The sequence below is a fragment of the Anaerobiospirillum sp. NML120511 genome, assembly GCF_023050955.1.
Lineage (GTDB): Bacteria > Pseudomonadota > Gammaproteobacteria > Enterobacterales > Succinivibrionaceae > Anaerobiospirillum.
The window spans coordinates 1-230,686 of record NZ_JALKIK010000002.1; the positions used below are offsets into that span (position 1 = coordinate 1).

General features: G+C 53.0%; 150 protein-coding genes, 5 tRNA genes and 2 pseudogenes (1 of these 157 cut by a window edge). 75 read left to right on the forward strand and 82 right to left on the reverse strand.

All coding sequences use genetic code 11. From position 1 onward, the window contains the following. Positions 1 to 185: 185 nt before the first annotated feature. The 3 genes from MXE39_RS00505 to typA all read right to left on the reverse strand — a co-directional run bounded on the left by MXE39_RS00505 (position 186) and on the right by typA (position 5,988). On the reverse strand, positions 186 to 1,613 hold the full coding sequence (locus tag MXE39_RS00505; protein ID WP_246976204.1) for a sigma 54-interacting transcriptional regulator: 1,428 nt from the start codon (positions 1,611 to 1,613) through the stop codon (positions 186 to 188). A 318-nt stretch (positions 1,614 to 1,931) separates the two neighbouring features. After that, complete coding sequence (glnL, locus tag MXE39_RS00510; protein WP_246976201.1) at positions 1,932 to 3,095, reverse strand: nitrogen regulation protein NR(II); 1,164 nt, start codon at positions 3,093 to 3,095, stop codon at positions 1,932 to 1,934. Positions 3,096 to 4,146: 1,051 nt separating this feature from the next. Beyond that, entirely contained in the window at positions 4,147 to 5,988 is a 1,842-nt protein-coding gene (gene typA, locus MXE39_RS00515; protein WP_246976198.1) for a translational GTPase TypA, read from the reverse strand. Between the two features lie 1,105 nt (positions 5,989 to 7,093). On the opposite strand from typA, the gene MXE39_RS00520 reads away from it, so the two are divergent. Beyond that, positions 7,094 to 8,044: a YihY family inner membrane protein gene (locus MXE39_RS00520; RefSeq protein WP_246976195.1), complete on the forward strand. Its 951-nt coding sequence runs from the start codon at positions 7,094 to 7,096 to the stop codon at positions 8,042 to 8,044. A gap of 191 nt (positions 8,045 to 8,235) precedes the next feature. On the opposite strand, the gene MXE39_RS00525 is transcribed toward MXE39_RS00520, so the two are convergent. Further along, positions 8,236 to 12,387, reverse strand: coding sequence for a hypothetical protein (locus MXE39_RS00525; RefSeq protein ID WP_246976192.1), 4,152 nt, complete (start codon positions 12,385 to 12,387; stop codon positions 8,236 to 8,238). A gap of 405 nt (positions 12,388 to 12,792) precedes the next feature. Then, entirely contained in the window at positions 12,793 to 14,967 is a 2,175-nt protein-coding gene (locus MXE39_RS00530) for an ATP-dependent DNA helicase RecG (protein WP_246976188.1), read from the reverse strand. 901 nt (positions 14,968 to 15,868) lie between these two features. Here MXE39_RS00530 and MXE39_RS00535 point away from each other — a divergent pair. Then, positions 15,869 to 17,158: an alpha/beta hydrolase-fold protein gene (locus MXE39_RS00535; protein WP_246976185.1), complete on the forward strand. Its 1,290-nt coding sequence runs from the start codon at positions 15,869 to 15,871 to the stop codon at positions 17,156 to 17,158. 730 nt (positions 17,159 to 17,888) lie between these two features. On the opposite strand, the gene MXE39_RS00540 is transcribed toward MXE39_RS00535, so the two are convergent. The 3 genes from MXE39_RS00540 to MXE39_RS00550 form a co-directional block, all read right to left on the reverse strand. Then, the gene (locus MXE39_RS00540; RefSeq protein ID WP_246976182.1) at positions 17,889 to 19,307 is read right to left on the reverse strand and encodes an MFS transporter; all 1,419 of its coding nucleotides are present in this window, start codon (positions 19,305 to 19,307) and stop codon (positions 17,889 to 17,891) included. A 910-nt stretch (positions 19,308 to 20,217) separates the two neighbouring features. Then, positions 20,218 to 21,597: a CDP-diacylglycerol--serine O-phosphatidyltransferase gene (gene pssA, locus MXE39_RS00545; RefSeq protein ID WP_246976179.1), complete on the reverse strand. Its 1,380-nt coding sequence runs from the start codon at positions 21,595 to 21,597 to the stop codon at positions 20,218 to 20,220. Positions 21,598 to 21,936: 339 nt separating this feature from the next. After that, a complete protein-coding gene (locus MXE39_RS00550) occupies positions 21,937 to 23,865 on the reverse strand; it encodes an aminopeptidase P family protein (protein ID WP_246976176.1) in 1,929 nt (642 codons plus the stop codon). Between the two features lie 1,139 nt (positions 23,866 to 25,004). Between MXE39_RS00550 and prlC the strand changes: the two genes are divergently transcribed. Then, a complete protein-coding gene (gene prlC / locus MXE39_RS00555; protein ID WP_246976172.1) occupies positions 25,005 to 27,074 on the forward strand; it encodes an oligopeptidase A in 2,070 nt (689 codons plus the stop codon). Between the two features lie 191 nt (positions 27,075 to 27,265). Here the strand turns inward: prlC and menA are convergent, their stop codons facing one another. After that, positions 27,266 to 28,204 carry a 1,4-dihydroxy-2-naphthoate octaprenyltransferase gene (gene menA / locus MXE39_RS00560; RefSeq protein ID WP_247073700.1) on the reverse strand — a complete coding sequence of 313 codons (939 nt, stop codon included), beginning with the start codon at positions 28,202 to 28,204 and terminating at the stop codon, positions 27,266 to 27,268. A 1-nt stretch (position 28,205) separates the two neighbouring features. Between menA and MXE39_RS00565 the strand changes: the two genes are divergently transcribed. After that, a complete protein-coding gene (locus tag MXE39_RS00565) occupies positions 28,206 to 28,568 on the forward strand; it encodes a hypothetical protein (protein WP_247073702.1) in 363 nt (120 codons plus the stop codon). 266 nt (positions 28,569 to 28,834) lie between these two features. Then, a complete protein-coding gene (locus tag MXE39_RS00570; protein ID WP_281503341.1) occupies positions 28,835 to 30,865 on the forward strand; it encodes an exoribonuclease II in 2,031 nt (676 codons plus the stop codon). 148 nt (positions 30,866 to 31,013) lie between these two features. Here the strand turns inward: MXE39_RS00570 and MXE39_RS00575 are convergent, their stop codons facing one another. The 5 genes from MXE39_RS00575 to def all read right to left on the reverse strand — a co-directional run bounded on the left by MXE39_RS00575 (position 31,014) and on the right by def (position 37,462). Next, positions 31,014 to 32,486, reverse strand: coding sequence for a potassium transporter TrkG (locus tag MXE39_RS00575; RefSeq protein ID WP_246976163.1), 1,473 nt, complete (start codon positions 32,484 to 32,486; stop codon positions 31,014 to 31,016). Positions 32,487 to 32,639: 153 nt separating this feature from the next. After that, positions 32,640 to 34,028, reverse strand: coding sequence for a Trk system potassium transporter TrkA (gene trkA / locus MXE39_RS00580; protein ID WP_246976156.1), 1,389 nt, complete (start codon positions 34,026 to 34,028; stop codon positions 32,640 to 32,642). A 347-nt stretch (positions 34,029 to 34,375) separates the two neighbouring features. After that, positions 34,376 to 35,725 carry a 16S rRNA (cytosine(967)-C(5))-methyltransferase RsmB gene (rsmB, locus tag MXE39_RS00585; RefSeq protein ID WP_246976153.1) on the reverse strand — a complete coding sequence of 450 codons (1,350 nt, stop codon included), beginning with the start codon at positions 35,723 to 35,725 and terminating at the stop codon, positions 34,376 to 34,378. Further along, complete coding sequence (gene fmt, locus MXE39_RS00590; RefSeq protein ID WP_246976150.1) at positions 35,718 to 36,686, reverse strand: methionyl-tRNA formyltransferase; 969 nt, start codon at positions 36,684 to 36,686, stop codon at positions 35,718 to 35,720. The genes rsmB and fmt overlap by 8 nt, the downstream gene beginning before the upstream one ends. A gap of 233 nt (positions 36,687 to 36,919) precedes the next feature. Then, a complete protein-coding gene (gene def / locus MXE39_RS00595; protein ID WP_247073704.1) occupies positions 36,920 to 37,462 on the reverse strand; it encodes a peptide deformylase in 543 nt (180 codons plus the stop codon). A 665-nt stretch (positions 37,463 to 38,127) separates the two neighbouring features. On the opposite strand from def, the gene MXE39_RS00600 reads away from it, so the two are divergent. Further along, on the forward strand, positions 38,128 to 39,408 hold the full coding sequence (locus MXE39_RS00600) for a topoisomerase DNA-binding C4 zinc finger domain-containing protein (protein ID WP_246976144.1): 1,281 nt from the start codon (positions 38,128 to 38,130) through the stop codon (positions 39,406 to 39,408). Between the two features lie 141 nt (positions 39,409 to 39,549). On the opposite strand, the gene MXE39_RS00605 is transcribed toward MXE39_RS00600, so the two are convergent. The 5 genes from MXE39_RS00605 to MXE39_RS00625 all read right to left on the reverse strand — a co-directional run bounded on the left by MXE39_RS00605 (position 39,550) and on the right by MXE39_RS00625 (position 47,789). Then, entirely contained in the window at positions 39,550 to 39,720 is a 171-nt protein-coding gene (locus MXE39_RS00605) for a hypothetical protein (protein ID WP_246976141.1), read from the reverse strand. A gap of 112 nt (positions 39,721 to 39,832) precedes the next feature. Continuing rightward, on the reverse strand, positions 39,833 to 42,295 hold the full coding sequence (locus MXE39_RS00610; RefSeq protein ID WP_247073706.1) for a hypothetical protein: 2,463 nt from the start codon (positions 42,293 to 42,295) through the stop codon (positions 39,833 to 39,835). A gap of 107 nt (positions 42,296 to 42,402) precedes the next feature. Beyond that, positions 42,403 to 44,817 carry a hypothetical protein gene (locus tag MXE39_RS00615; protein ID WP_246976135.1) on the reverse strand — a complete coding sequence of 805 codons (2,415 nt, stop codon included), beginning with the start codon at positions 44,815 to 44,817 and terminating at the stop codon, positions 42,403 to 42,405. 67 nt (positions 44,818 to 44,884) lie between these two features. Then, on the reverse strand, positions 44,885 to 47,005 hold the full coding sequence (locus MXE39_RS00620) for a hypothetical protein (protein WP_246976131.1): 2,121 nt from the start codon (positions 47,003 to 47,005) through the stop codon (positions 44,885 to 44,887). A 334-nt stretch (positions 47,006 to 47,339) separates the two neighbouring features. Next, positions 47,340 to 47,789: a hypothetical protein gene (locus MXE39_RS00625; protein ID WP_246976128.1), complete on the reverse strand. Its 450-nt coding sequence runs from the start codon at positions 47,787 to 47,789 to the stop codon at positions 47,340 to 47,342. A 33-nt stretch (positions 47,790 to 47,822) separates the two neighbouring features. Between MXE39_RS00625 and MXE39_RS00630 the strand changes: the two genes are divergently transcribed. Continuing rightward, positions 47,823 to 48,137, forward strand: a complete 315-nt coding sequence (locus MXE39_RS00630) for a hypothetical protein (RefSeq protein WP_246976125.1) — start codon at positions 47,823 to 47,825, stop codon at positions 48,135 to 48,137. Between the two features lie 2 nt (positions 48,138 to 48,139). Here the strand turns inward: MXE39_RS00630 and MXE39_RS00635 are convergent, their stop codons facing one another. After that, complete coding sequence (locus MXE39_RS00635; protein WP_246976122.1) at positions 48,140 to 48,907, reverse strand: NAD(P)-binding protein; 768 nt, start codon at positions 48,905 to 48,907, stop codon at positions 48,140 to 48,142. Positions 48,908 to 49,415: 508 nt separating this feature from the next. Here MXE39_RS00635 and purE point away from each other — a divergent pair. The 4 genes from purE (at position 49,416) to MXE39_RS00655 (ending at position 53,280) form a co-directional block, all read left to right on the forward strand. Continuing rightward, entirely contained in the window at positions 49,416 to 49,922 is a 507-nt protein-coding gene (gene purE, locus MXE39_RS00640) for a 5-(carboxyamino)imidazole ribonucleotide mutase (protein WP_246976119.1), read from the forward strand. Positions 49,923 to 50,156: 234 nt separating this feature from the next. After that, positions 50,157 to 50,768, forward strand: coding sequence for an L-threonylcarbamoyladenylate synthase (locus tag MXE39_RS00645; protein ID WP_246976117.1), 612 nt, complete (start codon positions 50,157 to 50,159; stop codon positions 50,766 to 50,768). Positions 50,769 to 51,271: 503 nt separating this feature from the next. Then, on the forward strand, positions 51,272 to 52,141 hold the full coding sequence (gene aroE, locus MXE39_RS00650) for a shikimate dehydrogenase (RefSeq protein WP_246976114.1): 870 nt from the start codon (positions 51,272 to 51,274) through the stop codon (positions 52,139 to 52,141). A 167-nt stretch (positions 52,142 to 52,308) separates the two neighbouring features. Next, entirely contained in the window at positions 52,309 to 53,280 is a 972-nt protein-coding gene (locus MXE39_RS00655) for a class I SAM-dependent methyltransferase (RefSeq protein WP_246976111.1), read from the forward strand. Between the two features lie 269 nt (positions 53,281 to 53,549). On the opposite strand, the gene MXE39_RS00660 is transcribed toward MXE39_RS00655, so the two are convergent. After that, on the reverse strand, positions 53,550 to 54,464 hold the full coding sequence (locus MXE39_RS00660) for a flagellin (RefSeq protein WP_246976108.1): 915 nt from the start codon (positions 54,462 to 54,464) through the stop codon (positions 53,550 to 53,552). A gap of 432 nt (positions 54,465 to 54,896) precedes the next feature. Then, complete coding sequence (locus MXE39_RS00665; protein ID WP_246976105.1) at positions 54,897 to 55,826, reverse strand: flagellin; 930 nt, start codon at positions 55,824 to 55,826, stop codon at positions 54,897 to 54,899. Positions 55,827 to 56,190: 364 nt separating this feature from the next. Here MXE39_RS00665 and MXE39_RS00670 point away from each other — a divergent pair, with 364 nt between their 5' ends. After that, a complete protein-coding gene (locus MXE39_RS00670) occupies positions 56,191 to 56,349 on the forward strand; it encodes a hypothetical protein (RefSeq protein WP_348647455.1) in 159 nt (52 codons plus the stop codon). Positions 56,350 to 56,573: 224 nt separating this feature from the next. Here MXE39_RS00670 and modA read toward each other — a convergent pair whose 3' ends face one another. The 4 genes from modA to lgt all read right to left on the reverse strand — a co-directional run bounded on the left by modA (position 56,574) and on the right by lgt (position 63,286). Then, entirely contained in the window at positions 56,574 to 57,425 is an 852-nt protein-coding gene (gene modA, locus MXE39_RS00675; RefSeq protein WP_246976102.1) for a molybdate ABC transporter substrate-binding protein, read from the reverse strand. Positions 57,426 to 57,753: 328 nt separating this feature from the next. After that, positions 57,754 to 60,183, reverse strand: coding sequence for an MFS transporter (locus tag MXE39_RS00680; RefSeq protein ID WP_246976098.1), 2,430 nt, complete (start codon positions 60,181 to 60,183; stop codon positions 57,754 to 57,756). A gap of 641 nt (positions 60,184 to 60,824) precedes the next feature. Next, positions 60,825 to 62,219: a bifunctional UDP-N-acetylglucosamine diphosphorylase/glucosamine-1-phosphate N-acetyltransferase GlmU gene (gene glmU, locus MXE39_RS00685; protein WP_246976095.1), complete on the reverse strand. Its 1,395-nt coding sequence runs from the start codon at positions 62,217 to 62,219 to the stop codon at positions 60,825 to 60,827. 200 nt (positions 62,220 to 62,419) lie between these two features. Beyond that, the gene (gene lgt, locus MXE39_RS00690; protein WP_246976092.1) at positions 62,420 to 63,286 is read right to left on the reverse strand and encodes a prolipoprotein diacylglyceryl transferase; all 867 of its coding nucleotides are present in this window, start codon (positions 63,284 to 63,286) and stop codon (positions 62,420 to 62,422) included. 825 nt (positions 63,287 to 64,111) lie between these two features. Between lgt and MXE39_RS00695 the strand changes: the two genes are divergently transcribed. The 3 genes from MXE39_RS00695 to MXE39_RS00705 all read left to right on the forward strand — a co-directional run bounded on the left by MXE39_RS00695 (position 64,112) and on the right by MXE39_RS00705 (position 70,961). Continuing rightward, complete coding sequence (locus MXE39_RS00695) at positions 64,112 to 68,875, forward strand: hypothetical protein (RefSeq protein WP_246976088.1); 4,764 nt, start codon at positions 64,112 to 64,114, stop codon at positions 68,873 to 68,875. Positions 68,876 to 69,523: 648 nt separating this feature from the next. Then, entirely contained in the window at positions 69,524 to 70,219 is a 696-nt protein-coding gene (locus tag MXE39_RS00700) for a 4'-phosphopantetheinyl transferase superfamily protein (RefSeq protein WP_246976085.1), read from the forward strand. A gap of 322 nt (positions 70,220 to 70,541) precedes the next feature. Further along, positions 70,542 to 70,961: a hypothetical protein gene (locus MXE39_RS00705; protein WP_246976082.1), complete on the forward strand. Its 420-nt coding sequence runs from the start codon at positions 70,542 to 70,544 to the stop codon at positions 70,959 to 70,961. A gap of 322 nt (positions 70,962 to 71,283) precedes the next feature. Here the strand turns inward: MXE39_RS00705 and dnaE are convergent, their stop codons facing one another. Continuing rightward, positions 71,284 to 75,339, reverse strand: a complete 4,056-nt coding sequence (dnaE, locus tag MXE39_RS00710) for a DNA polymerase III subunit alpha (RefSeq protein ID WP_246976079.1) — start codon at positions 75,337 to 75,339, stop codon at positions 71,284 to 71,286. A gap of 238 nt (positions 75,340 to 75,577) precedes the next feature. On the opposite strand from dnaE, the gene MXE39_RS00715 reads away from it, so the two are divergent. Next, positions 75,578 to 76,510, forward strand: coding sequence for an alpha/beta hydrolase (locus tag MXE39_RS00715; RefSeq protein WP_246976076.1), 933 nt, complete (start codon positions 75,578 to 75,580; stop codon positions 76,508 to 76,510). A gap of 214 nt (positions 76,511 to 76,724) precedes the next feature. Here MXE39_RS00715 and pgi read toward each other — a convergent pair whose 3' ends face one another. From pgi to MXE39_RS00735, 4 genes are all read right to left on the reverse strand, one after another. Then, positions 76,725 to 78,374 (reverse strand): glucose-6-phosphate isomerase, encoded by a 1,650-nt coding sequence (pgi, locus tag MXE39_RS00720; RefSeq protein WP_246976326.1) that lies wholly within the window; start codon positions 78,372 to 78,374, stop codon positions 76,725 to 76,727. A 377-nt stretch (positions 78,375 to 78,751) separates the two neighbouring features. Continuing rightward, positions 78,752 to 80,773 carry a UvrD-helicase domain-containing protein gene (locus tag MXE39_RS00725; protein ID WP_246976073.1) on the reverse strand — a complete coding sequence of 674 codons (2,022 nt, stop codon included), beginning with the start codon at positions 80,771 to 80,773 and terminating at the stop codon, positions 78,752 to 78,754. Positions 80,774 to 80,982: 209 nt separating this feature from the next. Further along, the gene (locus MXE39_RS00730; protein ID WP_246976070.1) at positions 80,983 to 86,334 is read right to left on the reverse strand and encodes a hypothetical protein; all 5,352 of its coding nucleotides are present in this window, start codon (positions 86,332 to 86,334) and stop codon (positions 80,983 to 80,985) included. Between the two features lie 306 nt (positions 86,335 to 86,640). Then, positions 86,641 to 87,675: a ThiF family adenylyltransferase gene (locus MXE39_RS00735; RefSeq protein ID WP_246976067.1), complete on the reverse strand. Its 1,035-nt coding sequence runs from the start codon at positions 87,673 to 87,675 to the stop codon at positions 86,641 to 86,643. Positions 87,676 to 87,722: 47 nt separating this feature from the next. Here MXE39_RS00735 and MXE39_RS00740 point away from each other — a divergent pair, with 47 nt between their 5' ends. From MXE39_RS00740 to MXE39_RS00750, 3 genes are all read left to right on the forward strand, one after another. Beyond that, complete coding sequence (locus MXE39_RS00740) at positions 87,723 to 87,881, forward strand: hypothetical protein (RefSeq protein WP_246976064.1); 159 nt, start codon at positions 87,723 to 87,725, stop codon at positions 87,879 to 87,881. A 353-nt stretch (positions 87,882 to 88,234) separates the two neighbouring features. Continuing rightward, positions 88,235 to 88,311: transfer RNA gene (locus MXE39_RS00745), tRNA-Arg, on the forward strand. Between the two features lie 20 nt (positions 88,312 to 88,331). After that, positions 88,332 to 88,416 (forward strand) — tRNA-Leu (locus MXE39_RS00750). Between the two features lie 548 nt (positions 88,417 to 88,964). Here the strand turns inward: MXE39_RS00750 and MXE39_RS00755 are convergent. From MXE39_RS00755 to MXE39_RS00770, 4 genes are all read right to left on the reverse strand, one after another. Further along, positions 88,965 to 89,519, reverse strand: a complete 555-nt coding sequence (locus tag MXE39_RS00755) for a flavodoxin (RefSeq protein WP_246976061.1) — start codon at positions 89,517 to 89,519, stop codon at positions 88,965 to 88,967. Between the two features lie 1,275 nt (positions 89,520 to 90,794). Beyond that, the gene (locus tag MXE39_RS00760) at positions 90,795 to 91,958 is read right to left on the reverse strand and encodes a hypothetical protein (RefSeq protein WP_246976058.1); all 1,164 of its coding nucleotides are present in this window, start codon (positions 91,956 to 91,958) and stop codon (positions 90,795 to 90,797) included. A 612-nt stretch (positions 91,959 to 92,570) separates the two neighbouring features. After that, entirely contained in the window at positions 92,571 to 95,852 is a 3,282-nt protein-coding gene (locus MXE39_RS00765; protein WP_246976055.1) for an efflux RND transporter permease subunit, read from the reverse strand. 103 nt (positions 95,853 to 95,955) lie between these two features. Next, positions 95,956 to 97,137 carry an efflux RND transporter periplasmic adaptor subunit gene (locus MXE39_RS00770; protein ID WP_246976052.1) on the reverse strand — a complete coding sequence of 394 codons (1,182 nt, stop codon included), beginning with the start codon at positions 97,135 to 97,137 and terminating at the stop codon, positions 95,956 to 95,958. Between the two features lie 1,145 nt (positions 97,138 to 98,282). Between MXE39_RS00770 and MXE39_RS00775 the strand changes: the two genes are divergently transcribed. Then, the gene (locus MXE39_RS00775; protein WP_246976049.1) at positions 98,283 to 98,927 is read left to right on the forward strand and encodes a TetR family transcriptional regulator; all 645 of its coding nucleotides are present in this window, start codon (positions 98,283 to 98,285) and stop codon (positions 98,925 to 98,927) included. A 301-nt stretch (positions 98,928 to 99,228) separates the two neighbouring features. On the opposite strand, the gene yciA is transcribed toward MXE39_RS00775, so the two are convergent. The 5 genes from yciA to MXE39_RS00800 form a co-directional block, all read right to left on the reverse strand. Beyond that, the gene (yciA, locus tag MXE39_RS00780) at positions 99,229 to 99,747 is read right to left on the reverse strand and encodes an acyl-CoA thioester hydrolase YciA (protein ID WP_246976046.1); all 519 of its coding nucleotides are present in this window, start codon (positions 99,745 to 99,747) and stop codon (positions 99,229 to 99,231) included. Positions 99,748 to 100,153: 406 nt separating this feature from the next. Further along, positions 100,154 to 100,813: a lactate utilization protein C gene (locus MXE39_RS00785; protein WP_246976043.1), complete on the reverse strand. Its 660-nt coding sequence runs from the start codon at positions 100,811 to 100,813 to the stop codon at positions 100,154 to 100,156. Beyond that, positions 100,806 to 102,245, reverse strand: a complete 1,440-nt coding sequence (locus tag MXE39_RS00790; RefSeq protein ID WP_246976040.1) for a LutB/LldF family L-lactate oxidation iron-sulfur protein — start codon at positions 102,243 to 102,245, stop codon at positions 100,806 to 100,808. Before MXE39_RS00790 ends, MXE39_RS00785 begins: the two co-directional genes overlap by 8 nt. Positions 102,246 to 102,247: 2 nt before the next feature. Next, on the reverse strand, positions 102,248 to 103,000 hold the full coding sequence (locus MXE39_RS00795) for a (Fe-S)-binding protein (protein WP_246976037.1): 753 nt from the start codon (positions 102,998 to 103,000) through the stop codon (positions 102,248 to 102,250). Positions 103,001 to 103,528: 528 nt separating this feature from the next. Beyond that, positions 103,529 to 105,190, reverse strand: coding sequence for a lactate permease LctP family transporter (locus tag MXE39_RS00800; RefSeq protein ID WP_246976034.1), 1,662 nt, complete (start codon positions 105,188 to 105,190; stop codon positions 103,529 to 103,531). A 1,618-nt stretch (positions 105,191 to 106,808) separates the two neighbouring features. On the opposite strand from MXE39_RS00800, the gene MXE39_RS00805 reads away from it, so the two are divergent. Continuing rightward, positions 106,809 to 108,329, forward strand: coding sequence for a squalene/phytoene synthase family protein (locus MXE39_RS00805; RefSeq protein ID WP_246976031.1), 1,521 nt, complete (start codon positions 106,809 to 106,811; stop codon positions 108,327 to 108,329). A gap of 319 nt (positions 108,330 to 108,648) precedes the next feature. Beyond that, entirely contained in the window at positions 108,649 to 109,284 is a 636-nt protein-coding gene (locus MXE39_RS00810; RefSeq protein ID WP_246976028.1) for a thiol:disulfide interchange protein DsbA/DsbL, read from the forward strand. A 175-nt stretch (positions 109,285 to 109,459) separates the two neighbouring features. Here the strand turns inward: MXE39_RS00810 and MXE39_RS00815 are convergent, their stop codons facing one another. Beyond that, on the reverse strand, positions 109,460 to 110,710 hold the full coding sequence (locus MXE39_RS00815) for an acyltransferase (protein WP_246976026.1): 1,251 nt from the start codon (positions 110,708 to 110,710) through the stop codon (positions 109,460 to 109,462). Between the two features lie 610 nt (positions 110,711 to 111,320). Here MXE39_RS00815 and MXE39_RS00820 point away from each other — a divergent pair. Beyond that, positions 111,321 to 111,869 carry a hypothetical protein gene (locus MXE39_RS00820; RefSeq protein ID WP_246976023.1) on the forward strand — a complete coding sequence of 183 codons (549 nt, stop codon included), beginning with the start codon at positions 111,321 to 111,323 and terminating at the stop codon, positions 111,867 to 111,869. Between the two features lie 279 nt (positions 111,870 to 112,148). On the opposite strand, the gene MXE39_RS00825 is transcribed toward MXE39_RS00820, so the two are convergent. Together MXE39_RS00825 and MXE39_RS00830 are read right to left on the reverse strand one after the other, a co-directional pair. Beyond that, positions 112,149 to 113,321 carry a heme biosynthesis HemY N-terminal domain-containing protein gene (locus MXE39_RS00825; protein WP_246976020.1) on the reverse strand — a complete coding sequence of 391 codons (1,173 nt, stop codon included), beginning with the start codon at positions 113,319 to 113,321 and terminating at the stop codon, positions 112,149 to 112,151. 3 nt (positions 113,322 to 113,324) lie between these two features. Continuing rightward, complete coding sequence (locus MXE39_RS00830; RefSeq protein ID WP_246976017.1) at positions 113,325 to 114,590, reverse strand: uroporphyrinogen-III C-methyltransferase; 1,266 nt, start codon at positions 114,588 to 114,590, stop codon at positions 113,325 to 113,327. A gap of 1,204 nt (positions 114,591 to 115,794) precedes the next feature. On the opposite strand from MXE39_RS00830, the gene MXE39_RS00835 reads away from it, so the two are divergent. The 7 genes from MXE39_RS00835 (at position 115,795) to MXE39_RS00865 (ending at position 130,750) form a co-directional block, all read left to right on the forward strand. After that, positions 115,795 to 121,713: a class I adenylate cyclase gene (locus MXE39_RS00835; protein WP_247073708.1), complete on the forward strand. Its 5,919-nt coding sequence runs from the start codon at positions 115,795 to 115,797 to the stop codon at positions 121,711 to 121,713. A 207-nt stretch (positions 121,714 to 121,920) separates the two neighbouring features. Further along, complete coding sequence (locus MXE39_RS00840; RefSeq protein ID WP_246976011.1) at positions 121,921 to 122,106, forward strand: lipoprotein; 186 nt, start codon at positions 121,921 to 121,923, stop codon at positions 122,104 to 122,106. 328 nt (positions 122,107 to 122,434) lie between these two features. Then, positions 122,435 to 123,715 carry a diaminopimelate decarboxylase gene (gene lysA, locus MXE39_RS00845; protein WP_246976008.1) on the forward strand — a complete coding sequence of 427 codons (1,281 nt, stop codon included), beginning with the start codon at positions 122,435 to 122,437 and terminating at the stop codon, positions 123,713 to 123,715. Between the two features lie 389 nt (positions 123,716 to 124,104). Then, complete coding sequence (gene dapF, locus MXE39_RS00850) at positions 124,105 to 124,953, forward strand: diaminopimelate epimerase (protein WP_281503340.1); 849 nt, start codon at positions 124,105 to 124,107, stop codon at positions 124,951 to 124,953. A 554-nt stretch (positions 124,954 to 125,507) separates the two neighbouring features. Further along, positions 125,508 to 125,828 carry a metalloregulator ArsR/SmtB family transcription factor gene (locus MXE39_RS00855; protein WP_246976005.1) on the forward strand — a complete coding sequence of 107 codons (321 nt, stop codon included), beginning with the start codon at positions 125,508 to 125,510 and terminating at the stop codon, positions 125,826 to 125,828. Between the two features lie 150 nt (positions 125,829 to 125,978). Continuing rightward, positions 125,979 to 128,138: a tyrosine recombinase XerC gene (locus MXE39_RS00860; RefSeq protein ID WP_246976002.1), complete on the forward strand. Its 2,160-nt coding sequence runs from the start codon at positions 125,979 to 125,981 to the stop codon at positions 128,136 to 128,138. Positions 128,139 to 128,344: 206 nt separating this feature from the next. Further along, positions 128,345 to 130,750: a UvrD-helicase domain-containing protein gene (locus MXE39_RS00865; protein WP_246975999.1), complete on the forward strand. Its 2,406-nt coding sequence runs from the start codon at positions 128,345 to 128,347 to the stop codon at positions 130,748 to 130,750. Between the two features lie 371 nt (positions 130,751 to 131,121). Here the strand turns inward: MXE39_RS00865 and MXE39_RS00870 are convergent, their stop codons facing one another. Beyond that, positions 131,122 to 131,328, reverse strand: coding sequence for a 4Fe-4S binding protein (locus MXE39_RS00870; RefSeq protein WP_246975996.1), 207 nt, complete (start codon positions 131,326 to 131,328; stop codon positions 131,122 to 131,124). Between the two features lie 533 nt (positions 131,329 to 131,861). Between MXE39_RS00870 and MXE39_RS00875 the strand changes: the two genes are divergently transcribed. The 5 genes and pseudogenes from MXE39_RS00875 to MXE39_RS00895 form a co-directional block, all read left to right on the forward strand. Then, complete coding sequence (locus tag MXE39_RS00875; protein WP_246975993.1) at positions 131,862 to 132,575, forward strand: YggS family pyridoxal phosphate-dependent enzyme; 714 nt, start codon at positions 131,862 to 131,864, stop codon at positions 132,573 to 132,575. Positions 132,576 to 132,600: 25 nt separating this feature from the next. Then, positions 132,601 to 133,419 (forward strand): pyrroline-5-carboxylate reductase, encoded by an 819-nt coding sequence (gene proC / locus MXE39_RS00880; RefSeq protein ID WP_246975991.1) that lies wholly within the window; start codon positions 132,601 to 132,603, stop codon positions 133,417 to 133,419. A 176-nt stretch (positions 133,420 to 133,595) separates the two neighbouring features. Beyond that, positions 133,596 to 134,165, forward strand: a complete 570-nt coding sequence (locus tag MXE39_RS00885; RefSeq protein WP_246975989.1) for a YggT family protein — start codon at positions 133,596 to 133,598, stop codon at positions 134,163 to 134,165. Between the two features lie 472 nt (positions 134,166 to 134,637). Then, on the forward strand, positions 134,638 to 135,567 hold the full coding sequence (gene bamD, locus MXE39_RS00890) for an outer membrane protein assembly factor BamD (RefSeq protein ID WP_246975986.1): 930 nt from the start codon (positions 134,638 to 134,640) through the stop codon (positions 135,565 to 135,567). Between the two features lie 272 nt (positions 135,568 to 135,839). Continuing rightward, positions 135,840 to 136,508, forward strand: a pseudogene (locus MXE39_RS00895) (pseudouridine synthase); the annotation flags it as partial. A 323-nt stretch (positions 136,509 to 136,831) separates the two neighbouring features. On the opposite strand, the gene djlA reads toward MXE39_RS00895, so the two are convergent. From djlA to prfB, 7 genes are all read right to left on the reverse strand, one after another. Next, complete coding sequence (gene djlA / locus MXE39_RS00900) at positions 136,832 to 137,782, reverse strand: co-chaperone DjlA (protein ID WP_246975983.1); 951 nt, start codon at positions 137,780 to 137,782, stop codon at positions 136,832 to 136,834. A gap of 262 nt (positions 137,783 to 138,044) precedes the next feature. Further along, positions 138,045 to 138,743 carry an N-acetylmuramate alpha-1-phosphate uridylyltransferase MurU gene (murU, locus tag MXE39_RS00905; protein WP_246975980.1) on the reverse strand — a complete coding sequence of 233 codons (699 nt, stop codon included), beginning with the start codon at positions 138,741 to 138,743 and terminating at the stop codon, positions 138,045 to 138,047. Between the two features lie 213 nt (positions 138,744 to 138,956). After that, positions 138,957 to 140,171, reverse strand: coding sequence for a phosphotransferase (locus tag MXE39_RS00910; RefSeq protein WP_246976320.1), 1,215 nt, complete (start codon positions 140,169 to 140,171; stop codon positions 138,957 to 138,959). Then, positions 140,164 to 140,811, reverse strand: coding sequence for a tRNA (guanosine(46)-N7)-methyltransferase TrmB (trmB, locus tag MXE39_RS00915; RefSeq protein ID WP_246976317.1), 648 nt, complete (start codon positions 140,809 to 140,811; stop codon positions 140,164 to 140,166). Before trmB ends, MXE39_RS00910 begins: the two co-directional genes overlap by 8 nt. 361 nt (positions 140,812 to 141,172) lie before the next feature. Continuing rightward, positions 141,173 to 142,054, reverse strand: coding sequence for a 4-hydroxy-tetrahydrodipicolinate synthase (gene dapA, locus MXE39_RS00920; protein ID WP_246975977.1), 882 nt, complete (start codon positions 142,052 to 142,054; stop codon positions 141,173 to 141,175). Between the two features lie 775 nt (positions 142,055 to 142,829). After that, the gene (gene lysS / locus MXE39_RS00925) at positions 142,830 to 144,362 is read right to left on the reverse strand and encodes a lysine--tRNA ligase (RefSeq protein ID WP_246975974.1); all 1,533 of its coding nucleotides are present in this window, start codon (positions 144,360 to 144,362) and stop codon (positions 142,830 to 142,832) included. 177 nt (positions 144,363 to 144,539) lie between these two features. Next, a protein-coding gene (gene prfB, locus MXE39_RS00930) for a peptide chain release factor 2 (protein WP_246975971.1) occupies positions 144,540 to 145,641 on the reverse strand; the annotation gives its coding sequence in 2 pieces (ribosomal slippage) (positions 144,540 to 145,562 and positions 145,564 to 145,641; 1,101 coding nt in all). Between the two features lie 302 nt (positions 145,642 to 145,943). Here prfB and nadC point away from each other — a divergent pair. Continuing rightward, on the forward strand, positions 145,944 to 146,789 hold the full coding sequence (gene nadC / locus MXE39_RS00935; RefSeq protein ID WP_246975968.1) for a carboxylating nicotinate-nucleotide diphosphorylase: 846 nt from the start codon (positions 145,944 to 145,946) through the stop codon (positions 146,787 to 146,789). A 230-nt stretch (positions 146,790 to 147,019) separates the two neighbouring features. Here nadC and alr read toward each other — a convergent pair whose 3' ends face one another. The 9 genes from alr to parC form a co-directional block, all read right to left on the reverse strand. Then, positions 147,020 to 148,099: an alanine racemase gene (gene alr / locus MXE39_RS00940; protein WP_246975965.1), complete on the reverse strand. Its 1,080-nt coding sequence runs from the start codon at positions 148,097 to 148,099 to the stop codon at positions 147,020 to 147,022. 800 nt (positions 148,100 to 148,899) lie between these two features. Beyond that, complete coding sequence (gene dnaB, locus MXE39_RS00945; protein WP_246975962.1) at positions 148,900 to 150,426, reverse strand: replicative DNA helicase; 1,527 nt, start codon at positions 150,424 to 150,426, stop codon at positions 148,900 to 148,902. 715 nt (positions 150,427 to 151,141) lie between these two features. Further along, positions 151,142 to 151,218: transfer RNA gene (locus MXE39_RS00950), tRNA-Arg, on the reverse strand. Positions 151,219 to 151,256: 38 nt separating this feature from the next. Beyond that, positions 151,257 to 151,333: transfer RNA gene (locus MXE39_RS00955), tRNA-Arg, on the reverse strand. Positions 151,334 to 152,442: 1,109 nt separating this feature from the next. Then, positions 152,443 to 152,536: transfer RNA gene (locus MXE39_RS00960), tRNA-Ser, on the reverse strand. A gap of 424 nt (positions 152,537 to 152,960) precedes the next feature. Continuing rightward, the gene (locus MXE39_RS00965; RefSeq protein ID WP_246975959.1) at positions 152,961 to 153,257 is read right to left on the reverse strand and encodes a carbon storage regulator; all 297 of its coding nucleotides are present in this window, start codon (positions 153,255 to 153,257) and stop codon (positions 152,961 to 152,963) included. Further along, complete coding sequence (gene alaS / locus MXE39_RS00970) at positions 153,258 to 155,888, reverse strand: alanine--tRNA ligase (protein WP_246975956.1); 2,631 nt, start codon at positions 155,886 to 155,888, stop codon at positions 153,258 to 153,260. A gap of 644 nt (positions 155,889 to 156,532) precedes the next feature. Next, positions 156,533 to 157,291: a 1-acylglycerol-3-phosphate O-acyltransferase gene (locus MXE39_RS00975; RefSeq protein WP_246975952.1), complete on the reverse strand. Its 759-nt coding sequence runs from the start codon at positions 157,289 to 157,291 to the stop codon at positions 156,533 to 156,535. A gap of 374 nt (positions 157,292 to 157,665) precedes the next feature. Next, positions 157,666 to 160,008: a DNA topoisomerase IV subunit A gene (gene parC / locus MXE39_RS00980; protein WP_246975948.1), complete on the reverse strand. Its 2,343-nt coding sequence runs from the start codon at positions 160,006 to 160,008 to the stop codon at positions 157,666 to 157,668. On the opposite strand from parC, the gene MXE39_RS00985 reads away from it, so the two are divergent. The 3 genes from MXE39_RS00985 (at position 159,992) to MXE39_RS00995 (ending at position 163,223) form a co-directional block, all read left to right on the forward strand. Then, positions 159,992 to 160,252, forward strand: a complete 261-nt coding sequence (locus MXE39_RS00985; RefSeq protein ID WP_247073711.1) for a hypothetical protein — start codon at positions 159,992 to 159,994, stop codon at positions 160,250 to 160,252. The two genes, parC and MXE39_RS00985, sit on opposite strands and share 17 nt — an antisense overlap. 672 nt (positions 160,253 to 160,924) lie before the next feature. Then, positions 160,925 to 161,380 carry a L,D-transpeptidase family protein gene (locus tag MXE39_RS00990; RefSeq protein WP_246976314.1) on the forward strand — a complete coding sequence of 152 codons (456 nt, stop codon included), beginning with the start codon at positions 160,925 to 160,927 and terminating at the stop codon, positions 161,378 to 161,380. A 670-nt stretch (positions 161,381 to 162,050) separates the two neighbouring features. Next, the gene (locus tag MXE39_RS00995) at positions 162,051 to 163,223 is read left to right on the forward strand and encodes a glycosyltransferase family 9 protein (protein ID WP_247073713.1); all 1,173 of its coding nucleotides are present in this window, start codon (positions 162,051 to 162,053) and stop codon (positions 163,221 to 163,223) included. Between the two features lie 242 nt (positions 163,224 to 163,465). Here MXE39_RS00995 and MXE39_RS01000 read toward each other — a convergent pair whose 3' ends face one another. From MXE39_RS01000 to rpsM, 7 genes are all read right to left on the reverse strand, one after another. Further along, on the reverse strand, positions 163,466 to 164,005 hold the full coding sequence (locus MXE39_RS01000; RefSeq protein WP_246975942.1) for a hypothetical protein: 540 nt from the start codon (positions 164,003 to 164,005) through the stop codon (positions 163,466 to 163,468). 209 nt (positions 164,006 to 164,214) lie between these two features. Continuing rightward, positions 164,215 to 165,216: a DNA-directed RNA polymerase subunit alpha gene (rpoA, locus tag MXE39_RS01005; protein WP_246975939.1), complete on the reverse strand. Its 1,002-nt coding sequence runs from the start codon at positions 165,214 to 165,216 to the stop codon at positions 164,215 to 164,217. Positions 165,217 to 165,510: 294 nt separating this feature from the next. Beyond that, positions 165,511 to 165,888 (reverse strand): 50S ribosomal protein L17, encoded by a 378-nt coding sequence (rplQ, locus tag MXE39_RS01010; protein ID WP_246975936.1) that lies wholly within the window; start codon positions 165,886 to 165,888, stop codon positions 165,511 to 165,513. A gap of 30 nt (positions 165,889 to 165,918) precedes the next feature. Continuing rightward, positions 165,919 to 166,917, reverse strand: a complete 999-nt coding sequence (rpoA, locus tag MXE39_RS01015) for a DNA-directed RNA polymerase subunit alpha (RefSeq protein WP_246976310.1) — start codon at positions 166,915 to 166,917, stop codon at positions 165,919 to 165,921. A gap of 42 nt (positions 166,918 to 166,959) precedes the next feature. Continuing rightward, the gene (rpsD, locus tag MXE39_RS01020; RefSeq protein WP_246975933.1) at positions 166,960 to 167,583 is read right to left on the reverse strand and encodes a 30S ribosomal protein S4; all 624 of its coding nucleotides are present in this window, start codon (positions 167,581 to 167,583) and stop codon (positions 166,960 to 166,962) included. A gap of 33 nt (positions 167,584 to 167,616) precedes the next feature. Further along, entirely contained in the window at positions 167,617 to 168,081 is a 465-nt protein-coding gene (gene rpsK, locus MXE39_RS01025) for a 30S ribosomal protein S11 (protein WP_246976307.1), read from the reverse strand. Between the two features lie 11 nt (positions 168,082 to 168,092). Beyond that, the gene (rpsM, locus tag MXE39_RS01030) at positions 168,093 to 168,449 is read right to left on the reverse strand and encodes a 30S ribosomal protein S13 (protein WP_246975929.1); all 357 of its coding nucleotides are present in this window, start codon (positions 168,447 to 168,449) and stop codon (positions 168,093 to 168,095) included. Between the two features lie 661 nt (positions 168,450 to 169,110). Between rpsM and MXE39_RS01035 the strand changes: the two genes are divergently transcribed. Beyond that, positions 169,111 to 170,001, forward strand: a complete 891-nt coding sequence (locus tag MXE39_RS01035; RefSeq protein WP_246975926.1) for a GT-D fold domain-containing glycosyltransferase — start codon at positions 169,111 to 169,113, stop codon at positions 169,999 to 170,001. 275 nt (positions 170,002 to 170,276) lie between these two features. On the opposite strand, the gene MXE39_RS01040 is transcribed toward MXE39_RS01035, so the two are convergent. Beyond that, complete coding sequence (locus MXE39_RS01040; protein ID WP_246975923.1) at positions 170,277 to 171,446, reverse strand: hypothetical protein; 1,170 nt, start codon at positions 171,444 to 171,446, stop codon at positions 170,277 to 170,279. Positions 171,447 to 171,975: 529 nt separating this feature from the next. Beyond that, complete coding sequence (locus tag MXE39_RS01045) at positions 171,976 to 175,596, reverse strand: mechanosensitive ion channel domain-containing protein (RefSeq protein WP_246975920.1); 3,621 nt, start codon at positions 175,594 to 175,596, stop codon at positions 171,976 to 171,978. 2,072 nt (positions 175,597 to 177,668) lie between these two features. On the opposite strand from MXE39_RS01045, the gene rho reads away from it, so the two are divergent. Further along, complete coding sequence (gene rho / locus MXE39_RS01050; RefSeq protein ID WP_246975917.1) at positions 177,669 to 178,928, forward strand: transcription termination factor Rho; 1,260 nt, start codon at positions 177,669 to 177,671, stop codon at positions 178,926 to 178,928. Between the two features lie 447 nt (positions 178,929 to 179,375). Here the strand turns inward: rho and MXE39_RS01055 are convergent, their stop codons facing one another. Beyond that, the gene (locus MXE39_RS01055) at positions 179,376 to 183,164 is read right to left on the reverse strand and encodes a hypothetical protein (RefSeq protein ID WP_246975914.1); all 3,789 of its coding nucleotides are present in this window, start codon (positions 183,162 to 183,164) and stop codon (positions 179,376 to 179,378) included. Positions 183,165 to 183,377: 213 nt separating this feature from the next. Then, on the reverse strand, positions 183,378 to 186,923 hold the full coding sequence (polA, locus tag MXE39_RS01060; RefSeq protein ID WP_246975911.1) for a DNA polymerase I: 3,546 nt from the start codon (positions 186,921 to 186,923) through the stop codon (positions 183,378 to 183,380). A gap of 957 nt (positions 186,924 to 187,880) precedes the next feature. Here polA and MXE39_RS01065 point away from each other — a divergent pair. Next, a complete protein-coding gene (locus MXE39_RS01065; RefSeq protein WP_246975908.1) occupies positions 187,881 to 188,528 on the forward strand; it encodes a 7-cyano-7-deazaguanine/7-aminomethyl-7-deazaguanine transporter in 648 nt (215 codons plus the stop codon). Positions 188,529 to 188,868: 340 nt separating this feature from the next. Here MXE39_RS01065 and MXE39_RS01070 read toward each other — a convergent pair whose 3' ends face one another. The 3 genes from MXE39_RS01070 to MXE39_RS01080 all read right to left on the reverse strand — a co-directional run bounded on the left by MXE39_RS01070 (position 188,869) and on the right by MXE39_RS01080 (position 195,354). Beyond that, positions 188,869 to 192,432 (reverse strand): DUF2813 domain-containing protein, encoded by a 3,564-nt coding sequence (locus tag MXE39_RS01070; protein WP_246975905.1) that lies wholly within the window; start codon positions 192,430 to 192,432, stop codon positions 188,869 to 188,871. Positions 192,433 to 192,775: 343 nt separating this feature from the next. Next, complete coding sequence (locus tag MXE39_RS01075) at positions 192,776 to 193,882, reverse strand: glycosyltransferase family 9 protein (protein WP_246975902.1); 1,107 nt, start codon at positions 193,880 to 193,882, stop codon at positions 192,776 to 192,778. A 488-nt stretch (positions 193,883 to 194,370) separates the two neighbouring features. After that, positions 194,371 to 195,354, reverse strand: coding sequence for a YicC/YloC family endoribonuclease (locus tag MXE39_RS01080; RefSeq protein ID WP_246975899.1), 984 nt, complete (start codon positions 195,352 to 195,354; stop codon positions 194,371 to 194,373). Positions 195,355 to 195,769: 415 nt separating this feature from the next. On the opposite strand from MXE39_RS01080, the gene MXE39_RS01085 reads away from it, so the two are divergent. From MXE39_RS01085 to MXE39_RS01095, 3 genes are all read left to right on the forward strand, one after another. Further along, on the forward strand, positions 195,770 to 196,786 hold the full coding sequence (locus MXE39_RS01085; protein WP_246975895.1) for a D-alanine--D-alanine ligase: 1,017 nt from the start codon (positions 195,770 to 195,772) through the stop codon (positions 196,784 to 196,786). Between the two features lie 260 nt (positions 196,787 to 197,046). Further along, the gene (locus MXE39_RS01090) at positions 197,047 to 199,323 is read left to right on the forward strand and encodes an ABC transporter transmembrane domain-containing protein (protein WP_246975892.1); all 2,277 of its coding nucleotides are present in this window, start codon (positions 197,047 to 197,049) and stop codon (positions 199,321 to 199,323) included. Positions 199,324 to 199,508: 185 nt separating this feature from the next. Next, positions 199,509 to 200,357 (forward strand): epoxyqueuosine reductase QueH, encoded by an 849-nt coding sequence (locus tag MXE39_RS01095; protein ID WP_246975889.1) that lies wholly within the window; start codon positions 199,509 to 199,511, stop codon positions 200,355 to 200,357. Between the two features lie 222 nt (positions 200,358 to 200,579). Here the strand turns inward: MXE39_RS01095 and pyrE are convergent, their stop codons facing one another. Beyond that, complete coding sequence (gene pyrE, locus MXE39_RS01100; RefSeq protein WP_246975886.1) at positions 200,580 to 201,221, reverse strand: orotate phosphoribosyltransferase; 642 nt, start codon at positions 201,219 to 201,221, stop codon at positions 200,580 to 200,582. 235 nt (positions 201,222 to 201,456) lie between these two features. Then, the gene (cysS, locus tag MXE39_RS01105) at positions 201,457 to 202,833 is read right to left on the reverse strand and encodes a cysteine--tRNA ligase (RefSeq protein ID WP_246975883.1); all 1,377 of its coding nucleotides are present in this window, start codon (positions 202,831 to 202,833) and stop codon (positions 201,457 to 201,459) included. Between the two features lie 86 nt (positions 202,834 to 202,919). Between cysS and MXE39_RS01110 the strand changes: the two genes are divergently transcribed. The 3 genes from MXE39_RS01110 (at position 202,920) to trxA (ending at position 205,706) form a co-directional block, all read left to right on the forward strand. Further along, on the forward strand, positions 202,920 to 203,429 hold the full coding sequence (locus MXE39_RS01110; RefSeq protein ID WP_246975880.1) for a peptidylprolyl isomerase: 510 nt from the start codon (positions 202,920 to 202,922) through the stop codon (positions 203,427 to 203,429). Positions 203,430 to 203,804: 375 nt separating this feature from the next. After that, positions 203,805 to 204,749 carry a UDP-2,3-diacylglucosamine diphosphatase gene (locus tag MXE39_RS01115; protein WP_246975877.1) on the forward strand — a complete coding sequence of 315 codons (945 nt, stop codon included), beginning with the start codon at positions 203,805 to 203,807 and terminating at the stop codon, positions 204,747 to 204,749. Positions 204,750 to 205,376: 627 nt separating this feature from the next. Next, the gene (gene trxA / locus MXE39_RS01120) at positions 205,377 to 205,706 is read left to right on the forward strand and encodes a thioredoxin (RefSeq protein ID WP_246975874.1); all 330 of its coding nucleotides are present in this window, start codon (positions 205,377 to 205,379) and stop codon (positions 205,704 to 205,706) included. Between the two features lie 231 nt (positions 205,707 to 205,937). Here the strand turns inward: trxA and MXE39_RS01125 are convergent, their stop codons facing one another. Continuing rightward, positions 205,938 to 206,999 carry a glycosyltransferase family 2 protein gene (locus tag MXE39_RS01125; protein ID WP_246975871.1) on the reverse strand — a complete coding sequence of 354 codons (1,062 nt, stop codon included), beginning with the start codon at positions 206,997 to 206,999 and terminating at the stop codon, positions 205,938 to 205,940. Between the two features lie 817 nt (positions 207,000 to 207,816). Between MXE39_RS01125 and rpsJ the strand changes: the two genes are divergently transcribed. From rpsJ to MXE39_RS01255, 26 genes and pseudogenes are all read left to right on the forward strand, one after another. Further along, positions 207,817 to 208,128, forward strand: coding sequence for a 30S ribosomal protein S10 (gene rpsJ, locus MXE39_RS01130; protein WP_021890106.1), 312 nt, complete (start codon positions 207,817 to 207,819; stop codon positions 208,126 to 208,128). A 17-nt stretch (positions 208,129 to 208,145) separates the two neighbouring features. Beyond that, positions 208,146 to 208,784, forward strand: a complete 639-nt coding sequence (gene rplC, locus MXE39_RS01135; protein ID WP_246975867.1) for a 50S ribosomal protein L3 — start codon at positions 208,146 to 208,148, stop codon at positions 208,782 to 208,784. 17 nt (positions 208,785 to 208,801) lie between these two features. Continuing rightward, positions 208,802 to 209,416, forward strand: a complete 615-nt coding sequence (gene rplD / locus MXE39_RS01140; RefSeq protein WP_246975863.1) for a 50S ribosomal protein L4 — start codon at positions 208,802 to 208,804, stop codon at positions 209,414 to 209,416. Beyond that, a complete protein-coding gene (gene rplW / locus MXE39_RS01145; RefSeq protein ID WP_246975860.1) occupies positions 209,413 to 209,724 on the forward strand; it encodes a 50S ribosomal protein L23 in 312 nt (103 codons plus the stop codon). Before rplD ends, rplW begins: the two co-directional genes overlap by 4 nt. Next, the gene (rplB, locus tag MXE39_RS01150) at positions 209,724 to 210,539 is read left to right on the forward strand and encodes a 50S ribosomal protein L2 (RefSeq protein ID WP_246975858.1); all 816 of its coding nucleotides are present in this window, start codon (positions 209,724 to 209,726) and stop codon (positions 210,537 to 210,539) included. Before rplW ends, rplB begins: the two co-directional genes overlap by 1 nt. A gap of 19 nt (positions 210,540 to 210,558) precedes the next feature. Continuing rightward, complete coding sequence (gene rpsS, locus MXE39_RS01155; protein WP_246975855.1) at positions 210,559 to 210,834, forward strand: 30S ribosomal protein S19; 276 nt, start codon at positions 210,559 to 210,561, stop codon at positions 210,832 to 210,834. 11 nt (positions 210,835 to 210,845) lie between these two features. Further along, the gene (rplV, locus tag MXE39_RS01160; protein WP_246975852.1) at positions 210,846 to 211,181 is read left to right on the forward strand and encodes a 50S ribosomal protein L22; all 336 of its coding nucleotides are present in this window, start codon (positions 210,846 to 210,848) and stop codon (positions 211,179 to 211,181) included. A gap of 12 nt (positions 211,182 to 211,193) precedes the next feature. Then, complete coding sequence (gene rpsC, locus MXE39_RS01165; RefSeq protein WP_246975849.1) at positions 211,194 to 211,994, forward strand: 30S ribosomal protein S3; 801 nt, start codon at positions 211,194 to 211,196, stop codon at positions 211,992 to 211,994. Positions 211,995 to 212,010: 16 nt separating this feature from the next. After that, the gene (gene rplP / locus MXE39_RS01170; protein ID WP_246975846.1) at positions 212,011 to 212,424 is read left to right on the forward strand and encodes a 50S ribosomal protein L16; all 414 of its coding nucleotides are present in this window, start codon (positions 212,011 to 212,013) and stop codon (positions 212,422 to 212,424) included. After that, a complete protein-coding gene (gene rpmC, locus MXE39_RS01175) occupies positions 212,424 to 212,627 on the forward strand; it encodes a 50S ribosomal protein L29 (protein ID WP_246975843.1) in 204 nt (67 codons plus the stop codon). The genes rplP and rpmC overlap by 1 nt, the downstream gene beginning before the upstream one ends. A gap of 12 nt (positions 212,628 to 212,639) precedes the next feature. Continuing rightward, complete coding sequence (gene rpsQ, locus MXE39_RS01180) at positions 212,640 to 212,909, forward strand: 30S ribosomal protein S17 (protein ID WP_246975839.1); 270 nt, start codon at positions 212,640 to 212,642, stop codon at positions 212,907 to 212,909. A 275-nt stretch (positions 212,910 to 213,184) separates the two neighbouring features. Then, on the forward strand, positions 213,185 to 213,553 hold the full coding sequence (gene rplN, locus MXE39_RS01185) for a 50S ribosomal protein L14 (RefSeq protein ID WP_246975836.1): 369 nt from the start codon (positions 213,185 to 213,187) through the stop codon (positions 213,551 to 213,553). 18 nt (positions 213,554 to 213,571) lie between these two features. After that, positions 213,572 to 213,898, forward strand: a complete 327-nt coding sequence (gene rplX / locus MXE39_RS01190; RefSeq protein ID WP_246975833.1) for a 50S ribosomal protein L24 — start codon at positions 213,572 to 213,574, stop codon at positions 213,896 to 213,898. A gap of 27 nt (positions 213,899 to 213,925) precedes the next feature. Beyond that, positions 213,926 to 214,474, forward strand: a complete 549-nt coding sequence (gene rplE / locus MXE39_RS01195) for a 50S ribosomal protein L5 (protein ID WP_246975830.1) — start codon at positions 213,926 to 213,928, stop codon at positions 214,472 to 214,474. 15 nt (positions 214,475 to 214,489) lie between these two features. Beyond that, positions 214,490 to 214,795, forward strand: a complete 306-nt coding sequence (gene rpsN, locus MXE39_RS01200) for a 30S ribosomal protein S14 (protein ID WP_246975827.1) — start codon at positions 214,490 to 214,492, stop codon at positions 214,793 to 214,795. 14 nt (positions 214,796 to 214,809) lie between these two features. Continuing rightward, positions 214,810 to 215,202, forward strand: a complete 393-nt coding sequence (gene rpsH, locus MXE39_RS01205) for a 30S ribosomal protein S8 (protein WP_246975825.1) — start codon at positions 214,810 to 214,812, stop codon at positions 215,200 to 215,202. 9 nt (positions 215,203 to 215,211) lie between these two features. Beyond that, positions 215,212 to 215,745 carry a 50S ribosomal protein L6 gene (rplF, locus tag MXE39_RS01210; RefSeq protein ID WP_246975822.1) on the forward strand — a complete coding sequence of 178 codons (534 nt, stop codon included), beginning with the start codon at positions 215,212 to 215,214 and terminating at the stop codon, positions 215,743 to 215,745. A gap of 17 nt (positions 215,746 to 215,762) precedes the next feature. Next, complete coding sequence (rplR, locus tag MXE39_RS01215; protein ID WP_246975819.1) at positions 215,763 to 216,116, forward strand: 50S ribosomal protein L18; 354 nt, start codon at positions 215,763 to 215,765, stop codon at positions 216,114 to 216,116. An 11-nt stretch (positions 216,117 to 216,127) separates the two neighbouring features. After that, positions 216,128 to 216,634 (forward strand): 30S ribosomal protein S5, encoded by a 507-nt coding sequence (rpsE, locus tag MXE39_RS01220; RefSeq protein WP_246975816.1) that lies wholly within the window; start codon positions 216,128 to 216,130, stop codon positions 216,632 to 216,634. 3 nt (positions 216,635 to 216,637) lie between these two features. After that, positions 216,638 to 216,823 carry a 50S ribosomal protein L30 gene (rpmD, locus tag MXE39_RS01225; protein WP_246975811.1) on the forward strand — a complete coding sequence of 62 codons (186 nt, stop codon included), beginning with the start codon at positions 216,638 to 216,640 and terminating at the stop codon, positions 216,821 to 216,823. Positions 216,824 to 216,830: 7 nt separating this feature from the next. Beyond that, positions 216,831 to 217,265 (forward strand): annotated as a pseudogene (gene rplO, locus MXE39_RS01230) (50S ribosomal protein L15); the annotation flags it as partial. Positions 217,266 to 217,461: 196 nt separating this feature from the next. Continuing rightward, the gene (gene secY, locus MXE39_RS01235) at positions 217,462 to 218,811 is read left to right on the forward strand and encodes a preprotein translocase subunit SecY (protein ID WP_246975806.1); all 1,350 of its coding nucleotides are present in this window, start codon (positions 217,462 to 217,464) and stop codon (positions 218,809 to 218,811) included. A gap of 58 nt (positions 218,812 to 218,869) precedes the next feature. Beyond that, positions 218,870 to 218,983, forward strand: a complete 114-nt coding sequence (rpmJ, locus tag MXE39_RS01240; protein ID WP_246975803.1) for a 50S ribosomal protein L36 — start codon at positions 218,870 to 218,872, stop codon at positions 218,981 to 218,983. A 213-nt stretch (positions 218,984 to 219,196) separates the two neighbouring features. Then, positions 219,197 to 221,314 carry an acyltransferase family protein gene (locus MXE39_RS01245; protein WP_246975800.1) on the forward strand — a complete coding sequence of 706 codons (2,118 nt, stop codon included), beginning with the start codon at positions 219,197 to 219,199 and terminating at the stop codon, positions 221,312 to 221,314. Positions 221,315 to 221,428: 114 nt separating this feature from the next. After that, positions 221,429 to 222,613: a glycosyltransferase family 8 protein gene (locus MXE39_RS01250; RefSeq protein WP_246975797.1), complete on the forward strand. Its 1,185-nt coding sequence runs from the start codon at positions 221,429 to 221,431 to the stop codon at positions 222,611 to 222,613. A 390-nt stretch (positions 222,614 to 223,003) separates the two neighbouring features. Next, complete coding sequence (locus MXE39_RS01255) at positions 223,004 to 224,164, forward strand: glycosyltransferase family 8 protein (RefSeq protein WP_246975793.1); 1,161 nt, start codon at positions 223,004 to 223,006, stop codon at positions 224,162 to 224,164. A gap of 144 nt (positions 224,165 to 224,308) precedes the next feature. Here the strand turns inward: MXE39_RS01255 and rfbB are convergent, their stop codons facing one another. The 5 genes from rfbB to nadB all read right to left on the reverse strand — a co-directional run bounded on the left by rfbB (position 224,309) and on the right by nadB (position 229,821). Further along, positions 224,309 to 225,325 (reverse strand): dTDP-glucose 4,6-dehydratase, encoded by a 1,017-nt coding sequence (gene rfbB / locus MXE39_RS01260; RefSeq protein WP_246975790.1) that lies wholly within the window; start codon positions 225,323 to 225,325, stop codon positions 224,309 to 224,311. Between the two features lie 226 nt (positions 225,326 to 225,551). Then, positions 225,552 to 226,112, reverse strand: a complete 561-nt coding sequence (rfbC, locus tag MXE39_RS01265) for a dTDP-4-dehydrorhamnose 3,5-epimerase (protein ID WP_246976304.1) — start codon at positions 226,110 to 226,112, stop codon at positions 225,552 to 225,554. Then, positions 226,099 to 226,995, reverse strand: coding sequence for a glucose-1-phosphate thymidylyltransferase RfbA (gene rfbA / locus MXE39_RS01270; protein ID WP_246975788.1), 897 nt, complete (start codon positions 226,993 to 226,995; stop codon positions 226,099 to 226,101). The genes rfbC and rfbA overlap by 14 nt, the downstream gene beginning before the upstream one ends. A 139-nt stretch (positions 226,996 to 227,134) precedes the next feature. Beyond that, positions 227,135 to 228,022 carry a glycosyltransferase family A protein gene (locus MXE39_RS01275; RefSeq protein ID WP_247073715.1) on the reverse strand — a complete coding sequence of 296 codons (888 nt, stop codon included), beginning with the start codon at positions 228,020 to 228,022 and terminating at the stop codon, positions 227,135 to 227,137. A gap of 170 nt (positions 228,023 to 228,192) precedes the next feature. Continuing rightward, positions 228,193 to 229,821, reverse strand: coding sequence for an L-aspartate oxidase (gene nadB / locus MXE39_RS01280; RefSeq protein ID WP_246975784.1), 1,629 nt, complete (start codon positions 229,819 to 229,821; stop codon positions 228,193 to 228,195). Positions 229,822 to 230,320: 499 nt separating this feature from the next. On the opposite strand from nadB, the gene MXE39_RS01285 reads away from it, so the two are divergent. Next, a protein-coding gene (locus MXE39_RS01285; protein ID WP_246975782.1) for a sigma-70 family RNA polymerase sigma factor crosses the window boundary here: on the forward strand, positions 230,321 to 230,686 show its 5' portion. The gene runs 243 nt beyond the window's last position; the window shows 366 of its 609 coding nt (coding positions 1-366); the start codon lies at positions 230,321 to 230,323; its stop codon lies beyond the right edge, outside the window.

Here is a 230,686-nt window from a genome sequence, read left to right on the forward strand (position 1 = left end):
GGGCAGGTTGGGGCAGGTGGGACCGGGCGCCCTTAAGGGCTGGGGCTGAAAAAGCAACGTCCGAAACCTCAGGAGGTGCTGAGGGTTTCGGACGCGGCCGGGGAAAACAGAGCACTCACAGACAGACAGACAGCCCCTGCTCTGATGTCAGCGGGCTTCAAGGCTGTCTGCTGACAGCATCATCATCAGCTGTTGATGTTGAGCTCCTTGAGCTTGCGGGTCAGGGTGTTGCGGCCCCAGCCCAGCAGCTTGGCAGATTCCTGCTTATGATTGCTGGTATAGGCAAGTGCAGCCTCAAGCATGACACGCTCAAATTCCGGAGTTGCCTCGGAGAGGATGTCGTGCTCACCGGCACGCAGACGGCCGTCAACCCAGTTACGCAGCTGCTCCTGCCAGGAGGTAGGTTCCTTGGAGGTGCCGGCAATTGAAGTGGTGACGCGGGCCTGCTGGTTGCGGGCTTCCATGAACTCAGCTGGCAGGTCGGACATCTGAATGTCGCGGCCGGTTACCATGATGGTAAGGAACTTACACAGGTTCTTGAGCTGGCGTACATTGCCTGGCCACTGCTGACGGCACAGGAATACCAGAACCTCAGAGGTAAGCTTCTTAGGTTCCTGATTGTTCTCACGGGCACACTGGGTAAGGAAGTGCTTTGCCAGCATCGGGATGTCGTTGTTACGGTCTCTCAGTGGAGGCATATTGATATGAACAACATTGAGACGGAAGTACAGATCCTTAATGAAGGTACCCTGCTTGGTCATCTCATCCAGGTTCTGGGAGCTGGAGGCGATAACACGGACATCAGATTTGCGTGAAACATTCTGACCCAGTGGCAGGTATTCATTGCTCTGCAGCACGGTTAACAGACGGGTCTGAGCATCAACAGGCATGTCGCAGATTTCATTGATGAACAGAGTACCGCCCTGAGCACGCTCGATGGCGCAGGAGATGCCGTCGCCGTTGTAGAAAAGCTCATGCTCAATGCTTTCCTTAGGCAGAGAGGATACGTTTACGGACACAAAGCAGCCGGTGTCACGACGATAGGAGTGGTTGTGCAGGGCCAGGGCTACCAGTTCACGACCGGTGCCGTTTTCGCCGTAGATAAAGACAGGGAATTCAGTCTTGGAGACACGGCCGATGAGCTTGAATACTTCCTGCATGGCAGGGCTCTTGCCGATAATCTCAACATCATCGCCGGTCTCTTCGGCAGCGGCGGCAGCAGTCTCATCCTTCTTGAGCGACTGGTTAACGCGGTGCACGGCAGCGCGGCGGATTAACTTGATGGCGTCATGAACCTCAAAAGGCTTTGGCAGGTATTCGAAAGTGCCGTGCTCATAAGACTCAATGGCTGCAGAGAGATCAGAGTGAGCAGTAATGATGATAAAAGCGATATTAGGGTCGACTTCATGTACTTTCTTGATAAGAGACAGACCGTCGATACCTGGCATGTTGATGTCAGAAACAATCACGTCAGGAAGCTGTGTCTTGAGGGCTTCAAGAGCATCATCACCATTGCTGAACAGTTTGTGGTTGATGTGGTTCAAATCAAGAGCGCGGTCCAGGACGAAGCGGATGCTGTCGTCATCGTCAATAACCCAAATAAGCGGATCCATAATTACCTCAATCTGCGTTGTAAATCATCAGGATCAGTGCTGCACAGTCAGTAAGACTCTGCACAAATTACCTTCTGAGTGCTGTTGTCATACGGTGCTTATGATGACTGTATATCCCCATATAAAAGCCATCCCCGTATGAAAACTGTAAATCTTGAGCTGCATTTTTACAGGCAGCAGCAGCCTGAAAACTTACGTGGCCACCCCAGGTATCCTTGGGCACCCAATGGTGGCTGCGCCACCATGGTCAGGCGCCGGCCCCAGGTCGGGGCGTCCCGTCGGGACGTCCCTGCCTGGTCGGCGGCCAGAGACCGTGCTTTAGAAGCGGCGGTTCATCATGTAGGTGCCCATGCCTGAGCCAAAACCGCCTTTGCCGGTATCACTGCTGCTGTTGCTGTTTTCATGGCTGAGCAGCGGCAGAATAATCTTGAATACGGTTGAACCTGGCTCGCTTTCGCATTCGATAGTGCCCTTGTGGTGCTCAACAATGTTCTGGGAAATTGACAGGCCCAGACCATGGCCACCGGCGCGTGAAGTGATCATTGGGTAGAAGAGCATGTCCTTTATCTGAGGAGGGATGCCCGGGCCATTGTCAATCACGGAAATTTCAAGGGACATAGGGTATTTGACGCCATTGACCAGCGCGCCCATCAGAGCGCGGGTACGGATCCTGATGGTCGGATAGGCTGTGCCGGACTCTGTCAGGGCCTGAATGGCGTTGGAAATAATGTTGATAAGTACCTGCTGCATGGCGTCGACATCGAGCATGAGCTCTGGCAGCGAAGGATCGTAGTCCTTCTCAAAACGGCAGCTGCCCTGGGTAGCCATGGTTTCAAGGGAAAGTACTTTTTCAATGATGTAATGGATATTGGCCATGGAGCGCAGACTGGCGCGCTGAGGGCCCAGGAGGCGGTCGACCAGAGCCTTGAGGCGGTCAGACTGCTCAATGATTATGCGGGTGTACTCCTTAAGTTCAGTATCTGAAGCATAGGTCATCTCCAGAAGCTGAGCGGCTCCTCTGATACCTCCCAGAGGGTTTTTGATTTCATGAGCCAGATTTCTGATGAGATCGCGGGCGGCAATGTTCTGATTGCGGCGCTGAAGATCATCATTGAGTTTCTGCTGATAATCGAGGCGGTGGATTTCCACTACCAGACCACGGGCGCGGCCCGTGTACAGAGAAATATACATATCAGCATGGAAATGCTGATTGTGCTCGGTACTGAAAGATATGTCAGTTGCGGTAAAGCCCTGAAAAGCAGGATTATTGGAGTTCTGCAGGCTTTCAATCAGGCTTTTTTCCTGACTGTCGATAAGCTCGGTGATCTTGATGCCCTGAATTTTGGATCTGGACATCGAGAACAGCTGCTCGGCTGCAGTATTGGCATAGGCAATCTTGAGCTGCGAATCTGTTACCAGAGTAGCAGTTGAAATACTCTCAATAATAGTTTTTGCGTCGCACTGCATATAACTAACTCTCAATTGCTAAGGATGTTGCGCGTCCTGCAGAGAAAATCCGGACAGAACCGGACAGACCTGCAGTAAGGTGTGATGACTCCTGATGTCGTATTGCATGCCGCTGCAGTCGAGTCTATGGCAGGGCCATAAAGCAAGCAGGTCTGGCAGAATTGCTCCATGACAGCATGGCCTTATGAGTTCTGACTGGTCGTTTCGCACTGCTGATGTGCAGCCTGCTGTCAAAGGTGTTATGCCCTGTACAGGTGCTGTCACAGCTCTTTTAATCAGGTCAGCCTGCCATATTCGTGCTCTCACATGGACGCGAGGGGCATATAAGGTGACCTGTTCAGTACAATTCAGTGCGTCTGTTGATCAAACAAACAGCATATAAGCGCAAAATTGTGATCTGTATTCGGATCTGTGATCCATTTTAGAGCGTGTACGTCAAATTTGCAGCGAATTAAAATTATCGCACTGTTAAAGTGCGGTAATGTAAAGTTTAAGCTCAATAACAGGGCTGGAAAAAATAATTCTCCAGGGCCCATTCTGCTTAGAAAGTACGTATTTATATAGCCAGTAAACGATTAACTGGCTGTTTTAATCAAGAATCATTGCATTATTATAGTGCGCAAAAATGAATAAAATGAGAGCGTGTGCACCAAATTAAATGTGTTTTTGCGTCTCCCAGCGGCAATGGGCCGCATACGCCCCCCTTTGACAGCTCTGTTATGGACCGCTCAGCGCCCTGCAAGCTGCCAAATGCGCTGCAAGCTGCGCCTCAGGGCATGTATATGTGAACGCAAGTTTTAATTTCAGGGTCCATTGAGGGGCAAAAACGCTCTGATGCCGCGCCTGTTTACAAAGAATTCCCCTGTTTATACAGCATGCTGCCCTTATTGATGGCAACAAAAAGCCCCTGTCTCACAAGAGTGAAACAGGGGCTTTTCAGTTACCGGGCAGCGCTGCAGCTGCGCCGCCGGTGTGGCCACAGCTGCGCCGGTGTTTTACCGGCTGCAGCAGTTCAGGCCGGGCGCATCATGCGCCGGGGCTGGACTATGGCTGTACCATGGCCTTATTACTTGTCATCCTTCTTGCCGCCGCTGGCGCGGAAAGCACGGACACGCTCAAGCTCGGATAAGAACTTCTTGCGGATACGGATAGACTTTGGAGTTACCTCAACGAGCTCGTCTTCGTTGATGAACTCAAGGGCCTGCTCAAGTGACATATGAACGGCTGGGGTCAGGATGATATTGTCATCAGAGCCGGCAGCACGTACGTTGGTCAGCTTCTTGGTCTTGAGGCAGTTTACGGTCAGGTCGTTGGAGCGGTTGTGCAGACCGATGATCTGGCCCTCATAGACCTCTTCACCGGCATCAACGAACAGACGGCCACGCTCCTGGAGGAACCATAAGGCATAAGGAACGGACTTGCCGGTGTCGTTGGAGATCAGCACGCCATTGGCACGCTCACCGATAGAGCCGCCTACGAACTCATCGTAGGTATCAAAGGTGTGGTACATAAGACCGGTACCTGAGGTCAGGGTCATGTACAGGCTCTGGAAGCCGATAAGACCACGGGCTGGAATACGGTAATCAAGACGTACACGGCCCTTGCCATCAGGATTCATGTTCTTGAGCTCACCCTTGCGACGGCCCAGCTCTTCCATTACGGCGCCCTGGTTGTTCTCGTCGAGATCGAGGGTCAGAACCTCATATGGCTCGGTAACCTTGCCGTTTTCATCCTTGTGCAGAATTACCTCTGGACGGGAGACGCCCAGCTCATAGCCCTCACGGCGCATCTGCTCGATAAGAACTGACAGGTGCAGCTCACCACGGCCGGAAACACGGAACTTGTCGGCATCGGCTGTGTTCTCAACACGTAAGGCTACGTTGTGAACCAGCTCGGTACGCAGACGCTCCTCAATGTTACGGGAGGTAACGAATTTGCCTTCCTTGCCGGCAAATGGGGAGGTGTTGACGCAGAAGGTCATGGAAACGGTAGGCTCATCTACGCTCAGGGCTGGCAGCGGCTCAACGGCCTGAGGGGAGCATACAGTATCGGAAATCTTGAGCTCGCCCAGACCGGTAACGGCGATAATGTCGCCGGCGCTGGCCTCTTCAACCTCGCTGCGGCGCAGACCCAGATAGCCCAGAACCTGACCAATACGGCCCTGACGGGTAGTGCCGTCAGCACATGCTATGGTAACTTGCTGGTTTGGTTTGGCGGTACCACGGGTAACGCGGCCTACACCGATAACGCCTACGTAGGAGGTGAAGTCCAGAGAGGAGATCTGCATCTGGAAAGGACCATCGTGGTCAGCCTGTGGAGGGCTTACCTTTTCAATAATGGTATTGAATAAAGGCTCCATGGTGTCGCCATGGTTATCAGGATCATCACTGGCCCAGCCGGACAGGGCAGAGGCGTAGATAACAGGGAAGTCCAGCTGCTCGTCAGTAGCGCCAAGGTTGTCAAAGAGATCGAACACCTGGTCGATTACCCAGTCAGGACGGGCACCAGGACGGTCGCACTTGTTGATAACCACGATTGGACGCAGACCACGGGCAAAGGCCTTCTGAGTAACGAAACGGGTCTGTGGCATTGGGCCGTCTACGGCATCAACGAGCAGCAGAACGGAATCTACCATGGACATAACGCGCTCTACTTCACCACCGAAGTCAGCGTGTCCTGGAGTATCAACGATGTTGATACGGTAGTCCTGCCAGTTGATGGCAGTGTTCTTGGACAGAATGGTAATACCACGCTCTTTTTCAATGGCGTTGGAGTCCATGACGCGCTCCTGACCGAGCTCATTGCGATCAAGAGTGCCGGACTGGCGTAATAACTTGTCTACTAAAGTAGTCTTGCCATGATCAACGTGAGCGATGATGGCAATATTACGGATCTTTTGAACATCCATTGTAAGAGTACCTATGGTTAATCCCGATTCCTACGGGCTGAGTGACCAGGCTTGCGACTGTCAGATCATGCAGATGCATGGCAGTACAGATAAGGCGTTCTGAATCAGACGTACCGGCTCGGGCGTACCAGTTCAGATGTACTGAATCAGACGTACCGGCTCAGGCGTACCAGATCAGATCTGAGCAGGTCTGCATGCTTATGCCCCGCACAAGGGGCCGATGACTGCTGATGACCGTTGTCGCAGCTTAATGTCCTGAAATAATTCTTTATGGCTGTCAGACACGCCTGATGAAGTACCGTCAGCTGTGAGCAGGTGACAGTTAACTCCGGTAGTGTCTGTAACAGGCAGATATGCAGCTTTCAATGAAGTGGACCGATGAGGCGTACTGAGCGGACATCAGTGATTGTGCCGGCTGGCGCCTTATATCTTCAGTCTCTGACAGGCAGGACCGGGATGAGACAGGGGCTGTGCCGCCTGAAAATGGCACTGTCAGTAATGACAGTGGCTGTCCTGCAAAGGTGGAAGGTGGACCTGCAACACTGGCAGGCTGAGACAGCCATAATTTACGGAGTCAGTCTGTAAAGGCTGATCACAAAAAGTGGGATCCCTTTCGCGCTTTGAGTTAAAGCTGCTTGCAAAAATTTTGTCGCTATTTTACAGCAAAAAAAGATGATATTGACGTTGTGGACAAAAAAGCTTAATTAGGCGGCAAACAGCCATTAAATGGCCTCAGATCCCATCTCAAAAAAGGCCAGTACACCGCACCATGCCTGTCCCTGCTCCCCGCGCCTTGTCTGTATATGGTGCCTGCGCGAGTCTCATTCCCGGTTCCGGCTCCTGTCCCACACCCATGGCCTGAACCAGGCTTATGATCAGGGCCTGCACCAGGCTCATAAGCCGGTGCATGGCAGCGGTACTCTGTCCTTACCATCACTGTTCATAAGGCGGGAAAAGCTTTTGCCTGATGAATCGAACAGGGCGCTCTGGTAGTATTACAAACTGACAAATGCCGTAGATTTAGCAGTATTACGGACTGACAAATGCCGTAGATTTAGCAGTATTACGGACTGGCAAGTGCCGTTGATTTAGCAGGGGGAGCCTGATGAAAGAGCTCATAGCTTACTTTATAAGGCGCATACAGCGCGATGAAATTGCCATTGAAGCAGGCTCACTGGCCTATACCTCAATCCTTGCTCTGGTTCCGGCCATGACCATTGTGCTGTCCATCTTTGCCATGGTCCCGTCCTTTACCCCCATCAAAGAAGAGATGATGAGATTTGCGTCAGCAAACTTCCTGCCTGTCTTTACTGATGCCATCAGCAATTCCATCACTACCTTTGTTTCTCATGCCGCATCCATGACCCTGACCGGCTCGCTCATGCTCATTGTGGTAAGCCTGATGCTGATCCGCTCGGTAGACCACTCCATCAACCGCATCTGGAGAGGGGCAAGCCGCAGCATTCCCATGACCTTTGCCATTTACTGGACCATGCTGACCGTAGGCCCTCTGGCCATGGGCATTATTGTGTGGATTACCACCAGGATTGTGGCGCTGAAATTCTTTACAGACACCCAGGCAGGAGTGGCTGTTCAGCTTCTGTTCTACGTCATGCCCTTTTTCATTGAAATGAGCATGGTCTTTGTTATTTACGCCGTCATGCCCGTATGTCGTGTAGCGGTACGTGATGCCCTTACCGGGGCCTTCGTGGTGGCGCTGTCCTTTGAGGGACTCAAGCGTCTTTTCTCGGCCTTTATTCTTAACTTTTCTGATTATGAGGCCATTTACGGCGCACTTGCAGCCCTGCCGGTGCTGATGATGTGGATTTACTTCAACTGGTGGCTGGTGCTCATTGGAGCAGAGTTTACTGCCGTACTTGGTGTTGCCCGCTCAGGCAGGAATGAGGACGTACCTCGCCTCATTTACTCTCTGGTAAAGCTGACAGGCCAGGTTACCCCGCCAGAGGGCATACTCAGCGCCTCAACAGTACGCGCTCAGGCCCACCGCAACAGTACAGTAAACATCACGGTCAGTAACTTCACAAGATCGCGCTGACGCCAGCAGCATCGTTGCATCTGCAGACGTGCTGACGTCATGGGCCGCGCCGCCCCGACAGACGCGCTGACAGGCGTCTGCCGGCCAGCAGGACTGTTCACATAAGCCGGTCATGACCGGAGCAAAAACAAAGCCCTCAGACCTTGCGTGGCCTGAGGGCTTTGTTTTTGTGTCCAGTATTCTAAAGATCATCAGAAAATCAGCTCTTCTTCAGATTCATCATCATATTCTTCAGTGCCATTGGCAATGATGCTGTCAATAATGGCATTTTTAAGCAGTTCCTTTTCAGTAATGTCGGCTTGCTCATGCATCATCCTGTCTTTACGGTCAGCCTCTGCTTCAGCTCCTGAAGTGGCTGGTTTGTGAGCCGTTGCAGCCGTTGCTGGTGCAGCACCCTGTCCATCAGGATTGTTGTGCTGCCTGTCATCGCTCTGAGCAAGGGCAGCAGGTTCAGACTTTTTACCGTCCTTTACCTCAGCTGTCCTGGCAGCATCAGCGGCATCAGCACTGGCAGTCTCGGCAGGCCTGGCATCATCACTGGAAGTCTTGGCAGGATTGGCATCAGCGGCCTTTGAGGTGTCTGCAACACTTGCATTATCAGCAATGTCAGGAGCGGCTGGAGGGGCCTGCGCAGAAGGCTGTTCAGCCGGCTTTGTCTGAGCTTCCTGAGCGTCATACTTTTCTGAAGTCTCAGCAGTCTCAGTTCCGGTTGCCGGTTCAGCACTTTCAGCTGGCTTTGCGGCCTCTGGACTTGCAGCATCTGGCTTGGGCTCAGTGGCCGTGTCAGGGGCGTTAGCTGGAGTGGTTTCAGTCTTATCTACGGCAGTGCTGACAGCTGTCTGGGACTTAGCGGCCTTATCTGTGCTCTCAGGCTGATGCTCCGGGGCTGCAGCCTCTGCAGGCTTTGTTTGAGCTGGCTTGTCAGCACTTTCATCTGGAGCTGCGGTTTCAGTCTTTTCTGCTGGCTGGGGAGCAGCAGGCTTATCTGATCCTGAGCTGTGAGCTGCGCCATCATCTGGCTGTGCTTTTGCAGCCTTTTGTGCAGTCTCAGCTGGTGCTGCTGGAGCGGCCTGATCTGCAGCTTTGTCAGTGGTACCGCCCGGGGCAAACTCAGACGGCTGTGCAGACTTGCTGTCAGCTGGCTTTGACTCGTCTTTGTTTTGCGCAGCATCGGCCGGGGCTGCCGGTGTGGCAGGCTCAGCAGAGCTGTTGTCGGCAGCTTCGGCCTTAGTTGCTGGTGCATCTTGACCAGCTGGCTCAGCAGACATGGTATCGGTTGCCTTATGCGCCTTCTCATCTGAGGCGCTTGAGGCGGCCTGAGCGGCTGGATCTGCAGGCCTGTCAGATAAGCTGGCCGGGGCGGACTCAGCCTGCCCGTCAGCTTTGCTGTCGGGGTCATCGGTCTTAGTTGCCGGTGCAGTCTGCACATCAGGTTTTGCTTCTGCAGGATTTGCCTGGGCAGCCTTAAGCTTTTGCTTTTTGAGCTCGGAGGCGGCGTCAGTCTGCTCCTTGGCCTGGGCGCTTGCTTCATACTGAGGCAGGTACAGACCTGGGCGCTTTTCGCCACGCTTGATGGCCTTAATATCAAAGATCGGGGCGCTTACCTTGCCTGATATGGAAATAGCGGTGGCGCTGTCACGGGCCAGGCTTTCCATTTTTCCGGTGCCACTGACTGTGTTGCTGATCAGATCGGCCTGTCCCTGAAGCCTGAGATCTGATGTTACCAGTGAGGTAGCGGTTGAGTAGACAAGACGGCCATTGCGCAGATCGCCTCTGGTATTGAGTTTGGCCATGCCCGCTACACTGCCCTGAATGGCGGTCATCAGCTCAGTGCCGGTCAGGTGGTAATCCTCTTTCTTGCCGCCATTGATAAGGTCAAGACCAAAGTCGGCAGCCAGCATATTGTCAGAGGTCAGGGTGAAGTGACCATAGGTGCCTTTGAGCAGAGAAAGGCCGCTGACTGTGTTGTCAGCATACCTGCCAGTAAGCTCAATGTTGAAGCTGGTCTTACCGGTGAGCATATGGCCAATGAGATTGGAGTTGAGGTCAGCACTTTCAAAGTCAGGGGCCTTAATCTGCATGGTGCTGGTCTCATCAGGCTTAAGTCCCAGCTGGGCATGGGCACTGATGGAGGACTCCTTAAAGCGCATCTGAGGGACACTGATGGTCAGGCTGTCCTGATTGAGCTTAAGGGTGGCCTTTGTCTGACTCATCAGCAAATCGCTGTAGAGCATGTTCTTAAGCTGCAGCTCAACCACAGATGGACGGCTGAACATCTCAGCGTCGTCTTTATCCTGGGTATCAGATGCGCTACTGCTGGTGCCGGTGCTGTCGGAGCTGGCAGCTGTCGTGATGACAGTCTCAGTGCTCTGAGGGACCATGTAGCCAAGGGCACCCAGCAGCACATCAAGCTCAGGGGCAACCAGCGCAGTGCTGCCTGATGCAGCTTTGTCGGTGGCTGTGCCTGAAGATTTGCTCTGTGCAGCGGCGGCTGCCTGATCTGCGGCCGGAGCGGAGCTGATGGGCTTCATGTCAGGATGCAGATACAGATTTTCTGCACTGCCTGAGATGGCCTGAATGGAAAGTGGCAGAGCGTTGATGTAGGAGAGGAACTCCATGTCCTTAAACTGGGCCTGATGAATGAACAGGCTGCTGTCAGTAAGGCTGTCCTTAATCCACTCAAGACGTGGCGGATTAATGGCCATCTTGTTTTTGGCCAGCTTGAGGTCATCAAGTTCAATCAGACGTTTGTCAAAATCGATATTTCCCTCAGTCTGAATCAGACCCTCATAAACCTGACCTCTCAGAGCAAAGTTCAGTGAACCGTCGCCAAAGTCAGCAGTAACTGTGTTGTGCTCAAAAGTGGTCTGCAGATTAGGAAATGAGATCTCATCAACCTCACCCTTAAAGGCGCCGCTAACAGCCTTGTCATGGATCATAAGACCCTGCATGGAGCCGCTGATGCCCTGCATGATATAGCTTTGAGGATCATCGCCATCACGGCCCTTGAGGCGGCTGCCGGTGCTCTGAGCGCTGGCAGTCATGGCTGAGCTCTGAGCATCACGTTCTGTGAAGACCTTTTTGCCCTTGTCAGCATCAGTGCCCTTCTTGCGTGAAGGAGCCGGTACATGAACAGGGCTGTTGGTCAGAATGACATCCTTGAGGAAAGTGTTCTTTGAGGTCAGAACAATGCCCTTAGGGGCAGTAATGCTGTCATTGACAATAATCTTGGAGAGGTTGAGCTCATCAAGAATGATGTAGGCATCGGCAGGTGGGCAGCCATCGGCTGGCTTCTGAGGGGAGGTAACTGCAACAGCATCAGTCTTCTGGCTCTCTGGAGCTTCGGAAGTTCTGGCAGCCTTGGCAGAGTCACTTGCAGCGCCGGCAGTGGCAGTGGCAGCAGCAACAGCTGTGTCAGCGCCAGTTTTGGTGTCTGCCTGTGCTGTCTTGCTGTCGGTTGACTCAGCAGGCTTGCTGTCTGCAGTGTCGGCAGTCTTACCGGCTGCAGTGTCGGCAGTCTTGCTGCCTGCAACGTCGGCAGTCTTGCCGGCTGCAGCGCCGGCAGTGGCCGCAGCAATGGCGGCGCCAGCGCCAGAGGCAGCCGGGGGATTGCCTGCAGCAGTTAGCGGTTCATGGTCAGGATGGGTGAGGCTGTACAGGCCACGGCCAGTGACGGTACCGCCAAAGATGGCGGCGCTGAAGCTGTTGATGGCAATGCCTTCGGCACTGTGGGTGAAATCAATGCTGAAGCTCTTTACTTCATCTTCAAAAAGGCGGGCATTGCTGGTGCTCAGTGCACCGGAACGGAAGGTAAGGCCATCCTTGGAGCTGTATAAAACCTGATTTAAACGGATGGTGGCATCGGCAGCACTGAGAAATTCAGTGCGCAGGGGAGTGCCGTGGAAACGGACGGTCTGTGCTCTGACCGAGTTAAAGCCAAAGCGGGAATGGGCTATGTTGACCAGGTCTTCCTGGTCCATGCTGATCTTGTTGAGGTACAGATCGTTGATGATGAGATCTTCACCGGAAATAGCCGATCTCAGGTCATACTCGATATAGAGCTCTCCTATGCTGGAATTGCCAAAGGAGACATCATAGAGCTTGATGACATCAGGGTATACGGGCGAGAACTCGGCATCACGAATTGTGACATCCATACCTGAGCGGGAGCTCAGATATACAGAAAGGGGGCCCTTGACCTGCGATCCGTTAAAGAAAAGAGCAGTCAGCGCAAAGCCAATGACAATAAATACGCCCGCCGTAAAGCCAAGGCGCATCAGAATGCGCATAACAATGCTTGATGTTGAGCGCTCAGCTCTTCGTTTATGGTAAAGACCGACCATAATTTAATCCGAAATTTCACCCTGTAGGGCCGTGATCGCACGGCAATGTCTGTACAGCATAACAGCATGCAGGGTTACAGGTACTGTCAATCGGGAAAAATTGACTCTAATAAATATCATTGTGGTGCTACTGCTGCATCAACATGCTTTTTAAGTGCCAATGCAGGCAGCGCTGTTATCGCAGAAAATCTCTGTCCGGACCGGTGCCGGGGCCGCGCGCGGTTGCCCCGCGCGGCTGAGCGGAGATTGCCCGTCATTGTGGAGTTGCAGCTGAAGCTGCGCACCTTGCAGGCGCCAGCATGGCCATGCCTGGCGCTGCCGGGACGGCGGCAGCGTTAGCAGGACGGGATGGCGCTGCCGGGACGGCTCTGCCCAGGCGGCAGCGGTAGCAGGCTGTGGCTGGCCTTATGGCTGGCCCTGGGAGCCTGAGTGCATCACTGCAGCCATGGCAGCTGATGGCTCACCGTTGGATGGATCAAGGACATCTGGGAACCAGCGCATTATCAGATTGAAAGCACTGTTCATGTCGTTGCGGTAGATCTCATGGGCCGCATGCTGGGCATCACCTACCAGATCGTAATCACGATTGAGATCGGCAAAGCGGAAGTTTTCCTTACCGGCCTGACTGGTGCCAAAGAACTCGCCCGGGCCGCGCATGAGCAGATCCTGATTGGCAATTTCAAAGCCGTTGGTAGTGCTGCGCATAATCTCAAGGCGCTTGAGAGCTCTCTGGTGGCGCTCTTCTTCCTGGGCGTTCTGGGCAGGCGGGAAGTTCTGGTGAATGAGCAGGCAGAAAGAGGGCTTGGTGCCACGTCCTACGCGTCCGCGCAGCTGGTGGAGCTGAGCAAGGCCCAGTTTGTCGGCGCTTTCAATGACAATGACTGTGGCATTAGGCACGTCCACGCCCACCTCAACAATGGTGGTAGCAACCAGAATATTGATCTCGCCACTTAAAAAGCCCTCCATGGTGGTGGTCTTTTCTTTGTCCTTAATCTGGGCATGCAGCAGGCCTATTTTCATCTCCGGCAGCTGCTTTTCCAGCTCGGCAAAGCGCTTTTTGGCTGAGGTCGAGTCCAGCAACTCATTTTCATCAACCAGAGGGCATACCCAGTAGGCCTGATTGCCCTCAGAGCAGTGAGCGCGCAGACGTTCTACCACCTGCTCGATGCGCTCCTGGGAGATCACCGCTGTGGTAACAGGGCTGCGACCCTTAGGCAGAGTGTCGATGGTGGAAACATCAGTATCAGAGTACAGAGCCTGCTGTAAGGAGCGTGGAATAGGGGTTGCTGTCATCAGCAGCTCATGGGCAGCAAGACCGGCAGGGGCCTTGTTGAGCAGGGACTCTCGCTGATCAACACCAAAGCGGTGCTGCTCATCGACAATGGCCAGAGCAAGGTGCTGATATTCCATGCCTTTCTGGAAGAGGGCATGAGTGCCCACAAAGATTTTGACCTCTCCGCTCAGAGCCTTTTTGAAGATCTCGTCTCTTTCCTTTTTCTTCAGAGTGCCGGTAACCAGCGCCACCTCATAGCCAAGAGGCTCAAAGAACTCGCTGATCTTGCGCTGATGCTGGCGGGCCAGCAGCTCAGTTGGCGCGAGCATGGCGCACTGCAGGCCATTGGCTGCAAACTGCTCCATGACCATGGCTGCAACCAGAGTCTTGCCAGAACCTACGTCACCGTGAACCAGACGGCTCATGGCCTTGTCAGAGGTGCAGTCTGCCATGATTTCCCTGAACACACGGCTCTGGGCCTCAGTAGGCTCAAAAGGCAGAGTGCTCAGCAGATGCCTGTGACTTTGCTCATTCATGGTAATGACAGGGGCATTGCGGCTGTACTGACGGGCCTTGAGCTCAAGAATGGACAGCTTGTAGGCAACCAGCTCCTCATAGCAGATACGCTGATAGCCTGGCAGAGCCTCAAGCATCACCAGACCATGGTCTTCACGCGGCACTGGATTGTGGGTGTCGATAAGGGCCTCAGTAAGGTCCATGCTGTAGCGGTTAAGAGTGCGGGGCAGGTACTCATCAAGCGGATGACGGGCCAGCAGCATCAGGGCAACATTGGTGATTTCCCTCATGCGATCCTGAGACAGACCGGCGGTCAGATGGTAAACAGGGGAGAGGCATACCGGAAGCTCAATTTCCGAGCCTTCAATTACCTTGAACTCAGGATGGGTAAGAACAGGCTTTGGGTAGCCGGTAAAGGTATCAAAACGCAGATGTCCCCAGGTCATGATGGTAGTGCCGGGGCTCAGCATTTTCAGGACAAAGGGGGATGCGCGGAAGAAGACTATCTTTACGCGGGTATTTTCATGGTCCTGAGCATAGATCTCCGTCACCTTCTGTTTGATGCGGGGAGGCTCGGTGATGGTCAGCAGCAGATAGCAGGGTACGTTTTCCTCAGGAGTGCTGTTGGCTGAGCCAATGTAGGTACGGTCTTCGTAGCGAAAAGGCAGGTTTAAGAGGAGATCGTAGATATTGTGAAGATTAAGTCGTGCCAGCTTTTTGATGGTCTGTTCAGCAACACCCTTGATGCTCGACAGAGGAGTAGCGATAAATTGTGCATCCTGTCCCGGCATGGCAGCTCCTTAATGGGGTGAATGAGGGCCTTAGACTAATCGACTCCAGCCGGCCAGACCTTGAGATATGGTCACATGGCGCAACTGAGCAAGTGCAGACGCTGACCTGTCAACTGCAGGTGCCTGCTGGTCTGACAGCCAGGGCGCGGGCCTGGGGCCATGGGCCGAACCCGATCTCAGGCCCGGGTGCGGACTCAGCGCGGGCGCAGGCAGCATAGTCTGATGCCTTTTGTAATGCAGTTATTACAGGGGATTAATGAAGTGATTATATCATCTAAAGACAATGCTCAAGGTCAGCTGCAAAGCCCTTATAAAGCTGTCTGACAGAGTGCCTGCAGTGCCTGCAGTGGCTGCAGGTAACTGCAGCCCTGACCTGGTGAGAACCTGGTGGGCCGTGAGCTGGCTTATGCCTGGCCCCGGCACCGGACATGGCACCTTACCAGGCGCCAGCATGGTGCCGGGGCTGGATGCCGGGGGAAATTTAAGTGACCTGCGGAATGCAGGCGGTTTTTTCAGCACCCTGTTTTGCCTGCAGGGCATAAATTAAAGGATAAAAAGCATTACCCCGGGAGTATAATAAGGACATGTCTGCTGGCCGTTTATTCGCGGTGTATGGTCATTTCATGGCACAGGACTTAAGTCATGTATGGCTATGCCGGCAGGACTGTGTGTTTTTAGATGTAAGCCAGTGCCATATGCAAAGCAGCTGTTTGCAGATGCGCCTTTATCCGTCCTTCAAGTCTTTGTACTCATCCTGAAGCCCCGTCATGGCTCAGGTACTTTCTGAAAGTCACATGCTATCTGCGCTGCTGACATGCAGTAACAGCAAGCGTATATCCTCTTAACCTGACCTGCGGTCTGCGTCCGTGCCGTAGCGTCATCAGCCTGGAACCCCCTTTATATGCAGTGGAGCAAATTCATTTCTCCGGACCTGTTCAAACTCACAGGCCTGAGGAACTTAATCTGTCATGCTCTGACCGCTGCCGGTCTTGCTGCCGCTTTTTTCGTGCTGCCAGCTCATGCAGCTCCGGCTCCCGGGGTAGAGCCGTATACCAGAGAGGCAAAGGCTCTGTTTGACATCGAGGTGGTTGAGCTCAAAAACAAAGCCGGGGACCCTTATTACATCTACTTTGCTGAAGCCCGTGATCACTGTGACCGTACCCGTGCTTTCTATACCCTGGACGGTTATGCCTTTACTCCCAGGATAGTTAATATCCTGGCCCATGTTCTGGTCCATCATGAGTATGAATCCGGCCCTGTTTATGGCATGGGTGGTGATGATCTGTCTGAGGCTGCAGCCGACAGCAAAAATCCTATCAGGGTACCGGTAATTATCGGTGTGTCCCACTCTGACCATATTCCTTTTGTCACTGAGCGTCGTACCTGGGACTTTACTCCAAAGCTCTCTGATGATCTGGCCCGGGAGTTTCCCGGTGGCGGTGGCGATGAGGAGTTCATTGATTTTCTGGTCAATGACATCAAGAATCTGGTCAAAAAGCGCTATCCTGATATCAAAGAGGACATGATTTTTGGTCATTCCTTTGCCGGACTGCTGGTGCTTAATCTCTTTTTGCAAAAGCAGGACAGCTTTACCTGCTACTTCGCAGCCTCACCTTCAGTATGGTGGGGTTACAGTCAGGATCTGCGCAAGAAAGTAGCGCATCTTTACCATGACAAAAAGTTCACTCACCACCTGACTGTAAGCCGTGGCAGCAGCGAGTCACCAGAGCATGTGCTGCAGGCTCTCAAGGCACGCAATACCTTTGACCGCAATGATACGGCCCATTACAACAATGAGGCTGTAGTGCGCTCCACAGGTATTCCATGGCCAAAAGTCCAGATTGGCGTGGACGGGCGCAGCGGTGCCGGCCAGAGCTCGCACCGTCCGCTTGCTGATACTGCAAAGCAAAATCGCAATATGCCTGCCGGAGCCAGTACTGCCGAGGCTCTGGTTAAAACCTCAGAGCTGACTGTGGCCTCCAATGATGCTCTTGAAAAGCGTAAAGCCTCAATCAATAGCGAAGACCAGATTATGAATATCAAGACTCTGGTTTCCGTAATCAAGGCTCACAGCGAGCATCCTGAGCAGATTTCGTTCATCATCTTTGCCAAGCAAAGTCATGGTTCTTCCATTCCTTTTGCCTTAGAATCTGCTCTCAAGCACTTTTCAGACAACCATATTGAACTGTAGCCATCCTTTGTTACCACATTTGCAGGACCAGGCCCATGAAAAAGCCCATGATTTTCTGATCATGGGCTTTTTTCACCTGCGTTTAGCACCAGCATTTTGCGCCAGCCTGCATGCGTACGTCCTTTGAGGCTGTTTTTCTTTCCATTCTTGTGGGGGGTGTAACAGCAGGTGCAAAGACCTGACTCCGTCATATTGAACTGTAGCCATCCTTTGCGACGACATTTGCAGGACCGGGCCCATGAAAAAAGCCCATGATTTTCTGATCATGGGCTTTTTCATGCCTGACAGGCGCATGCCGCGCCTGTCAGCATGCATCTGCGCCTGCAGTTGAGGTAGCAGGGGCAGTGCAGGTGGCTGAGGGGCGGAGCGCGCATAAATGACCTCTCATTTAAAGTTTGTCTAAAGATACTGAAAGTTTGTCATTTAACTTAAAGACTGTCATTTATGCTCTTTAAAGTTTGTCACAAGTAGCCAGCAAGTGCCGCAAATGCAGATATTTAAGCACTTTATGACAGGATGCGCTCCTTGACAGGACAGCGTCATCATGGCTGCAGGGATGTTATTTAAAGTGTGTCACATACCTGGTACCTGACCGTCATGCTGTTATTTAAGGTTTGTTATGAGCCCTGGGGCAGCCCCTCTGGGCTGGCTCAGCAAGGCTCTGCTGCATCACTGCTCTGCCTGAGCCTCAGATGGGGGATGGCTGTCAGGGACAGGCGCTGTCAGTCCCTTACTGGTCTGCCTGCTCCTCAGAGTGGTTATGGCTGTCAGCGGCGGGCGCTGACATGGCGATGTGTGCACTCTGCGGGGCAATGCTGCAGGCAGGGCCTGCAGCCGCAGCAGTGGCCGCTGCCACTGCCGGGCTGGGCTGCGCGGCTGTGTTGCTGCCGTCCATGGCGGCACTCTCACGTTCGCGCTTAGCTTGAGCGGCGCGCTCAGCTGCGTGGGCCTGAGCTGAGGCTGTCTGCTCACGGCGTTGCCTTAGTCCCATGGCGCCAGCCATGAAAGCCATGAGCATAAGGATGCAGCCTGATACATAGAACTGATGACTTATAGTCATGTATGAGGACACTACACCGGCCATAATAGGGCCCATCATGCTTCCAAACTGACCTGCCATGGTCATGGCGCCAAAGGCGCGTCCCTTGAAATCACTGGTGGTGGCCACAGACAGAGCCGAGTTCAGTGATGGCAGTATGCCCACAATGAACATGCCAAGGAAGCCTGAGAAAATCAGCAGGGTGCTGTAGGTGGTCGCCACGCCCTGCAGGGCTACAAATATGCCCGAGCAGCTCAGGGTAATCACAAGGGCAGGGAAAAAGCCCCGGCGCTGACCAAACATACCCCACAGCGGCGCTATCAGGGCGCCAATCATTGGTGGCAGGGAGGTGGCAATGCCTGCGTACAGACCTGCATTTTCGTAGCCTCCCATCATCTCGGCTACATACAGTGCCATAAGAGGGCCGGTGGCGAGCATGGCCATCTGAAAGGTGAAGAACAGCAGCAGAATCTGGCTTATGGAAGGGGTAGTAAGACAGAATTTGAGATCCTGGATAATGCTGGTGTTGTTGCGGGCTGACTGAGTACTTGTTTTATCCTCTGGAGTAAGCCAGGTGATGATGACCACAATGGCAAGATAGACACCGGCAATGAGAAATGATGAGCGATAGCCGTAGATATCGGCAAGCAGACCGCCAATAAGAGGGCCACTTACGGTACCGGCAAGCTGGGATGAGTGAATGATGCTCATGGAGGTGCCAAGACGCTCACGGGGACTTTGCTGGGCCACCATGGAGAGTACCACCGGCAGATAACCGTTGGCAAAGCCCTGCAGTATTCTGATAAAGAGCAGTTGCACAGGAGCTGTTACCAGACCGCCGGCCGTGTAGCACAGGCACAGCAGAAAGGAGGCGCGCAGGGCCATGGATTTCTTGCCTTTGACATCAGAAATCTTGCCCCATACAGGAGCCATTATGCCTGCGATAAGAAAGCATGAGGAGAAAACGAGGGCCGACCACATCTCAATATCTTCTTTGGGTGCGCCAAGTTCAAGCAGATATACCGGCAGGAAAGGTACACACATGGTATAGCTTGAGGAGGTGAAGAAGATGCAGGTGGCAAAAATCGATAATTTGACTGACCAGGACATAGAGAGTGCAAAAAAACAGGGAAATGACTGTTGCCGGTCATCTGGCTTACAGCAGCGCAGCACATAAAGGTGGTCTCATGGCTGTTAACGGGCAGTCATAACTGCCCGGAGTGGTTCTGCAGGCGTACTGTATGGAGACCGGTATGGTAGGGGCCGTGATTATCTGGTTGTTTTACAGGGAAAATCTGGCGGGCAATATCACCTGGGCTGTGAGGGCTGATCCTCAGAGCTGGTGTCGTGTGAAGGAGTGCAGATTATATGCTGTTGACTGATGCTCAAATAATCAGGAAAAGGGAAAATGACTGCATGGCCGGAAATGGTCGCGGCTATGGTGGTAAGAAGCTGCCTCTGACTGCAGTAAGGTAATGCCGGTCTCATGCGCGGGCGCCGCATCAGTGCCGGGCGGCATTTGCGCTGTGCGTGCAGGTCTGGGCTTTGCGCTGTCAGCTGCCGCCGGCAACAGGCAAAAGCCGGATGAAGGCCTGATCTGCAGCAGTGAACTGCCAGAATTTCAGTATCACAGGCACGGTGAAAATAAGGCAGCCTTAAGGGCTGCCATGCTCAGTGCAGTCCATGACGCAGGTCAGAGCAGACTTCAATACACACAGCCAAATCATACGAAAGAATAATTGCGCCCCTGGGAGCGTTGATAAAAAAGCCCCTGTTTCCGGGCTTTTGTGACCTGGATCGAGGGGCCTTGCTGTACTTGTCACTTCAAGGTGCATCAGTACAGCCTTTTGTAAAGAAATGAGTCAGAAGCTGCGCCGTGCCCCGGCGGGCTGCCAGGCAGGCAAGGCAGCTGCCCGGGGCGGCAGCTGCGCTTCAGCATGGCGCCGTATTGCTGCCGCATGGTTGCTGTATGGCGCCGTATTGCTGCCGCGTGGGCGCCGTATGGCGCTCACGTGGCGGGTCAGAGCAGCTTCTTGAGGATGAAGGAGGCGCGCAGGCGGCGTACCTTCTTGAGAATCTTCTGAACCTGCTCAGGGTAATCCTCGAATTTCTCCAGATCATTGACTGAGTTCATGCGGGTGGTATGACGCAGTATGTACTGCTTTTCATGCATGAACTTTTCCTGGAGCAGGTGGTTGGGATCATGGACGAAAAGACCGTTCTCAAGATCCAGCCCCCAGGCTCGCGGATTAAGATTGTTGCCCGTAATTACGGCCAGATGACGATCGATGAAAATACCCTTGAGATGGTAGGTATTGATGCCGTCACGCCACAGGTAGACATTGAGTTTGCCTGATTCAATGTGCCTGTGCTGTCTGGTCAGCAGATCACGCAGATTCTGCTCATAGACATAAGGAATGGCACCAATGGTGGAGAAGTTCTGCTCAGGTGGAATGTAGAAGTCATTGGCCACCTTGTCGCCTACCACAATGGTCACCTCAACGTCGCGATCCAGCGCCATCTCCAGATGCTCCTGAAGTATGCGTGGCGGGTTGAAATAAGGGGTGCAGATGAAAATCTGCTTACGTGCCGAATCAAGGGCCCAGAGGATGGAGCGGTTGAGCTGATTGTTGCGCTTGCCAAGGCCTGCAAGAGGAGTAATGCCTACCTCATCATCCTTTATGCGTCTTGAGCTCTTGAAGGAATACTGGCTGCGGGCCAGGCTGCGCTGCAGAGCCTTGATCTCGCCTCTGATATCACGGGCAGGTCTGATATTGCCCTGAGAAAAGTCCTGAACAGCAAAATTCTGGTGAAATGCTTCGTTGGTGTAGTGACACATGGTGTCAGCAAGCTCACGGGAGTGAATCTCGTGATAGCGGTCAAGGCGGTACTTTTCTTTGTTGTAGTTGAGGTAAACCTTGTTGATGCTGGCACCTGAGTACAGCACAGTGTCATCAAAAACAAAGCCCTTGAGGTGCATGACGCCAAAGAGCTCACGTCTTTTGACCGGTACACCGTAAACGGCAGGCGGATGGTCAACATCAGCAGCATAGGAGGCATACATCTGCGCATTGGTGCGCTGTTCGCCCTTTCCTCCAATAAGACCGCGCTGAGCACGGTGGAAGTCTACATATACTCTGATATACAGCTGGGGATTACGCTTTTGAGCCTCGTACAGCGCCTGCATGATTTCATTGCCGGCCTCATCGTCCTGCAGATAGAGCATGGTCATCATAATGCGCTCGCGAGCCTGAGAGATAAGCTCGAGAATACGCTGATGAAAGCTGGTAGGGCGCTCCAGAACAGTGTAGTCACTGGCCTTTACTGGAATCTGCGGCAGCTGCTGCAGTCTGGTCTGACTGTAAAGAGCGTTAGGTAAACTGTTTTTAAACCAAAACATGAACTTTAAACTAAAACGAAGCTTTGATAATGCCAGACCCTGACTCACTGGCATGGTACAGACAGCACACACAGCAGGCAGTGTGATGTATTTGTGCTTACAGAACCTCAGGGGATCGGCCATAAGTGGCGCCTGCTCCGGCGCTGGCGTTGCGCTGCAGGCGGCGGGGGCCTGAGATGGCCCTTGCAGGCCCTGGTCGCGCCTTGGCATGGTGGCGGCCGGGGCATGAGCCATGGTGATGGCCCGGTTCCGTTACTGAAAATAATATCAGCAGCACTCCCATTATATGCATACTGCCTCCCGGTCGTAAGTCCGGGACTGTGAGGTCAGAGTATGTCCTTATACCGGTGCTGTAGCCTCGGCAAGATAGCTTACTTCCATATCGGACATGGTGGTTGCGGCATTTTTGATAATGGTATGAACATTCTGATGATAGCTGTTAAGCCAGCTGCGCTCAGCTGGAGTGAGCATCTCACGAATGATAAGTCGGGTGTCAAAAGGAACCAGAGTCAGAGGCTCAAAGCACAGCATGTGCTGACAGCCCGGCTGGCTGCACTGGCAGACTTCATAGAGGTTCTCAAGACGGATACCGTACTCATTGTCCTCATAGTAGCCAGGCTCAATAGAGGTAACCATACCCACTTCAAGAGGCACGGTGGAGCTGCGGGTAGAGATATTGTGCGGACCTTCGTGTACGCCCAGAACATGGCCTACACCATGACCGGTACCGTGTTCGTAGTCAAAGCCCTCAGACCACAGCGGACGGCGGGCGATGGCATCAAGCTGCAGACCGCAGGTGCCGCGTGGAAATACTGTTGAAGCCAGAGCAATATGTCCCTTGAGTACCAGGGTATACATAAGCTGCATCTGCTCGGTAACACCAGGACCTACCAGTACGGTACGGGTAATGTCAGTGGTACCTTCCATGAACTGACTGCCAGAGTCAATAAGATAAAGAGGATCGTGACCCATTTTGCGTGGTGCGGCTACTTCGGCATGATTGTAGTGGCACATGGCGGCATTAGGGCCGAGGGCTGAAATGGTGGCAAAGGAAGGCTCAATGTAATCGCCCTCAATCTTGCGGAATTTCTCAGCCTTTTCAGCCAGAACGGCCTCATCAAGATCCTCAACGCGGCGCAGATAGGCCTCAACATCAGTGATGTTTTCAGGCTTGGTAACATCATCAAGCCAGGCAAGGAAGCGGCACATGGCTACGCCATCCTTAAGATGGGCCTTGTGTTCACCTGCAAGCTCGGTAGGGTTCTTGGTAGCCATTGGCAGCTCGCACAGACCCATGCCCTCAACCACCTGGGCACCCTTGCTCTCAAGGGCCTGGAAGATGTGAGCATTGGTGCTGCGGGAGTCGACATAAACCTTGCAGCTGGCGTTGGACAGACGGTCGAGCACGTCATCAAAACCGGCCTCAGGGAAGATATCGATATGACCTACGTGATCTTCAAGGCTGGCCTGAACCTCATCGCTTAAATGATCAAGATTGAGGTACCACTCAACAGCCTCATTGGCATAGGCCACCAGACGGCAGTTGATAACAGGCAGGCATTCACGGTCACGTCCACGGATGTTGAGCAGCCAGCAGACTGTTTCCGGACGGGAAATGATGGTGGCATCAAGGCCACGGTCGCGCAGGGACCTGGCAAGGTTCTTACGCTTTTGCAGACTTGGGCAGCCGTTGAATTCATCAGGGAAGATCTCAACTGGTGAGCATACGGCGCCTGGTCGGTCCTTCCACACCAGATCAAGGAGGTTTTCCTCAAGAGCTACCAGCTCGATACCGGACATTTCCAGATCCTTTTTGAGCTGTTTGTAGTACTGGAAGCTGATGCAGCGCAGATCAACGCCGACACGGGCCTTCTTTGGCAGCACGGCTACCAGCCAGTCGGCAGGTTTGACCTCGGCAAAGTTGAAGCTGTTGTAGACAGAGCCGTCTACCTGCTCCTTGACCTGCACCTTGTAGCGACCGTCAACAAATACGGCCTGAGCACGGTCAATGGTAAGCATCTCGTGCTCATCCTTGCGGCTGCTGACCTCAACAGGGAATTCTTCTTTCTGGCTTATGCTGACACAGACATAGCCTGCTGAACCGGTAAAGCCGGTCAGGGTAGCAATGCGCTCGCAGTCAGGAGTCAGATCACCTGAGAGGTATTCGTCATCATGAGGGATAAGCATGGCATCAAGCTCGTGCTCTCTGAGCTGTTCCTTGAGGGATTCCAGCAGGTCGAGTGATTCGTCTTGAATATTGTCTGTCATAAGTAAGAAATCCTTTTCTATCCATCCCCATCAGGACATGGTCACATCGGGACAATGACCCATCAGGACATGGTCACATCGGGACAATGACCCATCAGGATATGGTCACATCGGGACAATGACCCATCAGGACATGGTCACATCGGGACAATGTCCCGTCATGACCACAGGCGGCCTGACAGGGCTCAGCCCTGGCAGCAGCCTGGCAGTCCTGTCTGCTCTCTGGCGCCTGCCAGCTGGCAGGCGCCATGACCTGTTTTGATGCTGTCCGGGCAGGTTGGTGCCGGGGCAGTGATAAATCCCACGCTGCATCCTGCAGCGTCTGTCCTCAGACGGGTGTAAGACTGCCGGGCGTTACCTGCAGGTATGCCTGCGGCAGGGCGCAGCTCAGTGCGCTCTGGTGACGGGGAGCTTTGCCTGCGGCGTCAGTCCGCACAATACCCCATATATTATCAAGGCCTGACTGATGGTCAGGCCGTGGCGGTAAGGCCATGCCCGTAAGGCCCTGCACAGCAGGGGCGGGCGCTCAGATGTGCGGTCCTGACATCCTGAAACTGCTGCTGGGCAATATTATCAGCAGCGCAGGCTGCATTAACTGTTAAGACCCCAGCCGTACTGGTAAGTTCCTTAGATTGACCGCATCGACTGCATGCCGGTTAATCGGCATGCAAATAAGCATAATAAACTTTGAGGGAACACATATTATACCTAATAACCAGACGGCGCAAATCAGGCTGTAATGTATCTATGAGCACTTACCTGAACCATGAATAAGGCAAATTTGAGACAGCTGCTGCCCTTTTGAGCAGCCCCGTCCGCCTGTCCCATGCAGCCGCTCCTGCCAGTGGCCGTACGCCCTGGCCGGCAGCTGGCCGACCAGCATGGGCCGTGCGGCCAGGACGGGTGCCACTGGGCTGGTCATGGGGTTGCCCTGCCCTGGGCTGGTCCTGGGCCACGCTCAGTGGGGAGCTGGCGGGGTAACTGCTGTGAGCAGGGGGCCGGGCGCTGATCTTTATCGATACAGCCTGTGCAGGTACGCGGCTTTTGCTTTAATATGATTACAGCCAGCCCGGCGGCCTGTCTTAAGGCAGTCTGTCTGTGGCTTTGAGGACCGGTTTTTCCAATCATGAGGACTATAGATGAGCGAGCATTTAACCAACCCACTGCTGTCTTTACAGGGACTGCCAAACTTTTCCAGCGTCAAGCCTGAGCATGTTTTAGAAGCTGTCAAAACAGCTATCGATAACAGCATTGCAACTGTAAAGTCTGTAGTCAAAACTCATGAGAACGATCCTACCTGGGACAATGTAATTGCCCCTGTTGAAGAGGCTGATGACCGCCTGTCCCGCATCTGGTCAGTGGTCTCCCATCTCAACAGCGTCTGCAATACTGAAGAGCTGCGTGAGGCCCATGACAGCTGCCTGCCTTTAATGGCCGAATACTCCACCTTTATTGGTCAGTACCGTCCACTTTGCGAGGTACTCAAGAAGATTCGCCGCTCCGACTCTTTCTCTCTTTTGACCAGGGCCCAGCGCAAGTCCATTGAAAACTCCCTGCGCGACTTCAAGTTAAGCGGTATCGACCTGCCTGATGACAAGCAGAAGCGCTTTGCTCAAATCGCCGCTGAGCTCTCCCAGCTGCAGTCTGACTTTGCCAATAATGTTCTGGATGCCACCAAGGCCTATGTCCTCAATGTAACCGACGAAAATGAGGTTAAGGGACTGCCTGCTGCCCAGATAAAGCAGGCCCGTGCCGAAGCTGAAAAGCGCGGTCTGCAGGGCATGGCCTTTACTCTTGATATCCCTTCCTATCTGCCTTTCATGACCTACGTGCAGAACCGTGAGCTGCGTCGTGAGCTGTATGTTGCCTACAATACCCGCGCCTCCGACAAGGGCCCTGATGCCGGCAAGTGGGACAATCAGGAGAATATCGACAAAATCATGCGCCTGCGCCATGAAGAGGCTCAGCTGCTTGGTTATGAAAGCTATGCTCACCTGTCTCTTGCTACCAAGATGGCCGACACTCCTGAGGCTGTAATTGAGTTCCTCAAGGATCTGGCTGTGCGCTCCCATGCCCAGGGGCTCAAGGAAGTAGAGGAGCTGAGCGACTTTGCCCACAGAAACGGTTTTGAGGGTGATCTGGAGCCATGGGATGTGGCTTTTTACTCCCAGAAGCTTTGCCAGGAGCAGTATTCCTATGATCCTCAGGAGCTGCGTCCTTACTTTGGTGTCTCCAGGGTTATCAACGGCCTGTTTGAGTGTACCGAGCGCCTTTACAATGTCTCATTCCGCCCTCACTTTGGCGTGGATGTCTGGCATAAGGATGTTAACTGCTACGATATTTACGATCGTTTCGGTTCGCGTATCGGCACTTTCTACATGGATCTCTTTGCCCGTGAGGGTAAGAGGGGCGGTGCCTGGATGGATGAGGCTATGAGCCGCCGCTACCGTTCAGATGGTTCCCTGCAGCTGCCGGTAGCCTATCTGGTGTGCAACTTCACCCCTCCTGTAGGTGACAAGGAAAGCCAGCTTACCCATGATGAAGTGGTAACCCTCTTCCATGAGTTTGGTCACGGTCTCAATCAGCTGCTGACCCGTATCGACATTGCTGATGTTTCCGGCATCAACGGTGTGCCATGGGATGCAGTAGAACTGCCAAGCCAGTTCTTTGAAAACTATGCCTGGCAGGAAGAGGTGCTCAAGTTCCTGTCTGCGCACGAAAAGACAGGCGAGCCGCTGCCAAAGGAAAAGCTCGATGCTCTGATAAAGGCCCGTAATTTCGAGTCAGCCATGGCCATGTTAAGACAGCTGGAGTTTGGTCTTTTTGATTTCAGACTGCACCTTGAGTACGACCAGAACAAGGGTACCCGTGTCTACGAAATCTTAAAGGAGGTCAAGGATCTGGTAGCCGTGGTGCCACAGTTTGCCGATGCCCGCTTCCCTGACAGCTTCACCCACATTTTCGCCGGCGGCTATTCAGCCGGATACTACAGCTACAAGTGGGCTGAGGTGCTCGCTGCCGATGCCTTTGGCCGCTTTGAAGAGGAAGGTATCTTCAACGCCAGGGCCGGTGAGGATTTCAAGGACTACATCCTTGCCTGTGGTGGTGCTGAGGACCCTATGCAGGGCTTTATTGCTTTCCGTGGCCGCAAGCCTGAGGTCGACGCCCTGCTGCGCCAGAGCGGTATCTCTACTCCGGTGCAGAAGTAATAAAGGGCCAGATGCCAGGGCATGGCAGCCTCTGCCCAGGGCTGCGCTGGCCCTGACCTGAGACCATGAAAAAAGGCAGATCCTGATTACAGGATCTGCCTTTTTTGTGGCCGCCAGACGGCAGACGGCCGCACAGCCTGCAGCGGCAGGGCGGCGCTGTCGCTTTGCTGGGTGCAGGGCTGTGGGGCTGGTCAGTAGTAGACCCAGAAGTCTACGAGCAGCACAATCATCCAGGCAAAGTGATGGATGGAGCAGCCAATGAGGGTGTACTTGAGCTCAGGGGCCACCTTGCTGCCGTCATGAGCATTGCGGATAGTGCGCCATGTTGATGAGGCCAGAGGGATTAAGGCCAGAGCCAGAATGCTGATTTCCCAGCCTTTGTGGGAAACAAAGCAGGCAAGGAATGAGAACACCAGTACGCAGGCAAAAAGGAAGGCGTGGTAGATGGATGCCAGGCGGTAGCCAAGACGCACGGCCAGGGTGCGCTTGCCGTTTAAGGTATCTTCGGCAATGTCGCGCATGTTGGCTGTGTGCAGCACCATCACTGATCCTGCACCTACGCTCAGACAGAGCATAATGGTGTCAGGATAGATTTCAAAACCGCTGCCTGAGGCATTGGTGATCATCAGCTGCGGGCCAATTACGGCCAGCACGCCAAAGAAGAGGAAAACGCTGACGTCGCCAAGGCCACGGTAGCCGTAGGACACACCAAGGGTGTATAAGATAGCGGCCAGAATGGAGATTACGCCCAGGAAAACGAACCAGGCAAAGGCATGGGAGTCATTGCCCAGGGTCATGTAAACGGCGGTAATGCCGGTAACCGAGAGCATGATGGTGACAATGGCCATAAAGCGCTTGAGAGCCTTGAGGCTGATGGCGCCGGTCATGACACCACGGATAGGGCCCAGACGGTTGGCACCGTCGGCTCCCTTGAAGGCATCACCATAATCATTGGCCAGATTAGACAGAATCTGTAACAGCATGCCGGTGACGATAATCAGGAAGGCAGCTGCAATGTTATAGGCATTTACAGCGCCATAGTAAAAGCCAAGGCCACAGCCAACGGCGCAGTTGGTTGCTCCCAGCAGGAGGGTCTGGGGACGGGCCTCTTTGATCCAGTCTTTGATCATTTTGAAATTTTTCCTTTCCTTGTACAGGACCTGTGGCCTGCAAAAATCCCACTATTTTATCATTAATTTTCAGGACAAAAGCGCTGTCAACTGCAGCTCATTTTCAGCGTGCCTGAGGCACGAAATGCCCGGATTTACGGTATTTTCAGTCATGTCTGCAGACCCGGCCCGCCCGGCAGGGGCCAAAGGTGTGCCCGGCGGCACGGCAGCGGCCGTGCCGGCCGCAGTGCTGCGGGGCGTGCAGCAGCGTGCAAAGCCCGCCCGCCTGAAGCAGCGTGCAGGCGTGCCTGCTGTGCTGTGCAGTCGGGGCATTCATGCGGAGCCTGCGGCACAGCGCTGCCAGCGCCATCGTAAGATGGCCTGAGCGGGCGGTGACAAAGTGCTGATAGCACAAAAGGGGCGATTTATGTGCTGTTTTTGGTAATTTATCCGTGATTAAGGTCAAGAAATGGCATATAAACCGCCTATTTCTTGTATAATTCGGGCTCAGTAAATTAAAGGCTGCAACAGCTGCAAATAAGGTGCTGCTGGCAGCTGAACTCATGTTTTTGCGCAGTTTGCAATTTCCAGGTCCTGGTGGACAGATCCATCGGCTGAGGTCTTTGACGGCGGTGCAGTTTAGGGGCGAGTATGTTATTTGATGATCCGGCGTTAATGGCTTTAAAACAGGGTTTTAACGCTGAAAAAGTTAAGAAAGAGGGTATTGTCAAAGGCACTGACCGTGGCTTTGGCTTTCTTGAAGTACCTGGTGAAAAGGAATCCTACTTCATTGCTCCTCAGTTCATGAAGAACGTCATCAACGGTGACCGTGTTAATGCCATCATTACCACCGATGAAGAGCGCGGCAAGAGCCAGGCTGAGCCTGAGACTCTCATTGAGTGCGCCCTCAAGGATCACTTTGTTGGCCGCGTAGCTTTCGTCAATAACAAGCTCAACATCATTCCTGATGTGCCAAGCATCAAGCAGAGCTTTATTGCCGACGACCAGCGTCAGGACAAGAGCGTCAAGCTCACTGAAGGTGACTGGGTTATGGGCACTCTTAAGAAGCATGCCCTTAATGACAAGTTCTTCCGTGCTGCCATTACTGAAGTCATCACCAGCAAGGATGACCCTACCACTCCATGGGTAGTAAGCCTCAAGTCCCTTGATCTTCCAGACGCCTCCCCTGTATCTACCGAAGAGTTCAAGTTTCACGAGCAGGATCTGCCACGTGAAAATCTTACCGATATTCCTTTCGTCACTATCGACAGCGAAAAGACTGAAGATATGGACGATGCTCTGTATATCGAAAAGACTGATGATGGCTTTAAGCTCTATGTAGCCATTGCTGATCCTACCGGCTACATAGATGAGAACTCCGAGATGGACAAGGAAGCCTCCCGTCGTGCTTTCTCCATCTATCTGCCAGGCCGCAATATCCCAATGCTGCCTCGTGAACTGGCTGACAATCTGTGCTCATTGCGTGAGGGCGAACAGCGCCCGGCTCTGGTAGGCATTATCCACGTGCTCTCAGACGGTACCATTGCCACCGACGATACCCAGTTCAAGCTGGCCATGATCAAGTCTCACGGCAAGCTTGTTTACAACTATGTATCTGACTACATTGAAAATGGCGACACCAGCAATTTCAATCCTGATGAGACCATCAAAAAGGTACTGAGCGATCTGGTGGAGCTTACCCATGTACGTGATAACTACCGAACCAATGAGCTGGCTGCCTTCAGAACCCGTCCTGATTACGAGTTTATCCTTACTGAAGAGGGCGCTCTGGACCGCATTGAGATCAACTTCCGCCGTATTGCCAACCAGATTGTTGAAGAGTGCATGATCGCCGCTAACGTGGCCTGCGGCAACTTCCTTGCCCAGCATCTCAACACCGGTATCTTCAATACCCATACCGGCTTTGTCGAAGAAGAGCTTGCTGATGTGGTTGAGCTTCTGGCCGCCAACGGCTTTAACACCACTGAAGAGGCCTTAAGAGATATTCCTGGCTTCTGTGCTGCCCGCCGTTACGCCAACTCCCTGGAGAAGACCTATCTGGACAATATGATGCGCAAGCATCAGGAATACTCCCAGATGATGATCAATCCTGGTCCTCACTATGCTCTGGGTGTTCAGAACTACGCTACCTGGACTTCACCTATCCGTAAGTATGGTGACATGATCAATCACCGTCTCATCAAGTCAGTAATTTGCGAAAACGAGCATCCAAGAATGCCTGATGAAGACACTCTGATGGTCATGAACCAGGCCAGACGTACCAACCGTATGGCCGAGCGCTCCGTACGTGACTGGCTGTACGCTGACTACCTCTATCCTGATATGGAAAACAGGACTGTTTTCGATGCCGAGGTCTTTGATGTGGTCCGTGGTGGTCTGCGCGTTATCCTCATGGCCAATGGTGCCTTTATCTTCGTACCTGCCAGCTTCATCATCTCAAAGCGTGATATCGTGGACTTCGACACCGTCAACGGTCAGGTTACCTATATGGGCAAAGTGGCCTTCCGTCTTGGTGACCCAATCAAGGTACGCATTGTCAGCATCGAGAAGATTACCCGCTCCATCGTGGGTGCTCCTGCTGAGCTGCCTCTGGGCATGCCTGTTCCTGATGCCGACAAGGTTATGGAAAACCGCCGCGAAAAGCAGAATCAGCGCCGCTAAGGCGCAGGCTGCAGGTTGTCCTGGCCTGCAGTGCCTGCAGGAGCGGGCATGAAAAAAGCCGCACGTCATGAGATGTGCGGCTTTTTTTATCGCTGATGCCAGGGGCCGCCCGGCCGGAGTGCAGCTCCGGTGCCGGGCCCCATGGGCATCAGGCACGCCAGAAGATGCGGGTCAGGCACAGCAGTACCGGAATGATTTCCAGTCTGCCCAGGATCATGTCAAGACCCAGAAGAATGTGCAGGCCACCATCCAGATTAGCAAAACTGTTGCTTGGGCCCAGCTCAGGACCCATGGCAGGACCGATGTTGGACAGGCAGCTTATGGAGGCGGTAATGGCATCGGTAAGATTAAGTCCCATGGCTACAGCTATCAAACTTGAGACCAGGGCGCACACAATGTAGGCGGCAAAGAAGGTTATGATGCTGTGGATAGTGGCCGCATCAATAGGATGACCGTTAAAGCGCGGATATATGACACGGTGCGGATGAATACTTTTGATCATCTGGGTGCGGAACAGGGAGACAAACACACAAAGACGGAAGAATTTGATTCCGCCTGAGGTGGAGCCTGAGCAGCCGCCCAGAGGAAGCATCAGCAGGAAGAGCATTGTGGCTATCGGGTTCCACAGAGTAAAGTCTTCAAGGGCAAAGCCTGAGGACGAGAGAACGGATACCACATTGAACATGGCAACACGCAAAGCGCGCTCCAGGTCGTATTCATTTTTGAAATACAGTGTGGCGGCCACGATAAAGGACATGGCCAGAGTAAAGAGAAAGTAGGAGCGCACCTGCTCATCGCTGACCAGCTTGTGCATATTGCCACTGATACCGGCGATGATTACGGTAAAAGGGCAGCTTGAGATAAACATGAACAGGATGGCGCTGTAATGAACAAAAGGCGACATACCGTTCATGGAGGCATCAGTAGGCATCATGCCGCCGGTAGAAACGGTACATGCGGCGGCATTAATGGCCGTGAAGAAATCAAGTCCACCGATAATGTAAGCAATGGTGCACAGCACCAGAGTGACCAGGTACCAGCCCAAAATGGCAAGAGACATGGTCTTCATATGCGGGGTGAACTTGCTGGAGTTTTCAAAGGAGGTGGATTCAGTTTTGAAGATATTCATACCACCCATGGCCACCTGAGGCAGAACGGCTACGGCTATCACTACGAAGCCTATGCCTCCCATCAGCTGCAGCATGGAGCGCCACAGCAAAATGGCTGCCGGTCTGTCATCGAGATTGACAATAGCGGTACCGCCCGTGGTGGACAGGGCTGAGGCCGCCTCAAAGAAAGAACCGGCATAATCGACATCAGGCAGCAGCACATAAATAGGAATGGCGCTTATAACTGTACTGAGCAACCACAGCGATGCTGTGAATAAAAAGAGCTCACGTATGGTGATATTGATGCTCGAGGCGCGTCTTCCCATTATTGTCATGATCTTTCCCATAACAAAGGCAATGACAGTCATGAACACGAAGCTGAAAGCACCCTCGGTGGTGGACACCAGAGCATACACTGTAGGGATAAGGCCTATTACTGACATGCCTATGAGAGCAGGTCCCAGCAGGCGGCAGACGGCAAAAAGATTGATAACCATAGCAGTAAAGGACATAATCTGAGTTCACAGCCCGGGCAGCCGGGCGCCGCAGCGCGTACGGCTGTGCGCACGGCACACGGCGCACATCACGCGGCGCTGCTGCCCCTGATCTGCGCCCGCTGGCAGGCCATGCAGGCTCTGCCATCAGGTGCAGACGGGGCAGGAGGGCTACCAGCGTGGCAGCCAGAACGGGCGTGGTTTGAACAGTTTGACCAGGGCACGCATTTGCATGCGATCGGTAAGGAAGACCAGAACGCGGTCGCCATCTTCAAAGACGAAGTTTTCGTCCATCTTGACCACCAGCTTGTCGCGCAGGGCCATACCAAAGCGCACTCCGGCTGGCAGATTGAGATCTTCTACCTTGCGGCCTACCACATAACTGGAGCGGCGGCTTCCCTGAACAAGCAGTTCAAGGGCCTCGGAATCTCCCTGACGGAAGATACGCATTTTCTCTACACCCTCCTGAAGAATATTGGAGAGCAGGGCCGAGATAACAGCCTCACGTGGGGAAATGATGGCGTCGATCTCACTGCCGGCCTGAGCAATATCCTGGAAGGAGGCCTGGCGGATAATGGCAATGGTCCTTACCTTGTTAAGACGCTGTACCATCAGAGCAGACATGATATTGCTCTCTTCATTAGGCGCAGCGGCAATAAAGGTATCAGTCTGGTAAATCTTTTCTTCCATGATGAAGTCCATATTGGCCGCATCGGCACAGTACAGCTCCACATTGCTGTCACGGAAGCGTTCGGTAAGGCGCTGGGCACGGCGTGGGTCAGGCTCGATAAGCTTGACGTTATAGCGCTGGCTCATGCGCAGGGCAATGGCATCGGATATATGGGAACCGCCCTGAATTACGGCGTTCTTGCCATTAGGCTTGAGAGGTACCAGGGCGCCGATAAGGTTAAGGGCACGGGTACGCTCACAGCAGAAGAAGACCTCATCACCCTCAAGCAGGGTTTCATTCTCCATTTTGGCAATGAGCTCGCCATTGCGGTAGACAGCCAGCACACGGCAGCGGCCGTCATAATTTTCAAGATCCATGATCTCAGCGCCCAGCAGCTTGCCGCCTCTGGTGCAGGTTACGCTGGTAATGAGCAGACGGTCGCGGGCAAAGGTATGCAGGGCATTGACTCCTGGCAGATCCATAAGGTCAATCACGGCATCAGCCATGATGCGCTCAGGAGAGATGATGTGATCGATAGGAATGGCATTAGGGCCAAAGAGCTTGTCCTGCTCACTTAAAAGATCGGGAGCACGGATACGGGCAATTTTGCGGGGAATGGTAAACAGAGCCGAGGCTACCGAGCACACGGCAATGTTGATTTCATCCTGAGGAGAGGTGGCTACCAGCAGCTCGGTATTACGGGCGCCGGCTTCACGCAGCACGGATGGCCAGGTCGGATCGCCCTGAACCACTCTCAGATCAAGACGGTTGGCAATTTGTGAGAGCTCCTCAGAAGGAGTGTCAATCAAAGTAACGGCATGCCCGGCCTGGACCAGATACTCGGCAAGCTCTGTTCCAACCGTGGTGGCACCGATAATGATGATTCTCATAAATGTTATCCTGGCCTGTGGGCCTCAATAAACCTGTGGCATGTGAAAACAAGCCTCTGAGCGCCGTACCGGCAACGCCAGCATGGCTGGCTGTCAGGGCCGGCTGTTCCGGCCCTGCGGCACAGGGCGCTGGCCGGTGCAGGCATCAGGGCGCAGCCGTCTTTGCCTGAGGGAGGTAAAGAATCTGTACTGCAGCGCCGCCGCTGCGACCGTTTCAGGACAAATAATCCTGATGTCAGGGGCTGTTTTCATATTAAGAAGACGGCCTGAGTGGCAGGCCGCCCTGCAGGGCTGCAGCCCATAGGCAGCTGTCTGCAGCTGCACAGGCCGGCCCTTATTGAGCCTTATCAGGTTTTGATAAAGCGGGCGTAGAAGAAGCCGTCTCCCTGGTCCTGACCTGGCAGGCGCTGCAGGGTATCTGAAGTGATACCGCCTACGGTGACCGGGTCAAGGGTGGCGTCGGCATGACGGCTCAGGAAAGCCTGAGCCTGAGCGTCATTTTCCTCTTTGAGAATAGAGCAGGTGGTGTAGAGCAGGACTCCGCCTGAGGTAAGTTTGTCCCAGGCAGCATCAAGAATACGGGCCTGAATCTCACACAGGGAGGCAATATCCTTCTTGCGGCGCAGCCACTTGATGTCAGGGTGGCGTCTTATCACACCTGTGCCTGAGCATGGGGCATCGACCAGAATACGGTCAAAATTACCCTCAAGGCTTTCAAGGTGCCGGGCATCAAGCTCACGCAGATCCACGTGATCAAGACGGCCAAGGCGGCTTAAGGTGGAGCGGGTCTGCTCAATGCGGGCAGCATCCACATCAAGGGCTGTCACCTTGCTGTCCGGGGACAGATCAAGAATGTGAGCTGTCTTGCCGCCTGGGGCACAGCAGCAGTCCAGCACGCGCAGGGTGCTGCTGTCACTGAGCTTTAACAGTGAGGCGGCCAGCTGGGCGGAAATGTCCTGAACGGTACAAATACCCTCGGCAAAGCCAGGAATGTCAAAGACATTGGTGGCATTGGTAAGCAGTACGGCACCAGGGCAGATTTCAAAGCCCTGAGCTTCAATGTTACGCTCCTTGAGATCGCTTAAGAACTTTTCAGTGCTGATCTTGGAGTTTTCCACACGCAGGAACAGCGGGGCCTTTTCATTGGACTGTCTGAGAATGTCGCGGCTGATCTCCTCACCATAGGAGGCAGTCAGATTCTCATAAAGCCAGTCAGGGAAGGAAAATTCCACAGCAGCCTCAGTGGTGTGAACCAGATGAGCGCCCTCACGCAGGAAGCGGCGCAAAATGGCATTTACCAGTGAGGTAAAGGAGCGGCGGCCAACATCACCGCAGGCGCTTACTGTAGCAGCCACTACGGCATGCACAGGCACGCGCATGAAAACTATCTGATAGAAAGCGGTGAGCAGCAGGGCAATGACAATGCGGTGGCGCTCGGTAATCTTGTAGTCAAACATGGGTCTTAAGGTGCCCATGAGCAGACGGCGGTGTCTTAAGGTTCCGTAGACAATTTCCTTGATAAAGGAGGTATCACGGGCATCAAATTCAGCGCAGTAGACAGGAAAGGCCTCACTCAGGGACTGACCCTCTTCGACAGCGGCCACAATACGGGCAGCTGCAGCACGGGCAGCGGCGCCTATGGCCTCAACATGAGGACGGTTATTCCTGCTGGAACGGGAGCGTTGAAATTTAGGCAAAGCACTTACCTCTTAAGAAGACATCTTTTCGGGAGCGGGCAAAATCAGCTGCAGCTACACGGCCCTTGCCCGGAGCCTGAATGGTGGTCAGAGCAAGCATGCCCTGAGCACATTTGACCACAATGCCTGTGTCATCGGTGCAGACAATGGCACCGGCCGGCAGATCGGAGCTGTCAGGCAGGGCGGCACGCTGCTCATCGTTTAATTCACTGGCACCAAAGACCTTGTAGACCACATCATCAAGAGTCATGGTGGCTACAGGCCACGGGTTAAGACCTCGCACCTTCAGGCACAGATCAGCTGCGCTGCTGCGGGCAAAATCAAGCGGGCTTTCATCCTTGGACAGCTTCTGGGCATAGGTGACCTCATCAGGATTCTGAGGCACAGGATTGATTGAGCCGGCCAGTACATCAGGCAGGCATTCGACCAGAGCCTGAGCGCCGCATTTTTCCATGCGCTCAAAGAGGCTGCCGGAGGTGTCATCAGGCTCAATGGCCATTTCCTTTTTAAAGAGCATGTCACCGGCGTCGAGCTCTTTGACAATCTGCATGATGGTCACGCCGGTTACAGGCTGACCTGACAGCAGGGCGCGCTGTACCGGGGCGGCACCGCGCCACTGAGGCAGCAGGGAGCCGTGTACATTGATGCAGCCGAGGCGCGGGGCATTGAGCACGCGCTCTGGAAGAATCAGACCGTAGGCCACGACAATGGCAAGGTCGGCATTGTGGCTTTCAAATTCAGCCCTGTCGGCCTCTTCCTTAAAGTTCAGGGGAGTGAAAACAGGAATATTGTGTTCCAGCGCCAGAGCCTTTACCGGACTTGGAGTGAGTTTGTGACCGCGTCCTGACGGGCGGTCAGGCTGAGTGTAGACAGCCACAATATTGAACTTTGCCTCCAGCAGAGCCTTAAGGTGCCCGGCTGCAAACTCAGGAGTACCGGCAAAAATAATTCTTTCTGACATTAAAACTTACTTTCCTTCTTTCCTTAAACCGGTCCCCACCCCGCTACAGCAGCCGCTGCGACAGCGGCCGCTGCCGCGCTGCGCCTGCAGCGCCCATGGGGCCAGCCATGCAGCGCCTGCAGCGGCTGCGGCAGGTCTGTTTAAAGACAAAACAGCCTGCTCAACGGGCTGATGCCGACAGCAGGCGTGAGGTGAGGTCCCTGATAAGTCCCGTACGTGCCGGGCCATGGGAATTACTGCTTATTGAGAGCCTCAGCTTCCCTTTCTTTCTTGAGGGCAACCATCTTCTTGGTGATGCGGTCGCGCTTTAAGGTGCTGATGTGGTCCACAAAGACGTGGCCATTGAGATGATCGAGCTCATGCTGCATGCAGATAGCCAGCAGGCCGTCGGCATGGAACTCCTGATCATTGCCCTCAGCGTCCTTGGCCTTAAGAACAATCTTCTCGGCACGCTCTACATCCTCATAGCACTGAGGAACGGACAGACAGCCCTCTTTGTAGACTGTAGTGCCTTCACGGGAGACGATTTCAGGGTTGATAAGAACGATGCGGTTGTGGTTCTCCTCGACTTGAGCATCACCATCCACGATATCGATGGTAACTACACGGCGGCTTACACCGATCTGAGGGGCAGCAAGTCCGATACCTTCGTAGTGGTACATGCTGTCGAACATATCCTGAACCAGCTCCTTGAGCTCGTCATCAAAGACGGTAACTTCAGCAGCATGCTTTCTAAGTCTGTCATCAGGATATATAACGATTTCACGAACTGCCATATTATGCAAATGCCTCAACAATCTGATATTAATCCAGCAATTTTACCATGCCTGTCGGGCTGGCGTAAAAAGCCGGTCTTTTCTTATCACCCCGACAGCCCTGATATGCCCGATCATGGCCATAACCATTTGCCCATTTCACCATAAGCACCGCCAGGTCTGCCCCACGATTGCCGTAAAACCGCCTGTTTCTGCAATTTTGTGTGCCCTTTCCCCGCAAGAGTCCCAGCCAGAACTCACCTCCCATGGCCGCATGCCTCCCATGGCTGCGAGCCTCCCATGTCAGCGTACCTCGCATAGCTGCGAGCCGCTCTCCTGCCTGTAATACATGTTGCCCGGCACAGGCAAAACACTGTAGCGGCCATGAGCCCGCATGCATTAAGGGGCGGGCGCAGCTGCAGGTAATTTAAGCTCTGGCTTTTGTGCCGCCCCTGCAAAAGACTGGTATGATGTGCGCCCGTAATTGAGGGCGACACAGCTGACCACCTGGCTTAACAGCCATGGCAAAACCCACAGCAACAGCCTGTCCCCATCCCGCAAGGCCCTGAAAGAGCACGCAAGAGCCAGCAAGGCCACGCAAGAGCCCGCAAAGCCACGCAAGAGCCCGCAAGGCCCCATGCAGTTTATCCACACCCACAGCCAGTATCAGCAGGTAAGTAGCGACCATGTCTAATCAGGAAAACAATCAGGACATTTCATCCATGCAGACAGACTCATTAGCCGTAAGCATTGAGCCTCAGTCTCTTGAAGATGAAAACAGCGGCCACGGCAAACCGTCACGCCAGCTGCCTGAATGCACCACCTCTGCCCCTGAGAAGACAGCCGGCGGCGCCGCCCCAGTAGCTGACAGCACAGCCGCTGCCGACCATGCAACCGACGCAGAGCTCAAGGCCGGGGCAGCAGCTGCCAGTACCGCAGCCAGCACCGCAGCCAGCACCTCGGGCGCAGCCGTGCCTGATGCTGCCGCAGCGACCGAGGGCGCCGCCCGGTTAGCTGATGGCGGTAACAGCGATGCTGATGCTGGTGCTTATGCTCATGGGGTAGAGGCTGTGGATACCCAGAGTGCTGCAGGCAGTGCCCGTATCATTCTGACCCGTCTTATCAGTGATGTTCAGAAGGACACTGAGGTAAGCCTGAGTGATGATGGTCAGGAGGATGTCGCCAGTGCAGTGCTGGGCCTTGATGATGAGCCTGTTGATGAAAGAACAGCCGTGGCCCGCATTCTGGCTGATGGCGCAGCCCGTGCTGCAGCCGCCTCCGAGGGCAGTGCCGGGGACGGTGCGGCCTCAGCTGACAGCAATGCAGGTGCCGCAGACGGGGCTGATAATGCCGGCAGGGTCTTTACTCCTCATTATGTGGAGGAGGGGCCTGAGCTCAGCCAGGCTGAACTTGATCGCTATAACAGAATGATGCTCAAGGAGGGCGACAACTGCCCTGCCTGTGGCAATGGCCGTCTGGTGCTGCGCAAAAATGAGCGCATCAGCTTCCTGGGCTGTTCCTGCTATCCAGCCTGCAAGATGCGCTACTTTACGAGCCATCTGAGCGCCGTTACTGTCATGAGGACCCTTGAGAGCCTGTGCCCTGACTGCAACTCGCCTCTGGCTGTCAAAAAGGGCCGTTACGGTCTTTTCATTGGCTGCACCAGCTATCCTGACTGCAATTACACTTACCGTGAGGAGGATACAGTTGAGGAGATCAGCTGCCCTTCATGCATGGGAGGTCAGCTCGAGCGCCGTCGTGCCCGCTCAGGACGTACTTTCTATGGCTGCAACAGCTGGCCTGAGTGCGACTTCATTGTGCCGGGAGTACCGGTAGTAGACGAGTGTCCAGACTGCGGCTTCCCTGTACGTTACAAAAAGAAGGTCAAGGCTGGCACAGCTCTTATGTGCGCCAATCCTCTGTGCTCCAGCCGTCGTCGTCGCCGCCACAACATAATCGCCTCCTGATCCACCTCATCGCGCCATCATGCAGACGGCCGCCCATAAGGGCGGCCGTCTGCCTTTGAGAGTCAGTGACCGGCTGTCAGCAGCTGCCTGCAGTGCTCAATGCATGCCTGCAAACGCCTGTCAGCTCTGAACGCTCTTATCTTAAGAGCCCCACGCATTTTGAGTATTGGACGCCTTGCCTGACAGTAATGCGGCCATTCCTGCGGGGGTAAACTCATTGTTCAATGGTTTTACCCATGAGACAAAGTCATGGTCCTCAGGCTGCAGGTCATTGATGTTTATCCTGTTTTTGCTTTCTTTGTTTTTATCCATTTTCCTTTTTCCTGGCAAAGCGCACACAGACAGACCGGACACTTAAGGCAGAGACACAGTCTGGTAAGACTGAATCGACATCAGTGATGGCTGAGAGGTCTGCTGAGGGCGATCAGTGTCCAAATGGAGTAAAAATCCTGTACATATCCACCATCAGCTCAGGGTTCATTTCATTGAAAATGGTTCCCATATGTGGAAGGATGTTGTAGCTGTAGCTGAAAGAAATGAGCAGACCGATGGCTGCAGTCTTAAGCAGGAGAAACATGGCCAGAGCATAGAGAGCTGAGTGTGACCATGAATATGAGCTGTCCGTGCAGCTTTTGTCCATGCTGCCCGTTGTGCTGCTGTATGCGCTTACTGGAGTTGCAGTCACATGGGTATCTGCTCTTTGAGTACCAAAGTTCAGTACAGTCAGCACCAGAGCCAGGTATGAGCAAGGGGTGGCTATGTCGTTCAGATATCTGCTGAACAAACCTGCGTTGTAGTAGGAGAGGTAAGCAAGGAAAACCATGGCTGCTGCAGTCAGAGCAGTGGAGTAACGCAGGGCTGAGGTGCGCCTTGAAGCCATGGTCATACGAGCCGTCATCTCCTGGTCATTGCCTGAAGATGGAAGGCCGGCAGCAAGAGCTGACAGTGTTCTGTGGCTTCTTAAGGCAAGGAACAGGGACCAGAAGACAGGCAGAGTAAACAGGGAGATACGGTCCATGTCGCTTAGCATGTTTCCGTAATCGTTATAGCTTGTGCTGTTGGCAAAAACGAAAGGGAACTCACGGACCCATACCAGTGGCTCGGCAAAGAAGTTGAAGAGCACGTTTTTCAGATGGGCAATGCCAAACACTATTCCCTTGGAACGCACGTCATCACCCGTAAACTGATAGGTCTGACCAAACTCGCTTATGGAGTCAAATCTTATGTAGTTGTAGTACATAATCAGCACGGCGCCGATCAGGACAGGAACTGCGGTAAACAGGCTGTCCTTGAGCATAGCTGAGAGCTGCAGACTGCTCAGCAGGCGTCTGGTGTGGCTGACTTGTGGCTGCAGCTGAGTATCCCTGTCCGTGTAGTTTTCTCTGATGATGAGAGCTATGGCCGGGATGCTCAGAACAATCATAAAAATCAGCACCAGAGGACGTGAACTGACCAGCATGGGCACACTTATGCCTGCAACAAGGAGCATCAGCCTGGTACGCAGGGTACTGTTTGTCGGCTCTTTACCGGAATGACGAGCCGGAGTAAGCAAAGAATACAGGGACGCAAGAAATACAGACAGCCATGTCATGGCAGCGAGGTATGGCAGGTAGTAAAAGCTCAGTCCCACATAGAGCATCCATATCAGGGTTCCGCACATGGCCGCGACCTGGGCTGACATGTAGATGAGCATGTTAGGACGAGCTGCATATACCCTGACCATTGTACGGTATGCCCAGAGCAGGGCCATCACTGCCATAATGCTCATCAGATACATGGACAGGGCCGGAGAGGGCACCATACCCGTCAGGGCATAGACCGGGGCGAAAACCATAATCAGGGGAGCAATACCAAAATAGACAAAGTAACGTCCCTCGTAATAAGGGCGATCGAAGGTGTATCTGGCTCCTGAAAGAATTCTTGCTGATGGATCCCATGGGTTATCAACTGCTTTGAGAGCAGGATCCACAAAGACATTGATATTTACCTTGCCTTTGAGCAGGGCGGCCAGCAGCTGATCGTAGGCTCCGGCATTGCTGGTCTCCTCGATGCTTTCCGGCAGTTTGTAAAGCAGAGTACGGTCAAGGCTGGTGACAGGGTATACGCCCTCACCATTAACATCGAATATCCATGGAAGGCAGTTGGAAGGATGGGTTGCCCAGAAAAAGAAAGTGCAGATGCCAAGAGCCAGAGCCAGTACGCCATAGTCAGCTACACGGTGGGCGATACGGCTTTCATCAAAGACCAGACGGTACAGTCTGAAGCGCAAAACGGCGCAGAAAACTCCCAGAATGGCCATCATGCCCAGCATGCGTACCCATGACAGGTTCAGAGGCTCGGTAACGTTAATCTCAAGGCCGGTCAGTGCAAAGATGAATGCGCTGTTGGCTGTAGCAGTAACTTTCAGTCCGGTAACAACTTTGTCAGAGTCGCTGTTGTTCAGATGCAGCAGAGCTGTGTTCTGGTCGGTGTCGGCCGGATTGATTCTGGTTGAGCTGACCGGCCTGAAATCATCACCTTCAAAGCGTACATGGAGTGTCATGGTGACGGCTTTACCGTAGTTGGCTGTGGTAGTCAGCTGGACATTGGCAATCTTCTGCCTGAGGTCATTGAGAGTAAGCTCGTTTGCCTCTCCGTTCATAACCAGAGCACGGACCTTGTACTGTTCATGAACCGGCAGCTCAAAAGCGCGATGGGCAAAAGAGTCCTGACCTGACTTGCCATAAAAGAAGTGATGGTTAAAGACCAGAAGCTCGGCAGCAAGGGACAGAAACAGTATCAGTGCGCCGATAATGAGGCTTCCTGCAGGTTCACCTGAGAGTAATTTGTTAAAGGCTTTCATGGGTACTGTCTCAATTGGAGTCCTGTTGTTATGGATTGATTTCATTGCATTAGAGCTCTGTCTTTCGAGTGCTGTTACAGTCATTTCCGGTGTTTACATGCTCAGTGAGAAAGTCGACCGCACTTGTTCAACTCTCTGTGGCAGGTCTGCTGCTACTGGCCAAATGGGGTAAATACCCTGTACATATCAAGCATCAGTCCCGGATTCATCTCATTAAAGGCTGTGCCCAGATCAAGCAGCAGCTCGTAGGTGCTGGTAAAAGGCAGCAGCAAACCAATCAGCAGGGACTTGAGCAGCAGGAAGACGGTCAGACCGTAAATCAGTGAGCAGCTCCAGCTGGTGCCTGCTAAAGCCTGCGGTAACGGCCCGGTCACAGCAGACTTACTGCAGGATGACTCAACATGCGGCACAGTAGCAGTGCCAGAACTCATGAATCCTGTGTTGAGAAGAACCAGAACTACGGCCAGGTAAGATCCTGCAGTTGCCATCTCGCACAGATAGCGACTGAGCACAGCTGCGTTGTAGTAGGACAGATAAACAAGGAAAACAATGGCAAATGCAGTCAGAAAAGCTGTGGCTTTGAGCATGCTCATGCGCTTTTCCATGACTTTGAGCTGAATATCAAAGCCCGGTGTGTCATTGAGGTGTTTAGAGATTCGTATATGACGGATACTGCACTCAAGCATTGCCCTTCTTGAGCGCATCATCAGAAACAGAGACCAGAAGACAGGTATTGAGAAGAGAGAAACACGGTCAAAGTCCATGACCAGGTTTCCATGATCGTAATAGTGGTCGATATTGGCGAATACGAAAGGAAACTCCCTGATATAGTCCAGGGGCTCAAACAGGAAGTAGTACACAGCAGAGCGCAGATGAGCCCATCCGAAGAAAAGTCCTTTTGACTTCACGTCGTCTCCTGTGAACTGGTAGGTCTGACCAAACTCTGTCACTGAATCAAAACGTACATAGTTGTAGTACATAATCACAGCGGCGCCGACCATTACAGGGACCAGGGCAAACATGGCGTCTTTAAGCGCGGCTGTGTAGTTGATGCGGGGCTGGGAAAGATCAGCTGCTGACTGGTCTTTGCGTAAGCTGTAGTTTTCTCTTACCAGCAGGATGATGGCAGGTATGCTCAGTGCCAGAAGAGCTGCAAGGGCCAGAGGTCGTGACCACACCAGCATGGGGACGCTGATACCGGCCAGAAGCAGCAGCGTTCTGGTTTGTAACTGACTGCGCGGGCGGTGTTCATCCGGGGATAAAACCGGTCTGAAAAGAGAGTACAGACTGCCCACATAAAGTGACATCCAGGTCATGGCCGCCAGGTATGGCAGGTAGTAGAAGCTAAGACCAATCTGGATAAGCCAGATCAGTGTTCCACTGAGAGCTGCAGCCTGTACCAGCATATACATAAGCAGGTTGGGGTATGGCACCATGGTACGTACCAGGACTCTGTATGCCCATAGAACAGAAAGCACAGCCATCATGGCAAGCAGATATACAGACAGGGCCGGAGACGGGATCATGCCGGTCAGGGCGTAGCATGGGGCATAAACCATGATGAGAGGAGCTGGACCGAAGTAAACAAAGTACTGGCCATTGTAGTAAGGCCGATCCCAGGTGTAGCGTGTACCGGCGGCATCGCGTGCTGACGGATCCCATGGGTTTTCAAGGGTGGCGAGTTTGGGATCAACAAACACGTTAATGCTGACTTTTCCTTTGAGCAGAGATGACAGCAGCTGCTCGTATGGGCCTGCAAGATTGTTCTCCTCAACTGTCTGAGGCAGAGGATAAAGCATGGTGCGCTCTTCATTGTTAAAGGGATAAAGCCCCTCACCATTGAAGTCAAAGGCCCAGGCCCTGGTGTTATAAGGGCTGGTTGCCATGAAAAACAGGGTGCATATGCATGCAGCACAGGCAATGACCACATAGTTCATGGCTTTGTGAGCGCGCCTGCTCTCATCAAAAACAATCAGGTATACCTGGTATCTTCTGATGAAGAACAGGGCAGAGGCAGCCATAAAGAGCACAAGCACTCTGATCCATGAAAAGTGCAGCTTTTCAGGGGCATTAAAGTCAATATTCGTGATGCCAATGATGAAAGGATTGGGACTGGATGCAGTAATCCTGACTGCAGAGAAAGTCTTTTCAGAGTCTGCATGATTGAGATGGATGAGAGCTGTTCTCTGGTCATGGCGGCCGGGATTGACTCTGGTGGCGCCCAGAGTAATGAACTGACCGTTCTGCTCACGGGCCTGAAAAGTGAAAGTAATGACTCGTTCATCATTGAGGGTAGTAGTGAGCATGATGTTGGCAAGACGGCTGTTTACCGAGTTAAGGGTCAGTTCATTGTTTTCAGAGCTCATGACCACAACCCTGGCGCCATGTTCTTTGCTTACTGGTATTTCAAAGGCTATCTGATCATATCCAGAGCCTGAGACCCGGCCAAAGAAGAAGTGATGGTTAAAGACCAGCAGCTCTGCTGCCAGAGTAATTACAAACAGCAGAAAGCAGGCAGCAATATTCCCGGCCGGGCCTTTCTCAAACAGTTTGATTACAGAGTTCATGTTCTTATCTCAGGTTTGGGCTTATTAATGGTGCCGCAGTCAGCTGACGCAGGCACATGTCTGCAGGTCAGAAGCTTATGGAGTTAAACAGCTGGTCAAGGTAGAGCATGGCATCAAGATTTGCCGACCTTAAAAACTGGCCAGCCATACTGCCCGGACCCCATGCAAAAGGCAGCATCATGCCGATGACAATGCTCTTTAGAGCAAGGAACATGGTCAGCACAAAAACAACAGTATTCATGCTGCTGTCTGCCGTTTCTGATATGCCTGTCTTACTGTCCTGGGCAGGCCTGTCAGTCCCGGCAACTGTGGTGCTGCTGTCCCTGGAGAACAGAGCCATGACGGTCAGGGCGCTGGCCAGCATTACAGCGGACGAGGCCGGGGCGCTCTGTGCAGCACCGACGCCATACAGATAGAAAGAACCCCAGGCATAGAGGGCGGCTGCAGCCAGGGAAGCTAGGGTCATCAGGCTGATACCTTTTCCAGCCCGGGCTCTTACAGCTTTCAGCAGAGGCGCAAAGGACAGCCAGGCAAAAGGTATGGCCATGATGCTGATACGCTCATAAACGCTGACTGCAACACCAAAGGATTGAGCGCTGCTGCTTGAAGGCAGAACAAAAGGAAAGTTCTTGCTGTAGCTAAGCGGCTCAAAGAGGGTGTAGTGCAGGGCGTTAATGAAGTTTTCAACGCTCAGCAGATAAGGATCGCCAGGATTGAACTGCTCAATGTCAGTGAGGGTTTTGCCCCCGACAGCGCTGAGCATCATGGTCATGAAGCTTTCCGGGAGCAGAGCCTTGATGATGGCAGCCACAGCAAGGGAGCCGACAATCACTGCTGGAAGAGTCAGCTGCTTTCTGGACAGCGCTTTGATGGCCAGGCGCTCATTGCTGCGCACTGCAGCCAGCAATGGCTCAAGAGCCGACATGATGACCGGCAGGCACAGAGCCATGGTCAGCAGTACTGCCCATGCGCGTGACAGCGCTGTCAGCATCAGGGCTACACCGAAAACTCCAATCCATAAATTCTTAGTACTGCGCTCTGAACTGTCTGCAGCCCAGCTGTACAGAGAACCAACGGTCATAGTGAGCATCAGGGTGATCAGCACCGGGCTGATGCTCTCTTTGAGCAGATCCATCTGGTGGTAAAAGAGCTGGGAGCCGCAGATGACAGCCATGGCGCTTACTGCAGTAAGCACTGCGCCTGTTTCAATCCTGAAATAGCGCAGCATGCTGTACATAGCCCAGGTAAGGGAGCTGACAGTTGCCAGACTCAGAATCATTTTGATCAGAGCCATGGAGCCCAGCACATCCTGTTGGAGTTCATTGCTGACCGCACTGATACCGGTGCTCTGCAGCCCATAGATGACCGCAGCAAAAACAGATGCAAGCACTGCAGGAGCAATCAGAGGAACGTGCCTGAATGACGAGGTCGGAGCAATGGTGCTGAACCATGCCCGGCGGGCGGTGAGCAGATATACTGCGTTAAATACAGCGAGCATGAAAATCAGGCGCAGCCATGAGATCTGGACATGCTCAGGTACATTGAAGCTGAGCTGATTCAGATATACAGGCGCGACACTGCTGTCATGATCTGAGGTAAAAATGATCCTAAGGCCATAAATGTATTCATCACGCTGCTCAAAGTGGAACAGGCTCCGGGCATAAGTACCTGAGGTGTTGAGCCTGTGGATTGATGCCGGGACAAAGCGGTGGCGGGAGCCACGATCAAGGAACTCAACTCTGGCCTCAACCATCTGCGACTGGTCAGATGACACTTTGATGAGCAGATTGCGTGGCCTGATCCTGATATTGTTAATCACTACCGCCTGAGAATCAGGGCTGTTGATGATACGGCCCCGAGCACTGCTGCCATCTTTGCCTTCATCCTCAATAATGCTGACATTGACCCGCTGGTAGCCCTCGAGGGAATGCCAGAAGCTCCAGTGGTTAAAGATGCCGACTTCAATGAACACGGCCAGGACAAATAGCACCACAATGTGGGCAGTAACTGACTGTCTGAACCACTTAAATCCACGGATCAGACTCTGCGCAGTATTGCCTTCATCTACGGAGTGTTCATCAGCGCTGTAGCCCTGAGTAGCATCTGAGGAGGTTTTTACGGATTCATGTACAGCATTGTTCCGGTCATGATTCCTTGCCTCTTTGCTGTCATTGTGATCTGCAATCATCTTGTTCCTGCCTTGTTGAAGCTGGTGTGGAGAGTCTTGTTATCAGTCATGGCTTCAGCTGTCGGCGGTTTTATGCAGACAGCAGTCCTGTATGGTCGTTTAGTCGTAGTCTGGGGCCTGAGTATGATGGCTTCAGGTTATGCAGGCTGAGAAGGGCCGTGGTTCGGCCACTGGATGAGAGGCGGTTTGTCTGACTGTTTACGATGTAATCCGGACAGGAATGGAACATTAAGCTTCCTGAAATGAAACATTGCAGGTCGGCATAACACTGTCCGGATAACCATAGTTCTGATTACAGCCTGTCAGATCCAGGGCAGAACATAATCATCAGGGATTAACCATCATTAGGGCCTTTGCCGGCGGCTTGTGATGCTGTTGAGCTGTCGGCATTGATGTCCCAAAGGCGGCCATTCCACTGTCCGGCAATCTTTTTGGCTGCAAGTATGCCCATCAATACGGAGTGGTCCATATTGTTGTACTTGAAGCTGCCATTGCGTCCAATGAAGTGCAGACCGTTAATGGCATCTACATGACCAATGATTTCCTTGAGTCTGGATGCATAGCCATCGGTGTAGACAGGGTAGCTGCGGTGGACGCGGTGGACTGCGCCATCGAGTATTGACTCAGGGGTGAAGATTCCTGTAGCAATGGCATCGGCTCTGGCCATTTCGACAAGCTGATCATCTGGCATATTCCAGATTTCATCGTCGTTATTGGCCCAGTACTCGAAGCACACTACATGCTCTTTCTGGCCTTTCTGCATGATTGCAGACCAGTTGGCCATGTCGCACATACGTCCTGAGCGCACGTCTGGAGAGTGGATGTAAAGCCAGTTGTCTGGAGGGAGATCCTGGGAGCCAGGATTGATTTTCAGATAGACAAGAAGGGTGTTGCGGTATTTCAAATCAGAAGTAAGACCGCGGATGTCATCAGGAAGAGCGCCGATGCTGGAGACAAGATCGGAGAAGTTACCGGAGGAGACTACATAGTCATAGGGGATAAAAGTGCGATCGGCACTTTGGTGGTGAGGAGCGTTTGTAGCAATGTGATCAGCTACAGGAGTGGTTTTCTGGACGTAGATGCCCTTTACCTGGTTATCTGTGCAGGAGATTTCGCTTATATAAGCGTTTAAAGTCAGTGTACCCCCCCCCCGCTACGCATAATTCGTGCCAGTGTGTTGTTCCACATCTGACCGGCACCTTTGGCAGGGTAGATAAAGGTGGATACGAGGGTGCGTTCCTTCTTGCCGCGATCAGGGATAAATGCTCTGATAACAGCCTTGGACAGGTTCAGGGTTCTGATGCGTTCACGGGCAAACTGATCGCTGAGCTCAGAACACTTGATGCCCCACAGCTTCTCAGAATAGGTCTTGAAGAAAATCTCATACAGACGGTGACCAAAAGCATTGGATACCCATGCCTCAAAGGTAGGTTCCTTACGAGGGAATAAGGTGCTTTTGGCATAGCTTAGTACGCACCTTGCTGATTCCAGCAGGCCCAGCTGAAACAGGGCTTCAAAACCCCTGAGCGGATAGGAGAAGAACTTGCCCTTGTAAAGGATGCGGCTGAGTCGTTCTTTGTGCACAGTTTCACTGCTGTCCAGATTGCCGGCCCAGAAGTCTTTTACCAGAGGTTCATCTGTATGGAATCTGTGGGGGCCCAGATCCACTGTCTGTCCCAGGATTTCGCAGGAGCGGGCCATGCCGCCGACTGAGCCGCTCATCTCGTAGATGTCGACTTTGTAGCCAAGATCAAGCAGTGTCTGGGCGCAGGCAAGACCGGCAGGTCCGGCACCAATGACGGCAACTGCTGGTTTTGTGCTTTCCGGGCTGTTGCTGCAGCCGTTCTCTTTGCAGGTATCCTGAGAGCTGATGCTGTCGTTATTTGTACAGTTATTGCTCATATTATTGATAGATGTTGATTTTGAAGGTTGCTGACAGGAAATCCATACAGCTGACACAATGATGAGGGTAACAGGATCTTATGACGGGTATCAGCATATTTCTGACTGGCCTGGGACCATATGATGAGAGGATGCTGTTTCCTGAAAACAAGCCTGATTTAAGTGATTCTGCATAGATATGTCGCGACATTATACGCAATAACCTGATGGCAGGATAGCGCAAAAATGCGACAAAAAGGCATACAGCTGCGATTGTCTTTGACTTGTGCTCTTTGCGGTGCACTTGTGCAGCAGCTCATGGGACCGCGACATACCAGACAAGAGATTCTGATCATGTCCTGCTGGGGCGGCACGGGCTGGCCGGGTAGTGATGTGGAGCAGTGCAGGCGGGCCGGGGGCGGGCGCTTTCGTGATATAATTGCGCTTTGCTGCTCATTGCAGGTCAGATCACCTGATGGATGGTGTCCCTGATGAGCATTCGTGGAAACTGTTTTTTTCGGAGACTTCAATGTCAGAGCAATTTGCTGTCATTCTCATGGGTTCAGACTCTGATTTACCACTGGTTAACAACACTCTGGACGTGTTAAAGAGCCTGGAGATTAAGTTTGAGGTGAAAGTAGCTTCTGCTCACCGTACCCCTGACGTAGTATCTGACTACGTTCAGGACTGTGAAAAGCGCGGTGCTGCCGTATTCATCTGTGCTGCCGGTCTGGCTGCTCACCTTGCCGGTGCTGTTGCTGCCCGTACTACCCGCCCTGTAATCGGTATTCCTGTTGACGGTGGCCCATTAAATGGCGTTGATGCTCTGTACTCCACTGTAATGATGCCAGGCGGTATCCCGGTAGCTACCGTAGCTGTTGGCAAGGCTGGCGCCAAGAACGCAGGTTACCTCGCTGCCCAGATTATGGCCCTGTGCGATAAGGCTCTTGATGAGCGTGTTAAGGCCAACCGCAAGCAGGCTGCTCAGGAAGTTATGGACAAGGATGCCAAACTTCAGGCAAGCCTGGGCAAGTAATTTGCCAGCCTCAGGGTCTCAGCTTTAAAGACAGTCCTGATTAAGACTAATGTCCTTTATAAAGCATATTAATCATGGGTACTGTCATGGGCCCATCCAGCCTGCTAATCATATTGAGCAGGTGCCTGACGACCTGAGGCAATCAATACTGTATTATCTGCCGTTTTCCGGCAGCAGTTAAACAGGGAGAGGGCTGTCCTTACGGATAAGCCCTTTTCTTTTGCAGGAAGCAATATGAGCACACAATCACAGCAGATTATTTCTCCTGAAGAGCCTTTATCTGAGCAGACTCTTGCCCGTCTTGATGAGGCAGCAGCCGTGCTGCGCAAGGGCGGAGTTATTGTCTGTCCTACCGAGGGTATCTACGGGCTGTCAGCAATGGCTGATAACAAAGAGGCTATTGAGCGTATTATCGCCATCAAAAAAAGGAATGAGTCCAAGGGACTGATAGTAGTCATTTCTGATATGGAAATGCTCAATGCCGTGGCCGACATTGATGCTCTTGAGCCCGGTGCCCGCGTGATGGCAGAGCAGCTCTGGCCTGGTCATGTGACTATTGTGCTGCCAGTTAAAGCCGGTATTAATCCTCTGATTACAGGCGAGCACGATACTGTAGCCGTACGTCTTACTGCCTTTCCGCTGCTGCGTGAACTGTGCCGTCGCGCCGGTGGTGCAATTGTCTCAACCAGCGCCAATATTTCAGGTCAGAGCCCGCTCAGTACAGTAGAAGAGCTGCACGATGCCTTTGATGACCTGGTAGATTACGTGCTTGAAGAGCCATGTCAGGGACGCAACCGCCCAAGCCTGGTTATTGAGGGCCGCTCAGGCAACATTCTGCGCAGCTGACAGGACAGGCGTCTGGGACAGCTGCCCATGGTCAGATGAGCACTGTCGGCAACACCCCTATGCAGCGTTGCACGGCTGGTTGCGGCAACATTTAGCTCTGTACCAGCAATACAGCCCTGTATCAGCAATGCAGCCCTGTACCAGCAATACAGTCCTGGGCCTGCAATACAGCCATGTGCCAGCAATACAGACTCGTACCGGCAGTACAGCACTTTGTGGCCTTTTCCGGGCTTAAATCAGCTGAAAACAGCTCTTTATGCGTGTCAAAAGGGCCCTGAATAACGATCATTGTCGCATTTCCTGTAATATATCTGTGTGCAGTGGGGGTGCACCTGATACACAGGGCGCGACTTGATGGTAAATTATTCATTTAAGCACGATATATTGCTCAAAATACTGAAAGGTTCTGCACTTACTGTCTTTTAAGTTTTAGATAAGCTTCTGGCAGATGTACGAACTGAAACCGATTTTTCTCAGTGCCCTTGCATATTAAGGAGCTGGCTATGCAGTACAAGCTGGCCGTGATAGGCTGTCCTGTTGAACATTCCCTTTCCCCTAAGATTCACCGTCACTTTGCAGCTGTGCATGGTCATGATGTCAAATATGACCCGCTGCTGGCACCACATGTTTTTGCCCAGACAGCTGACGAGTTTTTTGATGAAGGCGGTTTTGGCTGCAATGTCACCGTTCCTTACAAGCTCAATGCCTACGAGTATGTAACTGAGCTGACTCCAAGAGCTCAGCTGGCCCGATCTGTTAACACCATCAAGCTTATTTGTGAAAAGGACGGTAAGCGCCAGTTTCTGGGGGACAATACTGACGGCTATGGTCTGGTTTATGATCTGCAGCGTCTCAATGCTCCCCTTAAGGACGGTCATGTTCTGATTCTTGGTGCCGGCGGATCCTGCCGAGGTATTGTGCCATGTCTTGCTGATCCGGCTCTGGGGCTCAAGGCTATTACCATTGTTAACCGCTCCTCAGTAAAGGGTCGCGAAATAATCGATTTCCTGCGCGCCAACAGACAGGATCTCAGTCCGGATCTCCAGCTTGAGTCCATTCGCTACGATAATCTTGATCCTTTCAGGGATTACAACATGATTATCAATACCACCTCACTGTCTATGGAGAACAAGCTCCCTCCTCTGCACAAGGATCTGACTGCAAACTGTCCTTTTGTGTACGATCTGTTCTACAACAGAGAGGGGGATACCATATTCACCCGCAGCTGCCGAGCCAGTGGTGCCGCAAGCTGTCATGACGGTCTTGGTATGCTGGTGGGACAGGCTGCCCTTGCCTACGAGCTGTGGACAGGAGTGCGTCCTGATATCGAAAAGACCCTCAACTATATGCGCAACTACCTGATTAACGGCTGACGCAACTTCCGACTGCATCTTAGCAGTCGGAACGGTACCAGCATTCCGGAACAACACTGTCCCGGACCACCTCTACCTGCCTGTCATCTGTTTGCAGCTGACAGTCCTGACCATACCATGCCGTATCAGGACTGATCTGCACCTGCCTGCCATAAGTTTATCCAGCCATGCATAAGCTCTTTTTATACGCCGAAGCGGCCCTTGCCCCTGCAGTAGAGAACTCATGGACTGAGGCCCTGCAGATACTGCAGCCCCTCATCCATGCTCAGCCAGCCAGTGGGGTTCAGGATGGCCTGTCAGGCGCAGCTGCAGCATCTGCAACAGTTCCAGACAATATAGACCAGGTGGTGGTACTTGATGAGCACGGCTATAACGCGCTTATGGAATCAGCACGCGCTGGAGGCAAGCTGCTGGCAAAGCACGGACCTGAGAGTTTTGCCTCATCAGAGTATGCCTCTGTCTATCATCCTGATGATGTACTGGTCAGTTATGACAGCAAGGGAGCAGGACTTACTGTGCTCTCACAGGTACAGATGAAGCCGTTGATTCTTGATTTCGAGCTTGTGAGCTACCGTCAGCGCCTGCTGCGTGGCGGCCGTCAGAAGGAGGCTGTTGCCCGTGCAGTTATGTCCGGTCTTGAAGATGGAGCCTGTGTTTTTGATGCAACTGCCGGCCTTGGTCGTGAGTCCATGATTCTTGCCCATGCTGGCGCTGCAGTAACAGCCTTTGAGCGTCAGCTGCCGGTATGGCTTATTCTCAGAGACGCCCTTAACCGTGCTCAGGGTTCACGCTATTTTCCGTTTGCGCTGCCAGTACTGCACAGCCGTGGCACGATAAAAGATTATGCAGGCGATCTGCGCCCTGAGGTTATTTACTACGACCCGATGTTCCCTGAGCGAGGTGGCAGTGCCCAGGTTAAAAAGGACATGTTCGTCTTCCAGCAGGTTATTGGCGAGGACAGGGATACCGAGCTTTTCCTGGAAGCTGCTCTGAACATGGCAGTACGCAGAGTGGTGGTAAAAAGACCATCCTACGCTCCACCGGTTACAGCAGCTGGCATTGAGCGCAGCTACTTTGTCGATGGCGGCCAGTGCCGCTTCGACTGCTACAGCATCTCAGAGCTGTCTGCCCAGCAATAAGTACTCACCAGTTCCAATATTCATGAAAAAAGCCTCCAAATTGGGGGCTTTTTTCATGCTACAAGGCTGAAATATGGGGTATTTGAACAAAGTGACTTAGTGATAAAGACACTGTCTAAAACAAATAAGGAAATGTTTAGTCTTTTGTCACGCTCACTGCAGGTTAATCTCATATGCTCTGAAACGACGAAACCCCTGACCGCATGGACAGGGGTTCCGGAGACTCTGCAGAACCATGGTGATTCTGCAGGTGGCATGTGCTGTTTAAATTAGCCTAACAGGGACAGACCCAGCTGTGGACGGGTGTTAGCCTGCATCAGCATGGAGGTAGCTGCCTGCTGAATGATGGACTGCTGGGACAGATTTGCGGACTCTTCGGCGAAGTCTGCATCACGAATTCTGCTGCGGGCATCAGCCTGGTTGGCAGAAACGTTAGCCTGGTTACGAATAGAGCTCTCCAAACGGTTTTGGATAGCGCCCAGGCCTGCACGTTCAGAGTCTACCTGAGCAATCAGAGCGTCCATAGCTTCAATAGCGATCTGAGCTGCATCAGCCTTTGAGAAAACAATAGCTTTGTTTTCAAAGAACTTAGTTAACTCAAACTTGCCATTACCCTGACCAACTTTACCAGTAGCAGCAGCAATTTTTGTGAAATGAGCATTAGCAACATCAAAGGTGATGGTGTCGCCCTTATTGGCGCCTACCTGCAGTGTCAGCTGGCCAGCCGACTCCTTGCCACCCTGTAACAGACCAGTATCCTTACTGCCGTCGAGGATCAGGGCTCCACCGAAGCGGGTCTGACCGGCAATACGGTCAATTTCAGCAACCAGAGCAGTGGCTTCTTTAGAAAGGGCAGCCTTGTCTTCGCCGGTGTTGGTGCCATTAGCAGCCTGGACAGCCAGAGTACGAATCTTCTGGAGCATGTTGGTGGTTTCGTCCATGGCGCCTTCAATGGTCTGGGCAAGGGCGATACCATCAGCGGCATTACGGTTACCCTGGTTAAGACCGTTTACCTGGGTGGTCAGGCGGGAGCTGATTTGTAAGCCAGCAGCGTCATCTTTGGCACTGTTAATTCTCAGACCTGAAGAGAGTCTCTGGTAGGTAGTAGTCAGCTGATTCTGTACGTTATTGAGATATCTGCGGCCGTTCAAGCTGCTTACATTGGTATTAACATATACGCCCATGATTAAGCTCCGGTATTTTCACTATTAGTTTCAGTTGATATTGGGCCACAGAAGTTGGCTCACATGCAGTAGATTTAACGCCTTGCGTCATATGAAATTGAATAGCATAACGTATATGCAAAAATGGCGTATTTATGCGAAAAGCATAGTAAAAACGTCATTAAACTAGATATAAGGTTTCAATGGGCTGTGACATTGTGCAGAGCAGTTCAGGCAAGCAGTAGAGTTAGCGTAAACTGCATACGTTAGCCGCTTTTGCGTACAAGGCAACATAATGCTTTATAAAACCAACAAAGAATTACATTATTAAAAGTGTCATAACTTCGGGTTGATTAGGTAACCATAAACGACGAAACCCCTGACCGCATGGTCAGGGGTTCCGGAGACTCTGCAGAGCGCTGCAGGCTCTGCAGGTAGCATGTGCTGTTTAAATTAGCCTAACAGTGACAGACCCAGCTGTGGACGGGTGTTAGCCTGCATCAGCATGGAGGTAGCAGCCTGCTGAATGATGGACTGCTGGGACAGATTTGCGGACTCTTCGGCGAAGTCAGCGTCGCGAATTCTGCTGCGGGCATCAGCCTGGTTGGCAGAAACGTTAGCCTGGTTACGAATAGAGCTCTCCAAACGGTTTTGGATAGCGCCAAGGCCTGCACGCTCAGAGTCGATCTGAGCAATCATGGCATCCATAGCAGCAATTGCTTCGTTTGCAGCGTCTGCTTTTGAGAATAAGATTTTGCCGGTGTTAAAGAACTTGGTCATATCAATCTTAGCACCGCCGCCACCACCACCAGCGGCGCCAAATTTGCCAGATGCTTGAGCAATTCGGGTAAAGTGGGCATTGGCAATATCAAAGGATATGGTATCGCCCTTATTGGCGCCAACCTGGAGAGTAAGCTGACCTGCAGACTCTTTGCCACCCTGTAACAGACCAGTATCCTTACTTCCATCAAGGATCAGTGCGCCACCGAAGCGGGTCTGACCGGCAATACGATCGATTTCGGAAACAAGAGCAGTAGCCTCTTTGGAGAGGGCGGCCTTGTCATCTGCGGTGTTGGTGCCATTAGCAGCCTGGACAGCCAGAGTACGAATCTTCTGGAGCATGTTGGTGGTTTCGTCCATGGCGCCTTCGATAGTCTGGGCCAGAGCAATACCATCAGCAGCGTTGCGGTTACCCTGGTTAAGACCGTTTACCTGGGTGGTCAGGCGGGAGCTGATTTGTAAGCCAGCAGCGTCATCTTTGGCGCTGTTAATTCTCAGACCTGAAGAGAGTCTCTGGTAGGTAGTAGTCAGCTGATTCTGTACGTTATTGAGATATCTGCGGCCGTTCAAGCTGCTTACATTGGTATTAACATATACGCCCATTTTGATGCTCCGGGATGTTTGTATTTAGTTTCAGTAAAGTCGTGGTGGGCCACAGAAGTTGACCTCACATGCAATAAGGTTAACGTGCTGTTTGTTATTGAAATTAAATAGCTGGCCATATCATATATGCATGGTGAGCTTATTTATCAACTGGAGGAAGTTTAAAACTGTGTTTGACTAGATGTGAAAATTCTTAATCATGCTGACCATGTTTGCTTGTGACTAAATGCCCTGTAACTCGCGTATTAGTCATATGGCAAACACCTTGCGTGAGGGCAGGTAAGTGTGTTCATGCCAATGACATGTTCAGGCAGGCACAGAAGAGTTTATGGAACGTATTAAGGCCATAAAGGGAGATTGAATTATGGCTCTTTACGTTAATACGAATGTTTCGTACATCAATGCTCAGCGCAATCTGAGTTCAGAGACCTCAGCCCTGACTCAGAACAACATTATCCAGCAGGCTTCTCAGGCTGTTCTGGCCCAGGCCAGCCAGCGCCCAACTATCGCTCTGAGCCTGTAAGGTCAGTAATACAGAATTATCTTTCTCTCTTTATCATTTGAGGCGGGTTTATCCCGCCTTTTTGCATTTTGAATTCTATGCCTTTGCAGTGTTTTATGCTTTATAAAACATATACGTTTGCACTGGATGATGTGAATGCATGAAAAAAGCCCCCATAATGGGGGCTTTTTTCATGGTTATGAGGCGCAGCTGACGCAATCGCATCCTGGTCACTGGGATGCCTGCTATTCCTCTGGGGCTATTGGGGCGAAGCCAAAGGTGGTGAAGACTCTGTGAGCGCGGGGATCGTCAATGATGTAGGTCAGAAGCAGCTGCGCGGCTCTGAGCTTGCTGCTTTGCATGAGCAGCACGCCATAGTACTGGATGTCAGAGTGGCGGGAGCGAGGCACAATATAAAACGAACCTGGGATACGGTGCTTAATGGAGGTTATCAGTGGCAGAGTAACAAATCCGGCCTGTACATTGCCTGATGAAACCATGGAGTATACCTGGTACTCATGTTCGCTTCTGTAGGTTTTGTCCTTAAGGTAGGAGGTGTTGAAGCCTGATGTTCTTACAGCCTGTCGGGAGGCGTAGCCTACAGGGGTAAGGGAGGAGTCAGCAATGGCCAGAGACTTTATCTTCTGCTGAGCAAAGAGTGCACGCGGATCGTGTCCTTTAAACAGTGTCGGATCGGCTGACCACAGCACCAGAGGTGCGCGGGCAAAGGCCTTCATGGAGCTGCCCAGTGCTTTCTGGGAGCGAATCAGGCTGATTGGCAGACGCTCGTCTGACGAAAGCAGTACATCACAGACACGGCGGGTATTGTTGCCCGGAGCGTTCGCAATGCGGGCATAGAGCTCATTTGCTGTGCCAAAGACAGGCTTGAACTTAACAGGAGCATGGTCCTTGAGATAGTTGACTGCCTGGTAGAGCTGGGGGACGGCACATACCTTAAGCTCAGCTGCCTGAGCAAAGGACGGGGCGATGAGCAGCATAAGGCCCGCAAGGGCAGATACAGCAGCTGCAAGGGGGCGGTATCCGAACTTAAGACGGGATAATGCCAGGCGGATAAGAGAATTGAGAGAAAGAGACATGGCTTTTTCCGGGCATGTGAGCTGAACAGATATTAAAGCCATTATAAGATGCATGTGGACAGGGGAAAAGACAGACGGCATGGATATGCTCTGTGTGACGTCAGATGGTGCATGCGGTGGCTCAATGAGCCATATTTATGCCGATCAGGCTGAGGCTGTGCATCACAGTCTGACAGGAGGTGACGCAGTGGCCATGCGTGCCTGGTATGGCCGTGCTTGCCTGCATGGCATCCCTGCGGAGCATGGCTGCAGAGCATGGCAGGCCTTGCAGGGTGGGGCAGGACAGGCATGACTTGTCCTGGCCCTGCAGGGGTGACAGGGGCTGCTGTCAGTTAACGATGTGCTTTTCGCACTGGATGAGGCGCTCGAAAAGCTCGGTAGGGGAGCCTGAGGTGCGCAGCTTTTCGGCAAAGCCTGATTCGTTTAACAGCAGGGACAGGCGGCCCAGGAGATTGAGGTGGGTTTCGCCGTCGTCAGGGCTGGCCAGCAGGAAGACCAGATCGCATTTGCGATCATCAAGGGCGCCAAGATCCATTGGCTCATCAAGAGTTGCGACCACTACGGTGGCGCGCCGTACTGAGGATGATTTGGCATGTGGCAGGGCTATGCCCTCGGCAATACCACATGGTCCAAGGTCCAGACGGGCACGCAGATCATGCATGTAGTCAATTTCTGAGGTAATGGCATTAACTCGGGCCAGTTTCTGGACCATGGCCTTGAGCAGATCATCAATGGTTCGGGCTTTGAGCTTGATAATCATGGTGCTCTCATCCAGGCTGTAGCGCAGCATGAAATGTCTGGTGCCGTCAGCTCCGGCACCTGATTCGGCATGCTGATTTTGTCTGAGATACTGCAGATTGTTGAGAATATTGCGGTAAAAGGCCCCATTGAGTTTGTAGTAGGAGCTGAAAATCAGAGCAGCAGTAATACCCAGAATGGAGGCTATGGCCACAGCCAGATTCATGCTGATCTCAGGGACACTGACGCCCTTGGTATTGATGTGATTGGTAAGTGAAAAGGCTCCGCCATAGAAGAAAAAGGACACCATGGCTCCGGTATGACGTGCCATGGAACGCATGGCAAAGACCATTCCGTCTGTGCGCAGGGAGAATTTGAATTCGCCATAGTCCACAGTATCAATAGTCATGGCTGTTACAGCTACACGACACAGACCTACGGCAATATTGCCAAGGAACATGCAGCCGGCCAGACAGGCATAGAAGATATCTTCATTTTGCGGAGCAATGGTTATAAGGCCAAAAGATGTGATGGCCATGCAGATAGACAGATTGAAAATCCATGAGCGTGGTATCTGCCTTGCCATGGAGGAAAAGGAAATCATGCTAAAGCACTGGATCAGAGCTCCGGCCAGCAAAATAAAGTAAATAGTAGGCTGATCAAAGAGCGATCTTTCCATGAAAAAGGTTATGAGAGCACCAAGCACAATACCAATCATGGTATTGAGCAGAATGCTGCATAAAAACAGAACTACCAGCTGATCATTGTTGAAGATCACCTTGAACATGCGATTGAGCAGGCGCAGAGGATTGGCGCGGCTGCAAAATGAATGCAGCATGCCCTGTGCAGGGTTCTGAGGTGACATGAATGACTGAGCGGGGTCAAACTCCGCACCAGGGGCAGTGCTTGAGATCTGATCGTAAAAGTCGCGGGCATTGTGCTGGCGCTGACGGCCGGTGCGTTCAAGCAAATAGGCGCTGTAAAGCTCACTGGTTTCTGCCATGGCACGGTCAGGCTTAGCCTGAACGCTCTCAGGGACGGCCTGAGCAGTGCTTATGCCATTGTCCCTGTTGCTCTGAGGTGGTGGAGCTACGCCTGCAGCTGCATACAGGGTAGCAGCGGCTGCAGCAGCACCTGAGCGGCTGATCATGGCATTGATATAGTCCTCATCAGCGCTGCCTGCTGCAACGACAGAATGTGATGCAGTTGCGCTTGCAGATGCAGGATCTGAGTATGCAGTGGCGCCAGCTGTTACGGCCTGTGTCATTGCTGCAGATGCAGCGGTCAGAGCATTGTTCTGATCAGAGGCATGCAGGGCTGACTGTACTGCTGGAGATGGAGGGATGAAGTGCTGAGTGCCGTCTGACGGGGGCAGATAGTCACTAGGAGAAGTGCTCAGCAGCATGATGAAAGCGCCCTGACTGATAAGCAGCAGGAGCAGGCAGATAAAGACAATGACGCGATAATCAGATCCGTCAGCAATTGAGATAAAAGGGACCTTGTTGAGTACCGGCAGCACGCAGATTACCAGCAGCTGAGTGCCGATAAAGTGGCTGATTGTAGGTATGGCTGACATGGAGTCGCGCGTTGCGACATTGGTATTGAAGACTGACAGTACCGACCAGGTAGGCAGGTCAATGATGATAAAGGACAGAGACCAGAACATATAAACTACGGCTATGTACAGATAGCGCAGGTCAGGGTCAATCTGCAGGACAAAATAAAAAGCACACAGTCCGGCCGCATTAAGTGCTATGCCCAGTACTACATAGGGTTTGTACTTGCCAAGGCGGCTGCGGGTGTGATCGTTAAAGGCGCCAAGAAGAGGAGTAAAGACGACGCCCATCAGGTGATGGCCAAGATAGAGCAGACCAAGGAAGGTCACGGAAATATCCAGTACCTGAATGCAGTACAGAAAAACCGAGCAGTTAATAAGACCATAGACCAGATCTTTGCCAAAACAGCTAAAGCCGTAAATAAGGCGATCCTTAAAGGCTATGGAGTTTTGAACTTCTATCATTGCGCCCTGCGTAGTGAATGCTCAGGTAATGACTTGAGGCAGCCCTGTCTCTAACCGTAAAACGGTTCTGTGCCTGTATGTCATGTAAATCTGCCTAACGGGCAGAGCTGCTGAGCTGAAAATAAGGTACTCAGTACCTGTGCCACAAGCTGACAGATTATGAGGTTCTGAGCTTACCATGGATACGGATGCTTCCACTTCAGGCATCCTGCTGAACCTCACATTTTAACAAATTAAGTGACAACTTAAGTCGCTGTGCCGTGCCGGGGCAGTGTACCGGCAAGGGATGGCACAGGGGCTGTCATGGTGGTGGGCGTCACGGCAGTGAGCGAGGCACGTCAGAGGGACTGTCATGGTGTTGGGGCGGCACGGCAGTGAGCGAGGCATGGCAGTGAGCGAGGTATGGCAGTGAGCGAGGCATGACAGAGGGGCTGTCATTGCAGCTGCAGAGCCAGCGCGGTGGCCGTGAACGTGCACAGCATGGCAGTGGCTACGCCTCTTATGAGGCAACGTCATGCCTGGTGCATAAAGCAAAAGTCCCGCAGAGCTGCACTGGGGCGATCTGCGGGACCTTGCGCAGGCTACGCGCCTGCAGGGCAGGGCGGAGTCCTGAGCGATGTCGTTTGCTGGTGTTGCAGGCCTTACTTTTTAGGCTGCTTGACCGGACGCTTGTAGGTGGTGATGGTGCGGGCCTGGGCACGGGTGATGTGCAGGGTGCCGGCTGCGACAGTGCGGGTAACGGTGGTACCGGCACCTACGGTGGCTCCATCCTCAACGGTCACCGGAGCGACCAGCTGGGTATCAGAGCCGATAAAGACATCATTACCAATGGTAGTGCGGTGCTTGTAGGCGCCGTCGTAATTGCAGGTAATAGTACCGGCGCCAATATTGGTATTGGTGCCGATATCAGTATCGCCGATATAGGTCAGGTGACCTGACTTGGTGCCTGCACCAATATGGCTGTTCTTAACCTCTACGAAGTTGCCCACATGGACATCGTCCTCAAGGATATTGCCCGGACGCAGACGGGCAAATGGGCCAATGGTGGTGCCCTTCTTAAGCTCGGACTTCTCCATGATGGTGTATGGGGAGATGATGCTGTTATCGCCAATGGTTACATTGTTGAGTACACAGCCGGTACCTATGACTACGTTGTTGCCCAGTACTACGCGACCTTCAATGATGACATTGGTATCAACAAAGCAGTCCTGACCAAAGATCAGCTCACCGCGTACGTCAAAGCGGGCAGGGTCAGCAAGAGTAAGACCGTTCATCATGTACTCACGGGCACGCTCTTTCTGGTAGATACGCTCGATAAAGGCCAGCTGAGCCTTGTTATTAATACCCTCAAGACGATCGGTATTGCAAGGTTCGGCCCTGACAATGCTTACCTTGCGGCCGGCTCGGGCCATCAGCACTGGCAGGTCAGTAAGGTAGTACTCATGCTGGGCATTGCTGTTGCCAATCATGCTTAAAAATTCGTTTAAAGCAGCGCCTCTGACAGCAATCATGCCGGTGTTGATTTCACGTATGGCTTTCTGCTCGGCACTGGCGTCCTTCTCCTCGACAATATTCTCAAGAGAGCCGTCAGCAGCACGGATAATGCGGCCATAGCCAAAAGGAGAGGCCGGTTCGGAGGTCAGCAGGGCAAGTTCACTGCTTTCAAGCTCAGCAAGCAAACGCTCAAGCTCGCTCTTTGGTGTTAAAGGAGTGTCGCCATAAAGCACGATTACATGGCTGTCCGGGCTTAACTTGTCCTGAGCCTGCATAACAGCATGGGCAGTGCCCAGCTGCTGCTCCTGCAAAGATATGGTCAGCAGGCTGCGGGTGCTCTCATCCAGCTTTTGCAGGGCTGCTTCAACCTGATCGCTTTTATGACCAAGTACCAGATGAATACGGGACGGCTGGAGCTCTTGAGCTGTCTTGATTACGTGGAAAAGCATAGGAACTGAAGCCACTGGATGAAGTACCTTTGGCAGATCAGAATGCATTCTCTTGCCCATACCTGCGGCAAGGATAATTACCTCAAGAGCCATAAACTCTCCTCAATAAGTTTAATTTTCAGGCCCGGAGGGCCTGCCACACAATAAGTTTAACCTTTTGATGCTGACCAGCTGCACCGGATGGCAGACTGGAGGGCGGCGCCTGCAGCATATGGAGGGCGGCGCCTGTTGCGCATACAGTGCAGAGACAGCAGCCGTGCCGGCGCACTGCGGCACGGGGCGCCGACGGGATATCAGCTCTTGCTGCTGTTGCTGTCAGAGGCGGAGCTGTCAGCTGCCTCTGAGCGAAGCTGGTCAGGGCTGATGCCCTGAGCGCGCATTTTACGGTCGCGTCTGAACAGATAGACCATAAGCACTATTGAGCCTGCGATGAATGGCAGGCTGAGCAGCTGGCCTACATTGAGGGCTATGTGAGTGCTGTATTCGGCCTGCTCTATCTTAAGCGGTTCAATGAGCAGACGTGCGGTGAAGATGCAGAAGAGCAAAATGGCCAGCAGCATGCCCTCAGGACGCTTTTTCCACATGATGTAGAGAGACAGCAGCAGGATAAAGGTCATGTAATAGGCAAAGGCCTCCATAAGCTGGGCCGGATAGCGGGCAAAATCCTCACCCAGGCGGGCAAAGACTACGCCAAAAGGACTGTCGGTTGGTATACCCAGAATCTCAGAGTTCATGAAATTGCCAATGCGGATAAAGGTGCATACAAGAGCAATAGGCACCACAATCATGTCAGCAATCTCAAAGAAACGATAGCGTCCTTTTGATCGTCTGATAAAAAGGGTAAAGGCCAGAATCACACCTACAGTGCCTCCATGGCTGGCAAGGCCGCCCTGCCAGATCTTGAGAATATCAAGCGGGTGAGCCAGATAGTAGGATGGATCGTAAATAAGGCAGTGGCCAAGACGTGCACCTATGATCGTGCCCAGGAAGACATAAAAGAGCATGCGATCCAGGTCTTCAGTGTTGTAGCGGGCCCTTTTGAACATGGCCTGCATGATGAAGTAACCGAGCACAAAACCGCCGGAAAACAGCAGTCCATACCAGCGCAGGGTCACCGGACCAACAGAAAAGGCAACAGGATCTATATCCCAGACAAACATTTGCTAAATACCTGAATACATAAATGGAAAGTGAAAATGGTTTCAGCGTCTGAGCCTGAGTACGCAAACACGGCCCTGCCAAGGGCATTGGGGCAAGTTTAGCCCCGCTTATTTGGTCTGGGTATGGCCTTTGCAGTAAACTAATATAGCTGTCGGGTGGACTGACTGTATGCAGCCGCTCTCATGGGCTCAGGCAGGTACTGCACAGGCCCGGCTCCGGCGGAATGAGCACGGGCACGCCGGGTACGCCGGGCGTTACAAAGCCATCTGTGTTCCGTACTTTGTTATAATCGAACGCTGGTGCGGGTATTGTGACACATTTTCGTGCAGGCTATGCCTGGGGTAAGAGAATTTACCCTCAGCGCCACAAGGGAGCAGTAATTACCATCTGTGCCGCTGCGATGGCCTGGGATGCTTTGCACTGCAGGTATCTGACAGTACAGGCCAGCTGGCTTTTTTAAGCATAATGACCTGGGATGCTTTGCACCGCAGGTATCTGACAGTACAGGCCAGCTGGCTTTTGTAAGCATAATGACCTGGGATGCTTTGCACCGCAGGTATCTGACAGTACAGGCCTGCCGGCTTTTGTGAGCATTCTGTCCAGGCCGTCAGTTTATGATGCGTTTTATAATGCGTTGTCAGAGCTGACATCATAATGTTACCTTGCAGCCCCATCTGTTCGTTTTTTGTACCGGAACCCTGTCTGTATATGGCCAGGCTGTCTGTCCTGCACCTGGATGCAGGGCATCACAATATCCGGTCTCCGGTTTAGCTCCACCTTACTGAGCCTGAATTAATTCATCGTCCTGAAGACCTCTCTCTGTTATGGCTGACCTTATTTCCTCTGTAGACGCGCTGTTCTCCTACTTTGGAGGCGTGTTATTTGTTCTGGGCCTGCTGTGTTGCCTGGTGCCACGTACATTCAGATTTGGTGTTATCACCATGCTGATTGCTGACGTGCCTCTGGCTCTGGCAGTTGCCTTTCCACGCCGCGTGATTGAAGAGCTGCAGAAACTTGGTCTGAGCCCTGAAGATTTCCCTGATGTACAGACCGGTCATACCTGGGGTATTGCCGGTGGTGTAGCCACATTTATTGTCCTTTTTGTCATTCGTACCGTTCTGGTATCAATGTTCAAAAAGCCTGAGGTCAAGGAGCAGCCTGAGCCTGAAGAGCTCGATATGGACGACGCTCCCGTAGAGCTGGGCGACGATGATCCTGATCTTGGCAATGCCTTAACCAATGACCTTTCTGCCCGTGAGCCGGTGGCTGCAGGCAAGAAAGGAAAAAAGTCATGGCAGAGTGCCAGTGCCCGCCACCTCAACTCTGATGACAATCCTCTGAACCTCGAAGATGCAGTTGTCGACCTGGACAACTTAAAAAAAAATAATTCAGGAGACGGACTGAGCCCTGATCTGGGCTCTGGATCAGGCATCGAGGAGGATCCCCATGGCCGCTTTTCGCTGAGCGACATCAAAAAGGCCCAGGCCGGCGTTGATGATGCTCAGAAAGAGCCCACGCTAGGACCGGACGCATTTAAAAATCACATGGGGCATGATGAGCCAAGCTTCAGCAATGCCTTTATCGACAATGCCGCTCTGGGCACCTCAAATCATCCTTACAGCACCAGCATTGCTGCGCACAGCAGCACCGCTCAGGCTCCGGCAGGCCCGGTAGCCGCATCGGGCGGTGCCGGCGCTGCCGCCTCAGGATCAGCTGAGCCAGCTGGATCAGCCGGCGCGTCTGACAGGAGCGCAGGCCGTGCGCCTGCACGCAATGGCCGCGCGCCGGCTGACAAGACCGCTGCCGCTGCCCCCTCAGGTGCTGACAAATCATCAAAGGACAAAGCAGGCTCCTCAAAGGGAGGTCCTGCCGATGCTGCATGGGCTAACGCTGCTGAATCAGGTGGCGCTGGCAAGGGCAAGTCATCATCATGGTCATCTCTTTTATCCAAGATCAATCAGGCCCAGAAAGAGACGCCTCAGGCTGGCAGTGACAAAGCTCAGGCTTCAGGTTCCCGTCTCAGGTCTTCAGTTCCTTATGCCGCCATGGACGATGAAGAGGAGCACAGCGATGATGTCAGCCGTGCCCTTGATGATCGTTATGCCAGTCTTGACGGTGATGAAGACTTTAATTCCTATTCAGGCAAAAAGCCTCGCAGCAGCGCTGCTGCCGGCGGCGCTGCCGGTGCTGCAGGCTCCAACAGCGTATCTGATCTGACCACCTCAGGACGTATCAGTATTGATGATGTATCGCTGGCCGGTAACAAGGTAGGCGATCTGCTCGGAGCTATCGACAGTGATGGCAAGAGCGGTGATGAGGCTGAGGCCAGTCTGCTTTCAAAGCTCAAAGAGCGTGATGTCCGCAATTCAGGCAGTAAAAACAGCGACAGCAAGTTCAGCTTTGCTGATGTGCTCAACTCTGCTCAGCAGCGTCAGAATGACATTGAAAACGGAGAAGATGAGGTCGGTGATGAAGAGGAGCAGCAGGCTTTTGCAGCTCTGGGGCGCTCCCACAAGACTGTAGCTGAGGCTCTTGCCGATCTTGAGGCTCAGGAAGACTCCCAGGACACCCCTGGCGTGCCAGGCGTCGCCTCTGGCGCTGCTGCAGGCGGCGTACGCACGCCTGCTGATGACTATCCACCGGCTGCCACCATGGATGAGTGGAATGCCGGCACCATTGCTCAGGAGCATGGTCTGCCTCTGCCTGTTAACAGCAATATTTCCTATCTGTACGGCAGTGCTGCAGCAGGTCATGGTCATCCGGGCACAGTCTATGGTCATGATGACATTACCTCAGGCTTTGACAGCCTCAAGGGCCTGTCTCCTGATGGTAATGCCCGTGGTCAGAACGGATCAGGCATGAAAGCTACCAGCGGCTTTGGCTGGAAGAATGAGCCTGAGGGTGCACCTGGCGTTTATGACAACAATGTCACTGATTACAGCTTCTCGATGAGCGGTACCTTCAAGGAAAAATCTCAGCTTTCCGTAGCCGGCTTTGTCGATCGCAGCTCTTATCTGGGTCAGTCTGAATACGAGGCTGATTTCCACGAAAACGAGCTTACCGACATGATTGCCCGCCAAGAGGGCCGTCCAGCTCCAAACACTCCATCCCCATCAGGCCGTTATGGCGCTCAGCCTGGTCTTGCCTTTGCCCGCGAGGCTTCATGGCAGTCAGGATCAGCCGCCAGCCGTGATGATCTGCTGCAAAGTGCTCCTGGCACTCCGCTCAACCGTGAGCAGGTGCTGGAAATGGCCCGTCAGGTTGCCCAGCAGATTACCGCTGAGCTTGACGAGGAAGTTAACAAGCAGGAAAACCGCAAGCTTGGCCGTCGTGCTCAGAAAGCTACTGATGAGGCTCAGGCCTTCCTTGAGGCCCTGGCCCGCGAATCCCTGCGCGGCATTATCCGCAACGATCCTTCCCCTGATGCTGCTGTGCTCGGTGGTCTGAGCGACAGCGAGTACAGTGCCGCCATCGATCAGCAGAGCTATTCATCAGGTCCTGACTATAACGCAGGTACCCATTACCGCTCCGGTGCTGCCTCATCAGCGGCACAGACGCGCCCTGCCGCCGCAGGTGCAGCAGCTGGTGCCGGTCGCGCAGCGCGTCCTGCTGCCGGCGCCCCTGTCCAGGCTGCAGCAGCCGGTCGCAGGCAAGCTAATGCCCAGGCTGGAGCCGCAGCTCGCGGCCGTGCCTCTGACAGCGCTGCAGCCGCAGCTTCAGGCGGCCGTTCAGCCCCGGCCTCAGGCGGCCGTGCCGCCGCAGGTACAGGCGCGCCATCTGGCGCACAAGCTGGCACAGCAGCACGTAACCGTGCCCGTCCGGCTGCAGCCAATGGCAGTGCCAGTGCCTCAGATTACGCCCTTAAGGATCACATCACCGATGCAGCTCAGGACGAGGCCCGCGCTCTGGCTGGAATTTTCGGGTCAGACAAGGGTGCATCGGGTGCATCAGGAACCGCTGGCACAGCTGGCCGTTCAGGTTCGAAGGTTCTTTCTGAGTCCGAGCGCATTGAGATCAAGTCTGGTGATGGTGCTCAGTCTCCTGAAATCAAACGTGCCGGCGATCAGGAGCTTATCATCCACAAGGCCCATGAGCTTGACGCTCTGGCCCTCAAAAAGAAGAAAGAGGGTGTACCTGAGGCCAATGTGGGCAAGGTAGTAAGAACCGCTGATGCCGATAATGATCTGGAAAAGAGTGCTTCACGCTCCCTTAAGGTCAGTGGTAACGCCCCTGCAGGCGAGATCAAGGGTCTGACCAGCGCCTCTGCCGCTGCATCTGCAGCCACCGCAGGACGCCCTGCCTCAGCCTCAGGCGCAACTGCATCAGCCCGCGCCTCCGGCACAGCAGCCCCGGCACGATCCTCCGGCACGGCAGCCCCGGCAGGTGCCGCTGCACCGGCCGGCGCCCAGGGCGCCCAGGCCGCACGTACCTCAGGAACGGCCGCCGCTGCTGGTGCAGAGGCCAAGTCATCTGCCGGAAGCATGGCTGAGCGCATGGCAGCCGTTAAGGCCGCCGCTGCTGCCCGCAAGGCGTCAGGCAAGGAAGAGGCTGTTCAAAGCGTTGCTGAACGTGTGGAAAAGAACAGTGACAGGGAGCTGCCAACCCGTTCTGCCGCACGCGTGAATATGCTTAAGAATCGTGCGTTAAACGCCCGAGTCGAAAGTGCTGAAAAAATGCAGGATCGCAAGGTTGCATCCTACATGGCTCACAACCAGGCAAAACGCGCTCAGAAGGTTGCTGATGAGGCAGCTCAGGCAGCTGCAGCCGGCGCAGCTGGTGCAGCCGCTGTAAAAGCTCAAGCCCCATCCGGTGCAGCTGCCGGTGCAGCTGCAGGTGCAGCTGCAGGTGCTGCAGCAGGTGCTGCAGCAGGTGATAACTCTATCGCCCGTGCCCGTCAGGGAATTGCTGCTCTTAAGAGTAAAATGGCTGCCCGTGCAGCCTCCGGACCTCAGGAAACGGCAGAGCAAGGCAAGTCAGGAACAGCTGCTGTCAGTGATGCCGGCAAGTCTGCAGCTCAGGCAGCTGCAGCTGCATCAGATGCTGCTGCCCGTGCTGCAGCTGAAGATGAGAAGCTCAGCGCCAGTGCCCGCTGCGATGCTCTTAAGAACCGCCTGAGCCGTGTATCTCAGGAGCCGGAAAAGGCCGTAGCTCAGGCTGTAAGATCCCTTACCTCCAAGGTAAGTGTGCTCTCTCCTGAGGAGAAGTCATCCACAGCTGCTGCAGTTTCCGTAGCGGCCACTGTCGCGCGCGGCTCCGCCGCAGCCGACAAGGCCGCCCCTGCAGCTGCTCAGGCTGCAGCTCCAGCCGGGGAGGCTGCCCAAGAGGCTGCACCGACAGCTCCATCTGCACCGGCTGCAGCTCCGGCTGCTGAAAAGGAGCAGGGCACTGCCCGTGCCTCCTTAAAGCACCGTCGCCGCTCCCGCAGCGAGGTCGAGCCGGCCGCTGCTGCAGCTGCCACCACAAAGACAGAGGCTGCCTCAGCTTCGGCTGCTGAGGCAGCTAAAGCTGCAGCAGCCGGTGGCGAGGGCACCCGTCAGCCGGGCACTCTGCGCCGCTCACTGGCCTCACGCCGCCGTTCGGGCAAGTAGTCCGGAAGGTACAGTGGCGTGGGCCGGTCAGGCAGTCTGGCCGGAACAGGGGCGTGGGCCGTACCGGGCCATGGACCGTGCCTGGAGACTGCTGGAGCCAGTTGGAGCTGGCTGGCCTGAGCCGGGTCTGCTGGAGTAGGGGTATTATGAAGATGCTTTATAATGCCCCATAGTGCGGCATAAAACATTTTGCTGCGTAACTTGGTACATGCGTACTGATGAGTTTGCGCAGTCAGCTTTGCTTAAACGTTAGCAATGAGGGCCGCACCTGGTGCGGCCTTATGATTTTTTTTAAGCTGGGTCGACTTCCAATTGAAACTCACAGAAGAAAATCCGGTCTATCTTGGAGTTATGTCCTGTATTTGCCAGAAGCTCAGCTCCCTGCTTGCCCCTGACAGTGCCATCACCTCGGCAGCAGCGGGGATGAAAGAGCAGCGGGCCCGGTCTTTTACCGCCGGACGAGCACTGCTCAAAGCTGCACTGTGCCGTGAGGGGCTGGTGAACGCAAGTGAGGCCATGCCGCCCATTGCTACCGGCGCCGGAGGCAAACCTGAGTTGTGCTGGCCTGATAATCTTAGCAGGGCATGCTTTAATATTTCGCACACTGATGGAGTGCTGGCCCTTGCTTTGGGGCCTGAAAGTCAGGGTGTGGATATTGAGCAGATAAGTGAGCGCCGCCTGCGTCCGGCGCTGCTTAAAAGAGTGCTTAATGGCAGGGAGCATGAGCTGCTTGAGGCCATGGAATCATCCTGGCAGCGCGCCGCTTTCTTTGCCCGTCAATGGACCCTGCGCGAAGCTCTGCTCAAGGTAACAGGCAGGAGTATTTTTGCCATGGACTGTCTGGATATTGATCCTGATGCCATGACTGTAAATGCTCCGGATACCCCATCAGGATGGCTTTTATTTAAGAATCTGCATCTTTTGGTGCGCCGGTGCAGCACAGACATTATGACCTCCTCATCAGAGGGCTCAGACTGTGCACTTTGCTCTGATACAGTGCGAAATGAAGGTATCAAAACGCAACTTTGTTGCAGCTATGAATCCCAGGGGCGATTCATGGGGTATCATTTTGGCAATGACATCAAAACTGACAGTCCTGTGGGCCGGGTTAATGATGATAAAGGACAGCTTACAGCAAGCTATGCGCTGTGTATTTTTCACAAAGCTGATATCTGTCCGAAAAATTTGACCGTTATGGTGCATAATGACAGTTTTTCAGTACCAGATGGGCACGCAGTCTGCAGTAACTGTCATCAAACGTGTGCAGACGAAAATCCGATGCACGCTTTTACAGGATTAAAACTGGTTCCTGACGCTGTAATAGCGGTTAATCAAAGCCGTTAATCATGAAGTAGTACAGGACATCACACACCAGGCGCCTGTCACAAAAGCCTCAGGAGGCTCCCTGAAAAATCAGGGCATATGCTTTGTCTCCTGGTTTATCTGAGGGCTTAAGACAGCACTTTTCCGGAAATGGCCTCATGCAGCTGGCAGAGGCAGATCCGAAGCTGTCAAACAGGAAATAATGGCAATGCTGCTAATTGCCCAGTGCCTGGCCCCGGATTATTTCCGGATATGACTGAAATTGAATTATTAGTAGGGATCTGCAGAGCATGTAACAACAGCAGATCCGACTGCCATCAGCAGTATAAAGAGAGGTAATGCAGTGGCTCTTTTCAAGTTTGTTTCGTTTATTGGTGCAGCCTGTTTACTGTTTTCCATTGCTCCATGGACACCACTTATTGACTTCTACGCCCGCATCTTTGGATCCATAGGCCTTGCATGGGGCGCAACCTACTTCATGCTCAGGGAAAATGAAGTCGTGTACGGTTCCGTATGCATTATTTTCGCTGTGCTGGTTCAGCCGTTTTATGACATTGAGTATTCCCGTGGCGTATGGATGCTGATTTCCTTCCTGTCAGGCACTTACCTGGCTCTGTGCGGCATGCTCTGCTACAAGATTGAAAAGACCAATGCCATCAACAAGATCAAGCGCGAAGCTGAGCTGGAAATTTACCGCCAGAATGAAAAGCTCCTGAGAGCTCAGGAAGAGCAAGAAGACACCCTCATTCATAAGAGACAGTAATCAACTGGTTCTACTCAGGCAGAGTGCACTGCTCTCTTGGTGCCCTGCACTGAGTTCAGTGCTGACCCGCCATTAGCGGGTCAGGCCATAAAAAATCCTCCCATGACCACAGTCAGGGAGGATTTTTTTTGCCTGGCACAGGGCCCGGGCCGCTGGCAGGTACCTGGGCTGGTCCACAGCCCCGGGCCGTAGGCAGGTCCATAGCCATGGGCCGTAGGCAGGTCCATAGCCATAGGCCGTAGGCAGGCCCAAAGGCCCTGGGCCGTAGGCAGGCCCAAAGGCCCTGGCCCCGCAGGCCCTGGCCATATGGCCGGGCACGGGGTCAGGCTATCTGGATGGCGTCGACGCCTGCAAGGTCGCGTATGCTTTCGATGAGGTCATCGGTAGGCAGGATGCGATAGTTGTTGTTGAGCAGGCTGATGCGGGTGTTGTCGATAAGCAGGCTCAGGGTGCAGCCCTCATCTACCAGCACCTCATCTTCATTGCGCTCAAAGCGGCGGCCGCGCTGATTTTGCTGCTGAGGCGGGGCAGGAGGCGGTGCCTGGAACGCACCTGGAGTATAGCCCGGCAGAGCTGTTTTCGGGGCCACACCGGCACGCTGCAGGGACGCAATAATCTCACTTACCGGACGGGCATTGCGCAGAATAACCCTGTTGATGAATTCATAATTGTGCTCATAGAAGGCCTGAGGGAGCATGATGGTAATAGCACGGGCCCTGCGGCGTCTGATGAGTTCAATGGTTTCAATCTTACGGGCACGTATTCTTACGCCCTCGGCATCATTGGATACGGCTACCTTGATGATGAGGATAAGCGGAGCCTCGCAGAGCAGACTGGCATCGACATCATTACCGGCGCTCTTAATGCGCATCTCCTGAGCCTGAGCACGTTCATCAAGAATGGCGGTCAGGGTCTCGGCCTGATGGCCGTAGAAAGGCACATTGACCTGAGAGCTGCCATCATCAATGGTCACAATATAGAACTTGCTGCTGTCCTTTTTGGACATGCGGCAGTCGCAGTTGATGACTACGCCGCATACAGTTTCTACGGCAGGGCGGTCAAAGCTGCCCGGACGCAGACGTCCCAGAGAGGTGGTGCAGTAGCTGAAAAGCTCCTTTTTGTAAGGATTGATAGGGTGTCCCGACAGATAAAGGCCCAGGATGAGCTTTTCCTGATTAAGAGTGTATTTCTCAGGCCACTCAGGTGCCGGATCAAATTCCGGAGTTTCCTGAACCTCATCCATGGCCATCATGGAAAAGAGATCGGTCTGACCTGAGTCACTGTCCTCACGGGTCTGGACAGCAAACTGAATGGCCTTGTTGATATTGGCAAATTTAAGTGAGCGGCTTCCCTTGAGGCAGTCCAGAGCACCGCTGTAAATCAGGGCCTCAAGACTCTTCTTGTTCAGACGGGCGGTACCGACACGGGATACAAAGTCAAAGAAGTCGGTAAACTTGCCCTCTTCTCTTACCTTTACTATCTGATTTACCAGTTCCTCACCTACGCCCTTGATAGCGCCCAGACCGTAGATAATGGCGCCGTCGATATCAACGGTAAATTCAAAGCGGCCGGCATTAACTGAAGGCGGATTAACCTTGACGTTGACTCGGTGACATTCGGCAATATAGGACACCAGCTTTTCAGTTTTCAGGCTGTCAGCTGTCATCATGGCAGCCAGGAACTCAGCCGGATAGTGGACCTTCATGTACAGGGTCCACCAGGAAACCAGGGCATAGGCTGCAGAGTGGGACTTGTTAAATCCGTACTCGGCGAACATTTCCACCTGATCGAAGATCTTCATGGCAATGCCGGTATCCTTGCCCTTTTTGGCTGAGCCCTCAGCAAATACCGAGCGCTGGCTGGCCATTTCAGCAGGGTTTTTCTTACCCATGGCGCGACGCAGAATGTCAGCTCCGCCCAGCGAATAGCCGGCCAGCACCTGGGCAATCTGCATTACCTGCTCCTGATAGACGATAACGCCATATGTGGAGTCCAGAATTGGCTTGAGATCCAGATCCTGGAAGTCAGGGGACGGGTAACTTACCTCTTCTTCACCATGCTTGCGCTTTACAAAGTGGTCCACCATGCCTGATTTGATAGGACCTGGTCGGTACAGAGCCACCAGAGCGATAAGGTCATCAAAGCGGTCAGGACGCATCTGGCCGATAAGCTTGCGCATACCGTCAGATTCGAGCTGGAACACGGCTGTGGTCTCACCCTGCTGGAGCACCTCAAAGGAATCATCGTCATGGAAAGGAATGGCGTGAATATCAACAGGTGGCTTGCCCAGACGCTTCATGCGGGCATTTACCATGTCCACAGCATCCTGAAGAATGGTCAGAGTGGTCAGACCAAGGAAGTCGAACTTCACAAGGCCGGCGTGCTCTACGTCCTTTTTGTCAAACTGGGTAATAGGGTTGCCAAAGGCATCGAGCATCAGCGGGGTAAATTCAGCTGTACGGGTAGGGGAAATAACCACACCTGCAGCGTGCTTGCCGATAGATTTGATCACGCCCTCAAGACGCATGGAGAAGTGAATAAGCTCGATACGGGTCTTGTCATCGTTATTGACCGCATCGTTGTACAGCTTGAGAAAATCAGGGGCTACTGATTCAGCCGGATTGCCTTTCTTGTCAAAACCAAGTGCTGCCTGGAAGGAAAGACCTGGGGTATTAGGAAGCATCTTAGCTACATAATCTACCGAGCCGTAGGTCATGCCCAGAGCACGGCCCACGTCCTTGATGGCAGCCTTAGGTGCCATGGTACCGAAGGCAGCAATCTGAGATACGGCGTTTTTGCCGTAGTTTTCCTTTACGTGATCAATGGTCTTTTCACGGTTTCTCTGGCAGAAGTCCACGTCAAAGTCAGGCATGGACACACGCTCAGGATTGAGGAAACGCTCAAAGAGCAGATCAAAGGCCATAGGATCAAAGTCGGTGATCTTAAGGGCATAGGCTACCAGTGATCCACCGCCTGATCCTCGTCCTGGTCCTACAGGAACATTATGATCCTTGGACCACTGTATAAACTCCATCACGATGAGGAAGTAGCCCGGGAAGTCCATGGTGATGATAACGTTGAGCTCAGTCTCAAGACGCTCTTCATAGGCAGGGCGGACCTTTTCCCGCTCTACAGGATCAGGGAAGAGGAACTCAAGGCGCTCCTGCAGACCCTCATAGGACTTCTGGCGCAGACAGTCAGCTGTGGACAGATCGCCTGTTGGATAGCGCGGCAGACGCGGCACGTCCAGCTCCAGCTCGACATTGCAGCGCTCGGCAATCATGCGGGTGTTGATAAGGGCCTCAGGCAGATCATGGAACAGCTGGCGCATCTCATCAGGAGACTTGAGATACTGCTCCTTTGAGTACAGGCGGGCCATTTCCTTGTCACCACGGGTGGTCTTGTTCTGAATGGACACACGGACATCATGGACCTGATAGTCAGACAGACCGTCCTTGCCCGTATCTCTTTCGCTGAACAGGAAGCAGGTATCATTGGTGGCTACAGGTGCGATACCGTACTGGGCGCAGATAGCCAGAGCGGCATTTTCAAAAGAGCTCTCGCCCTCACGGCCGGTACGGATGATCTCAATGCAGAAACGGTCGCCATAGTACTGCTTGTAAAACTCAAGGCGCTTTTGCAGGCGATCGTTCTGACGGTTGGCAATAAAGTGGGCCAGATCGCCCTTAAAGCCGTCGAGAATGATAATGCCTTCGTTGTATTTGGCCAGATCAGCAAGCACAGTAGTAGCGCTGAAAGTACCGGCCTTAGAGCGCAGCCAGGCCTCAGAGAGCAGATCATAAAGATTCTGCCGGCCATTGCGGTCCATGGCCAGAACAGTGATCTTGAAGGTGTATTCACTCTCGCCTGGGCGTGGCTCCTCACGAACAATGAGATCAGCTCCCATAATAGGCTTGATACCGGCGGCACGGCAGGCTGAGTAAAAGCGGATATAGCCGCACACATTGGTAAGGTCGGTAAGGGCAATGGCCGGAATCTTGAGTTTGGCTGCCTGCTTTACAATGGCTCCCACGCTCTCAAGACCATCCATGATGGAATAGTCAGAGTGGACGTGCAGCGGAATGTAATTGAGCTGATTTTCATCATAGGCATAATCAAGACCGCCAATGACCTGGCCATTGGCATCAAGGGCTGTGTCTGCAGAATTGTTGACCCATCCGCAGCTGGCGGCCTCAGCGCCTGATCCAATGCCCGCGCCCGTCAGCGCGCCGGTAGGACTGAGCGCACTCTCATCACCGGCACCGCCTGTGCCTGCAGCAACCGCAGCGCCGCCGGCCAGAGCAGCTGAGGCAGTGGTCTCGGCCGGGGCATGGTGGGCGCCCGAGAGCAATAATGAGAGAGGATGAGTAACAGCCATGTCAGGATCTCCTATGATGACGGCATTGCCTGCAGATTATAGCAATTAATGTCTTCAGGCCTGCAGCGTCGCCTTACGGTCAGCTGTTTGTGCAACCCTCCGCCTTCGCTGGCGGGCCGGCACCGCGCAGGCTGCAGGCTCGCTGCGGCGCGCCCTGCGCCACTGGCACCGGGCGCGTACCCGGGCTCAGACTGCGGGTTATAATGCCCTGTAACGAGATTTTTTCGGGGACAATACCATGGATGCCAAAACAGTATTACACCAGCAGCGTGGCCATCAGATTCAGCAGACTCTGATTGCCGTAGATGAAATGATTGCTCTGCCCAATGGCCGCCAGCTGGAGCTGATTACAGCTGCCAGCCGCAGCCCTGAGGGCCCGGCCGTCAGACCTGGTACCACGGGACCCGTTTCTCACAGCGGTGCCCCGCGCTCTTCCTGGCTGGTCATAGTGCTGCCCGGTGGCGGCTATGAGTTCTGCTCCTTCCGCGAAGCACGCAATATTGCTCTGCACTTTGCCAATCACGGTATCGACAGCGCCGTGCTCAACTATCAGGTAATGGATGAGGAAGATGCACTGAGTTCAGGCAAGGGCCTTGGCTATGGTCCTATGACTGAGCTTGCCCATGCTGTTGATGAACTGCGCTCCAATGAACAGCTGGGCTACAGCAACAGTGGCATTGTGCTGTGCGGCTTTTCCGCCGGTGGTCATCTGGCTGCCTCACTGTGCACCCGTTATGACTGTCCGCAGCTGCAGGCGGCCGGCCCATGGCGCTCAAGCCTCAGGCCTGATGGCGCTATCCTGTCCTATGCCGTACAGAGTGCCGTACCTGAGGACAGGGCACGTATGGTTTTCCATTGCCTGACCGGTTCGACCGACCCGCAAAAGTGGCGCGAATTTACTACAGACGACAAGGTCAGACCAGGCACCCCGCCTGCCTTTATCTGGCATACTGCCGATGATGATGTGGTACCGGTGCGCAATGCCCTTAACTATGCTCAGGCCATGTGGCGTTGCGGCAACACAGCCGAGCTGATGGTGCTGCCTCATGGTATCCACGGCCTTGCTACCGCTACATCCGATGTCGAGCCGGACAACAGCTTTGCCTATGCCGACGAGCACGCCGCCCTGTGGCTTGCCCATGCAGTAAGCTTCATCAAAAAGTTTGTCTGAGCCCCGGCCCCGACCCAGCCCAGGCGCCGCCAGTCCCTGGGGCCCGGACGGCACCAGGCCAGCCGGGGCTCTGGCCTGCCCGGCCTGGACGGCCCTGGCGCCGCCAGGGCGGCGCGGCTGCGGCCATGCGGCTGTCCGTCCGTAAGGCACAAAAAAGCCCGGAGGTTTCCCCCCGGGCTTTTTTGATCTCCGGTTATACCGGAACGATCAGTTCTTACTTGAGCTTCTTGTAGGCGTTGATAAGGCCATTGGTGGAGCTGTCGTGAGAGGTGATAACCTCATTGTTCTCCAGCTCAGGAATGATCTTCATGGCCAGCTGCTTGCCCAGCTCTACACCCCACTGGTCGAAGCTGAAGATGTTCCAGATAGCGCCCTGAACGAAGATCTTGTGCTCGTACATGGCAATGAGCATACCCAGGGTACGTGGGGTAATTTCCTTGACGAGGAAGGAGTTGGTAGGACGGTTGCCTTCAAAGACCTTGAATGGAACGATGTCCTTGACCTCTTCGGCGCTCTTGCCCTTGGCAGCAAATTCCTGCTCAACCTGCTCTCTGGTCTTGCCAAAGGCCAGAGCCTCGGTCTGAGCAAAGAAGTTGGACAGGAGCTTTACGTGGTGATCGCCCAGTGGATTGTGAGTACGGGCAGGGGCAATGAAGTCACATGGAATGACCTTGGTGCCCTGATGGATTAACTGGTAGAAAGCGTGCTGGCCGTTGGTGCCTGGCTCACCCCAGATAACTGGACCGGTCTCATAGTCAACAGGCTTGCCGTCGCGGTCAACATACTTGCCGTTGGACTCCATGTTGCCCTGCTGGAAGTAGGCAGGGAAGCGGTACATGTACTGGTCGTATGGCAGAATGGCCTCGGTGGCGTACTTGTAGAAGTTGTTGTACCAGATGCCAATCAGGGCGATTAATACTGGCAGGTTGGAGCGGAAGTCTGCTTCCTGGAAGTGGCAGTCCATCTCGTAGGCGCCCTTTAAGAGCTGCTCGAAATTGTCATAGCCGCAGGCCAGAGCGATTGGCATACCAATGGCTGACCAGGAGGAGTAACGGCCGCCTACCCAGTCCCAGAACTCGAACATGTTGTCGGTATCGATACCGAAGTCGGCAACACCCTTGGCATTGGTGGACAGAGCTACGAAGTGTTTGGCAACGTGGCTGATGTCACCGGCGTGCTTTAAGAACCAGTCACGGGCGGTGTGGGCATTGGTCATGGTCTCCAGAGTGGTAAAGGTCTTGGAGGCAATGAGGAACAGGGTGGTCTCAGGATTTACCTTCTTGAGGGTCTCGGCAATGTGAGTACCGTCAATATTGGATACAAAGTGGGTCTTGAGGTGATTGTGATATGGGGTCAGAGCCTCGGTAATCATGCAAGGGCCGAGGTCGGAGCCGCCGATACCGATATTGACGATATCGGTAATGGTCTTGCCGGTATAGCCTTTCCACTCACCGCCAATAACGCGCTCACAAAAGCCCTTCATCTTGGCCAGAACTTTCTGAACCTCAGGCATTACGTCAGCACCGTCTGACATAACAGGCTTGCCGGAGAAATTACGCAGAGCAGTGTGCAGTACGCTGCGATCTTCAGTGCGGTTGATCTTGTCGCCACGGAACATGGCAGCGATGTCTTCCTTTAAGCCACACTCGTTGGCAAGGTCGATAAGTAAGGACAGGGTCTTCTCATCGATAAGGTTCTTGGAATAGTCAGCTACAATGTCGCCGTTACCTACAGTTAAGGAAAAAGCCTCAAAGCGCTTTGGATCAGCATCAAATAAAGACTTTAAGGTGCGGCCACTGGTCTGGTTGAAGTGCTCGGTGAGGGCTTTCCATGCCTGGGTTGAGGTTGGATTGACGTTCTTCAGCATGACATCTCCTTGTATTGTGTGGTGATGATGACCGGATCATCATTTCAGACCTAATAATAACGCTTTTTTCTACCATCTTAAGCTGTGCTCTCAGAAATAGTTAAGCCGCTCACAACATGCACCATTGCGGGATACAGGGTATATCAAAGCGCATAAATATCATGGTCTGTTCGCTGTCATGAGTAAAAGACCGTTCATGACAGCTGCACAACATCATACCTGGCAACATCACATCTGCATTAAAAACAGATAAGGCCCGCTGCTTGAGCCAGCGGGCCTTACAGGTCAGGCCATAAGGTCAGGCCACAAGGCCATGTCCCACAGCCCAGCCATGGCCAGCAAGGCATGGCAGGGCTGTGGGCTCTGCCCCGGGCTCATCCTGACAGGCCGGCCGAGCCCAGCAGTTCCTCAATGGCGCGGTTGAGGCCGTGCTCATTGGTGGCTTTTTCCACCTGCACTTCATTGTTAATAAAGTGCAGGTCCGACTCAGGCATCTCAGAGAGGAAGCGGCTTGGCTCCTGATCGACAAGGCTCGGGCCTGACTTGCGCTGACGGGCCATGACCAGGGTAAGCCTGGTCTGCGCGCGGGTTACGCCCACGTAGGCAAGACGGCGCTCTTCTTCAATATTGTTCTCATCGATAGAAGTGCGGTGAGGCAAAATGCCCTCCTCCCAGCCCAGTATGAAGACATTAGGGAACTCAAGGCCCTTGGCAGCATGCAGCGTCATCATATTCACTGCATTCTGCTCTTCTTCATCAGGCTTCTTTTCCATCAGCTCACGCATGCCAAGGCGCTCAATGGCGTCGGCAAAGCTCACCGGATCATCACGCTCACCTTTGACCAGATCCTCAATCCAGCTCATCAGGGTCTGCACATTCTTAAGACGCCACTCAAAGGCAGCCTCAGAGCTGTCAGTACGCAGATACTGCTCGTAATTAATCATCTCAAGCAGTTTCTGACTGACCTCCAGATCCTGGCGGCTGAGCAATTTGTTTCTGATACCTACCAGCAGGCCTAAAAAGCCAATCAGAGCCTCATACTGGGACGGATTGAGCAGATTTTTAATCTCCGTAGAGCAGGCACAGTCCCACAGGCAGCGGTTGAACTTGTGACTGAGCTCAGTCATGACCTTGATGGTCTGAGCTCCAATGCCACGGTGAGGGATATTGATGATACGCAGCAGGGCGGCATCATCACGCGGGTTGGTCAGCAGGCGGCACCATGACATGACGTCCTTGACCTCGGCACGGGAGAAAAATGAGGTATCACCGGTAATGCGGCAGGGAATATGGGAGCTGAGCAAGGCCTTTTCCATATCGCGGGCCTGGGCATTGGAGCGGTAGAGAACGGCATAGTGCGACCAGGAGTTTTTCTGATCAAAGTGCTGGCCCATGATCTCAGAGGCAATGTACTCACAGGCAGCATCGCCATCGGCACAGGTGACCACATTGATCATGTCACCCTCTTTGAGGCCTGAGTACAGTGTCTTTTCAAAGATATGAGGATTGTTGGCAATGATGCTGTTGGCACAGCGCAGAATGCGGGAGGTGGAACGGTAGTTCTGCTCGAGTTTGATTACCTTGAGCTCAGGGAAGTCCTGAGTGAGCTTCTGAATGTTTTCCGGACGGGCACCGCGCCATGAGTAAATGGACTGATCATCATCACCTACTACGGTAAAGCGCTGGTTTTCGGCCACCAGACACATCAGCAGCACATACTGGGTATGGTTAGTGTCCTGATACTCATCTACCAGAATGTAGCGGAAGCGGTCCTGATAGGCATTACGTATCTCCTCACGCAGCAGCAACAGACGGGTAGGAATGAAGATCAGATCATCAAAGTCTACGGCATTACAGGCGCGCAGATAGTCAGTGTATTTCTGATAAATACCCTGAGTAATGCTGTCAACATCGGCTCTTTTGCTCAGGCCCTTGGGAGTGGTGAGCTCGCCTTTCCACATGGAAATGCGATGGCAGATATCCTCAATATAGGTGTGATTGTTAGCATCTTTGAGCATGGGATAGTCATTGGTAATGATCTGCTTGATGATCTTGAAGGTATCGTCATTGTCAAAGATGGAAAAATTGCGGCTCAGGCGCAGCTGCTTTGCCTGCTCCTTGAGAATCATGCGGCCCAGAGAGTGGAAGGTGCTGATGGTCAGCTGTTTGGCCACATCATCAGAAACCTCACGGGCAATACGGTCACGCATTTCCTTGGCCGCCTTGTTGGTAAAGGTCACGGCCAGAATTTCAGAAGGCCTGGCAAGGCTGTTTTTGATGAGATAGTTAATCTTGGTAATGATTACACGGGTTTTGCCCGAGCCTGCGCCGGCCAGAACCAGACAGGGACCATCTGTGTACTCAACGGCTTCCTGTTGTGCAGCATTAAGTTTCATCAAGCCTCCGGGGCAAAGTCAGGGTGTAAGGGAACACGGATAATATCAGCTTTACGAGCACAGTGCCACGCCATGAGCCTCTGGCCCATGACCGTGGCACAGTGCTGCACGGACGGCCCTCAGTACCGCTCTTGCTGCAGCCAAAGAAAAAGGCATTGCTGAGCAATGCCTTTTTCCTGCGCTATGAGAGCACTGCCATGGGCAGTGCTTTAGCCTCCGGCTGAGAAGGTATGAACTGCGCCGGTGCTGTCATGGGCAGTAAAGGTAATCTGGGCCGGGCCTGGCTGCTCCATGGTAATGCTCTGGTGGGTAAGACCCTTAAAGCAGCTGTCCTGCTCAGGGGAGCACCAGGCCATGACCGGAACATTAAACTCACGGGCCAGACGGGCCAGTACCGGAGCCAGGGCTGCAGCTGTTTCATTGTCCATATCGCCTGTGTCAATGAGCAGAGCCGAAGAGCAGCCTGAGGCCTGACAGTGGCTTAATGCCGAGGTAAGTAAAGCTGTTACCGAGGCAGCGTCAGTCTCTTCAGGAAGCTCTACAAAACGGGCTCGATAGCCATTTACCTGGAAGTATGGATCTGACGGGGCAGCACGTACCAGATCATGGCTGGAGCTTAAGATGGAGCTCAGCTGCTGCCACTGCTGCATATTGCCAGTGTAGATAAGCGGGCTGAATCTGTTTTCAAACAGCGAGGCCATCACCAGATTGCTCAGATCCTCAGAGTCACAGCTAAGACTGTACAGAGCCGGAATCAGTTCCATACGGGCCAGATTTTCAAGGGACATGATAAGCCCCTGGGTGGCTGCCTGAGCTGCACTGTGTACAGGAGCGTCGCCAATGGCGCCTGCGGCACCACCAGCACCACCGGCGGCCACAGCCGTTTCTGCAACAGCCGCTGCTGACGCAGCTGCCGGGGCAGCAACAGCAGCAGGCGCAGCCTGAACAGGGGCTGCAGTGGCTGCAGCGCCCTGTGCAAGGCCCTGTGGAGCGGCTGCCTGAGCCTGTTTCATCAGGGCGTTCTGCTTTGCAAGAGAGAGCACCTGACCTACAGAGGCGGCAAACTGCATGCGGTTGAAGATCAGGCACTGATTGACTGTTGGGCAGCCAGAGCGCAGATCAAGGGCCTGAGCCTCAATGCCCAGAGCGCCAAAGGCAGAAAGAAGAGCACTGTGAGCCGGTGCCCAGTTTGGATTATCTGCAGGAATACAGATATAAACAGGGCCACAAAGCACAGTGCGCATGTCACGGCTGGCGCTTAGCTGCTGCAGAGTGGTCAGCACGCTCATTACCTGATAAGGCAGACCTGCTGACATGGCCTTACAGCCAAGGCTCTCAAGAGCCAGGGCATCAAGCTCATTGCTGCAGATAAACAGAGGAGTATCAGCAGCTGTACCGGTGCTCAGAAGCTCCAGGTTCAGGCAGCTCGGAGTGCCCATGTAGCGGCGCTCAGGCTCGCCATTGGTGCAGCCAAAAATGGCTGTGCTGTTATAAACAACATAGCCGTCATTGCCAAGAGGAATGGTCAGAGCCTGCCAGGTGGAACAAGGTGCACCAGGCACAGCCGGATCCTGAATGGTACAGAAAGGATCAAAGCCGATATTGTGCTGCTCAAATACTGAGTAGCTCATACCGGACTGAGCAAGGTACTGACACTGATTTAGCATGCTGCGGCAGCGCATCAGATAGGCAGCCCATGGACCGGTCAGGGCCGGGGCTGCGGCCACAGGTGCAGCTGCTGCCGGCGCAGCTGCACCAGTCACGGATGGAGCCGCCGGCACGGCAGCTGGCACTGCAGCTGGCACAGGGGCAGGCTGAATGGCGCTTACCGGAGCCGGAGCTCCCATGGAGGCGCCAAAGACAGCATCAGCTGTGGCCATGAGATTGGAGAATGCATCATTAGGATCAACAGGGGCTCCACCCATCACGGCACTGACAGTCTCAGCTGCAGTGGCGCCAGCCGGTGCGGCAGGCGCAGCCGGGGCAGCAGGCACGGCCTGAGCAGCCGGGGCTGCCGGGCTGGCAGCCTGACTGTCCTTTGCGGCAGCCTCCTGGGCCGGATCGGCCTGAGCAGCTGCAGCCGGGGCTGCAGCAGATGCAACGGCCGGATCAGCAGCAGGTGTGGCTGCTGGAACGGTAACGCCTGGAGGATCAATCTCCACTGTCTTAGGGCTTAAGCCACCCAAAATGTTGCTGCCCAGTATTTCACTGCCAGCCGGGGCAGAAAGAATGTCCTTGCCTGCAGTCTTGCCGGCAGCTGCTGAGTCAGCAGCTGAAGGGCTGCTCAGAGGATTGAAATTCAGACGGCTGCTGGTGTGGCTGTTAAGAGAATCTGCAATATTGCGCAGAGCCTTGCCCAGATCAGCAAGCTCGGTCATGCCGTCAAAGCCCTTGAGATCGCGCTTGTCAGTAAGCTCAGGCAGCTCGATATCGCCACTTAAGGTATCCACCCTGGAGGTAGCCTTGGAGTTCTCCTCAAGAGGATTGATTTTGACAATCTCAGGCTCTTCCTGAGTAAAGAAATCCGGACGGACACGGCGTGGGCTGCCACTGCCGCCAAAGGCATCAGGACTGTCAAAGAGACTGGAGTAAGGCATGTGGCCTGCTGAAGCAGGACTGTTCTCATCTACCAGTTTGAAGCCTGTATCCTTTGAAGTACGTGTGCCTGCAGATGCACCTGCACCGGCAGCACCTGCACTGCCAGCAGCATCAGTTGCCTTACCGGCATCGGCCTTGTCCTTGCCTGAGGCCAGGGTGCTCAGAATGCTAAGAGCAGACTGGCCATCAGAGGCGCTGCCGCTGCCGGCAGCCTGGTTGCCCAGGTCAGATGAGTTGAATGATGACAGGTCAACTGAAGTCGGGCCACCCAGGGATCCAATTAGGATATCGTCCTGATCCTCATGGGAGGTCATCTTAGGCTGGGCGCTTGGCAGATCGCTGAAGTTGATGGAGCCTGCGGCCGGAGTAGCGGCGGCACCTGAACCTGCAGCTGTGTTCTGGTTCTCGGCTGAGCGGTCACTGCCCGGACGGCTCTTGAAAGAGAAGTCGATGGCAGAAATACGTACTGAGTGATTGGTCTCAGTATTATCGTGATTAATCTTGCGGGTAATGCGACCGTAGTTGTCGGTCATTACGCGGCCGGCTGCGTCACTTAAGATGGTCTTGCTCTGCTTGGCGCCTGATGACATCAGGGCAGTAAGCGGAGTAGTGGACTTGTGCTGCAGCGGCTGAGCGGTCAGGGTGCCCGGTGGCGGAGTTACAGTGCCATGGGAAATCACGGTGGTGATATTACCGCTGCCGCCAGGGCATGGAGCATTACGAGACGGCTGGTTGCCCATAATAAGGGTACTTACCTGGCTCTTGTCTCTGTAGGCGCGCAGAGCACGGTCATACTGACTGCCCTGAGCCATGTCCGCTGCCAGAATTGAGCCGCCATTTTGCTGCACATGGTCAGCAGGGAGTGGCGGGGTAGCAGAAATAATTTCATCAAGGCCTGAGCGTACCTCATCCTGGCTCTTGCCCTTGAAGTCATAGGCAAAGCCGTTGATCAGGGTAGACGGAGCCTTAGGGTTGAGCAGAGGATAGTCGCTTTCGGCACTTACGGCAGGGCCGGTGTGCTCAATGATGTTGGTGTGCTCGGTGCTTGGAGGAATATTGCCAGACAGTGCGCTGCCACCGGCATGACCTGCAGCTGCACCACCAGCTGCGCCACCAGCGGCCGGACCGCCCGGGCCTGCCTGCATCTGCTCACGCTGACGCATCTGACGGGCAAGGAAAGAAGGCACAATAGGAGCCTTTTTGCCAGGCTCAGAGACAAAGATATTGGTGTGAACTTCACCATCATCGCTGCTTACCGGAGCAGATGGTGAGTCACCTTCATTGTCATTGCCGTAAATCTCACGGGTGCGACGCTCAATCTCATCGCGGTCAGCAATATAAGGTGAAGGTATGAGACGGCCTTCCTCGTCACTGTCATTTTCCATGCGGCCATTACGACGGGCAGCTGCCTTTACGCCTGGGGTGATGTAGGCAGGTGCATCGTCGGAACGGCTGTCACGGGACTGGCTGCGGCCAGGAGAGCTGTTGCGCTCGGGCTCATCGCCATAGAAAGCAGGACGAATGCTCTGAGCTGCAATAAAGGCAGGATCAGAGAAAGGATCGCCAAAAGGTGATGGCTGCACGCCTGTGCCCGGTGGCTGATTAAAGCCAGGGCCACTGCCAAATGCGCTGCCAGGAGCACTGCCATTGCCAAAGCCATTATTCTGGCCGGCGGAATTCATGCTGTCAGTGTTAAATCCAGGAGCGCTGTGGCTGGCGCCCTGATGACTGTCAGGGGCGTGCAGAGGGTGAACTGCAGGTGGTGGCTTGATGGAGGCCATATTCTGAACGCCGGTCAGGGCATTTTGCACGGCCGAAATCATATCCTGGCGCATTCCGCCCGGAGCCATGCCTGCCTGGGCAAAGGCCGGCTGACCCATGGCGCCGCCAGGTGCCATGCCGCCAGGGCCCATGCCCGGCTGGCCCATAGCGCCAGGGGCCATGCCTGGAGGATTCATTCCTTGCTGCCCAATGCCCTGATACATATTCTGATCAGAGATAAGGCCCTGCATGTTCTGATTGCTGTTCTGAGACATCATGCCCTGGTGCATGCCCATGTCAGGAACCATGCCCTGAGCCTGTGAGCCCATGGAGCCAAAGCCAGGCATGCCCTGTGACACTGGCTGGGATGACATGCCCTGGGGCATACCCATGCCCGGCTGTTGCATCATGCCCTGATTGTCTGGCTGGCCAAAAGGATTAAAGGCGCCCTGGGAAGCCATGTCATTTTGCATGGACTGACGGGCAAAAGGAGGCAGGCCACTGCTGTCGATACCGGCAGAGGAGCTGAAAAAGTCAGGCTGGCCTTCCATGCCCGGTAAACTGCCCGGGGCTGCGCCCACAGGCTGACCAGGCATGCCCATGGACTGACCCTGCATGACCTGACGGGCACCCATGTCGGCCCCCGGCATGCCCTGCATATTGCCCGGCATATGGGCTGGCATGCCAGCAGCGCCAAAGGCGTCCTGAGGCATGCCGCCCATGCCACTGCCCATGCCGCTGTTCATGCTGCCCATGGCGCTGCCCATGGTGCCGCCCATGCCGCCATTCATGCTGCCCTGGCCATTAAAGCCGTTACGCTCGGCATTGCGTGATGAGGCAAACTGCTGCTCGGCCATAAGAACCTCAGGAGGCAGCTCAATTGCCACCTGGCGTGGAGGGCCGGGATTTCTTGATTTCTGCTGGGCAAAGCCCTGAGCTCCCTCAAGATTATCAAGGGGAGCAATATTGAGAGGATCAATACTCATGGAGCCCAGAGGGTTGCTCAGAGGTGGCAGGGAGCTGTTCCATGGAGCAGCACCTGGCTGGCCATTGTTGCGGTTGGCGCGCAGCTGGGCAATCTGATCGGGAGTGGCACTCAAAGAGGTAATGCCGGCAAAGTCAGCCTCGGAAATGGAGTTGATATCCTCCATGGATTCTGCGGAAAGCTCTTTGTCAGAGGGATTCTTATGTGGCTTGGCCATAACCATTTCCTTCGTGTGATAAACCGGTATTGTGCTCCGGAGCTCTGCTTATATATGTGCATACAGCAGCAGGGCCGTGTCTTTGAGGACGGGAAAAATATGTATCAGTCGGGTCACAGATATTGCTGATACCGCCATGTGCCTGCTGTTAATGCCTGGAAAAACAGGCGCAGATAACAGCCGTATGTCCTGAGGCCGGCAGCTGGTGCTGCCCGCCTCAGGACATACTTTCAGGGCCGTGCCCATTAATAATGACAGGCCCGCGCAGGGCCACGGTACATGATTTTTCCTGATGCCTGCACAAAGCTACTGTGAGATTCTGGTACCCACAATCCATCTTATTATAACGGATGCCAGCAGTAATCCAGCTGTAGCAGTAACAGTGTTGGATGCACCAAATCCCGGCAGTTTAGGCGGATTGACAATGCCCCATGCCTCCGGGGAGACATCAGTATTCATGCGATCAGCCGCGCGCATCGGCTTTTCATCTGAAAATGAGCACAGAATATTGAAGCGCTCATCAGCTTTCTTATGCATACGGCGGTTCTTTTGCGGAGTGCGCGGCTGGGCGTTTTCATCAAGGCCCTTAGGATAGCCATAATTGCGGCGCAGCTCGGTACGCAGACGCTTGATAAGCTGGTCACCACGGGCCTCGGTGATATCGGCAATGCGTACGCGTGACGGATCAATACGGCCTCCGGCACCGCCTGATGAGACTACAGGAATACGGGCGCGGTGCAGATAGTCTACGGTGCTGGCCTTGGCAAAGAGGTCATCAATGGCCTCGGCTACAAAGATATTAGGAGGCAGCTCAGGGGTAATGGCATCAGCTGCATCAACAGCACCGGTGCACTGGCGGTATTTGTTGGCAGCCAGTACGTGAGGATCAGGCAGATCTCTTAGCTCAGGGCGTGGCAGGTTCTTTAATACCTCAGGGGCAACTTTGACAGCCTCGGCAATCACATCTCCTACATTATGGCGGTTAATGAGGACCTGCATGACCTTGAGCTTGAGATAAGGATTGATATCGGTCAGACGACGGCCCAGAGTTTCAGACTTGCCCTGGCCAATGGTGGAGCTCAGGGTATGCAGCTGGCGGTTGGAGTTGGACAGCTCAATATTGTCAAAGTCGATAAGGGTAATGGAGCCTACACCGGTACGGGTAAGGGACTCGGCTATCCAGGAACCTACACCTCCATTGCCTATCACGACTACATGTGAGTTCTGCAGACGGAAGAAACCTTCATAGCCGTAAAGGGCACATACGCCCTTGAATCGCTCGAGCTGTTCCTGTTGAACATCAGGGGAGAGCTTAAGAAAGTCAGAGGAAAGGTTGGTCATTATTTGTACTCAAATTACTTCGGGAAAAATCTGTTCGGGAGTTTTCGTTGGACAAAAATGAGCTGTCGCATACGGCTCCATCTTATTTCCATCAGGAAATCGGACTTTTGATGGAAAGTTTCACCAAAATAGTGCAAAAAATCTTCTTTTGCTTTCAGGCGGCGGTGACCATCAGAGGCAGTCCGGATGATTTTTCCGATAAATAAAGGAAAACATCATAATTTAGCCCGACAATTATGGCACTAAAAACAAACTTTCTGACCGCGATCGTCAGCAAACGTTAATTTTTATTAAAATGACGCCCCTATGCGGGCTGTCGTGAAGAAAAGAGGCATATAAATCAGCTTTTTACCGGTGGTTTTCCTGAAAAAATACTGCCTGTTGAGTGGGAGTGTTAAGGGTATGCTCAGAAAATTTTAAATTTTTTTTGATCAGCGCTTGCCAAGGTCATTAATTAACAGTATTATATGCGCACACCAAGGGACGGTGACCTCCCTGAAAAAGCTGCAAAGCTTAATCTGAACAGTCACAAAGCTTGATAACAGCTCGATAGACGCATGACCCCGTAGCTCAGTTGGATAGAGTATCAGTTTCCGAAGCTGACGGTCATGAGTTCGAATCTCATCGGGGTCACCATCAAGCAGAAAAACTTAAATGCGAAAGTGGCGGAATTGGTAGACGCGCTAGCTTCAGGTGTTAGTACCGCGAGGTGTGAGGGTTCGAGTCCCTCCTTTCGCACCATTTAAGATAAAACAGCCATCGTAAGATGGTTTTTTTATTTCTGCGTGATGTATCTAGTCAGAATTGAAAACATACCGCTAAATTCGATAGATATCAGCTTTATCATAGCCCCTGCATCCCCAGATCACCAAAATTTCCCCCAACATACCTAATCCCATCCCTATCCCTATCCCTATCCCTATCCCATCCCCATCTCTAACCTCATCTACAAATCCCAGCCCTCATAATCTGAACCTGGCATCACCGGACATCTCCGCCCCTGGACTGCGTCCTGGTCCCAGCTCGAGTCGTCGTCCGCCTGGACACAGGCAGGGCCGTGCCGGGCACGGTCAGCGCCTGGGCGATGGGGCGACTGGGACCGTGGTCTGCACAAAGGTGCCTGGTGTGCAGCCTGGTCAGTTGTCTGCAGATCAGGGCAGGGTCTTGCTGATCTGTGTATGGTCTGCGGACGGTTGCTTTGCTGCAGGTAAAAAAATGCCCCCTTAAGATCGCGTCTTAAGGGGGCTTTGGCATTTTGCCGGGGCTCTGGAATTATCCTGGGATAATTACTACAGGCCGAAAGCTGGACGAATCAGCTTGCACCACTCTCTGATGCGCTCGTCGGTGAGCTCAGGCTGATTATCCTCGTCAATGGCCAGACCTACGAAGTTGTCGTGGTTGAATAATGGCAGCGGGCTGGTGAAATCGTAGCCGCTGGTTGGCCAGAAGCCTACAAACTTGGCATCACGGAACTGGAAGGTCTCGTAGAGCATACCCATACCGTCAAGGAAGGTGTCAGGGTAGGCAATCTGATCGCCTGTACCGAAGAGAGCAACAATCTTGCCTGCAAACTTCATGTTTTCCAGCTGTGGCATGAATGCGTCCCAGTCTTCCTGAAGCTCACCAATGCTCCATGTGGAGGTACCGATGATGAGGTAGTCATACTGATCCATCATTGCACCATCGCTGTTGATATTGTGCAGATCAACATACTCTTCACCAAGCTCCTGTGCAATGCGCTTGGCAACGTTGCCGGTGGTGCCAGTGTAGGTTCCGTAGAATAAACCTATTTTCTTCATACCAAAATTGCCTTCAATAACAGAGCCATCGATCAGACTGGTCATTCATCAGCACTGCAGTGCCGGTGAACTGGATTTTCCGGGGCCGTTTTATCATGCCTCCGTGGGATCTGAGGTCAGTGGTCTTGTAACACAGCATAACTTCAGCTCTGCGCTCCTTACGCAGAGGTTCCCGTCAGGAAAAGATCCAGATTAGCTTAAGACGGCTAAACAATTAATAAGTCTGCACACTGCAGACTCAGCCATGGCTGCTGCCTGCCTGTCTGGCAGGGGCAGCCCTCTGGACTGCCTTCTTTCAGGTATATGAAAGGAGGTCAAATTAATTAGAGCAGGGCGCGCTGAATCACTCAGGCGCTTAACAGTCCGGCAATGAGAGGGTGCAGCTCATACCCTTTACGGGTGGCGCGGTCCATGAAAGCAGGACAAGTCAATCTATGGTGCTCAATACATCCGGGCATAGTCATCAGAACCATCAGACTTAATGGCAGAGTTGTTCTTTTCTGTTTAAGCCCGACAGCTAAATGCTGTTGTCAGCTCTTTTGAGCCCTCAAAGTGCATGCTGATGCCGGATGTTATGCCCAACCCTTCTTGAGTCAAAGGTCGTTGCCTCATTACCATGAGACTTAGGGCAGGTGGGGGGAAATCATTGACCGGAAATATTCAGGTTTTATGTTTTCCATCTGCAGATGACCGGCAAAAAAGCCGGAACAGCGCAGAAATCTCTGTTACCAGGCGTACTTCAACAGTACGTTTGACAAGATACAATTGTACGAAAAATCAATCACTGGTCAGAGAGCTGCAAATGATTATCAGGTTTCCGTGGGCGGATTACCTGTATCTGCAGGGCATGGACAGGCCGTTTTTCAGCGCTTTTTCTCTGGCTGGCACAGCCTTAAACAGCATGTTTTCAGCTGTGTGCAGCGGCTGTTGAGCTTTGGGATTATATCAGCTCACAGTACTTTCTGATCTGAAAATTGCCTGTAATGAAATTCGTGGACCTGGCTTTTTTTTGCAGTCTTTTGCATAGATACATGTCAGTGTATGCAGGCACAGCCATTCCCTGACTGGCGCGCCCATCGGGCTGTCGCCCAGACGCTGGTGCAAAGGCCTGGACCATACCGGGGCCATGGTGCCCAGACTGGCAGGCCGGTGGGCCCCGTCGGAGACCGGGCATCCGACGGGGCCTGGCAGGAGCACAGGCCGGCGCACAGGCAGGGGAGGCTACATACAAAATGAGCGCCTTGCGGCGCTCTGATTGGCCGGTGCCCGATCCGGGGTCCGATGGATCGGGAGACCTGATGATTTTGCTGTTGCCTTCACTTAGTTGGAGTTGACTATGGCGATGGCTGTGGTCAGTACGTCAGTGAGGAATGGGCCCTGAGCGAATGGACCGGTGGTGATAACTTCACGCAGCAGCTGTACGTCCTCGCCACGGTCGCCACCCTCAAAGCGCACTGGCAGTACAAGGCCAAGGGAGTGAACATACAGGGCATCCTTGAAAGAGGCCTCTGGCATCTTTCTGCGGGCGCGGTACAGAGCAAGAGCGATGTCGTAGACATCCTGCTGGGTAACACCGAAGTGACGGTTGTCAAAGGCTTCAAGAGCCTGACGGCGTGAGAGGGCCATAACCTTGATCATTTCACGACCCAGCTGAACATTCTTGAGGTCCATGTTGAGCAGCAGCTTGCGCTCGATGAGCTCTTCGGCCCACTTTGCAGACATGGCCAGCAGAACTACGTCAGAGTCGGTGGCAAAAATCTGGTATTCCTTACGCAGCTCCAGAGGGCCGGTAATAAATGAGCCCGGGGCCATCTGAACAAAGTCATCAACCAGCTCACCAGTGTGGAAGTAAGGCTCAATGGTATCAGGCTCCATCTCAACCTTCCTGAGGCTCTCGTTGAAGGTCATGCGGCTCAGACCGCCATTGCCATCGCTGAAGTCAGAAGGACGGCGCAGATCTTCTTCAGCATACTGACCCCGCAGAGCGTTGTTGAGCAGAGTGATATCGGCAAACTTTGGAGTCCTGGTGTAGGTAGGGAGTACTACGCCATACAGTTCGCACAGGATACCGTCACGCAGGTTGATGTCGTGATCCTTGTTGCGGGAGCTCCAGATAGTGGTAGCTACCAGGTGGGCATAGTAACGGCTGCTGTAGACACGGGCATCAGTCATGCGCAGCAGAATGTGGGAGCTTGGACTGATGAGCAGGTAGCAGTCGATCTCGCCGGTCTCATCTATGTGAATCTGCAAAGCTCTCTTTGGCAGATAGCCCTCAGCTACCCAGCGCTCGGCCAGTACTGGACGGGCAGCCAGAATATCCCAGCGGCCATCCTCGCTTACGTAGAAAGCAAATTGCTCACCGCGATCGCGATCAACACCGATCTTGATACCGTCTGGCAGAATCTCGCCTACAGGCAGGATGCTTGGAGAGGTATCGTCCATGTCGATGACAAATAAACTTTCGTTAACACTTAAGCCGGCCATTGATAACTCCTGTACCCGTAACAGACGCTGCAGTTCCCGCATATGTGTTCGCAGGTGCGCTGTCCAGGTGATGTAAGAAACATTGTTGCTGTTAAGCATAACCCACTGAAGCAGCCTTGCAGTGACAATCTTTGTCATACAACAACATGTCGCAATCGTATAAACAGACCCTGTATTGGTGTCTGTCTGTATCAGGCACTGCCCTCGCGGGCCGTCACTTCGGGAACGTCAGGCACCATGCTTACAAGTAATGCCTGCCTGCTACGTTAGCAGCAACAGCCGGTATACAGCGCTTATGTCAGTTAAAAGGGCCAGTCAGGTGCACGCGCCATATTTTTGGGGCCCCCTGTGGAGCGCTTACTACGTTTGAACCCACAGCACGCCAGGGCAGTGCCACGGGCCACGCGACGGCGCAGCGGCAGCCAGCAGCGCTGCGCAGGCCCTGCGCATGCGGCCAGCCTGGCATGCGGGCTGGCTGGCGGGCGTCCCGCTGGCTGTCAGACTGGCAGACGGCTGGGGATTTTGGGGACAAAAAAAGCGCAGCCGGAGCTGCGCTTGAGTTACATGAGTCAGGGACCAAGTGCCTGTCCCTGATTATCAGGTATCTTGTGATTACTGAGGTGGGAGACCCTTCTTTGCCTCAAGTGCGCGCTGCTGGCGCTCCCTGATGCGGATTTCCTCTGCCTCGGCCATCTTCTTCTTCTGATCGGCCGGGATGTACTTGGTGAAGTAACGCATTACCAGCACGAAGAATACAGGCACGAAGAAAATGGCCAGAATGGTAGCTGACAGCATGCCGCCGATTACGCAGATACCAATTTCATTTCGACCTGCAGCACCGGCACCGGAGGAAGCTGCCAGTGGCAGAACACCCAGCACGAAAGCGGCGGAGGTCATGAGAATTGGGCGCAGACGGATACGTGCAGCCTCAATAACGGCATCTGACAGACGGGAACCCTTGTCGTAAAGCTCCTTGGCGAACTCTACGATCAGAATGGCGTTCTTGGCTGACAGACCTACTGTCGTGAGCAGACCTACCTGGAAGTACACGTCATTGGACAGTACTGTCTGTACCGGCAGGTACTGAGTAATGAGAGCGGCCAGCACGGCACCGATAATGCCCAGAGGCACAACCAGCATTACCGCAAAAGGAATGGACCAGGACTCATACAGAGCAGCCAGTGACAGGAATACGATCAGCAGGGATACAGCATAGAGCAGTGGAGCCTGAGAACCGGACAGACGCTCCTGGAAGGAGGTACCGGCCCAGGAAATACCGTAGCCGGCTGGCAGGATTTCCCTGGCAATGCGCTCCATTTCAGCCATGGCCTCACCTGAGGATACGCCAGGAGCTGGAGCACCCTGGATGTTCATGGCGCCTACACCGTTGAAACGCTCAAGACGTGGTGAACCGTAATCCCATGAGGTGGTGATAAATGCAGAGCAAGGTACCATCTGACCCTGGTTGTTACGTACATACCACTTGTTGAGGTCAAGCTCGTTCATACGGGCATCGGCCTCGGCCTGCAGGAACACCTTCTTTACTCGGGATCTCTCCATGAAGTTGTCGACATAGGCAGAACCCCATGCAGTAGACAGAGTAGTGTTGATGTCGTTTACGGACAGACCCAGAGCCAGGGCCTTTTCATAGTCGATGCTCAGCTTGAACTGAGGAGTATCGTCCTGACCGTTGGCACGTACCTGCATAAGCAGACTGGACTGCTGGGCAGCGTAGATATACTCCTGACGCATCTTTGTCAGAGCTTCGTGACCGGCACCGCCGTTATCCTGCAGGTAGAGGTCGAAGCCGGAAGCTACGCCCAGCTCAGGAATGGCTGGCAGGTTGAAGGCAAAGGCAAGACCCTCACGAATGCCCATTAAAGGCATGTAGGAGCGCTGAACAATGGCGTCAGCATGCTGATCTGAACGCTGTCTTAAGGACCAGTCGTGCAGCTTGATGAATGCCATGCCGGCGTTCTGGCCGGAACCGGAGAAAGAGAAGCCGGTAATAGCCATGATGGATTCGATATTCTCGGACTCGGCTGCGTTGAAGTAGGCAATCATCTTGTTCAGAGTGCCGGTTGTCTTCTCTACAGTAGAGCCGGCAGGCAGGTTAACCATGGCCATCAGCACACCCTGATCTTCGTTTGGCAGGAAAGATGAAGGAATGCGCAGGAAACAGAAAACCAGAGCGCCACAGATGATCAGGTAGGCTACAACCTGACGCTTGAGCTGGTGAACTACCTTGCTTACGTGCTTCTGATAGGAGTGGGTAAAGGTATCAAAAGCGCGGTTGAACCACTCAAAGAACTTCTCTACAGGCTTTAAAAGGGGCTGAGTGAGCGCATGGGTCTTTGCCAGCAGCTTGTTGTCAGGAACAGCTTCACGCTCTTCCTTGGACTGCAGCATGGTGGCACAAAGAGCAGGGGTCAGAATCAGAGCTACCAGTACGGACAGCACCATGGAAGATACGATAGTGATGGAGAACTGGCGGTAAATAACACCGGTAGAGCCACCGAAGAAAGCCATAGGAATAAATACGGCTGACAGCACCAGGGCGATACCGATAAGAGCGCCGGTAATCTGATCCATGGACTTGATGGTGGCATGACGGGCAGGAAGATTTTCCTCCTCCATGATACGTTCTACGTTTTCTACCACCACAATGGCGTCGTCAACGAGCAGACCGATGGCCAGTACGATACCGAACATGGTCAGTGTATTTATGGAGAAGCCCAGTACGGCCATGATGGCAAAGGTGCCCAGCAGTACTACAGGAACGGTAATGGACGGAATTAAGGTAGCGCGGAAGTTCTGCAGGAAGAGGTACATGATGAGTACCACCAGAACCACTGCTTCAATCAGAGTATGAAATACTTCAGTAATGGATACCTTAATGAATTCGGTAGTGTCGTAAGGGTAATGAAGCTGAATCCAGTCAGGGAAGTACTCGGAGAGTTCAACCATCAGAGCCTTAACGCGGGTGGCAGTATCCAGAGCGTTGGCACCGGCAGCCAGACGGATAGCAATACCTGTGGATACCTGACCATTGTAGGTAGCATTAATCTGGTAGCTTTCAGAACCCAGCTCAATGCGGGCTACGTCCTTGAGGCGAACCATGGTGCCGTCGGTGTTAACGCGCAGCAGGATGTTTTCAAACTGCTTGACGCTCTCAAGACGCTTCTGACCGGTGATGGTGTAGGAGTACTGCTGGCCAGGAACAGCTGGGGTACCACCGAGGGAACCATAGGTTACCTGGGCGTTCTGCTGTTTGATGGCATTGCTTACTTCAGCTACTGTAACAGCCAGATTGTTGAGCTTTTCAGGGTCCAGCCAGATACGCATGGAGAACTCGGAGCCGAACACCTGCAGATCACCTACACCCTGTACACGGGCCAGAGGCTCGCGGATATTGGCGTAAATATAGTCAGCAAGGTCGGTACTGGTGTGCTCGGCATCTTTGGTGCTAAGACCCACAACCATAAGGAAGGCGTCTGTGGACTTGGATACATTCACACCGTTTTGCTGTACTACAGAAGGCAGCTGAGACTGAGTCTGCTGGAGTTTGTTCTGTACCTGAACCTGAGCAATATCAGCATCGGTACCTGGCTCAAAGGTAATGGTAATGGAGGAATTACCATAAGAGTCAGAAGATGCTGACATGTACATGTAGCCATCCAGGCCTGTCATGTTCTGCTCAATTACCTGGGTAACCGAACGCTCTACAGTGCTGGCGTCAGCACCTGGGTAGGAAGCGCGGATGGATACGGCAGGCGGAGCAATAGTTGGATATTGTGATACCGGCAGAGTAAATACGGATACGAGACCGGCCAGCATGATCACAATAGCAATAACCCACGCAAAGATTGGGCGATTGATAAAGAAACGTGCCATAAAGATTATGTTCTCCCAGATCTGCAGGTCATGTGGCTTATGGCCACGGCTGCATCAGCTGATGTCGCCCCCTTCAGATCTGAATGTATTGTCCAGTACGTGCTTAGCCGGCCTTGGCTGGGGCAGCAGCCTCACCTTCAGCAGGCTTCTGCTCGGCCTTAACCTCGCTTACAGGGGCGCCGGAGCGAATCTTCTGCAGATTGGAGCTGATTACTCTGTCACCTACCTTAAGACCGGAGGTGATAACGAAGTAACCCTCATACTCGGTACCGATCTTGACGATGGAACGCTGAGCCAGACCCTTGTCATCGATGATGTAAACGTAGCTCAGACCACCGGCCTCACGGATCACGGCATCCTGACGGACTACAATAGCATTTGGCAGGGTACCCTCGTGCAGGTCGCCACGCAGGAACATGCCTGGCAGCAGCTGACGGTCAGGGTTAGGAACAATAGCGCGCAGGTTAACCATGCCGGTGGTCTCATCAACGGTTACGTCTGAGAACTCAAGCTGGCCCTGGTGAGCGTACTTGGTGCCATTGGAAAAGTAGATATCAACAGGAGCCTTGCCGTCGGCGTTCTTGAATACGCCTGATGCCATGGCCTGACGCAGAGCCATGTGATCCTCTACAGTCTGACCGAGGTCAACGTACATGGGATCAAGCTGCTGAATGATGGTCAGAGGGTTGGTCTGCTGGGCGTTTACCAGAGCACCTTCAGTAAAGTTGGACTTGGAAATACGACCGGAGATAGGGGCATATACCTTGGTATAGGCAAGATTGATGTTGGCAGTTTCAACGGCAGCCTCAGCAGCCTTAACTGCAGCATCGGCCTGCAGATAGGCAGCCTGAGCATCATCATAGTCCTGCTTGCTCACGGCCTTTTGCTGCAGGAGCTGACGGTAACGGTCAGCCTTTAACTTGACTGTATACAGGCTGGCCTGGGCGCTCTTGAGGTTGGCCTGTGCGCTGTTAACCTGGGCCTCATAAATAGCCGGATCAATCTGATAGAGCTGATCACCCTTGTTTACAGTAGAGCCTTCAACGAAAAGACGCTTCTGGATAATACCTGAAACCTGAGGGCGTACTTCGGCGCGACGGGTGGCGCTGACACGACCGGTCAGATTGGAGACGACAGGAACTTCCATGGTCTTGACGACAAAAACGTCTACAGGAAGACTCTGAGGACCTCCTGCTTTCTGGGCTTCACCACATCCTGTGAGCATAATGGCCAGTGCCAGTGCACTTGGCAAAAGATGCTTTTTATTAACCTTTGACAGGAACATACCTGATAATCCTTAAAAAATGAGGTGGAATGTTACGGCCGTGATCTTTAGATCCGCATTCACAACAGGGCAAATCCCATTCAGGGGCAGGGGCCATTTGTGAAAGCCGGTCTGATGGTCATGACAGTACATGGGTGATTTATCAAAAAAGCAGGGGCTGACAGGTGGGGCACTCTGCCTCAGTTGTGAGCTCATGGCCTCACGCATGCGACAGTTCAGATAACTGTTTTAATACTCCACCGGGCCTGTTGCCCCTCATGAGCCCTGAGCCTGCGGGGCCTGAGCATCTTACCGGGGCCTTGCCTCAGGCAGGACTCAGGCACGTAGAGGGCCTTTGCCTGTCATTGAGGGCTGTACCCGGCAGCGCAGCCTTATGCTTTGATGATAAACAGCTGTGATATTCAGGAGCTGAACATAGGCACTTTGATTATGTTCTTAGTCCTGAACGCAGTTGAACCAGTTCCCCGTCTTGCACGGGAAACGCCCGCAGGCCACGTGCTGCCATGGCAGCAGCACTGGCCTGTATACAACATACATGCACGGATGTATGCAACAGAGGCTGAATGTGTCCCCTTGTGAACCAAAAAATGCTGTTATCGCTTATTTTCAGGCATGGGAGAGGGCGCTACCGTGCGCCTGGTGACCGGGCAGAGATGCTGCTTTGATGGTCATGAGCCTCTGATATGAGACGCTTACTGCCCCTGGCAGTCCTGTCTCAAAGAAATTTCCTTCGCAGTGATGAGATCAGCAGAGAGCTGACTCAGAAATGGCATGGATACACACTTGCTGATGTTTTACTTACAGTTTAAATCATCATGAAAGTTATCGCTTGTCCAAGACAACAAAAGCATCAGCCAGCCGTATCTATATTTACGGTAAGCATGATGCTTTCTCTATTGTGAATGTATCACATGACAGGGCAGCGGCATAACCTGGTGGCGCTGCCAGACGCATCTGCACTTTAGTGCAGCATAAATGCGTTATTTAAGGGACGGAATTCAGGACTGCGGCCCTGGTGTTCCCTGCTTGCTAATAATAAATTATTGGGCGGCAAAATTATAGCACCTTTTCATACATACATGAATGTATGTTATAATTTTTTTCCGCCAACTCAGGTTTTCTTTGCTCTTTTTGAGGTTCGGAATATGCCACGTAAAACTTTTGCTGAGTCCATGGAGACCAGAAACAACATTCTGATGGCCGCTCAGCGTGTGTTTGCCAATAAGGGTTTCAACAAGGCCTCGCTTACTGATATTGCAAGAGAGGCTGGTGTGACCCGTGGTGCTATTTACTGGCATTATGAGAACAAAACAGCTCTGCTGGCATCCCTGCTTGAGGAGGAGGCCCGCAAGCTCAACCTGGTGTCTACCCTGGCCTCAGCTGCCCATGAGACTCAGGCTGATCCTTTAGGTCAGCTTAAGAAGTGGGCCATGATGCACTTTAATGAGGACTCCAAGTCATTCTTTAACTCATCAGTAATGGCCATTTTCGAGAGCATTATCCATTCTGATATCAGTCACGAGGCCCGTGAGCAGCTTGAAGAGCTCATTCATCTACGTTTAATCAGCATCGAAGATGCCCTGCGCAATGCTGTGACCTTAAAGAAGCTGCCTGCTGATACCGACATTGAGCTGGCTGCCGTATACATTCAGTCCACAATGCTCGGTCTTATCATTCAGATGCGTCAGAACAATCTGACCCACTCAGCTTCCTACTACCAGTGCATTATTGAATGCATGTTCAATCACATTGGTGAAATCAAAATCGGCTGTGGCCGCGACCAGCACTGACGTCAGATCCTGACCCGCTACAGCTGCGGCCGCGGCCGCAGTTGCGCCGGCAGCGCCGCCGCCTGCACCTGCGCCAGCTGCGGCCGCATTAGCGCCAGCGGTGCCTGCGCCGGCAGCGCCGCTGCCAGCAGCAAGGCGCGGCCACTATGGCCGGGCTTGCCTGCAGGGCAGCCTGATAAAACAAAAAAGCCTGATCGGATGTACTTCGATCAGGCTTTTTGTTTTGGGCCAGAGCTATGGCTCTGCTCCCGGGAGCCGGGTAACGGCTATGCGCTGCTCTGCGCAGCGACGCTGTGTGCTGTTATGAGCAGCTGTTATTGCGTATGGTGCCATCGGCCTTGAGGCCGGCTGTGGCAGCATCGATGCCGCGCTGGGCAATTTCATGAGCCTCAGCTGGCAGAGGGCGTGGACGGCCGTTTTCATCTACAGCTACGTAGGTGAAACTGGCTTCGGTAACCAGGTAGCGCTCGGCTGTTTCATCGTCGTAGATCTTTTTGACCCACAGCTCAAGGTTAACCTTAAGTGAGGTACGGCCTACTTTGGAGCAGTGACCATAACAGCAGACCACATCACCCACCTCAACAGGCTTGAGGAAGTTCATGGCATCAACAGCTACGGTGACGACGCGGCCATGGGCAATTTCTCGGGCCAGGATAGCACCTGCAATGTCCAGCTGTGACATGATCCAGCCGCCAAAGATATCGCCGGCAGGGTTGGTGTCACGTGGCAGGGTCATGGTGCGTAACAGCAGATTGCCAATAGGTGGATGAGGGTGGTTATCGGCTTTTTTCTGTCCGTTTGTTGGTTGAGTATCTTGCATTTTCGTTCCTTGAGCTTCCCGTCAAAGATGATCAGCCTGTGTTCATGGGCTCTGCCGACCGGGCATGCGCCTCATGCGCCTAAGGCCCCTGTGGCTCCAGACCGGCAGCTGCAGACTCGGCTGCAGGCTCAGACCGCCCATTTCCTGCAGTAACGGCTCCCCGTCCTGCGAGGCCATTATAGGACAAAAAGTGGTCCTGACCGGACCTTTTTTCACAGCTGCAATGCTGCATCGACCTGTACAAATCAGACCGTTCGGCCCGGAGCGTAAGGCACAGGGATCTGCTGTGCCTCCAGGCGACAGCAGGCGCCGCACGGTGACGGCGGACCCGCAGGGCCTGGGTCCATTAAAAAAGCCCAGCATGAGACATGCTGAGCTTTTAAATAAGACAGAAGTAATCTTCTTATTAGTACAGGATCAGGTGTACCTGAGTAGAGCCGTGTACGCCGAATACGGTAACCAGCTCAACGTCGGAAGTACGGGACGGACCGGCGATGAACAGTACGTTGGTTGGCAGTACATCAAGTTCGCTCTTGACCTTGTGCAGAGCGTCAACCAGGCTCTTTACCACACGCTCCTTCTTGAGGAGCATGATGCAGGTAGGGGTAACCAGAGACAGCATGCGAGGCTGGTTTTCAGTTGAAACCACGCAGGCAACACCATGGGAGGCCACACCGGCAAAAGCATTGATGATGGAGAAGTCGGTATTGAATACCTGATCTCTGATGTCTTCAATGGCGGTGTCAAAGCACAGCTGGCTTGCAGACTCTACACGCTTGAGGTCAATGCCGATGTCCTTTGGATAGACCAGGGTCCTGGCATTGCGCTCTCTGGTAATGGAATTGATGGTGTCGTACAGCTGCTCAGGCTTGATGTCATGAACCACAAACTTGTTGTTGGTCATATTGGTCTTCATGTTCTCAATCAGATTTTCTTCCATCTGAATGTGAACAACAGGGTCCTGAGTCTCAACACGGCAGAAGTCAGGCTTTTTGTAGCCCTCACTGACGCGCTTTAAGATTTCCTCACGGCTGCGCTTGGAGATCTGCGCAATTACATCATTCATACTTAACTCCCTCGATCTTCTGTACTTTCTTGTAGAAGTTGCCGCTTACGTCTGGTAACTGCTTGTAGGCATCCCAGCTTCTGGCAACAGGAAGCACAGGTCCGAAAGCCTTGACCAGAGGGTTGAAGATGTGGGCCTGTGAGAAAGCAGTACGCCACAGATCACCGTTGGTAGCTGCCCTGGCAAAGAGTTTAAAGGCAAACTGCTCGGAAGCGCTGGCCTTGACGTTCTCAGAACCGGTAATCTGACCTTCGCCCTGACCTACCTTGTAAGCACGCAGTTCACGGATCAGATCGGCAAGAGGGATCTTCTCAGGACATACCTCAGAGCAGCGACCGCACTGAGAGCAGAAAGTAAGCACATCACCTGTCTTATCAAGACCAAAGAGGTTAGGAGAAATAACCTCACCAATTGGGCCAGGGTAAGTAGTACGGTAGGAGTGACCGCCGATCTTGTCGTAAACAGGACAGAAGTTCATGCAGGCACCGCAGCGTATGCAGCGCAGAGCTTCGTGGAAGTCCTTGTGACGGAGCATGGAGGTGCGGTTGTGATCGAAGATCACAATGTGCATCTGACGAGGACCGTCCTTGTCGGTTTCTTTACGTGGACCGGAAATAATGTTGTTATAGGTTGGGATGAACTGACCGGTAGCAGAAGGGGTCAGCAGGTGCACCAGAGTGGCAGCATCCTCAAAGGTCTCAACTATCTTTTCGATGCCGCAGATAGCTACGTGGATGTCCGGAGCAGTGGTACACATACGGCCATTGCCTTCGTTCTCGATGAGCCAGATTGCGCCTTCCTTGGAGATGGCGAAATTGACGCCGGAGATACCCATCTTAAGATGCTGGAACTGATTTCTTAAGTGGCCACGGGCAATGGAGTTGAGCTTTTCGATGTCAGACTCAAGAGGAGCGCCCAGCTTGTCGTGGAAAATCTGACCTACTTCGTAGCGGTTGCGGTGAATGGCTGGTACTACGATGTGTACTGGAGGCTCATCATTGAGCTGGAGAATGAGCTCACCCAGGTCGGACTCAACAGCGTTGAGGCCCTTTTTCTTGAGGTAGTGGTTCAGACCGATTTCTTCAGAGGCCATGGACTTGCCCTTGAGCACCTTGTCCACGTTGTTCTCTTTCATGATCTGATAGATGATTTCGCAGGCGTCCTGATCGGTGCTGGCAAAGTGCACCTGAATGCCGTTTTTGGTGGCATTCCTCTCGAACTCTTCGATACGTTCCTGCAGAGACATCAGGGCGTTGTTCTTAACCTGACGGGCACGGTCACGCAGGCCCTGCCAGTTTTCGAACTTGTTCTCAATGAGTTTCAGACGGTTGCCCTGGAGGGTATGCATGGCACTGGTAAGGTTCTCACGCATCTGGGCATCGTGGAGCTTCTCGTGAACGATGGTTTTGTGAGGAATTGCAGCTAAATCCATATTTATAAATCCTCACCTGTTACACGCTTGAGAATGAAGTCATAGATGTTCATGACCTTGATGTCGGTAATACCCTGGCGGGCCAGAGCGCCGGAAATGTTGAGAATACAGCCATTGTCGCCAGCCAGTACTACCTTGCAGCCGGTTTCCTTGATGTGCTTGATCTTCTCGGAGACGATGGCGTTGGAGATCTCAGGCTCCTTGATGGAGAAGGTGCCACCAAAACCGCAGCACTCTTCCTCGTAAGGAATATCAACGAGATTTACATTCTTGAGCTGGCGGATCAGAGCCTTCTGAACAGGGATACATTCCTGAACACGCAGGGAGTGGCAGGATACGTGGAAGGTAACGTTTATCTGCGGACCCTTGTCCTCAAGCTGCACCTTCAGCACGTCAGTCAGATACTCGGACTCGTCATAAATACGGGCGGCAAAACGATCGATGGAGTCACGCACCTGCTGACTGTCGTCCCTGAACAGGATCTTGTAGTCGTGGCTCATCATACCGGCACAGGAGCCGGCTGGAATTACGATTGGGTAATCATTGTCTGCAAACAGGGACATGTTATAGAAAGCAACTTCCTTGGCTTCCTTGAAATATCCGGAGTTGAATGCAGGCTGACCGCAGCAGGTCTGCTTTTTCTTGAAGGTGATCTTTGCGCCGTACATCTGCATCAGCTTGATGGAGCTGATTACGCTGTCCTGAAGAGCAGTTGAGCCCATGCAGGTCGCAAAGAAATTAACGTTGTGATCCATGCGGAAAAACCATCCTAACGTGTGAGGTGTTGAAAAACCGGTAAGCAGGGCAACATAGCCCGTACCTTATTGTTTTGTTTGACCGGGCCTGCCTGAGCCGGGAACGGGCAAATCTGTGTTCCTGCCGGGGCAAAGCTTACAGGGCCTGCAACCTGGTGGAAAGTGCCTTACGGTAGTGTTCCGGGGGCAAAATCAGGTTTAAGGTCCTTTTACCGCTGCTGACAGTCGTATCTGAATGTTCAGGTGACTTCAGTTTGTGGTGACAGATAAGGAAAGGGAATGTTTGATCAGCTGTAACTATATATCTTAACAGCTCATGTGCGGTGATGCATGCAGCAAATTGAAGAAAAATTCTGAACTTTACTGCCATATGGCAGCATAAGCCATGGTGTGAGCCTAAACGCGCTCACGGACGGAAAGGAATTCTGTTATCTGGATACGGGAACCCCACATTCAGATGAATGTGGGGCTGTCCCTTAGAGAGCCTTGATGCTCTGTCTAACTGCTCTGAATCAGAGCTTTATGCCATTAGTGGGCAAGGTACTGGATTTCTGGAATCATCCAAGGCAGGAAGAATGCCACAGTGAAAATCCAGGCGCCGATGATGAGGATGAAGGCTAAGGAGTACTTTAAGGTGAACTTGAACAGTTCGGACTCGCGGCCTACCAGACCTACAGCGGCACAGGCGATGGCGATGGACTGTGGAGAAATCATCTTGCCTACTACACCACCTACGGAGTTGGCAGCCAGGAACAGGGCCTCACCGATACCAAGGGTCTTGGCAGAAGCCTGCTGGAGGATACCGAACAGTAAGTTGGAGGAGGTGTCAGAACCGGTTAAGAACACGCCAATCCAGCCAATGACAGGGGAGAAGAATGCAAAGCCGCTGCCGGTGCTGGCAAATGCCAGACCAAGGGTGGTGGACATGCCGGAGTTCTTGGCGATAAAGGCGAAGGCTACTACCAGACCGATGGTGATGATAGGGATGGCCATCTCCTTTAAGGTATCCCAGAAGCACTCCATTGCGTCTTCAGTCTTAATGCGCAGGATAGCGATAGTTAATAAGGCTGCAATGAAGATGGCGGTACCGGCCTGGAAGGCGATGAGGTTAACAACCTGAGCTACCTTGACATCAGACAGTACGCTTGGGTCAAGAACGTCTGGGCTCTTGATGGAACCGATGGTGGAGTTGAACTGGACAGTTACCTGAGTGAACTCAAGGATAGAGCCCTTGGCAAACAGGCTTAAGAATAATGGGTTGGTCCAGATGATGATTAAGATGATCAGCAGTAAGAATGGGACCCAGGCACGGAAGACAGTCTTGAAATCAAGGTTGCCATCGGTCTTGAAGTTGGTCTCGCCATCCAGACGGAAGATGTTCTTTGGCTGCCAGTACCTTAAGAAGACAGTGGTACATACCAGAGCAACAACGGCAGAGGTGATATCAGGTAACTGAGCACCAATGTGGTTGGAAGTATAGTACTGGGTAACAGCGAATGATAAGGAGGTTACCAGAACAGCAGGGAAGGTCTCACGTACACCCTTCATGCGATCCATTAAGAATACGATGAAGAATGGAACGGTTAAGGATAATGGGAACAGCAGACGGCCGACCATTGCAGAAACTGCGTGCTGATCTACACCAACAAGGTCAGTCATGGCGGTAATAGGAATACCTACAGCGCCGAAAGCTACTGGAGCGGTGTTGGCAATCAGACACAGACCGGCAGCGTAAAGAGGCTGTAAACCAAGACCTACCAGCAGGGCTGCGGTAATGGCTACCGGGCCACCGAAGCCGATTGCACCCTCGAGGAAGGAACCAAAGCAGAAGCCGATTAACAGCACCTGAATACGGTGATCAGGGGTAATGCTGATAACGGACTGCTTGATTATCTCAAAGGAGCCGGACTTGACGGAAAGCTTGTACAGGAAGATCGCGGCAACGATAATCCAGGCGATAGGCCACATACCGTTGGTGTAACCCTGTACAAAGGAAGCGCCCACGAGCTGGGCAGGCATGTCGTAGAAGAAGACGGCAACGAGACCGGCCAGAACTACGGTGATGAAACCTGCCTGATAGCCCTTGAGCTTGAATACTACAAGACAGAGCAGGAAGCAGAGAATTGGAAGTGCTGCGACCAGGGCGGACAGCCAGATGTTGCCCGCTGGATCGTAGTTTTGAATCCACATAAAAGACAATCTCCAGGGAATTGGGTAAAAACTGACGTCACAAATATATAGAAAGGAAAATGCGAATTTTTGATACGTTTTTGCATCTGATAGGGAATTGATTGTTCAAATCAGGCTTTTTTCAGGGATATTCAGGCAAAACGTGATGCACCTCAAATGGAAAATCCCGTTTTTAAAGGCTTTTATCTGATTTTGGCTCTCAGTGAGATCCAGCTCATGTTTTTGCCAATTGCTCCGGACGGGTACTTTTCGGGGGCAGGGAAATTGTGATCTGCATCCCATGGAACCCCTGTTAAAAGTCATATTTATGCGCCAGGAAGCTTGTATCCAAGGTGCACGCACTCACAAACTAGATAAATATCGCCTTTATCGTCATAAATGGTACTTTTGGTCAGTAAGGTCAGGATAAAGAAAACATTGGCAGGTACCGTGAGTAAAGTCAATTATGTATACTTTTACAGCCGCCAAATATATGAGTGCTAGGCAATAAAAGTCCTTAAATACAGCAACAACATCGCTGCAGAGAGCCAGTCCTTTTTACAGTCAAATATCAAATACGTGTATAAAAATTTTTACATCACAGCCTCAGTGTGATCTGGCCCACCCTGCCCTGAAAGTCCAGCACAGCCAGGCCAGTGTAGTAAGCATATGCTAACCTGTATATGCTATAATCGATATGCGCAAAAAGTGCCCGCACAAGGCACGGCAGCAAAATCCTGCAAGTATCTGAATTATCTGGCCTGCATGCCCATGGCGGTACGTATGCTGACTGCCGCCGCTAAAGAATTTCACGGCATGGGCAAAACTGGTGTTTATTTTTGTCTGGTATCCAGGCAAAAATCGGAGCAAATCTTATAAACAAGCCGTTCGTGCAGTGCACGCCAGTTGATCAAAGGCCCAAAAAGCCCTGTTTGCATAACAAAGCCCATTTCAGGTCTAACTCCCGCCAAGGTCTCACAATCATCAGGCGCTCTAACGCCCAAATCCCCCGACACCAGCCCAACCTCCCGACACCAGCTCTAATCCCCGGGCACCAGCCCTAATCCCATGACACCAGCCCTAATCTCCAGCAAATCCCCTGCACAGGCTGCTCCCGCACCCAGAACCACGCACCCAACAGCTCAGCGCATATAGCCTGTGCTCAGATCAATTAACCTGAAACTTTGGAAAGCATCTGCATTTCTTACCGACTTCCATGCTTTGCCTATATTGCCAGGCCGCAGCCTGACATGCGCAGAGCCTGACAACTGGGCGGGCAGCAGCATGACCAATTCAGGGAGGTCTGCCAGTTCGGTGCTGGTGCTTATTTGGCTGCATTTATATGTATATATAAAGGAGGAGCAAAGTCAGCACGGAGCGAGGTGCAGGAGTGGGCTGAGGGCCGGGACCGTGTTTTGGCCGCATGGTGCAGCTGTTACTTGCTATGATTTGCCTTATAATGGCAGGTGCTGTGTCTACGGAGTCTCGGGCATCCTGCAGATTTCCCTCTCTGACGGACAATACTGTTTAACGCTCCGCTGGTGAGATCGGTACAGCGCGCCCGTGTGTCCGTAAGACCTGAGCCTTTCAAGGATGAGGCTGACATGGCGCTTGGTGATAATTGCTTCAATTTAAGGTTATGGACAGTAAACCCCCTCCTAGTTGTCACAACACCCCTATCCCAAATCACTCAGGCTTAAGAGGGGCTGCGCAGCAGCGTACCCGCAGGGCATGTGCCCAGAAAAACGCCTGGTTCCACCTCCAGCACAGTGAATACCATCCTAAGGGTGGCGCTGCCTCAGAGCAGCACGATGAGAGCAAGTCCTCATCACGCTCACGTCCTGGCCGCATGTTTTTCCGTCCTTCCCGTACCCGCGATGCCTTCCTCAAAAAGGACAGGAGCACTTCCTTTGCCCCTGGTGGACGTCCGTCTGAAGTTCCGGCAAAACCACAGGACAAGGTCAAGGATCAGCTGCCCCCTCAGACTGAAGCAGGGGGTGCAGAACCTGCGGCCGCATCTGCATCTGCAGCCGTATCGGCAGATGCAGCCGCAGCTAAGAGTGCATCAGCTGGCAGCGCCAGTGCAGCAGGCAGAGCATCGGCTGAGGGCGAGACAGTGATTTCATCTGAGGTGCTGAGCGTTGAGCTTATGTATGAGCACCTTAACAAGGTGTCCCGCTCCTTTGCTCTGACCATTCCTCTGATCCCTAATCCGCTGCGTGACTGTATCAGTCTTGCCTATCTGCTGTGCCGTGTAGTCGATACAGTAGAGGATGATGCCCGTGCCCCTCTGGTGGACAGAATTACCTGGCTTTCAGATTTCTCTTTCCTGTCCGGGAGTGACTTTGCTGACCTTGATGTGCTGCAGGCCTTAAAGAAGCGTGCTCTGGAGCTGACCTCAACTGGTGGTTCTGCTGCCGATGACATTGAGCTGCTCAAGGTTATGGACAAGGCAGTCAATCTGCTGCTGAGCTACGACGAGGAAATTCAGGCCGTTCTGTGCCGCGCCCTGTCCATCATGTCTCATGGCATGTCCAGTAATCTGCGCCGCCGTCTGCATGAGGCGAACCATACTGTCAGCGATCTTGATGAGGTCGACAGCTACTGCTATTTTGTAGCCGGTGTGGTGGGTGAAATGCTTGCTGAGCTTTTTGTTCTGCACGACAGGGAAGTGGACAAGAAGGAGCTGCTTGAGCTGGCCGTAAGCTTTGGCGAGGGGCTGCAGCTGACCAATATCCTCAGAGACCGTGCCCGTGATGCCACCCGTGGCGTATCATTTATTCCTGCCTCCAGTGAAGAGGAGGTTCTGGAGTACGTGGCAATTACCGAGGGGCATTTGAGCGATGCTATTGCCTTTATCTGCTCGCTTAGCAAAAAGGAAAGCGCCGGTGTTCGCCTGTTCTGCTTTACCAACGTGGTCATGGCTCTGTATCTGCTCCGCCAGATTGCAAGCCGCCCAATGGACCCAAAGTGCGATTACCGTATTTCCCATTCCATGCTGCGCCGCCTGCTGCTGTTAAGCCGCCTTGCTGTGCGCTCCAACCTGGGAGTACGTCTGCTGAGCATGGCTCTTACTCTGGGTATGAGATCGCAAAAGCGCAGCGTACGTCAGCTGCGTGACAAGGTCTCTATCTGGGACCACTCTCCAAATACCAATTAGCCCGACTGGGGTATGGCGCCGCGCCCGTCGCCGGAACGGCGCCAGTACCGGCACCAGTACCGGCACAACGCGCCCGTCGTCCCGTTGCCCCGCGCATTATGCCATGCTCATGGCTTGACCGGGCATGTTGCCAGGCGCCTTGGTGACTGGGTGGTGCTCGTACGTTCATGGCCGCACAGGCCGTAAATGCGTGGATCCTGGGGGCTACAGTGCCTTTGAAATTGGCCTGTTGACCTGTCTTTTTACTAAGGCACGAAACTTATAATCATCACTGACTGGACATTGTTTAACACATTTTTTTGCTAAGAGATGTACTGCTATGTGGAAGAAAATTCTTGCTCCATTATTCGTGGTAATGGCTGCTTTCGTTTTTACTCAGCAGGCTGCTGCTGCCGCCGAGTTCAAGGAAGGTGTGCACTATCAGGTTAAAACTGACAAGCTGACTCCAAAAAAGGAAATCCGTGAGTTTTTCTCTTTCTGGTGCGGCCACTGCTTCCAACTGCAGAAGGATTTTGCCAGCATCAAGGCTGCTTTCCCAAATGCTGCCTTTGAGCTCAACCCTGTTTCCATGATGGGTGGCAACATGGGCCCTGAGTCCCAGTTTGGTCTGGTCATTGCCCAGAATCTTGGTCTTGAGGAGATCTATGTAAAGGAGCTGTTCAAGGCCATGCACGAGGACGGTAATATCCCAAGAACCCACGCTGATATGGTCGCCTTTGCCAACAAGATTGGTATTCCATCCAACAAGTTTGAGCAGGAATACAAGTCTTTTATCGTAGCCGGCAAGGTTTCCCGCATGGACAAGTGGGCTGAGCAGGCAGGTATTGAGGCTGTTCCTGAGATTCTGGTCAACGGCAAGTATCTCGTGACCATGGAGTCTGTCGACGATGTCGAGGGCCTCAAGCAGATCATCGCCTACCTGCTGGACAAGGATAACGTTCCTGACGCAAAGTAAGTGATACGTCAGCGCAGCCATGCCTGGTAATGTCAGCGCTGCACAGCTCAGCTACGAGCCGCCATCAAGGCGGCCGTAGCGCAGGAACCAAAGAAAAAGGCCATCGCAATGATGGCCTTTTTCTTTTGGAGCCAGCAGTGACGGCAGGTGGCTGTCGCCGTTGCAGACGTGAGCTTTAAGGGGCTGCAGTCTCCTTTTGTTTGCTGTCAGCGGCGTTCTTCACCACGGCTGGCTCAGGCTCAGGCGTGGTATGAGCGGCGCTGTCAGACTGAGCGGCAGCGGCTGCTGGTGCAGCATCTGCAGCCTGGACGGCATCGCTGGCCGGGTCAGCCTCTGCAGCCTGGATGGCATCGCTGACCGGGGCAGTCTCAGGAGCAGGTGCAGGTGCAGCCTCAGGAGCAGGAGCAGGTGCAGCCTCAGGAGCTGGTGCAGCTGCGGCGTCAGCAGCACGGGCTGCCTGATCCTGGGCTGGTTTCTGGGCTGAACATGATGGTTCAGACCAGTCAGGGCGGACATATTCCTTGCCCAGAAGCTGGGCAATCTGCTCGTCCTTGCGCTGCCAGATCTGGCGCAGTTCATTGGTAAAGCTGCGCTTGAACTGCTTGTCGGTCATATAGTCGCCTACCAGACGGCTCTGAATGGTTTCCCTGTCGATGATCTCAACGCGGGCAATGACCTTTTTGAGACGGCCGCACAGCAGCTGATAGAAGACGCTGGAGCCCTCTTTGGCGCCTGGATAGAGCAGGGTAGTGTTGAGCATGCAGTCGATATTGTTACCAATAATGCCAAGAGCAACAGCAAGAGAGGCGGCCTTTGGAGGCATCAGGTTCTGATATGGAGATTTCTGGGCGCGGGCCTTTTCCGGAGTAAAGCGGGTACCCTCAACGAAGTTGACCAGGCTTGATGGATAGACCAGCAGGCTCTTGCAGGCTTTGCGGGTAGCGTCCAGATCGCGGGTCTTGAGCTTTGGATTCTTGAGAATCTGAGCACGGGTGTAGCGGCGCAGAAAAGGCATGCCTACGGCATAGCAGGCCTGACCTATGACAGGGATAAAGATCAGAGACTGCTTGAGGAAGAACTTGGTGATAGGGATGCGATAGCGGTAAACGTGGCAGAGCATCACAATATCAGTCCAGGACAGATGATTGGAAATAATAATGCAGGATCCTTTTACCTTGAGGTTCTCAAGACCCTTAATATCCCAGTCCACATTGGTGGTAATACGCATCAGTCCGGCATTGTGAGCACAGAAGCAGTGGAAAGCCAGCTGACCGTAGGCGTCGACAAAGGACAGTACAGGCTTAAATGGCAGGATAAGCTTGACCAGCGCCAGAATGATGAGCGGCACTGACAGTAAAATTGAGGCAATGCTGATCATTACCATATTGATGATAAAGAGCAGCGGAGCAGGTAAAAAGGACAGCATAAAGGAAATCTCGCTAATGCCGGCAGGGAAAGGACTTTGCTGTAAGGAACAGTCCTGTCGGCAGGAACAGACCTGTTGTGCAGGTATCATCAGGTACGCCGGTGCAGCTTGCCAGCCACTCAGTCATGCCCGGCCCGGGAACTTGCCGGTCATGCATGAATGCCATGGGCCTTGCCTGGGTACATGCAGGCGTGTCTGACTGCAGTGGGCCTTGCATTAGTACATACAGGCGTGTCTGACTGCAGTGGGCCTTGCATTAGTACATGCAGGCGTTTCTGACTGCAGTGGGCCTTGCATTAGTACATACATGCCGTGTCTGACTGCAGTGGGCCTTGCATTAGTACATGCAGGATGTGTATGACTGCCCTCAGGCATTCATGGGGCTGCGTGCGTCAGCAGTTGGGCATGCGTGCGTGGATGTGGCGCGATGACATGGGCCTTATGGGGCGTACATGTCTGAATAAGGGGCGATTTTATCATACAGCGGCTGACTGTGAGGGGCCGGATGCCCGTCTTATGAGCAATGCCCGCTACTGAGGACTTTTCCCACACAGATTCATTTCATATTTGTATAATGCTCAAATCCTATTTATTCAGAATTTTTAATCTTATGAAGCACAACATCATTTCAGCTGCCGCTGTGCGTTCCTTAAGGGCCGTGGGCTGCACTGTGCTGGCTGCTGCTCTGGGAGCCGGCATGTTTTCTCAGGCTCATGCCGCCGCCTCCTATGTCACCATGAGCAATGACAAGGAATTTACCGCAGGCAAGCTGCTGCCGGACTTTTCCATGACTCATAACCGTAAGGACCGCACCGTGTCCTTTGTCAAAAATGACGGTACCGGCAAGGCCTTTATTCAGATCATGCCGGCCTCTCCTCATCTGAGCACCACCAAGGCCTATGCCCAGAATGTCATGGACTCCTATGCCGGCTGGGGCCTCAAGGCTCAGATTGCCCGCAGAGGCTTCAGCTTCAAATATGTGGACAATGCTCCATGCACCGGCCTTATCAGCTACTTCGACGGTACTTCCTATCTGATGTTCGGGGCCTGCGGCTTCATAACCCGTGAAGAAATGACCAAAGCTTTCCTGGTAGGCAAGAAGGAGCTCAATGTAGACGAGACTCTGTATCGCAGCTCCACCCCGTCAGCCTATTACTGATGTCAGCATGCGCCTGCAGCAGCTGCCGCAATTGCAGCTGCAGGCAGACATGGACGCCACGCCAGCAGTCAGGCATGGACGCCAGGCCAGCAGACAGGTATGGCCGCCACGCAGGTGGCCGGGCACTGCTGCAAGGCCGGTGGCGGCCATGGTGGACGGTCAGGGCCGGCTTTGTGCTCCTGTTGTGCAGCGCACATGAAAAAAGGTCTGCCCCTGTTAAGGGGGCAGACCTTTTTTGCTGCTCGTGATGCTGCGCCTGCAGGCGCAGCACCTGGCATCTTACTGCTTTAAGGCCAGAGCAAAGAACTTGGAAGCCTCTTCATAGCGGTCAAGGCGCTCATTGAGCTCAGCTGCCAGCAGATAGAGGTCACGATCCTTGGTGACATCCAGAGCCTGCTTTAGGTGCTCCTTGGCCTCGGCAAGACGGTCAGACTTCATTTCCATGTTGGCAAGGGCCTTTAATAAAGGCACATTGGTCTGGCTGCCGATGGCATTGCCCTTTGTCTGAGCTGACAGCTCATTAAGAACGGCCGGTACGGCTGCGCTCCAGCGGGAGATGGAGTCGAGGAATTCAGGGGCAGGGTTGTGACGCAGGATATCAAGGGCATACTTGCCTGACTTTTCAGTGTCACCGAGCTTGACCATGCGGGTCAGGACTGGAGCCATGACTACAGGGTCATGACGCTCAGCGCGTGCCATGCCTGCTACCAGGGAGTCGAGCTCTTCAACAGTAGCAGAGCCGCTCAGGCGGGCACGGGCAGCCTGCATGTTGATGAGGCTGGCCTCCTGATCGTCAACAATATCGAGCTTCTTTAAGGTTGGCAGCAGCTCCTGGAGCTTGTCGTAATTGCCACTGGACTTATAGCACTCGTAGAGCAGACGGGTGGTAATGGCGCGGGAGTAGCTGTCCTGCTTGACGCTTTCGATATTCTCGATGGCAGCATTGATATTGCCAATCTGCATGTTCAGACGGGCTCTTAACAGTCTGCAGGCAATTTCAGAGCTGTCAGGGGCCTTTTCGGCCTGCTCGATGAAGCTGCGGCAGCTGTTGAGATCACCGGCCTTGAAAGCGCACTTGGCGCCCAGCAGCAGGCAGTTGGCTGGCAGAGAGTCACGGTCACCTGACTTGTTGATTAAAGCCAGGGCACGGTTGTAGGCACCCTCTTCATAGGCCATGAAAGCCTCATTCTGCAGGGTCATCTGCTTTTTGGACCTGCGGTTGCCAAACCAGCGGGAGGCAGAGCCAGGCAGCTTGATGGAGCTGTTAATGATATTAACCAGCACATGCAGTACGAGGAAGGTAACAAAGGTAATGATAATGGCTGTGGTCAGCGAGGTTTCGATGATAAAGCCTTCAGTGGCGATATGTACGAAGCCCTGGCTGTCAGCAAGGCGAGGACCAACAAAGACCGCACCGCATAACAGAGCAATTGCCAGGAGTATCTTAATCATGGACTATTTACCCCTACCTAATAAGTGCTCACGGGCAAACTGGGAGAAAGCGGCAGAGCTCTGAAGAACCTCAGGGGTCTGAATGGTGATTTCGCTCTTTTCGATACCGGTGAGCATGTCCAGAGTACTGGTGGTAATGGTGCTCTTTGGATCGTAGTAAGCCTTGATCAGTCGGACAGCGTCAGCAAGGTTGGCCTGCATGGCTTCCTTGTCACCGTGGGACAGATCGGACTTGGCCAGCAGAATTCTGGTCTTGATGTTCTCACGCAGATATACGTCCTGCTCCGGAGTCAGGAACTCGGTAGCAGCTTCGGCATCACGGCGGCGTACTTCAACAAAGCGTGAGGCAAACTGATTGGCTGAGTTGAGCAGATTGGTCTTCCAGTCGGCTACATCAGCACTGACCTCGTTGCTCTTTTCAAAGGCAGCAGCACGGGTCTTAGGATCGGTAAAGCCCTCAAGCACCAGGGTGTCTACATTGTCATAGGCACGATCAAGGGTCATACCCATGCCGCGTATGTCGACGATACTGATGTTGTTGAGGTTGGCAATATCGCGGGAAATTGCCTCGCGCAGGGCGACTACCTGCTCATCTTCGATGTCGATGAGAAGTTCGTCAGCCTGGGTGAGCATCCATACAGCAGCCTTGATGTCCTTTTCAAAGACGGCCTTTACCTGGGCATTGTTGACCAGGAAGTAGGACTCGGCCAGCTGCCAGTCATATGGATTGCGGGACTCAAAGGCGCCTACCCTGGCGGTAAGGTCGCTTACAGCCTTGCCCTGCTGCTGCTGAGCGGCGATGAGCTCATTGACAGTAGTACCAAGAGTCTGGAAGTTCTGAGCCAGACCTGAGGTGGTCTGCTGCAGAGCGGCATTCTGAGTATGGGCGTTCTCAAGGAGGGTGGCCTTCTGCTCAACCTTGAAGGTGGCATCGGCAATCTGCTGCTTGATGGTGTCGTAGGTGGAGCTCATGGACATGAGCTTCTGCTGATTCTGAAAGGCGGTGAAACCGGCAAAACCGGCAGCGCCCAGTGAAATCAGAGTAACCAGCCATAAAAGACCGGTCTTTGCACCGGAAGAACCCTGAGCCATTCTGGTAGACAGGCGATATTCAAGCTCCTTGAGCTGAGCCTGATCTACATAGACTGGAGCACCGGAAGAGCCTGCCTGAGTCGGGAGTTTGGACTGTTTCTCAACAGCTGCAGCTGAGCCTGATAAGGTCTCAACCTTTTGAGAAGTGCTTTCGGTGGTGGACGTTTCTTTTACCATTTTGATCCCTGCATGGGCCTTTGTTAAACAACACCTGCATACTATGTCAGGCATCCAGAGTGACTGCGGTGACCTTCCAGATGATGTCGACCAGACAGTCACTGCTGATGAGCAGAGCCCTGCCCAAGAGTTACGGAAAAAGTCTGCACCGGGGCAGAGCTTTTGCCATGGAAATTCCCAGCCGCTGTCATTAAACCCAGGTGCTTTCATCACCTGTCAGCGGACTTTGTGCCGGGGAAGAATCAGTGCAGAATCAGGGGCGGGTGCTCCTTATGGCCTGATGCCCGGTCGTAGTAGTTAACTCATGAGATATCCGAGTTAAATAGTGATTTTATCACTAAATACGCTCATATTATCCCGGCCTGACCGATAAGTGAGACTCATGGTAATAGAATAATGTAAATCTGAGAACGCAACTGCAGGCGTATAACTATGATTTATATAAGCAGGCCCGGTATTTTGCCCTTCAGATTACCAGGCACTCAGGTGCTCCAGGCAAAATCTGATTTTGTGACAGGACACGCACCAAAAATCACAGCCGCATCGGTCCATGGTCCGACTGCACGGCATATTTATCACGGCCATTAGGTGGTACGACAGGCCCTCTGCGTACAGGAACGGCCAGCCGCGCCCGCCCCTGGACATGCACAGGCGCAGCAGTTCCGGCCGACCCTGAACATGCACAGGCGCAGCAGTTCCGGCCGACCCTGAACATGCACAGGCGCAGCAGCTCCGGGCGTCCCGGGACATGCACGGGCACAGCAGCTCCGACGGTCCGGGGACATGCACAGGCGCAGCAGCTGCGGGCGTCCCTGTGCATGCACGGGAGCGGGCAGGGTTCACGGGCAACTGTCCTGTTCCTGGTATGTGCGCGCCATGGCCACTGTATCGGGGCATAAAGTGGCGTTCTTATGATTGCCCGTGCAGGTGCGATATAATCATGAGTTTTCAGATATTTTCCCTGGCTGTAGCGCATGGCTGACCCATGTCATGGTAACAGCCTCCTCAGGAGGCTGACTTCAGTAAGGTCAATGCCACAGCGCCCGCCCCTGAGCTCCGGCAGTCCGGCCGCAGTGGGCGCCGGTACTCATGCAAATGTTTTGTGTGCGGGGTAAGTTCAGTCTGGAAAGGTGCGGGCTCAGCCTGTATCCTGGATGTTTCACTGTCAGGAACGATCATGGTTTATATTCCCAAAAAACAGATCATGACACGCTTCAAGCGCTACAGGGAGCTCAATGAGACCCGCCTTGCGCACGCCCTGTCACTGATGAGCCATGATGCCCGTTTCTGCCTGTCCATTGTTCCTGTGCTGCTGCATTACAATCATGTCAACCTGCCTGGCTACCGCTCAGGCGGTGTGCCTCATGGCATAGACATGTTTACCCCTGATGAAAGACAGAGACGCTTTTTACAGGACACTCTGGTTACAGGGGCCCCGCCTTTAAAAGAGCCGCGTGAACATGCCATTCTGGGCCTGTACGCCATGGGCTCAACCTCCTCAATTGGCCAGTCTGACAGCTCGGATGTGGATATATGGGTATGTGTCAAAGCCTCGCTCAGCCGCGAACAGACGGCTGCGCTGCAGGACAAGTGCCGCTTTATCACCAAATACATCAAATCCCAGGGCGTAGAGCTCAATCTCTTCGTTACCCCTGAGGATCGCTTTACCAATTTCCAGCCTGACTGCCTTGATGAGGAAAACTGCGGCAGTGCTCAGAATCTCTTCCTGCTCGATGAGTTTTACCGTTCTTCCATACGTCTGTGCGGACGCTACATTGTCTGGTATCTCATCTCCACCAAGGAAGAGCAGCAGGCCTATGACGAATATGTAACTTTCCTTACTCAGGGTGTTTCCGGCATGGAGCAGTTTATTGCTAAGGCTCCTGCAAGCTCACACATTCTGGTCAATAACAGAGCCGGTCATACGCGTGTTATTACCTGTCGTGACCTGAGCGAAAACACCAGACATTTCTCCGCTGCCTCGGCCCCCTTACTGTCAGTCTGCCCTCTGCTGGCCAACAGCTCCCTGTACGTCAGTGCCATGAATGAGCATGAGGGCACAGTAGTGCGCTCAAGTCTGCTCTCATCGCTTGAAAGCGGCACCATACTCAATCTTCACAGTGGACGCAGCATCGATACGCAAAGCCAGCTGGTCAATTTCTGCGGCTCCATGGAGCTTGCCTACCCGCTTACCAGTCAGCTTGTTTACGCTTCCCCTGTAGTAACAGACTGCCATGTCAGCTCAGCTCTGGGCTCATTACCAGGCGTGCTCCGCCACTGCAGCGATGCTGCTCAGGATGTAAGCATTTCCGTCCGGACTGACTCAGGTGTCGCAGCACCTGGCGATGCCGGCGCGGCATCTGCCGGCGCAGCTGGTGCAGCAGCCATAAGCGGCGCCCGCGCCAGCGGCACCGCTGACGACGGCCTTGATGATGACTGGGCACCAAGCCTTGAGCAGGTTTATGAGCTTAACAAGGTAGAGCTGCCTGACACCCAGGTAGCCATTGACCTTGATAATGACGATCTCATTGATGATGAGTACTTCAGGCAAAATGGCATTCCTCACTATGCCGGCTTTTTAAGTCTTGAGGACTGGATTGCCCAGCTGCGTGACGGTTCCATGCTCCCGTCCTTTATCAGATCGGATGCTCTGATGTCCCGCTCGAGCGTCTATGCTCCTGTCATCTATACCGATCAGCAGAGCGATGCTCAGGCTGATGCCCAGGCACGTAGTGTCGCTGCTGCACAGTCAGGTGACAGCAGTTTTGTCAGGGACATTACTGATGAGGCTCTGCGTCAGCTGACCAATCTTCGTGAGCTGTCCAGCCGCTCCAACCAGATTATTAAAAACCGCATTGTCAGCACCCTGTTCCGTTTTGGCCATGCTCACAAAGAGGCAGTCACCTCTGCATCCGGGCACAGCGCTGAGGGCTCAGCCTCATTGGGAGCTGATGCGGCATCAGGCCAGTTCGTGGCCGGCGCCTCTATATCCGACGGCGCTGGCAGGGGCAGTTTTATCCGCCGTGCCATAAGAGGCCGCAAGGCAGCCATCGGGCCAGCGGCCCCTGGCGCCGCTGCAGCCACGGCCGCAGCAGCTGACACTGGCAACAGCCTGACTCTGCAGGCTGCAGCTGCCATGGATGCTGCTGCTGCCGCAGGTGCACTGCTGTCTGATAAGAGCGGTGCTGCCATGAGCACTCTGCATGGCGCAGCACACGGGGCAGGCCGTTCTTACGTGCCTGCAGCCTCGCTGTCATCTGCGGCCTTATACGATGACGCCGCAGGTGCAGCCAGCTCTGAATATCTTGAGCTCAATCCGGCAGCCCGTGCTCTGCTGGCCTCCATGGACAATATGATTACCTTTGAGTCCATGGGAGAGGGCGCTGACAAGGACAGTAAGACAGCAGTACAGTCATCTCTGTCAGGCAGGGCCGTATCTGATGCAAGTACTTCAGACCCCCTGCAGCGCAGCATGGCTGCAGGCATGTCAGCCGTATCTGAAGGCATGTCATCTCCATCGGCCTCCTCCTCAGTATTTAACAGCCCTGCCCTCCATATGGTGTCCGGCTCTCGCAGTGAGCTGCTTACCGCAGGTTCAGCTGAACTTGCCCATGGCATCACTGATGAGCGCTACATAGTCACTGTAAATAACAGTCAGGGTCAGCCGGGGCTGAGCAGCGTAATGTCATCAGGCATGCGCTGTGGCATGTATTCAGGCACTCAGGCCGACATGAATGTTCTGCCCGGGGCCTCCATGGCTGCAGATGCCGACAGGAACAGGCAGGAGCTCGCCTTTGGCGGTCAGCCGCAGCCTAAGCCACTGCAATACTCTCTGTTCAAGTCCCAGTCCTGGTCCCGGCCGGTACCTGACTCAGGTGCTCAGGGCCTTTCCGGTAACGCCGTCCTTGCTGCCCCCGGTGGCGCAGGTGTGGGAGCAGGCGCCGGAGCAGGAGTGGGCGCAGGGGCGGGCGCAGGGGCGGGCGCTGGCAGCGTTCATGATGATGATCCGTCCCTGCTGGCAGCTCTGATGCAGGCCGAGCATGAGCTGTCACGCGATGAGCTTCTGGCAAGCACTGAAGCTGCAGACAGCTCCAGCTCTATTATTCGTCGCGCCCGTGCTCACGACCGAGCTGCTGCCCGCCTCGAAAAGCTCCGTCAGATGCGCAGCGCGGCCGCCGCATCAGCTCATGCAGCTGCCTCAGACCATGCCCCATGCCATGCCCCAGTCACTGCCGCTGAGCAGGCTGCCGCTGAGCAGGTCTCGACGCTGTCAGCAGTGCAGGCAAATTCAGGTGCTGTAAATGAAAGTAACAGTGGTGAGGCTCATGGTGGCGCCACCGCCTCTGCCCTTGGAGGCAGACTGCGTCATGCAGCCCTTTTTGCCTGGGCTTCAGGCAAGTACCGAAAAGCAGGCAGCAAGTCTGCTACAGCTGACCATACGGATCATGCACAGAGTCAGGGTCAGCCATCTTTTGAGATCAGCGCTGAAATTACCCTGGGCACTGGTGCCCACAGCCCTGATCTGACCATTGAGCGCAAGGAAACGGCAGTAGCGGCCGGCTCTGCCGCTGACGCCGCTGACGGCCTTTATGACAGCACCTTAATCACTGCCGGTAGTCAGCGTGCCTGGTACCATGATGAGCAGGGCCATGATGCGGCCGTTGCTGCAGCCGCCGGCGCAGTGAGCGCAGCTGCGGCTGGTGCCGGTACTGATGCCGGTGCCGGTACTGAGGCCGCTGGTGAGATGCATGCTGCGGGCAAGAGCAGGGGCCGACGTCGCAGTCGTACGGCCCGGCGTGCCTCGGTGAAGATGGTGCGCGTAGCGCGCTCTCTGGCCCGTAATACCAGCTTTACTCTCAAGCTGCAAAAGTTTTTCCCGACACAGGGTGAAAGGGGCGCCCAGCGCGTCAGCTCTACCCTGAGCTCTCCTTATGCTCAGGATCTTATGACAGGTTCTGTGGTGGGCTTTTCAGGCAATGTGAGCCTGACTCTTGATGCCAGCCGTGCTGCCCGTGAAAGCAGGTCCAATGCCGATGGCCGCCATGAAAAGGCCGCCGGTATTGAGCGTCTTGCCGCTGCGATGGGTATTGCTCCGGTACCGTTTTTAAACAATACTCTGCCGGTCGAGCATTTGCTTACTGAAAGTCAGTCCATTGAGGATCTCGATCATTACGTTGATGGCAAGAAGAAACTGGCCAGCAGCTCAGGCAACTACCCTGAGTGGGCTTATGGCAGCATTCTGAGCCGTCAGGAGTGTGAAGAAGAGGCCCGCAGAGACAATTTCCACGAGTTTGAGGCGCCTCTTGATGCCAGCGAGTGGTTTGATTTTGGCTCGGTGGTAAAAAGCTCACCTACCGAATATTTCGGATCAGGTCTGTGGCTGCTGTATAAGGCCATTGATTCACCATTCAAGGTGGTACTCAAGATTCTGCTCATGGAGGCCTACTCCAATGACTATCCTGATACCCATCTGCTCTCTTCAGAGCTCAAGGACTACATGCTGTCGCACGACGGCTACAGCCTTGATCTGGACTCGTACTATCTGATGTATCTGAAGGTATCCAATTACCTGCAGAGCATAGGCCATGAAAGCCGTCTGATGCTGATGCGCAAGTGCTTCTATCTGAAGATCTTCATGGGCCTGAACAACAAGGCTTCCTATCATCGTGATGACTTCAGACTCAAGCGCGAGCTGCTCAACAAGTTCAGCGTACGCTGGGGCTGGTCTCCTGAGTTCGTAAGTGAGCTTGAGCAGGTGGCCACCTGGAAGATGGAGGCAGTGCGCTCCTTTGACAAGGAGGTCTACCGTACCCTGCTGGAGAGCTATCAGTCGCTGCTGCGCTTCTCGGTGCGCCATGGTATTGAATACGCCATTACCTCCGATGACGCCGGCATTCTCTCGCGCAAACTCTACGCCGCTTTTGACCGTTTCCCGGGCAAGGTAATGGTGATTAACAGCTCCTTCTCTCATAACCTTGAGGAGCGTGACCTGACCTTTATCTGTCCTTCTCCTCACAGCCTGTGCCGCCGTGGCTGGCATCTTTACAGTACCGCAGGAGACGACGTTGCCCTGCTCAATCTCAAGGTCAGCTACATTGGCGCACGTCTTAGTGAGGTGGTTACCTGGGCTGTATTTAACGGTCTGCTTACCACCCGAACCTCTACCTGGGTAAAGGGCGCACCATCGGCTGTTACCCCGCTTAAGATCAACAAGCTCAGTCACGACATTAAGCGCTATCTGCAGCCACGCCGTGGTGCTGTTTCCGAGCAGAATCTGCAACGCTCAGTTAAGCTGCATGGCTGTCTGGTAGTGCTCAATCTGGAAAAGGACGATACCGAGCTGTTGCAGAACAAGATTGTCGATATCGACTACAGCTCTACTCTGTGCTGTGGCCGTCAGCGCAGCTGTCTTATCGGCTCCATTGATCTGATTACGGTTAACAGCTGGGGTGAGCTGCGTACCATTGCCCTGCCTAATGGTGAGGAGGGCGTGGTTGAGCTTCTTGCTACCCTGCTGCGCATTATGAGTAACACTACGGCTGTTAACAGTGTCAAGGACATGCTGGAGCTTATTGAGATCTGCTCTTATGCTGCCTCTTATCAGGATCTCATCAAGTACGATCTTGAGGGCACAGTAAGACAGGTATTCAGCTGTATGACTACTGACAGCAGCTCTGAATACGTATTTGATGTGGGCCGTAATACCTACATTGCCCGTGCTCAGGGTGAGCGTGGTGTCATGATTAACAAAAAGAGCGTCTTTGGTTCCAGCGAGTATGACATAAGCGTTCTTTCCCGTTATGGAATGCGTCCTGAGTATGCTCTTCAGGTTCCTCCTATTGTGGACCGTTATGCCACCTCAGGTATTGTTCAGTACTTCTTCTGTCCACAGACCAAGGGACACTGGGATATCTACATTGTTAATGAGCGCAACGAGGTAACTACCTACAGGAACTACTTTGGCTCGCGTGCCACCCTGGTAAACGCCATTAACCGTTTCTATACCAGTCAGAGCGAGGGCGGCAGCAACAACGCCGTACGCTTTAATCTTCCTCAGTACTTTGTGCTCAACAAGGACCTCAACTCCATTCACCCATTCACCATCCGGGGCAGCTCCAGCTGACCTGCCCCACGGGATCCCGCAGCAGTCGCCTGCACTGCAATTTGTCCTGGTTAAGTGACTGTAAGTCCGGGCAAAGGGGGAAATTTGAACCTGTATAGGGCAAAATGCCTGTCATTAGTGCAAATAAGTCTTAGCTAACCATATCTGGCTCTGATGTGGTGCAAATCGTGATATTCTTTTTTTGATTTATCTCTTCCGGGGGTATCTGTGAACAGACTTTCCTTAATTGCTGGTGCTCTGTGCGCCGCCATTTTTATGGCTGGCTGCGGCCTCAAGGGCGACCTTTACATGCCTGAGCCGGCCGCCGATCCTGCTCCAGCTCCAGCCCAGGCACCAGCTGCAGCTCCTGCCGCAGCTGACTCCGCCGAACCGGATGAGGCCAGTAAGGACTGACAGGGCAGCCGAGTGCTGCAACCGTGTGCTGCAGCCTGATGCCTGCAACTTCAGCAGCAACTTCAGCCGCAACTTCAGCTGCATGCATCCGCAGGCAGCATCTGGCTGCCACGGGCTCAACTGCCGCAGGCAGTGGAGTCAGGCCGGCTGTCATCAGTCAGGGCAAGTCTAATCTGCTGTAAACGGGGCAGCACTGTGAGTACTGCCTGCAGCAGGACATACATGAGGCAGAGATCTGCATAAGTGCAGATAAACAAGTGGTCAGGCTGTTGCCGGCGCGCCTCTGTGTTCAGCCCGGCCCGTCCGGGACCATTTTCCAGGTGTAACGATGGATTATTTCAACTATAAAGAAAACGAGCTTTACGCTGAGGACATCAGGGTAACTGAGCTGGCTGAGCGCTTTGGTTCACCTCTGTATGTCTATTCAAAGGCCACTCTGGTACGTCACTTACGTGCCTTTGAGGAGGCTCTTGCTGCCAAGGACCACCTGGTATGCTATGCCGTCAAGGCCAACTGCTCTCTGGCCATTCTCAATATCATTGCCCAGTCAGGCTGTGGCTTTGACGTGGTCTCCAAGGGCGAGCTCATGAAAGTAATCAGAGCCGGTGGCGACCCTGGCAAGGTTATTTACTCTGGTGTGGGCAAGCGTGAGGACGAAATCGAATTTGCTCTGCAAAAGGGTATCAAGTGCCTGAATGTCGAGTCTGAAAGCGAGCTTTACAAGGTAGAGAAGGTAGCTTCCCGTCTTGGTATCAAGGCTCCGGTTGCGCTGCGCGTCAATCCTGATGTTGACGCCATGACACATCCTTCCATTTCCACAGGTCTCAAGAAGAACAAGTTCGGTATTGCCTTTGAGGATGCTCTGCGTCTGTATACCTACATTGGCAGGTCCGAGCATATGGAAGCCACCGGTATTGACTGCCATATCGGCTCTCAGATGACCTCCGGTGCCCCTATCATCGAGGCTACCGACAAGCTCATTACCCTGTACCAACAGCTTGCTGAAATCGGCATTAAGGTTGACCACATTGATATTGGCGGCGGTCTTGGTGTTACCTACAACGACGAGACTCCTCCATCTCCTTATGAGTATCTGGCTGCAGTTATTCAGCGTCTTAAGGACATCGATGTCTCCATCTACTGCGAGCCGGGCCGTGCCATGGTTGCCAATGCCGGCATCCTGCTGACCAGCGTGCTCTACCTCAAGTCCAATACCGAGCGCAATTTCTGTATTGTTGATGCCGCCATGGGTGATCTTATCCGTCCGGCCCTGTACAACTCCTGGATGAATATCATTCCAGCCGTAAAGCGTGATGCCTCTGATGCGCTGCCAGGCAGCGGCTCCAATGGCACACTGCTGTACGATGTCGTAGGCCCTATCTGTGAGTCTGATGACTTCCTGGGCAAGGACCGTCATCTGAACGTACGTGAGGGCGATATCCTTGCAGTACGTGGTGCCGGTGCCTACGGCAGTTCCATGTCCTCCAATTACAACAGCCGCCCTCTGTGTGCTGAAATTCTGGTAGACGGTGACAAGGCTTATGTCATCCGTGAGCGCCAGAAAGAAGAAGAGATGTGGAACAACGAAATCATTATCAGTGAGGCCTGATAAGCCACGGCATGGCGACCATGGGCATGGTCCGTTCTGCCAGGCAGGACATGACCATGCCAGGGGCAATTCCCTGGTCAGGCCAGGGCCCGTGGGCATGACCAGGACAACGCCCATGGTCATGCCCAGTACAATGACCATGGGCAAGCCCATGACAACGCCAATGGGTGCCAACAGCGGTGCGCATATATTATTTTATAAAGCGTCACGTCACGCAGTACGGCAGTGCATATTTGCCGTAACTGCAGAGATCTTGATGAGATTTCGTTTGATTATGGCAAGCTGCGCAGGCAGGCTTGCCTTATTTTTATGCACAGCACCCATGATGGGGAGCCGTGACTCCCTTAAGCAATTGATACGGTGCTGCTGCCCGATCAGGACAGAATTTAATGCAGATTCGTTTTACCAAGATGCATGGCCTGGGTAATGATTTCATGGTCGTGGACTGTGTTACCCAGAAGGTGTTTTTCAACCAGGAGCTTATAAAGCGTCTTGGTGACCGCCACTTTGGAGTGGGCTTTGATCAGCTGCTGGTAGTTGAGGCTCCTTACAGCCCTGACATGGACTTCCATTACCGTATCTTCAATCAGGACGGTTCCGAGGTGCAGATGTGTGGCAACGGTGCCCGCTGTTTTGCCCGTTTTGTGGTTGAGCACAATCTGTGTAACAAAAAGGAAATCCGTGTCTCCACCATCTCAGGTGAGCTTACTCTGATTCTTGAGGATGACGGTGAGGTGGTAGTGAACATGGGCTGTCCTGTTCTGGAGCCGGAAAAGGTTCCATGTACCTTCACCACTGAGCAGCCAGCTTACCAGATCCCTCTTGATGAGGCCGTGTGCGGAGTAAGCTCCATTACTGCCGGTGCCGTATCCATGGGCAATCCCCATATGGTCACAGTTGTTGAGGATACAGCCACCTGTGCCATTGATACTCTTGGTCCTGTGCTTGAATCTCATCCGACCTTCCCTGAGCGCGTCAATGTAGGCTTCATGCAGGTGATATCACGCAGTGAGGTCAATCTGCGCGTTTATGAGCGCGGCTGCGGTGAGACCATGGCCTGTGGCAGCGGTGCCTGTGCTGCAGCCGTATCCGGTATGGTCCGTGGTCTTCTGAACAATAAGGTCAAGGTACATCTGCCAGGTGGAACCCTCTCCATAAGCTGGGATGGTCCTGGCCATCCAGTGATGATGAAGGGGCCTGCAACAACAGTCTTTGAGGGCACCATGGATATTCAGTAGCTCCACCGGGCACCATCAGGCACGCCATAAACAGCGCCCTGCATACCACCGGACACAGGCCCGCCTCCTGTCATAAACAGTGCCCAGCCGCTGCCAGGCACAGTGACTGGAGGCTGCCATGCACAGTGACCGGAGGCTGCCAGGCACAGTGATCGGACGCTGCCTTGCCGCCGCCAGACACTGAGCCAGCTCGGGGACGTCTGTAGGCAGCATTTCAGGCCACAGTCTCATCCGACAGACGGATGGGGCCGTGGTCCTGGTGTTTTTACAGGGGGGCAATGGTGTCAGATCAGACAAAAATACTGACATAAGTTATGATAAGTTATGAGACCTCAGGCATGCAGATCATCTTGCAGTACTGGTATTATGTCTGGGCCGGTTCTCTGTAAGGCAGTTCTGGCCATTTAATCATACATGCTGAATATGCTATGTGAAGCCATGCTATGGCCTTGTCTTCAGGTTTTCAGCACAGTGAAAGTTATTGATATGCCATTTGATTTAATCGCAGTGTCCGCATGCTCAAATGGGAAAAGCGATAGTTTTGAGGACCTGACATGACTGATGCAGAAAAGACAGCCCGCATATTTAAGGCCTTTGGTGATGCCAGCAGAGTCAGAATCCTGATGCTGCTTAAGGAAGGAGAAAGATGTGCCTGTGAGCTGCTCGAGGACCTGAACATTGTTCAGTCTACTCTGTCCTGCCACATGAAAATCCTGTGTGATGCAGGCATAGTCAATGCCCGCAAAGACAGCAAGTGGGTTTATTACACCATCAATGAGGAGGGCGTTAAGCATGCCCACAGCCTGCTTGATGGCATAACCACACGTATCAACAGTATGCCAGGGAAGTGCAACTGCCATCCTGGCTGCTGCTGACCATAAAGGTTCATACCATCTGATAAACAGCAAAGCCAGGTAAGCGTTCCAGTGTTTTGATAGAATCTGGGACCAGCACTTACTATTAACTGACAGCAGAGGCCGTCACTGTGAAAGTGACGGCCTCTGCTGCATCTGCAGGACCAGAATATGACTGAGCAGGGCAGCAACAATAATGATCAGGGCAACAGCGCCGCTTCCGGCGCCGCTGCCCATTTTGCTGCTGCCATGATGCCCGGAGCCTGGCATCAAGGCGCACTGCCGCCGGGCATGATCATGCCCGGCACCGCCATGCCCGCAGCGGCTCCCATGCCCGGCACCGCCATGCCCGCAGCATCCATGGCTCCAGGCATGCAGGCAGCAATGCCCGCCCCTGGTACCCAGCCACAGGCAGGTAACGATGAGGCTGCAGCAGCTGCAGCAGCTCAGGCTGCCCAGTTCCAGCAGTATCAGCAATTCCTGCAGTTTCAGGCCTTTCAGGCTCAGATGAGTGCCGCACAGGGCGCACAACCTCCCGGAGCAGCGCCCGGTCAGGCGGTGCCTGGTGTCGGAGCTGTGCCTCAGATGGGGCAGTTGCAGCCGACACAGGGGCAGCCAGCACAGGCTGACATGATGGCTCAGTACCAGCAGTTCCTGCAGTATCAGAGCTTCATGCAGATGCAGCAAATGCAGATGCAGCAGGTACAGGCTCAGGCCGGAGTGATGCCGCAGCCTCCAGGACAGCCGCCACTGCAGCAAGTTTCGCAGATAGCATCGCAGCAGCCAGTTCAGGCAATGCAGGCGGCTCCACAGATAGCCCTTATGCCTCCAATGCAGCCGGTCATGCCTGGTATGCCCGCTGTACCTCTTGCTCAGCCAGCGCCACAGTCACAGGTGCAGCAGCAACCACAGCTGCAGCCGCAGGTACCGCCTCAGTCTGTAGTTCCTGAGCAGTCGGCAGTGCCGGTCGAAAGTGCTTTACAAAATGTTTCATATTTGCAACAGCAATTGCCTTGTGAGTCTGGTGGAACTGAGGCAGGTGCGGGCGCATCTGAAGCTGATACAGGCCATGGTGCTGCTGAAGCTGAGGCTGCGTCGCGCGCTGATGCTGGCGCATCGTCTGATGCAGGCACGTCGGCTGATGCAGGCACGTCGGCTGATGCTGCGGCCGTCGGCAAGGCTGATGTCGGGGCTGATGTCAGGGACGGCCGGACGGGGCGGATTGAGTATGTAGGGGTGCTGCCTGCCGGTGATGAGCGCCGTGACAGCTATACGGGCAGGAGGCGTGATGGTGCGGGCGCTGTAGCACTTTTTGAGCGCAATGACGGCCTTTATGAGCTGGTTAACCGCTTTTTACGCTATCTGGGTAATGAAAAGGGCTATTCAGTACTCACAGTCAGAAGTTACAAAGAGGTGCTGGGACGCTCAATTGAGATTCTCTGTCCTGAGGATGGTCCTGCGCTGCTTGATGAGTGGCAGAATATCGGTCGCAATCAGGTACGAACTCTGGCCCGTAACTTCAATTTCACTGCAGATCAGGAGCGCTACGCCAGCTCGTCAGTGGTGCACTCGCTGCACGTGATCTCGTCCTTTTTCAGCTATCTGATTCGCAGACGTATTCTGAACTCCAATCCTATGGAGTTTATAACCATGCCCCGCGCCAGCAAGCCTCTGCCAAGGGTACTGTCTCTTAATGAAGTGGACATGCTCTCAGAGTCACTCAAGGGCGACAGCCCTTATGATCTGCGTAATTACGCCATGCAGCAGCTGCTCTTTGCCTCAGGACTGCGTGTAGGTGAGCTGGTCAGTCTCAATATTGGTGATATCGATTTTGATATGCGTGAGGTCAGGGTAACGGGTAAGGGTAACAAACAGCGTGTGGTTCCGGTAGGACGTGAGGCGCTCAGAGCCCTTAAGGAGTATCTTAAGGTTCGTGATACTTTCAAACCGGTTAACAATGCCTTCTTTGTCAACCGTGACGGTACCCGCCTGAGCACCCGCAGTGTGTCAGCCAAAATCAGAAAAGCGGCTCAGAAATGCGGCCTTGATGGCAAGGTCACTCCGCACAAGCTGCGTCACTCCTTTGCTACCCAGATGATGGGCAATGGCGCTGACCTGCGTATGGTTCAGGAAATGCTGGGCCACGCGGCACTGGGCACCACCCAGATTTATACCCACGTTGATGTGGCCAGACTCAAGGATGTCTACTCACGGGCTCATCCTCGTGCCGTACCACCTGACAGTGAGTTCAATCAGCAAAAGCTGCGCGAGCAGCTCACTCAGAGCCTGAGCTCACTAAACGAGATGACTGGCGACAAAGACCAGATATAGTCGGCACATCACCTCAGGCGCACAGGCCCGCGCTCAGGACGCGCGCCCTGGCCGGGCCCATGGCAAGGCGTCCTGGCCGGACTGGTGCCAGACCCTGGCCTTGCCTGGGCCTGCACATGATTTATGGACCCTGGCAGGCCGGAGCGGGACTTGCGCTCACCTGGCTGTTTATTCCACCTGTTTACCTTCTTTTTGGAGCATTCCATATGACCAGAGCACTGATAGACGATTTGAACGAGCAGCAGCGTGATATTGTCTTTGCGCCGCTGCAGGATATTTTTGTGGTTGCCGGTGCCGGAACAGGTAAGACCCGTGTGCTGATATCACGCCTTGTCTATCTCATTGAAGAAGAGGGTATCAGGCCGTGGAATATCCTTGCGGTGACCTTTACCAACAAGGCTGCCCGCGAGATGGAAGAGCGCATGATGGCTGCCATGGAATGGGACAGCAATCCTGGCATCAGGATGTCCACCTTCCACAGCTTCTGCTATGGCCTGCTGCGCCGCTATTTCCTGGAAGCCGGGCTGCCAAAGGACTTTTCCATCATTTCCACCTCTGACCAGGAGCAAATGGTCAAAAACTTCTATGCCGAGTTCGGCATTGATAGCCGTGATGAGGAGTATGGCAAGTTTTCCGAGCTCGGTCTGACTCCGCCTAATGTGGTCAGTGAAATCTCACGTCTTAAGGAGAAAGGAGAGCAGACCATTTTCTCCCCTGAAGATATTGCAGACTTCAGCACCACTCTGCCAGTCAGATGGAAAAGCATGTCGCCCGATGAGATTAAGGGCGCTTTCTATGCCTGGTATGAGATTACCTGCAGCCGCATGGGCCTTGTAGACTTCAGCGACCTTATCAACAAGTCCATAAACCTGCTGCGCGACAAGCCTGAAATCAGGAACAGATTGCGCAAGCGCTACAGGTACATCTGCATTGATGAGTTTCAGGATACCAACACCACTCAGTATGAAATGCTGATGCTGCTCAAAGGTCCTGATAACAACATCATGGTGGTAGGTGATGACGATCAGTCCATTTACGGCTGGCGTGGCGCCAACAGCCGCAATCTGACCAGGATTCTTACCGATCTGCCTGACATGGAGATGTACGAGCTCAATATTAACTACCGCTCAACTCAGAACATTCTCAATGTGGCCAATGCAGTTATCGACTACTCAGAGCAGCGTATTACCAGCAAGTTTCTGGTCAATCCTGAGTGCTATGAGCTGGAAAAGAAAAACGATCTGGAGCTTATCAACAGCCTTAACAGACAGCAGGTCATTGACTGCCTGATTAAGAGCCGTGAGTTTGATTATCTGGACTTTAACAGCTTTGATGAGATGCTCGATGCTGTGACCGCCCGTCAGCGTGACCAGATGATCGACATTCTCTCCCGTGACCGCATGATCCCTTATGACAGGCTTCAGGAGCGCAATGCTTACAAGTGGCAGCGTCATGACATGAATGCCCTGACCAACCCTCAGGTATCTTTTGTCCGTATTGAGCCTGATGGCCGTAATGACGGCGCATGCGTTGCCCGTCTTATCAACTCCATGATTAAAAAGGGCTTTCGTTATGAGGACATAGCCGTGCTCTACCGCATGAACCATCTGTCAGGCAGTGTGGAGCAGGCCATGATGATTGAGGGCATACCTTACCGTGTCTTTGGCGGCTTCAAGTTCTATGACCGTCAGGAGGTGGCCGATGCCATGTCCTACCTCAAGCTTATCTACAATACTAATGACGATGTGTCCTTTGAGCGCATTGTAAATACCCCGCGCCGTGGCATTGGCAACAGTGCTCTTGCCAAGGTAACCGAGTACGCACGTGCCTGTGGCATGTCCCGTTATCATGCCATTGAGCACACGCTCAAAAGCGGTGACAGCCGATCCATCAAAATCATCAGCAAGTTCATTCCTTTCTTTGAATTCATCGAAAAGATGCGCGCCAGTCTCCAGACTCTCAGTCTTGAGAACTTCATCAGTGCTGTTATCCATGAAAGCGGTCTGTATGAGTTCTACAGCAAGGAAGATCAGAAGAGCCGTTCAGCACGCGTTGGTCTGTCACGCACCGGCAACCTCGATCAGCTCATTGCCAATGCCAAGGGCTTTACCGGTAATGTCATGGCCCTGAGCCGCAACAATGACTATGATGATGTTGAGGATGATCGTGAGATGTTTGCACCTGTCGATCCTGCCCACAACATGTCAACAGCAGAGCTCTTTGAGTCCTTTATGACCAATACTGCTCTGGCAGCGAGCACCGAGCTGGGAGCTGATGGAACAGATGATGACAGGGGTGTAAACCTTATGACCATTCACGCCTCCAAAGGCCTTGAGTTCCCGGTAGTGCTGATTGTGGGCTGTGAGGAGGGCGTAATGCCATCTTATATGGCTGAGGACCTGGACGAGGAGCGCCGCCTTGCCTACGTGGCCTTTACCCGTGCCCGCAAGCATCTTTATGTGTGCTACAGCAATGAGCGTCTGCGTTATGGAACCAGTATGGAAAAGGCAGGCATGAGCCGCTTCCTGCGCGATGTGCGCAACTGCTACGACGGCGTGGAAAATGATGAGCGTCCTTTCAACCTGCGCCGCTTCCAGGGAAGCTACTATTAGTAAGCTCTGGCCAGTAGGCTCAGGCAAGTAAGCTCAGGCCCACCGCCAGCGCGCATGGCAGCATGCTGCGGCAGCTCAGCCCCGCAGCATGCCTGAGCCTGGGCATGTAGCGGCGCGCCTGTCTGCAGGGCAGAGACCGGGGGAATGGTCGTGGGGCAAGAGGAGGATGCGGTACTGATGACAGCCAGTGCTGTCGGAGGGCAGATGAAGAGGCAGGGATGGTATGAGCCGCCAGAGAGTCAGCCAGGATTACGGCCTGGCATGGCCTTGCCTGGCCAGTCCTTACCTTGCCAGTCCTTACCTGGTCGGGCAGGCGGCACAATGAAAAAAGCGACAGCCCGACTCATTGTCTTGCTGTCGCCTTTTATAAATCAGACGTTCTTGTGAGGAATCATGTCAGCAGGCTCAGCCTCGAAAATGCTGGCATACTCACAGACATCGTAGCAGGCACCGCACTCAACGCATAACTCAGGGTCAATGGTATGGCTGCCGTTGGCGTCTACGATAATGGCATCGCAAGGGCAGGCATCAACGCAGGAGCCACAGTCTGTGCAGGTATCTCTATCAATATAAAACATAATTTCCTCGGTGAAAAAGCAGATCCGGTCCAGATCGGATCTTCGTAATTACTGCCAGTGTGCTACAGCGCCATGATTTGCATGGCATGCAGTCAGTCCCTGAAGGAACGGCCTGGGCAGTAAGGGCAGCATCTGTCACAGTCATGGTGACAGGGACAAAGGTCCGGGCTGCAACTTTCAGTATTATGCTGTCCTGTGCAGTGTCCATGAGCCGGGCAATAAGGCCGGTCGATACGTTGCAGGTGAATTTTCAGGACATGGAACAATTATATTAGCGGCCAGGTCCTTTACAATAACTTACATGCTCAATACCTGCTGTCAGGTTGGCAATGCGGCCTGTCCATGCTGTTTTTCAGGAGAGTCGATCAGGGCGTCATCCTGTTTTCAGGACAGTCGCACATGAGGCGTCATCCTGTTTTCAGGACAGTCGCTCAGGGCGCGTCATCCTGTTCTCAGGACAGTCGCACAGAGGGCGCATCATCCTGTCAGCCTCAGACCTATTTTAGTTTTCTCCTAAACAAAGAAAGAAAGTCATGCAAAATATTCTTGAAAATCTGGCTTCTGTTCATGCCCTTATTGATAAGGCAGCTGCTTCATGTGGCCGTGACAGATCAGAGGTCAGACTGCTTTGTGTATCCAAAACCAAGCCCCTTGAGCAGATTAAAGAGGCCTGGGAGCAGGGCGAAAGGCATTTTGGCGAGTCCTATGTCAACGAGGCTGTAGATAAGATAAAAACTCTGAAAGAACAGGGCGTAAGCGACATTGTATGGCACTTTATAGGCCCTCTGCAGTCCAATAAAACCCGTCCTGTGGCTGCACATTTTGATGTGGTCGAGAGCGTCGATCGCATGAAGGTTCTGGAGAGACTTAATGACCAGCGACCTGAGGGCATGGCCCCGCTCAAGATCATGATTCAGGTGAATATTTCTCATGAAGAGCAAAAGCAGGGCTGTGAGGAGCAGGAGCTGCCTGAGCTGCTCAAATCCGCCTCATTAATGCCTAATGTTGAGGTGATAGGCTTGATGGGAGTTGCCCGTATTGACGCTCCGGAAGAAGAGCTCAATGCCTCTTTTGCCCGTTTAAGAGAGCTGCGTGATCAGTATCAGCAGCTTTATCCTGAGCTCAAAGAGCTTTCCATGGGAATGACTGCTGATATGGCCAGTGCTGTTGCCAACGGCTCAACTGAGGTCAGAATTGGCAGCGCCATTTTCGGTGAGCGTGAGTACAAAAACAGAGCTCAGTCATAAAACACCAGGGAGCACAGCAAGAGCAATGAACATGATTAAAATCGCCTTTATCGGCGGCGGCAACATGTCCCGCTGCATTTTCGACGGCATAGTAAAGAAAAGAGGCCAGAACGATGAAATTACCGTTTCCGGCCCGCATGTAGAAAAGCTGGAACACTTCAAAGCCGCAGGCGCTCATGTTACCTCTGACAATCTTGAGGCTCTTGGCAGGGCTGAGGTGGTTTTCCTGGGCGTAAAGCCTCAGATACTGCCAGAAGTGCTCGAGCAGATAGCCAAATCAGGTCAGGATCTGAGCTCAAAGCTTTTCATCTCCATGGCAGCAGGCTGGCGTCTGCAGGCTTTTTACAGCCGTCTTGGTCAGTGCCGTCTCATTCGTATCATGCCGAATACTCCATCTCAGCTTGGTATGGGCGTTACAGCCATGTGCACAGGTGAGAGCGTTACCGCTGCCGACAAAGAGCTCTGCCTTGCCCTGCTTGAGGGTATGGGCCGCACCGTGCAAACCGATGAAGAAGGCATAAATACCTTAAGCGTGCTTGCCGGTTCTGCTCCAGCCTTTATCTACCGCTTCATGGAGGCAATGGTTGATCAGATGGTAAAGCGCGGCTTTGATGCCGACCTTTCCCGCACCATTGCCACTGAGGTTATGAGGGGCACAGCCTCCATGGTTGAGGCTAATCCTGATCGCCAGATTGGTCAGCTGCGTGAGGCCGTTACCTCCAGGGGTGGAACCACCTTCCAGGGACTTGGGGTAATGACTGAGTACCGTTTTGAAGAAATGATGCATGAGGTTGTAGAGGCCTGCCTGCGTCGTACCCGTGAATTTGAGGATATGTACAAATAGCCACCGCTCCGGTGCCGCCGCCGTTTGCCAGACGGCACGTATGTGCCACCGGCCGGAGGGCCTGGCTGCCCTCCGGCCGGGAGGCCGCGCTGGCTTGTAATACGGACTGTGCTGTCTGTTAAGATTTGTCTGGAAAGATGCTCTGGGCACTTTCCTTTTTAAGGAGTTAATTTCTTATGTTACCAGGTTCATTCTGGATTTTAATGTACCTTGCTACTGCGCTGGTGATGCTCTTCCAGTTAAGAGCCATGATGCAGAGCTCATCTGCTGACTATTATCATCCTGTTACCCAGGCCGTTACCAAAATTACCAATCCGCTGGTAAACATCGGTCTGTGGCGCAATATCCGCATTGGCTCTTTCTCGGCAGCCGGTATGGTAGTAGGCTTTATCATTGGCCTTGTTGCCTGGATTATTGCCGTGTTCTTAATTATCAGAGCACCTTTTTATATGGCTATTCTGGGTTCCATAGTTCTGTTCATAAAGTGCTTTGGCTACCTGATAATTGCCCTGCTGCTCATTCAGGCTCTGTGCTCCTGGCTGCCAGCTACCCGTGATTTCAGCTATCTGATGGGGCAGATCACCTCACCAATTACCGCCCCTGTACAGAGAATCATCCCGCCAATCGGCATGATTGATATCTCCCTGATGGTAATTCTGCTGGCTCTGTACGCCTTAAATGCCCTCATGTACAAGGTTCTGGGCAGCATCAGTCTTGAAATGCTCTTCCTGTGGAACATTCTTTAATCAGGAAGCTGTTCTGACACAGTACTACAGCAGGCATGCACAGCCTGCCTGCTGGCATACGAGGCCCGCATCTGCGGGCCTCAGCTGTATATGCAGCCTGCACCGCTGCAGCGCCGTCACTGCCGCAGTGTCATTGCAGACACGGTGCAGATCATGAGGCCTGCCCGGGTGGCGCAGTCGGCCGTAGCGGCAGGACCGCCTGTCAGGCGCAATTGCCGGTCGCCAGGGTGCACTGCTCAGGCAGGCTGGCTGCGACTGGCTGGTGCGGACAATAAAATAAGCGCTTTTAGCCGGGCGGCATCTTAAGCAATGGCCAAAGTTTGCTAAAATATGCGCTGGTGTCTGTAGCCCGGGAGCAAATAAGGGACAGCAGTGCCTTTATCCCAGGACGGGTCTGAAAGCCTCAGGGCTTCACAGCCGCAACCGGCCTGGCTTCAACACTTAGGTTTTTTCATTCCAGCGGAGCTTTTTAATGTACAAGATCCTGGCCGCAGTGATGTTCAGCTTCACTTTTGCCCTCACTGCCTGCAGTACCAACTACAACAGTGACGAAGTGCCTGATGTATCTCCGGAGAATCTCTACAAAATCGCCAAAGCCAATATGGCTACCGGCAGTCTTACTACTGCCCGCCGCTATCTTGAGGCCATTGATTCCCGTTATCCTTTTGGTGACATCTCCTCCCAGGTTCAGCTGGACTTAATCTATGTCTACTACAAGGAGCGCGAGAGCGATCTTGCTGCTGCTCAGATTGCCCGTTTTATCCGTCTGAACCCTACTCATCCAAACATTGACTATGTTTACTACATGAAGGGTCTGACTGAGATTCAGAAGCGCTCTGATATGATTCAGGACTACTTTGGTCTCGATCGTTCCGAAAAGGATCCAACCAATTACTACAATGCCTTTAACACCTTCAGAGATCTGTTAAAGACCTATCCTGACAGTCTGTACGCCGCTGATGCTCTGCAGCGTATGATTTTCATCAAGGAGCAGCTGGCCCGTCGTGAGCTGGCCATTGCCGAGTACTATTCTGCCCGTGGTGCTTACGTTTCCACCATTAACCACACCAAGAATATTCTCTACAGCTACCGCTCCACCGAGGCTTTCCAGCCTGCCATGGAGCTGATGATCAGAAGCTATGATCGTCTCAACCTCGAGCAGCCAAAGAAAGAGCTGACTGCTATCTACAAGTCAACTTTCGGTCATGAGCCTGACTACCTGGCTCCAGCCTATGCCCGTCACCAGAAGAACACCATTGTGCTCTTTGGCGAGAAGGAAAAGGCAAAGCCTGGCACTACTGCAGCCGCTGCCGAGCCTGAAGAGGAGTCCAGCTGGTATGATTTCATGCTCTTCTGGCGTGATGACAAGAATTCCGGCGTTCCTGCTCAGGAAGGCATCTAATTCCAAAAATACAGTTTAACGGCCGCATCTGCCGCGCCACCAGACGGGAAGTGCTGTTCCGTCACAGCCGGGCAGGAAAACTCATTTCCTGTCATGGTGATGGAGACGAAGTTTCCCGCCCGGGCGCTGCCTCGAGTCATACGGTCCCGCCTCCGGGCGCAGCGCGCCCGGAGGCAGAAGTGCAAGCAGATGCCGACCATGGCGGTACTGACCGCCTTTTCAACAGCCCGTTTTATACGGGCTTTTTAATGCCCAGGTGCAAGGTAAGCAAGATGGCCCATCGTGATTTCAACTACGATCCTCCGTTAAGTCCTTTTCTGGATATCCTCTATGAGGATGATGACATTATGGTGGTGAACAAGCCCTCTGCCATTTTGTCAGTACCGGGCAAGCTGGCCATTCACCGTGACAGCATTCTCTCGCGTGTCAAAAGCATTCATGAAAATGCCTTTGCCGTGCATCGCCTTGACTATGGCACCTCAGGTGTCATGGTAGTGGGCCTGAACAAACCGGCCATATCCAGTCTGGGCAAGCAGTTTATTTCCCGCGACGTCCACAAGGTCTATGTAGCCTGGGTAGATGGCAAAATGGAGGGTACCGGTGCTGTGGACCTGCCCCTGATTCTGGATATCAATAACAGACCTTATCAGACCGTGGACTTCGAGGTGGGCAAGCCTGCGCTAACCTACTGGCAGGCCCTGCAATATGATGCTGATCGCGATGCCACCTTTGTCCGTCTGTATCCTCAGACCGGCCGCTCCCATCAGCTGCGCGTACACATGCAGCAGACAGGTCACTCCATACTGGGAGACCATCTGTATGCCTGCGACAGAATTTATGAATGCGTCCCTCATCTGAACCTGCATGCCGCACTGCTGAGCTTTACTCACCCGTCAACAGGTCAGCCGCTGCGCTACTGCGCCCCGGCACCTTTTGAGGTTCCGGCTTCATGCACGCCTGAGCTGTCCTGGCTCGATGAGGATCTGTCAGGAAAGGTGGAGCACACCACCAGCACCATGCTCAAGCCAACTAACAGTGATGCCCTAAACAGCAGGTATATCACCGATCCGGCATCATAGTAAGGCCCGAAAGCCTGACTTGCTGACGCCTGAAAACACAAAGCCCCCGCAGATGTGAGTCTGCGGGGGCTTTGCGCTGATGCCGGGGGCAAGGCCCAGGCCAGTGGTGCCAGGCTCCTGCACTGCGATCCTGACGCACTGGACGGACCGTCCAGAGGGTCAGGGCCGGCCGGGGCCGGGCCTGGTTATTCGCCTCGGGCTTCCTTGATGATGTTGAAAGCAGTCTGAATGTCAGTGGCTTTCTGGGTATAAAGCTTGATCATTTCAGGAGGCAGACCCTGGGAGGCCAGACGGTCAGGATGGTACTTGAGCATGAGCTTCTTGTGGGCGCGGCGGATGTCCTCCCATGAGGTGTTCTCGTCTACGCCCAGAATCTCATAGGCATTGGCAAGTTCGCTCTTTGGAACAAATGAGCCTCCAGATGAGGAGCTGCCCTGATCGTGCTGATAACCTCCGCCCTGGTACTGACCGGAGCTGCCCTGAGTGCCTGAGCGGCGGGAGCTTCTGTGACGCTGGGAGTTCTGCTGCTGTTGCTGTTGCTGGGCATACTTGCGGGCAAACTGGGCAAACTGAACTTCGGCAAAACGGATGCGGATCAGTCGCTCCATTTTGTCGACAGGTACGTCCATGGCAATGGCTATCTGCAGGAGGCGCTCATGTTCACCCTCTGAAAGCACCTGGTCGGCAAGGGCAATTCCTACCTGAATTTCCAGCAGGAAGGAGAGCATGGCAATGTTGGAGCCGATAGCAGATCTGAGCGACATGGCCTCGGCATGGAGGTCAAAGTCATCGCTCTTGCCCTGATTAAAGCCCTCAATGGCCAGTGCACGCATTTCAGCATCGAGATTCATGACATCCATGAAGTACTCGGCCTGACGGATGTGGGACTCATTGATGCGTCCGGCACCGCGTGAGACGAAGCCCATCAGTCTGAAAGTGGACTGGATAAGAGTTTTGTGCATGGCTGAGCGTGGACCACGCCCGGCAAAGGCATTGCGGGCCTCAGCGCTCTGGGCTATGAGCTGATTGCGTGGCTTGTCATAGAAGTAGTAGCCAATAAGAAAGCCGATTAAAGCACCGATACCGCCAAATAAAAGGCCGATCAGGGCACCAATAATTCTTCCTTTCCAAGACATATTGCAAAAACCTGAAATAGTTAGGATCAAAACCGGATCTGAAAGTGCCGGGCAGGCCGCCGTCAGCTGCACCAGACAGGCGATGCAGGCCAGGCGATGCAGGCAAGACGATGCGGGCCAGACGATACAGGCCAGACGATGCGGGCCAGACGATACAGGCCCGGCGATGCAGGCCTTACTGAGCACGTCAGCCTGGCTGCAAATGCCAGCCTTGCTGCACAGGCCGGCCTGCGTTGCCAGCAGGGCGGCGCCGGGGCCGTGATTAGCGGCCGCTCAGGTGGGCGTTGAGCTGCTGCAGTCGCTCTACTGTGCCCACATCAAACCATGGGGATGTGATAACCGAGGCAGTGATGAGGCCACGGCCGGCCCAGTCATCAAAGTAAGGGCGCAGTGCCTGACGGGATACGCTGCGGCCTGCAAAGGCTTCAGGGTGGTACCAGGCAAAGCCCGAAAAGGTATAGTCGCTGCCGTAAATCATGTGGCCGTCGGCGCTTACGGCAAAATCACCGCCCGTATTATGGGCCGGGTTGGAGGTCAGATAGAGGTGAGCCAGAGCCTGCAGTCTGCCGTGTTCATCTCTGTCAGTCAGCTGCTTGGGGCATGGCAGCAGGAAGTCGTAGCTGCTGTCCAGAAAAATATCACCATTGACCACGATAAAAGGTTCGCTGCCCAGTAGAGGCAGAGCCTTGATAATACCGCCTGCAGTCTCAAGACCTTCGCTGTCCTCAGGGCTGAGCTCAATGCTGACGCCAAAGCGGCTGCCATCACCAAGGTATTCAAAGAGCACGTCTTTAAGCCATGCGCCATTTACTACCAGAGAGGTAATGCCAATGGCCTTGAGTTTCTCAATATGCCAGGCTATCAGGCTCTGACCACCGGCCTCCACCATAGGCTTGGGAATACGCTCAGTTAAAGGCCTGAGTCTCTTGCCCTGACCTGCGGCTAAAATCATGGCTTTCATTACAAACAACCTTAAGTCAAATCAGATAGATATCAAGTTTAGCAAATAATGCACATTACATAATTAGGGCAGTCGGATGCCAGATGCAAAAAAAGCCACAGATGTGGCTTTTTTTGATCATGCCCTGGGCATGCAGACGCCGGTGGCTGCAGGCAGCTGTAAGGCTGTCGCTGCCTGGCCGCATGGTGGCCGGGCTTAAAGCCCTGTGTGCGGTCAGATGCGGCCGGCTACATTCTTTTCAAGGAAGGCAGCAAATGGACGCAGCTGCTCAAAGTACTGGCAGTTTCTGGTCAGATAGCCCAGAACGCGTGGCAGGTACTGCAGATAGCCGTCCTTGCCATCACGAAGCTTCAGGCGGTAGAACAGGCCCAGAACCTTGATATGTCTCTGAATGGCGCACAGACGGATCATGAGGTTGAACTGCTCAAGAGATACCTGCTCGCGGTCAAAGATGCCGCAGACAGTGTATACCTCATAGGCAAACTTGCAGATCCTCTCTACAAACTCATCTTCCATGTCTACATAGCAGTCATAGCCAATGGAAGCAAGATCATAGCAGGCAGGGCCCTTGACCATGTCCTGATAGTCCAGAATGGCAAAACGCGACAGGATGGAGATTTCCTTGCCTGCAGGGACGACCATGATATTGCGGGAGTGATAGTCACGGTGCATGGCTGTCTGAGGCTGGGCACGGCACTGCTCGCTGATAAAGTCCCAGGTCTGAGCAATCATCTTTTCATCTTCAGTACTCAGCTGCAGATTCAGAGCCTTGTCAAAAAGCCACTCACGGCAGATGTTGAGCTCCATTTTGATGAAGTCATCATCAAAAAGCGGCAGCTCACTCAGGGTCTTATAGTCAGTCTCATCAAGGTCATAATGAGGAATGACATCAGCCTCTGCTGAAGGATCCTTCAGGGCTGCCTGACGGCGCTGCTCAAGGGCCTGAGCCTGCTCAGGTGAGAAAGGCATGGCGCCGATTTTGGTAAGCTCGCGAAGGGTCTTTAAGTAGTAGGCCGGCTCCTTGCCATCAGGAATGGAGTTGATGTAGACAAAATCACCCATGTCCTCAAGGACCATAAAGCCCTTTTCAATGTCGGAGACGATAATGGCCGGAACCAGCACTTTTGCATGGTCAAGCAGACGGTTGATGTCAGCAAACTCACGGTTTTTCTGAGTCTCTGGAGGGGCGTCCATGACAATGACCGAGCCCACATAGCCAATGCGCGGACTTACACCATGAGCGGCGCACAGGCTGGTAAAGGCCTGTTCACTCATTTTGAGACGATAGTACTTTCTGAAGCTGGCATCGCCGTTTAACAGGCTCAGGGAGCCGGCGCAGTCGCAGCCGCAATCACATGGATCGCAGTCGGAGCATGCAATATTGTTGTTTTTTAAAAAAGCCAGAAGATCTTGATAGCGACTAGACACGTTCAAATACTAAATCCCATACGCCGTGACCCAGACGCTCACCTCTTTGCTCAAACTTGGTCAGAGGACGCCAGTCAGGACGCGGAATATAGCCTCCTTCAGGATTGGTGTTTACAAGACCTGATGCTGCATCGAGGCAGGCGAGCATCTGCTCGGCATATTCCTGCCAGTCTGTAGCCATACGGATATGGCCGCCATGCTTAAGCAGTGGAGTTACCAGCTTGAGGAAGTCATCATTGATGAGACGACGTTTGTGGTGACGTGCCTTAGGCCATGGATCAGGGAAGAAAATCTGCAGAATATCGATGCTTTCAGGTCCCAGACATTTGGTAAGAACCTCAAAGGCATCATACTTGATTACTCTGACATTAGATAGCTGCTGCTCCTCAATGAGCAACATGGCAGCGCCCACACCAGGAGGGTGCACCTCAATGCCCAGATAGTTGCGCAGCGGGTCTTTGGCGGCCATTTCCACAAAGGACTTGCCCATGCCAAAACCGATCTCCACTACCAGGGGAGCCTCACGCTGAAAAATTTTCGCTGTGTCGAGCTTTTCAAGTGCACTGACATCAACCATGTATTTTGGTGCCAGCTCCTCAAGAGCCTTGGTCTGGGCAGCAGTCATGCGGCCGGCGCGGATTACGAATGATTTGACACGCTGGTTGCGGCGGCTGTCAGCAGCACCATCGCCATCAGCGCCTGCGCTGCTTGTAGCGCAGGCGTCAGTAGCGGCGGCAGCAGGGCAGGCTGCATCGGCTGCTGCACCCTCGCCGGCAGCTCCGGCGGCGCAGCACTCTGGGCGGTCCTCATCACAAGGGCGGTTTTCACTGAGGTTGGCAAAGTCTGGATTGTTATTGGTCATCAGCTGTTTTCGGGCATGAAAAAGCCGTTGCACTTTGGTTCTCCTCAGGCATCAGTGCCCGCTCTGAATAATATGGTGGCGGGCACAGGGGGAGGTAATGACCTCCCCGGAAAATCTCAGTGAACGGCGGGATAAAAACTTAGATAAGTTCGAGTTCCTGCATGGCCTTTTTAATCTCCTCTCTGGTCTGTGCAGACAGAGGCATAACTGGCAGGCGAACTTCTTCTGAGCACAGTCCCAGTAAGGAGGCACCGTACTTGGCACCTGCAGGGGATGGCTCCTTGAACATTAAGCCGTGAAGCTTCATCAGTCTGTCCTGGAGGGCGCGGGCTTCATCCCACTTGCCGGTCAGGGTCAGTTCCTGAACCTTGTGGACAAGCTGAGGGGCTACGTTGGCAGTAACGGAAATACAGCCGGTACCGCCGGCAACATTATAGCTTACCTGGGTGGCATCTTCACCGCTGAGCCAGGTAAAGTCAGGGCGGGAAATCAGATTGCGCTCCAGCCATGGACGGGCCAGATCGCCGGTGGCGTCCTTGATGCCGGCAATGCGTGGCAGCTGGGCCATACGGGCAACAGTATCAGGGGTGATATTTACAACAGCACGGCCTGGAATGTTGTAAATGAAAATTGGCAGGTCGGTAGCGTCATGAACCATCTTGAAGTGGGCATACAGACCATCCTGATTTGGACGGTTGTAGTAACCGGCTACATGCAGCAGACCGTCAGCACCGGCCTTCTGAGCCTCTACTGAGTAGTGAATGGCTTCCACAGGGTTGTTTGAGCCGGCACCGGCCATGACAGGAACACGCTTGTTGGCTACTTGAGCTACGATTGCGATGACACGGGCGTGCTCTTCTGAGCTCAGGGTTGGACACTCGCCGGTGGTACCGGCAGGAACAATGGCATCAGTACCGTTTTCAATGTGCCACTCAACCAGGCGCTCCAGAGCCTTCTCATTAAGTTTGCCATCTTTGAATGGGGTGATCAGAGCGACTAACGAACCGTGGAAGGTATTCATGGAAGTGGTTCTCCTTAATTGGAAGCGCAGGGTTAACTGGGGGTAAACGTACAGCCGGGCATGATCAGTGTAATGAAAATCATCCCGGTCAGGGCTTGGGGATCCTTATGCTCATGGCTGCCGTGTCAGCAGCGGCTGCGCAGCTGCGCTGTGGCGGCTGCCGCGTGGCTGCAGGGCAGTCGTGCGGCCTGGCAGTGCATAATGTTTTGTAAAGCACAATGGCCTGATGTGGCCCTGGTATGATGTCACAGGGCAGGTGCTGCGCAGCTGCCGGGCAGCTGCAGCCACAGGCTGGCTGCCTCGGGCATGCATATATGCATGCATGCATGCACGCAGACATGCTGCCCTGGCTGCATTTTGCAACCTTGCCTTACGTTACCTGGAAATTCCTATCTTTGCCCGCTGGCGGGCATCATGAGAACGATGCGCAAAATCGTATGTGAAATATAAGCCATGCTGTCAGGCTGTGACAGGCTGTGCGTCTATTGTAGCCGCTGTATACCTGAATGCAGGCCTGAACAGGTGAAATTGTATCAAAACAGGGCAAATTTGCCCTGATCTATGAGTTTCATGGCATGGTCAGTCCTGAGGACTGTGGCCGTAAAAATGTCGAAAAACCAGATAAATATCACCGTTATTATCCATAATTGCTACTCACCTGGGCGTATTAAAACAAAGCCCCGCGCACCTGCGTGGTGCAGGTGGTGGGGCTCTGTGGTGTAAACATACCTGGTGCAGGTGCGGGCCGGAGCCTGCGCCTGCAAACGGGGCAGGTTTACTTGTTGGAATTCTGCAGACGTAAGGTTGGGAACAGAATTACATCACGGATAGTGTGGCAGTTGGCAAAGAGCATGACGGTACGGTCGATACCAATGCCCTCACCGGCAGTTGGAGGCAGACCGTGTTCCAGAGCCACGATGTAGTCCTCATCGTAGTACATGGCTTCGTCATCACCATGATTCTTCTGCTCAGCCTGCTGGCGGAAACGGCCGGCCTGATCATCAGGATCGTTGAGCTCGGAGAAGCCGTTACCCATCTCACGGCCGCCAATGAAGAACTCAAAGCGATCAGTGAAAGCAGGATCCTTGTCACTGCGGCGGGCCAGAGGAGAGATCTCGGCTGGGTAGGAGGTGATGAACGTAGGCTGCTGTAAGTGGTGTTCAGCAACTTCTTCAAAGAGGGCAGCAATGTAGTGACCCAGTACCCAGCCCTTCTGCATCTCAACGTGCAGCTTCTTACACCACTCACGGGCCTTTTCCTCGTCCTCGAGGTCTTCCATGGTGATGCCGTTGCCGTACTTGACCACAGCTTCCTTCATGGTCAGGCGCTCAAATGGCTTTGCAAAGTCCAGATCAAGGCCAGGCTCGCCTTCCTTGCCATAGTGAACTCTGGTATCGCCCAGAACCTCAAGGGCCATCTTGCGGAACAGATCCTCAGTCAGGTCGATGAGGTCGTGGTAGTCGTGGTAGGCCATATAGAACTCAATCATGGTGAATTCAGGGTTGTGGCGAACGTCGATACCCTCGTTACGGAAGTTACGGTTAATTTCGTAAACGCGCTCAAAACCGCCCACTACCAGACGCTTTAAGTAAAGCTCAGGAGCGATACGCAGGTACATGTCCATGTCCAGGGCATTGTGGTGGGTGATAAATGGCCTGGCATTGGCGCCACCTGGAATGACGTGCATCATTGGAGTCTCAACTTCCATGAAGTTGGCAGCATCCATATAGCGACGGATAAAGGAAATAATTTTGGTGCGGATCTGGAAAGCGCGGCGGGACTCCTCATTGGCAATGAGGTCGAGGTAACGCTGACGGCAGCGTGCTTCCTGATCAACAAGACCCTTGTACTTCTCTGGCAGCGGACGTAAGGCCTTAACCAGCAGACGTAAGGAGGTTACATGCAGGGAAAGCTCACCGGTTCTGGTCTTGAAAGCGTAGCCGGTAACACCAATGATGTCACCAAGGTCCAGCTTCTTGAACATGTCCTGGTACTGACCCTCAGGCAGGGCATCACGGGTAACATAGATCTGAATCTTGCCGCCCATGTCCTGTAAGGTAGCAAAAGAAGCCTTGCCCATGATGCGGCGGGTCATGATACGGCCGGCAATGGTGTAGGTATTCTTTTCCTGCTCCAGTACTTCGTTCTCCTTACCCTCGCAGGCTTTGACAATGTCAGAGGAAATGGCATCACGGTGGAAGTCATTTGGATAGGCCTGACCCTGCTCGCGTAATGCATTGAGCTTCTCGCGGCGTTCCTGGATTTGAGAGTTGGTGTTCTCAGTGGTTGGATTGGTATCCTGAGTCATGATTGTTAATACATCCTGAAGAGAAAAAGGACAAAAAATTCTGTGTTGAGGCTGGCAGGGACGGCCATCAGGCCCGTACCTGACCATGGGCAGCCCCGGTACGGGCCATGGGCCCGTCCCGGCCGGCCTGCCCGGGCAGAGAATGCAAGGCCTTGCTCTGCCTGCCCGGGTCAGGGACTACAGGCCCTGCTTGAGGCTGGCCTCAATAAACTGGTCTAAAGAGCCATTGAGCACGCTCTGGGTATCACGGCACTCGACGCCGGTACGCAGATCTTTAACACGGGCATCATCGAGCACATAAGAACGGATCTGGCTGCCCCAGCCGATATCGTCCTTGCTGTCCTCAAGGGCCTGCTGCTCGGAGCGCTGTTTGCGCAGCTCCAGCTCATAAAGGCGTGCACGCAGCTGTTTCATGGCCTGATCACGGTTCTGAAACTGTGAACGCTCGTTCTGACAGCTGACCACAATGCCTGTTGGCTTGTGGGTAATACGCACGGCAGATTCAGTCTTGTTTACGTGCTGACCACCGGCACCTGAGGAGCGGAACACATCCACATCAAGATCAGCCGGATTGATCTCAATCTTGATTTCGTTATCGACTTCAGGATAGGCAAAGGCTGAACAAAATGAAGTGTGGCGGCGGTTGTTGGAGTCAAAAGGTGACTTGCGGACCAGACGGTGAATACCGGTTTCGGTACGCAGCCAGCCGTAGGCATATGGACCTTCAAATTTGATGGTAGCGCCCTTGATGCCGGCAACTTCGCCTTCTGACAGGTCGGTTACAGTACATTTAAAGCCATGCTTTTCGCCGAATTTGACATACATGCGCATGACCATTTCAGCCCAGTCCTGGGCCTCTGTACCACCTGAACCTGACTGAATATCAAGATAGCAGTCGGAATTGTCATGATCCTGGGAGAACATGCGCTCGAATTCGAGCCCGGCTACCTTTTTGTCGAGCTCTTCAAGCTCGCGGGCAGCTTCCTCAAGAGTGCTCTCGTCGTTCTCCTCACGGCCCAGTTCGTGGAGCATGGCCACGTCTTCAAGGCCCTGATCAATTTCCCTGAACATGTTAACAATATGCTCAAGAGTCTGGCGTTCCTTGCCAAGGCTCTGGGCCTGTTCAGGATTGTTCCATACATCAGGATCCTCAAGCAGTCCGTTTACTTCTTCCAGACGCTCTTTTCTGGCATCCAGATCAAAGATACCCCCTGAGGGTCTGAGCACGCTCGCCTATGTCGGCAAGGCGTGTGGTTAAAGATACGTTATCTAACACCATAATCCCTTAAAAATGCGAAAAATACGATAATCAAACAGCCTGTTATTATAACAAATTGCCATTGACTGCGCCTGATATACACGGGCAGAGCCCGGAAAAAATGCTAAAATCCGAAGTGTTGCCTGACAGCGGAGCACAGCCCCGTGCAGGCAGAAAACCATAACATCATGAGCCTCATTTAAGTTACTTTGCCCGGGCTTTGCCCCAGGGGGCATGACAATGAGGTCTGGCTGCCTGCATCAGCCCTCAAAGCAGTGCTCTGACACTGCGACCGGCAGGCTGCCCAGCTGAGGAGAATTGCAATGTTGGCTGAAGATATCAAAGTTTCAGTAGAGCTGGCTCTTAAGGAAGATTTAGGCGGCAAGGTTGATGAGAGCCTTGATGTTACTGCTCAGCTGATTCCGGCCGATCACATTAATGAAGCCACTGTTATTACCCGTGAGCCAGGCGTATTCTGTGGCAAACAGTGGGTTGAAGAAGTCTATGCTCAGTTAGGCGGCGGCGTTGAGATTGAGTGGTTCGTCAAAGATGGCGACCAGCTGGTAGAAAACCAGAAGCTCTTCCACGTCAAGGGTAATGCCCGCATCATGCTCACCGCTGAGCGCACCACCTTAAATTTCGTACAGACCCTCTCTGGCGTTGCCACCCTGGTTAACCGCTATGTAAAGGCCATGGGTGAGACCAAAACCCGTCTGCTCGATACCCGCAAGACCGTTCCTGGTCTGCGTACTGCCCTGAAGTATGCCGTAACCGTAGGTGGTGGTCAGAATCACCGTATTGGCCTTTTTGACATGTACCTCATCAAGGAAAACCACATCATGGCCTGTGGCGGTATCAGCGCTGCCGTAGCCCGTGCCCATGAGCTCAAGCCAGGCACAAAGGTTGAAGTTGAGGTTGAGTCCTTAGCTGAGCTGCAGGAGGCTCTGGATGCCGGTGCCGACATCATCATGCTCGACAACTTCCAGTTTGACGACATGATTGAGGCCGTTAAGGTTACCAATGGCCGCGCCAGGCTTGAGATTTCCGGCAATGTAAACCTCGAGACCATTGGCCGCTATGCCTCCACCGGTGTGGACTTTATCTCCGTAGGTGCCCTGACCAAGAATATTCAGGCCCTCGACCTGTCCATGCGCTTCCACAAGGACTAATCAGGCAGTACTGTGCAGCGCAGTCACCTGCGCTGCAGGCTGCGCCGGTCCCGGCACAGGCCCCGGCAGGGCTGCTGAGACCACCCGGGCCGCCGGCCCATAAAAAAGGGAGTGATACCTCACTGGTATCACTCCCTTTTTTGCCTGATTTGCAGCAAGGCATGGCCCACCATGGCCATGCCTTGCTGCCGCTGCCGCAGCTGCTGCGTCGGCCTCAGCTGCGGATGCTGTCAGATGCTCTCCATGTTTACACGTGGCATGATGTGGCAGACCAGCTCATATGGAATGGTGCCGCACAGGTTGGCTACACGCTCAACAGGCAGGCCCTCACCCCAGAGAATTACCTCATCGCCCACCTTGTCCTTAGCGTCAGGGCCCAGATCAACAAAGAGCATGTCCATGCACACATGGCCTGCAGTAGGGACCATGCGTCCGTTGATGAGCACAGGAGAGCCATTAGGCATGGTGCGCGGATAGCCGTCACCGTAACCTGCGGCCACTACACCAAGAACAGTGTCATAAGGGGCTGTCCAGGCTGCGCCGTAGCCCACCATGGCGCCCTTTTTGATGCGGCGGGTAGCAATAAGGGAGCTCTTGAGGGTCATGACAGGGGTAAGGCCCAGGTCCTCACCTGTTTTGTCAGCATATGGAGAAATGCCGTACATGATGATGCCCGGGCGGACAAAATCGGTGCGGGCCTTAGGCCAGGAAATGATACCGGCGCTGTTGGCAAGGCACAGATCACCCTTGAAGTCTCTGGCTACTTCAAAGAAATACTCTATCTGTTCCTGGTTGTAGTCACTCATTTCAGGAGTGTCTGCTACGCTTAAATGGGAGATAAGACCAACAGGCTGTACCACATGAGGTGAGCTCTCAAGGCGCTGCTTCATCTGAGCCACTTCATCGCGTGAGGCGCCCAGACGGTGCATGCCTATGTCTATCTTCAGCCAGGCATGAACAGGGCGTGGTACAGGGGCGCTTTCGATGGCGTCAATCTGCTCCTGATCGTGAACGGCGGTATAGAAACCCTGTTCGGAAATGGTCACCACATCTTCGGCATTTAAAAAGCCCTCAAGCAGGATTACCGGCTTGGTAATACCGGCCTGGCGCAGCTCCATGGCTTCAGGCAGGCGGGCTACGGCATAGGCATCAACCTTGGGTTCAATGGTCTGTGACACATTGATAAGGCCATGACCGTAGGCATTGGCTTTGACTACGGCAACGATTTTGGATTGAGGGACCAGGGATTTGATCTTGTCCAGATTGGACAGCAGGGCCTGATGATTGATGACGGCAGTTACTGATTTCATCGTAAACAAACAATTGAGCCAAAAGCTTTCCAGCAACACTCAAATCAGGGCGACAGCGCAAAGCAGCCCACTGGCCACAGTACAGCGCAAAGCAACCCATGGAGGCACTGCCAGCGCAAAGCCGCCAGCTGGCCACAGTACAGCGCAAAGCAGCCCATAGCGGCACTGCCAGCGCAGGACCTCATATTGGCCACAGGGCAGCGCAATGGACACAGGACAGTGCAAGGCCGCTGATGGGGCACTGAGGGCACGGGCCATGGCCTGCTGCAGTATTTAACTGGCAGGGCAGGTGTTGATGGAATTGAAGAGAGAGTCAGCCATTTACTGTGCTGAGCCAGGCTGCAGGCCTGGACCGCGCAAGGCACAGCAGCATGAGCACTGAGGCTGTTTCCTGGTAGAGCGGGCTCTGGTCTCACGGCTTTTGGCCGGTCTTAGGTGGGACCGGGGCAGGGCAATACACAAATGAGCTATTGTACAGGATCCGGGCGTAGTGATCTGATCTTAATTGACACTGTGTACAGTAACAGGGCTCAAAATCCCCCGGCTTACTTGCAGCGTACAGCCGCTGCCGGCCCGTCTGACCGGGGCAGCCCCAGATGCGCACAGGCCCTGGTGCAGTGCACAGCCGCTGCCGGCCCGTCTGACCGGGGCAGCCCCCAGATGAGCACAGGCCCTGGTGCAGTGCACAGCTGCAGCAGGGCCTGTGGGGCCGGGCGTAAGCCCGCGCAGGGGCCAGAAGGGCGCACAGGGCACCTCGGTGCACCGGAACGGCACGCCCAGGCGGGCGGCAGGGGCGGTTATCAGTAGTTGATAACGTTGGCGGCAGCGCCGCCTGGAGCGCCGCCAATGCCCGGAGGTGCTCCTATGCCTGGAGGGGCGCCAATTCCCGGGGCTGAGCCAGTAGCCAGGGAGTCGTAGTTGGCCTCGGCATAACCCTTGTCATAGAAGGCTGTGTACTCGCCTACGAAGAAGAGCTCGATATCGGAAGTAGCACCGTTACGGTTCTTTCCTATGATCAGGGTGGCCTGATTGGAGTTGTCCTCGCCGCCCTCGCCCTTGGTGTAAACAGATTCACGGTGCAGGAACATAATCATGTCAGCGTCCTGCTCCAGAGAGCCGGATTCACGCAGGTCGGAGTTTAATGGACGGTGGTCCTTACGGTTATCAACTTCACGGTTGAGCTGCGCCAGAGCAATGATAGGCACCTCAAGCTCCTTGGCCAGCATCTTGAGGGAGCGGGAGATTTCACCAATTTCCAGAGTACGGTTGGCTGCCTTGGTCTGGCTGCGCATCAGCTGCACGTAGTCAATCATGATAACGGACAGGCCGCCGTGTTCCATGTGCAGCTTGCGGGCGCGGGCGCGCAGCTCCAGAGGGGTAATGTCGCCGCTGTCATCGATATAGAGCTTGTCGCGGGTTACATTGTCAGTAACGCAGGTCAGCAGCTTGATCTTGCGGACAATATCCATCCACTGGTCGCTTGATACCTCACCTGCCTTGAGCTTGTTCATGCTGACACGGCCAAAGGTGGAGAGCAGACGCATCAGAATCTGTTCGGTAGGCATTTCAAGGGAGAACACCAGAGCAGGTTTGGTGATGTTCGGGTTCATGGCCACATTAGCCACGATATTCATGGCAAAGGAGGTTTTGCCTACTGACGGACGGGCCGCGATGATGTTGAGGGATCCCGGCTGCAGACCCTGAGTGATATTGTCAAGGTCGGTATAGCCTGTAGGTACGCCTGACATCTTCTGCTCATTTTTGATTTCATCCTGAATCTTCATGAGCAGCTCAACAGCCTTAGGCACGGCTGGCTGAGGACCGGTATCGTTCTGATTGGCCGACTCTACCAGTTTGAAAATCAGACCCGAGGCTTCATCGTAGATCTCACGTGCAGTACGGCCCTCAGGCTGGTAGCACATGTCGATGATGCGCTCGTTAATCTCAATCATGGCGCGGCGCTTGGCCTTGTTGCGGATAATCTGGGCGTACTCGATAACAGCTGAGCTTGGTACACCACTGTTGATGATGAGACTGGCTATATAGGAGCGGCCACCTGCCTTGTCCAGAGTGCCATCAGTTTCAAGCTGATCGGAGAGCACAGTAGGATTGAAGTCATCTGAGCTTGCTGAGCGGGTCAGAATGGCAGCGTAGATAATACGGTTTTTCTCCGAGGCAAATTCCTCAACCTCGAGAGTTCCTATAGCATCAGAGATGGCAGTAAGCAGAGTTCCTTCCTGGATAATTGCGCCAAGCAGATTGCGCTCGGCATCAAGATCAACTGGAGGATCTTTAAAAGCAGGCTGATTCAGGTCGAGATCACTCATTGCCATTCTCCATTAACAGGTGAAAAAACCAGGACAGTATAGCCACAACTTCAGGTCGGTGCCAGGCCCATGGACCCACGGTGCGCCCCTGGTATCTTTCCCTGTATTCATGCCAGCGGCCGCCCTCAAAATGACAAATCCTGATATGTGTTATGTCCAGGTTGGGGACATGTTTTGGCCTCAATTGCAGCTTTGGACCCAATGCCTGTCCGGGATAATATTTTTTTCTCAGTGCCGCAGTCAGGCCCTGCAGGGCCACCCGGCCATAAATTCAATTACGCATGAAATAACGGCCCGCAAGCCTCAAATCACAGCCCCAAAAAAATATACAGCCAGACCCAATAACAGCAGGTCAAATCGCAGTACAGTCAGAGCAGCCATCTCCGCCTGAAAGGCCATCTGTGCGGACTTTACATCACACACAGGCATCCGCCCTCCTGACGGACATCTCCAGGAGGTGACGGCTCCTGCTGCCGCAGACGCTGCCTGCATGCCATGAAGCATCCGGATACACATCATCAGGCGCTCGGAAGCAGATGGCGGTGGGCCACTGTGGGCTTATGCGGATGTCGGATGGGAGCAATTAACAGAACGGGATGTGCAGAATACAGAAACGACAAAACCCGGCTTCTTTATTCAAGAACCGATGTTCAATTGTTTGGAGGTGATTTATAAAAGAATTTATAAAGGAGGGAGAGACATGCTCTAAAAGAAGTGGCGCACCCGAAGAGATTCGAACTCCTGACCGATCGGTTCGTAGCCGATTACTCTATCCAGCTGAGCTACGGGTGCGCTGTGTTGACAAACAAAAACATAAAGCAGCGATTTAGTGGCGCACCCGAAGAGATTCGAACTCCTGACCGATCGGTTCGTAGCCGATTACTCTATCCAGCTGAGCTACGGGTGCATCGTTACTTTGATATGCTTCCGCTTATCAAGTGGCGCCCATTATAGCAAAAAGTTTTGACGTGGCAAGCATTTTTAAAAAAAATTTTACGCCGATTTTGCAAAAGCAGATATGGATGCTTGCAAAAGGCCATGTATATCTGATCCGTAATGCGATACGCACCCGATTTTTTTCTAAAGAAAAAACAGCTCCATGACGGCTGCATGAGCACTTTGGTCGTCAACAACCCGGTTCATGCTCCCGAAAACAGCTCTCGCAGCCAGCAGATCACCCTCACCAGTGCACCTGCTGTGCCTTAGAGCTGCGCGGTCAGTGCCAATTGCCTGCACAGGATGCTTTATGGGCAGTCAGCATGAGCAATGTCCTTGGCCTGCAGCAGGATGCTTTATGGGCAGCCAGCATGAGCAATGTCTTTTGCCTGCAGCAGGATGCTTTATGGGCAGTCAGTATGAGCAATGTCCTTGGCCTGCAGCAGGATGCTTTATGGGCAGCCAGCATGAGCAATGCCCCTGAGTGCCCGCAGCTCACAGTACTGTGTCCAGCAGCAAAGAGCAGATAAACTGCTACAGCTCCCTCTGGCGCAGTTGAAGGTAAAGTGGCAGCACAGGCTGTCAGTACGCTCCACCAGGCGGCAGGACGTGACCTTATGATTGTAATGCAGCAAAGATAATTTATAAAAGTTAAGGTAATGTAACCGTGGAGAACATTTAACTTCACGGCAGAATGAATCATGCCGCAGGCAACGCAGCAGGCAGAGAAGGCAGACCGGATTAGCAGGCAGACTGCTCATGAGGGCATGCGATGATGTGCTTTGCTCAGAGCTGTGTATGACGCAGCACTATGGCTGGGCGTGCAGCCGGGGTGATGGGGTGTGCTGTGAGCGCAGATCTGGCGGTCGGGGTATGGGATGAGCTGCTGAGATTCTGGAGTTTGCCGGGACCTGTCTCTGGTAATCTGGAGAGCTGGTTATTTGGGGGCAGTGAGAGTGGGAGATTCTTGTTGCAGGCTGGTTGTGAGTTGCCCGCAGGGACTGGGATTAGATGGGTGTCATAGATACAGACATCAGATAATAAAAAAACAGCATGAAGCTGTCTTTTATTTCACATCGGTGGCGGAGAGAAAGGGATTCGAACCCTCGATACAACTTTTTGGTCGTATGCTCCCTTAGCAGGGGAGTACCTTCAGCCTCTCGGTCATCTCTCCGCGACTGTGTGCGCGCATTATCAGGGTTTTAGCACATGATGTCAAGCAATTTCCTTAATATTTTTACATGAATTTAACGACGGAGTGCGTAGCTGCGTGCATGGCGGCCATATATATGCCTTTCTTCATGTTTTTTCGTCTGGTTAAAAAGAGCCGGGTTATTTGCTGAATGGTGCCTGTTTTTTGGGCGTGCATTCCCGACACGCAGTCACCGGTAAGCAGGCATTCATTGGCTGCGTCAATGGGCAGTGATCAGTAGCCAGGCGGTTGCTTTGAGGTGCCAGGTGAGGCGGCGGGCTGACAGGAGGGTGGTGGCGGGCATGATGGAGGGTGGCAGGGATAGCCGGTGGCTGGCTGCCGGGGAAAAAAACGGGCAGCCCCGTATGGGGTGCCCGGTTTTCCTGAAGAGGGTGAGATCAGTGCATCAGGAGCGGCCGTCATGGAGATCGCCGTCTTGTGCATCGCTCAGAGCGTCGCTCAGAGCGGTACCATCACCTGACTGGCTCTGGCAGTCATCATCCTCTTCCTGGCTGTCAGTATCGGCATTAAGTGAGCATGCACTCAGGCGATCACTGCGCAGCAGTGAGTCGCGTATGATTCTGCAGCTTGACGGGGCTTCAATACCCAGTCTCACCTTGCCTGACTTAAGCTCAACAACGGTAATGGTAATATCCCTTCCGATATGAATTTTCTCACCTTTCTTCTGGGATATTACGAGCATTTACAGGTGCTCCTGTAAGAATGGGTCTACAGCTGCAATGGCTGCATCCAGACCGTCCTTGTTGGTACCACCGGCCTGAGCCATGTCAGGACGGCCACCGCCCTTGCCATCTACGTGAGCGGCAACAGCGTTGACCAGATCACCGGCCTTGAGCTTTGAGGTCAGATCCTTGGATACGGCAGCAATGAGGTTGACCTTGTCGGTCTTCTCATCAACACAGCCCAGGACTACTACACAGGTCTTGAGGGTGTTCTTGAGCTCGTCTACAGCAAGACGCAGTTCGCGCATGGAGTAGCCGTCAACCTTGCGGGCAACAACCTTGACGCCTTTGACCTCGGTGGCCTCATGGGCAAAGTTTACGCACTCAAAGTGTACGAGCTTCTCCTTTAAGAGCATGTTCTCATGCTCGATGGAGCTGGTGTGCTCAATCATGTAGCGGGCACGCTCCACGAAGCTGAAGTTGTCAGTCTTCATGATATTGCATGCCTGAGACACGATGCGGGAAACGGCCTGCTGGTACTCAATGGCAGCCTCACTGGTCAGAGCCTCAATACGGCGTACGCCTGAGGCAATGGACTCATCGGAGACAATCATGAAGTAGCCCAGATCACCGGTGCGCTCAGCATGGGTACCGCCGCACAGTTCCTTGGAGTCGCAGCCCATGGTAACTACGCGTACTTCACCCTCATACTTCTCATCGAACAGAGCCATGGCACCGGACTGCTTGGCCTCATCGAGGTTCATGATGTCGGTGACAACAGGGCTGTTGTTACGGATAAAGGAGTTGACCAGAGCACTTACCTGCTGACGCTCCTGAGTGGTAAGAGGCTGTGGGTGAGAGTAGTCAAAACGCAGACGGTCAGGACCAACAGAAGAACCCTTCTGGTGGACGTGATCGCCCAGTACCTGGCGCAGAGCTGAGTGCAGCAGGTGGGTTGCAGTGTGGTGAGCTGCAATGTCCTTGCGGCGCTTTGAGTTGACAATGGCACGGCACTGGTCGCCGGTCTTGAACTCGCCCAGCTCAACACGGCCTACGTGAATGGTGGCCTTGCCTACAAACTTTGTGTTCTCAACGATAAAGAGATTGTTGCCACAGCGGATTTCGCCGGTATCGCCAATCTGACCACCCTTTTCAGCATAGAAAGGAGTGTTGTCCAGAACGATAACAGCCTGCTCGTCAGTGAGAACTTCGCTGCACTCTTCAACGCCCTTGAACATGGCGATGATTTTGCCCTCATCCTCGGTACGGCCATAGCCTGAGAATGTGGTCTCAGCGTTGAGCTTGAGCTCCTTGTTGTAGTCGATGCCGAAGGCGGAGGCAGACTTGGCGCGCTCACGCTGCTTGTTCATCTCGGTCTCAAAGCCGTCCATGTCCACGATGTAGCCACGGTCACGTACTACGTCCTGGGTCAGGTCAGCTGGGAAGCCGTAGGTGTCATAGAGCTTGAAGACAACCTCACCTGGGATGGTGCGCTCGGCGCCCAGCTTCTCCAGCTCGGAGTCAAGCAGTGCCAGACCACGGTCCAGGGTGTTGAGGAACTGCTCTTCTTCCTTCTTGAGGGTGCGCTCGATAAGAGCCTGCTGCTCAACCAGCTCAGGATAGGCCTTGCCCATGAGCTCTACGAGCTTTGCTACTACCTTGTAGAAGAATATGTCCCTGGCGCCCAGCAGACGGCCATGACGTACGGCACGGCGGATAATGCGGCGCAGTACATAGCCACGGCCCTCATTGGATGGCAGTACGCCATCGGCAATCAGGAAGGAGCAGGAGCGGATGTGGTCGGAGATTACGCGCAGGGACTTGGAGGACTTGTCAGAAACACCAAGGATCTCGGCAGCTGAATCAATAAGGCCACGGAACAGGTCAATGTCGTAATTGGAGTGTACGCCCTGGAGCACGGCAGCAATACGCTCAAGGCCCAGACCGTTGTCGATCATTGGCTTGCCCAGTGGCTCAAAGGTACCGTCGGCCTGACGGTTGTACTGCATGAACACGATGTTCCAGATTTCGATGAAGCGGTCACCGTCTTCCTCAGGTGAGCCTGGAGGGCCGCCCCAGATGCCTTCACCGTGGTCGTAGAAAACCTCGGAGCATGGGCCGCAAGGACCGGTATCGCCCATCTGCCAGAAGTTGTCAGAGTTATAGCGGCCGCCCTTGTTGTCACCGATACGTACGATCTTCTCAGCTGGCAGACCGACAATGTCGTGCCAGATGTTGTAGGCTTCGTCGTCCTCGGCATATACGGTTACCATTAAGGACTCTTTTGGTAACTTGTAACCCTCGGTTAACAGCTCCCAGGCGTAGGTAATGGCTTCTTTCTTGAAGTAGCCGCCGAAGCTGAAGTTACCCATCATCTCAAAGAAGGTGTGGTGACGGGCTGTGTAGCCTACATTGTCCAGATCATTCTGCTTGCCGCCGGCACGTACACACTTCTGTGCAGTGGTAGCGTTGATGTATGGTCTTCTGTCCTTGCCAAGGTAAATATCCTTGAACTGGTTCATACCGGCATTGGTAAACAGAAGGGTAGGATCGTTGTAAGGAACGAGAGAACTGGAACGAACAATCTCGTGATTATGATCCTTGAAGTAATTGAGAAACGTGGAACGTATCTCGTCGGTTGTCATGTACATGCGAAAACTCTTGTCTGTTCACAAGTGGAAGTGATCTGACGCCGCCATGAAGGAATATGGGCAGACTCAGGACTTGCTGTGGTATCGCCCTGCAGACGATACGGGCCGGTTCAGTAAGTCCCGGCTGACCATGAGCAGGCCGTCAGGCCGCTTTGATGCCGCAGTGCTCACAGATCCTTTCAGGAATCAGGCGTCCGTGCCTGAAAGCCCGAAGCCCTGTTGATGCATACGGCTGAAAATCCGACTCAATTAAGGCATTACCAGCATATACCTGCCAGGTATTTTCGGTAAGCAACTGGGGCACCATCCTGCAGCAGCTGCATGCAGGGAGGTCTTATCCAGCCCCGGGATTTATTAAAGCCTGATCCTGAATTATACCTTTATCCGCACTGGACAAAGGAATATTTTTATATTTCTCTGCCCGGCCTTTTGCAAAGCAAAAAGTACTCTGACAGCCGCGCCCATCAGCACCTCATGGACTGCAGTGCAGGCCCTTACCGGCTGCCAGTTCACAGGCGTGCCCACCCGTGCAAAGTAAAAGAGCCGCTTTGCAGGGACAAAGCGGCTCCTGTGCCGGCAGGCGGTAGTATGGCCAGAGCCTGGGCATTGGCCCCGGCTTAAGGGCATGGCCTGGCCTGGCATGGTCAGCGCAGTGCCGGCAGGCGGTAGCCTGGCGGGCGGCGTACCTCCATATCAAGCTCACGCATGGCGGTAATCATCTGGTCGCGCAGCTCTGCTGTTGTGCGGGCAATGTCATGGCGGCTTAATGAAGAGGGCTCGATGACGGACAGCATTTTGATATGGACCTCGCCATTATCAAGGCGTCCAAGATCTATCTGGCGGGAGTAGGTGGAGGTAACAAAGGGTATGACCGGTACCTGTGCAAGCATTGCCATGTGCAGGGCGCCGCTTTTAAAGCGGCCTACCGGGCCGTAGCCTGAGCGTGTGCCCTCGGGGAACATCCATACGGACAGTCTGCGTTTTTTGATGCGCTCTACGACCTTGAGCATGGTCTCAGCAGCTCTGTTTCTGTTGTCCCTGTTGATAAGGATATTGCCTGACAGGACAAAGAGCAGGCCAAATATGGGGGTGAAGATCAGGCTTTTCTTGCCTACGCACACCATACCCGGCTGGGGAAGACCAGCCATGGTAATAACATCCCAGTCGCCCTGATGCAGGCCTACCATAACAGCGGGCATGTTCTCTCTTATCCGGGCGGGCTCAAAGTGACAGATGACCTTAACGCCTATCACTCTCTGGGCCCAGACCAGCATGGTGGTCAGTGCATGGACATTGTTTCTGTGCATGGGGCGCAGCACACAGATAAGAGTGCCTGCTGCCAGCCAGAACAAGGCCATGGCAAGGAGAATAACGATTCGCACTGTCATGATTAAATAGCGCATGAGTTAACCTGCAGTCGGGCCCGGATGTCATAGTCAAATGGCATCACCGGAGCTGGCTTCAACCGGAAAACGAGCATAATAGCCCAATAAGTGCGGATCGTAGCAGCAATATGAACAATTAGACCGAATTAGAAAGTTTTATTTCGCTCAGTGGCCTGCAGCCTCTGCCTGCAAACTAAAAGGCCAGCCCCTTATGTGGCTGGCCTTTTAGCTGCTACGGCACGTTGCCGGACCTGTCAGGCGGAGGTCAGGGCTGCCAAAGGCCGGTCAGGCGGGCCGCCCGGGCATGCGGCCGCCCGGGCATGCCGGGCATGCGGCCGTTCGGTCAGGCGGGCCATCATGGCATGCCTGGCAAGCCTGTTGTCAGCTGTGCTTTACGGCTGCTCAAAGCCTGGCAGTTCCTGACCAGCCGGAGTGATACCATCGGCACCGGCCGGGGTGTTAAGCAGGGCATTGGCGCCCGGGATAACCTCAATGTAGTCAACCTTGGTAAATGATGATGGCAGGGCTTCACCGGTGCGGTCGCGTACGGAGATGCGCTCGGCTACCATCTTGCTCTTAAGATCAATATGGCGCTTGCCTGAGTTCACGCGCAGGCCGTCACCGTCCTTGAGCACACAGATATCAGTTACGCCGTCACTGCCATCCTTGAGGTGGGCAGCAGCAATACGGATAAGCTTGAGGCCCTTGCCACGTGGCAGTACTGTCAGCTCAGAGGCGCGGTAGAAGAGCAGGCGGCGACGCTTGCTGACTACGGCAATGATGTCATTTTCAATGTCATCAAGCCTGATTGGTCGCATCAGCATGGCACCCTCATCAAGGGTGACAAGAGACTTGCCGGCCTTCTTGCTGGTAATCATATCTGCAAGACGGCAGATAAAGCCAAAGCCACGGTCGCTGGCCATCAGGAAGTGATCCTCAATGGCGCCGGTAATGACAGTGGTAATTACCTCATTAGGCTGGAGCGATACCTTGGTGGAGATTGGTTCACCCTGACCACGTGCTGATGGCAGATCCTTAATCAGGATAGAGAAGGTACGGCCCATATTGGAAATAAAGACAGCATACTGATTGCTCTTGCCTACAGCCTTGGCAAGGTAGCTGTCACCACTCTTGTAAGAAAGAGCAACAGCATCGATGTTGGCGCCCTGGGCTGCTCGTACCCAGCCCATGCGGGAGATAACCACAGTCATGGTCTGAGCCGGAGCAGCAGCAACAGCATCCATTTCTTTTGCCTCGGCACGCTCAACTACCTGGCAGCGGCGCTTGTCACCATACTTTTTGGCATCAGCAGTGAGCTCGCCCTTGATGAAAGAACGCAGCTTTTCAGGATGGGCCAGGTGATCTTCGAGATCTTCCTTTTCTTCCTTGAGCTTGTCGATTTCGGCGCGAATCTTCTCTTCTTCAAGACGGGCCAGCTGACGCAGTCTGGTATCGAGAATGTACTCAACCTGCTGCTCAGAGAGCTTGAAGCGCTGGATGAGAGTAGCCTTGGGATCATCATCATGACGGATGATCTCAATGACCTCATCGAGGTTGAGGAAAATGGCCATCAGACCGTCAAGCAGGTGCAGGCGCTTGTTGACTGCGCTCAGACGGTGGTTGAAACGGCGGGTAACAGTTTCGGTACGGTAGGTGAGCCACTCACTTAAAATTGTGGCCAGATCCTTGACCTGAGGACGGCCGTCCAGACCCAGAATATTGAGATTGACGCGGTAGGTGCACTCAAGATCGGTAGTGGCAAACAGATGGCTCATCAGGCTTTCTGTATCCACACGGTTGGAGCGCGGCACAATGATGAGGCGGCAAGGATGCTCGTGGTCACTGGCATTGATGAGATCGCCTACCCATGGCAGCTTCTTTTTGACCATGAGATCGGCAATTTCTTTTTCTACCTGACCTACACCTACCTGATATGGCAGAGCGGTAATCACAATGCCCTCGCGGGTCTCTTCATAAACAGCGCGTGAGCGTATGGTGCCCTTGCCGGTTTCATAAATCTTCTGCAGTTCGGCAGGAGGGGTGATGATATCAGCACCGCATGGGTAGTCAGGACCCTTTACGTACTTGAGCAGATCCTTAACTTTGGCCTCAGGGTGGTCAAGCAGGTAAATTGCAGCTTTTACCAGCTCATTGAGGTTGTGAGGAGGGATGTCAGTGGCCATACCAACAGCAATACCCATGGTGCCATTGAGCAGAATATTAGGCACACGGGCAGGCAGAGCCTTTGGCTCTTCAGCTGATCCGTCGAAGTTTGGCATCCACTCGACGCAGCCCTGATTGAGATCCTCAAGCAGCAGCTCAGCCTGAGCTGACAGACGGGCTTCGGTATAACGCATGGCCGCAAAGGACTTGGGATCCTCAACGTCACCCCAGTTACCCTGACCGTCAATGAGAGGGTAGCGGTAGCTGAACGGCTGGGCCATGAGCACCATGGCCTCATAGCAGGCAGAGTCGCCATGAGGGTGGTACTTACCGAGCACCTCACCTACGGTGCGGGCTGACTTGACATGCTTGGCCTTGAAGTTGATGCCCAGTTTGGCCATGGCGTAAATGATGCGGCGCTGAACCGGCTTCATACCATCGCTTACTGATGGCAGAGCACGGTCTCTGATGACGCTCATGGAGTAGTTCAGATAGGCGTCCTGAGCAAAGTTCTGCAAAGGAAGACGCTCTACGCCCTCCAAGCTCATTTCGCTTTTGTTTTTAGTACTCATTGAAAAATACCTGGCTGACAAAAGGCTCAACAACAATGACAAAACTGTACTGCCGGCAGCATGGGGCCTGCATCAGTTGCTGTCTTTTCATTGCCCGGACAGGGCACAGGGCATCTGGGGGCAAAGCAAGCATAATATAGAGGAAAAAACTGCATTTTCAATCTTTTGCACAATATTGCTGTCCTTATCTGCAACCCCGGCCCCCAAAAATACACCACCAGTCATGCCCTCAGCCGGTGGCTGAGGTATGGTTTACCGGGCCATGCCCGGCCCGGGCAGCAAGCGGCCATGCACCTGCCAGTCTCAAATCTGGAGTCGTCTTTTTATCAGGGGCACAGCCCATATATAATAGACTTCCTGTGCAAAGGTCCTTGCTGTGCAGCATTACAGGGACCGGTAGATGCAGCAGGCAGCGTCGCCTGCGCCGCCTGCAGCGCCTGCGGCAGCGCCGCCCGCCTGCGCATCAGTGTCTGTGCTGCACATAGTGTGCGTCATGGAGCCTGGGCAGCCGCAGTGTGTGGCGCTGCCCCTTGCACAGCCTGCAGCCGCCGCGCAGCGACGCGATGCCTTGCATGGCATCGTGGCCGCCGGCTGGCAGTGCACTATGTCCACAATGGTTTTATTACTTGTAAATCTGGCCGGTCCGCCTGCGCTCAAGCTGTCAGGACCTGCGGCCAGGAGCCCGTCTGTTATGAGCTTACTTTCCCTTAAAAAGTCCTTTTACGCTGTCGTGTGTTCCCTGTTTGCTGTCCTTGCCTGCAGCAGCCAGGCCTTTGCCGACTCCTATACCACAGCCATAACAGGCGCTGATACAGCCAATCTTCCGGCCACCCTGTACAACAGCGCTGTCATTGACAGCGTCATTGAAGATTACGAGTACGACTACAACCGCCTGGGCCGTATTTCCGGACTGCCAATGTTTCCACGCGGATACCGTGCTCCCAGGAATCTGGTAGACAAGGTAGTGGTACACAAGAGCCATTACCAGATGATCCTGTACAAGGGTGACAGAGTGGTAAGACGCTACTGGATTGCTCTTTCAGATCGTCCGCAGGGTCACAAGATGCAGGAGGGGGACCGCCGCACTCCTGAGGGCACCTACATCCTTGATTACGTCAAGGAAAACTCCTATTACTACCGCGCTTTCCACATCTCCTATCCTAATGTTCATGACATTGAGAGTGCCCGTCGCCGTGGCGTGCGTCCAGGCGGCATGATTATGGTCCACGGCCAGCCACCGTCAGGAGGTGAGTTCCATGAGACTGTACAGCGCTCCAACTGGACCAATGGCTGCATTGCCGTGCTCAACCCTGAGATGGACGAGTTCATTTCCCTGGTAGACCCAGGCACCCCTATAGAGATTAATCCTTAACCGCCAGAGCCGGGCAGGCCGGCGCACCGCGCCGCCTGCTGGCGCGCAGTGCAGAAAGGAAGGTCATGGCGTATGCCATGGCAGCGTAGCTGATCCTTGCGTTGTGACTGTGGTTATGCCGGGTGGATATGCAGGGTATTTATGCTGGGCAGGTATGCCTGGTATTTATGCATGTTACTTTCACTGCAGCTGCAGCTGATCGGGGCTGAGGTCATTCTTTCCGCTATAATAGCCACAGAAATTTTGGATGCCGGGTACAGGGTGACTTGAAGTGGCTGTTGCCCTCCAGCATTGAACGCTGTGCAGTCTTACTGCAGACCCTGATGTCAGTGTCCATGCTGGGTCACAAGGCCGGTCTGTAGGTCAGGATGATTAGCCGGATCTTGCTGAGCTGGTGAGCAGGCTGAGCAGGCTGAGCTTGGTGAGCAGGCCAAACCAGTGTGAGCATGCAAAACAGACTGAGCTGGCTGAAGCGGGTAAGCAGGCCTGGCCTGCTGTGCCGCAGCCTGGACTCAGGCCCTGAGTTATTCCGGCAGGACGGTCATAATGTGCTGCTGTGGTCCGCGACCTTATTGATGTGAGACGCGGACATGACCGTCCTCATTTCAGGTGAAATAGAGATTTGTTGTTGATGGGACTTAAACAGGCTTATTTTGCGCTTCGCGATCGCGTGCGATTTATCTGGGCGCAGAAAAAATACGGCTATATGCCTGAGGGGAATGTTCAGGACTTTAAATGGGAGAACCTGAACCATATAGTTATTCTCAAGCTTGATGGCAAACTGGGCGATACCCAGGTAATGAGCGATTTTTACCGCCGCCTTAAGGCTCTCCCTCAGCGACCTCTTCTGAGCGTTGTCTGTCCTGAAAACCTGGCCTCCGTTTACTACGACATTCTTGGCTTTGACCAGGTGCTGGTCTCATCTCGCAAGCCAGGCGCGGGCGAAATCAATTCTCTGTGTCAGCAGATCGTGGCCGCCTCTCAGGGCGCCGGCCATCAGGGCAAGGTAGATCTGGTACTTTCAACTGAGCCTGCCTACCGTCCCCGTGACTTTATCTTCAACTGGACCCTGAGGCCGGATTTCATTGCCGGCTGCGACTACACTGTAGCCTCCATCAATCTTCACATCTTCCATCCGGCCACCTATAACCATCCGGTAAGCCGTGCCTTTACTGAGCTGCTCAACCGTGGCGGTGTCGATACCTCAGACAGTGTGCGCTATACCCCGCTGTTTAAGGCTGAGCACCTGAGCAGGGCCATGAGCGTACTCAACCCCTCTGCAGTCTTTAACGAGCCGTCCGATCAGATGCCAGTTGCTGAGCTTGCTGCCAGGGCCCGTGCAGCAGCCGCTTCAACGCCGCTCTTTGGTATCAACCCCATGGCCGCCCCAAAGTCACGCCGCATGAGCCCTGAGGTATGTGCCTCCATCATCAAGGACATTCTGGGCCGCTCTGAGAGCACGCGTGTGCTGCTGATGTGCCCGGCATCCAGCCGTGAGTTTATCCGTGCTGTCATGGCTCTGATGCCTCCTGTTACTGCAGCTCTGCACGGCACCCGTCTGCTTACCATGCCTGAGAACACCTCAGTTAGCGACCTTGCTGCGCTTACAGCTCTGCTCGATGGCATGATCAGTGTTGATACCGCAACAGTACATCTGGCCTGCAGCTGCAACATTGCGCAAATCTGCTTTTACGACAATGCCGGCCTTGAGTCATGCCGCTGGCAGCCGCTCAGTCACAATGCCCAGTGCATCAAGTTCGACCAGGCCCTGGGAACTCTACCCGAACGTGCCCTGCTAGAGCCGGCCGCCGCATTTATTGACCAGCAGCTGGCATCGCGATAACCGCGCCCAGCCCCGCCCAAAGCAAACAGGCCCCGCCATCACCTCTGTGACAGCGGGGCCTGTCTGTTAATGGGCCTGCAGGCTCAGGCATGGCCGACGTGCTATGGTCTGGTCTGGCCTGGCAAGGCCGCAGAGCCATGCTGGCCTGGCTATGGCCTTGCCAGGGCAGGCCAGCATTGCCCTGCCGACACCATGGCAAGGCCATGTGCCAAGGCGCATGGCCAGGGCCGTCGGACAGCGGCTTAGTTGTCGAGCTCAGGGAGCCACTTGATGGCGATATTTTTCAACGGGCGGTCCTGGATATCAGTCAGGGATGCTGGTACATCAAAGTGTACTGAGGCTACGACTACACGCTCGCCTGCGTGCGAACCGGCATCGACAGTAGAGATGATATTGACCTCAAGGGTAATGTCATCGGCACCGCAGCCACAGCTGTCCTGGGCACAGGCATCTGCTGAGGATGCGTCAGCAGCACTGGCGGCAGCCTCAGCGGTGGCATCTGCGGCTGCCTCAGCGGCGACGGCGTCATCGCTGTCTTCGTCCAGCAGGGATGGCAGCTCTTCGTCGTCCCACCATGAGGTGGTTACACCATTGACCTCAAGGGAGAGGCTGTACTTGTCTGAGTGCATATGGTCACGGATCTTCTTTAAGGTGACCTCATCGGCACTGGTAAGCTCGCTGGTCTCCAGAGCCAGATTCAAGGCACTGTCGCACAGGAAGTCAAAATCACTCTCGCTGATGCTGTCTACATCAGGCTGGAGGGCGAGGTTCTGGTCGCTCATATCAGCTCCTGAAAAAGTGGAACTGCACTGCAGCCGCGTCCAGCCCCCGGCCAGGACCTGTCAGGCTGGGCCTTACAAGTACTGAGTGGAGAGGCGGGAGGCGGTGAGTGCGGAACAAAAGAAAAAGGGCTGCCCTGACAGCGGCAGCCCTTTTCCATGGTGTGGCCGGTATGGCTACCGGCCGGCGCCGCTTCAGGCGGCTGAATTTATCAGTGACCTACATCGAGATCTGATGGTGGCCAGTGCTCCAGGCGCATGCCCAGGGACAGACCACGCTCGGCCAGAACGTCCTTGATCTCGGTCAGGGACTTCTTGCCCAGATTTGGGGTCTTGAGCAGTTCAACTTCGGTACGCTGTACCAGATCGCCAATGTACTTGATGCCTTCGGTCTTTAAGCAGTTGGCAGAACGTACAGTCAGCTCGAGGTCCTCAACAGGGCAGATGAGCTTAGGATCGATCAGCGGACGGAAGGTGGTGTCATCAGCAGGCTCTACAGAGTCCTTGATGTTGATGAAGGTGCCAAGCTGCTCGGCAAAAATGGTGGCAGCCATGGCGATGGCAGCCTCAGGCTGGATGGTGCCATTGGTCTCAATGGTCAGATCCAGTGATTCCATGCCGCTGGCCAGCTCATTGGTGTGAACAGCAACGTTGAGCACTGGGCAGTAGGAAACGTCGATGAGCAGACGGCCGATGAAACGGTTGTCGCCATTTTCAACAAAAGGCTGGCTCTGAGCCTGAACATAGCCACGACCACGGCTTACGTGCAGGGTCATGTTCAGTTCCTTCTCAGGATCAGTGATGTGGCACAGAACCAGATCAGGATTCTTGATCTCTACATTGGCCGGGCACTGGATGTCAGCAGCGGTAACAGGACCTACGCCGGTCTTGTTGATGTGCAGAATAGGATTGATGGTAGTTGCACTGTCACACTGAACAGCAACTTCCTTGAGGTTTAACAGGATTAACAGAACGTCTTCCTGTACACCTTCAATTGCACTGTATTCATGAACAGCGCCGGCAATCTCAACCTCGGTAATGGCATAGCCTGGGATTGAGGAGAGCATGATACGGCGCAGGGCAGTACCATAGATCTGGGCGTAGTCTGGCTCAAAAGGCTCGAGAGTTACACGTGTCTTGTTACGTGCGACTGTTACGACTTCCTTAATATTTGGTCTTTGAAAATCAATCTGATCCAAGGTTCCAGCCCTCAAAATAGTTGTAGATTCAAGTCAGGGGAGTGCGCCAGACCTGAACAGAAACAAAGCCATCTGACGTATGGGAAAGATGCGCAGGTTTCTGTACTTGCAAAGCTCAGCGCTTTGGGAAGGAAAATTCTTTGTGCCTTTATGTGAAAGAACACTCAAACACGACAGCCGAAGTTGTCCAGTCCAAGTGTTCTTTAAGCATCTGTACATGGCACTGCCGTACAGATGCTCGAAAAGCTTACCCGGCTCAGCACGGAGTCTGAGCCTGAGGGTTCATCACCTGTTATCAGGTGAGGAGGCTTACTCCTGGGACTCACCGTCGGTGCGATCAACCAGCATGATGTAAGCCATAGGAGCCTGGTCGCCAGGACGGAAGCCGCACTTTAAGATACGGGTGTAGCCACCTGGACGGTTGGCAGCAGCCTTGGAAACCTCGTTGAAGAGCTTGGCAACAACGGCCTGGTCGCGCAGACGGGCGAAAGCCAGACGACGGTTGGCTACGGAGTCAACCTTGGCCAGAGTGATTAATGGCTCTACGAAGCGACGTAACTCTTTGGCCTTTGGTAAGGTGGTCTTAATCATCTCATGCTCGATGAGAGCATTAGCGAGATTGCGATACAGCGCTGCACGGTGTGCAGAAGTACGGCCGAGGTGACGACCGGCTAAACGATGACGCATTGTAATTTCTTCCTGAAATTGACAGTAATTTTACTTACTCGAACGCTGTAAGTTCTGAGGCGGCCAGTTCTGGATGCGCATGCCCAGAGACAGGTTGCGGGTAGCCAGAACGTCCTTGATCTCGGTAAGAGACTTCTTACCCAGATTTGGAGTCTTGAGCAGCTCGACCTCAGTGCGTTGGACTAAATCGCCAATATAGAAAATCTCCTCTGCCTTGAGACAGTTGGCAGAGCGTACGGTCAGTTCCAGATCCTCAACTGGCTGCATTAAAACCGGATCCGGTAAAGGAGGAGCAGCCGGAGTGCTGGAGCGCTCAGGAATGTCTTCCTTGTCAACAAGATTGGTCATGTGGCCGCACAGCAGTTCGGCGGCATGCTTTAAGGCCTCATCAGGGGAGATGGTGCCATTGGTCTCAAGCTCGATGACCAGTCTGTCAAGGTCGGTACGCTGCTCAACACGGGCAGACTCAACCTCGTAGACATATCTTGCAACTGGGCAGAAAGCAGCATCGATGAGAATCTCATTCTCTTCCTTGGCAGGAAGGTGCTTCGGATCAGATGCTGTTACATAGCCGCGACCGTGAACGACGCGGAGATTCATCGACAACGATGCCTTGGCTCCTGTTAAAGTACAGATATGGGCATCAGGATTTTCAATGCTCATACCCTCAGGGCAGGTTATGTCACCGGCGCGAACTTCACCTTCGCCCTGTCTGGTCAGGGAGAACCAGACTGGACCCTGAATCGGGTGAGCTGATGAAATAGCAACGTTCTTGAGGTTCATTACTAATTCGATCAGTGACTCAGCCACATCGTCCTTTACAGAGGTCAGGCTCTTAACACCTTCAATCTGAAGAGCGTCAAAGGCATAACCAGGAAGAGTCTTGAGCAGGACGTCGTTTAAGGCAATACCGATGGTGTTGCCAAAACCGCGCTCCAATGGCTCAATTACGATGCGTACTCGATTAGGACCAAGCTCGGTAAATCCGACTGGCTTAGGCTTGAGTAAATCACAAACTGACACTGTTATTACCCCACAATTTAAAAGGAGAGCTGGCAGGTTGCCTGTCTATTACTTAGAGTAGAACTCGACGATGAGCTGTTCCTTGATATCGGATGGAAGCTCAGAACGCTCAGGCTTGTTCTTGTAAGTACCCTTCATGGCGCTGTGGTCTACGTCGATCCAAGTTGGCTTGACAGCACGCTGGCCGGCCAGATCGATAGCGGTCTTGATACGGGACTGCTTCTTGGCCTTCTCGCGTACAGCAATCTCATCAGATGGCTGAACCTGATAGGATGGGATGTTAATGACACGGCCATTAACAGTGATAGCCTTGTGGCTTACGAGCTGACGGGACTCCATACGGGTGGAGCCGAAGCCCATGCGGTAAACTACGTTGTCCAGACGGCCTTCTAACAGCTGTAACAGGTTCTCACCGGTGTTACCTGGCATGTTGGAAGCCTTCTTGTAGTAGTTGTTGAACTGACGCTCGAGAACGCCGTAAATACGACGAACCTTCTGCTTCTCACGTAACTGTGAGCCGTAGTCAGATAAGCGAGCCTTGTTGGCACCGTGCTGACCTGGAGCAGTGTCTAACTTGCACTTGGTGTCAATTGCACGTACACCAGACTTTAAAAATAAATCCACGCCCTCGCGACGGCTTAATTTTAGAGCTGGTCCTGTATATTTTGCCATTTATCTTTCTCCAATAAAAAAACAGATACCAGATTAGACGCGACGCTTCTTTGGCGGGCGGCAACCGTTGTGAGGGATCGGGGTAACATCAGTGATGTTGGTGATCTTGTAACCGATCGCATTTAAGGCACGAATTGAGGATTCGCGACCTGGACCTGGACCCTTGACTAAGACTTCAAGGTTCTTTACACCGTATTCCTTGGCAGCCTCGCCAGCACGCTCAGCAGCAACCTGGGCTGCATAAGGAGTGGACTTACGGGAACCACGGAAACCTGAACCACCGGCAGTAGCCCATGAAAGGGTGTTGCCCTGACGGTCAGAGATGGTAACGATGGTATTGTTGAAAGATGCGTGGATGTGAGCTACACCGTCAGCAATCTGCTTCTTACCGCGCTTGCCGCCACGGGAACGTGGAGCAGAGGCAGTCTTGGTAGCTGGAGCTGCGGCAGCAGCTGCAGGGGTTGCTGCGTTTGCAGCCTGTTGGATTTCTTCAGCCATCATGTGCCTCCTTACTTCTTAATGCTCTTACGTGGGCCCTTGCGGGTACGTGCATTAGTCTTGGTACGCTGACCGCGAACTGGTAAGCCACGACGGTGGCGTAAACCACGGTAAGCGCCAAGATCCATAAGGCGCTTGATGTTCATGGAAACTTCACGGCGCAGGTCACCCTCAACGGTGTACTTGCCTACCTCAGCACGAATCTTGTCTAAAGTAGCTTCGTCGAGTTCCTTGAACTTGGTTAACTCAGCAACTCCCACAGCCTGACAGATGTCACGGGCGCGGGTAGGGCCGATGCCGTAGATGGACTGCAGTGCAATCACGGCGATCTTGTGATCAGGCACATTGATGCCAGCGATACGGGCCACTATTGATCTCCTGGATAAAGGTCGGTTGATAATTAGCTGTCGCAAAGCCCGTCAGGATACGCGACAACCTCTAATAGTGCACTTTGGCAAAAAATTCTTCAGCTTCCTTAATCTGATAATCAGCCGTGCTTCAGGCACAACGAAAGTATCAGGCTTAACCTGCCTGCTTTACATAAGTAAAAAGGGGAGGTTTGAAGGCTGCCATTAAGGCTGAACTTGCTGTGCAAGCGCAATCTTAATGAAACTTAAGGGAGGCTGTGATCTGCGCATTCTATGTGATTGATATCAAAAAATCAATAAAAAGTTGGCAGGTGCACAAGCGCGATATTCTATATCTTTCCGCACTTAAATGGAATAGCGCCCGTTAAAAAAGGCTTCCTGCACGCCTGTCTTGCTTTTCACAATGGCAAAAATAAGTGATAAATATTATCACTAATTTCACCCCCAAACCCCCATTCCATCCATAAAAATCAAAGTTATCAGGTGGCAGCATGCAGCCCTTGGGCCGAGGCTGGCCGGCATTGTGGTAGCATAGGCTCACATGCTTATTTGCAATGATATGCCCTGAGGCTGCCATGGCCAGTGTCCTGATGCTCAGGTTCTGTTATGCCGGTGCAGGTGCGTATGCCATTGAATATTGGAAGATTTTGAGATCAGATTGATGAGCCTTACTAAATTCTTCAGCAACATCAGATACCTGTTTCGCTATAACCTCAAAGAGATAAACACAAGTGTAAACGGGCTGAAAAAAGTAGCCGAAGAGAACCATCCGCTCATACTGGAAAACCTTTACGAGATCAGTCGACGAGACGGTTTTCCTGAGGTTATGGATGCCAGCAGCACTCTTGACTACCTGCTTAATAACAATGTCAGTATGTGCAGATTCGGTGATGGTGAGATAGCCGTAATTACATCCTCGGGGCAGGCATGGTTTCAGCATTTTGATGACAAACTGGCAAAAAGGCTGGTCGAAATCCTTTCGTCCACAGAAGACGGTGTTCTGATTGCGAGCTCTTATTACTACTTTAACTTCCCATCCGGCCTGAGAGACGACTGCTTCTACTTTTACCTTCACGACGGAAAGAGGTTCAGAAAGGAATTTCTCAAGTATATGAAGCCAGGGCGTGTTTATGGTGACACCAGTTTTACTGCGCCTTATGTCAACTACAGAAACTTTGACTGTGCACCTTATTATGAGAAGTTCCAGCAGCTGTGGAATGACAAAGATATTGTGATTATTTGCGGCCGAACTGTGTTCGACAAAATTGAGCACAATATCTTCGCTACGGCACGATCAATCGAGTACATCTACGGTCCGCCTGAGAGCGCCTTCGACCAATATGATGAGCTGATGAGCAAGGCTCTGGCAACCGACAAGGCAAAGACCAAGTTTCTGATTTTGGGGCAGACAGCTACCGTCATGGCTTATGACCTGCACAAGGCCGGTCACAGAGCTCTTGATATTGGCCATATTGCCAAGGACTACAATGCCTTCAAGGCAGGCATGGAGGTTACTGTGGAAAAGTCCAGGGCTTTCTGGCTTAAGGACTGATGCCTGTCGGGCCCTGATGACAGAGTCCATGGCCCTCCGGCTCAAGGACTGATGCCTGTAGGGCTGTGATGACAGAGTCCATGGCCCTCCGGATCATGTACTGATGCCTGTCGAGACGTGATGACTGAGTCCATAGCCTTCTGGTTTAAGGACTGATGCCTGTCGGGCCGTGATGACAGAGTCCAGGGCTTTCTTGCTTCAGGACTGATGTCGGACAGCTGTGGATGTAAAAATCTGCTTTGCCATAATGAAAAACCCGCTTTACGCGGGTTTTTCTATTTAAGGAAGTTCTCAGGGAGAATGCCCAGGTTGTTGAGCAGGCGAACCAGGGGTTCAATGCCCAGGATCACGCTGACTACCACCACGACCAGAACCATGAAAAAGCCCAGGGCTACAATGGCAAAGCGTATAGATACCTGTCCCTTGAGAATTTCGTGGCTGGTCAGCTGATTGATGATGTGATTGAGCGGAGTCATCTGCTCCTTGACTGACTGGTACTCGCGAGGGATGTCCATGCGGACAATGATTTCGCGGAACAGCTCATGAGCAAGGGCGTTCTGATGGTTAACAGCTGAAACCAGGAAGCTCTGAGTCAGGAAATACTCTACAGAATAGTAAAGAAAGGATAATGATCGAATGTTACGGCGTCCCTGGCGCATCAGTTTTTCTGAGCGGCGGAATTTCTCACTGAGCTGACGGCCCAGCAGCTTGTTGATATTGCGCAGGCAGTACTTGTAGCCAAGAGCCCGGGAGGTCAGCAAAATCAGGGGCAGCAGGGTAGAGGCGCTGGGCAGGTTGGGAACCAGGCCGGCAAAGGAGCCATCTTTAATAAAGGTCATGCCACGGCCATCGCTCAGGCAGCAAAAGGCATTGTGCTTGAAAAAGCTTTCGCCGCGCTGCCTCGGGGAGCCGCGCATGTACATGGAGCTCAGAGCTACAAATATGGACACATCGGATCCTTTGGCCGTGGTGATGTGAGGGGTCTCCATATAGTAGATTTCAAAGTCAGGATCGACGTTGACCGTGCCTTTTTTCTGAGCTTTGGCTCGGTGCTTGCGGTCCTTGATGCTGGAGGAGTCAATGGTCAGGCGGTGCGGCGGATGGACGAAGTCTCTGCCATGCATAATCACTTCTTCGACAAAAGCAAATACATTGCAGGGAAAGGGAGTGTTGGCAAAGAGGCTGAAAAAGTAGGTCTGAACAAAGTCCTTGTGGAATTTGCTGTAGAAGCCCTTCTTGCGGCACAGATCATAGAACCTGTTATTTCCGGCAAAGACATCAGGCTCAAAGAAAGTGTACTCCTCAGGGTTGATATCTATTTCATCGTAGCGGGAAAAGTCGTAGCTCAGATTAGTGACCTTAAAGGCTATGCGCCATGCACGTACCGGCTCTCCAGACTCGGAACTTGCAAACGTACCTGTGTTTTCGTTAGCAGCTTGGCTCATTGCTTACACCCTGTGCTTATTTAATACAGCAATATCCTGTGTGGCGGGTACATGGTCATGCGGACAGGTGCACGTACGTACAGATGCACGCACGGACAGACGCTGGGACCTGAGGCCGGTGCGCCCTGGTCCAGCTGTGCCGGGACCGGGACGACCATGCCCGGCGCGCAGTCGTACGGGCCGGGCACTGCGCTGCAGTGCCTGGCATCGTGCCTGGCATTAAGCCAGGTATTGTGCCTGTAATGCCATGATGATCTCCTGCAGCTTTGTCTGGCCTGCAAGCCATGACAGAGCCGCAGCATGGATATACTGTAACCGGAACCTGAAACAGACCTGTTATTCCGGGCTCTCTCTCCTGTTTGCCCGGTAAGACTGTCTGTCCGGGCGGCGTAGAAAGCCCGGACAGCGCTCAGACATACAACGGCAGCCTGGCCAATTTATTCAGTACAAACAAAGAAGCCACCGTAAGGTGGCTTCATTGATGTGCAGGACCTGCAGGGTTTACCTGCATCCAGGTAAGAAGTGATCGTTATTCTTCAGGAACTGGCAGGGCAGCCTTCTTTTTGGCAGCACCCATGGCAGCAGCCTTGATAAGGTCCTTCTCGGTGTAGGAAATGGTCTTTTCGTTATCGAGATTGCGGATAGTGACGTCGAGCTGATCGAATGGAATTTCGATGCCGTGATCACGGAACAGGCGCAGGGTCTCGGTACTCAGATAGTCGTACACAGGCTTGCGCTTGCCGATTTCGTTAACGAAAACCTCACACATAATGGTTACGGCACTGGCGTCCAGACTCTTGATGTAGACCAGTGGACGGCGGTCGCGGTTGAGATCGCGGCAGCGGCGGATAATGCCGCGCAGAATGTCCTTGGCCTTGTTAGGGTCGGCGCCATAGGCAATACCAATGGCAAACTCCAGCTTGGTAACAGTATTGGTAAGGGACCAGTTGGTCAGTGCAGTAGTAATAAACTGACGGTTAGGAATTACCACTTCCTTATTATCAAAGGAGATGATGGTAGTTGCACGGATACGTATCTTGTTAACCGTGCCGGACAGATTGTCGATGGTAACGATGTCACCTACACGTATCTGTCTTTCAAAGAGAATGATAAGACCGGATACGAAGTTGGCGAAGATTTCCTGCAGACCGAAACCCAGACCCACAGAAAGTGCAGCTACCAGCCACTGCAGATTATCCCAGCTGATACCAAGGGCACCGGCTGCGAATATGATTCCAAGGCCGGTAATCACATAGGATGTGATGAGCTTGATGGTATAGCTGGTACTGCGTGCACCCACTCCTGAACGCAGCATGAACAGACGTTCGATGAGCATTGGCAGGTTGTGGTTGAGGATTACGGCTACGATAACAATCACAATGGCCAGCAGAATGTCGCCGATGGACAGGGAGCTGGTGATGGTGACGCCGTCTACAACCTTGACGTTCTGCCACAGGTAGATCTTGTCCAGGTAGGTAAGAACACCTGCAAGGTCACTCCACTGCTGATACATGAAGTAGATGGTGATGGTCAGCAGTATGGCATTGAACAGCTTGAAGGCGCGGTTGTTTACCAGTTCAAGGCGGAAGTTCTCAAAACGGGCACCGAAGCTGCTGGCAGCGCTGCCTGAGGCAGATGCTCCCTGGCCATTAGCTCCCTTTGCGTTGTCGGCTTTATTTTCCCTGTTGTTGAGCATGGCTGTTCTTACATTTCTCATGATCCTGATCTCAGCAACATAGAGCTCACGGCGCAGGGTGCTTGCGACAATGAGGTAGGCAAAGCCAATGTACAGGGTAATGGCCACACGGTTGAGCAGCTGAATTACAGTGTAGTAATAGCCCATGCCCAGCATGACAGCAATGGTCAGCGGGGTTGCTACGCCTGCGGCTGACAGAATCCAGAAGGTCATGGTCGGGCTGTAGTGAATGAGCATGCGCTTAATCGTGGCCATGGCAAAGAATGTCAGGTAAAGGAAGCCCAGCATCATCAGAATATAGCCGATGACGTCACCTGAAATCTTGGTTGGCTCAGCCTCTCTCATGTTGGCAATAATCAGCATTGGAATGCTGAAATACCAGATCTGATCGATAAGGATACGGTTCTGGGTAATGATGGCTGGATTGATGGAGAAGTGGCGCTGTACCAGGGAGTTTGGCTCCATGATCTGCCTCATGTACAGGAAGCACATCAGGTGCAGGGCCAGCATCAGAGTTACGTGCAGCTGACTTTCGAAACTGTCCAGGGCGGTAAAAATGACCGTGGCACCAATACTGGTAATTATTACTGTTTTAGGAAGAATCAGAAAGCAGTGACAGAAAAGGGCTTTAGGTGTAACCCAGTAGTTATCGGTAACCTTATCAAGACGCATGGCCAGCTCGTTGGTCTTACGGCGCAGATAAGGCTTGGCACGCTGGAAGATAAAGCCCAGCAGCATGATAGGGATCAGCACCTTGAGGTAGTTGACCACAGTGTCATGGATAACCTGATCAGTGTTGAGATAGCGATGGAAATCGCGCAGCTGCAGCATCAGGGTTGGATAGAGATTGACAAAGAAATCAAGACTCATGCCCTGGTTGGAGGTCAGCCAGAACAGGTGATCGTTAATAACTGTCTTGAGATTGTCTGTGGTGGTGTTGAACTTGTTGTACTTGGCGCGCAGCTCAATGGCCAGGGTCACACCGTCAGACATGGCGTTGTAGAGCTCGTCAAAAAGAGCACGACGGTGTCTGACCAGCTGTACCAGCTGCTCACGGTACGGGGCATAGCCGTGATCCTTGCGGATCATTTCATTTACGTAGGTTTGAACATCGAAGATCTGCTCACGGGAGCTGCGCAGCTCATACATCCACAGGTTGAGATTAGGTATGTGCTCGTCGAGCTTGAATGAGATGGAAATCTTTGGCAGTTCGCTCTGCTGACGGTTGAGCAGACGGGATAGAATCACGCTGCCGGTGAGGTCAGAGAGTTGCTCCTGGATGTTCTTTTCAATCTGATGGGCGCTGTTAAGAGCATTGTTGACCTCCTGGAGGTCCTTTTTAAGGCGGGCGTTGTCAGAAAGAATTTTGTCGATATTGGCAGCCAGCTCATTGTTGTATTTGAGCTCATTTGCCAGCTTGGCAGGCAGCTGCTCGGTATTGCCAGTGCTCTCATCGGTGACGATCTGGGCACTCATCAGGGTGTTCTGACGGATTCTGGCCTTGGCCAGATATTTGTTCAGATAGTCACGGTGCAGGCTGTTAATACGGATTTTGTAGTTGGCAATATCCTGGAAAGTGGTCAGGTACTTGAGCTCACTTTGCAGCAGGTTGTTCTGCTTTTCCAGCACATAGCTTTCAAAAGGAAGCAGCTTGAGTTCATCAGGCAGCAGACGAATGGTAGGGTCGTTAATGCGCTTGGTAATCTCAAAGAGCTGCTGGTTGTTCTGGGTAATCTGATTTTGCGCACGTGACGGCAGGGTCTGCAGGGAATTGTATGCAGAGGTAGCGTCATTGAGCTGTGACTGGACACGATTGAGCTGCAGGGTCAGATGATTGATCAGGGTATTGACATCCTCAAGATCGTTGACCACTACCTCAGGAGGTTCATCGCTGTATACGGAATTGGCCTCACTCAGAGCCTTCTCAAGGGAGCCAATCATGGCATTACCCTGAGTAAGCTCATTATTAATCATGTGCTCCTCCTTGATGATGGAATCATAAAGGGTGAGCAGGTTCATGGTACGGGTGATGAGCTCTCTGGTGTGCTCTTTTTCAGCGTCATTGAGTGCAGCATCACTGTCTATCTCTCCAAGACGCTCCCTGAGCTCTTCCCTTGATGGGAGATAAGGCTCATGAGGCTGTTCAAGATGTTCGTACTTCTTCTTGTTCTTCTTGTCGATATTGCCAAGAGGATCGGCTGTGATGTCACTTGCATCAATATCCGGCTTAAGCAGCAGGTCAAACTCGTTATACAGTGAAACATCAGCGCTGTCAGAGGAGGCATTTTTGGCAGGAGCCGCATAGGCAGCTGCCTTGGCAGCCGGCTCAGCCGTGGCGGTTTTCTCTTCACCGGCAGCTGCGGCAGAGCCTGAGAAAATCAGGCCTGAGAGCGTTACCAGAAAAAAGATCATCTTTATTAGCATGCCTGGGGTCATGACAGGTTGTGAGCGCATAATAAAGTCCTTGTGTGGTGAGAAATACGGCAGTGGTCAAATGGAGAAAGGCAGGCACGTACTGATAAGGTGCGCTGCCGGCGCTGCACTGCGTGCCATGACGCAGCGCAGCCCTGCTGCTGACAGGGAGCAGTTCTCAATAGTAGAGAGCTGTAGCCTGTAATCTGAAAACAGGGACAATGATCGGTAAAAGTTCACAGTCATGGCGTCAGACGCCGGCCTGTTATCCAGAGAAAAAAGCACAGGGCAGCCGGAGCTTTGCTCCGTAGGCTGCGGGCATATTGTGGGTATGCTACAGCTATTCACAGGCATGCGCAATAAGACGCCGGACCCATATTTAACGGACAGAGCGTATGTTTGGCTACGTGCTGTCCCGCCCTGTTTATCTATTATCAGGGCCCGCTGCGCACAGTTTGGCCGCTGGTACCGGTCAATATTCATATCGACAGGCGAAAAACAGAAAAATTTTCCTGCCCCCATCCGCTGCGCTGAGGCTCTAACACAGATCACTGTCAGCCCCTGTCCAGGCCGTAACGGTGCGCAAGGGACATGACGGCTTCCTTACCAGGTGCTGCAGTAAAAGCTCAGTCATGGCCTTGAGAGCGTCATTATGTTAAGGAGTGATTCGGAATAAGTAAGTCTGGAGACGGTGTGGGAGGCAGGTCTGAGGTGCTGGGCCTGCTTGCCGGGACGGGTCGAGGCTGGTCTGGTCTGGTCTGGTCGGGTAGGGGCTGGGCGTGTCTTGTAGACGGGTATTGTGTCTGTAAATAGGAGCAGGTCCTTAAGGGAGGGGTCTGGATTTCCCTGCAGGGCTGCTCCGTTAAAGTACAAGGTCAGGCCTGAGACTGTGTCTGCTGTTAATTGCTACTGCAGGGCCGAGTCAGGCTGTGGCCTGTAAAATATATTAGACCTTTAAGGCTGTTGCTGCACCCTGTTTTTTGACTCTCAGAGCTTTAATATGGCGCAAAAACGGCTGATTGGTGAGCGTTTAAGGCGATTTTGACAACTTTTGTTCAGCCTGAGCCTATTTTCGGTCAATTCACAAAAAATATGATATTATGTGCCCAGCGCAATAATCTACCTTGTTATTGCCACCCCCTGAAAAGCATCTTTCCTGATGTTTCTCCTCAGGCTGGCCGTCTGCCCGCCCTCCGGAAGTAAACTCTTTTCTGCAGGCATCTCCCTCCTTAATTTTTCCAGGATTCTGATTTTCTTAAAATCCCGTGTAGGTGCTGTGCTTTTTGTGGGTCTCCAGGCCTGATGTCAGGTCTTTTGTTTCAGCTGCTGCTGTACCACAGTAAGGTCATTATGCAGACAAAAGCTGCAGCGACCTCTGCCCGCAGACAGACCCGCCCGGGTCTTGGGTACCGCTGCCGCCTTCACTTTAGCTCATCTCACCAAGTAACCGCCTTAGTAAACCTCCCCTGAATTCCATTAATCTGTCATCAGTTCTGTCTGGCCTGTTGTCATTTAACCGGGACTGCAACGTTCTTTGTGATTAAGGAATGTCAGGACACTGTGGTTTTCATATCTGATTTGCTGTTTTAGAGCCTTTGTGGCGTCTTACGGGTGCTTTGCATGGCCTTGTCATGGCGCACTCATGCCTTTGCCATGGCCGTCCGGCTGCACATGGCGCCTGAGCCGGCACTGCCGGCGCATGCCGCCTGGCAAGCCCACAGGCAGGATGCATGGCATGCCGGCCGTAAGGACGGCCTGACAGCCCGGGGCTGCTGTGTATATCACTGTTGTCAGCGGTTGCGTATATCAGCAATGAGCAAGGTTTCAGGCCTTATGGCCAGGGTTTTAATGTCCTCAGTTCTGACAGAGCAGGCTGGGGCATGACATGCAGGATAAAAGCCCTGAGCATCTTAAGATGTGTGATGCACGGGCTGCCTTGTTCTGCAAGATTGTCAGATGTCCATCTGCCTTGGCTTCTTTAAGAGCCTCACCTGGCAGTCAGGGACAGAAATTATATTTTTTGGGATGTTCCCGCACAGCGATCAGTGCACCGGCAGACAGGTGTTCTGCAATGCAATGGTGGCTGATCGTAACCCGCCGTACGTGAATTATTTATGAACCTTAATGAATTAAAAAATACCCCGGTAGCACAGCTGGTCGACATGTGCGAGCAGGCCGGTATTGAAAATACCGCCCGTCTTGGGAAAAAGGAAATTATCTTCAACCTGCTCAAGCTCTGTGCCCGTACCGGTGAGGATATTTTCGGCGAAGGCGTCATCGAAATTCTTCCTGACGGCTTTGGCTTCCTGCGCAGTGCAGACAGCTCCTATCTGGCCGGTCCTGACGACATTTATGTTTCTCCATCCCAGGTGCGCCGCTTCAATCTGCGTACCGGCGACTCCATTTCAGGCAAGATTCGCCCTCCAAAGGAAGGGGAGCGTTACTTTGCTCTGTTAAAGGTTGATGCTGTCAACTTCGAGCAGCCTGAAAAGGCCCGTAACAAGATTCTCTTTGAGAACCTGACCCCGATCTTTGCCGAAGAGCGTATGCGTCTTGAGCTGGGCAACGGCTCCAAGGAAGACATTACTGCCCGCGTTATCGACCTGACCGCCCCTATAGGCAAAGGCCAGCGTGCTCTGATTGTGGCTCCTCCAAAGGCAGGTAAGACCGTCCTGTTACAGAATGTTGCCCACTCCATCAGCGTAAACAACCCTGAGTGCGTGCTCATAGTGCTGCTTATCGACGAGCGTCCTGAGGAAGTTACCGAAATGCGCCGCATGGTAAACGGTGAGGTGGTTGCCTCAACCTTCGACGAGCCTGCCGCCCGTCACGTTCAGGTTGCAGAAATGGTAATTGAAAAGGCCAAGCGTCTTGTTGAGCACAAGCGTGATGTGGTTATTTTCATGGACTCCATTACCCGTCTGGCCCGCGCCTACAACACCGTTGTTCCAGCCTCTGGCAAGGTTCTGACCGGTGGTGTTGACGCCAATGCCCTGCAGCGTCCAAAGCGTCTGTTCGGTGCTGCCCGTAATGTTGAGGAAGGCGGCTCCCTGACCATTATCGGTACCGCTCTTATTGATACAGGCTCCAAGATGGACGAAGTTATTTACGAAGAGTTCAAGGGCACTGGTAACATGGAATTACACCTGTCACGCAAGATTGCTGACAAGCGTGTCTACCCTGCCATTGACGTTACCCGATCCGGTACCCGTCGTGAAGAGCTGCTTACCTCTGCTGACGAGTTGCAGAAGATGTGGATACTGCGTAAGTTCCTGCATCCAATGGGTGAAATCGAGGCTATGGAGTTCCTGCTCGACAAGCTTTCCATGACCAAGACCAACGAAGAGTTCTTCAGCGCCATGAAGCGCCAGTAAGCCAGGGCAAAACGGCAGGGGCAGCCCGCCCTCCTGATGGCGCTGCAGCGCCATCAGTGGCGGTGCTGCCTGCCAGCCATTGCATCATTCTGAGCTGACTGAAGTACAGTTAAGTCTGTCCAGACATCTTTACTGTCGTATAACGCCTCAGGCCATAAAAAAAGGCCATAGACTGACAAGTCTATGGCCTTTTTTAACGCCAGTACGCCGTTCAAGAGCACCGGCGCGACTTTGTCCGGCCTGCGGCCGGCGACCTGCGCCGCCTTGATCAGGTCGCCGCTGCATTGAGCAGGCCGTCGTCGCATTAAGCTTGCCGCTGCTTCATTGAGCAGGGCGCCGTCAGCTGCCCCGGCTGTACGGTGGCTGTGGTGCAGATACGCTCTGCATATGGTTTTAGAATGTGCATTCTGAGGTGGCTGTGCGTGCCGCTGCCTTTGGTAGCAGGTCTTACTGGTTGCGGGGGCGGCGCAGCACTATATTTTTGTCATTGCTTACCTCACTGAAGCTTTCGCGTGATGGCACAGGTACCCCCAGGTACTCCAGAATGGAGGACTGCAGGGGAGTAAGAGACTGCCAGGTAAGTCCGTCGCCACGACGGGAGGCCCTGATGGCGTGCAGCTGCTGCAGGCAGTGGTCGACATCAGCAATATTAAGCGTTTCTCTCAGGCCGGTCTTGCCATACTGGCGGTCACACTCATACATACGGCATTCAACCATATGATGAAGCGAGGCAGCCAGCTCAGCTATGAAGCGGCGACCGCGCAGCATCTGGGCAAGCTCAGGTCTCATACGGTAGCTCATGGCACTGATGCCCGAGCGCTCGAGCCTGAACATATCAAGGCTCATGAGATCGTAAAAGCCCTCATGCCTGAGCAGGATGCCCGAGGCCAGCCTGGCTTCGGATATATCAGTGATGGTATCGCTGATCATGATACGCAGCAGGCCATGCCCGCTGAAGCGTTCAAGCTGTACCAGATCAGCAAGGTCACGCTGCAGGCGGCGACGGGCATGCTCGCCCGGAGGATTGCTGCCGTTTTCTGCCTTACCTGTGAACTGATCAAGGGTATCTGCAATATCAATGACCAGCTCATAGCTGTCCTGATCGAGCCTGATGTTCTGAGCATCAGGATTTTCCCTGCTGGAGGTGCAGCGCAATGCTCTGATAATGCCATCAGGATGGGCGTGGACACGACGCAGCTGGCGGCGCAGCGGTTCATGATCAAGGGCTGTACCCTCAGGACCAGAAAAGATATCCCATGGATCCTGCTCATCATCAAGCAGCTCGGTATATGGAGGATTGTCAGGGTCTTCCTGCTCATACTCCATGATACGGGCCGCTGTGATCAGCGACTGCAGATCAAGAGTCATGTGAATGTGCAGACCGCAGCTGATGCGCTGTGGCAGAGTGCGATGCTCATAACGGCCGTTATTGAGCATGTCACTGACGCGGCTTACGCGGTAACAGAAAGGAACTACAATGCTGGCAGAAAAGCTCTGGCTGTGCACATCATAGTTTTCAAGTCTTACCAGCTGCTCAATAAGGCTGTCAAAGCCGTGATTAAAAGCCGGCAGCGCAGGATCAGCAATCAGCATGAAAGCCTGGTTCAGACGGCACAGATCGCCAAGCTGCTCTATCAGACCCTTGCGGGCACGACGTATAAGCACCGCACGGGCACCATGACGCGAAGTTCCCTCATCCCCGCCTTTTACACCCTCAAAAGCACGGGCACGGCCCACACCTCCCCTGTCTTTGCCACTGTCAGCTCCAGCAGCAGAGCTGCCAGTGCCACCGCTGCCAGTAGCAGAGATTCCAGCGGCACGGTTGACAGCAGCAGAGCTGCCAGTGCCACCGCTGCCAGTAGCAGAGATTCCAGCGGCATGGCTGCCGTCATCACCGGCTGCAGATGAGGCCTGCCTGCTTTGCCCCATGCTCTTTGGGCGCAGATAAGACGGGCCGGAAAAAAATCCAAGACAGTTTTCACGGCCTGAACCTGCAGGTGCCGGCTTGCCTTTAAGATTGCTTTGCATAACGGAAGATAGAGCGTCACCGCCAGCACTGTCCGTCAGCTCTGACACATCATCATGGAGCATCAGCTCATCATTGCTATCGGGCGACTCCAACGGTGCATCACCATCATGCAGCTGTAATGGCGCGTCATCGTCAGGAATCTCCAACGGCGCGTCACCAGCGTTATGCGGCTTCAGCGGCTCATGGGGATTACCCTGCAGCTGCAATGGCGCATGACCATCATGCAGCCCCAGTGGCGCGTGGGCATTATCATGAATCTCCAGTGGGGAGGCTGGGTCGTCGAACAGCTCAAGCGGGTCTGAGCCACCATCAGCCGGACTGTGGGCATCTGCTGTGCCCTCTGTCAGAACAGGTGAACGGCCGGAAGTGAGAAAGTCGAAGTTATCGCCATAGTCAGGGCTGTCAGGGCGGGGTGCAAACAGCGGACTGTCAGCAGGTGGCGCCAGATCAGCATCATCTTCAGAGAACAGGTCACTGGCAGGGACATGGTCACTGTGACCGCTGAGCGCAGTAGAAAAAGATGTTGAGAGCAGATCCCATTCGTCCCCGGCACCAGATGAGAGCCTGACATGCCCTGATGCTGTTACCAGTGCAGGGCTGGCTGTTTTTACTTTGCCAGGGCCGTCCTGAGCTAACAGCTTGTCAGGATGGGGCTTGTCCGGTGAAATGTTGCGATAGGCGCTGCCAAGACGGGTAAGGTGGTAGCGCTGGAAGTTGTCTTCAAATTCGCCCAGCACCAGCTCTTTGTCAGAGGCCTGTCCGACACGCAGGAGATTGTAGCTTTCTGTGTCCTCATCAGGGACGGCTGAGGCAGCGGCAACGGCACCTGGTTCGGACTCAGCACTGTCTGACCACAGGTCGTCATGCGCATGGGCATCATGCTGATAATCGTCATGAGCTGCGCTGCCGTGGGTGGCGGCAGGGGCAGTACTGGCTGCACTGGTGGCGCTGCTGGCGCTGGCGCTGGTGCTGCTGCTGGTCAGGGGATGGCTGAGGTCAGGAGCGGGCAGGCGCAGGCCGTCAGGGCTGAGCCAGTCTGGCTGGGCGCTCAGATCAAAAAGCTGGCCTGACGGGGTGGCAGCTGCCATGTAATTGAGGATTTCGCCATTGGCAAGGGAGCTCAGATCGATATCAGGAGCACGGCCGTTATTGCTGGTCACTCTTACGTAGCTGTTGCCCGGGCTGCGGCCCAGACGTGAGGTCAGCTCGGCTCTTATCAGGCTGTCAGCCCCAAGGTCATTGAGCAGGCCCTTAAAGCCATGGCTGCGCACAAATTCCACAAAGTCGCACAGGGAAAACTCACGGCTGCTCCAGGTTGAGTGCAGGCATGGAACGCCTGAGCGTGCGGTAATGACAGTAAAGGCGCGATCATCAAGGCTGGCAGCAAAGTCACTTACCTGTTTGCGGTATCTGAGGCTCATAAAGCGCTCTGAGCGCAGCTCACGTCCAATGTTCAGGGCAAGGGCTTCGTTGTTGCAGTTAAACGAAGAACGCTCATTTAGCAGCCTGCCGGTGACATTGTTAGGCAGCTCAACATCAAGTATGTAGAAACTGTTGCGGGTGGAGCGGTCCTTGAGGACGAGCTTTTGCAGCTCGGAGTAAAAGCCGGTCAGCTCGGTATCAGAAATATTAATGAGCTCTTCATTAATAGCCCTTTCGGTAAGGGCCTCATTAAGAGGCAGACGGGCAGCTCCTGAAAAGGTCAGATACTGGCTGAAATCAAGGGAATTGCTCAGCAGACAGAAGTAGGCAAGGGAAAGCAGACGGCTTTCTCTGAATCCTGAGCTGAAGGTGTGATTGAGGGCTGCAGGCAGGGCAGTGGCATTAACAATCTGATCAAGAGCCCAGGTGGCACCGCCATGGCAGGGCTGATCATCAGTCACTGTATTAGAGGAGCCGGCCTTGCTGGTAAAGATCAGGCGGCAGTCAAGAGAGGTGGCGTGAGTTCCGGTAACGGTCTCACGACGGTACACATCCCAGGCACGCAGCTCAGGATGCTCATTGAGAAACTCCTCTTTCCATATGACCAGACCCTCGCCGTCATAGCCGCTGATACGGCCGGCTGAGCGCGGAGCTTTGACCTTTACCTGGCGGCCATTTTCCATCCTGATTTCATAGGGCCACAGATAATAGTACTTTCCTGCAACCACTACAGTCATCAGAGGCGGTAACAGTACCGGCTGGCCGTAGTCAGGATACATGCTCATATCACAGCTCCCAGTATGAGTGACTCATGGAAGAGAAATTCAGAACAGCAAAACACCAGAGATCTGCAGATCTGCCAGACCGGCCATGATGGCGGCCACGGCCCGGCACGGCGCAGCCCTGGCCGGGCCGGGCCATGCCGTGCACTGCCAGGCCATGCTGTGGCCGTGCCCTGAATCAGTGGGCCTCGGTCCATGCTGAGGCCGTGCCCTGAATCAGTGGGCTTCGTCCCATGAAGGGCCGGTGCCGATGCCGACCTCAAGAGGAACCATCAGCTTGACCACATTTTCCATAATCTGTCTGATGCGGGTGGTGAACTGGGTCACCATGTCATCGCGTACTTCAAAAATCAGCTCATCATGAACCTGCATGGTCAGATAGACTGAGTTGAGCGGCAGGGTCTGGATATAGCGGTTAACCTCAACCATGGCCATCTTGATGATGTCGGCAGCACTGCCCTGCATAGGGGCGTTAATGGCGGCACGCTCGGCGGCGCGGGCGGCTGCACCTGTGGAATTGATGCCGTTGATCACCACATGGAAGCCCTTTAAGGTAGGGGTGTAGCCCTTTTCTCGGGCCTCTTCCTTGATGCGCTCCATGAGATCCTTGATGGTTGGATACTTCTTGAAGTACATGTTGATATAGGCCTTGGCCTGAGCACTGGTCATGCCGGTCTGACGGGCCAGACCATGAGCCTGCATGCCGTACATGAGGCCGAAGTTGGTGGCCTTGGCATGGCTGCGCTCCTCATCGGTAACGTCCTCGATTTTCTTGCCCAGCACTTCAGCGGCAGTAGCACGGTGAATATCCTTACCGTTCTTGAATGCGGCAATCAGGCTTGGATCACGGGCAAAGTGAGCAATCAGACGCAGCTCAATCTGTGAGTAGTCAGCTGAAACAATCTGATAGCCCTCAGGGGCAGCAAAAGCACGGCGAATCTGACGGCCCTCCGGGGTACGGATAGGGATGTTCTGCAGATTAGGATCGGTGCTGGAAAGGCGTCCTGTTACTGTGCCTGCAAGGTTAAAGCAGGTGTGAATACGGCCGGTACGGCTGCTTATCAGCTGTGGCAGCTTGTCAGCGTAGGTCGACAGCAGCTTGGAGAGCATGCGGTAGCGCTGAACCTTGCGCACAATATCAAACTCGTCACTGATATCAGAAAGAATGTCATCAGCTGTGGAGTAGGACTTGTTGCCCTCACTGTCAGCCTTAACTGTGGTACGCGGATAAGGAATATTGAGATCCTCAAAGAGAATGCGGCCCAGCTGACGAGGTGAATTGATGTTGAAAGTGGTGTTGGCCAGATCGTAGATATCCTGCTCAACCATGTGCAGATCTTCGCGCAGGCGGGCAGCCTGACGGCCAAGCTCCTCACCGTTAAGATAAGTGCCCCTGACTTCCATGTTGTAAAGCACATCAAGCACATCCATGTCGAAGTTGACCAGCTCCTGGCCATTTTCAAAGGTGCGCAGCTCATCCATGCAGGCCCTGTGCAGACGCAGGAAGATCATGGCGCGCTCACAGGCGTAGTCCTTCCAGGTGTCGATTTCGATCTTGTCGAAGGTCTCCTTGCTGTTGCGTCTGACAGCTGTGAGATCCATTGGGCTGTACTTGATATAGCCCTCAGACATCATGTTCAGATCCACCTTGCGTGAGGAGTCCAGAATATGGGTAATGACCATTGGATCAGGTGCAAAGCCTGAAACAGGGATGCCGGCAAAGTGCAGGTACAGACGCATCTGCTTGAGGTCAAAGGCGGTCTTTTTAACACCAGAGTCGCAAAATACCGGACCAAGGGTCTTCCTGATGTCATCAAGAGTCAGCTGCTCTGGAGCCTCAAGATAGCTGTGAGCCAGAGGGATGTAGTAGCAGGCCTGCTCAGAGGTTGCTATGGCAAGGCCAATGATGGTTGAATCGCATGGGCGCTCTGATGAGGCGGTAACATGGAAGCTGAACAGTCCGGCCTTTCTCATGTCACGCTCAACAGCTTCAAGGTCATCACGGGTCAGGATGACACGGAAGAACTGACGGCAGTCATCAACCTGGCCATGATTGCGGTGGTTCTCAATATCGAGCACACCCTTGCCTGCAGGAACAGCACCCTCGGCAGCAGCGGTACCCACACCGGTAATCTCACCGGCTGCGTCTGCTGCAGCCGTTGCGCCTGAGGCTGGTGCAGTACCAGAGCCCTCAGCTGCAGCAGCTGTGGCAGGCTGAGTGCCGACAGCGCTGCCTGAGTCAGCGGCACCTTCAACTGCAGCTGCAGAGACTGCTTCCTGCTGAGTCTCAGCATCTTTAGCCCTGGAGCTCTTGCGGGTCTTGCGGGCAGCGCCACTTTGTCTGACAGCATCACTGGCATCAGCTACAGCCTGAGCCGCTATGGACTGCAGAATATCAGCGCTGACAGAGCGGTTTTCAGCAGCCTTGACGGCCTCTTTGGCAGCTTCGGCTGCAATGGCGGCATTCTTGGCAACAGCGGCAGCACGTAAGGCAGCCTCAGCAAGAGCGCTGGCCTGAATGGCATATTCAGCAGCTGAGGTAGCTCCTTTCTTGCGGCCGGAAGTAGCAGTGCTGCCCTCACCGTCTGCACCCTCACTTGCTGTGCTGTTCTTGCGTGGGCGGCCACGCTTTGGTCTGGCCGGAGCGCCTGGTGTGAGAATGGCGGCATCATCCCCGGATAAGTCAGCGCCAGCTGTCTCTCCGGATGAACCAGCGCCAGAGGCCTCCCCTGCAGGGCCGACATCGGCAGCAGGGGCTGCAGCGGCACCGCCGGTGCCAGCGTCATCTGCACCTGCAGTTGACGGAGTGCCGGCAAGCAGTGGAGCTGCTGAGCTGTCGCTGTCTGACTGGCCCTGCATCCTGTTCATGCCGTCGGCGGTGCGCTTTTCACGCTGATCTCTTGCCAGAGTGGTGAACTCCAGACGCTCGAAAATGGCAATCAGGGTGTCATTGTCCTCAACTGGAGGAGCAAGGTCTTCGATGGCAACAGGCAGTTCAACATCGCACTTGATGGTGGCCAGGTGGTAGCTCAGCTCAATGGCAGGCCACTGCTCCAGGAACTTGTCCTTGAACTTGGCAGCTCCACGGAAATTGAGGTTTTTGATTTCATCGGCATTTTCTTTGATGTCAAAGATGCTGCCCAGACCGTTTAACAGGGCCGCAGCGGTAACATCGCCTACGCCTTTCATGCCCGGAATGTTGTCTGAGGTATCTCCTTTGAGTGCCAGGAAATCGATAATCAGACGTGGAGGCACACCAAACTTCTCCTTGACCTTCTCTTCGTCATAGGTGATGTGCTTCATGGTGTCACGCAGCTTGATATTGTCATTGACCAGCTGGGCAAGGTCCTTGTCGCAGGTGCAGATAATGACATCCATGCCCTGCTTTTCAGCTGCACGGGCGTAGGAGCCCAGCACGTCGTCAGCCTCTACTCCAGGGATGGAGATAAGAGGAATACCCATGGCCTCAACAATGGAGTGGGCAAATTCAATCTGCTGACGGAGGTCATCTGGCATAGGAGGGCGGGTAGCCTTGTACTCAGGGTACATTTCGCTGCGGAAGCTCTTGCCCTTGGCATCGAATACGGCAATGAACTTGCTGTCGGCAAAGTCTTTGACCAGGTTTTTGAACATGCGGGTCAGAATTAAAGTTGCACCTGTTGGCAGTCCATCACGTGTGGACATGTTGGTTTTGCCGGCAAAGTAGGCGCGATACAGAAATGAAGATCCGTCAATTAAAATAAGCTGTTCTGATTGGGCCATGGTCAAGGTCTCTTAATAAACTGTCGCCAGGGGAAAACAGGAACTGAGCTGTCAGGCGTTGCATGCAGCATTTAACCCTGTGTACGGCACGCTGTGCCTGATACGGACACAAGTGATCCTCAGGTGGGATACAGCTTATCCTCATGCGGGGGTACAGCTTATCCTCATGCGGGGCACAACTGCGTCAGGGGTAAATCACTATCTTAGGATAAGGGCGGTCCAAAATACAGCCTGGGGGAAAAAAATCAGCATTTTGATATTCAGTATCTGTATCAATAGTGTAAAATTGCCCGCATAATTCAGTGACTTACAGCTGAATGCTGGTACAGGCTGCCTCGTGCAGCATCTTGGGTGGCAGACAAGAGTACTGGCCTCAGCCCCGGACTTTATCCCCCGACGCCTGCGGGCAGGGAGATGGAGTGTTACGTCCCTCAGTCTGTCAAAAGACTGCAGGATACCCGGAGCAGGAGGCAGGCTTTCAATACAGTCATGAGGTTTTACAGGTCCGTCCTGCAAAGGTAGCGGTTGCTGTCCCCACAGGGTGACAGAACCAGTACTGTGCAGAGCTCTTACCCTGTCTCAAAAGTGGACAGATCGCATTCTGAAGCGAAGGGGTGTGATGGTAAAACCCTGTGATCTGAAAGCAGGTGCTTTGGTTTACGCCCTTAAGACCTCACACACGTCTTGATATGGCCTGAAGTGGTTGCATGGCAGCAATGCCCGGGCGCAGCCTCTGATGACATCACCTTATCCTGCCCTTACTGCACAGCATCATCACTTCATGATGACTTCTTTCCCGGGACTTATCCCTGCTTTTTTCTGATTTCCTGGACTGCTCTGACCGGCAGGTAATGCCATCTGTCAGAGAGTATGTAATGTCAGTGTCTATGCAGCCGACTGCGGCCTTTGCCGCAACACAGCGGCCGGTTTTCTCAAATCATTGTGACGAGCTTAGCCATGCAGCATAACTTTCCTTTACGCCCTCTTTTCTTTCTTCACATTTTTATTATCGTGCTCAGTAACTACGCTGTGCAGATACCAATTACCGTACTGGGTATTGAGACTACAGTAGGTACTTTCACCTTTCCTTTTGTTTTCGTTACCACTGATCTGACCGTACGTCTGTACGGTGCACAAAAGGCCCGTCAGGTAATTTTCTATGCAATGATTCCGGCTCTGATTGCCTCCTACATCGTAGGAACCATCTTTGCCCATGGTGATTACCAGGGTTTTGGTGCCCTTGCCACCTTCTCTATCTTTGTTTTCCGTATCGCAGCTGCATCCTTTGGTGCCTACCTGTTAGGTCAGCTCATGGACATTCTGGTATTCCAGCGCCTGCGTACCATGAAAGCCTGGTGGCCAGCTCCTGCAGCCTCATCTTTCTTTGGCAATCTGCTCGACACTTTTGCCTTCTTCTCCATCGCTTTCTACCAGTGTGTGGACCCTTACATGGCAGAGAACTGGGTAAGCCTTGCCTGGGTAGACTATGCTGTTAAGCTGCTGGTATGCCTGGCTATCTTCGTCCCAATTTACGGCATGTTCCTGGCCTTCCTGTCCAAGTATGTTTTCCGCCGTCCACTCAACGAAACCGGCATCCTCAACTGATAACACTGGCCTGAATGCCTGGCATTCCGTCAGGTCATTAATGGCCTGATGCCAGCAAAAAAATCCCCGCAGGATCTCAGTCTTGCGGGGATTTTTTGTTTCTGACGCATGCCCGCAGCAGGACGGCGAGGGCGCAGCTGTCCAGGTTGAAGCGCGTTCGCGGCTGGCCCGGTGCAGTCGAGGGATAAGCTGTCCGGGTGGAGGGGCGTTCGCGGCTGGCCCGGTGCAGTCGAGGGATAAGCTGTCCGGGTGGAGGGGCGTTCGCGGCTGGCCTGGGGCAGTCGAGGGAGCCGCTGTCCAGGTGGAGGAGCGGGGCTGCTGTCCGGGTGCAGGCTGGCTGTCAGTTAAGGCCAAATTCGTCCTGAGCCATGCGCTTAATGCGGCGGAACATGGTGCGGAACATCAGAGGTACGCTGTCAGCGCCACGCTTTTGCATTGCCTCACCTGCCAGAATAGCAAGTCCCGGCTTGCCTGTCTTGTGAATTGCCTGAGAAATAACCTTGTCAGAGTTCATGTTGCGGCGGGACAGTTCCTGGTCATCAAGGGCGCCGTACATGGCATTGGCTGCACGGCCGCATTCTCTTTCAAAGGTGTGCTCGCGGTCTTTGTCACCAAGGTGCATCAGAGACTTCTCTGCAAGAGCCTTGATATTTCTCAGAGCCTGAAGCTGCTCTTCAAGAGTAAGGCTGCGGGTTACAGTACGGCCCCTCCTGCTGTGCTTTAACTCAGGAATTTCAGTTGCCGGCAGATGGCTCTGAGCCCTGGCTGCGGCTGAAGCTGTATGCATCTTCTCAGGGCTGCGACGGTTATGAACAGCCATGTTGTTACTGCGCTTCTTTTTGCTATTTTTCTGGGCCTTTTTACAGTCTGCATACCATTTTTGCAGGATCATGCTCTCGTTCTTGCGTGCCTGCTTCATAAGACGGGCACACAGGTTAAGGGAGCGGTTGAGCATACGGGTCTGACGGGCAGTCATGCGATCGCCGTTATGAGGCATCTTGTTGATCTGGCGGGTCAGATAGCTTTCCAGATCAGATACGTCCATGACACTGATTTCAGTGATATCAATAACCTCAGTACCTGAGCTGCGGCCTCTGTGCTTGCCTTTTTTGACAATGGTCCTGAGTATTTCAGAGGTATCGTTGATGTTCAGCTCAATAAGGGTCTTGATAATGGTGTTAAGTGAGTGATGCTTGAGCGTGTAGTCACTGCGCTTGAGCTCAGGCTGCTCCATACCATTCTGAGCCTCAGTGCTTTCCCTGGCAGCAGCACTGTCATGCTCCACCTCATGCTCCTGGCCCTCAGGGGCAGGTGCGTCAGCACCTGCTTCGGCGCTGGCGCCTGAGCGGGCGCCAGCGTCTGTCTCAGCTGAGGCAGGGGCAGCTGCAGCAGCATCCAGCGCTGGTTCTGCTTTGGCTTCGGCAGCTGGTGTCCGGGCCTGAGCCTGGAGTGAGGCAGAAGCCGGGGGTATGTCTGAGTCTGATGGCGATGACAGGTCTGGAGCTGAGTCCTGTCTGTCGCTTTCATTTTTGGTTATGGAAAGCGTCCTGTGCAGGTTGTCAGGGCTCAGGTCTTCCTTGAGACTCTGCGGGTCAATCAGGTCTGAAACATTGATGTCCGAGATAAAGTCCGGGGCTCTGGTGTTTAATATCTGTCGCAGGGTAACACCGGCAGCCTTCTGGTAAACATCAGCAAAGCCTGAGGTGTACATATAGTGCTCAATATCCACATGAGGCATGACACTGAGGTGATCAGACAAGTTGCGCGAGCCTACAAATTTTCTGACCTTGGCTGCGTAGTTCTTGCCGGCATCGTCACCATCAGTAAGTACGTGGAAGCTGATGCCCAGCTGTCGAGCCAGAAGCATCAGAGGATCCAGGCCACACTGGGCAAACTCGATAAGTCTGATACCATTACATGCCAGGTTGATGCCCAGCACTGAGGCCATTTCATTGAGCAGCCATATCTCGGTCTCTCCCTCTACCAGAATCCAGCAGCGGGCAAACAATGCGTCCGGACGGCTCATGCGAATGTGAAAAGCAATCTTGCGCTCATCATCATCAACGCTGAAGGCTTTTTCATGAATACGGTAGCAGCGTACGTCATAGAACTGCTTGCACAGGCGGCGCAGGCTGTTGAGTGAAATGGCTGACAGAAGCTGGGATGAGTTGGTGGTAACCACTTTCTGTACTGGCAGTAACTGAAGAATGGACCACAGGTTAAGCAGCAGGGTTGGGTGGAAACGGCTTTCGATATCCTCAAGAATCAGTATCGGGCGGGAGTACTCGTCAATTTCGCGCTGTCCCTTGGACATGAGCAGAGCTCCAGCCAGCAGCGACAGCAACAGCTTGGGGCGTGATGGCTTTTCATCAGCAACAGCGGCCTTAAGGGCACTAAGTGAGGCTATGGAAACGGGGCTGCTGATAATTTCGCGGGCAGTACGTGGGCGGGCGCTGACAGGGTTAAGTTCCTGATTGCCAAGGCTGGTCTGGTAGCTGGTCAGGTACTTGGAGGCAATGGTGTTGAGTACCTCAACAGCATCGTTCATTCGGGCCGAGTTGAGGTCTTCATCTGTGGCGATGCTGGCAAAGAAGTGGGATATGGCCTGACAGGTCTCGTTGTCAAAGTCCTGATTGATAATTGAGGTGCCTGAGGCCATGCTGAAGCTGTCGTCCTGGTCCTGAGCGTGCTTGCTCGAAGACTCAAGAGGCTTATACATACGACGGTCACGCAGACGCAGCAGAGGGTTGAGTAAAATCAGCTGTCTTACCTGCTCCTGGCAGTCAGGGTAGGGACGGCCGTTTTCATTGAGCAGCTCATGAACGGTTACAAACTCAGGCTGCTCAGCGCTTTCGTCAGTCTGTGCGTCGGTGACAAACGAGGCAGAGACTCTGTAGTGAATGCGCCAGCGGCCATCCTCGCCTCGCCAGCTGACATTTTTAAGACACTCAAAGCGCTCAATAGAGTTGAGCTGACCGTATTTGCTTTCGCAGAAAAACAGGTCAATGACAATGCTATCGGCTTTGTCCTTGTAGACATCGCTGCTGAAAAAGTTCAGGTCTTCCTGCACACACTGCAGTCCCTCACGATTGAGTTCACTGCATTGAGCAAGGGTGCTCTGGGCTCTGGCAATACGTTCGCGGCTTGAGCTTCTTGAAGGGGCTTCATCATTGCAGGGGCCATGATCAGCATGACCGTGATGACGGGACCTGCTTTCATGGGCATGTTTTTTACCCTTGCTGTTATCCCTCTTCATCTTTTTGCAGCGGGCCGTCCAGGTTTGCGGTTCCTCACATGGGAAGTCCACAATATGCAGTATGCGGCCGTGACCTGACGGGGCCGGAACACTGTAGTAGCGGCGCTGGTATTCAGGGGTGTTGATCACCTTGATCGGTGTTACGCCCTCAAGCCCAAGCTCGTCAAGCTTGTCAGCTCCATGTACATTGTGCCGTGACTCAGGCGCTTCAGGAGGCAGCCTGTCACGCCCGTGCTGAGCATGGCTGTGAGCATGGGAATGGGCAGTGTCCTGGCCGCCGCCATCGCTGCTGCCATCGTTCTGGACGTAGTCACATCTGCTGCCATGGGCAGCGTTGCAGCTCTGGTCGATTCTGTTTTCAGGGGAGTATGGCTGGTCGGCAGCTCCGGCTGAGCCTGATGCTGTCGGATCAGGCAGGGTATCGGAGTCCTCGTAATCTGAACTCAGTCTGATTGGGATGTACAGGTCATCCGGACTGAAGCGGCACAGATTTTTATGACCCTGACCCAGGACCATATAAAGCGCGCTTAACAGTGAGGATTTACCCCATGCGTTTTCACCAATCAGTACAGTGGTGTCCTTTTCAAGGTCCACTGTCAGATGTCTGATACCGTGGAAGTTCTGAACTTCAGCTCGCTGCAGATACATAATCCACCCCCTAAATATTCATCAATGACTTTACAGTATCACGAATAAAGACGGGGCGCCGGGCTTATTGTCCATAAGCATGATGATGATCAAAGACTGAATTGTCCAAACATGCATGACATCTTTTGATGCAAGTTTGCAGGCTGCCTGCAGACCAGTTGTAACCTGATTGTAACGGACTGTCAGAGGCCGGAAAACACAGAGCCCGGCATAGTGCCGGGCTCTGGTCTGCAAGGTCCTGCCTGTAAGGTCCTGCCTGCAAGCCGTGAAGGCAAGGAGGCAGTGCAGCATTGATTATGCTGACCTGCCAGCCGGGACGGCAGGCATGCACTGAGGTACAGGCCTATTTTTGCTGTGCCTTTTTCATGTTATCGATTGCCTGCTGGCAGTGGTCCTGAAATTTTTTCAGCCATCCGGCCTCATCATCTTTCCAGCCCTCAGGCAGCTCAAGGTGAGTGTAAGCAGATGGCTTAAGTGATGGCTTTGCCTGTTTCATGCTCAGCTGGTGCAGGCCGTTGGCGCGCCAGCGTAAGGAGTCAAAGTAAGGGCATAGGCCGCAGACATCACGGCACATGTTTTCTGCCATGTGGGCAGATCCGGTCAGAGAGGATATGACCAGATTGCTCAGAGAGATGAGGGCAATCAGACCTTTGATATCACCCTGGCTGGCAAGGTTAATGATATTTCTTTGAGTCAGCAGGGAGCTGTCTATTTCGTTTTCAAAAGCGCTGCTGGCAACGAAGAAAACATCAGGGTTACGGGCAGCAAGCTCATTGCTCATGCTCAGCCACTGCTCAGGGGTAAAGTTAAAGCCCAGCTTGGTAATGGTGACTGCAAGAGGGTTAATCATGACCAGGTGCGGCTGCTTTTGCTCATCCCAGCCACGGCTCTTAAGCTCAGATACAATTTTCTCCCTGACAGCTTCATCAGCTTTCAGGCAGATGTCATTGAAGTCAGCCTTTTCAAAGGCCTCATCGTAAAGGGGCGGATTGAGCTGACGGATCAGCTTCTGGTAGCAGAAGATTTCCTGCTGCTTCTTGCGGCTGAAATGAGGAGTGAAATGCAGGCGTGGGGTATAAAGAGCCGGCAGATAGCTGAAAGTCAGTACCATAGGGCTTTTTGACTTGAGGGCGGCTTTAATAACACTCTTCTGGCGGTGGGTAAGCACAATGACATCAGCAACAGGATGCACGCCATGCTCATCTTCATAGCCATTGGCTTCCTTAATCAGAAGCTCCTCGACCTCATGTTCAGGACGGTCAAATACGTGTACTGTTTTGTCAATGAAATCAATGCATTCAAAAAGGTCACGGGCAATACCATTGACCAGGCAGACCAGCTCGGCATCAGGATACATTTGCCTGATGATTTTCAGAGCTGGAATATAGAGCAGGGTGTCTCCAAGGCCAGAGTGGGCGGTGAAGAGAATTCTTTTAGCTTTGATTTTCATCTTAAAACCTGCACCTGACCTGCCGCCTCATAGTATGAAACGCAAGCCGGGGCGTCCTGAAAAAAGTTAATGAATGCCTTGAATCTGCCACATGACATTAAGCGACAGGTAATGCAGCGTTCTGCTGATATGCTTTATAAAGCAAACAGTGACGTGTTTTATGGGGTGCCAGGCAGTGGCCGACTATGAGCGGCGCTGCGTGTCATGGCTCAGCCTGCGCAGCATGATCAAGAATGGCCCTGTGGTCATGGCGCTGGCCGGGCGTACTGCTGCGCTGTCAGCACCGGGAACCATGTAAGTATATAACAGCTGGTAATCATGATGGCTGATGCTGCAGATGCAGCTGCGGCTGCGTCTGCCTTGCCTTTGCCGGGCAGAGCGTGCCTGTACATCTGACAGGCAGAGCGTGCCTGTACATCTGACAGGCAGGCAGCACAGCATGTATGACAAATGCCTTGTGGGTGCCGGAGATTGCGACCTCAGGTGACTTACTCGATGTTCTGGACCTGCTCGCGCATCTGGTCGACCAGAACCTTGAGCTCAACGGCTATATTAACCAGATTTACTGTTGCGGCCTTGGAGCCCAGAGTATTGGACTCTCTAATCAGCTCCTGCATAAGAAAATCGAGCTTCTTACCGGCCGGGGCATAACTGCCAGCTGAGGTATTGAGAATGTCGGTTACAGTCTTGAGGTGACAGTTGAGGCGGTCATACTCCTCGGCAATGTCATACTTCTGGGCCAGCATGGCAATTTCCGAGTGGATACGCTCAGCCGGGATGTCTATTTTCATGGCCTCAATCTTTTCGAGCATGCGGCAGCGCTCGCGCTCAACAAGCTCATGGCGCTGACTGTCGACCACGTGCAGCAGTTCGTGAATGGCGTTTATCTTCTCAGTCATAACCTCTCTGAGTACCTGACCTTCACGAATACGCTGCTCATCGAACTTTGCTATGGCCTCATCCATGGTTTCCATGAAAAGAGCCTGCAGCTGCTCATCTAGTACTACTGCCTCACTGTCAGAGCTGCCCTCATCACTCTTTATGAGACCATGAATCATGCCTGGCATGCTGAGCAGGGCAACAGGATCGATGCTGTAAAGACCGCTTTTTACCATGGCACTTGAGCTCATCGCTTCATGCATCTCGTCAAGACGGGAGATCATTGACTTGAGCATCTGTCTGTTGAGGGTAAGCTCTGATGCACCGGCAGGAGTCCAGTTCACTGAGATATTGAGCTTGCCTCTTTTGATGTTTGAAGAGAGGCGACGTCCCATTTCAAGCTCCAGTGACCCCAGATCGCAGTTGCTTGAGAATACAGTTTCCAGATAGCGGCTGTTTACAGCTTTGATGCTGATGATAAGTGAGCCCCTGGTATCAGCTCTGTGGACAGAGGAAAAGCCGGTCATGCTTTTCACTATGCCGCACTCATCAGAGCAGCTGTTAACTGCAGAATTAAGATCATTGGAAGACACGGACAGGGTACTCCTAACAGTTAGAGACGGCAGGCTTATGCGCGGGTTCTTTCCGGCCGGGCAGCACTGTGAATATGCAGCCTGGCAACGGCAGAAAACAGGCTACATGATAATTCCACTGGACCAAATCTAACAAGTATCGACTGGCTGTTTGATCCCGTCAGCAAGCCGGATTTACGCCGCTGTCACGGATGCTGGAAATATCATGCCCCAATGGGACATACACAGTCTGCATGGCAGGGCCAGTTTTTATGACAAAAATGCGATTTTAGCTTTAAATGCGGGGCCAAGATCGTTAAGATCCTGTTTGTAATTTTGATGCATGTCATTACCGCACTCTCTGCATCCTGGTCAGGCTGGCGAGCCTTACCTGCAGAGCGTCGTATTCATGTTGTTTTGATGACGTTGGTAGACCATGGCTAAGAATATTCTGTTAATTTCAGGCGGCGACAGCTCTGAACACGATATCTCCATTATTTCCTCAAAGTATGTTGAAGAGCAGCTGAGCAAGAACAGTGAGTTCAAGGTTATCAGCTGTGTGCTGCATAATCATCAGTTTAATCTTGCTGATGGCGCCGTGGGCTACTTTACGACAGGTAACAGCTTTGTCATCACTGCAGCTGATGGCAGTACCTCTACTGTAAGTATCGACTGTGCCGTTCCATGCCTGCACGGCTTCCCAGGAGAGACCGGTGACATTCAGTCCCTGCTTGAGCTGCACTGCGTTCCATACATCGGATGCCGTGGTGAGGCCAGCATCAACTGTTTTAATAAGGTAACCACCAAGTTTTACCTTGATGCTCTTAAGATCGACAACACTCCTTCCATGTTTATTGGCGATCTCAGCGAGAGCAGCCTGCGCAAAGCCCATGAGGCTTTCAAGGACTTTGGCGGCGATATTTATGTCAAGGCAGCAAACCAGGGGTCCTCAATTGGCTGCTACCATGTAACCAGTGAGGACGATCTCGACAGAGCTCTCAAGGATGCCATTGCCCTGAGTGAACTGGTGCTGATTGAAAAGACTGTGGAGCACCGTGAGCTCGAGGTTGCAGCCTTTGAGTATCAGGGCAGGCTGCATCTGACCAGCCCAGGTGAAATCTTCATTCCAGAAGACCGCTTCTATACTTTCGATGAAAAGTACAGCTCAACCAGCAGCTCCACTACTACAGTAGTGGCCGAAGGTATCAACGAGCTGCAGCTGAGCATTATCCACAGCATGGCTGAGCGCGCCTTCCGTGGTCTGCACCTGCGTCACCTTTCCCGCATTGATTTCTTCCTGGCAAAGGACGGCCAGATTTACATCAATGAGATCAACACCTTCCCGGGCATGACACCAATCTCCATGTTCCCTAAGCTGGTTGAGCACAGCGGCATTAAGATGTCTGATTTCCTCACCGACTGCGTCAACGAGGCTATCAAAGAGGGCGTATAAACGTCCCCTGATGCAGGGCCAGGACATCCTGGTGCTGCTCCGGCACCTGGCGCTGCTCCGGCACCTGGCACCTGCATATCCACCTGCAACATCAGCCACAAAGGGCTCTGCAGGCAGGACAAATTTTCAGTCACTGTATCCTGACATCAGCGATAACGGCCCTCCGGCTGTCAGATGGTCAGGACAGTGATTTTATTTTTCCCGGAGCAGCGCAGCTGCACAGTCTGACATTTCATTTTTAGACAGGGGTTCCTTGCTGCATGACCGATCATGAGAAGCACAATTCTGATAATGCCAAAACCATGGACAAACCATCTGCACTTTCAGGCAATGCCTTGAACGCTCAGGACAGCACCTGCCCTGAAAAGCCGCTGAATACAGCAAAGGAGCACACTGCAAAGGACCAGGATGGGGTACAGCCAGCCCAGTCCGACGCTGCAGCGCCAGATGCCGCTGCCGCAACACCTGCCGCTGAGTCCGCCACGGCTGGGGCCTCTGCATCCGCATCTGCCTCCGCTGATGCCGCTGCATCAGCAGCTGGCTCTGCCACTGCATCCGCTGCTGGCTCTGCAGCTGAAAGTGCTGAGGATCTGGAGCATGAAAGAAAGCTTGCTCAGGAGGCCATGAAAAGTCAGTATCACCCAATAGTGCTCAGTGACCTGTCGGCTCAGGAATCGACCTCATTTATCCGTGGTTACAAGCTGTTCTGGCCGTTTTTAAAGCCATATATCTGGATGGCTGTGCTGGGCATTGCTCTGACCATTCCTGTAGGCGCACTCGATGCTGTTATTGCGCTTTTCCTCAAGCCTTTTACCGACAATGTCATGGTCGCTCAGAATGTTGAGGCTGCCTACTATGTACCCCTGGTAATCATCGGCTTTACCCTGATACAGGGCCTGTTCATATACCTGTCGTCCATTGTGAACAGCTATGTGGGCGGTGCCATCAATCTGCTTATCAGATCAAAACTCTACAGCAAGCTCCTGTCCTTTGATACGCGCTTTTATGACGCCAACAACTCCGGCTCAGTAATCATGCGCTTCTTCAACGATGCCGAAACCGCATCATCAGGCCTGATTTCCAACTTCAAACTCTTCCTGACCAAGCTCTTTTCTTCGCTCTCGCTCATTGGCGTGCTGCTGTATAACTCCTGGGAGCTGACCATTATTGCCATAGGCGTGGTGCTCTTCCTCATCCTGCCTATGCGTATCGTGCGCCGCAAGATCAAGAAAATCGTTAACAAGTCAGTATCAGCATCTACAGGCCTTATCACTTTCTATAACGAGACCACCTCAGGCTCACGTGTTATCAAATGCTTCAATCTCAAAGACTATATGTATGAGACCTTCAGGGGGCAGGCTGTCTTTCTGTTCAAGATGAGCATGAAGATGGTGCGTGACACCAACTGGCTCTCACCTGTAATGCACCTTGTCAGCTCACTTGGTGTAGGTGCCGTGCTGTACTTTGGCGTGGACATGATTATCAGAGGCGAGATTACCTCAGGTGAGTTCGTCTCCTTCCTTGCAGCGCTCATTATGCTCTACACCCCTTTAAAGAGCATTGGCAACAACTACATCCAGGTGCAGACCGCCCTGCTGGCTCTTGACCGTATCAATCAGCTGCTTGAGTATGAGTCCTTTGAAAGCGGCAAGAACGAGGGCAATATCCGTCTTGAGGGTATCAGAGACAGCATTGAGTACTCCCATGTTGCATTCTCCTATACAGGAGAGACCGATGTGCTCAAGGACATCAGCTTCAAGGTAAGAAAGGGCCAGAAAGTGGCCCTGGTGGGCAACTCAGGTGGCGGCAAGAGTACCGTATGCTCCCTGATTACCCGTCTTTATGAAGTGCGCTCAGGTACCATCAAAATCGATGGTATCGATATTCGCGAGTACACTCTGGAGTCTCTGCGCAGCCAGGTCTCCTACGTGTTCCAGGATAACTTCCTTTTTGCTGGAACCATCAGACAGAACATTATGTTCGGCAAGCCTGATGCTACCGAAGAGGAGCTGGAAAATGCCGTCAGAAGTGCTTTTCTCGATGAGTTTATCAGCACACTGCCAGACGGCCTTGACACCACTATAGGTGAGCGCGGCGTAAGTCTGTCCGGCGGCCAGAAGCAGCGTGTAGCCATTGCCCGAGCCATTATCAGAAATGCTCCTCTGGTAATTCTGGATGAGGCTACCTCAGCTCTTGATAACCGCTCGGAAAAGGTAGTGCAAAAGGCTCTGGACAGCCTGATGAAGGGCCGTACCACTCTGGTTATTGCCCACCGTCTCTCTACCGTACGTGATGCTGACATCATTATGGTGGTCAACGACGGCTACATAGTTGAGCAGGGCAACCACGAGCAGCTGCTTGCAGCCAACGGAGCATATGCAAATCTGTATAACTCCCAGTTCAAGACAGCCGCTGTAGCCGCAACCAGCGCGGAAGCCGTCGGCGCAGCATCGCCTGATGCCGCTTCAGCTGCCGGGGCTGCCGCTGCGACTGCGGCAGCAGAGCCTGCCATGGCAGGCACAGGGTCTGTAAGGTAGCCGGAGGCTGGCTCCGGCGGACCGGCCGGGGCTTTGCAGCCAGCCAGACAGCAATGACATTCCCATAGACCTGCTCAGGGCGTGGAAATGACGATAAAAAAGGTCAGGATGAAGTCCTGACCTTGTTTTTTGGTGTCTATCTGATAGGGTGTAACATTCGACAATAACATGTGGATTCTGGACATATGCCTTTAACCCTGCCTGATGATTTTGGTAATACCCCTAAGCGTGAGCTCAAGATTCCTGAGGGTATGAACAGTCTGCTTATGCAGGTCTGCTGTGCCCCTTGCTGCGGTGCAGTTCTTGAGTGCTTCAAGCATCACAACATCAGTCCTACTCTGTTTTTCTACAATCCTAATATTCACCCACGTGCCGAATACGAAAAGCGCCGCGATGAGCTCATTGAGCTGGCAAAGCTGCTTGAGTTTGACTACATCATCCCTGAGTATGATCCCAAGCCATGGTTTGCCAAGGTTAAAGGCCTGGAGCATGAGCCGGAGCGTGGTGCCCGCTGCTCTGTATGTTTTGGCGACCGTCTGCTGGCAACTGCCATGTATGCCAAAGAGCACGGCTTTTCCCATTTCACCACTACCCTTGCAACCTCCCGCTGGAAGAACAAGAAGCAGGTAGATACTGCCGGCTTTGCAGCTCAGGAGGCCAGCGGCGTTCCTTACTGGAGCGAGGACTGGCGCAAGGAGGGTCTGGTAACCCGCCGTTATCAGCTGGTAAAGGAGTTTAACTTCTACAATCAGCTGTACTGCGGCTGCATCTACTCAAGGGATAACGACGCCTGGCAGAAGGACGCTCCTGAGACCATCAGAGGCATTAATGCTCCTGTAGGTGCTGACAGCGACGCCGTAGCCGGCTCTGGTGCTGTTGCCGGTGCATCATGCTCCACAGCAGCAGGCCGCGAGGCTCAGGCTGCCGCCATGGTAAGTGCCGCAGCTGCAGTTGATGCTGCAACCGGCATGATTGACGAAGCTGCCAAAGACCTGCCATTTGATCTCAAGCAGGACATGAACTGCATGTGCTAATCAGCAGTAAGCTCAATTCTGGTTACAAAAAAGGGACAGCCCCCATTCAGAGGCTGTCCCTTTTTTACAGCCTCAGGCCAGATCCGGCCTGGACGGATCAGGTCGGGTCAGGCCATTGCAGTCCGGCAACGGTCTGACCATGCCCTGTCCAGCCAGGCCTTATCATGCCAGGGGATGTCAGGCATGCAGGCAATGACCTTGCAGGCAAGCGGGGCGGACTTATCAGGCTCCGTACTGCTCTCTGTAGGCAATCATGTCATCAAGGTGGGCACTCAGCTGGGCATCGTCCTTGATGTAGGTAACCAGATCATCAAAGGATACGATGGAGACAATTTCTATGCCCAGAGTACGGCGGGCCTCATCGATGGCGCTCTCGTCGGTCTGGCCTTTTTCCTTGCGGTTAAGTGCGATCAGGGCAGCCTTGAAGTGGGCTCCATTGGCCTTGATGATGGCGTCGGACTCACGAATGGCAGTGCCGGCGGTGATAACGTCATCGATAAGCATAATGTCGCCCTTGAGCGGAGCACCTACCAGGTTGCCGCCCTCACCGTGGTCCTTTGCTTCCTTACGGTTAAAGCACCATGGCACATTTACCTTGTGCTCGGAGCTCAGAGCCATGGCTGTGGCGCAGGCAAGAGGAATACCCTTGTAGGCAGGTCCAAAAAGCACATCAAATGAGATTTTGCTGTCCACCAGGGCATGGGCGTAACAGGAGCCCAGGGTGTAAAGATCCTCACCTGTGCAGAAGCCTCCGGCATTGAAGAAGTATGGGCTCTGGCGGCCTGACTTGAGGGTAAAGCTGCCAAACTTTAAAACACCACGCTTCAGAGCAAGTTCAATAAATCTGCGCTGGTAATCCTGCATTGCTGCTCTCCATAAAAATACAGCCCGGATATCCAGGCTGTTTGATTGAAAAAATTCTGCTGGTCTTGTCACTTAGCAAGCCGGGCAGTCCGCCAGGCTTCGCCAGCCGCCATGCTGCCAGCCGCCATGCTGCCTGCCGGCCACCTGGGTGGTGGCTGAATGACGGACGGACGGGCAAATGGCGCGGTGCCTGCACTGAGGCAGGCTTTGCGCCTGCTGTGGCCGACTGTGGTTATCAGGCACGGCGCCAGGTGGTTCCTGAAGGGCCGTCCTCAAGCACAATGCCCATCTCGGTCAGCTTGTTGCGGGCCTCGTCAGCTGCAGCAAAGTCCTTGCGGGCGCGGGCCTCACGGCGCTGCTCAATCAGGGACTCAATCAGAGCTGTCTCATCATCACTGGCACCATCTGTCTGACCCTGGAGGTATTTGACAGGATCCTGATACAGAAGTCCGAGGATGCCGCCCAGCTCGACGAGTCGGCCAGCAAGGCCCTCAGCCTCGGCGCCTGAGGAAGTGTTTACAGCTTTGGCCAGCTCGAACAGCACAGAAATGGCTCCAGGAGTGTTGAAGTCATCGTCCATGAAGGTGTTGAAGCGCTCAACGAACTCTTCACCACCGGCAGCAGGTCCGATCTTGACGTCGCGCAGTGCTGTATACAGACGGGACAGAGAAGCGCGGGCGTTATTGAGGTTATCCTGAGAGTAGTTCAGGGCGCTGCGGTACTGGGCAGAAAGCAGGAAGTATCTGACTGTTTCGGCATCATACTGCTCAAGGACATCACGGATGGTGAAGAAGTTGCCCAGGGACTTGGACATCTTTTCATCATCAATCATCACCATGCCGGAGTGCATCCAGTAGTTGACGTAGCTGGTATCGTGAGCACAGCAGCTCTGGGCAATTTCGTTTTCGTGGTGCGGGAAGATAAGGTCTGAGCCGCCGCCATGAATATCAAATTTGTTACCCAGCAGTCTGGAGTTCATGGCAGAGCACTCAATGTGCCAGCCTGGACGGCCCTTGCCCCATGGGGAGTCCCACTCAGGCTCACCTGGCTTGGCCATCTTCCAGAGCACAAAGTCAAAAGGATTGCGCTTGGACTTCTGTACCTCAACACGGGCACCGGCCTCAAGCTCTTCGAGCTTCTGACCTGACAGTCGGCCGTAGTTCTTAAACCTGTCGATGGCGAACATGACGTCGCCATTGTCAGCAACATAGGCAAAGCCCTTGCTGATGAGCTTTTCTACCAGGGAAATGATCTCAGGGATGTTTTCCGTTGCTCGTGGCTCAAAGTCTGGACGGGCGATATTGAGGCGGTCAAAATCGCTGTACATCTCTTTGATGAAGTTCTCAGACAGCTCACGTGGGTCGATACCTTTCTCATTGGCGCGGCGGATGATTTTGTCATCGATGTCGGTGATGTTACGGACATACTTGACCTTGTAACCGCGATGGCGCAGGTAGCGGACAATCATGTCAAAACATACGAAGGTACGGGCATGACCAATGTGGCACAGGTCGTATACGGTTACGCCGCATACATACATGCCTATCTCACCTGGGACAAGAGGGACGAAGTCCTCTTTCTGTCGGGTGAGGGTATTGTGAATCTGTAGCATATTAATCTCACACAAACTGGCTGTCTGATGTGCTAAAGTTAGGTATTAGTAATTTGAGCACTAATTTTATCAAGCAAGGGTTAGAAATGGTAATCATTAAGACAAATCTTGGTGATATTGTTATCGAGTTAAACACCGAGAAGGCACCTGTTACCTGTGAGAACTTCTTAAACTATGTAAAGAAGGGCTTCTACAACGACACTATCTTCCATCGCGTCATTCCTGGCTTCATGATTCAGGGTGGCGGCATGACTGCTGATATGGAGCAGAAGGATACCGATGCCCCTATCAAGAACGAGGCTGACAATGGCCTTGCCAATGACAAGTTCACCATTGCCATGGCACGTACCAACGATCCTCACTCTGCAACCAGCCAGTTCTTCATCAACACCGTTGATAACGACTTCCTCAACTACAACATGAAGGAGCAGAACTGGGGCTATTGCGTATTTGGCAAGGTCGTAAAGGGCGAAGACGTTGTATTAAAGATCCAGTCTGTTAAGACTGACAACAACAAGTGGTTCCCACACCGCGATGTTCCAGTTGAGACAGTTATCATTCAGTCCGCTGAAGAAATCGACTCCATTCCTGAGTAACAGCTCACTTTGAGCAGTCATTGCCGCTCCTGCGCCCATGGCTGCCCGCAGCCAGGCTGGCCACTCCCGGCAGCCATACCGGCCACACCCGGCAGCCATACCGGCTGTCCCAGGCCGCTGCCATGTCAGTGCCTGGCTGCCACCATGGCTGCACCGGCACACAAGAGGCATCTGCGGCACTGCAGGTCATGTCATCAGATATGACAGCTGTGCCAGACAGTGCTGAATCTGTCGATATGGCTAAGCCGGATACTGTATCATTTAGAATAAGAGGGTCTGAGGTCTGTATCTTATACGGGCATCAGGCCTTTTTTCATATGGACATAACAGCGTCCGCATGAGATGTCTGTATTTCCGGTTTACGAGGAAAGATGGATGGCCATATATATAACAGCTGACCTTCACCTTGCGGCGTCTAACAGCACACTGCTTGATGCATTTGAAACTTTCGTCGCAGCGCTCAATGTCGGCGATGAACTGTACATTATTGGTGATCTGTTCAACTTCTTTGTAGGACTGGACAGTCATAATGAGGCACAGAACAGGGTTTCAAAAGTGCTCCATCAGGCAAAGGAGCGCTGCATTGCCTCATATTTTGTCAGGGGTAACAGAGACTTTCTCATGACCGGGCAGGAGGCTGATATCCTGGGCATGAGACTGCTTGATGAGCATACTGTTATCAGGCGTTTTGGACATGTGATGCTGCTTACCCATGGTGATCTGCTCTGTACCAATGACCGCTCCTATCTGCGCTACCACCGAACTGTAAACCAGCCATGGCTGCAGCTGCTCTTCCGCTCACTGCCTCTTTCGCTAAGGCGCGCCATTGCCTCCAGAATAAGGGAGCAAAGCCAGGAGGCCTACAGCTCAAGGCGTGACCCTGATATATATGGAGTGGTACCGGAGTCGGTATCGCAGATGTGCCGTGATCAGAGCAAGGACTACGTACCGGAAAGCCCTGGTGAGGAAAGCCTGCGCATTACAGACGTAGTTCACGGACACATTCATGAGTTCAGCAGCTTTGCCGGCGAGCATGAGGATTATGACCATCGATACGTTATGGGCTCATGGGGCCAGAACTACAGCTGCCTGTGCGTTGATGAGCACGGCAACTGCGAGATGATTGAAAGACCGGTTCAGGAGCTCCTTGAGACCGGCAGGATTCACCACAGCCTAACGACCGCCCCGGCCGCCCAGACCGCTCCTGCCAGCCAGATCAGTCCGGGCGCCCAGACCGCCCCTGCCGCCCCATTAGCCGCTGCGGCAGCGCAACCTTCAGATTCTCCTGCAGAGGCAGAGACCTCAGGCACAACTTTATAGGGCCGGAGACAGTGGATGCAGGCCAGGTGTGCTGCGCACCATTGCCCAGTCTCAGTGCTCAGTCAGGCTGAGGCCGGTGGAGCTTGTAAGAGCAGGGGTAGAGAGTTGCGAGTGTATGTTAAAGGGGCTTTCCAGACAGCAGGCTGAAGGGGAAGTGCATGTGGCTGTGCACCGGGCTTTGTTCATGACCCTGTACCTGACTCTGCCCCGGGCTTTGTTCATGACCTTGTATCTGACTTTGCACCAGGCTTTATTTAGGTCTGGAGCCTGACCAGGCGCCTGATTTTGCACTGTGATTTGCCGGGCTGTCTTGTGTGACGAGTTGCCGGAAATACAGGCTATATTTGATGTCCTGGGCATTAATTTGGTGCCTGGGTATGCAACTATAATACAGTGTGTTAATTTAAGCACTTGCGGAATCTTGCACTGTGGAATATGCCTTTTTATTTGGGGTCAGCAGCCTGTAAAATCAGTATTGTTGGGAATTTGCCCCGCCTGTGACATGGACTGCCTGAGTAATTCCGGATTTATCTTGCATTAATTTGTCAACTTAATGCGCTTATCTCAATTGCTTTTGCCTGGTGTATGCTAAGATATCCACCAGCATAATTTCTTAGGAGTAGATTTATGAGCGACAAAATTGTACATCTGACAGATGATACTTTTGAGTCTGAGGTTGTAAAGTCCGACAAGCCTGTATTACTCGACTTCTGGGCTCCATGGTGCGGTCCTTGCCGTATGGTAGGCCCTATCCTTGATGAGCTTGCTGCTGAGCAGGACGATGTCAAGATCTGCAAGATCAACATCGACGAGCACCAGGTTGCAGCTACCAAGTGGCAGGTCATGAGCATTCCTACACTGTTAGTTTTCAACAACGGTGAGATGGTTGGCCAGCACATCGGTGCTATCTCCAAGGCTGATCTTAAGGACTTCATTGCTACTTCTTTACGCAAGTAATCAGTACAGTGATTTCTTATCGGGCCTGCAGCGGGCCCAAATAAAAAAGAGCGCACATGCGCTCTTTTTTATTGGTCGCAAATCAGGCTGCCAGCCTCTCTTGACGAGGCCGCTGCTCCGACCTCCGCTCCGGCCAGGGCCTCCAGGTCCACCTGTGCCGGATGGGGGCATCATGGAAAGGAGGCCAGGGCGGTGGCACCTGCACCAGGGCCTGCAGATGCAGCGTTCTGATTATTGGCCCTGCTCTATGGCTGGCTGCGCAGACTGATTCTGGCGCACCTGAAGCTTATGGTAGTACTTCCTGGCTATCTGGCATTTGAGGAAGAGTATGTGCCTTTCACGTATGGTTCGGCGGAAGTCTTTGCCGGTTGCGCGCTGAACGAGCTTGTAAAAAGGCTTCTTTTCCCAGAAGGTAAAACTGCTCATCAGCTCATTGAGGTTGGTCATGGCGTCAGGGGAACTGAAGAACCTCTCAGTAAGGGCGAGCTTTTCCTGTTCTCCCAGCCTCATAAGGCCATGGGTATAGCCCTTGAGCAGTTCGATGAATACCGACTGATGGAGCTTTTCGTAATAGCCGTACTTTCTTATCAGGGCACAGTTATAGTTGTAGACCTCAAAAATGCAGCTCAGGCGGCGGCGCAGCGACAGTGAGTTCTCCGTGAAGATATGCCGGTACAGAACCTCATCAAGGAAGCTTACCCTCTCTGCGCACAGCAGCATATGCAGTGAGCAGCACATGCTGTGACCATTTCTGATATCAGGGAAAGTGATGTTATTAGCTGTCATCAGCTCTCTTCTTATCACACGGGTCCATGGATTGTGAGGCAGGTGAGCTGCATGCATCCTGATTGATTCAATGCTGTGTGTGTTGATGGCATGCAGGGGTAGATGGTGGGTAATAACCCTGTCTCCGGTCTCATGAGAGTGGGCAATGAAGAGCAGATCTGACTGCTCGGCCTCCATCTTCTCGACGGCTTCGCTAAGAAGCGTGGCAACCATCTGGTCGTCAGCATCAATAAAGTATACGTACTTGCCTGTGGCAACGCTCAGGCCAGCATTACGGGTTGGACCGGCTCCCAGGTTTTTCTCATTGCGCAGGACTTTGATATTTTTGTCTTTGAATCTCTCCTTATAACTGAGGAGGCGCTCGTAGGAACCGTCTTCAGAGCAGTCATCGACGAAGATAAACTCAATGTCCTCAAGAGTCTGATCAAAAACATGCATGCAGCGGTCGTCCATGACATCGGCGCTGTTATAAACGGGTATAACAACAGATACAAGTATGTTTGACATAGGGATTCATCCAGTTACCAGTAAACATGGATCCAAGTATGGAAAAAGTAACCATTTATGTCGTTGATCTGCAACTCATAAATATCAAATATATCGAAAAATTTCATCTGTATTTCTGTAACTGGGATCCAGATCAGATTGTCGATAGAGCCTTTATATAAGCCGATAACACAGTAGCAACTGTCAATTTGTCTAATAATCCCACAAAACAGACTAAAAGTACCAGTACCTGCCCATCTGGCACTGCAGTATCCACACAATGTTTCCCCATGAGACCTCACCATGGAGTCACCATATAAGAAAACTGCGTGGAGTCTCCCTATGGAGTCGCGATATGAGAGCACGGCACGGGTTTACTCATGGAGTGGCCATGTGAGAACACGGCACGGGTTTACTCATGGAGTGGCCATGTGAGAACACAGCACGGAGTCTCAAAATGGTGAGTATGTCCATGTGCTGCCTGCTGTCCATTTGGGTTTGAGTGCTGGTTATGCCGGCTTGCGTGGGCATAGGGGCAGACCGGTGTGCGGCAGGGTTACAAATATGGTAAAAAGGCAAAAAAACTTCGAATCCGTATTGCAAACCGCATTTTTATCGGTATAATATGCCCCACAAAATCTGTGCGCCACGTCACAAGTGGTAATTAAATCCCATAAATTGCACAGTCCAGCCCTCCAGTATTAAGACTGTGGCTGAGTTACTCTCCCTGATTTTGGGAGACCTGTATGATAGACCGTCCTCTTGTTCTTATTCCATCAATGTGAATAGGGGCAGGAAGGCATGTGTCTACGTGTTCTTTCTATTTTCGGAGTCTGTAATGCAGAACCAAAGAATTCGGATCCGCCTCAAGGCCTACGACCACAGATTAATCGACCATTCGACTGCTGAAATCGTTGAAACTGCTAAGCGCACTGGCGCTCAGGTTCGCGGTCCGATCCCGCTCCCAACCCGCAAGGAGCGCTATACCATCCTCATCTCCCCACACGTCAACAAGGATGCCCGTGACCAGTACGAGATCCGTACCCACAAGCGTTTAGTAGACATCGTGGAGCCTACAGAGAAGACTGTTGATGCCTTAATGCGTCTTGATCTTGCTGCTGGCGTAGATGTTCAGATCAGCCTTCGCTAACGAGGGGGAAAATTACAATGTCAATCGGTTTAATTGGCCGCAAGCTTGGAATGACCCGCGTATTTAACGAGGACGGTAAGTCAGTTCCAGTAACTGTAATTCAGGTTGAGGCAAACCGCGTCACCCAGATCAAGAATCTGGAGAATGATGGTTACACTGCTATTCAGGTAACCACCGGTGAGCGCAAGGCTTCCCGCATGACCAAGGCTGAAATCGGTCACTTTGCCAAGACCGGTGTTACTGCTGGTCGCGGTTTATGGGAGTTCCGTTTAGAGCCTTCCGAGCTTGAGAAGTATCAAGTTGGCTCTGAGATCAAGGTAGACGCTTTAGAGGGTGTCAGCAAGGTAGATGTCACTGGCCAGTCAAAGGGTAAGGGCACTGCTGGTACTGTTAAGCGTTATAACTTCCGTACTCAGGACTTTACTCACGGTAACTCACGTTCCCACCGTGTTCCTGGCTCAACTGGTCAGAACCAGACTCCAGGTCGCGTGTTCAAGGGCAAGAAGATGGTTGGCCGCATGGGTGGCGAGAAGGTCACTGTTATGTGCTTAGACCTCGTTCGCATCGATGCTGAGCGTAACCTGCTCCTCGTAAAGGGCGCTGTTCCTGGTGCCAATAACGGGGATCTGATCGTAAGGCCAAGTGTTAAAGCTTAACCTGAGGTAAAGGAATCATGGAATTAAAGATGATTGGCGCCGGCAAGCCACTGGAGGTATCTGACACTGCCTTTGGTCGCGAGTTCAATGAGGCGCTGGTACATCAGGTAGTTGTTGCTTACCTAAGTACCGCTCGTGCTGGAACTAAAGCGCAAAAGACCCGTTCAGAGGTTTCAGGCGGCGGCAAGAAGCCTTTCCGCCAGAAGGGTACTGGTCGTGCCCGTGCCGGTTCTTCACGTTCTCCATTATGGCGTGCCGGTGGTACCATCTTCGCTGCCAAGCCACAAGACTGGTCCCAGAAGGTAAATCGCAAGATGTACCGCGCTGCCATGCAGAGCATTCTCTCCGAGCTGGTCCGTCAGGATCGTCTTGTTGTTATCGAGGATTTAAAGCTCGAGAACCACAAGACCAAGACTCTGGTCAGCAAGCTCAAGGATCTGGAATTAAAGCAGGTTCTCATCGTAACTGAAGAGTTCAACGAGAACTTATTCCTCGCTGCCCGTAACCTGTACAAGGTTGAGGTCTGCCAGCCAGGTACCGCTTCTTTCAATCCGGTAAATCTCGTCGGCTTCGACAAGGTATTAATTACCGCCGCTGCCCTCAAGAAGGTTGAGGAGGATATCACCAAATGATGAATGCTCGTTTAATGAACATCCTTCGCGCCCCTGTTTTCACTGAGAAGTCCCAGCGTTTAGAGCAGAAAAATACCGTGGTTTTCAAGGTATTAAAGGATGCCAGCAAGGACGAAATCAAGAAGGCTGTTGAGGGTATCTTCAATGTTCAGGTAGAGACTGTCCGTACCTTAAACGTACAGGGCAAGAAGCGTCGTTCTTCTCACGGTATCGGTTCCCGTTCCGACTGGAAGAAGGCCTACGTTACTCTCGCCGAGGGCTCTAGCATCAACAACCTCTTTGAGGCATCTGACAAGGAGAGCAAATAATGGCTATCATTAAGACTAAGCCTACCTCCGCAGGTCGTCGCCACGTTATTCAGATCAAGAATCCTGATCTGTGGAAGGGCGGTCCAGTACCTTCACTGGTTGTTGAGAAGCGTAAGACCGGCGGCCGTGACAACTACGGTCACATCTCTACCCGTCACATCGGCGGTGGTCACAAGCAGCGCTACCGTTTAATCGATTTCAAGCGTCAGAAGGATGGTGTCGAGGGCCGCATTGAGCGTCTCGAGTACGATCCAAACCGTTCTGCTCACATTGCTCTGGTTCTGTACACCGACGGTGAGCGTCGCTACATCCTGGCTCCTAAGGGCCTGCAGGCTGGCGACAAGATCATGAGCGGTGATGGCGCCCCAATCAAGGTAGGTAACGCCCTGCCTATGCGCAACATCCCTGTTGGTACCTCAGTTCACGCTGTTGAGCTGGTTCCAGGCCAGGGTGCTCAGTTTGCACGTTCTGCCGGTTCTTTCTGCCAGATCCTCGCCCGTGAAGGTGACTATGTAACCTTACGTATGCGCTCTGGTGAAATGCGTCGCGTTCTCGCTAACGGCCGCGCTACTATCGGTGAAGTAGGTAACTCCGAGCACATGCTCCGTCAGTTAGGTAAGGCTGGTGCCAACCGCTGGCGTGGTGTTCGTCCTACTGTTCGCGGTATGTCCATGAACCCAATCGACCACCCACATGGTGGTGGTGAGGGCCGCAACAAGGGTATTCAGCCTCGTTCACCATGGGGTACCCCATGCAAGGGCTTCAAGACCCGCAAGAACAAGCGTACTGACAAGTACATTGTTCGTCACCGTTAATCGTTAGTGAGGAAATAACATGCCACGTTCTTTAAAGAAAGGCCCGTTCATTGACGCGCACTTATTGAAGAAGGTTGAACAGGCAGCTTCAGGCGCTGACAAGAAGCCAATCAAGACCTGGTCCCGCCGTTCAATGATTATTCCTGCCATGATCGGTATGACGATTGCTGTGCACAATGGCCGTCAGCACGTACCTGTATACGTATCCGATGAAATGGTAGGTCACAAGCTGGGCGAATTCGCCCCTACCCGTACTTACCGTGGCCACGCTGCTACGGACAAGAAGGGCAAGTAGGAGAGTAGACAATGACTGAAGTAAAGGCTGTACATCGTTTTGCTCGTACCTCTGCCCAGAAGGCCCGTTTAGTAGCTGATCAGGTTCGCGGTATGCCTGTTGACAAGGCTATTGACCTGTTAAAGTTCAGCCCACGCAAGGCTGCTGCTTTAATCTACAAGGTATTAAATTCAGCCGTCAGCAATGCTGAGAACAACGCCGGTTTAAACGCCGACAAGCTGGTTGTTTCCCGCATCATGATCGATGAGGGTCCATCTCTCAAGCGCATCATGCCACGTGCCAAGGGCCGTGCTGATCGTATTGTGAAGAGAACCTCTCACATTTCAATTTACGTTGCTGAGCGCTAACAGGAGCTTAAGATGGGTCAGAAGGTAAATCCGATTGGAATAAGACTTGGTATTACTAAGCCTTACTCATCGGTCTGGTATGCATCCACCAAGGATTTCCCAGCCAATATCAAGAGCGATTTCGAAGTTCGTAAGTACTTAACTCAGGAACTTAAGAACGCCTCTGTTTCTAAGATTGTCATCGACCGTCCAGCCAAGAGCATCCGTGTAACCATCCACACTGCTCGTCCTGGTATTGTCATTGGCAAGAAGGGCGAAGACGTTGAGAAGCTTCGCAAGAAGATTACCGATATTGCCGGTGTTCCTGCTCAGGTAAACATCAGCGAAGTACGTAAGCCTGATCTCGATGCCAAGTTAGTTGCCGATTCTATCGCCTCTCAGCTCGAGCGCCGCGTAATGTTCCGCCGCGCCATGAAGAAGGCCATCCAGAACGCAATGCGCGTTGGCGCCAAGGGTATCAAGGTTGAGGTTTCCGGCCGTCTGGGCGGTGCTGAAATTGCCCGTTCCGAGTGGTTACGTGAAGGCCGTGTACCATTACACACCTTACGTGCTGATATCGACTACGCATTATCCGAGGCTGTTACTACCTACGGTGTAATCGGTGTTAAGGTCTGGATCTTCAAGGGTGAAGTATTAGGTCAGTTACCTCTCAACCAGGAGGAAGCTGAGGATCGCAATGCTTCTCCAGCAGACCGCAAGGGTCGTCGCCGCAATGACAACGGTCCACGCAACAACCGCCGTGGTGGTCGCAACGACCGCGCTCAGGGCCAGAAGAAGCCTGCCCAGGCTGCTGAAGCCCCAGCTGCTGAGTAACGGAGGATAGATTTAAATGTTACAACCAAAGCGTACCAAGTATCGCAAGACCCAGAAGGGTCGTAACGAGGGCTTAGCCTACGCAGGAAACGAAGTATCCTTCGGCGATTACGGCTTAAAGGCCACCTCCCGTGGTCAGATTACTGCCCGTGAAATCGAAGCTGCCCGTCGTGCTTTCACCCGTGAGATGAAGCGTGTTGGTAAGGTCTGGATCCGCGTGTTCCCTGACAAGCCAATCACCCAGAAGGCTCTCGGTGTTCGTATGGGTAAGGGTAAGGGTACTGTTGAGTACTGGGTATGCCCAATCCAGCCTGGTAAAGTACTCTTTGAACTCAGTGGTATTCCTGAGGAAGTTGCACGTGAGGCTTTCCGTCTTGCTGCAGCCAAGTTATCTGTTACCACTACTTTCGTTCGCAAGGCGGTGATCTAATGAAGGCAAGCGAGTTACGTAATAAGTCCGTTGAAGAGCTTAAGACTGAACTTAATGGCCTTCAGCGTCAGCAGTTCAATCTCCGTTTTATGCACAAGACCAATCAGTTAGGCCAGACCGATAACATTCGCAAGGTCCGTCGTGACATTGCCCGTGTTAACACTGTTTTATCTGAGAAGCTTCGCGCTCAGAGCGCACAATAGAGGTAGTGCTAAATGTCTGATACTCAGAACACTAAGAAGTCTGCCCGCACCCTCCGTGGTCGCGTTGTCAGCGATAAGATGCAGAAGGCCTGCGTCGTAGCAGTAGAGCGTCGCGTTAAGCACCCTATCTACGGAAAGATCTTAAAGCGTACCACCAAGTTCCACGTTCAGGATGTTAACAACGATGCCCGCAAGGGTGATCTCGTTGAGATCCAGGAGTGCCGTCCAGTTGCCAAGACTATTGCCTGGACTCTGGTCTCCGTAGTGGAAAAGGCTGAATAAGTCGCTTTATCCAGATTTAATTCTGGTTTAAAATAGAAAAGATCCTGGTGAGCAATCACCAGGGTCTTTTTTTATGGCCGCTGCTGCCTCCGGGCAGCAGCGGCCATCATATTGCTGATACCTGAGCCCTTTCTGAAAGGGCCGTGCCAGATATCTTTCAAAAATGAGATATACGGCACAAAAACTTGCAGATAACATATTTTCATGGTATCATTCAGCGCCCTCTAACACATTGAGAGGGGAACTGTCTTTTTTTCAACCTTGGAGCATTTTAAATGATCCAGATGCAAACCATGCTCGACGTTGCTGACAACTCGGGTGCTCGCAGAGTAATGTGCATTAAGGTCCTGGGTGGATCTCACCGCCGTTATGCTGCTATTGGCGACATCATCAAGGTGTCCGTCAAGGAAGCAATCCCACGCGGCAAAGTCAAGAAGGGCGATGTAGTTGACGCCGTAGTAGTGCGCACCAAGAAGGGTGTACGCCGTGCTGACGGTTCTGTCATTCGCTTTGATAGCAATGCTGCTGTTTTATTAAACAACCAGCATGAGCCAATTGGCACTCGTATTTTCGGACCTGTTACCCGCGAGCTTCGCAGCGAGCAGTTCATGAAGATTGTGTCCTTAGCTCCAGAAGTACTCTAATCTTAAGGGGTATCAAACATGGCAGCGAAAATCCGCCGCAATGATGAAGTTATCGTGATCTCCGGCAGCAGCAAGGGCAAGACCGGCAAGGTTCTGTCCGTTCTGACCAAGGAGAACAAGGTTTTAGTTGAGGGTTTAAACCTCAAGACCAAGCACGTTAAGCCAAACCCACAGCTTGGCATAGAAGGTGGCAAGCAGGCTAAGGAAGCCCCAATCCACGTTTCCAACGTTGCAATCTTAAACCCTACCACTAACAAGGCTGACAAGGTTGGTTTCCGTTTTGAAGACGGCAAGAAGGTCCGCTTCTTCAAGTCCAACAACGAAATCATCCCTAACAAGGCTTAATAGCAGTTTTTTTCAGGAGTAATAACGATGGCGAAACTGCATGATCAATACAAGCAGGAAGTAATCAAAGCTTTAACTGAGAAGTTTGGTTACAAAACAGTCATGCAAGTCCCTCGGATTGTGAAGATCACCCTCAACATGGGTGTTGGTGAGGCTGTTGCTGATAAGAAGGTTCTCGAGAACGCAGCACGCGACATGGCCGCTATCTCTGGCCAGAAGCCATTAATCACCAAGGTTCGCAAGTCTGTAGCGGGCTTCCATATCCGTGAAGGTTACCCAATCGGTTGCAAGGTAACTTTACGTGGTGAGCGCATGTGGGAATTCCTGGAGCGTTTAATCGTAATCTCCATCCCACGTATCCGCGATTTCCGTGGTTTATCTTCAAAGTCTTTTGATGGTCGTGGCAACTACTCTATGGGTGTCCGCGAGCAGATCATCTTCCCAGAGATCGACTATGACAAGGTTGACACCATCCGTGGCCTTGACATCACCATCACCACCACTGCCAAGACTGATGAAGAGGGACGTGCCTTATTAGAGGCTTTCAAGTTCCCATTCCGTGCTCAGACTAAGTAATTAGGACGAACCTAAATGGCTAAGACTTCCATGAAGAACCGTGAGCTCAAGCGTCAGCGCCTTGCTAACAAGTATTTTGCAAAGCGCCAGGAGCTCAAGCAAAAGATTTCCAGTGTATCTCTTTCTGATGAAGAGCGTTTTGCAGCTGTTCAGGCTCTGGCTGCATTACCACGCGATTCAAGCCCATGCCGTCAGCGCAACCGTTGCGCCGAGACCGGCCGTCCACATGGTTACCTGCGCAAGTTCGGCTTATGCCGTATTAAGCTCCGTGAGCACATGATGCGCGGTGAGATTCCTGGCCTTCACAAGGCCAGCTGGTAAGAGGAGAGACACACATGAGCATGCAGGATCCAATTGCGGATTTGCTGACCCGCATTCGCAACGGCCAGGCTTCTGGCAAGGTTATGGTGTCCATGCCTTCCTCCAAGCAGAAGCTTGCTATCGCCAATCTGCTGTTAAAAGAGGGCTACATCGCCTCTGTTAACGTTTCCGGCGACACCAAGAAGGTACTCGAGATCGGCCTTAAGTACTACGAAGGCAAACCAGTAGTAGAGATGATCCAGCGCGTATCCCGCCCTGGTCTGCGCATCTACAAGAAGTGCCGTGATCTTCCACGTATTATGAATGGCTTAGGCATTGCGGTAATTTCTACCTCCAAGGGCCTAATGACCGACCGTGCCGCCCGTAAGGACGGTTTAGGCGGCGAAGTTATCTGCTACGTCGCATAAGGAGGGGACATGTCACGTATTGCTAAGGAACCGGTTTTAGTTCCTCAAGGCGTCGAGGTCTCCATCGACGGCCAGTTAATCACTATCAAGTCAAAGAAAGGCCAGCTGCAGTTAAACCTTCACGAGAAGGTAAAGGTTACTTTCGCTGACAACGCTCTGAAGGTAGACGTTGCTGACGAAACTGCTGAGGCCAACATGCAGTCCGGTACTGCCCGTGCCCTGCTGCAGAACATGGTTGTAGGTCTGGATAAGGGCTACGAGAAGAAGTTAAATCTGGTTGGTGTGGGCTTCCGTGCTCAGGCCAAGGGCAATGTGCTGAACCTGGCTTTAGGTTTCTCACACCCTGTTAACCACGAACTTCCAGAGGGTATCACCTGTGAGACCCCATCCCAGACTGAAATCGTCCTGAAGGGCTTTGATAAGGCTCTCTTAGGTCAGGTTGCTGCCGATATCCGCGCTTACCGCGCTCCAGAGCCTTACAAGGGCAAGGGTATCCGCTACTCTGACGAAGTAGTCCGTATCAAGGAAGCCAAGAAGAAGTAAGGATTGAGGTAAAAACCATGTTTGATAAGAAACAGTCTCGCATCCGTCGTGCTACCAAGTCACGCGCCAAGATGCACGAGTTGGGTGTTACTCGCCTCGTCGTTACCCGCACTCCTCGTCATATCTACGCTCAGATCATTGACAAGGACAGCCGCGTATTAGCTGCTGCCAGCACCCTCGAGAAGGAGCTGGTCAAGGAGCTCAAGTATACCGGCAATGTTGAAGCAGCAAAGGTTATCGGCAAGGCTGTTGCCGAGCGCGCCCTGGCTGCCAAGGTTGAGAGCGTAGCTTTTGACCGTTCCGGTTATAAGTATCACGGCCGTGTTGCAGCCCTGGCTGATGCCGCCCGTGAAGCTGGCCTCAAGTTCTAGGAGTGTAGTTCATGCAGCACAAAGAAGAAACCCAAGCTGGCGAGCTTCAGGAGAAGCTGGTCGCTGTTAATCGCGTAGCCAAGGTAGTAAAGGGTGGCCGTATTTTCTCCTTCACCGCCTTAACTGTAGTTGGTGATGGCAATGGCCGTGTAGGCTTCGGTTATGGCAAGGCCTCCGAAGTTCCTGCTGCCATTCAGAAGGCTATTGAGCAGGCCCGTCGTAACATCAACAAGAACATTTCTTTAAACGACGGTACCCTTTTCCATGCTGTTAAGGGTGAGCACTCCGGCTCCATGGTTTACATGCAGCCAGCCTCTGAAGGTTCCGGTATTATTGCCGGTGGTGCCATGCGTGCCGTGCTCGAAGTAGCCGGCGTACGTAATGTTCTGGCTAAGACCTATGGTTCTACCAACCCAATCAACGTAGTTCGCGCTACTGTTGCCGCCTTAGCCTCTCAGCGTACTCCTGAGCAGATCGCCGCCAAGCGTGGCCTGTCTGTCAAGGAAATCCTGGAGTAAAAAATGGCCGAGAAGAAAACCATCAAAGTTACCCAAGTACGTAGCATCATCGGCCGCAAGCCAGATCACGTTGCTACCATCCGTGGCCTTGGTTTACGCCGCATCCGTCACACCGTTGAGCTGGAGGATACTCCTTCCATTCGCGGTATGATTAACAAGGTCAGCTACATGATTAAGGTTGAGGAGTAATACAAAAATGCGTCTTAATACTCTTAAGCCAGCAGAAGGCTCCCACCGTCGTCACGTACGCGTAGGCCGTGGTATCGGTTCCGGCCTCGGCAAGACCTGTGGTCGTGGTATCAAGGGTTCTGGTGCCCGTAAGAGCCCTAACGTACGTCCAGGCTTCGAAGGCGGTCAGATGCCTTTAAAGATCCGTCTGCCTAAGTTTGGCTTCTACTCACCAAAGTCTGACCTCACCGCTGAGGTTCTGCTCAATGACTTAAACCGCATTGAGGGTGACGTAGTTGATATGGCCAGCCTGTTAAAGGCACGTCTGATCAACAAGAAGATCAAGTACGTCAAGATCGTTCTTTCCCGTGTTCCTAACTTCACCCGCAAGGTAGAGGTTAAGGGTCTTGGTGTTACCCGTGGTGCCAAGGCTGCCATCGAGGCTGCCGGCGGTACTGTTGAGATCGCATCATACACCCTGGCTGCTGCTGCCCGTCGTGAAAAGTCTGCTCTTCGTCGTGCTAACAAGAACAAGATGCTTCAGGACAAGTTAGCTGCTACTGGCATCGTAAAGCCAGCCAAGAAGGACAAGGCTGAAAAGGCTGCTGCCAAGAACAAGTAATCGCGGAGCGCACTGAGTGCGCTCTCTGGAGATTTGCATGGCTAGAAAATCGCTCCTTGAAAAGGGTCGTGAAGCACAGGCACAGGCAGCAAAGGGTGGCAACTCAGAGTTAACCTCCCGCCTGTTATTTGTATTAATCGGTCTGATTATGTTCAGACTCGGTTCCTACATTCCAGTACCAGGCGTTAATGCTGATGTCCTGCAGCGACTTTTTGATGATCAGAGCGGAACCATCATTGGCATGTTTAACATGTTCAGCGGAGGCGCACTTGAGCGTGCCTCTGTTCTGGCACTGGGTATCATGCCTTACATCTCTGCGTCGATTATCATCCAATTATTGGCAGTGATTAACCCTACCTTAGCTGAACTTCGTAAAGAAGGCGAGTCAGGTAGACGCAAGATCGCTCAGTACACTCGTGTCTCAACCTTATTCCTGGCAACAATCCAGGCGATTGGTATTGCCACAGGCATCCCTAACATGATGCCTGGTCTGGTTGATAATCCGGGCTTCGGTTTTTACTTCGTAACTACCGTATCCCTGGTTACCGGCACCATGTTCCTGATGTGGCTTGGTGAGCAGATTACTGAGCGCGGTATTGGCAACGGTATCTCTCTGATTATCTTTGCCGGTATTGTTGCAGGACTCCCGTCAGCCCTCGCTTCCACCATGGAGCAGGCCCGACAGGGTGATCTGTCCACCATTGCACTGCTGATCATCGGCGTGGTAGTGGTCGTAGTTACCTTCTTCGTTGTGTTCGTCGAGCGTGGACAGCGTCGTATTTCCATCGACTATGCCAAGCGCCAGATGGGCAACCGTATTATTTCACAGCCACGTAGCAACTTGCCTTTAAAGATCAACATGGCAGGTGTGATTCCAGCAATTTTTGCTTCCTCAATCATCCTGTTCCCAGGTACTATCGTTTCCTGGTTTGGTCAAGGCGAGAATGCTGTTGCCAACGTGCTTCAGGAAGTCTCACTCTTCCTGCAGCCTGGTCAGCCTCTGTATGAGCTCCTGTACGCAGCAGCAATTGTCTTCTTCACATTCTTCTACACAGCTTTAGTGTTTAACCCACGTGAAGTTGCAGAGAATCTCAAGAAGAGTGGTGCATTTATTCCTGGTATCCGTCCGGGTGAGCAGACTGCCCGCTTCATCGACAAGGTGATGACCCGTCTGACCCTCTCCGGATCCATCTACATGGTACTGGTATGTCTGGTACCTCAGCTGCTGATGAACTGGTTCAACGTCCAGTTCTACTTCGGTGGTACTTCTCTGCTGATTATCGTTGTGGTAATCATGGACTTCGTAGCCCAGCTGCAGAGCCACAGAATGAATCAGCAGTATGGTGACCTTATGCGTAAGGCCAACCTCAGGAATAACGGACGTTAAAACTAATGGCTGCCCGGCCCATGGCTGAAGCAGCTGTCCACAACACGGAGTAGAAATCATGAAAGTAGGTGCTTCTGTTAAGAAGATTTGCCGTAACTGCAAGGTGGTTCGTCGCCACGGTGTAGTTCGCATCATCTGCGAAAATCCAAAGCACAAGCAGCGTCAGGGCTAATCCTGCCTGCTGCGCAGGCAGCCGCCTGCGCACGTGCTGCAGACCCGGTGTCTGCCCTATAAAGAACACGACAGGGAAACCTGTCGTGTTTTTTTATATCTGCTGATCAGGGCCCGCAGCTGCGAGCCGCTATAATGACTGACATTTAAGCATTGAAGGCCATCATTAAACTTACCAGCAAGGCCGTTTTGCACTACCGACCAGGAGCCTGATTTGGAACATCAAAATTCTGAATTTCGTAAGGACATAGCAGGCTTACGTGCCATTGCTGTCGTAATGGTCATCGCCTTTCACCTTGGCAGTCTGGTCCCACTTTCTGAGCAGCTTCAGGCCAGTGCTCTGTTTGTCTGGCTTAATCAGTCGTTCACGGCCGGCTTTCTGGGCGTGGACGTCTTTTTTGTCATATCCGGTTACCTGATGACTTCTATTATCTTCCGCAGAGTAATAGAAGCTGACAGGCCTGTTTCAGCTGTGTGGTCATTCTGGAAGGCCAGAGCTGTCAGGATTGTTCCTGCTCTGCTCTTTGCCATCCTGTTCTTCTCTGTCATAGCAGTGCAGCTCTTCGATCCTCAAAGGTTCGCTTCTTTTGCCCGTGAGCTCAGATATGCCCTGCTCTTTACCAGTAATCTCAGGTATGCCCGTGAGGACGGATACTTTGAGGAAAGCTCTCTTGATAAGGTCCTGCTTCACACCTGGTCACTGTCTGTTGAGTGGCAGTTTTACCTTATTTATCCGGTGATCCTTGCTGCTGTTGGACGTATGTTCGGCCGTAAGGCAGCGGTACGCTCTACTTTACTGCTGACAGCAGCTTTTACTCTGGCTGCTGCTGTGCTGCCGGCTGACAAGGGCTCATATTTCATGTTTCATTTCAGAGCCTGGGAGCTGCTGTTCGGTGCCATCGTTTATCTTTATCCATGCTCTCTTACCTCCCCTGCTCTGCGTAAAGCTGTGCTTTACATCGGCCTGACAGCTATTATCGTCTCACCTTTCATCTGCGCACAGACAGCTGTATGGTCCATGCGTACACCGGTCATGGCTGTCGTCGGTGCTGCCATGGTCATATGGGTGAACAGTTCTTCATTACTGCTTGATAATCCTGTCAGCCAGTTCCTGGGCAAGATTTCTTATTCGCTGTATATTTATCACTGGCCGATCATGGTTATTATGGCCATGATGCTTATTCTCAACCCGTGGGCAGCCCTGGCCGCAACGCTCATTATGGCTGCACTTTCCTATTACTTTGTCGAAAGGAGACGCAATTTCGGCTGGAAGCTGGCTGTGCTTTTCGTATGTACATATTTCACCGCTCAGCATGCATACAAAAGTGAAGGATGGATCTGGCGCGCTGATCCGGATAAGTTCAATGTGCTTTCCGGCACGCTTTATGTTCGCCAGTCCGGCTTTGGCGTCAATGACCCAATCACAGGTCATAGAACCGAGCCGGCAAATTACGATCAGCTCCTTGAGCGCAAGGTGATACTGTTCGGCGACTCCCATGCAGATCACTTCTCCCTGGAGTTCAGGAAACATTACGGTGACCAGGTGGGCTTCGTAATTTCCCATGGAGCCTTAGCTTTTCAGAAGCTGAAGTTTTCCATAATGACAGACAGCTTTAGTGAAGAATTGATATCAAGGCTATATAATAATTTATCAGATTTTATAAAGCGCCTGGATCATCTTCACTCCGGAACTGTTGTTGTCATTAGCGGCAGGTGGTCTGAATATGAGCATGTTTATAATGAGGAAACAGATTTACGTCCTGACTTGTGTGTTTCAGGCGATTTGCCATGCCAGAAGACTCGCAATGCAGTTACTTTTAACCAGGCTCTGTACGAGGAGCTAAAGGATATAGTCAGTTCCAGGCCAGACCTTCACTTTTTCGTACCGTCCGCTCTTTATGTTGTTCCACTGGTAAGAACGTGGCGTGACTTTGACAGCATCAGCTCTCCTCTGACCAGCCTGTATCAGCATTTTGCTAACACGGTAATAGCACCTGAATATTTTATAAAGCATGGATATGTAAGCCCGAATTTAAGCCGCGCTCGTGCCATAGACAACGTTTTCATCAGGCTCGAGCAGGAGCTGCCTAATTTCCACTTTGTTGATATCAGAGCCACCCTTTGCCTCAATGATGATCGCTGCCGTGTAATGGACGACGATGGTACTCCTATGTTTTATGATGATGACCACCTGTCGGCTCACGGTGCCTCCATTGCAGCACGTCCTCTGCTTGAAGCGATAGACAGTGTCATGGCTGCCAGCAGCCAGACATCAGCCTCTGGCTCCCAGAACCACAAGCCAGAATCGGCCTCAGGACCCCAAAAGCAGTAGCCAGGGCTGGCATCTGCCTGCCAACAAACCGTAGCCCACATTCAGCCTCCCGCCACAGATGCTGTGGAGGGCTGTTGCACTTTGCCAGTGTATATCCTCAAGGAAGTCTCAGTAATGTCAGATTTCAATATTGTCTTTGCATCCGATATTAACTACCTGCCATATACTCTGGTAGCTGCACAGTCCGTTGTCGACTCTCTAAGAGAAGCAAGCCCTGCTCAGTCAAGCTATAACTGCTCTGAAAAGGATCATCTGGTCTTTCATATTCTGATTGATGACTCGGTTAACAAAGACGATTTTGCTCAAAAGACCAGTTGCTTTATAAAACGAAATGAAAAGGCTCCAGCTGCAATCTCTTTTAATATTGTAGACATTGATAAGAGTCTTTTTGTCGGTTATCGCCCATGGGGACCGCACGCAACCTTTTCTACCTATTACCGGCTCTTAATCGACAAGCTGCTTCCTGAGTCCGTAAAGACTGTACTTTATCTTGATGTTGATATCCTGGTCAGAGATGATGTCAGAGAGCTGTTCGTTAACACTGACATTAGCAGTAAAACCCTTGCTGCAGTTAATGAAATCCCGTTTTATTTAAGAGGTACTGACTGGAGTCTGTCAGGCAGGTCCTCAGAGTACCCTGTCATCAAATTCAGACATCAGGATTATTTCAATGCCGGTGTGCTGTTAATTAACGTAGATGCTCTGCGTAACATGGGGCTTGCCGATAAGGTCAAAGGCTTTTTCGACAAATATGATGCTGAAGTGGTAGATCAGGATGCTCTTAATCATTTGATAGCTCGTGAAAGCATTGTTTATCTTGATCCATCATGGAATGTTCAGGCAGCCGTTTATGAGAAAATTGCTGGTGCAGCAAGATCTGCATTTGATAATCGCAGCAGCGCATCTCTGTTTGACGCTTATGGCAGTATGGGCAGCTGGCGTGGCTCTGAGTACCTGTTGAAGCCTAAAATCATACACATGACTCAGATAAAGCCATGGCGCACCAGCACGGCTTTTTCAAAGTCAGGGGACCCACTGGTAATATCTCTTGACCACATCAATTATCTTGAAGATTGGCGCCAGAAGTCACTGTCAGTTACTGAGTACAGTGAAGAATTATGCTCTATAAAACCTGCGTTTATGGAGATTGTCAGCGCTAACTTTGATAACCTTACAGACAGGTTTAACAAAGAGCAGCTCAAGAGAAGGAAGTCCAGAAAAGCCCTGATTGCAATAACAACAGTCGCATTCACAATATCTGTACTTTTATCTCTGCTCTCAATCATGCTCCAGCTGTAACTGCCTGCATACCCCACTGGTCAGCAAGCAGACCATCCCTGACTGTAATCCAAAGCAGCCGACAGCACAGTACTGACTGTCCCTGCAATTCGGCCGGCAGCACAGTACAGACCGCCCTGCAGAGCAGCCTGGCAGTCGCATAACTGACTGCTGACCTCTGGCCGGTGAAATGACAGGTCAGGGGCTTTACAAAACAATTGTAAGAGCAAAATTCAAGCTGCACTCGTCAGTGAAGAGTTGTGCCGGGGCAAGATTGTATAATGAACTTTTCAGGTTGTTTTTATTACGTCTGATTACCGATTATTGGTCCTGAATGTGCATTGTCAGGACAGATTTTCCTGCACTTTTCTGCCTGGTGAAGCTCTGTAATTTGTTTTATAAAGAGGGTATATGTCTGAGTTTAATATTGTTTTTGCCGCTGACAGCAACTATCTTCCATATACCTTTGTTGCCGTTCAGTCGATTATTGACCATGCTGACATTGCCCATAATTCTTCTGACAGCAAAGATGTTTTCGTCTTCAATATTCTTGTCGATGACAGCGTCAATATCAAAGATCTTGAGTCCAGATGCGATGCTTTTTCGGCCCGTAATCACGCAGCGGCAGTAGACTCTCAATTTAAGATTCTGCACGTGGACAAAGAGCTCTTTAAAGACTTTCCACAATTTAACAGCAGTGGTTCTTACTCAACATATTACCGTATGGTGATAGATGAGATTTTCGATGAGACCGTCAAGAAGGTTCTTTACCTTGATGTTGACATGCTGATTCTTGCAGACGTAAGAGAGCTCTTTAACTCCGTAGACCTTACAAATCACATCTACGCAGCAGCTCTGGACAGTTATCTCTTCTCGTCCAGTGACAAATACCATCTCATAAAAAAGTCTGGATCAGGTGGTAAGGATAAGAAACTTGCCTTGAGCTCATACGTCAACGCCGGCATGTTGCTTATCAGTCTTGATAACTGGCGTGCTGCCAATATCAGGCAGAAGTGCATAGAGTGCATGCACACTATCAAGGTCAAGTACCACGATCAGGATGTGCTCAACTATCTGGTCGAAGCTCCAGTATTTGTCAGCACTGCATGGAACATGCAGACCTCTTATCTGGGCTGCATTACGGTCAGCAATGGCCGCATCATCAACATGCACACAAAGAAAACTGTTGATGAGAGCCTGTATCCTGATTCTTTGCCGGTGCCGCTTGCTCAGTGTATTGAGAACCCCAGGATTGTGCACTTTGTAAGTCATAAGCCGTGGGTTAAGCCTTATCAGATAAATTATGGTGACACTCCGCCGGTTTTTACCCATGAGCACTTTAAGTGGGTCAACCAGTGGTTTGACACTGCTGAGCGGGTACCAGAGTTTGCCGAGGCACTCAGCGGCTTGAGATTTGACCATCTGATTTGTGCAAACACCAATATTCAGAGCCTTAATCAAAGACTGATCATTGAGTCCAATAAGCGCCGCTCCTTGAGAAATCAGATGATTGCACTCAATCTCAGCACCTTCTTCATTATGCTTGTATTGCTGATCCTGTTCGCTGACTAGCCCAGGCAGTGGCCCCGGTGGGCCAGTGCAGAAAAATAAAGGCCGGACATTAAGTCCGGCCTTTATTTTTCAGGGATCCTGCTTTGTGACAGCCTCTGGCTGTACTGAGGAGCCTGCTGCAAACCATGCACAGGAGCTGTTAAGTTACATTGCTTTCCTGATGTACCAGTCGATGGTTTGCTCCAGGGCATCTTCAAATGAGGTCTCAGGTACCCATCCAAGTTCGTTCTTGATTTTTGTCGAGTCTATGGCGTAGCGGAAGTCGTGGCCTGCGCGGTCCTGAACATAGGAAATTAGCTCCATGTAGGAACGGCCGTCAGCGCGTGGCAGCTTTCTGTCCATGATGGTACAGATCATCTTTACCAGGCTCAGATTAGTCTGCTCATTGGAGGCACCTACATTGTAGGTCTCACCAGCCTTGCCGCTGTGGAAGATAAGATCAATGGCCTTGCAGTGGTCTTTGACATAGATCCAGTCGCGGATATTGCTGCCATTGCCGTATACAGGAATATGCTTGAGGGCAATGCAGTTGAGAATGGTCTTGGGAATGAGTTTTTCAGCGTGCTGCTTGGGACCGTAGTTGTTTGAGCAGTTAGAGATGGTTACATTCAGACCATAGGTCTTGAAGAAGGCGTGAGCAATGTGGTCAGAGCTGGCCTTGGATGCAGAATACGGTGAGTTGGGAGCATAGGCTGTCTTTTCGGTAAACAGGCCTTCAGCTCCAAGAGAGCCGTATACCTCGTCAGTGGAGATATGGTGAAAACGGCAGGATTCATAGCTCTTTCTTACCTGACCAGGTGCAGTCATCCAGTAGCTGTAGGCAGCCTGCAGGAGGTTGAAGGTACCGGTAATATTGGTGTCAATAAAGGCTCTTGGTCCGTTGATTGAGTTGTCTACATGGCTTTCAGCGGCAAAGTGGATGACGCCACGAATATCAAGGGAGGTAAAGATCTCTTCCATGGCATTCATGTCGCAGATATCAGCCTGAATGAAGCTGTAATTGCTCTTGCCGTGGCACTCATACAGATTGCTCATGTCGCCGGCGTAGGTCAGCTTGTCCAGCACAATGATATTGTAGTCAGGGTGCCGGGCACAGAACTCAGGAACAAAATTTGAGCCGATAAAACCGGCTCCACCAGTAATTAAAATTGATTGCTTCATAAATAATTTTAGGAAGTGTCTGTATCTGCAATAAATCAGTAAGAAACGCCACTGAGGTGCAGTTGGAAAAACATTATTCTCAGGTTCTGTTAAGTGTCTGCCTTAAACTTCCATGCATGTCTCCATACCCCATGGCATCTCACAGGACATGTTCATGGACGGCTCCATATGTGTCAGAGGGCCATGCCCGGCACCTGCACCAGCCCCGGCGCCTGCCTGAGGTGCATCAGTGGGCCATGCCCAGCACCTGCTTGAGATCCTGGAGACTGTGGGCGTTCATATCCTTGTCTGAAAGGATGACATCAGTGGATGGCAGCTGCCAGTCAATGTTGATGTCCGGGTCATCAAAGCGAACTGAGTACTCCGACTCGCGGCAGTAGAGATTATCACACTTGTACGCAAAGGTAACAGACGGGCTCAGTACGGCAAAGCCATGCAGGAAATGACGTGGAATAAAGAGCTGCAGCTTGTTCTGTGCGCTCAGTTCTACGGCTACATGCTTTCCAAAAGTAGGAGAATCGGGTCTTATATCTACGGCTACATCAAGGACTCTGCCCTCAAGCACTCTGACGAGCTTGGCCTGAGAGTGTTCGCCCAGCTGGCAGTGCAGGCCGCGCAGTACTCCATAAACAGAGCTGGACTGGTTATCCTGGACAAATTCAGCGTTTATACCTGCCTCGTGAAAGTCCCGGATATTGTAGGACTCAAAGAACTCGCCGCGTCCGTCCCTGAAGACAGAAGGACTGACTATTACAACACCGTCGATAGCGGTTTTAGTACAGGTTATGCTCATCAGAAAGAACCTTATTCAGATAATCCTTGTAATTGGAGTTTTTCAGACCTGACGCTGTAGCTGCCAGCTGCTGAGCCGAAATAAAGCCTTTTTTATAGGCAATCTCTTCCAGACAGGCTATTTTCAGCCCCTGTCTTTTCTCAATAATCTGAACAAAGGTACCGGCATCGAGCAGGCTGTCGGGTGTACCGGCATCAAGCCAGGCATTGCCGCGCTTTAAAGGCAGGACATTAAGCCTGTCCTCCTTGAGATACAGATTGTTCAGATCGGTAATTTCCAGCTCGCCGCGCTCAGAAGGCCGCAATGATCCAGCTTTGTCAGACACATCACCAGGGAAGAAGTACAGACCTACAGAGACAAAGTTTGACCTGGGCTCAGCCGGCTTTTCTTCAATGGATTTGACCTTGAATGAGCTGTCGAACTCTATGACGCCAAAGCGTGACGGGTTGGTCACATGGTAGGCAAGGATAGTTGCCTGTCCTGATGCTGTGCTTTGGGAGGCCTTCTTAATGTTCTCCAGCTGCTCATTGATGTAGAAGATATTGTCTCCCAGAATCAGGCATACAGGATCTTCACCAGTAAAGTCACGGCCAATTAAAAACGCCTGGGCAATACCTTCGGGCTTTTCCTGCACAGCATACTGCAGATTGAGGCCCAGAGAGCTGCCATCGCCAAAAAGCTGCCTGATATTAGGCAGATCTCTTGGGGTCGAGATAATCAGAATATCCCTGATGTCAAAGAGCATCAGTGTTGACAGGGGATAGTAGATCATGGGCTTGTCATAAACAGGCAGCAGCTGTTTTGAGGTTGTCCGGGTAAGGGGATACAGGCGTGAACCGCTGCCTCCGGCAAGTAGAATACCTTTCATCGATGCCACCTAAAAGTTGTTGTACTGAGAGCAGGAAAATGGTTGTGATGCCCGACGGTCTGCAAATGATTTACAGTCATACGGTCTGCAAATGATTTACTGTCATACGGCCTGCAAATGATTTACGGCCATACGGCCTGCAAATGATTTACAGCCAGTCTTGCCAGTACTGTTTGTTGTAAAAGGTCTTGTAGCGCCACAGAGGAATTACGAAAAACAGATAGACCCAGGTATAGTTTGATTTTCTTTTAAAGTACAGGAAAGGTATGAAATTAAAGAGCTTGATGTAGGTCCTGACACGGGTCTGTCTGTAGTAATCAATTTTGGCTGATATAACTGCGAACTCAACTGGATAAAGCTGACGGTTAAGAGCTTTTACAGCGGCGTCGGCTGCAATCATCCTGTTCATCTGTCTGCTGGTGGTGGAGTTTTCATGCTCACGGTAGTGGTACAGGGTTTCAGGCAGATTATGCATTTTTGTAACGCCCAGCATGCGTGACCATAAGGCGTAGTCCTCGGCAGGGGAAAAGACGGCCTCGTACCTGATGCTGTTTTCAACAAGTACGCTTTTTCTTACCATGGCCGCTGTATGAGGAATGGCGCAAATCTCCATCAGGGCGTATTTGATCTGCTCGTGCTCTACAGGAAAATGCAAGGGCTCATTTCTGGGAATGGCAAGGCCCTGACAGCCCACCACGCCATAGTCAGGATGGGCATCAAGGAACTCAACCTGACGCTCCAGTCTTTGCGGCTGGGAGATATCGTCGTGATCGAATATGGCCAGGTACTCTCCTTTTGCCAGCTCGACAAGCCTGTTGCGGGACGGAGAAATGCCCATGTTTTTCTCATTTACCACATAGACAATGCGCGGGTCTTTGTAGGACTCGATAATGGCCCGTCTCGGGTCATCAGGGCAGTCGTCAAGCAAAATGAATTCGAAATCCTCAAAGCTCTGACTGAGAATGCTTTCAATGGCTGTTCTGAGGTGAGCTTCGTCAGTGCGATAAACTGGAGTAAGTACCGATACTTTTGGCATGTGAGCACCTTCGTAGGACATCATAATTAAGGAACACCATATCACATTACCGGCAGGAAATTGGCACTTAAGGCTGATTTGCAGGTTAAGTGCACAAAAAAGGCGTCGCAGGACGCCTTTTAAGCCTGAGCTCCGGGCTCAGAATAATGTGCAGTTAAAGACAGTCAAGGTCAGTCTTTGACGCACTCGCGAGACAGAATGGTTGGGCCGCTGTGCTCGAGCTGATCAGGGTAATCAAGGGAGTAGTGCAGACCGCGTGACTCCTTTCGCTCCTGGGCGGAGAGCACTATGATTTCAGCCACCTGCAGCAGGTTGCGCAGTTCCAGCAGGTTTTTGGAAACCTTGAAGTTTGAGTAGTACTCACTGACCTCGCGCTTGAGCAGGTTGATACGGTGCAGAGCACGCTGCAGACGCTTGTTGGTGCGCACAATGCCCACGTAGTCCCACATCATAAGGCGCAGCTCATGCCAGTTATGGGTGATAACCACCTCTTCATCAGAGTCGGTAACGCGGCTTTCATCCCAGTCGGGAATATTGAGACTGACGATATAGTCGCTGTCATCAATGTCAAGGTGCCTGAGCATGTTGGCAGCAGCTGCATGGCCATAAACCACACATTCGAGCAGTGAGTTGGAGGCCAGACGGTTGGCGCCATGCAGGCCGGTATAGGCCACTTCACCTACAGCATAAAGTCCGAGAATATCTGTTCGGCCCTTGCTGTCTACCATTACGCCACCGCAGTTGAAGTGAGCTGCTGGAACAATTGGGATAGGCTGCTTTGTAATGTCCACACCTACCTTGAGGCAGCGCTCATAGATGGTAGGGAAGTGCTTTTTAACGAACTCAGACGGCTTGTGACTGATATTGAGGTACATGCAGTCAGCACCGGTCTTTTTCATCTCGTGGTCGATGGCTCGGGCCACAATATCACGTGGAGCCAGTTCACCTCTTTCATCATACTCAGGCATGAAACGGCTGCCGTCAGCACGCTCAAGGGTGGCACCTTCGCCGCGCAGAGCTTCGGTCAGCAGGAAGTTGCGGTCATCGGCATTAAACAGGGTGGTAGGGTGGAACTGGTTGAATTCCATATTGGCTACACGGCAGCCGGCACGCCATGCCATGGCAATACCGTCACCGGAGCTGACTTCAGGATTGCAGGTGTACTGATAGACCTTGGAGGCGCCGCCGCTGCACAGGGCTACATAGCGTGCCTTAATGGTCTCGACATGGTCGGTCTCTTCATTGAGTACATAGGCACCGAGGACACGGTTGCCTGGCAGGTTGAGCTTCTTGGTGGTGATGAGATCGATGGCGTAGCGGTTTTCCAGAATGGTTATGTTCGGATTTTCGCGGGCGCGGGCTACGAGGGTTTCCTGAATGGAGCGGCCAGTGTGGTCTTCGGCATGGAAGATACGTCTGTTTGAATGGCCGCCTTCGCGGTGGAGGTGATATGGGGACTGCTCTTCTCCGGCAGGTTCTTCCTTCATGTCAAAAGGAACGCCGGCATCAATGAGCCACTGGATTGAGTCGTGGGCATGTTCGGCAACGTAGCGGACTACGTTTTCATCACAGAGGAATGAGCCTGCAACACAGGTGTCCTTGACATGATTTTCAATTGAGTCCTCATCATCCTTGATGTTGTAGACTCCGGCAATGCCGCCCTGAGCATAGTTGGTCGATCCTGCGCAAACATCTGCTTTTGAAAGAACGATAACCTTTGCCTTTTTAGCAATACCCAAGGCCAGGGTAAGTCCTGCGGCACCACTTCCAATGATGAGGCAGTCTGTTGAAAATTCCATAGGTCCGACCCCCTATTGTTTCAGATTGTTCAGCTCAGGTGACACTTTCGTCTTCAGGCTGAGCCTGTGCAGCGAGATTACTGCTGATATGATTGTAGATCCCTGGTGGATCTGTGGGCAAAATTAATACAGATTTGCACCAGATTGAACCTGATTATAAAACCAGCCGTTTATAAACATCAGTGCCGGACAGGTGTTTTGTATACCTTATGCGGTGATTTTTGCTGTTTTACAGTAAAAGGGCAAGTCAACGGGGCTGCAGGGGTACATTTCTTACAGATAATGCATTTGTTTTATAATGGCTGTCCCGGTGCATCTGGTTAACACTTGCCAGACCGGCTCTGCCCTGATTTGATGCACGTGCAGGGGCACGCCCGCATGCCGACAAAGGCCCATCCAGTAAGGCTTTGTTCACGGCATAATCATTTTGGGAACTTTTGGGGAACTTAACTGCAACCCTCATGTCTAAACACTTGAATCACAATGTTGGAAGGCCATTATGACGATAAACAAAGATCTGGAAGATCCTGCAGCCGCCAGTGATCATGCTATCGTCGAAATGGTGCAGCAAGGCAATAAAGAGGCCTACAACATACTTGTGCTCAGGTATCAGCATAAGGTGTGCGAAGTTGCTTTCCGTTACGTGCACAATCATGTTGATGCCAACGATGTGGCACAGGAAGCTTTTATCAGGGCTTACAGAGCTCTGGGAAACTTCAGGGGCGAGAGCTCCTTTTATACCTGGCTTTACCGTATTGTCTGCAATACGGCCAAGTCCTATCTGGAGCAGAATCAGAAGCATCGTATGACACTTGATGTCGACGATCCTGATTTTGACAACCAGCAGGTTTCCCGGGGGCTTCTG

What these genes read in the sequence shown, in the direction of transcription:
- MXE39_RS00505 (WP_246976204.1), bottom strand. Translation starts at nt 1,613, where the DNA reads ATGGATCCGCTTATTTGGGTTATTGACGATGACGACAGCATCCGCTTC.
- typA (WP_246976198.1), bottom strand. Translation starts at nt 5,988, where the DNA reads ATGGATGTTCAAAAGATCCGTAATATTGCCATCATCGCTCACGTTGAT.
- MXE39_RS00520 (WP_246976195.1), top strand. Translation starts at nt 7,094, where the DNA reads ATGAAAGAGCTCATAGCTTACTTTATAAGGCGCATACAGCGCGATGAA.
- MXE39_RS00525 (WP_246976192.1), bottom strand. Translation starts at nt 12,387, where the DNA reads ATGGTCGGTCTTTACCATAAACGAAGAGCTGAGCGCTCAACATCAAGC.
- MXE39_RS00530 (WP_246976188.1), bottom strand. Translation starts at nt 14,967, where the DNA reads ATGCCGGGACAGGATGCACAATTTATCGCTACTCCTCTGTCGAGCATC.
- MXE39_RS00535 (WP_246976185.1), top strand. Translation starts at nt 15,869, where the DNA reads ATGCAGTGGAGCAAATTCATTTCTCCGGACCTGTTCAAACTCACAGGC.
- MXE39_RS00540 (WP_246976182.1), bottom strand. Translation starts at nt 19,307, where the DNA reads ATGTCCTGGTCAGTCAAATTATCGATTTTTGCCACCTGCATCTTCTTC.
- pssA (WP_246976179.1), bottom strand. Translation starts at nt 21,597, where the DNA reads ATGTTTTGGTTTAAAAACAGTTTACCTAACGCTCTTTACAGTCAGACC.
- MXE39_RS00550 (WP_246976176.1), bottom strand. Translation starts at nt 23,865, where the DNA reads ATGACAGACAATATTCAAGACGAATCACTCGACCTGCTGGAATCCCTC.
- prlC (WP_246976172.1), top strand. Translation starts at nt 25,005, where the DNA reads ATGAGCGAGCATTTAACCAACCCACTGCTGTCTTTACAGGGACTGCCA.
- menA (WP_247073700.1), bottom strand. Translation starts at nt 28,204, where the DNA reads ATGATCAAAGACTGGATCAAAGAGGCCCGTCCCCAGACCCTCCTGCTG.
- MXE39_RS00570 (WP_281503341.1), top strand. Translation starts at nt 28,835, where the DNA reads ATGTTATTTGATGATCCGGCGTTAATGGCTTTAAAACAGGGTTTTAAC.
- MXE39_RS00575 (WP_246976163.1), bottom strand. Translation starts at nt 32,486, where the DNA reads ATGTCCTTTACTGCTATGGTTATCAATCTTTTTGCCGTCTGCCGCCTG.
- trkA (WP_246976156.1), bottom strand. Translation starts at nt 34,028, where the DNA reads ATGAGAATCATCATTATCGGTGCCACCACGGTTGGAACAGAGCTTGCC.
- fmt (WP_246976150.1), bottom strand. Translation starts at nt 36,686, where the DNA reads ATGTCAGAAAGAATTATTTTTGCCGGTACTCCTGAGTTTGCAGCCGGG.
- def (WP_247073704.1), bottom strand. Translation starts at nt 37,462, where the DNA reads ATGGCAGTTCGTGAAATCGTTATATATCCTGATGACAGACTTAGAAAG.
- MXE39_RS00600 (WP_246976144.1), top strand. Translation starts at nt 38,128, where the DNA reads ATGTCTAATCAGGAAAACAATCAGGACATTTCATCCATGCAGACAGAC.
- MXE39_RS00605 (WP_246976141.1), bottom strand. Translation starts at nt 39,720, where the DNA reads ATGGATAAAAACAAAGAAAGCAAAAACAGGATAAACATCAATGACCTG.
- MXE39_RS00610 (WP_247073706.1), bottom strand. Translation starts at nt 42,295, where the DNA reads ATGAAATCAATCCATAACAACAGGACTCCAATTGAGACAGTACCCATG.
- MXE39_RS00615 (WP_246976135.1), bottom strand. Translation starts at nt 44,817, where the DNA reads ATGAACTCTGTAATCAAACTGTTTGAGAAAGGCCCGGCCGGGAATATT.
- MXE39_RS00620 (WP_246976131.1), bottom strand. Translation starts at nt 47,005, where the DNA reads ATGATTGCAGATCACAATGACAGCAAAGAGGCAAGGAATCATGACCGG.
- MXE39_RS00625 (WP_246976128.1), bottom strand. Translation starts at nt 47,789, where the DNA reads ATGGCCAACTGGTCTGCAATCATGCAGAAAGGCCAGAAAGAGCATGTA.
- MXE39_RS00635 (WP_246976122.1), bottom strand. Translation starts at nt 48,907, where the DNA reads ATGAGCAATAACTGTACAAATAACGACAGCATCAGCTCTCAGGATACC.
- purE (WP_246976119.1), top strand. Translation starts at nt 49,416, where the DNA reads ATGTCAGAGCAATTTGCTGTCATTCTCATGGGTTCAGACTCTGATTTA.
- MXE39_RS00645 (WP_246976117.1), top strand. Translation starts at nt 50,157, where the DNA reads ATGAGCACACAATCACAGCAGATTATTTCTCCTGAAGAGCCTTTATCT.
- aroE (WP_246976114.1), top strand. Translation starts at nt 51,272, where the DNA reads ATGCAGTACAAGCTGGCCGTGATAGGCTGTCCTGTTGAACATTCCCTT.
- MXE39_RS00655 (WP_246976111.1), top strand. Translation starts at nt 52,309, where the DNA reads ATGCATAAGCTCTTTTTATACGCCGAAGCGGCCCTTGCCCCTGCAGTA.
- MXE39_RS00660 (WP_246976108.1), bottom strand. Translation starts at nt 54,464, where the DNA reads ATGGGCGTATATGTTAATACCAATGTAAGCAGCTTGAACGGCCGCAGA.
- MXE39_RS00665 (WP_246976105.1), bottom strand. Translation starts at nt 55,826, where the DNA reads ATGGGCGTATATGTTAATACCAATGTAAGCAGCTTGAACGGCCGCAGA.
- MXE39_RS00670 (WP_348647455.1), top strand. Translation starts at nt 56,191, where the DNA reads ATGGCTCTTTACGTTAATACGAATGTTTCGTACATCAATGCTCAGCGC.
- modA (WP_246976102.1), bottom strand. Translation starts at nt 57,425, where the DNA reads ATGTCTCTTTCTCTCAATTCTCTTATCCGCCTGGCATTATCCCGTCTT.
- MXE39_RS00680 (WP_246976098.1), bottom strand. Translation starts at nt 60,183, where the DNA reads ATGATAGAAGTTCAAAACTCCATAGCCTTTAAGGATCGCCTTATTTAC.
- glmU (WP_246976095.1), bottom strand. Translation starts at nt 62,219, where the DNA reads ATGGCTCTTGAGGTAATTATCCTTGCCGCAGGTATGGGCAAGAGAATG.
- lgt (WP_246976092.1), bottom strand. Translation starts at nt 63,286, where the DNA reads ATGTTTGTCTGGGATATAGATCCTGTTGCCTTTTCTGTTGGTCCGGTG.
- MXE39_RS00695 (WP_246976088.1), top strand. Translation starts at nt 64,112, where the DNA reads ATGGCTGACCTTATTTCCTCTGTAGACGCGCTGTTCTCCTACTTTGGA.
- dnaE (WP_246976079.1), bottom strand. Translation starts at nt 75,339, where the DNA reads ATGGCTGTTACTCATCCTCTCTCATTATTGCTCTCGGGCGCCCACCAT.
- MXE39_RS00715 (WP_246976076.1), top strand. Translation starts at nt 75,578, where the DNA reads ATGGATGCCAAAACAGTATTACACCAGCAGCGTGGCCATCAGATTCAG.
- MXE39_RS00725 (WP_246976073.1), bottom strand. Translation starts at nt 80,773, where the DNA reads ATGAAACTTAATGCTGCACAACAGGAAGCCGTTGAGTACACAGATGGT.
- MXE39_RS00730 (WP_246976070.1), bottom strand. Translation starts at nt 86,334, where the DNA reads ATGGCCAAGCCACATAAGAATCCCTCTGACAAAGAGCTTTCCGCAGAA.
- MXE39_RS00735 (WP_246976067.1), bottom strand. Translation starts at nt 87,675, where the DNA reads ATGACCAACCTTTCCTCTGACTTTCTTAAGCTCTCCCCTGATGTTCAA.
- MXE39_RS00755 (WP_246976061.1), bottom strand. Translation starts at nt 89,519, where the DNA reads ATGACCAGTCTGATCGATGGCTCTGTTATTGAAGGCAATTTTGGTATG.
- MXE39_RS00760 (WP_246976058.1), bottom strand. Translation starts at nt 91,958, where the DNA reads ATGGCCGGCTTAAGTGTTAACGAAAGTTTATTTGTCATCGACATGGAC.
- MXE39_RS00765 (WP_246976055.1), bottom strand. Translation starts at nt 95,852, where the DNA reads ATGGCACGTTTCTTTATCAATCGCCCAATCTTTGCGTGGGTTATTGCT.
- MXE39_RS00770 (WP_246976052.1), bottom strand. Translation starts at nt 97,137, where the DNA reads ATGTTCCTGTCAAAGGTTAATAAAAAGCATCTTTTGCCAAGTGCACTG.
- MXE39_RS00775 (WP_246976049.1), top strand. Translation starts at nt 98,283, where the DNA reads ATGCCACGTAAAACTTTTGCTGAGTCCATGGAGACCAGAAACAACATT.
- yciA (WP_246976046.1), bottom strand. Translation starts at nt 99,747, where the DNA reads ATGCAAGATACTCAACCAACAAACGGACAGAAAAAAGCCGATAACCAC.
- MXE39_RS00785 (WP_246976043.1), bottom strand. Translation starts at nt 100,813, where the DNA reads ATGAATGATGTAATTGCGCAGATCTCCAAGCGCAGCCGTGAGGAAATC.
- MXE39_RS00790 (WP_246976040.1), bottom strand. Translation starts at nt 102,245, where the DNA reads ATGGATTTAGCTGCAATTCCTCACAAAACCATCGTTCACGAGAAGCTC.
- MXE39_RS00795 (WP_246976037.1), bottom strand. Translation starts at nt 103,000, where the DNA reads ATGGATCACAACGTTAATTTCTTTGCGACCTGCATGGGCTCAACTGCT.
- MXE39_RS00800 (WP_246976034.1), bottom strand. Translation starts at nt 105,190, where the DNA reads ATGTGGATTCAAAACTACGATCCAGCGGGCAACATCTGGCTGTCCGCC.
- MXE39_RS00805 (WP_246976031.1), top strand. Translation starts at nt 106,809, where the DNA reads ATGGACAGTAAACCCCCTCCTAGTTGTCACAACACCCCTATCCCAAAT.
- MXE39_RS00810 (WP_246976028.1), top strand. Translation starts at nt 108,649, where the DNA reads ATGTGGAAGAAAATTCTTGCTCCATTATTCGTGGTAATGGCTGCTTTC.
- MXE39_RS00815 (WP_246976026.1), bottom strand. Translation starts at nt 110,710, where the DNA reads ATGCTGTCCTTTTTACCTGCTCCGCTGCTCTTTATCATCAATATGGTA.
- MXE39_RS00820 (WP_246976023.1), top strand. Translation starts at nt 111,321, where the DNA reads ATGAAGCACAACATCATTTCAGCTGCCGCTGTGCGTTCCTTAAGGGCC.
- MXE39_RS00825 (WP_246976020.1), bottom strand. Translation starts at nt 113,321, where the DNA reads ATGATTAAGATACTCCTGGCAATTGCTCTGTTATGCGGTGCGGTCTTT.
- MXE39_RS00830 (WP_246976017.1), bottom strand. Translation starts at nt 114,590, where the DNA reads ATGGTAAAAGAAACGTCCACCACCGAAAGCACTTCTCAAAAGGTTGAG.
- MXE39_RS00835 (WP_247073708.1), top strand. Translation starts at nt 115,795, where the DNA reads ATGACACGCTTCAAGCGCTACAGGGAGCTCAATGAGACCCGCCTTGCG.
- lysA (WP_246976008.1), top strand. Translation starts at nt 122,435, where the DNA reads ATGGATTATTTCAACTATAAAGAAAACGAGCTTTACGCTGAGGACATC.
- dapF (WP_281503340.1), top strand. Translation starts at nt 124,105, where the DNA reads ATGCAGATTCGTTTTACCAAGATGCATGGCCTGGGTAATGATTTCATG.
- MXE39_RS00855 (WP_246976005.1), top strand. Translation starts at nt 125,508, where the DNA reads ATGACTGATGCAGAAAAGACAGCCCGCATATTTAAGGCCTTTGGTGAT.
- MXE39_RS00860 (WP_246976002.1), top strand. Translation starts at nt 125,979, where the DNA reads ATGACTGAGCAGGGCAGCAACAATAATGATCAGGGCAACAGCGCCGCT.
- MXE39_RS00865 (WP_246975999.1), top strand. Translation starts at nt 128,345, where the DNA reads ATGACCAGAGCACTGATAGACGATTTGAACGAGCAGCAGCGTGATATT.
- MXE39_RS00870 (WP_246975996.1), bottom strand. Translation starts at nt 131,328, where the DNA reads ATGTTTTATATTGATAGAGATACCTGCACAGACTGTGGCTCCTGCGTT.
- MXE39_RS00875 (WP_246975993.1), top strand. Translation starts at nt 131,862, where the DNA reads ATGCAAAATATTCTTGAAAATCTGGCTTCTGTTCATGCCCTTATTGAT.
- proC (WP_246975991.1), top strand. Translation starts at nt 132,601, where the DNA reads ATGAACATGATTAAAATCGCCTTTATCGGCGGCGGCAACATGTCCCGC.
- MXE39_RS00885 (WP_246975989.1), top strand. Translation starts at nt 133,596, where the DNA reads ATGTTACCAGGTTCATTCTGGATTTTAATGTACCTTGCTACTGCGCTG.
- bamD (WP_246975986.1), top strand. Translation starts at nt 134,638, where the DNA reads ATGTACAAGATCCTGGCCGCAGTGATGTTCAGCTTCACTTTTGCCCTC.
- djlA (WP_246975983.1), bottom strand. Translation starts at nt 137,782, where the DNA reads ATGTCTTGGAAAGGAAGAATTATTGGTGCCCTGATCGGCCTTTTATTT.
- murU (WP_246975980.1), bottom strand. Translation starts at nt 138,743, where the DNA reads ATGAAAGCCATGATTTTAGCCGCAGGTCAGGGCAAGAGACTCAGGCCT.
- dapA (WP_246975977.1), bottom strand. Translation starts at nt 142,054, where the DNA reads ATGAATACCTTCCACGGTTCGTTAGTCGCTCTGATCACCCCATTCAAA.
- lysS (WP_246975974.1), bottom strand. Translation starts at nt 144,362, where the DNA reads ATGACTCAGGATACCAATCCAACCACTGAGAACACCAACTCTCAAATC.
- nadC (WP_246975968.1), top strand. Translation starts at nt 145,944, where the DNA reads ATGTTGGCTGAAGATATCAAAGTTTCAGTAGAGCTGGCTCTTAAGGAA.
- alr (WP_246975965.1), bottom strand. Translation starts at nt 148,099, where the DNA reads ATGAAATCAGTAACTGCCGTCATCAATCATCAGGCCCTGCTGTCCAAT.
- dnaB (WP_246975962.1), bottom strand. Translation starts at nt 150,426, where the DNA reads ATGAGTGATCTCGACCTGAATCAGCCTGCTTTTAAAGATCCTCCAGTT.
- MXE39_RS00965 (WP_246975959.1), bottom strand. Translation starts at nt 153,257, where the DNA reads ATGCTCGTAATATCCCAGAAGAAAGGTGAGAAAATTCATATCGGAAGG.
- alaS (WP_246975956.1), bottom strand. Translation starts at nt 155,888, where the DNA reads ATGTACATGACAACCGACGAGATACGTTCCACGTTTCTCAATTACTTC.
- MXE39_RS00975 (WP_246975952.1), bottom strand. Translation starts at nt 157,291, where the DNA reads ATGCGCTATTTAATCATGACAGTGCGAATCGTTATTCTCCTTGCCATG.
- parC (WP_246975948.1), bottom strand. Translation starts at nt 160,008, where the DNA reads ATGAGTACTAAAAACAAAAGCGAAATGAGCTTGGAGGGCGTAGAGCGT.
- MXE39_RS00990 (WP_246976314.1), top strand. Translation starts at nt 160,925, where the DNA reads ATGTTTCCACGCGGATACCGTGCTCCCAGGAATCTGGTAGACAAGGTA.
- MXE39_RS01000 (WP_246975942.1), bottom strand. Translation starts at nt 164,005, where the DNA reads ATGAGCGACCAGAACCTCGCCCTCCAGCCTGATGTAGACAGCATCAGC.
- rplQ (WP_246975936.1), bottom strand. Translation starts at nt 165,888, where the DNA reads ATGCGTCATCGTTTAGCCGGTCGTCACCTCGGCCGTACTTCTGCACAC.
- rpsD (WP_246975933.1), bottom strand. Translation starts at nt 167,583, where the DNA reads ATGGCAAAATATACAGGACCAGCTCTAAAATTAAGCCGTCGCGAGGGC.
- rpsK (WP_246976307.1), bottom strand. Translation starts at nt 168,081, where the DNA reads ATGGCTGAAGAAATCCAACAGGCTGCAAACGCAGCAACCCCTGCAGCT.
- MXE39_RS01035 (WP_246975926.1), top strand. Translation starts at nt 169,111, where the DNA reads ATGAGCCTTACTAAATTCTTCAGCAACATCAGATACCTGTTTCGCTAT.
- MXE39_RS01040 (WP_246975923.1), bottom strand. Translation starts at nt 171,446, where the DNA reads ATGAGCCAAGCTGCTAACGAAAACACAGGTACGTTTGCAAGTTCCGAG.
- MXE39_RS01045 (WP_246975920.1), bottom strand. Translation starts at nt 175,596, where the DNA reads ATGCGCTCACAACCTGTCATGACCCCAGGCATGCTAATAAAGATGATC.
- rho (WP_246975917.1), top strand. Translation starts at nt 177,669, where the DNA reads ATGAACCTTAATGAATTAAAAAATACCCCGGTAGCACAGCTGGTCGAC.
- MXE39_RS01055 (WP_246975914.1), bottom strand. Translation starts at nt 183,164, where the DNA reads ATGAGCATGTATCCTGACTACGGCCAGCCGGTACTGTTACCGCCTCTG.
- polA (WP_246975911.1), bottom strand. Translation starts at nt 186,923, where the DNA reads ATGGCCCAATCAGAACAGCTTATTTTAATTGACGGATCTTCATTTCTG.
- MXE39_RS01065 (WP_246975908.1), top strand. Translation starts at nt 187,881, where the DNA reads ATGCAGCATAACTTTCCTTTACGCCCTCTTTTCTTTCTTCACATTTTT.
- MXE39_RS01070 (WP_246975905.1), bottom strand. Translation starts at nt 192,432, where the DNA reads ATGTATCTGCAGCGAGCTGAAGTTCAGAACTTCCACGGTATCAGACAT.
- MXE39_RS01075 (WP_246975902.1), bottom strand. Translation starts at nt 193,882, where the DNA reads ATGAAAATCAAAGCTAAAAGAATTCTCTTCACCGCCCACTCTGGCCTT.
- MXE39_RS01085 (WP_246975895.1), top strand. Translation starts at nt 195,770, where the DNA reads ATGGCTAAGAATATTCTGTTAATTTCAGGCGGCGACAGCTCTGAACAC.
- MXE39_RS01090 (WP_246975892.1), top strand. Translation starts at nt 197,047, where the DNA reads ATGACCGATCATGAGAAGCACAATTCTGATAATGCCAAAACCATGGAC.
- MXE39_RS01095 (WP_246975889.1), top strand. Translation starts at nt 199,509, where the DNA reads ATGCCTTTAACCCTGCCTGATGATTTTGGTAATACCCCTAAGCGTGAG.
- pyrE (WP_246975886.1), bottom strand. Translation starts at nt 201,221, where the DNA reads ATGCAGGATTACCAGCGCAGATTTATTGAACTTGCTCTGAAGCGTGGT.
- cysS (WP_246975883.1), bottom strand. Translation starts at nt 202,833, where the DNA reads ATGCTACAGATTCACAATACCCTCACCCGACAGAAAGAGGACTTCGTC.
- MXE39_RS01110 (WP_246975880.1), top strand. Translation starts at nt 202,920, where the DNA reads ATGGTAATCATTAAGACAAATCTTGGTGATATTGTTATCGAGTTAAAC.
- MXE39_RS01115 (WP_246975877.1), top strand. Translation starts at nt 203,805, where the DNA reads ATGGCCATATATATAACAGCTGACCTTCACCTTGCGGCGTCTAACAGC.
- trxA (WP_246975874.1), top strand. Translation starts at nt 205,377, where the DNA reads ATGAGCGACAAAATTGTACATCTGACAGATGATACTTTTGAGTCTGAG.
- MXE39_RS01125 (WP_246975871.1), bottom strand. Translation starts at nt 206,999, where the DNA reads ATGTCAAACATACTTGTATCTGTTGTTATACCCGTTTATAACAGCGCC.
- rpsJ (WP_021890106.1), top strand. Translation starts at nt 207,817, where the DNA reads ATGCAGAACCAAAGAATTCGGATCCGCCTCAAGGCCTACGACCACAGA.
- rplC (WP_246975867.1), top strand. Translation starts at nt 208,146, where the DNA reads ATGTCAATCGGTTTAATTGGCCGCAAGCTTGGAATGACCCGCGTATTT.
- rplD (WP_246975863.1), top strand. Translation starts at nt 208,802, where the DNA reads ATGGAATTAAAGATGATTGGCGCCGGCAAGCCACTGGAGGTATCTGAC.
- rplW (WP_246975860.1), top strand. Translation starts at nt 209,413, where the DNA reads ATGATGAATGCTCGTTTAATGAACATCCTTCGCGCCCCTGTTTTCACT.
- rplB (WP_246975858.1), top strand. Translation starts at nt 209,724, where the DNA reads ATGGCTATCATTAAGACTAAGCCTACCTCCGCAGGTCGTCGCCACGTT.
- rpsS (WP_246975855.1), top strand. Translation starts at nt 210,559, where the DNA reads ATGCCACGTTCTTTAAAGAAAGGCCCGTTCATTGACGCGCACTTATTG.
- rplV (WP_246975852.1), top strand. Translation starts at nt 210,846, where the DNA reads ATGACTGAAGTAAAGGCTGTACATCGTTTTGCTCGTACCTCTGCCCAG.
- rpsC (WP_246975849.1), top strand. Translation starts at nt 211,194, where the DNA reads ATGGGTCAGAAGGTAAATCCGATTGGAATAAGACTTGGTATTACTAAG.
- rplP (WP_246975846.1), top strand. Translation starts at nt 212,011, where the DNA reads ATGTTACAACCAAAGCGTACCAAGTATCGCAAGACCCAGAAGGGTCGT.
- rpmC (WP_246975843.1), top strand. Translation starts at nt 212,424, where the DNA reads ATGAAGGCAAGCGAGTTACGTAATAAGTCCGTTGAAGAGCTTAAGACT.
- rpsQ (WP_246975839.1), top strand. Translation starts at nt 212,640, where the DNA reads ATGTCTGATACTCAGAACACTAAGAAGTCTGCCCGCACCCTCCGTGGT.
- rplN (WP_246975836.1), top strand. Translation starts at nt 213,185, where the DNA reads ATGATCCAGATGCAAACCATGCTCGACGTTGCTGACAACTCGGGTGCT.
- rplX (WP_246975833.1), top strand. Translation starts at nt 213,572, where the DNA reads ATGGCAGCGAAAATCCGCCGCAATGATGAAGTTATCGTGATCTCCGGC.
- rplE (WP_246975830.1), top strand. Translation starts at nt 213,926, where the DNA reads ATGGCGAAACTGCATGATCAATACAAGCAGGAAGTAATCAAAGCTTTA.
- rpsN (WP_246975827.1), top strand. Translation starts at nt 214,490, where the DNA reads ATGGCTAAGACTTCCATGAAGAACCGTGAGCTCAAGCGTCAGCGCCTT.
- rpsH (WP_246975825.1), top strand. Translation starts at nt 214,810, where the DNA reads ATGAGCATGCAGGATCCAATTGCGGATTTGCTGACCCGCATTCGCAAC.
- rplF (WP_246975822.1), top strand. Translation starts at nt 215,212, where the DNA reads ATGTCACGTATTGCTAAGGAACCGGTTTTAGTTCCTCAAGGCGTCGAG.
- rplR (WP_246975819.1), top strand. Translation starts at nt 215,763, where the DNA reads ATGTTTGATAAGAAACAGTCTCGCATCCGTCGTGCTACCAAGTCACGC.
- rpsE (WP_246975816.1), top strand. Translation starts at nt 216,128, where the DNA reads ATGCAGCACAAAGAAGAAACCCAAGCTGGCGAGCTTCAGGAGAAGCTG.
- rpmD (WP_246975811.1), top strand. Translation starts at nt 216,638, where the DNA reads ATGGCCGAGAAGAAAACCATCAAAGTTACCCAAGTACGTAGCATCATC.
- secY (WP_246975806.1), top strand. Translation starts at nt 217,462, where the DNA reads ATGGCTAGAAAATCGCTCCTTGAAAAGGGTCGTGAAGCACAGGCACAG.
- rpmJ (WP_246975803.1), top strand. Translation starts at nt 218,870, where the DNA reads ATGAAAGTAGGTGCTTCTGTTAAGAAGATTTGCCGTAACTGCAAGGTG.
- MXE39_RS01250 (WP_246975797.1), top strand. Translation starts at nt 221,429, where the DNA reads ATGTCAGATTTCAATATTGTCTTTGCATCCGATATTAACTACCTGCCA.
- MXE39_RS01255 (WP_246975793.1), top strand. Translation starts at nt 223,004, where the DNA reads ATGTCTGAGTTTAATATTGTTTTTGCCGCTGACAGCAACTATCTTCCA.
- rfbB (WP_246975790.1), bottom strand. Translation starts at nt 225,325, where the DNA reads ATGAAGCAATCAATTTTAATTACTGGTGGAGCCGGTTTTATCGGCTCA.
- MXE39_RS01275 (WP_247073715.1), bottom strand. Translation starts at nt 228,022, where the DNA reads ATGCCAAAAGTATCGGTACTTACTCCAGTTTATCGCACTGACGAAGCT.
- nadB (WP_246975784.1), bottom strand. Translation starts at nt 229,821, where the DNA reads ATGGAATTTTCAACAGACTGCCTCATCATTGGAAGTGGTGCCGCAGGA.